This is a genomic window from Candidatus Nitrospira allomarina (assembly GCF_032050975.1).
In the GTDB taxonomy this organism is placed as follows: domain Bacteria; phylum Nitrospirota; class Nitrospiria; order Nitrospirales; family UBA8639; genus Nitrospira_E; species Nitrospira_E allomarina.
This window is the reverse complement of the sequence record NZ_CP116967.1, coordinates 3402185-3632870: the sequence shown is the minus strand read 5'-3', so window position 1 is coordinate 3632870 and position 230686 is coordinate 3402185. Positions and strand designations below refer to the sequence as shown.

Here is a 230686-nt window from a genome sequence, read left to right as displayed (position 1 = left end):
CTAAACGGATGTGTTACCGAGCATCATGATTTGGGGATCGTTCGCCGTCGCGGAGGCAACCGTAGTTGCTTTTCTGATCCCCCAAGTTGAGCCAGGCGTCGTGCAGCTTCTTTGGAAATGAGAGCCTCAAGCCCGAGCCGGACTAAGGAGGTTTTTTCTTCCACACCGGTCAATTTTGCGGCTTGTTCCAGAAGGGCATCATCAATATTTAGCGTCGTTCGCATAGGTATGAATATGCTCTATTTATGCATATAGGTCAACAGCATTTTGGTTGGTAAGGAGCCGGCAATTGGTGGTTGCTGAACAATGTCGAAGGTGTGCGAGAAGTTGAGGGTTTAAATAATGCCGGGGTTTCGCCCCCGGACGACGAGCCACTTTTGTTTCGGCAAAAGTGGCCAAAACCATTGACGCCCCGTCTGGCCTCATTGAAGAGGAGGGCCGCTAACTTTTTGAAGAGCGGACCAACTCGCAGGGCTCACACAAGGTCCGCAAAATGCGAAGAGCGTCCCTCCCGGGGGCCAGCCGGCAGGCGTCGGGACTACGGGCCGTCTGGTAATTTTGGCGTCAGCCTGGTTGGCCGACCTGCAGGTGGTGGGGAGGAGGTGAGTATAGATGGATGTCGTATGATCAATGACGGAGGTGCTTTGTGTGGGTTCGATTGATACCGGGTTTCGGCCCGGCAGCCGAGGTCAAGGTATTCGGGGTTTCGCCCCCGTACGACGAGCCACTTTTGTTTCGGCAAAAGTGGCCAAAACCATGTTGACCGTGGCATGGCCCTTCGGGTGCCCTGCGCGTTTCACCGACACCGGCGGCGGGCAAACTCGCTGCGCTCAGACACTGCCCGCCTTTCTCCCGGTGCCGGTTGCACTGCTCGGCCATGCCACCAGGCCAGGGGAGCTTCATGAGGGGAAGATAGATCCACGATAACAACTGTCGGGGGTGACGGAGGAGGAGGACAGTAAAAATCGAAGGGCTCAAACACGGTCCGCTACATGCGAAGAGCGTCCCTCCCTGGGGCCAGCCGGCAGGCGTCGATTGACCTGAAGGTGATGAGTCCGTGGACCTTGGCATATGTTCTATCGGTCACTGCTGTCGGTTGATAAGGAAAGCTGGTGCAAGGGCGAAAGGTCGGTGCTTATGTTGTCGCGGCCGCTGCTTTGCTAGATCCTTCGGTTCCCTCAGGATGACAAAAAGGTGGAGGAGGACAGAGTGGCGCAGGATGACTGCTACTGCTGCTTGGGAATGAGATAGATGTCGAAGCGGTGTTTTTTTGTTTTGATTGAGGCCTGGGGTTTGATGCCGGCGAGATGATCGGCATAGGCGGGGCGCTTGACGACGACCCGGTTGGTGGCAATCGTGAGAGCTACCTTGAGTAATTCATCGGCATCGGTATCCTGGCCGACGATATCCTGGACTATTCGCATGGCTTTTTTGACTAAGGCTGTTTTGTCTTTTATGGGAAACATGGGATCGACATAGATGACTTCGGGTGCAAACGGGACCTGGAGTAGCGCCTGACGGCTATCGCCGCAGGTGAGCGTCAGCTTGTCTTGGATGAGCGCGCCAATTTTCTCATCTGCTGCGGCGCGACGTAAGCCGTCTTCCAGGAGTGCGGCGATCATTTCCGATCGCTCGATCATATGCACGCGGCAGCCCATGGTGGCCAGGACAAAGGCATCACGGCCCAACCCGGCGGTGGCATCCACAATTGTCGGGCGTTTGCCTTTTTTGATGCCGACGGCTTTGCTGATAGCCTCCCCACCGGCGTGGCCATATTTTCTCCGGTACGCGGTTCTGCCGGACACAAAGTCAATGACCACCGGCGTCAGGTCCGGCGCATCCTGGTCGATCAATTGCCATTGGTGATCGTGTAATTGCAGGCAATACTTCATGTGTTTATCGAAGGATGTCTTTGGACATGATCTCGGTAGGAAGGATGGGAGGAGAGGAGTTTCCTGGGAGAGTGGCGGAGCGATCCACCCCGGTTACATGTGGATGTCCGGATTCATACTTTGGTGGATGACTCTGGCGATCACAATCCGTTTCTTTCCCATTTTGTAAAAAATTGAGTGGGGGCCACATTCGAAGCGAAAATACTCGGGCAGGATTTCACTGCAATCTCTTCCCAATGTTGGACTGTCGGCCAACTGCAGCAGGCAATCCCTGAAGGAGAGGAAATATTCATCCGCCATGTTTTGTCCGAATTGCTGGATGGAAAATTCATAGGTTCGCTGGAGATCCTGGTCTGCCTTTTTAGAGAGTTGATACTCACTCATGGTCTGCACATCGTTTTTTCACATCGTTCATAATATCCTCAACTTTCCGGCGGCTCACACCGCTGCGGTCTCCTTCAAGAAGTGTCCGTCGTAACACTTCGACCTTTTCCTGATCCCGCCGGATTAGATGACGAACATAATCGCTGGCGTTCGCGTATTTTCCCGTTGCAATTTGACCCTGCACCCAGTCCTTCATGGGATCGGGAACCGACACATTCATCGTTGCCATAGACTCGCCTCCATTTTTCATTTTGGCATAGATGGGCAATACGTTCCAACCAGACGTTTTGTGCGACTATCGTTCGGGTCGTCTCGAGGGGCGATTCTTTATATTGATTCGCTCACCTTCATCGTTGGGAACGGCCTTCTCCAGCCGATGGATATGATGTTCAGCGTGGTGGAATTTCAATGATCTCCTCGGTGCCGATAAAAAAAATTCGGTCGCCGGGAATGCGTGAGATATTGTATCCCCCGGTAAACGTCCCGAAGGCAGGGAGGACCGCAGAGTCGGGCCGAAACCAGAAGACCGGGCTCCGGAGACGGTCTCCACGGCTGGCAAGTAAATAGGTGGGATGAAGATGCCCGGCGAGTGTAAACAGTCCCTGACAAGACATGGGTTGATGGGCATAGGCAAAGGGCGCCGAGACATGGGGTTCATGGAGCCACCTGACCTGCGACCCGAACATCTCCCGGCCCTTTACCCGATCATGATTGCCGGCCACCACGGCGATGTCCAAGGACGAATGAGATTTCAGCCACTGTAAGAATTCATCCGGCCACGTTTCGTCCTGCCCAGGGGCGGTGTGCATTAAATCGCCGAGCACGATCAGCTGATCCGGGCGACACCAGGCAATGAGTTGTGAAAGACGCAGAAGATTCGAGGGATGAATCCCATACGGCATGGCCAGGCCGGCCCGTCCGAAGGCCGCTTCTTTCCCCAGATGGATATCAGCCACCAGCAATGTCCTGGTGAAGGGACGATAGATGGCTCGTTTACTATGGAGAATGAGGGTTTCTCCCGCGCAGTCAATGACCATTTCTTGATGATGACCGGCTTGCCTGGCATTCATCTGCGATGACCGGTCAGCACGCGTGCCATTTTGACATTCCGACGCTCGGGGGATTCCTTCTCCAGCGAGGCAATCATGTTCAGCACGCGTTCCCGCCAGGTTTCGCTGGAAATCGTTTGACTTTGTATTCGCTCGGCCCAGAGCGGAAAGGCCAGGGGCGTCAGGCGTTTGGGATGGGTCAGAACGAGGGTTTGAGTGACGATGCGCTCGAGGATCCCGGCCAGTCGGGTCGATTGAAGTTGGTTCTCCAAGACCTCGCGCCACGCTTGATCGAGAAGAAGGTTGTGGGGATCATAAGCGGTGAACACATCGTAAATGAGACTACTGGAGGCCTGAATCTGTTTGGTGGTTTTATTCTTTCCCGGATATCCCTGAAAAACGAGTCCGGCGATGCGCGCGATATCCCGAAACTGCCGCCGGGCGAGTTCTGTGGTGTTCATACACCCGTGAAGATCCTCCAACAAATTCTGGGTCGTCAACATCTTTGCAAGAAGTGTTTCGTCCAGGTCGGGGTTTTCTTTCGATAATAATTCGAACCCGTAGTCGTTAGCGGAAAGTTTGAAGGTCATTGGACGGAGGCGGGTCAACCTGTAGGCCAGGAGGGTCGCCAGGCCTTCATGCACCAGGCGCCCGCCGAAGGGGTAACAAAACAGGCTGACCCCTTCCCGTCCCCTCACCATCTCGCACAACAGGATGGAGGGATCGGGGATGCGAGACCAGCGGCTTTGGATTGTCAGGAGATCCCGGATGGCCCGCATTTCGGGGTCGGGGACGTCCTCCGTTCGCGATCGTCCGAGCAGCGCCAAGACGCTGTCGGCCAACTCACTACTGAGCGGCATGCGCCCGCCCTGCCATCGAGGGACCGTTCGCGCGCCGTTCGTCGCATGCTGCACGTAGGCGGTCATGTCCTGGACCATCATCAATTTGACCAGTCGGCCGGCAAAGAGGAAGCGATCGTTTTTTCTGAGCTTGGCGATAAAATCCTCTTCAATATGACCGAGGAGCCCACCGCGTAGCCACCGGACCTGCATGGCCGTGTTGCTGGTGATCGTCCCGATACTCATCCGGTGATGGGCGGCAAGACGTCGATCCTCCACCCGATAGACCCCCTGACTCTCGTTGACTTTATGGAACTGCGGATAGCCCTGCAGCGTTTGGCCTCCCCGGGTGATAAAGTCCAACACCCATTGCCATTGCGCGTCCTGAAGGCCGACGAACGCCATTGTGGATTCAATTTCTTCGCGCATCGCTTCAGGTTCAAATCCGCTGCCCAGGGCGATCGTAATGAGATGCTGCGCGAGCACATCCAGACACGACCGGAGAGGGGGTCGGGATTCCAAAAACCCGGCTTCCGCCGCATGCCGGGCCGCGGCGATTTCGACGAGTTCAAATGCATGCGTGGGGACGCACACCACCCGGGATTCGGCGCCCGGTTGATGGCCGCTGCGGCCGGCCCGTTGCAACAGGCGGGCAATGCCCTTTGGACTTCCCACCTGAATCACCTGGTCCACCGTGCTGAAATCCACCCCAAGGTCCAGAGATGAGGTGCACACCACGCAGCGCACGGCCCCGGCCCGCAATTTTTCCTCGATACGATGACGCAACGACTGATCGATCGATCCATGGTGGAGATCGATTTCCGGCGTCCAGTCGGGCCGGGCTTTACCAAGGGCTTCCGCCCACTGTTCGGCCTGCGCCCTCGTATTGGTAAACAGCAGGGTGGTGTTGCTGTTTTCCAAAAGTTCGATGACCTGAGGAAGAAGCTGAAGACCCAGGTGGCCGCTCCAGGGAAACTTTCCGGCTGAGACCGGGAGAACCGCCTCGATGTGAGTGGTTTTGGGCTGCGAATCCTGAATCATGATTCCTTTCCCATGCGGACCCAGCAAGGCCTCCATCGCCTCATCGACATTCCCCAATGTGGCCGAGAGACCCCAGGTCTGCAGGTCCGGCCGCCAGCGTCGAAGTCGGGCCAGACACAATTCAAGCTGAACCCCGCGTTTGGTTCCGATGAGTTCATGCCATTCGTCGACGATCACGGTATGCAGTCGGGAAAACCATTGCTCTCCTTCAGGGTAGCTCAACAGCAATGACAAACTTTCGGGGGTGGTGATGAGAGCCTCCGGAGGCTTTTGGCGTTGTCGGGAACGGACGGATGAGCCTGTATCGCCCGTCCGGATCTCCACTCGCCAGGGCAGATCCAGAGCTTCGACCGAATCCCGTAGATTCGCGGCCAGGTCGTTGGCCAACGCGCGCAGCGGAGTAATCCACAACACCTGCAACCCTTTGTTGACGGCGGGGGTCTCGAGCGCGCGACGAACCGGCCCGAGCCAGGCGGCCAACGTTTTTCCGCTACCGGTCGGGGAATAGATCAACCCCGAGTGCCCTTGTCGATAAGCCCGCCAGGCTTCCCGTTGAAAGCGGAATCGGGTCCACCCTTTTGCCGTGAAATACGCGTCGATTCGTGTGCCTGTGCTCATGCGGTTCCCGTCCCGGGCAGGGAATGAACATCGGCAAGCGAGTCGGCATCTTTGGGATGAAGGTCCCGTCGCCATCGGGCAATGCGGGGAAACCGCACGGCCACGCCCGATTTGTGGCGGGATGACCGGTTGATCGCCTCGAAGGCCAATTCAAAAACTTGTTCGGGTTTCACGGAGCGCACGGGCCCGAATCGTTTGAGGGTATGTTGCCGTATCCATTTATCCAGTTCATAAATTTCCTCATTGGTCAGTCCGGAATAGGCTTTGGCAATCGGAACCAATTCCTGATCCTGCCACACGCCGAACGTATAGTCGGTGTATAAATTCGCGCGGCGCCCGTGGCCGGGTTGGGCATACATCATGACCGTATCGAGGGTGTGAGGGGTGATTTTCCATTTCCACCAATGCCCGCGACGGCGCCCGACTTCGTACAGGGCGTCCCGGTGTTTCAACATCAACCCTTCCACGAGTCGCCCCCGCGATTCCGCCTGCCACTGTGCGGCCTCCTTCCAACTGGTGACGGACAGCAGCGGTGAAATTTTCAAAACCGGTCCGGCTTGTTTGAGGAGCGTATCCAGCAGGGCACGCCGTTCCGTCGTTGTATGCTGACGCATGTCCTGGCCTTCATGCTCGATGAGATCATAGGCCATGAAACAAATGGGAATGTCTTGCAGAAGTTTTTTGCCGACGGTCTTGCGGCCGAGCCGGCGTTGCAGGATCGTAAAGGGCATCACGCCTGTCTCCTCCGACCAGGCCAGGATTTCTCCGTCGAGCACGGTGCCTTCAGGTAACCCATACGCGGCGTCCCGCACTTCAGGATAGCGATCGGTGACCAGTTCTTCCCCGCGGGTCCAGATGTAACAGGCCCCGGGCCGTCGCAAGAGTTGAGCCCGGATGCCATCCCACTTCCATTCCACCAACCACTCGCGCGCGTCTCCCAATTGCGTCTTCAACTCCTGAAGAGTTTTCTGTTGCTCCAAGGGGCTGGCCAGACAAAAAGGATACGGGCGGGAATGATCGGTGGAGCCGTCATCCGGAGCGGTCAATTGGTCATAAAATTGTGGGGTTGGTTCCCAATGGCCCATCAGCCGGTGCAGAATGACCGGCCGAGGTAAATTGGCGCTGTCGGCTAATGCGCGGGCGACGAGAAGATGGGAGACACCCACCCGGAGCGAGCCGGTCAGGAGTTTATTCACCAAATAGCACGTATCGTAATCCAGATGTTGCCACCAACTTTGGATCCGCAGGCGCTGTTGGTCCGGAGGTTCCGTGCCTAATACCAGCATTTCTTTCTCCATCCATTCCGATAGGGAATGGTTGATTGAAGTTGGCGCTTGGGTATCGGTCAACAGCGCCGCAGTTTCAGCCAGGTCTCCGACACTGGCGTACGTTTCCTCCACCAGCCAGGCCGGAAGATTCGACGCTTCGATCATCCACTGCCGCAAATTGGCCGGTCCCACCATGCGCTTGAACCGGCGGCCGGACAGAAAATACACCGCCCAGGCCGCATCGGCCGGTGGGACCGACTCGAAATACCGCCGCAGGGCGGCGAGCTTGATGTTCGTCGAGGTGGTCTGATCCAGAGCCCGGTAAAGAGTGGCAAACCGTTTCATACCGACTCCGGATCCGCAAAAGGTGATCCCAGGCTGATCGCATCCACACCCTGCTCGCCAAGGTACCGCACCAGGATGTCGGAAAATCCGTGATGCAGTTGGATACGACTCGCCCGGCTGTCGTCAAACGTTTGCAGCAGCGATGGCCAGTCTGCGTGATCGGACAGGACAAAGCCCCGATCATATCCACCGCGACGGCGATTGCCGCGCACCCGCATCCAGCCTGAACAAAACCCGGTCTGAGCGCCTTTAAACCGTCGCATCCAGGGCGATCCCAGCGCGCCGGGAGGGGCTAGGATCAGTTCACCGGCATAGTCCCGTTTATTCTGGAGGTCGATTTTCTCCGTCGGCAACATGGCAATGCCCGCTTCTCGATAGATATCCACGATGGGTAGGATGGCACCATGCAGAAAGACTTTGCGGTCGGTGAGTTTATTGAGCTCAGCCAGTACGCGCTGTGCCTTCCCCAATGCGTAGCAAAACAAAACCGAGACCTGGTGGAGTTCGATGTTTTCGTCCCACCACGCCAGGATATCCCGGGCCACCTGCCCGGCAGGAGGCCAACGATAAATCGGAAGGGCAAACGTGGCTTCGCTGATCAACGTATCGCAGGGAACAACCTCAAACGGCTGACAGGTCGGATCGTGGTCCCGTTTGAAATCCCCGGTCACCACCCAGACCTCTCCTTGATGCTCCACGCGGACCTGAGCCGAACCTAAAATATGGCCGGCCGGGTGCAAACTGACTGTGGTATCCCCAAGAGTAAACGGGTCACCATAGGAAACCGTGCGCAAAGAAATGTCGTTGGATAAACGTTTCTGCAAAATCGGTGAGGATCCAAAGGTGCTGAAATAGGTCTCCGCCACATTTCTGGCATGATCGGCATGTCCGTGGGTGATGACCGCCCGCTCGACCGGTCCCCGGACCGGATCGATGTAAAACCTCCCCTGAGGACAGTACAGGCCGTAGGGTGTCATTTGGATCAATGCGGTTTCAGGTGCAAAAGAAGTCATAGTGTCTCTGTCCAGGGGTAACCCATAATTGTATCAAATGGGCGTTCCTTCCAAGGTTGGCAAAGTTCTTCCACTTCCGTCAGAAGGCGAAATATAAGGATTGGGAAGGAGAAAAAAACGAAAAGGTTAGACACGCGACATATGGCTGGCCTCTGACGAGGGCAAATCCGTGAGCCCTTTGTGTGGCATGGCGTGCCGACAGCGTTGAAAAGGATTCGAGATATGTTGAGACAACAGATCAGCCGGAACGCTGTTGTGAGAGCTAATAAAAAACGTTGGCTCCAATTCCTGAAGCCAGATACCGGAACGATGAGAAGCCGGGAGGAAATGGATTCGTTTCTTCCCGGCTGCCTGGGCCCATCAAGTTGGCTGACGATCCTCAGTTCTCCGGCGACCACATGCGGAGGCGGAGGCTGTTGGTGACGACACTGACGGAGCTGAAGGCCATGGCGGCACTGGCCAGGATGGGGCTGAGCATGATGCCCCAGATGGGGTAGAGGATACCGGCCGCAACCGGGATGCCCACGACATTATAAATGAAGGCCCAGAACAAATTTTGCTTCATGGTCTTCATCGTCTGCCGGGCCAACTCGATGGCGGACCCGACCGCTCGCAGATCGTTGCGCATGAGGGTGACATCGCCGGCTTCGATGGCAATATCGGACCCTGCTCCCATGGCAATGCCGATATCCGCCTGGGCGAGGGCGGGTGCGTCGTTCATGCCGTCACCGACCATGGCGACGACTTCTCCTTTTGCCTGGAGCCGCGTGATTTCCGCCACCTTTCCTTCGGGTAAGACGCCCGCCACGACCCGTGTGATCCCGGCCATTTGTGCCACGGCTTCTGCGGTGCGTTGATGGTCGCCCGTGAGCATCATCACCTGATACCCCAGCCGGTGCAAGCGGTCGACAACCTCACGAGACGAGGCTTTCAGCGGGTCGGCAATGGCCACTAAAGCGGCCACGGTTCCGTCGATGCCCACATACACGGGGGTTTTCCCTTCTCTGGCGAACCGCTCGACATCCTGTTGAATTGCGCCGGTCTGGATTCCCAACTCAGACATCAGGGCCTGGTTTCCCACGGCGACTTTGTAGTCTTCGACCACTCCCACGGCACCCCGTCCCGTCATCGCTTGAAACGCGTGCACCGGAGACAAGGGGTATTTCTGGGTTGTGGCATGCCGCACGATGGCTTGGCCGAGCGGATGTTCCGATGAACGTTCCACCGAGGCGACGAGACGAAGGATTTCTTGTGCGGTGTGTGTGGTACCGGGGGCCGACAGAATTTCGGTGACGGCCGGTTGTCCTTCGGTGAGCGTCCCGGTTTTGTCCATGACGATGGTCGTGACCTGGCTTGCCCGTTGGAGCGCTTCTCCACCTTTGATGAGTATGCCCAGGTCGGCTCCTTTTCCGGTAGCCACCATGACGGCTGTGGGCACGGCCAATCCCATCGCACAGGGGCAGGCGATGATCAGTACCGACACGGCGGCAACCAGGGCGCGAATGGCAGGGGCGGTATCCGCCACCACAAACCACACCATAAATGTCGCAATCGCCAATGAGAGAACCACGGGAACAAAAATCCCGCTGACACGGTCGGCCAGTTTTTGAATGGGCGCACGTGACCCCTGGGCCTCGCGCATGAGTTGCACTATGCGAGAGAGCACACTGTCTGAGCCCAAGGTCGTGGCGTGGTACTGAAACGCGCCGGTGGTATTCATGGTGCCTCCGATCAGGCGATCGCCGGGCTGTTTGTCGACGGGCATGGATTCTCCCGTCAGCATCGATTCGTCGACCGAGCAGGTTCCGGCGAGAAAGGTGCCATCCACGGGGATGCGATCTCCGGGACGGACCAGCACGGTGTCCCCGGTGCGCATGTCTTCCACCGGGATCTCCTGTTCCCGGCCATCCCGGATGATCCGGGCGGTTCGGGGTTGAAGCGTCATGAGTTTTCGCAAGGCCGCCGATGTTTGGCGTTTGGCTCTTGATTCAAGTGCATTACCCGTCAAAATCAACGCAATGATCATGATGACGGCTTCATAATAGAGTTCCGGCGCCATGCCTCGCCTCAAAAAGATCTCGGGCGCGAGGGTGGCGAGGAGGGAGAAGAGGAAGGCCGCGCCGGTGCCAACCGCCACCAGGGTATTCATGTCGGCGGAATGATGGCGGAAGGCGGCCCAGGCCCGCGTATAAAAATGTCTGCCTGCCCAGGTCATGACGAAGACGGTCATGGCGAGCAGGGTGAATGCCAGGATGTTTGGATGTATCGCATAGAGATCGGGAGCGAATGATGTCAGAACGGGTGTCATCCATCCCATGATCCAGTGCATGAACGGATCGGTCACCCCACCGTGCGGGTGTGTGGGTGCGGCACTCATGAGCGGCATGGAGAGCACCATGGCAACCACCCCGAGGATTCCGCTGACCACCGCCTTGTTGCGAAATGATCGAAATTCCTCCGCCTGCTTTTGTTCCTGTTGTGCCTGCTCATCCTGGTCCGTGTGATCCGACGAATGGATCTCCGCTTCATATCCGGTCTGTGTAATGGCCCGTCTGACCGCATCCGGTGTCGTGGTGACCGGATCGTAGGTCACCTCCGCCGATTTCAACATCAAATTGACTGAGGCCTGAATGACGCCGGGTTCTTTGTCCAGCGCACGTTGCACGCGGATTTGGCAGGCGGCGCAGGTCATGCCGCCGACCGAAAGACTGACCCGTCGGGGAGGGCTCATGTCGGCGGATTCGTCCCGTTTCCTCACGGGAGGATGTGATCGTCTGCTCTCTGGTTTGGCGATGACGGTATTCATGTCCGATTTCCTATTCTGTCGGCTCGATGCTGATGGATAAGATTGTTGATTTCAATTTTCAGGCATGTAAAAAGTCTGCACGTTCTTGCTTGGCCTCCCACCCCGTTGTCATCCTGAGCCGTTCGGCGAAGGATCTGTGCCCAGGTGCAGACTTCCACGCTGAACGAGATTCTTCGTTGCACTCAGGATGACAAGGAAGCTAGGGCGTTACGGTTTCATTGATCGTTCATCGTGGGGCTGATGTCCTGAGTTCCGTCTTCCTCTGCACCCGCTTGGCTGCAACAGCTTGAGCCATGAAGAAGTACCAATTGACCCAGGCAATAGCCGATAGCCCACCGATGATGACGATCCATTCGATGGTGTTCATACGGCCTCCATGCTGAGCCGGGCTTTGTAGCCTTCCTCCTCGATCGCGTGAATAATTTGGTCGGGTGTGATGGTCTGCGGATAAAAGCCAAGGGTGGCCTCCCCAATTTTCACCTGATCCACCTTCACGCCCTTCAACTTGGAAAGGATGTTGGTGATACCTTGCACACAATGCCCGCAGCTCATGCCTTCAATTGTGAGTGTGAGATCTTCCATGGGAACCTCCGTCTGTTGAAATTGGTTTGTGTGTGGTGCATGTCCTGTTCGGTGTCCGACATGCCCGTCTGCTTATATAGACGGAACTCTTTCCTGATTCTTACAGCGAGGGATTATTTAAAACTGGAACGGGAAGAAAATTGAGCAAAAAGGAGGAAGAAGATGTGGGAGATGTAGGGAGAAGGGGAGTTGGGGCTTATTCGCAGGTGCAATTCAAGCACCCATGCTTGCTGCAAATCCCGCAGGAATCTTCCAGGGACTTGCGCAAGGCCTGGCGCGCTCGGTGTAACCGGACCGTGAGGTTATTGGTGGTGATGTGTAACTCCCTGGCGACGGATTGCAACGATTCTCCGGACAAATCGATCCGGCGAATGATGTCGGCATATTCAGGTTTGAGGGTCAACACGAGACGATCCAGACAGGCACAAATCGTCGGTTGCAGTTCATCCAGCGAAGGGACCTGATGGGTGCCCAGTGTCTCGGTCTCAACCAGAAAGGCTTGAAACCGCTTGGTGTCCGTTTCTTTGCTTCGATAATAATCAATCAACGCATGGCGAAGGATTTGATAGAACCAGGGGACGATCCGGTCCATCTTTTTGATGGAATGGAAATGGGCCATGGCTTTCATGAAGCATTGTTGCAGGAGGTCTTCGGCAAAGGCCGGATTACCCAGACGGCGGGTCAGAAAGGCGTGAAAGGCCTGGCGATGATCCGTTAACTGCTTCATCACCTCATCCAAGAGGGGGGGATGTTGGGCCTCTTTCCCCATTTCAGATGTGGCTTCGGTTTTCATGGGCGACTCAAGATTGTTGTCAACACATTCAGGAGGGCGAGACGATAGCACGCCTGGCCGGCAGTCGGAAAGCTCGGGTACGTGAAACGAAAGAGACGGCCTGGAACCATAACTTCCCGCTTACGACTGGCGGAATTGATGAATGGAAAAGGCAAGGAAGGAATCCCCCCTATTTTATGGTCATTTCAAATAAATTCCGAAATTTGGCTGGTTGGGTGAAGCACCATCGTTCGTTGCCGGCCAACCGGGCTGACGCCCAAATCACCAGGCGAACCGTTAATCCGACGCCTGCCGGCTGGCCCTAGGGAGGGACGCTCTTCGCATTTAGCGGACCTTGTTTGAGCAGAGCGAGTTGGTCCGCTCTTCTAAAGGTTGGCGTCCCTCCTCTTCAATGAGGCCAGGCGGGGCGTCAATGGTTTTGGGTCCTTTTGCCGAAACAAAAGGACTTCGGCTGCCGGGCCGAAACCCGGCATTCTATCCAACGATTCACATCATTTTCAGTAAGTAAGATGTGGGTGGAAGCAGGCATGACTTTGCTCCGAACACAGCGGAAGTTTATTGGAATGACTATCTATAATAATGTCGAGGAGAGGGAGAGAAAATTTTTAAGGAAGGTAAAATTTATCCCGGCCACATGTGCATGATGGACACGGATGAGGAACTCCCCAGGCGGGACGCTCCGGCATTGACCAACGCCACCGCAGTGATCAGGTCGCGGATGCCTCCGGCCGCCTTGACGCCCACCCGTGTTCCGACAATACTCCGCAAAAACCCCACCTCTTCAATAGTGACGTGGCGACCGGTAAATCCGGTCGACGTTTTCACATAATCCGCTCCGGCCTTCTCCACGAGTTGGCAACCTGTTTGTTGTTCTTCCTTATTTAAGAGCGATGTTTCCAGAATGACCTTGACCAGGATTTTTGATCGGGAGACACGACGCGCGACGTTCATGACGCCCTGAATATCGTCCAGGACGGCTCCATGATTGCCCGCTCGAAGCAAGCCAATCTGGATCACCATATCTACTTCATGCGCTCCGGCTTCAATGGCCAGTTTGGCCTCGTAGGCTTTCACATCCGGAAGCGTGTTGCCGTGAGGAAAGCCAATAACCGTGGCAATCCGGACGGGAGATCCCGTCAGGCAACGCGTGGCAAACGGAACCCAGAGCGGGGCGACGCAGACCGCCCCAAAGCCGAACGTCATGGCTTCTTCGCAGAGCTGTCGTATCTGATCTTTTGTGGTGTCGGGTTTTAACGCGGTATGGTCAATAATTTTAGTGAATTCGTCGCGGGTCATCCTGCAGGCTCCGATGAGTGGTTCGAGAGGTTGCGATATTCCCTTCGAAAATTCCTATGACCTGACCGTGTCGTATTGGTACCCGGATCAGACATCAAAGATGCGCTGATAGGGCACGGATTACAATGTCTTGCGAATGTTGTCGTAGCCTTTTTTTAGTTCATCCAGCACCAGTCCCAGCCCGGAGGACACGGATTCGGTGGTGTGACTCGCTTCTTTTTTAACCGCTTCCATCTTGGTCTTGACGTCTTCCCACCGTGTTTCAAGTTTCGCCCATTCATCACGCGCATCCGCTTTGGCCAGGTGTAATTTTACCTGAAGCTCGTCACGTTGGCGTTTTAGATCATCGGCAATCTTTTGCAGCTGTTCTAATGAATGCCCCATGAATGTCTCCTTTCCTTGAAACCCTACAGAACTAGTCGATGGATCTTTTATTAGATTAGCAAGAAACCGGACCAAGAGTGTACTTCGCCACGATGGCGAATTCATTCACCGGTCAACCGGCGATTCGTTTGCTGTGCAGGGAAGCAGGAAGCATGTCGATTTTCAGGAGAAGGGGAGGGAGCGTGGCACCTGGTCCTGTGGAGCACCGGGTTGTGTTGGGTCGAGTCGCGCAAGTGTCTAACAGGCTGTTGAACCTCAAAGTTCTTCTGAGAGCTTATGGGGATTCAGAATTTTACGATCTTCTTTGAGCGAAGCAGGATGTTCAAAAAGGCCCGTCTAGCCCTGTCCTGAGGCTCCTCAAAGGAAAGGCCGCCGCCGCTTGGACGGGCGGAGCGTACAGAGAGGTATGTGAATACGGCCAAGGCGCTTATTTAAAACTTTCCTAGTTAAAAAGGATCTTTTTGTGCCATCGCGTCCTCCGTCTTCACTTCATAGGGGACGATATCGCAGGTGCAGCCTTTGACCTTTCGGTCGACATACATGGTCCAATGTCCGTCCCGGTTCACATCATGCCAGTAGAATAACGGCCATTCTTTGGTTTCGACAACCGAATTCCAATGTTCATTATATTCCGAGATGAGAATTTGGCGGGCGGTTTTGTAATCCACGATGCCGTCTTTGCGGAGGGAATATTCTCGAATGTAGAGGCCGGTGACAATATTGATATCTTCGTCGACCAGATAGGCCTCATCCGGTTCAGGTGGCGGCATTTCCGCTGTGGCGATTTCTCCTCCAAAGAGAATAAGGGCTAAAACGATAGTGAATGCGTGAATGGGGATGGTCGTTCGCATGACATCCTCCTTGGCTTGAGGCCCTGAGCCCGACTCCACCTGGTTGTGAGTGGACTTCCTCTTTGTTCTTTAGAGCAACTGGTATGCCAAAGATGACGTGAACGGTTGGTTGTGATTCAGGGGAGGTCAACCTGTTGAGTTGTAAGCAATTCGAATGGTGGTGAGGCCGGCGTGGGGTCAACGCACCCGTCAATATTTTGTCGATGCTTTATCCCTTTGTACACAAGTTGCAAATATTTGACACCCGGCGAGGGGTCTCACCAGGCGTAAGCTTCGGGTGCGGGGCCTCCTGGTCCGGGGAAAATGGTATCCAATTTTTTCAACACCTCTTTGGAAAGTGTGATGTCGAAGGTGCGCATGGCGCCCTGTAACTGATCCAGAGTTCGGGGCCCGATGATGGGTGCCGTGACGGCTGGTTGATGAAGCAGCCATGCCATGGCGATATGGGCAGGCGTTTCGCCTACTTCCCGGCACAGCGCTTCGTAGGCTTCCAACCGTGGCCGGAATTTTTCCACGTTCTTTCGCAGATCCTCATCGGCCCGCCGTCCGCTGGTCGCGGGTTCAAGCGCCCCGGCCAGGAGGCCGCGGGCGACCGGACTCCAGGGAATTAAGCCAATGCCGTACGCTTCACAGGCCGGAATGACCTCCAGCTCAATCATGCGGTCATTTAAGTTGTACAAACTTTGCTTCGCCACCAGTCCCAGGAAATTCCGGTGCCTGGCCATTTCCTGTGCTTGCGCCAGATGCCACCCCGCAAAGTTACTACTCCCCACGTATAAGATTTTCCCCTCGCGCATGAGTTGTTCCATGGCCTGCCAGATTTCCTCCCATGGCGAATGCCGGTCAATATGGTGCATCTGATACAGGTCGATATAATCGGTTTGGAGCCGGCGCAAACTGGCTTCACAGGCGCGCTTGATATGGAGTGCGGACAAACGGGATTGGTTGGGCCAGTCTCCCATTCGCCCGAACACTTTGGTGGCCAGGACGACTCTTTCCCGGCGTTGGCCTCCTTGCGCAAACCAACGACCGATGATCTGTTCGGTAATGCCTTCCCCCACTTCCCAGCCATACACGTTTGCGGTATCGAAAAAATTAATGCCGAGTTCCAGTGCGGTATCCATGATGGTTCCGCTGTCGGCTTCTGTGGTTTCCGGTCCGAAATTCATCGTGCCCAGACACAACCGGCTGACTTTCAACCCGGATCGACCAAGATGGACATATTTCATTCAGCCCCTCCTCATAATAGATGACGCACACAGCGGAGCCCTGACGCACTCTAGCAAGAATGAATAAATCTCTTCCAGAAGAAGGGAACACGAACGGCGGAATGGGTCTGGTGTTGAGTGTCCTGAAACCCCTGGGCCTGGGCTTTTAGAACGATTTTGAACTGCTTTCCCATTTGGCGTATGATGACCCCTCCTTCACGATTGTAGTGGGAGGCCCTCTCCCACCCGGAGGTCCACCATGCACACGTCGATTCAATATAGCATCGATAAAGCCGATTGCATTCGGTTTATCAATGAGGGTTGGTTACAGTTTGCCTGCCAAAATGCCGGAGGGCATCTGAATCGCGCGTATGTCATTGGAAAGTCTCTCTGGGATTTCATTGAAGGAGAAGAACTCCGTCAGATATACCGCCACATTTTTAAAGTCGTGAGAAAGAAGCAGCAAGCCGCGGTTTTCAAGTTTCGCTGCGATTCCCCGGTATGTCGCCGGTATTTTCAACTCATGGTGTCTCCTCTTCAGGAGGACGAACTGATGTTCTCGACTCACCCCATCCGTGTGGTTCCACGAGACCCTGTATTGTTCCTCGATCCCGATGTACAGAGAGGAGAGCCCTTTCTGACGATCTGTAGTTGGTGTATGAAAGTCCGTCTCCCGAACCAGGGATGGGTCGAGTTGGAGGAGGTGGTGAATTATCTTGATCTTCTTGGCAGCAAGGTTGTGCCTTCCCTGACGCATGGGATTTGCACGAAATGTCAGGGCAACATCGAGAAAGAGTTGAAAATCCTGAAGTGACCAGGTAGAACAGGCCATGGCCCTGTTCATGTCAATGGAAGCCTAGGAGGCTGTCGGACTGAGGATGAATCGGCTCCAAAAGCGTTTAAGCGGTCCATATTTCACCGCTTTCTTGGACCATAGTCTTACTATGGGCCGGCGAAATCGTCAATATCTGGCCTCGCTCAGCCGCTTTTTCGCTCTCGATCCCCCAAGTCCGACTGGCTCCTAGTGTGCTCGAAAAAATCTGACATGGTGGTGTATAGTCGTTCAGCGTATTCGTGGACAAAAGGACGCAAATCTCTGTGACCGGTTGTTCGTTGGGAGATTTATTATTGGTCAATTGGAGGGTAGTATGGCCGTAACAAAGAAGTCGATCCGTCAAGCACCTCAGAAACGCACTCCTACCTCGAAGAAAAAGCAGACGCCTTCTCGTAAAAAAGGACCAGCCTCCTCCAAGAAAGGACCGGTCTCCTCCAAGAAAGGGACCGCCTCTCGAAAAAAGGGGATCGCCTCCAGGAAATCAACGCGGCCTCAACGTGTGGGGGGGGCTCGTGCACCGGGAGGCATGGCCAAAACGATTGAGTCTCTCACTGAACGCCTCGATATCATGCTCCCTGAAGTTATGTTCCGGATTGCCGCAATTGAGCATCTCCTGGTGAAAAATCAACTGTGCCTGTATGAGGAACTCACCAACGCTCGACAATTTATTCAGGAACAGGAACGTACGTGATCGGAATGCCCGGGCCAGGGATCAGGATCGAATGGGAAAGAGTGGCATGGGGGATTTTCACCCCTTGAGGAAGAAGGGAAGGTTATGAGCGTCGATTTTAAGGAAACCATTGGGCATTATATGCAGCGCGCCCTTCAAGGGGTGAGCGAAGACACCTCTGTGCTGAATGCGGTAAGTCTCATGGCGGCACGACGGATTGGGAGTCTCGTTGTCCATCCGGCAGGGCAGGAATCTCAGAGAACAAAAATTATCGGGCTCATTTCAGAGACCGATCTTATCCGCCTGGTCATCGCCAAAGATCTGAATGCGGCCGGAACGAATGTGGGGCAGATTATGGCAAGCCCGTTACTCTCCATTCCCTCTGATCGAACGATGCTGGATGCCAGCCATTTCATGGAGAAGCATGGCATTCGGCATCTTTGTGTGACAGAAGGGGAAGCCGTTGTCGGGCTGATATCCGTTCGCGACCTGGTGAAACATTTTGTGTATGCTGAGAAGGGGCCGATCCGGGATCTTGATGATGTGTACCGGCCGCTCAGTGTGCTGATGCGGCGTGACATTGAAACGATCGATCGGGAAGCGACACTCATCACCGTCGCCCAGCGTATGACCGACAAGCGGATCGGGGCCCTCATGGTGACGCAGGCTGGAGAGATGGTGGGGATTGTCACGGAGCGAGATCTGATCTACAAAGGCATGGCTCAGAACCGGGATCTGACTCAGGCCAGGGCGGGCTCCGTGATGACGCAAGCGCTGATCGATATTGATATCAACCGCACCGTGCATGATGCCAGCGATCTTATGGCCGAAAAAAATATTCGGCATTTGCCCATTACGGAAAACCATGCGATCGTGGGAATTTTGTCTGTCAGGGATCTGATGCGCATGATTTCCGTCAGGGATCGCCCCAGATTTCTCAATCAGCAATCATAGGGCTCTTCACCCATGGCCGGATTGAATTGTTTAATTTAAGGAGCGCATCGATGGGCGCAACCAAAGCCTATGCCGCGTTGCAAGCCGGGGCCTTGCTCGAACCGTTCAGCTTTGACCGGCGACCGGTCGGGTCGAATGACGTTCTGATCAAAATCGTGTATTGCGGAGTCTGCCACTCCGACATTCATCAGGCGCGAGACGAATGGGGTGGGTCCATCTTTCCTCTGGTCCCCGGGCATGAGATAGTTGGTACGGTGACCAGGGTGGGGGCAGGTGTTCAGAAGGTGAGTGAAGGAGAGACGGTCGGAGTCGGATGTTTTGTCGATTCATGTCGCACCTGTTCATCATGTACCCGTGGCTTAGAGCAATATTGTGAAGCGGGTATGATCCTGACCTACAACGGTCTCGACAAAGATGGCCGGCCGACTTATGGCGGGTACTCCAGCGAAATCGTGGTGCATGAATCCTATGTGCTCAAGATTCCTCACTCTCTTCCGCCGGCAGGAGTCGCCCCCCTGTTGTGTGCCGGAATTACCACGTACTCTCCTTTGCGACAGTGGGGCATAGGGAAAGGCCATATGCTTGCTGTGGTGGGGCTCGGGGGGCTCGGTCACATGGCCGTTAAATTTGGTAGGGCCTTTGGGGCGGAGGTCACCGTCTTGAGCCGCACGGACCTGAAGCGGGGGGAAGCTGAGCGTCTTGGGGCGGCAGGGTTTGCGGCGACTTCGCAGGAAGGGACCTTGACGCGTTTGGCCCGTCAGTTTGATTTTGTGATTGATACGGTCTCTGGGACCCATGATTTCAATGCCTATCTGGGGCTGCTTAAAACTGATGGAACGTACATTATGGTCGGTGCGCCGAGCGAACCCCTCTCCGTTGAGGCCTTTGCGCTTATTATGCGGCGACGGCGTCTGGTGGGTTCCCTGATTGGCGGGATTCGTGAGACACAGGAAATGCTGAATTTTTGCGGGGAGCATGGGATCACTTCCGATGTGGAGGTCATTCCCATCAATCAAATAAATGAAGCCTATGAACGCGTCCTTCGGGGGGACGTCCGTTTTCGTTTTGTCATCGATATGGCATCGATAACAGACACCCCCTCATAACGAGAGCTTCGCCAGTGGTCCTGATGTGTGTATGACCGGAAACTTCGCGAAGGAAGTCTTTTGGCTTGCCAGCCCGGTTGCAATAAGAGGAGGAGATGCCAGTTCCCATTCCCCTTGTGAACAACTAATCTTTTTTCATAAAATTCCTCTTTCTCCAGAAAAGAGGGTTGCGGTTCCATTAATCTCTGGTACTCTTGCTCAAAAGGGAGATTGCCATGATGGGAATAGTGGTGCATCTCGTTATCCTTCTGGCGCTTATTTTTCCGACGGACAGTGTGGCCCGCCGCGCCTCTTTCACACCTGAACAAAAAGCTCAGCTCTCCCGCATTCAAACCATCCGGGTTTCCGCCCTGGCACTGACCGAAAAGGGTTTTATCTCGCCCGAGCTTATCCTCCAGGTGGTTCAGCGGCGATTCGAGGAGCTGGGATTTCAGGTGGTCACGGATGCCACTCAACCCCATGATGTGGAATTCCACATCATCTGCGAAGAGCGTAAACACCAACAAAGCGTCGCTCGCTTTGGCGGAGATAATGAGTTGACCCATACCCCCGATCGACTCTGGCATGGCCCGGCCTGCCAATTATCGTATCTCCTTGAGGGGAGGGACCTGAGTTGGCACAAAGAAGTACACCCCTCGATGGAGCAGGATTCTCGTATTCTGCGCGAGGCGCAGGACGTAGACTCCGGAGTTGCTGTTTTTGAGCAACTCACCCGGGAACTTGAACGGTTTGATTTTCCGGTTATGCTCCTCAGTGAATGGGGGCAAACCCATCGACTGGTGTCCGTGCTGACCAATCCCGAGACGTCCCAAACCCGTCAATTGATTATTCTTGATTTGCTCCGTCAGTTCCCGGATCCCGAAGCCCTTCCGTATCTCCTGAAAGAAGTTGAACAGGGGCAGGCTCCGGAACAAGCCATTGCTGCCATTTCCGGTCTTGGACTCGACGTCGTCCCGCACCTGCAAGGGTTGTTCGAAAGCCAGGACAGACCGGTCTCGATTCGAGCGGCGGCAGCCAAGGGATTGGGACGGATTTTGCGATCCGAAGGGGATCTGGAGGTGATGACGATTCTGCTGACGTATCTGTCCAACGCCACGTCGAAAATTCGGTCTTCTTCTGATATTGAATTTCCGGTGCTCACTGAGGTTGTGTGGGGAGTTGGGTCCATTCACCATAGACCAACGGTCGCACTCATTGGCAATCTCCAAGACCGACTGTGGTTGATTTACGATAACTCCCCGGAGATGAAGAAACTACGGGATGTGGTAAGCGTCGTCCACAAATATCAGGATTTCAATCAGCTTTGAACAGTCGATGTGAGTGGAAGAACGTGACAGTTGGGATTGGCTGAAGAAAGAAGACACGCCGAGAGACTGTTGCATGCCATCAATTTTCATCTCTCACCATTTCATGGCAGAGCAATCTGGAGCACAGCGGATCCGTTCAAAAGTCCCTACTCCCGCTTAGGTTGGGGGAAGAAGGGGCCCCGCCCATTGCCCTTTGATGCGCTGAACATCCACCAGATTATTCGGCGGACCCAGATCGGCCATGAGTTTGGTATCAATCCGGCCATGAGTCACGTGCAATAGTTGTGGTTCACTGACGCCCTGCGCCTTAAACCAATACCATCCGGGACAGGCAGGTGTGGTATGGTTCCAGGTTGGAACCACATGGCGCAGGTCATGTTCCAGTTTCGCTTGAACCTGTTTTGCGTCATGCTGTCCCAATAGTGATCGAATGCCTGAATACAATGCTTCCGCATGAGCTTGCAAGGTCATTGGATTAAGAATCCTTTCGTTTGAAAATTGTGCAAGATCGGCACACACCATACGTCATTTTCTTCCGGCGATTCAACGTCCCCCCATTCCAACGCGGCGGTATATGGCACGTCTGGAAATTTGACCAGAGTGGTCCACTGAAAAACCCGCATCGGTTAATGGGACATCTCACAGAGGAGGCAACATGGATTGGGTGACGATTATGGGATATGTCGCGGGGGCCTGCACAACCTCGTCGTTTCTTCCCCAGGCGATTCAAATTGTGAAAACGAAACATACCAAAGATCTTTCCCTGAGCATGTATTCAATCTTAACTTCGGGCTTGATGCTCTGGAGCGTATATGGCTTGATCAATCATGATTGGCCGTTAGTCATCGCCAATATGGTGACCCTGTTTCTGGCTGGTTGGATTTTTATCCTCAAGCTCCGGTACGGGTAGAGTGCCTATGGGGAAATCTCGCCTTGTTTCAGAGGGTCGATTTTTAAAAATGATATGGAAAAATGAGGGGCATGAGAGCGGGTGGTGAGGAAGTGGGCAGGAAACATTGCATTAGTCTTCATTGGATGTGGAATGGCCTTTGTCCTCGTTGAAATCGGTCTTTACTTTTTCGGAATTTCCTACCCCTCTTTCTTTATTGCTGACAATCTGACCGGCTATGCTCATAAACCGGGGGCGGAAGGTCTGTATTCCAATGAAGGTGAAGCCTACATTCGAATCAATAGTTTTGGGCTGCGCGACCGTGAGCACACTCTGGAAAAGCCTGTTGGGACCTTCCGGATTGCGCTTCTGGGCGATTCCTACACGGAAGCGATGCAGGTCCCGACAGAACACATCTATGGGGTCAGGCTTGCACACGAGTTGTCAGATTGTCCCTCCCTCGCCGGGCGTCAGGTAGAAGTCATGAATTTCGGTGTGTCCGGCTTCAGTACAGCCCAGGAATTACTGGTGCTGCGTCATAGGGCTTCTGCCTATGATCCGGATCTCGTCCTGCTGGCATTTTATACAGAGAACGATATACGTGGGAACCTGAGAGAACTAAACGGGAAAACCAATATCCCCTATTTCATCCTGAACGACGGACGTCTCGTCCTTGACAATTCCTTCCATCACACGACGGAGTTTTGGCTTCAACAATTTCCGCTGAGTGCCGAAGCTTTTGAAGTCTCCCGCGTGCTACAGGTGTTTCGCCACGCCAAATACAAATTAAAATCCTTTCTGGAAGGAAGGGCTCAGCAACAGCAGATGAAGGACTGGGAAGATCCCGCTCTTCGTCTCGATCTACTGGTCTATCTCGACCAGCCGGACCCATCCTGGGAAAATGCCTGGAAGGTTACCGAACAATTGATCGTGCAGATGAAAAGAGAGGTAGATGAGGAGGGACGCCGATTTCTTCTTTTCAGCCTTTCGAATCCCGACCAGGTTCATCCCGACGTGCAACATCGACAGGCATTGGCCCGTCAATTTGGCGTGCCGGATCTTTTGTATCCTGATCGGCGCATCCAGGCTTTGGCGAAACGGGAAGGCATCGAGTTACTGAGCCTGGCCGAACCTCTTGCCACCTATGCTGAACAGCATGGTGTGTTCCTGCATGGATTTCAGAACCGTGAATTAGGGAAGGGCCATTGGAACGCTGCCGGTCACCGGCTTGCGGGGAAGCTGATGTCTGAGAGGATCTGCCTGATGGTGGAATCGATCGGGCGAAAGACATAAGGGCGGAATGACACTTATTATTTCCACCCTCGGCGGGTCTGATATGACGCACATTTTTGTGCATGATCCGGTTGCACTCGCAAAGAATCTTCCCTTGGAGATGCGTACTCCCAATTTCCGTGCCTACGATCAACGGGCGCTCGTCATGGCCAGGCGGCACGATGTGGTCTGTATGACAAGAAGTAAGATTGACCCATCCTATATGGGATTTCTGTACGAGTTGGGTGTCGGGCCGGAACTGGGAAATATTATTGAAATTGAGCCCGGCCCCGTATCTGGCGAATGCCTGGAAAATGATCTCTTCTGCCCCTCTGTCGACTCCTTGCACAGAATCTGTGAGCGGATCTCACCCAAAAACCATGTTGTTCTGAATCCGGATGGAGTGTCGCAGAAGGGGTATGTGATGGCCCAAGCGTTGGAGAACATCCTTGGCAAGACCGTGAAGTTCATGGGCGGCAATCCTGAAGTGACCTTTGCGGCGAATCTCAAACACGTGGGGTATCAAAAGGCTCAGGAACTTGGTATTCCGGTTGCCCGGGGCGAAATTGTTGAGTGGTCTGATGGCCAAGCCAAGAATGTGGCTATGCTTCGATCGGCAATTCGTCGTTACGTTACTGAGACGGGCCGGGTGATTATTCGATCCGCCGAAGGAAGGGGCGGGTCCGGGATCTTCCTTGTCGAGGATAATGCCGAAAGCGAGCGACAGGCATTGGAGCTCATCTCTCGAAGGCCCTTATCACCGGTCTATCTCGTGCAGGTATTGTATGAGGTCGCCTTCTCCCCCAATATTCTTGTCGATGTCCAGCCTGATGGGGGGGCGGTGAACGTGGTCGGGATATCCGATCAGCGCTTGAATCTTCATCTGGGGCATATTGGAAATGTCTTTCCCTCCGGAGCACACATGCTGAATGACATGAGTCGAGCTGCTGAAGTATTGGGACGATGGCTGCAGGAAGATGGCTTCACAGGATTGGTCGGTTTTGATTTTGTGGAACATGCGGATCTCCGTACCGGAAGAAAAAGGTGGTTTCTTGCAGAAATTAACGCCAGGTGGAATGCATCCGTCTATCCAACTTTTTTGATGGCGCATCTCAATGTGCGTCAAATTGACCGCGGTTTCCCGGTGATTGGGGCTTTCTTTTCGATGCTTGCCAGAATTCAGACCGTGTCTTTTCCAGAGTTTCGCCATGCGTTTGACGCAAGGCTGTTCAATCCTCGCACTGGCCGGGGGATGATTCCCTATGGTTTCTGCCAACAGCAGATGTGCTGTAACATGGTATTCTTGGGACCCTCAAGACTTGACGTGGAAGCCATGCATGAGGAGTGTGTTGCGCAATTATCATAGCGGGGACCTCAGGTGTCCCCTGCCTGATGATCCATTAAGGCCTTCCCTTCGGGCAATAGAACACTCCAAGCCCTGCTATGGTTGATCCTGTAACTTCTCTCAAATCTTCTCATTCCGATCGACCACGAATCCCGACAAGTATTTGGGCGCTGGGCCTGGTGAGTTTGTGTATGGATATGTCGTCCGAGCTGATTCACAGCTTGCTCCCGGTCTATATGGTGACGGTGCTTGGAGCCAGTCTGTTGTCGGTTGGCATCATTGAGGGATTTGCTGAAGCCACGGCCTTACTGACCAAAATGTTCTCCGGCGTGCTAAGTGATTATTGGGGCAAACGCAAGCGGCTGACAGTGATTGGCTATGGCCTGGCAGCGGTCACGAAGCCGTTATTTCCGCTAGCTCCCAGTCTGACTACCGTGTTTCTCGCGCGGTTTCTGGATCGCGTAGGGAAGGGCATCCGTGGGGCCCCGCGTGATGCGCTGATTGGAGAGTTGGCGCCGCCGAATTTGCGCGGGACCTGTTACGGGCTTCGCCAATCGCTCGATACCGTCGGCGCATCCCTTGGGCCGTTGATGGCCATGGGGTTGATGGTTCTGCTCGCGAATGATATCCGAGCCGTATTGTGGGTTGCCGTGATCCCGGCGGTATTGGCCGTGGTCCTTCTTATTGTCGGTGTCCAGGAGTCCCCATCCACTCAGCCTGAGGGAATGCCTCGAACGATTATTCGGTTGGGTAATCTGCGGAGGATTGGTCCGGCCTACTGGTGGATTGTTGTGTGTGGAGCACTGTTAACCCTGGCGAGGTTTAGCGAAGCGTTCCTTGTTTTACGGGCAGAACATCTCGGGTTATCGTTGACATTTATTCCTCTGGTAATGGTCGTGATGAGCGTGACCTATGCCGCGTCGGCTTATCCGGCTGGCAGGATGGCGGATAAGATGAGTCGCCGCCCGTTGTTAATCGCAGGATGCCTGTTCTTAATGGTGGCTGATGTGATTCTTGCCCTTGCCGGCGATGTGGTCGTGGTGATGATTGGTGTCGCGTTCTGGGGCATTCATATGGGCCTCACGCAAGGCCTCCTGGCTACCCTCATTGCGGAGGCTTCACAGCCTGAACTTCGCGGAAGCGCCTTCGGATTTTTCAGTTTCGTGTGCGGCGGGGCACTCCTCTGTGCGAGTGTGCTGGCTGGATTTCTCTGGGACCAGTTCGGTTCTTCCGCCACTTTTCTGTGTGGAGCGGTGTTGACGGCTGTCGCAATGCTCGGGTTTGTTCTCCATAACCCGGATACCCTTCATTCGAAGGGAGGGTAATGGTGCCTTGTGGTTTCAGGGAATAAGGAGAAGATATGAATACCATGTATTGGTATGCCGGCGCCGCGCTGGCGGAAATCAGCGGGTGTTTTGCTTTTTGGGCCTGGTTACGACTGGGGCGATCGGGGTGGTGGACGGTGCCCGGCATGGTGAGTCTGATTGTGTTCGCCCTGTTGCTAGCCCGAACGGAAGCTGCATTTGCGGGTCGAGCCTATGCCGCATACGGCGGAGTATATATCGCGGCCTCTCTCTTATGGCTCTGGGGTGTTGAACAGATCCAACCGGATCGTTGGGATTGGCTCGGGGCCGGGCTGTGTCTTGCCGGAGCGGCAGTGATTCTTTGGGGCCCTCGTCCCGCTTAATATATTGGAGAGCAACGGATTTCGCGGGAGGTGGTACCAGTCAGGTTGGCGGATGCTGAGGGGAATCTTCTGAGCGTTGACGAGGGGGCGTTTCCTTCCGCCTCGTCAACTCGGGTATTCACTGATTGGGCATGAATGCCCTCAGCTATTTTTTGCCTTTTTTCTCGGCCCGCTTTTCTTTCATGGTTTTCGCTGGCTTTTTTTTGGTTTCTTTGCGTGCATCCTGGCTCTTGCCCATGGTGTGCTCCTTGTGTTGTTAATGGTGCGGCTTTTCTATGGTGCCGTTGGGAGGCGAATGGTAGCGAACCTGTGGGAAAAAGTATAGATGGTGTAATGGGAAAAGTCGGAATGTGTAGATGACCGAATGCGGTGTGAGAGGTCCTTGACATAGACCTCTGCAGGAATACTTCGCATGCTTGAAGCGGAGGTAGCACCGAAAGCTCGTGGCATGGTAAAAAAAGTGAAAATGCAGAAGGGATGTCCGATCCGGATTTAGAAAGGAGCGCACAATGGCTGATCAATGGATGCTTCGTGGTGTCGAGTTTGCCAATTGCAACTGCACCTATGGGTGTGGGTGCCAGTTTAATGCCCCCTCGACCAACGGATTTTGCGAGGCCATGGGCTCGGGGCATATTGAAGAGGGGTATTTCAATGACACGCGTTTGGATGGATTGAACTATGTCATGCTTTTGCATTGGCCGGGGGAAATTGCACAAGGAAATGGAACACAGCAGATTTTAATCGATGCGCGGGCAGATGCCTTGCAACGTGAAGCCCTCCGGAAAATACTACATGGCGAGGCCACAGCCCCGGGAGCTACCCACTTTTTTGTGTTCAATAGTACGATGTCCAACGTGTTGGAACCCCAGTTTGTTCCGATTGATCTTTCCATCGATGTGGAGGCAAGACAGGCCACGGTCAATGTGCCGGGCTTGGTGGAATCGAAGGGTACACCCATCTCCAATCCTCATACCGGAAGAGATCATCGCGCCAGAATTCAATTGCCAGAAGGATTTGAATATACCGTGGCCGAAGTGGGCAACGGGTCGACCAAGGCTCAAGCCGGAATTACGTTAAACCTGTCTAATAGCTATGGGCAATTTAATATTCTTCACATGAATCAGGATGGAGTGATCAGAAACTGATTGTTGAGGGAGGCGTCTTGTCTTGTGAACGACTTCCTCGTCGCCCATCATCATCTTCTGCCATGTTGCATGTGCAGAGTGTTGACAACGTTGTTGTGAGTCTCGTGGTTTGGCCCAGGACAGCCTCCTTGCTGTAATCTTTACCGTAGCCTCCCGCGGACTTCGCACTTGTGGTGAGGCAGGGAACGTTCTATCAGGCCAAAGTGTCCGCTTCCCCGTTATTCAACCAACCTGTCAGTTGCTGATTGTTCCGGGGGTTCTTAAAGTCCATTTCCATGAGCCCCTCTTCTCCTCCTCCATTTCCTATGTTACCCAAGCGTGATCGGATCACGATCCTCTCAGCTCTGATTGGGATGATTATTTTGGCCTGGGTGTATGTTCTGTATCTCTGGGCGAAGATGCCCATGATGAATTCCGATGGGCCCGGGGCGATCATGCAGTTTCATCCATGGACCCCGGTGGACTTTGTGTTTGTGTTTCTGATGTGGGCTGTCATGATGGTCGGGATGATGCTGCCGGGTGCCGTCCCGATGACGTTGTTGTATGCAGGCATGGTTCGCAAGGCCGAACGGCAGGGTTCACTCATGGCTCCGACGGGGGCATTTGTGGCCGGGTATTTGGCTCTATGGAGTGTTTTTAGTGTAGGCGCGACTGTCGTGCAGTGGGGATTGCATGCAGCGGCCATGCTCTCGCCCATGATGGTGGCCCAAAGTCATGTTGTCGGTGCAGGGCTTTTAATTGTCGCTGGTCTGTATCAACTTACCCCGTGGAAGACTGCGTGCTTAAATCATTGTCGGGCACCTGCTCATTTTATTGCCGAGCATTGGCGCCCGGGCACTTCCGGCGCGTTTCGATTAGGACTTCATCATGGTGCATTTTGTCTTGGCTGCTGCTGGGCCTTGATGGGGTTGTTGTTTGTGGGTGGAGTGATGAATGTGCTCTGGATCGCGGCGATTTCGGTCTTTGTGTTTTTAGAAAAAGTGTTGCCGGTCGGCCCCTGGAGCGGAGGATTGGGATGGGTGGCCGGGATCGGCCTGATTGTGAGTGGGGTAGGCGTTTTGTTTCTGGCGTAATGGGGTGGCCGTTTTGGGATGTGCCCGTTTCACGACTGCTTCATGACTTTGTGGGTGAATCGGGTGTAACAACGACCACGCCGTCTTCGGTGACGGGAAAGCGTTGGCGATCGTGCTGGAGATCGTGGCCGATGACCGTATCGGGGGGAAGGACGACGCCCTTATCGATGATGGCCCGGCGGATACGGGACCGGTCGCCGATTTTGACATTTTCCATGATGACGGAATCGTGGACTTCGGCATGATGCTCGATGTGGACGTTTGGTGAGAGCACACAATTTTGCACCAGGCTCCCGGAGATAATGCAGCCTCCTGAGACGATGGAATCCAGTGCCATGCCTCGGCGCCCTCCCTTGAACTCATCGGCAAAGACAAATTTGGCGGGCGGGTATTGGCCTTGGTAGGTGCGGATAGGCCAGGCCTCATCATAGAGGTTGAGGTGGGGATCAACCCCGACGAGATCCATGTTGGCTTCGTAATAGGCATCCAGGGTCCCGATGTCCCTCCAGTACTTAACCTCTTTTTTGTTTTCATCTTCAAAATTATAGGCAAAAACTTTTTTGTTGTTCTGAATCATGTTGGGAATGATATTTTTCCCGAAGTCATGGGCCGTGGGCATTTCGGAATCTTTTCGCAGTTCTTCATAGAGGTGTTCTGTGCGAAAAAGATAGATGCCCATGGAAACAAACGCATGCGTGGGATCATCAGGTAAGGGAAACGGGTTGGCCGGCTTTTCTTCAAACCGGGTGACACGGTTTGAGGGATCTACCCCAAGGACCCCGAACTGTCGAGCTTTTTCGACCGGCCACTCAAGGGCACCCACAACGGCATCCGCCTCCGTTTCTTGCATGAACCTGAACATGTCGGCATAGTTCATTTTGTAAAGGTGATCTCCCGCCAGCACTAATAAAAACTTCGGGCGTTCTTGTTCCAGCAGAAAGAGGTTTTGATGGACTGCGTCCGCTGTGCCCCGGTACCACTCGGCGTTGATACGTTGTTGCGGTGGGATGGAAAAGACGAATTCGCCCAGTTCCGGGTTGAAAATCGACCAACCTCTTCGGATGTGGCGGTCCAACGAGTGGGATTTATATTGGATCAGCACGGCAATTTTGCGAATCCCCGAATTGAGGCAATTGCTCAAGGTCACGTCGATGATGCGGTATTTGCCTCCAAAGGGCACCGCAGGTTTGGCGCGATGTTGGGTGAGCGGGAGGAGCCGTTCGCCACGGCCACCGGCAAGGATCATGGTATAAACATCAATCATGGGGGAGATTATGATATCAAATGGCCGGAATGGAAGGAATGGGTTGGGGACGGTACGGGCTGATGTTTGGCGCGCAATTCCCGGGGTGTCAATAAATCTTGGTACTTGGAAAGGCCTTGTCTGATTTATGCCTGCTTCGCCTTGGCGTTGAGGAGTGCTGCGATGTCTGACTCAAGGTCTGAGGGTTTGGTTGCGGGGGCATAGCGTTCCTTGACCGCACCGGCTTGGTCTACCAGAAATTTTGTGAAGTTCCACTTGATAGCCTCTGATCCGAGCACTCCCGGTGCCTCGGCTTTGAGGTGTTTGAAGAGAGGATGAGCATCGGGCCCATTCACGTCCACCTTGGCAAACATCGGAAAAGTCACTCCATAATTGGTTTGGCAGAACGCGAGGATTTCCTCGTTCTCCCCTGGATCCTGGGTTCCAAACTGATTGCAGGGAAATCCGAGAATCTCCAGTCCTTGTGAATGATATTTTTTATAGAGATCTTCCAGCCCCTGAAACTGGGGGGTGAATCCGCATTTGGAAGCCGTATTGACGATAAGTAAGACCTGACCCTTTTTGCTGGCGAGGGTTTCATCCTTTCCCTGGATGTTCCGGCAGGTGATGTCGAAAATGGTACTCATGGGATTTATGCCTTTACAGTGCTTGAGTGGATGAATGGATGTGGTGTGACATGTGACTAAAGTCACCTTCCAATTGTACCATTCGAATACCAGCTTGGGCACGCGAGAGAAGAAGGAAAATTTGACAGGATATGGATTGTCCTGTAACCTAACCTCTGTTCATGTCGATTCGGTCCGACGACGGGAACATTCAATTAATCTTCGGGCCCCGCGATCGTATCGCGACCAGATCCTGCTCGGAGCGGACTTCCCACCTGATTCTGCTTCACTCGGTTTTCTGAATCCGCTTACATACGATCCTTGTAACAAAAGGAATAGTTTTATGTCTTCAACTGCGTTGTCACAGTTTGGTGCGCTTGGTGTGTCTGCTACATTGGTTGGGGTTTTGAACAAACTCGGTATAACTGAACCGACTCCGATTCAAATCCAAGCCATTCCTCCGGCCTTGGAAGGTCGGGATGTGCTGGGTTGTGCCCAGACCGGCACCGGAAAGACTGCCGCCTTTGCCATTCCCATCATTGAACGATTGGCAGGTGGTCCGAAGGGCCACCCACGTGCGATGATTTTAGCGCCAACCAGGGAATTGGCTTTTCAAATTCAAGAAACCGTTGATAAGTATGGGCGCGTGCGCGGGATTTTTGCGACTACTCTGGTGGGTGGTGCGGATATGAACGCGCAAGTTCGCGGATTACGGCAGCGTCCCGATATCATCGTCGCGACGCCGGGACGCCTCCTCGACCATATGTGGCAGGGGACGGTTTCGTTTGCCAAGCTTCAGATGGTTGTTCTGGACGAAGCCGATCGGATGCTTGATATGGGGTTTGCCCCTCAGCTTAATCAAATCATTGAGGCGTTACCGGAAACCCGGCAAACCTTACTCTTCTCGGCTACGATGCCAAATAACTTGGCGGATTTGGCGCGGATGTCTCTCAACGATCCGTTTAAAGCCCTGGTGGCGAAATCGGCCACACCGGCTGAAGGGGTGACTCATACCGTGCATCACACGGCCAATTCCGACAAAACATCCCTCCTGCTTTCTATTTTAAAGGAGACAGAGGGATCGGTCCTTGTCTTTACCCGGACCAAACATCGCGCTGATCGGATCGGGGAAACCCTGGAAAAGGTCGGTTGTCGTGTTGCAGTGTTGCATGCCGGCCGACGGCTTCCTCAACGTCGAGCGGCGCTAGAAGGGTTTCGTCGTGGACGTTTTGAAATATTAGTCGCGACTGATATTGCGGCCCGAGGATTGGACGTGGACGATATTCAACATGTGATCAACTATGATTTACCCCATGTGCCTGAGGATTATATTCATCGTATTGGTCGGACGGCGCGTAAGAATACCAAAGGTTGGGCCACGAGTTTTGTGACCGGTGAAGACAATCGTTCATTACGAATGATTGAAAAATTGCTGGGTAAGGCGGTTCCCTGCGCTCCCGGAAGCCGTCCGCCAATGCCGGCCATTGCACCGGAGAGACGTGGGCCTCGGCCTAATTCCGCGGGTAGAGGATTTGGTGCTCCTCGTTCGGGGAGCCCTGGCAGGCATGATCGACCGGCCGTTCGTCGACCGCGTCCGTCAACCTTAGCTTCCTAACCCTCACATGCATGTTCTTTGTTGATTTGTAAAAGAGTCCTTGCGAGTTTTCCTGATGCCCGGATCATTCTGGTCCGGGCTTCATTTTTTTAAGGGTCTTCTTCTCTCTACTTCCCCTGCCTACTCATTTTCTTCCCAGTCGTGACTCCACATCGTTCGTGGTCATTTGACTGAGCTGTAATAAGCCCGGGTTACAGGTTTCTCGTATGAAAAAGTACAGCGCTTGTGCCCCGTCCTGTGCCTGTGGTGGTGTCTTAATGCAGGTGCTGGAAAGACTGGAAGATTTTATTATGAGTTTTGCACTAGAATTCGATGATGGAGACGTCTTTTTTTTACTTTTTCAAGGAGGTGTTGATGATGCGTGTCCTACCTAGGATCACTCGACTGAGTGTCGGTCTGTTGTGCCTCGGACTCGTTGCGGCTTGCGCTCATTCAACCGGACATACCAATCCACATGTGGCGGAAGCCGTCACGCATGCACAGGAAGCCGTCGATCATGGCGGTATGGGGCATGCCGATGCGGTCGTGACCCATGCGGAAGCTTCCCTTCAACATGCGCAGGCTGCGAAAAAGGACATGACGAATCCTCACCTTGATGCGGCCATTGCCGAATTAGGGGAGGCTATTACACATGGCCAAGCCGGGCATGCTGATGTGGCAACCGGTCATGCCAAGTCTGCGGTGACGCATTTAAAGGAAATTAATGAAATGACACCCGCCAAAGGAGGGTATTATTGAAGGGACTCTCTGTTTCATTTTTCTGCAAGAAGTGAAGTGATGATAGACCGGGGATCCAAGAACCCCGCCAATTCCGGCGGGGTTCTTGGATGCGATATTCGCCCAACGTTAGGGAGCAGTGGCAGCTTTGACGTCCAAAATTTTCACGTCAAAGTAGAGCGTTTTCCCTGCTAAGGGGTGGTTGAAGTCTAAAACGACCACCTGATCTTTTACTTCCGTTACTGTCGGGTGTACGACACGGCCCTGTCCGTCCTTCCCTTGTAATTGCACCCCGACCTTTCGTGCATCAGGTGGAATTTGGTCAATGGGAACTTCCTGAATAGCCTGAGGGTCGACCTTGCCATACCCCTCTTCGGGTGCGACGGTGACTTGTTTGCGTTCTCCCGCCTTCATTCCATCCAGGGCCGTTTCCAGGCCAGGAATAATTTGGTGAGATCCCTGAGTAAATGTCAGAGGTTCTCCTCCTACGTTGGAGTCGAGTACTTCTTTGTTTTCCAGGGTCAATGTGTACTCCATTGAGATGGACTTTCCTTCAGAAACGGTCATGGGTGAGCCTCCCTCTTGAGAATCTGCCTGCGCAGACGTGGTCATCGCTGAGGCCACCAGCAAGGAGCAACATACAACCCGGGCTAATACATGCAGTGCCATGAGACTGATCCTCCGCAAAAATTATGGCTGATATAACAGTTGGCTGGAAAAGAGGGCGGTTGAAAATGAGGGGGTAAATAACCGGACGCTTCCAGGCTGTTGTGAACGAATAGTGTAATTTATCAGAAAAATAAATAGCTTGGCTATGAGATCAGGAAATATCCTGTGGCTCTCTACCGCATGACCGGCGGGACCTGTCCTCAAAAAGCATTGAGGGAAGGAAATCATGACGATAAGAGAGCAGGAGGGTGTAGGGGAGTGTGGTTTGGGTTCTTTGACTATTGCTGAGCCGACAACCCCGATATAATGCGTCGATTGGCGTTTAGCTCTAAGGTTATGAACATGAGAAGTCTAGTTAGTGGTCCTAAGACATCTCTCCTTGAGTGGAGGAGGAAAGGCTTGCAATGGAACCCAACGAACGGATGGTGAAAGCGAAGCAACAGGTAGCTCAACATCGGCGAGAATTCTCCTGTCGAGAGGTGGATGAACCTCAGGACGAACGGGTTCCGCCCGGCCAACATGTGGTGAATAATTTTCCGGTTCTGGATTTGGGCTGTAAGCCGGAGATCGTGCTGGCTGAATGGGCCTTAAGTATTGATGGGTGCGTGGCCAATCCACTGACCTGGGATTGGGAAGCCTTTGAACGGCAGCCTCAGGTGCAGATCACTGCTGACTTTCACTGTGTCACGTCCTGGACCATGTTGGATAATGAATGGAGAGGTGTGAGATTTCAGCATCTCTTGGAATTGGTTCGTCCCTTGCCCGAGGCAAAGTTTGTGTTATTTGAAGCGTTTGATGAGTACACGACCAATGTTACTCTAAAGGTTTGCGACGATGAGGATGTACTTCTGGCCACTCATTGGAATGGAAGGCCATTGACCAGAGATCACGGTGGACCCGTACGCATAATTATTCCCAAACGCTACGGTTGGAAAGGGGCAAAATGGGTCAAAAAAATTACATTTTCCGATCGCGATCAAAAGGGATTTTGGGAAGTGCGCGGATATTCCAATACCGCGCTTCCATGGGACAATGACCGGTATGGGTGATCGAGGTAGGAACCCCCTCCATTTTAACGAACAGAAATGAGAGGTCAACGGTACGCGGCCGCTCACGGGGTTCATTCGTAAAAATAGGCTTTTGAGGGGTTCAATACGTCCTATGGATGTGGCATAATCCCGCTCGTTTCCTCAAGAAATCCTATAAGTTACAAAGGAGAAACTCATGATGGGACGGGTCCCTGGCATTCAAAAGATTGTGCTCATGGCCGCTGGATGTGTGATGCTCGTAGGATTAGGCTGTTCGGCAACTCAGGTTGCTCTGGAGAAAAAAGATTTAAAGGTCCAGACCAAGATGTCGCAATCTATTTTTTTGGATTTGGATAACCAAATAGAAAAAAGTGCATTTTTGGAAATCAAAAACACCTCAGACAAAGAAATTGATTTTGATACCCCGGTGCGAAAGGCCATTGAAAACAGGGGATACAAAATCGTGGATAATGCCAAGGAGGCTGCCTATATTTATCAGGTGAATGTCTTGTATGTGGGCGAAGCCGATCCTGCTGCCTTGAGGACAGCCGTCCATGCTGGCTATGGTTCCGCCTGGGGCGGAGGAGCCGTCGGAGGGGCTGTAGGCTATGGGTTGGGGGGAACGGGCCGGTCCGCGGCTCTTGGTGCAGGCATTGGCGGTTTTTTGGTGGGGGCGACGGAATTGGTCACGGGCTCATTAACTAAAGATGTGACATTTGCCGTAATGACCGATTTGCAATTAACTGAGAAAACTAGCAAGGGGAAAAAGATTCATCAAGCCCGTGTGGCCTCGACTGCCGAACAGGTTAATTTAGAATGGGAAGAAACCAAGGATCCCCTGGTGCAAGGGTTGGCTAAATCGTTGGGTGGCCTCCTGTAGTCCAAAGGTCGAGTGCCGGTAGTGTGATCATCCAGGGGGGAGGGTGGAGTTTCTGCCTTCCCCAATTTTTTTTTAAGATCCCTCGTCAGATGTGAGAACAGCGGAATAGGAGTTTTGGCAATCTCAACCCACGAAGTTGGCAAGCAATCGGTTGATCGAAAAGATTTTTTTCCTTTCATTCAGAAAATAGGCCTTGTCCTCTGTGTAATTCCGGATGCTCCAAAAGGAAATACCAACAATGAAACTCACCATTTTCTTCTGTTTGCTGGCTGGGCTTTTTCCCTCTATGGTGTGGGCTGAAGAATCGACGACCTCCCACGTCCACCGTTTTCAAACCACATATCCCGATGGTTCCTCGGAAGAAGGATCTGTCAATGTTGCCATACCGAAAGATTGGATGCGCCTTAATGTTGCTCCGGACAAGTTAGAGGACAAACGGACGTCTTCCACACCGATAGACAGCCAAAATGATATGCAGATATTTCTGGATCGCCAGGAGATGATGTACGTCAGGCATCAGGCCAAGACCTATACGATCATCACTAAGCAACAGATGGAGGCTCTGAAACAATCCAGCCAAAATATGATGCAGAAATTGGGAGTTAAGCCGGGTTCCACCCAAGATCAGGGAATGAACAATGTCTTGGGGGATGTCATGAATTCCATCCGGGATCAACAACGCATGAGTCTAGAAAAGGCAGTGGAAAATAAAGAGCTTTCTCCTGAAGAACGAACTCGCTTGGAACAAGCATTGACAACGCAATCTTCCGGGAGTTCTCCCGGGATCTCCCTGAAAGTCACGAAAACGGGGGAAACTGGTCGACAAGGGGGCATCCCTTGTGAATGGTATACGTTAGAGGTTTTTGATGTTCGGCACATTTGCGCCGCGGCATGGGACGACATTCCAGGCGGCGAGCGGAGCAAGGAGCTCTATCATGCCTGGATGGATTACATGGAGGAATGGGCGAAGGGACTCCCATTTGGGAATGGGTTGCATGAACAACACAAAAAAATTGAAGGATTCCCCATCATTACCATTACGAAGAGCCAGGATGGAAGCACGCTCTTCAGTGAACAGCGATATCTGGGAACAAAAAAAATGACGGTGGCTTATGGCCCGCCGGACGGTTATGTTCTTGAGTCCGGCCTGTCCGGGGCATCATTTAGTGATTCTCCTGAGCGAATTCAACAATCTTCTGAAAAAGCCGATAATGTCTGCCAAAAAATAAATGGAGAAATTGTCTGTTCCGGCAATGCCGATCCGGTAAATTCAAGCGGCGTTTCTTCTCTGCCAGGGCAGAATTTGGAAAATCTTCCACCAGAAACGCAAAAAGCCCTGGAGATGTTGAAGGGATTGTTTGGTAATCAGTAACCAATCAACATTATCATTCGCCATATTGGCCAATTTTATTGCCCACCACGACGGAGATTCTCGGCATTGTGTTGTCAGAGTGGTTGTTCTGTTCCATGACGGGAATTATGTGTTTGGTTTCTGACCTCCGAGGTTGCAGAATCTCCTCATCCCCATTGTTATTCACACATGTGATTGGGAGTCTATTCTTTCACCCATGATGCAATCGGAAGCACTCGGTATTGCGGCCATTGAAGCCTGGCCGGTTCAATTGCCTCTCAATGCTCCTTTCGTGGTGGCTTCAGGTTCCATGTCGGTCGCCCACAATATTTTCATCAGATTGACCCTCAAGAGCGGGACGTGCGGGTATGGGGAGATGGCGCCGTTTCCGGACATATCTGGCGAAGACCAGGCTGCCTGCCTGGCCGCATTTCCTGCCGCCGCCCAGTGTATCCTTGGGCAATCGGTTTGGAATTGGCGGAAGCTGGCACATCAATTGGCGGAGGTGGCCCGAGAGATGCCTTCGGTCCGATGCGGCCTTGAAACGGCTTTTCTTGATGCCCTGTGTCGCGAGATGGCCGTTCCAATGTGGGCCCTCTGGGGTGGAGCGGATGTTCGGGTTCGCGAAACGGATATTACTTTGCCGATTGGAGAAACCGAACAAGTTGTGTGCAATGCCAAAGAGTGGTTTAGTCAAGGATTCAGAGTATTTAAAGTAAAGGTGGGTCAGGATGTTGATGCCGACATTCGAAGGATTGAGGCCGTATTTTCAGCTTTCCCTGAAGCCTCATTTGTGGTTGATGCCAATCAGGGGTTTACCGTCTCCGAGGCTCTCCAGTTCATCGAGTCGATGAGTCGAATGTCCATTCCTGTATTGTTGCTAGAGCAGCCCGTACACCGAAATAACCGGGAAGGTCTGGCTTCTGTTCGCCGGGACAGTCCTTTCCCCATTGCGGCGGATGAATCGGTTCGATCGCTTCATGATGCGGAATTGTTGATTCGTGAACAGGCTGCGGATGTGATCAATATCAAGATCACTAAATGCGGGGTGGTGGAATCAGGGGAGATTGCCCGTTTGGCCAAATCGTGCGGGCTCCAATTGATGATTGGCGGTATGGTCGAAAGTCGGGTGGCCATGGGGTGTTCTTTCAGTTTGGCCTTGGGGCTGGGAGGGTTTGAATTTTTGGATCTTGATATGCCGCTTCTCCTGTCAATAGATCCAGTACAGGGCGGGTATACCTATGAGGGACCGGTCTTACAGCCATGGGAGGAATCCGGGCTTGGAATGAAAATGAGCCCAGAACCCTCAGCGGTGATCGTCGTAGAATAGGGAACGTTGCGTGACGTTCGCGGCATTTTCACCTTTCGGTTGTGCACAGACATCTCTATCGCACAGGCGGCCGCCCGATGGGCAACAGCTTTTCTTGTAAGTTGCTTAGGAAACGTTTTCCTAAGGTCATGTCTCAGGATAAGGTTGGCATCCCCCAATAACATGGACAAGGCTAGAATGAATGCGGTTTCGCATTCAAATATGTCTTGCTTGCCAGAATTCTCATTTACTGGGTAGGATCATTTAGTGGTCGGATTGAAGATGTTGGCTTAACCAGGATGGTGATGAATGGGAACGGGTAATCGATTGATGCGATGGAGTAAGAGGCTCGGACTTCTGGGTCTGGTGTGGTGCGTCTGCGCGGGGACGGTGTTTGGTCAGGATCTAGCCTCCTTTGAGCAACGTGTGACCCGGCATACGTTAAAGAACGGGTGGACCTTTATTATTGTGGAACGTCCAGTGGCGCCTGTCTTTGCCTTTATGACGCGAGTCAATGTGGGTTCGGCTCAGGAAATCATGGGGCAAACGGGACTGGCTCATATGTTTGAACATATGGCCTTTAAAGGTACTCCCCACATCGGGACGACTGATTATGATGCAGAGAAGGTTGCGTTAGAGGCATTGGAAGAGGCTTACCAGGCTTATCAAACGGAGAAGTTTGCTTCCGATCCTGACCCGGAGAAGGTGGAGCGCCTCTATGCGGTTTTTAAGGAGCGACAACAACAGGCTTCCTCGTATGTGGTGAAAAATGAGTTCGGCGATATCATTGAACGGGAGGGTGGGGTTGCGTTAAATGCATTTACCGGTGCTGATGTCACTGGATATTTTTATGCTCTTCCGGCCAATAAAGTCGAACTGTTTGCATATTTGGAGTCGGAGCGGTTTTTGCATCCGGTTTTTCGGGAGTTTTACGAAGAACGGGACGTCGTCATGGAAGAGCGTCGCATGCGCACGGAAAGCCAACCTTTCGGCCGGTTGCTCGAACAGTTTGTTGCGACGGCTTATATGGCTCATCCGTATCATCATCCGGTGATTGGTTTTGCCAGTGATATTCAATCCTACACAATGACCGACGCAAAAAAGTTTTATGAGGAGCAGTACGTGCCGACGAATTTGGTGACAGCGATCGTCGGAGATGTGAAAGCGGAGGCGGTCATCCCGATTCTTGAAAAATATTTCAATCGCATCCCCTCGGCTCCCGTGCCTCCTCCGCTTCGAATCGTGGAGCCTCCTTCCATCGCAGAAAAAATTGTGAAGCTGCAGGATCCTTCCCAACCCTTATATGTGGAGGGTTATCATAAGCCACCCGTGACCCATGCTGATCAACCGGTATACGATGCGATCGACGATATATTGACGAATGGGCGGACCTCTCGATTATATCGATCGATGATTCGGGACAAACGCATCGCAGTGTCGGTGGGAGCTTACGGGGAATATCCGGGGGACAAGTATCCGCACGTGTGGATGGCCTATGCTGTTCCCGGCCGTGGTGTGACGAATGATACGGTCCAGCAGGCGTTACGGGAAGAATTTGACCGGCTGAAAACGCAGGATGTCTCTGATGAGGAACTGGCACGATTTCGCACCCGTGCCAAAGCGGGGTTGGTTCGGGCGTTGAATAATAACCTTGGTCTGGCTATGCATCTGACTGATTACCAGATGTTGTTTGGAGATTGGCGCGAGTTATTCCGGTCCATTGATCGATTGGATCAGGTGACCAAGGCCGATATTCGTCGGGTCGCTAACACGATGTTTCAATCAACCAACCGGATCGTAGGCATGATTGAGACGGTTTCTCCTGCCGGTGGTCCTCAACCAGTTACTTCCGGGGAGGGTCAATCATGAATCACTGTAAAGCTCATCAGCATTCGTGGGGTGGTGTCGGTCGATGGTCAAGTCTGAGCGCGGGATTGGGCGTCCTCCTCATGTTCTGTGTTCCCGTTTGGGTGCAAGCGCAAGTGACAAAAGTCGAGGAGTTGCAGTTCCCGCCATTGCCGGAACTGGTTATTCCTGAACCTGAACGCGTGGTTCTGGATAATGGACTGGTGGTGTTGCTGATGGAAGACCATGAATTACCGCTTGTTGGTGTGTCGGCCATGATCAAGACGGGTTCCCGATTGGACGCTCAGGACACCATTGGGTTGGCTTCCTTAACGGGAACCGTGCTTCGCACGGGAGGGACGAAAAGTCTGAGCGGCGATGCCCTGGATGAGTTTTTAGAAGGGAAGGCCGCCGCCATTGAAACGCACATTGGGGACTCGTCCGGCACTGCGTCGATGGGTTCTCTTACCGAAGATTTTCCTGAGGTGTTGAAGGTATTTGGAGACGTGTTGCGGTTTCCGGTGTTTGATCCTGAGAAGTTAAAGATTGCCAAAAATCAGATGATGGCCGGGATTTCCCGTCAGAATGATGATCCGGATGAGATTACCTCACGAGAATATAAGAAGTTAATTTATGGGAAGGATTCTCCCTATACCTGGGAACCGACATACGCCACCGTGGGGTCTATCACCCGGGAGGATGTGATCCGGTGCCATGCGACGTACTTTCATCCTAATCGGATTATTTTAGGAGTGAGTGGCGATTTTGAACGTGAAAAAACACTCGCGCTCATTCAATCCATTTTTGGGGACTGGCCCAAGGGTCCGGAGGTAGAGGATGCTCCCGTCTTCATTCAGTCAACGGTCCCGGCCGGGGTGTTTTATATTGAAAAAAACGATATGACGCAAGCAAAAATTGCCATGGGGCACTTGGGAATCCGTCGGGACGATCCTGATTATTATCCCTTGGTGATCGTCAATCAGATTCTTTCGGGGTCATTTGGCGCGAGATTATTTTATAACATCCGCTCCAAGCAAGGGCTGGCTTATGATGTGCACGGTGGGGTTGGATTGCAATGGGACTATCCAGGCATGGCCATCCTCTCGATGTCGACCAAAACGGAAACGACGGGAAAGGGGATTGATGCCTTAATCGCAGAAGCTCGGAATATGGTCGCTCAGCCTCCTACGGATGAAGAAGTGGCGAGCGCAAAAGCCAGTATTTTAAATTCCTTTGTTTTTTCTGTGGATTCTCCCACGAAAGTGCTTGGTAAATACCTGACATATGAATATTATGGGTATCCTTCGACCTGGCTAAGAGAGTTTCGCCAGGGTATTGAAAAAGTCACCACGGCTGAAGTCCGAAGGGCTGCACACAAACATTTGCGTCCGGAGGAGTTTGCGATTCTTGTGGTGGGACCTCGTGCAGGCACCAAACCAGCATTGGCTCGCTACGAACAAATCCAGGAATTGGACATTCGTATTCCAGAACCCACTGCCGGAATGTAATGGTCGTCCGAATGACGGTAGGATGGTAATGGCGTCCTTTTGCTGTGCGACACTGAATTCTTGAGAATTTGAGATGTCAATACCCCGGTGGGTCACCACAGATGGTCGGATCTTTTTCTGTGTCCTGTTCCTGAACATCCTGATCGCGGGATGCCAAACCAATCCCTATACGCAACGTTCCCAGCTGTTATTGATGCCGTCCGGGCAAATGAACCAGATGGGGGCTGCCCAGTATAGTGAAGTTTTGCAGGATCCCAAGGTTGTGATTTCCAAAGATCCTAAAGAGATTGAGCCGGTTACCCGTGTCGCGGCTCGTATTATTGAGGCGGCCAAGCGTTCAAAATATGGGGACGTGGCGAAAGCGTTTGATTGGGAAGTCACGGTCATAAAGGACGACAATACTAAGAATGCATGGGCTTTGCCGGGTGGGAAAATTGCGGTCTATACCGGGATTTTCCCGATGGCGAAAAATGAGGCCGGATTGGCGGCTATTATGGGACATGAAGTTGTTCATGCGCTGGCGGAACATGGAGGAGAGCGGATGAGCCAGGGCCTGGTGGCTCAATTTGGCATGACTGCCGCAGCGATCGTGCTTTCGACCCAAGGCCAAAATCCGGCATTAAACGCGCTAGCCATGCAGGCGATGGGGCTTGGTGTGCAGACGGGAGTTCTGTTACCGTTTAGCCGAAAACACGAATCGGAAGCTGACTATATCGGCATATTGCTTGCGGGTGATGCGGGATACGATCCTCGAGAAGCGATTCATATTTGGGAACGGATGGCCGCGGCTTCTGATGGCGCTCCTCCGGAATTTTTATCTACCCACCCAGCGCATGAAACCCGGATTGCCGATCTCACGAAATGGATGCCTGAAGCCATGGAGCTCTATAGAAAGGCTCCAAAGGCCCCTGTGGCCAATTTGCCCCTCATTACACCATCTCCCCTTCCACGCCCGCCACAACAACCAAACGCGGCTCGTCTCCTTCACTAGCCATGGTGAAAGGAGCTCGCATGGTGTTTCAAACGTTCTGTCGCTTTCAGGGAACGGATTTGATCGTCATTCAAGGCAGGCTATGATCGTCAGTCTCCGTCTTTTTTGGCTGACAGTACTTGCCTGCATGTTGTTAGCCGGCTGTGGGAAAAGTGAGGCGGTGGTGGAAATTGTCCTTCATCCCACAAACCCCAAAATTCTTTATCTCGCCACCAACGATTATATTTATAAATCCAGGGACGGGGGCATGACCTGGCAGAACATGTCTGCGGGTATGACCCATTCTCGGGTCATTGCTCTGGCCATTGATCCCCTGTTTCCGGCCAATATTATCGCCGGAACAAAGGGGGATGCGGTATATAAAAGTTACGATGGTGGGCAACGATGGGTGTCACGACGGACGGGATTGGATGATGTGACGATTTCCTCGGTGGTCCATCAATTGGTGTTTGCTCCGGGATCCAGTGCCCATATTTTTGCCGCCACCTCCTTGGGGGTGTTTGAATCAGACGATGGGGGAGAAACCTGGAGTAAGCGGATGGAGGGCATGAAAGAAGTGCTCATGGTGGTGACGCTTGACTGCGATCCCCGTCAGCCTCAAACCCTCTATGCCGGAACAAGCGGGGGAGTCTATAAATCTATTGACGGGGCTCGCACTTGGAAAATGGTCAATAATGGGTTGGTGGCCTCGGATGTGCTGAAATCCTCCAGGGCATTGGGCGTGACTCGCATAAAGGTTGACCCTCATGAATCCGATACGGTCTATACTGCGACTCTGAGTGGACTGTACGTCACCAAGGATGGAGGCCAAGTCTGGACTCGCATTGGGGAGACACTCTCCGATCAGATGTTGAGTGACCTCATTCTCGATCACACCCACCCACATGTCGTGTATGTGACCAATCGTGACGGTGTTTTTAGAAGTGAAGATGGAGGAATAACTTGGGAAGCTCGAAGTGCGGGCTTGACGAATGTTAATATTCGGGCTCTAGCCATGAGCGCGGTTGATTCTGATGTGCTTTATGTGGGGACCAACGGAAAAGGACTGTTTCGGACGGGTGACCGGGGAATGTCCTGGGAAGCTGTGCCCCTGGTTGTGGCCGAATCCCTTTGAGGTTTATCCTGAATGGGAGATGATTTGATATCCTTCCTCTTGAAGATTAAGATCTCCTTTCATGGGGAAGTGATAGAGTCTTTTAGACTGATTTCTGGTGACGAGTAAGAAAGGTAACTGCCGTGGCTTTTTGGGATTCGAAGCAAGGACGAAATCGTGCGGATGCGGTCTGCTCCTTCTGTGGTCGGGCAAAACCTGGAGCAACCAATTTGATCCAGGCCCCGACGAAACAGGCCTGCACGCAATGTCAGGCACCGGGGTCGGTCTTGATTTGTGCGGATTGCATTCAACAATGTTCAAAATTTTTATCAGGCCATACGGAAGGCCAGTCCCCGATGGAGCCGCCAGCGGGTCCCTTGCCGACCCCTCCTGAAATTAAAGAGGTGCTTGACCAGTATGTGATAGGGCAAGACCGTGCCAAAAAAGTTCTGTCGGTGGCCGTCCATAACCATTATAAACGTGTATTTAGCGGTAAAGATCTGCCTGATGTGGAATTAGAAAAAGGGAATGTGATGCTGATCGGGCCGACGGGAACCGGCAAGACCTTACTCGCCAGAACCTTAGCGAAAATTTTGCATGTTCCCTTTGCCATTGCAGATGCCACCACGGTGACGGAAGCGGGTTATGTGGGCGAGGATGTGGAAAATGTGGTCTTGAAGTTATTGCAGTCGTGTGATTTTAATATGGCCAGAGCGCAAGTGGGCATCATTTATATTGATGAAATTGACAAGATTAGCCGTAAATCTGAAAGCGCCTCTATCACGCGGGATGTGTCCGGGGAAGGTGTCCAACAGGCATTGTTGAAATTGGTGGAAGGGACGTTATGCAATGTGCCTCCCAAGGGGGGAAGAAAGCATCCTGAGCAGGAATTTCTCAGGGTGGATACGACGAATATCCTCTTTATTTGTGGCGGTGCCTTTGTAGGGGTGGAGGATATTATTTCTCAGCGGACCAATCAGAAACGAATGGGTTTTGGCGCGGCTTCCTCCAATGGTGAGGCGTTGAGCTCTAATCAATTGATGGAAAAACTCAAGCCGGAGGATCTTCTAAAGTATGGACTCATCCCTGAATTTGTCGGCCGGTTTCCCATTCTTGCCTCTCTGAATGACTTACGCGTGGAGGATATGGTGCGGGTTCTACAGGAACCGAAAAATGCTCTCCTGAAACAATACCAAGCCTTATTTCAATTAGATGGTGTGCAGTTGGACTTCACTCCGGAGGCGGTTCAAGCCATTGCCACCAGGGCTTCGTCTATGAAAACCGGAGCCAGGGGATTGCGTTCTATTCTGGAGGAAGTCATGCTGGATTTGATGTATGATGTGCCAGCCTTGAAAAACATTAAACGAGTGATTATCTCCGAGGAAGCGATTGACGGCAGGGGGACCCCCCAATTAATTTCCTGAAAATAATGCGTGGGATGAGTAGTTTCCTTGCCGGGGATTGTTGCATTCTTTTCCATTCTGACTTATGCTATTCAAAAGAAATTCATCACGACATTCGGGCCACGTGATGAATGTTTGAGTGACGGGCCCATCACTGATGTTGTTTTGCCAAGGAATCCGCAAGGAGTCTGATTGGAAGTTAGTCCTAAGTCGCCACCTGGTTTGCGTTCTCGGGCCGTTCCTTCCCTTCTCTTCTCTTCGAACCATGCAAAACAATATCGCATTTAGAAGGAGGGACCCCGATGGGTTCAAAGATCTATGTGGGTGGCCTGCCGTATTCCACGGCAGAGCAAGAATTGGCTGACCTTTTTGGCCAGCACGGCGCCGTGACGTCGGCTAAAATTATTACGGACAAGTATACGGGGCAATCTCGAGGATTTGGTTTTGTGGAAATGGCCTCGGATGCTGAAGCTAAGGCGGCGATTGAGGCGCTAAATGGAACCGAAATGGGAGGGCGTACCCTGACGGTCAATGAAGCGAAGCCCCAAGCACCGCGAACCGGATTTGGTGGCGGTGGTGGCGGAAACCGTGGTGGTGGCGGAAACCGTGGCGGCGGTGGTGGAGACCGTTGGTAAGTCGCTAAGTCACTAACAGGCTACTCTTCAATAGAAGCAGGGGACCCTAACGGATCCCCTGCTTTTTTTATATCTTGGGTAATGGTCCGGAAACATAGTAGAATGAGAAATTGATCGTCGGCCAAGATGCGTTGTCGGAGTGTTGATGGGGCGTCGAGGCTTTCATGTCTCAATTGAAATAGAATGGAATACAATACACCATGAGTGATTCTACAGAATTTTCTTCCTCCAAGGATTCCTCTCGGTCTGGTGGACCTTCATTCCCGAAATTCTCCAGGAAATCTGAGAATTCCCCGTTGGCGATTATTGACCAATGTTTGGCATCTTTGCCTGAAGGGGATCACCGGATTCCTCTTCTCTATCAACTTCGACACGGGCTTGTTGAGCAAACGACGGCTTCTCAACAACAGGAAGCCGATATGAAGAAACTTCAAGGAGTGCTTGAAAAACTGACGGCCCCGGCAAATCGAATCGGGACTCTGCTTGATCAGCCTGAAAAGGGTGTGGCGAGAATCATGGTTGGCGGGGCAGAATATTATGCCAGTGTCGATCCCAGGCTTGAGGAAGAAGGTTTAAAGGTTGGGCATCAGATTTTAGTAAATGAGGCGTATGTGGTCATCCGGTCTCTCGGGTATGATCGGAATGGCCCGATTGTGAAAGTTCGAGAGATATTAGGTGATGGGCGTCTTCGTATTGATCAAGAGGCGGGCAGGCAAGGCATTCTTATACAACGGGCAGATGATCTCGCCGGTACGGAATTGAAGGTCGGCGATGAGGTTCGACTGGACCCATCTCACAGGATTGCCATTGAACGATTAGAAAACCCCCAAGGGCAATCGCATCTTTTAGCGGAATTGCCAACTGTCCGTTGGGAGCATATCGGTGGACAGCAGGAAGCTATTCAAGCCATCCGCCGATCAATAGAATATCCCCTCCTGCATGGAGAATTGTTCTCACGGTATCAATTTCAGCAACCCAAGGGCTTTCTCCTGTATGGGCCTCCGGGGTGCGGAAAGACTCTGATCGGCCAAGCCACGGCGGCAAGTCTTGGGCAACTCTTCGCCAAAGAACGAGAAACGCTTACGCCCCATGCTGGAATGCAAGGGCCAGGCTCTGCCTCTCAACTTCCGCCGATTGAGGGTGGCGTGTTTCTGCATGTCAAAGGTCCGGAAGTTCTGAATATGTGGGTCGGGGAATCGGAGCGAATCATCCGCGATTTATTTCTTCAAGCCCGGCAACAAAGGCAAGCCGGGAAGTTGCCATTTATCTTTATCGATGAAGCCGAATCCATTTTAGGGACGAGACGGGCGGTGCGATCCTACAATGTCTCCAACACCCTGGTTCCGATGTTTTGTGCCGAACTCGACGGGATTGAAAGCCTTTCCCAAGTGGTGGTTATTCTGGCTTCAAATCGTCCGGATATGATTGATCCGGCCGTGCTGCGACCTGGAAGAATTGATCGAAAAATAAAGGTGGGCCGACCTGGGCGAAACGATGTAGCGGAAATATTGCTTGTCTATTTGACGGCTGATCTGCCTTACGACACGAAAAAGGCTGCCGGCAGTGGACAGGAGGATGAGGCTCCGGCGTCGCAGATCATCGACGGACTGTTAGAGAATCTCTTTCAGCGAAGCCTGGAGAATCGAGTGTTGGCCATTCGGTTGCGTAACGGACGGCGTGAAATTCTCTACCGCCGGGATTTATTGAGTGGAGCGGTGTTGGCGGGAATCGTCCGGCGTGCAAAAGAACGGGCTATTGAGCGGGCAATTCAAGCGGGCAATCAGGAGGCCTCGGGTCTGAGCCTCGATGATTTACTCGTTGCCAGCAATGAGGAGTTCAAGGAGAGTGAAATTTTCCCGCCGGATGATTCAGCTGAGGAATGGTTGAAACTCCTGGATTATCATCCCGACCAGGTTGTCGGAGTATCCTCCCTGCAGCCTGGAAAAGCTGGAGAAGAGCATCGGACATCTCAGATTGTGTAAATCTCCCTTTCCAGCACGTTGTGCCACATGCGACCTTCTCAGCTGAAAGATTGGAACAAATGAATCCTCTTCGCCTCTTTGGTATTGAGACTGAATATGGGATTGCGCGGGAAGATATCGAGACCGCCGATCCTGTCGTGGAATCCATGGAATTGGTGCGGGCCTATCTTGACGGACATTTTACCCGCCGCTGGGATTATCGGGGCGAGCATCCCCATGAAGATCAACGGGGTTTTCGGGTGACTGAGTTAGCTCAGGATAAAGAAGAGGACCTGTTCGCGGAACAGGATGCCCATCGACCTTTTTCCTTCCATGAAATGAAAAGTGACCTTGTCCTTCCTAATGGGGCGCGATTTTATAATGATCATACGCATCCTGAGTATTCCACGCCGGAATGCCGTTCTCTCAAGGATATGGTCGCGCATGACCGGGCCGGCGAGCGAATCCTTTGGATGGCGGCACAACGCCGAAATCAGGCCCTTGGCGGCCCAATGGTTCAGTTGTATAAAAACAACACGGATTTTCACGGGCATAGTTATGGCTGCCATGATAATTATCTGGTCTCGCGCGAGCTCGATTTTGAGAATTTGGCTCGTGGACTCATGCCTTTTCTGGTCAGCAGACAATTGATCGCCGGGGCAGGCAAGGTCGGTCGGGAAGCGCAAGAACGCGGGTTTGAGCCTGGCGGGTTTCAATTGTCTCAACGCGCAGATTTTATGGAAGCCGAGTTGGGCGTGGATACCATGCACAACCGACCGATCCTCAATACGCGAGACGAACCGCATGCGAATCGTGAACGCTATCGGCGACTCCATCTTATCGTGGGTGATGCCAACATGTGTGAATATGCCACGGCCTTGAAGATCGGCACGACGCGGGTGGTGTTGGATATGATTGCCGGAGGGATCTTGCCCCCCTGTGAGCTTGACTCCCCGGTGCAAGCCATTCAGACGCTCTCTCGTGACCCTGATTTGAGCACTCTTGTGACACGACAGTCGGGAGGCCTGATTTCCGGGGTGGATATTCAACGGGAGTACCTGAATTTGGCCAGGAAATTTTTTGTCGAAATGGATGAAGAGACGGCCTGGATTCTTCGCGAATGGGAACAGGTATTAGATCTTCTCGAACGGGATCGATGGCAGCTTGTGGGAAAAATTGATTGGGTGACTAAATGGTGGTTGCTCGAAACATTTAGGCAGGCCGAGCGAATCGGCTGGGATGATCCTTGGCTTGCCAGCCTGGATCTGGAATATCATAATCTGGATCCTGATCGTGGCCTGTTTTTCGGGTTGGAAGCCGAGGGGCGAACCACCAGGATATCCCAGGAACACGAGATTCAAGAAGCGATGAAGCATGGGCCGCGGGATACCCGTGGAGGTCTCAGGGGTTTGTGTGTACAACGATTTGGTCAAGACATTACGTCGATACAATGGGAAGGAGTACATTTTCAGGGCCAAAATGGGGGACTGCATCTTGACCTGCTGAATCACCTTGAGCCGGTGGCGGTCGCTCAATGCCGGTCTGTGATTGAGCACGCCGAGACCCCATTTGATATGATTGAATGCATGGTATTAAAAAAATAGTTCATGTGGAGGATGAGATTTATGATAAACGAATATGAATATGCCCAAGCCGGTGGGGGTCTTGAACGAAAAGAACGGCCAATCGATCCACTTTCTAAACCAATGGGACCCGGCGATCAGGAATCAGGTCCTAAACGCCCGGAAACGGATTCACCATCCCGTGATAATCTCATGAAGCGCATGCGCAAGGTTGATCCCAAGCAGGCAGAAAAATATCGCCAACGGACCGGGGAATAAAGATGATGGGACAACAGGGGGACTTCCTTCAGGTTCTGCGAGAGCGTGGCTATGCAGTCGAGGACTTTCGGCAGCCGGTCAATGGCGGTACGCCATCGGGCCATACTGAAATCACAGCCGGGACGACGGTCTTTGCTATCAAGTATGCTGACGGGGTCCTCGTGGCTGGTGACCGGCGGGCAACGGCCGGAAATGTCGTGATGTATGATCGCACCGATAAGGTCTTGGAATTGGATCGGTTTTCTGTCTTAGCCATCGCAGGTGTTCCTGCCACCGCATTTGAGATGGCCAGAATATTAGAGCATTCCTTTAAGTATTACCGGAGAAGTCAATTGCAGGATTTGAGTTTTGAGGGAAAGTTGCGAGCCTTATCAACGTTGTTGAAAAATAATGCTCCTGCGGCGTTGGCAGGAACCGGAACTGTGGCCCCAATTTTTGCGGGGTATGACCAACTTGAAGGGTGCGGAAAAATCTTTTTCTATGACATCTTAGGAGCTGAATTCGAAGCGGTGGAATATGCTGTCTCTGGATCCGGGTCTTCCACGATTCGGGGGATTTTGTTTTACATGAATCGGTGGGGGAATGGTCCCGTGGCCGGAATGAATGAAGAGGAAGCCTTGACGTTCGTGCTTCGCCTGATGACCAGTGCGGCAGAGTTTGATTCCGCCACAGGTGGAGTGGATGCGCAGGCCCAACTCTATCCCATCGTGAAACGCATTTCTGCGGAAGGGGTGAGAGCCATTCCCGCGGAACGGTTGAAATCACTGTTTTCTGAAAAGGTGCTGAATCATGTATGAAGAACCCTATCGATGGATTGAAGCCGTCGCCAATCGGCGGGAATATTTGGACGATCAATTCACGCAAGGCAATCCGTTAGTTGCCGTCTCCTTTACACAGGGGATATTGTTGCTGACCTTTAATCGGGGGACAGACAAAATCTATGAAATTTACGATCGCATTGCGCTCGGAGGCATGGGCCATCCTGCAGATCTGGAGAAACTACGGTATACCCTATTGGATATGGCCCACGTTGAAGGATTCCAGCGGTCCCCGGCGGATGTGACCGCTTCCCGACTGATGAAAAATGGTCTGGCCCCTGTCATCAAACAAGCGTTTGAAGAAATTTTCAAGGCACCGTACATCGCCAAAATTCTACTGGCAGAAGTCGGGACTTCTCATGAACGGGATCGCCTGTTCAGCATCAATTATGATGGCATGTTTGAGGAACAACGCGAATTCGGTTTGCTGGCAGCCTCCGCCTCCATCCGTGGTCTGCTCACTCAGGAATGGAAAAGCCAGAGTCTTTTGTCTTCTCTGCAGTCGGCTGTGGAGCGGAGTCTCCGTTTGTGGGGGATCGCAAGTCTTCTCCAATCTGTACATCCCTCTTCGGATACAGAAGAGGAAGGAACCACCTCTTCCGCAGCCAGTTCCATCTCCACCATTCCAGAAGATGAGGCAATTGCTTTCCGAATTCGTGAAACGCTGTCCAAAGAGACGCTGGAATGCGTCTTTCTGGATCGGGAGAGCGGGAAGATGGAAACCTATCGTGCTCTGAGTCAATCGGAACTACAGTCCTTCATTCCTACCGTGTTCCAACCTGCCATCTAAACCCTGGCAGAGCGAGGTCCCTATGCATAATCGAATCTTCGGTATTGAAACCGAATACGGTCTGCTTATCAAGGCCGATCAACCGGACGTGTCTTCTGCTTGGATTGCCCACCGGATCATTGAACATTTGTTTGGCCGGAAAAAACACGGCGTCATTGACTGGCATTATCGTGGGCATGATGAACCGCCAGGCAATGGGGGCTTTCTGCTGAATGCAGGCCGGATGTATGTCGATATGGGGCATCTGGAATATGCCTCACCGGAATGTCATTCGCTGTGGGATTTAGTGGCTGTAGATCGTGCCGGAGATTGGCTGTTGCAGGACTGTCTGGAAGAGCTTGGGCTTTCCGAACTGGTGTCGATCATTAAAAACAATATTGATCATGAGACAGACGCGACATTTGGTTGCCATGAAAACTATCTGGTCACGCGGGACTTTCCGTTTACCTATCAAGGGTTGGGGATGCTCATGCCGTTTCTGGTAACACGCCAGGTCTTTACGGGCGCCGGCCGAATCGGAAAGGCGCGTTCCGTGGACGGCTGGATTGGCTTGGACGATATCGAGGGACGTGGAGGGCCCCGGTCACGGAAATCAACCGAAGAGGGGGTGATTTATCAAATTTCCCAGCGTCCGGATTATATCGTCAACGACTTTTTTGAATGGGTTCAGCATAACCGGGCTATTGTGAATACCCGGGATGAACCCCTGGCCGATCCAGAACGATTCCGGCGGTTGCACTTGCTCATGGGCGATTCGAATATGGCAGAAGAAGCGACTCTTTTAAAAATGGGGACGACCGGCTTGGTTCTGCAATTAATCGAAGAAGGGCATGCCCCGCAAGGATTGGATTTCGATGATCCTGTCCAGACTCTGCGAGCCATCTCCCGTGACCCTCAGCAAAAATGGATGGTCACTCTCTCAACCGGCCGGCACCTTTCAGCCTTGGATATTCAAGAGCAGTTTTGGGAAGCCGCCGCCAAACAGTATGCCGGGCAGGATGAGGAAACCGACTGGGTCCTGGACCATTGGGAATCGGTCGTGAGGGATTTACGAGAGGGCTATCAAGCCGTGGTCGGCCGGGTTGATTGGGCCTCCAAGCTCTGGTTGTTGGAGAACTTTCGGAAGGCGGAGAAGTTGGAATGGGACGATCCCTGGTTGAAAAGTCTGGATTTGGAATATCACAATGTTGATCCGCAGGCAGGTCTTTATCATGGCATGACAGAAGAAGGCGATGCGCCGCGCTTCACGACGAATGATTTGGTCGCATTGGCGAAAGGGCAACCGCCACGAAACACTCGTGCGTTTGGGAGAGCAGAAATCATTCGCCATGTCGTCAAGGAAGGTTGGGCGGAATTTCTAGAGAAGGCGACAGGCCATCACGATCCGCGTCGTCCTCCCTATGTCATCAATTGGTCGGTTTTGCAACTTCAGGGGAGTCCGGCTTTTGTCATGGCCGACCCCTTTCGCAGCTATGTGCAGGAAAGTCGGGAATATTGCGCAGAATGGTCTTCTCGTCTTTCCCTTGAATCCCTCTCGAATAAAGAAAATGCCTAAGAAAAGTCGAAGGAAAATCCCCAGACACTGAGCCGTTTTAGTCTTTTTGCTCCTTTATCCCATTTTTTTTTGAGTGGTAATTTAATCTTTGATAGGGGGAAGAGGCCAGACTGGTGATTGTCCGGAGCGTTATTACCCGTTTTCAAGCAACCTCAGCTCTCGACTTATTGAACTTTCCGGGTGGGAATTGCACGTGAAAAACGACATGCCTGGAGTCTCAGGATTTCGTGGTTTCGTGGTGGTTGGCTGTGTTTAATCGTGGGGCTCCGTCGCATTGGGATTTTTTTTCAAATCGAACCCCAGGATTATGGGCCTTTTATTAGATGTTTTTAACTAGTCCAGCCAATGAGGGATTTGGCTCATCCCTTGCTCTTTATTAGAATATATGGATAGGTGAGTTTTTCATTAACAATGCGCTCAAAATTTTGCATGATGTCAGAGTCAATGGAACCATAAGGCTAAGCAAATCTTGCATAAAGGATGAATCAATACAGTGCCAATTAATCAGGTGCGTTTTTTTAAGTAATCGAGAGTGAAACAAATATAGCCTAGGATTTTTTACCTATTTCTGAAAAATTCACGTTGTTCTGTCGATAAGAAAAGGTGGGTGGACCTTTCGGAATATAAGTAGCAATTGGGCTGGATGAAACCTTTAACCGCCACGTTTTGACAATAATCTTGTTATCAAGAAAAAATTCCGAGATAACCTGTTGTCTGTCATGACAGAAACTTTTTGAATCAACATTCAGTAAAGCTAGTCTCGGTGCGGAAAAATCCCAACGTTCACCTTTTGGCCCTTGGGGGAACTCCTTGGTAGGAGTGGATGTCCTTCTCTGCACTCAAATCGGTATTGTCTGGATTTGAGAAAACTCATTGGTGTCTTACTGGGCTTTCCGTATCAGGCAGTGTACCTAAAACAAATAACGCGTGAGTTCCTTACGTAATGGGATAACCCCTCCCTTCCCCTCATTTCACCTACCCCTGGGTGGGAATCGGCTTTTCTTTCTGATAGGTGAATGGTTTGGAGTAGGTTAAAAGATTTTAACACTCAAGGCTGTATGTGATTGAGAAATCGCCATCCGTATTTGTGAAGCATGGGAACGAAATTCGTTCCATTGTTCAAAATTTCACTTCGAATAAAGCATTCAACATGAAAATTAATGTGGTCCTATGTTTTGCAGTCTGCTTACTCACGGTATCCTGCACCTATAAAAAAGAGGCAGAAAGCGTTGATACCCATAAGGTGATTTACCCCATCTTGGAGGACGTCACCTATAGCAATAAATATGTCGCCCAAATTCAGTCGGTTAATTATGTAGAGATACGAAGTAAAATTAGAGGGTATATTGGAAAAATTTATGTGGATGAGGGGCAACCGGTCAAGAAAGGGCAGTTATTGTTTGCCCTGACCCATAATGTATTTGAAAAAGAATTACAAAAAGCAAACGCGGCATTCCGAAGTGCCGTGGCAGATCTAAAGGTAGCGGAAGTTGAATTAGCAAACGTGAGAGTGCTGGTAGAAAAAAACATTGTGTCTAAATCGGAACTGTATGTTATTCAAGCCAAGGTAGACGCGTTGAAAGCGGACGTGGAAGAAGCTTTGGCAAACAAAGAACAGCAAGCGTTAAATCTTTCGTTCGCTAGAATAAGAGCTCCCTTTGACGGATTTATTAACCGTATTCCAAACAAGGTGGGAAGTTTGATAGCTGAAGGAGACATATTGACCTCACTGTCTGATAATCATGAGGTATTCGCCTATTTCAACCTTTCTGAAGTGGATTATCTTAACTACATTGCTTCTGGAGAACGAGGGGCCAAAGTTGTGAGCTTTGAACTCGCCAATCAAGTCCTTTATGAGTATGAAGGGACCATAGAAATGATTGAAAGTGAATTCGATAGCTCAACAGGGAATATTGCGTTACGAGCAAGGTTTCCTAATCCTGACGGACTGTTAAAACAAGGGGCAAATGGTAAGGTCATTGTCAATGAAACCCTTAAAGATGCGTTGGTGATTCCACAAAAATCAACCTTTGAAATTCAGGACAAATTGTATGTGTACGTTGTGAATAAGGATAATGTCCTGGAACAAAGGAATATTGTTTCAAAAATGCGGTTGCCAAAATTTTATGTTGTGGAGTCCGGTTTGTCCAAAGACGAACAGATTCTCTTCGAGGGTGTGGAGAATGTTATGAATGGAGACCAAGTGCATCCTGTTCACATTGAAATTGCCAAGGCGATGATGTGAATCCCTCACGACTGGAAAAGAATTAGATAAAAATGACAGCTACATTTATTCATCGTCCGGTCCTTTCTATTGTTATTTCCCTGTTCATTACCTTACTGGGCTTATTGTCCTTTACCCAGCTCCCTGTCACTCAGTTTCCAGAGATTACGCCTCCCGAGGTCAATGTGACGTCAAAATTTATCGGGGCAAATGCCGAGGCTGTGGTCAAGGCGGTTGTGACCCCGCTTGAACGAGCCATTAATGGTGTTGCCGGAATGGCCTACATGTCGTCCGTTTCCGGAAATGATGGCACGAGCATTATCCAGATTATTTTTAACGCCGGGACCGACCCGGAAATTGCCGCTGTGAATGTTCAGAACCGAGTGGCTTCCGCCTTGGATGAGTTGCCCCCAGAGGCTATAAAATCCGGGGTCATCGTCGAAAAGGTACAAAACAGTATGTTGTTGTATATCAACATTCACAGCCTGGATCCTACCATAGACGAAAAATTTCTTTACAATTTTACTGATATTAATATTCTGAAGGAGCTGAAAAGGATAGATGGTGTAGGGTTTGCTGAGATTATGGGTTCAAGGGAATATGCCATGCGTGTGTGGTTAAGGCCCAATAAACTTGTCATGTACAACATTTCAGCTCTCGAGGTTATCGAAAAATTACAAGCCCAGAATGTAGAAGCCGCACCGGGTAAAATTGGCGAGAGCTCAGGGAAGGATAGGAACGTCCAGGCCCTTCAGTACGTATTAAAATATACCGGGAAGCACAATACAAGAGAAGCCTATGAAGACATTGTGTTGAGCAGTACGGATGAAGGGGAAATTTTGCGGCTAAAAGATGTCGCAGACGTCGAATTCGATTCACAAGATTATGATGTTCTTTCCAAAGAAAACGGACAAGCCTCTGCCGCTATTCTGTTAAAACAGCGCCCTGGTAGCAATGCCAAGGAAGTGATTAAATCGATTAAAGAAAAAATGCAGGAAATTAAATCAACGGCATTTCCCCCAGGAATGGATTACAGTCTCAGTTATGATGTGTCCGAGTTTTTGGATGCCTCCATTAATCAAGTTCTGACAACGTTAATTGAAGCATTTCTTTTGGTATCCTTGGTGGTATTTGTCTTTTTGCAGAATGTTCGACTCACCATCATTCCTGTTTTGGCCGTACCGGTATCCCTGGTCGGCACATTTTTCTTTATGCACATAATGGGTTTTTCCCTGAATCTCATCACCCTATTTGCGCTGGTTCTTGCCATAGGTATTGTTGTCGATAATGCGATCGTGGTGATTGAAGCCGTTCATGCCAAAATGGAGAATTCAGGAATTGGAGCCCAGCAGGCTACGGAACAAGCCATGCATGAAATTAGCGGGGCCATTATGGCCATTACCCTCGTCATGTCGGCTGTGTTTTTACCCGTCGCGTTTATGGATGGCCCGACAGGAATTTTTTATAGACAGTTTTCCTTGACTATGGCCTGTTCTATTATTCTTTCAGGGGTCACTGCCCTCACACTGACCCCCGCCCTTTGTACCGTTTTTCTTAAAAATACCCACAATAGTCAACAGCCTCAAGATGGGCGGCTGCAAAAATTATTTCATGGATTTAATCATTGGTATGACAATCTGTCTGATAATTATAAAAAACTTATCAGCGCGATAGCGAACAGAAGAGTTGTGACTTTTGGGATCCTGCTTGGTTTTTCCTTAAGCACCGGTTTGGTTGGAGCCTTTGTTCCCTCGGGCTTTATTCCTAATGAAGATCAGGGGACAATCTATGCCAATGTTACTGCTCCAACAGGCGCAACTCTTGAACGAACGGAAAAAGTTGTGGATGAAGTGCAACAGATTGCATCCGGGTTAGAGGATGTGACATCCGTCTCAAGCCTTGCGGGATTCAGCATACTGTCTGAAGGTACGGGTTCCGTCTATGGGATGAATCTCATCAGCTTGAAAAATTGGAATGAACGAACGGCCTCTGATAGGGAAATTATTGGCGTTCTTGAAAAAAAAACCAAACATATTAAAGATGCCAATATTGAATTTTTTACCCCTCCCCCCGTACCGGGTTATGGGAATTCCAGCGGTTTTGAAATGCGATTGTTAGACAAAACCGGTTCGGATTCCCTTGCAGAATTGCAAAAAACGGCCGATGATTTTGTCGATGACCTCAACCAACGGCCGGAAATCGCGAATGCCTTTACCACCTTCAATGCCCGTTTTCCACAATTTCTGTTACATATTGATGGCGAGAAGGCGGCTCAAAAGGGTGTCACGGCCGAGAACGCAATGAATACCCTTCAAGCACTGATTGGCAGTGTATATGCGACCAACTTTATCCGTTTCGGTCAGATGTATAAAGTCATGGTACAGGCGCTACCCGAATTTCGTGCAGAACCTGAAGACCTGATGAAGTTATATATTAAAAATGACGCGGGTGAAATGGTCCACTTTTCTTCTTTTCTTCGCGTTGAAAAAATTTATGGTCCTGAACAGGTGACCCGTTACAATATGTACCCATCAGCCATGATTAATGGGCAGCCTGCAACAGGTTATAGCAGCGGTCAGGCTATTATGGCCATTAAAGAGGTGGCTGCCAGTAAATTACCGAAAGGGTTTGGGTACGATTGGGCAGGGTCTTCGCGAGATGAAGCCCAGATGGGCAATCAGGCCATTTACATTTTTTTAATTTGTTTAATATTCGTGTATCTCCTCCTCGCCGCACAATATGAGAGTTTTCTACTGCCCATGCCGGTGATCCTCTCGCTACCCATTGGGGTGTTTGGTGCCTTATTTTTCCTCTTGCTGATGGGCTTGGAAAATAATATCTACGCTCAAATCGCGATGATCATGTTAATCGGTATCCTCGGTAAAAATGCCATTCTGATAATTGAATTTGCCATTTTACAACAAAAGCGAGGAAAAACTGCGCTTGAAGCTGCGATTGAAGGGGCGGCCATTCGTTTGCGCCCTATTTTGATGACCTCATTTGCATTTATTGCCGGGCTTCTTCCTTTAATGTTTGCTTCGGGTGCAGGGGAGATTGGGAACAATACCATTGGCTCGGCGGCGGCTGGAGGTATGCTTTTCGGGACCATTTTCGGCGTGATTCTTATCCCGGGTTTATTTGTGGTATTTGCAACGATGGGAACGACACAAAATCTTGATGAAAAATCAAAGGCAGAGAAGGCTCCGCGATTCAGTTTCAAGTCTCGGTTAAAATTTGCCCGCAGGTTGGCAAAACTTAAATAGTTCCTGATTCCCCAGAGAGTTCCGTCGAATTTTAACGAATATTAGAATCTTCGCTCATACTCATTGAAACGTTATATGTATTCCAGCCTTATCATTTTGTCCATGATTCTATTGTTAAATGGTTGCACAGGACTTAAAACCGACTTGGCTATTCCGGAAAACGAAATGCCAACAAGTTTTAAGGATAAAACAGATACCACCAATATAGCTGACATCCAGTGGAAAGATTACTTTGTCGATCCGCTCCTCCATAAATTAATAGATACCGCCATCAAGAATAACATTGATTTGCAAATGGCATTGCAGCGAATTGAAATTGCGCGTTCAAGTGTCAGAGCAGCATCCGGAGCACTGATGCCGACAATGGATTTGGGCGTCGGAACCGCTATTCGCCGATTCGGACGGTACACCATGGACGGGGCCGGGAACTCAACGACCGACATCACTCCCGGTCAAACCGTTCCCACCAATTTGCCTGATCTCTTTGTGGGCCTACAGTCATCGTGGGAGGTCGATATTTGGGGCAAGCTGCAAAATCAGCGCAGTTCCGCCATGGCGAAATTTTTGGGAAGTATCGAAGGGACAAGCTTTGTCGTGTCTAACCTGGTAGCCGATGTTGCAATTTATTATAACGAATTACGGGCATTGGATAATGAATTGGACATCATCAGGCAAACCCTCCACACACAGTACGAATCGTTGGAGGTAATTGAATTGCAGAAGGAAACCGGGAGGGCAACCGAATTAGCCGTGGAATTATTTAAGGCTCAAGTGCTCAATACCAGTATTTTGGAAAAAGAAGTTCTGCAACAAATTACGATCACCGAAAATCACATAAACTTCTTGTTGGGGCGCTTTCCACAACCCATTGAACGGACCAAAGGCGAATATTTCACAGATATTCCACATGAGATTTCGTCGGGTGTTCCTTCCCAATTGCTGGCAAACCGACCGGATGTTCGTGAAGCCGAATTCCAGATCAAGGCCAGTAAGTTCGATTTGAAAGTGGCTAAAGCTGCTTTTTTCCCAACCTTTAATATTACCGCAAGTTTTGGGTTCCAAGCCTTCAATCCCGATTTTTTATTTGTGGCGCCCGCCTCAATCGCGTATACCACGGTAGGCACATTGGTCGCCCCACTTATTAATAGAAATGCCTTACGAGCACAGTTCCACCTTGCTGAAGCTAATCAGCTGACTGCTATGTATCATTATCAGAAGACCATTTTGAACGCCTATGTTGAAGTGGCCAATGAACTCTCTAATATTCATAACTTGCGAAAAATCAATGCTTTGAAAAAGCAACAAAACAAAGTATTGCGACAATCTGTCGAAACGTCACACGTACTCTATAGATATGGCAGGGCAAGCTACCTGGAGGTCCTCATTGCACAACGGAATGCTTTGCAATCCAACCTCGAATTAATCAATTTTGCCAAGCAATTACGCATAGCGGTCGTAAAAATATACAAGGCATTAGGAGGAGGATGGAAATAAGAATTGTAACTATCGGAATTACAATTGGATTGTGGAGCAGTGACCAAGAGGCTGGGATTGTGAATGATTGGGCATGATTCCTCGTAGATTGGAGGTAATCGTTTATTAAGAACGGTGAGTATGATCTGCCTGTGGCAGTTAAGCTTCAATAGCTCCAATTATAGAGTATGATTGAAGACTTCAACCGATATGATGATGATTCTAATACGTTTTACTGTCCCTTGAAGTCGCTGTAAAATTGGATTCAATGTACTTTGGGTTTCTCCTGTATTATGACTCTCGTGCTCCGGTTAATATTGAAAATTAAATTATGGGACCGCTAGTACTTGATAGCCTTCAACTCGGAAAATAAAGAATGAGAGTGCAAGCGGGCATATTGGGATTTTTGTATGGGGTTGTGGTCATCACGGGATCGGCCTCGGGCAATCTTTTCGAGGGTAAGGAATCCGTGGAAGAGGCCATTTGCAAAAAAATGGCCATGGATTATGCGAACGATCCCAATTCCCTGACCGTACAAGCCATCGCACAATTACAAATCTGTCTTGCTCAAACATTGAAAAAGACTGACTCGCCCGTCATATCAAAAAAATTCGAAAGAGAATCTCCTTCCCCATCGAGAGGTATTGTAGATAGCACACTCCCGACACCCCCAACCCCTCCAACACCACCCAAGTCCCTGAAAATTCGGTGAAAATGGGTTTCTTGCCTTTTTTCTAACCATCCTCTGATAACAAGTTACATAGAGAAGGCAAATGGAAGATAGGGGACGTTTTGCTCATTTTGCTGTGGGTAGAGGTGCATTGGTTCAGTCCATACTTCGGAATTGGTCCTCAACCGGATGGGGGAATGACAGACGAATTGGAACGAGGCTCCGGCCGAACCCCTGAATATTTCGTAGATCTCTTTACCGGTTTTTGGCTCTGTTTAAAGTTGTTTTTTGAATGATTATCTTTGTCGCAGTACCTTTGGCAAATTTTTCGAACTTGCTCAGGTACCGGTTGCGGCTTTTTCTCCTTGACTTTCATATCCGATCAACAGTGATTTGACCATTTCATAAAAGCCACTTACCGCAATCAGGATTGTCTCATCGCAGAACTCATAATCCGGCTGATGGAGGCCTGGTGCATGCTCCCCAATACCAAGTCCAAAATGGAGGATGGGACAAATATCGCCAAAATGTCCAAAGTCCTCCGACCAGCGGAACGGTTTGGGAATTTCCATGGCCTCAATTCCCGTATCCCGGCACACGCGTTCGAGGGTATCAACCAAGGCATCATCGTTGATTGTCGCCGGAAAATCCTGCACCCACTCGACTTCTGCAAAAAGCCGTTCCGCCTCCGCACAAAGGCGAACGCACTGTTCCGCTTCGCGACGTAAATTTTGAAGGCCCGCGGCGGAAGCGGCTCGAAGCGTAGCACACACGGTTGCTTCTCCCGGTGTGAGCCCAAATGACATGAGTCCCAGCTGCGCATGAGTCAGCGTGAGCATACAGTAGGGATTGTCCGTGACCCTGCTCAGTTGGGGCAGTTCAGCCAGAAGCCTTCCAACTGCATTCGCAGGAGAACGAGCCTGTTCCGGCTCGGCCGCGTGGGACGCTTGGCCAAGTAGACGAACTCTCATTCCGACAGAGGCACTGGCAAATGTCCCCCGTCGATACACGATATGCCCCTTGGGAAATCCTGGTAGATTATGCAGGGTGATAGCGCAGTCTGGACGGAACTTCTCAAAATTCGGGTCATCGATAATTGCCCGTGCGCCTGCCCCCGTTTCCTCTGAGGGCTGAAATAAGAGCACCACTCGTCCACAGGTTGGTGGTGTGCGATGAAGTAAGGGAGCCAGGCCCGCCACGATGGCCATATGTCCGTCATGTCCGCAGCGGTGGGCAATGTTCGCTCCTGGCACGAGCCATTGGGTTTTGTCTGCTTCTTCCACAGGCAGTCCATCCAGTTCACAGCGTATCATCACCGTTGGCCCGGGACGTTGGCCGTCATAGACCGCTGCGATTCCATAACCACCGAGATGGGTCAACAGTTTGTCCGGTGGATAGGAATGTAAAAAATTTGTGATGAGTGTTGACGTCATGACCTCTGACCCGGCCACTTCCGGGCAAGCCGCAAGGGAGCCACGAAGGGTGACTAAAATGCCTTCAAGTATGTGGTCCTGCCGAATGTTCTGCATGTTTTTATTTTATGGGGGTAAGGTGTCTCTGTCCACTCGCGCGGATTAATTGCGTTCGGAGCTTCGGCTAAACGCGGAATTGTCGAGCCAATGGTGTTGTATCCGACTACGATCAGGACAGGGTATGTCATGGGTCACAGATTGCACGGAATTAATGAACCTCATAATCCGTATTTTACTTTGCAAGGGCCAAATGAGAACGGAAATAGTCGATGGCTTTTTCAAGGCCTTGTTCCAAAGTAATCCGGGGTTCCCACTTGAGCAGAGTGGTCGCCTTTTCGATATTGGGTCGGCGTACTTTAGGGTCATCGATTGGAAGGGGGTGTTGGGTTATCGTGCTTGATGAGTTGGTGAGTTTGATCACCGTTTTGGCAATGTCCATGACGGTGAGTTCTTGTGGATTGCCGATGTTAACAGGGTCATGTATGGAGCCGAGGTTGGCCTGAGTCTTTCCGAAGCGAACCGAATCTTGAACATCTTGACTTTTTCGAAATTCGTCTGGCGGGGCTTGCAGAAGCGATAGGATTCCCGCGACCAGATCATCGACGTAACAAAAGCTGCGGGTCTGTGACCCATCGCCATATACTGTTAACGGATGCCCTTGTAAGGCTTGCACAATAAAATTGGACACCACCCGTCCATCTTTTGGGCGCATGCGTGGGCCATAGGTATTGAAGATTCTGACGATTCTTGTGTCGAGGCCATGAAAGCGATGGTAGGCGGTGGTTAAGGCTTCGGCAAATCGTTTGGCTTCGTCGTAGACACCTCTGGGGCTAATGGGATTGACGTTGCCCCAATAGGATTCCGGCTGTGGGTTGACCAGTGGATCTCCGTAGACTTCGGATGTGCTGGCAAGGAGAAATCGCGCCTGTTTCGCCTTGGCTAGGCCCAGCGCTTTGTGTGTGCCTAACGCGCCGACTTTCATCGTGGCAATGGGAAATTCCAGATAGTCTTGCGGGCTCGCCGGTGATGCAAAATGCATGACGGCATCGACTGGTCCGTCGACATGAAGATAATCGCAGACATTGTAGTGAATAAACGAGAACTTCGGGTGCCCCATGAGTGCACCGATATTCTCTGTACGTCCGGTAAGGAGATTGTCCAGGCATATGACGGTATGTCCTTGATGGATAAGCGTTTCACATAAATGACTTCCTAAAAAACCGGCTCCTCCCGTCAAGAATATCCGCATGCCGTTTCTCCTTCTCTTCGCATAAATTCCGTGGTAATTTCAAATGTTGCGTGGATCTTGTCCAAAGTCGTTAAGGTATTAGATAATAGAGAGGATGTCTATGTCATCTTTAAATAATTCTCCTTTTTCTTTTCCACTGAGCCGTCGGGCCCTTTTCAAACTTGGCGGATTGGCTACCATCGGCGTGGGTTTTCCTGGGTGCGATTTGGGGTCGATGTTTGCGGTTCCTCCCCGGGAGACCACTTATTTTACGTCAAACGAAAAATTTTACACCGTAAATTTCATGGATGCTTCTTATAATTTTACCCGTGACTTGGATGTGGAGCAATGGAAAATGGTGGTCAAAGGCGCGGTGGAACGCCCTCTGGTGATGAAATGGCGTGATCTGCTCAATCAGGAATCCTTTGATCAGGCTGTGACCCTGATGTGTATTGATACCCTTCCAGGCGGGAGCAGTTTGGGGACCGCTATGTGGAGAGGGATTTCCCTTAAAAAACTTTTGCAAGACATCGGAGCCGATGAAGACACCGCCCGTGATGTGATTTTTCGAGCATCTGACGGGTATTCCGATAGTATTCCATTTGCCAGAGCCATGGAAGATGATGTCATGTTGGCCTATTTGATGAATGGGGAAAAGCTTCCTAAGGATCATGGCTTTCCGGTTCGCCTGATTGTTCCAGGTCTCTACGGGATTAAAAATGTGAAATGGATTACGGAAATCGAAGTCTATAACGGCGACTACCTTGGCTACTGGCAACAAAAAGGTTGGACGGATGATGGGACCATTCATATTTTTTCCCGCATCGATAGCCCGGGTCATTACCAGTCTTTACAAGGATCTCAACAGCGATTACGCGGGATTGCCTATGGGGGACCGGAGAGCATCAGTGAGGTTCAACTGAGTTTTGATCAGGAGAAAACCTGGGTGTCCGCCGAAATCGAACCACCGTTGTCTCCTTTAACCTGGGTGATTTGGAATTATGATTGGAGTCCGCCAAAACCCGGCAAGCACATGGTGTCTGTCAGGGCTATAGATACGAAGGGAAAGATCCAAACCTCGGAAATCACGAGACCACAACCGGCTGGGGCGACGGGATTGCATTCCATTGTTCTGGATGTGCTGAACGCTTAACCCGGGTTGTCAGGCTTTTTAGCCGTCGTGCGAATAGAGAGCTCCTGTAATTGCTCTGGTGTGACGGGGGAGGGGGCTTCGGTCATCAGGCATTGAGCCTTCTGTGTTTTTGGAAACGGGATCACTTCTCGAATCGATTCCGTCTTGCCGAGTAACATTACCAATCGATCAAGTCCCAGCGCGATGCCTCCATGGGGCGGTGCCCCTGATTCCAGGGCATCTAAAAGAAATCCAAATTTTTCACGAGCCTCCGTTTTTGAGATGTTGAGCAAGTCAAAAACTTTTGACTGAACTTGTGGCGCATGAATTCGAATACTTCCTCCACCTAACTCAAAGCCATTCAAAACCAGGTCATAGGCTTGTGTTCGAATCTGGAGGGGATCGGCTTCCAGAAGCGGCATATCTACTGAGTGAGGGGCCGTAAAGGGATGGTGCAGAGCGATATATCGTTTGGCGGTATCGTCAAATTCAAACATGGGAAAATCTATAACCCATAGCGGTTCCCACCGGTTTCGATCAATTAATCCTAGCTCTTCCCCTAGCAGGAGGCGAAGGCGTCCTAAGACTTGGTGGACGACAGGCGCTTGATCTGCGACAAAGATGAGCAGGTCCCCGGTTTTGGCCGAGGGGAGGGCGTCACGTAGGGTTTGGGGATTAAAGAATTTGGCGATAGAGGAATCCAGATTCCCCTCTCCGTTAATTTTGACCCAGGCGAGCCCCTTGGCACCAAATTCTTTTGCGGTATCAATTAGATTGTCAATCCGGTTGCCGGGTAAAGGCGTTGCCACCGTGAATGACAAGGGCTTTCACAATCCCGCCGTTTTCCACTGCGCTCTTAAAAACTTTGAAGTCACAGGTTGCGGCGAATTGACTCAGGTCCTGCAATTGCAGATCAAAGCGGAGATCCGGTTTGTCCGTCCCATAACGTCCCATGGCATCCGCAAAGGATAGCCGGGGTAATGGGGAGGGGAGGTCAATATTCTTCGTCTCTTTAAAGACCAGTCTGACCATTTGTTCGATCAACTGCATGATATCTTCCTGATCGACGAAAGACATTTCCAGATCTATTTGCGTGAATTCTGGCTGACGGTCCAACCGGAGGTCTTCATCACGAAAGCATCGGGCAATTTGATAATAACGATCAGTTCCCCCGATCATAAGAATCTGTTTGAAGAGTTGCGGCGATTGGGGAAGAGCAAAAAATTCCCCCGGGTTGACTCGACTCGGGACGAGATAATCTCGTGCGCCCTCCGGAGTACTTTTTGTTAAAATCGGTGTTTCCACCTCTATGAACTGATTGTTATGAAGATATTGCCGTACGAGATGGGACACATGACTGCGGAGTTGAAGAAGTTCTTGCATCTTTGGCCGGCGAAGGTCCAGGTACCGGTGTTTTAGCCGAAGTGCCTCAGTGGTGGTGATGGTATCGTCGAGGGCAAAGGGGAGGGGTTTGGCTTCATTGAGAATCACGAGGGATGTACTTCGAATTTCTATGGCACCAGTCGGAATATGAGGGTTTGCTGAGCCCTCGGGACGCAATGTCACCTCGCCGGTGATGGCCACGACGTATTCATTGCGGAGACGATCGGCTAGTTGATGCACATTGGGCTGCTTTTCTGAATCAAACACGATTTGTGTGAGGCCGTAGCGATCACGAAGATCAATGAACCTCACTCCGCCATGGTCGCGGCGACTAGCAACCCAGCCGGCTAAGGTCACGGTTTGGCCTACATTATCTAAGGAGAGTTCACCGCAATGATGTGATCGTTTCAACGAAAAAATCCTTTCCAACGCCTAAAAGCTTTTGATGGCAGAACATAAAAACGAGAATTCGAAATGCTTAAGATTTAAACTTGAACCGGCTTTTTGATGTGACGCCGGGTCGGCGGGGCCGTGCATTGCCGTTTGTGCCAGGGGTTGAGATCGTCTTCTTACTCCTGATGGGTTTCGGGTTTCCCTGGCGTGGCCAAAACTGACCAGCGGGTCCCGATTTAGGAAAATTTTCCATTCTTTTGATCTGTTGATCTTTGGATCGGTGGGCCCCTGCTTGGCCAATCGTTTCCGCAGACGTCGAAGTGCTCCTTCTTTTGATAGAATTCGGGTTTGGTGAGCGTGGTCGCGAAGGAGCCGCAGGTCTGGATGGAGGGAATTTTTCCGTTTTCTTAATCGGCGGATGAGTTGGTGTCCATGGTTGTGGTTGGCCAGCCCTTTGGGCAGGTGACGCGATGTTCTTGCTTCTGTTGGAATTGGGGGTTGAGGGGCGTGGTCGTAATTGAGCTGCAGGTCTCGATAGGCGCATCAATGCAGCTTTCGGCTGGCGGACAGTCGGACCTGGCGATTCAGGTGCGATGAGTAAATGGCGTAAGTCGTTTGCTTCCTTATCTGTTAAATATCGCGTCTGGCCTGGGGGAAGGGTTCCAAGGTTCAGAGGTCCAAACTGAACGCGTTTTAACCGGATCACGGGATGGCCGATTTGCTCAAACATTCGTTTGATCTGGTGTTTACGTCCTTCATGGACGGTGATTTCCACCCAGGAATTAGCCGCCGCTTTTCCGGCCTTTTTGACTTTGGCGGGAGCTGTGAGTCCATCTTCCAACATCAGCCCATGGCGGAGTTTTTGGATTTCAGGTTCCTCTAAAATACCTTTAATTTTCACCAGGTATGTTTTATGGACATGGTGTGCGGGGTGAAGGCAGGCTTGTGCAATATCACCGTTATTGGTGAGCAGAAGTAAGCCTTCACTATCATAATCTAAGCGTCCGACAGGGAATAGCCGTATGGAAGGTTTCGGAACCAAGGCTTTAATCGTGGGGCGCCCCGCAGGATCATGCAAGGTGGAGATGTATCCCACTGGCTTATTAAGCATGAGAAACATGTCAGGAGGTCGGGACTTCAGATGGCGCCCTTCGACCTTGATGTGGTCGACCGCAGGATCAACTTTGGTCCCTAGCGTCATGACGGTTTCTCCGTTAACGGTGACCATCCCATGTTGGATCAGTTCCTCAGCCTTGCGTCTGGAAGCGACTCCGGAACGGGCGATGATTTTTTGTAAACGGACTGTTTTCTCTGCCTGAATCATATCTATTCCCATTCGATCGTTGCTGGCGGTTTTGAGCTAATGTCATACACCACACGGTTGATCCCTTGAACTTCATTGATAATCCGATTGGACATTTTGCCCAATACCTCTGCTGGAATCACGCCCCAATCCGCAGTCATGCCGTCGGTACTGGTGACGGCACGAATGGCGATCACTGATTCGTAGGTCCGTTGGTCGCCCATGACTCCCACGGTTTGGATTGGCAGCAAGACCGCAAACGATTGCCAGATGATTCTTGACAGTCCGGCTCGTTCAATTTCCTCACGAACAATAGCATCCGCCTCACGAAGAATGGCTAGGCGCTGGGTGGTCACGGAACCAATGATGCGAATCGCTAAGCCTGGACCGGGAAAGGGTTGTCTCCAGACAATATCTTCCGGCAGACCTAATTCCAATCCCAATTGACGAACTTCATCTTTAAACAACTCTCGAAAAGGTTCAATCAGTTTGAATTTCATGCGCTTCGGCAAGCCACCGACATTATGATGTGTTTTAATCGTTGCCGATGGTCCTTTGACGCTCAGACTTTCGATCACATCCGGATACAGTGTTCCCTGAACCAGAAACCCGACCTTACCTAAAGAGACCGCTTCCTGTTCAAAAACCTTAATGAATTGACGACCAATGATTTTTCGTTTGCGTTCCGGGTCTGTTGTGCGCCCCAGTGCTGCCAGAAATGTTTCTGCGTGGTCGGCAATGCGAACCTTCAGATGATAGGCGGAATCAAAGGTTGTTTGTAATTGTGCCACTTCATTCTTTCGCATGAGGCCATTGTCGATGAAGAGACAGGTCAATTGGTCGCCGATTGCCCGGTGGGCCAGAACAGCGGCCACAGTGGAATCCACTCCTCCGCTGAGTGCGCAAATGACCTTGCCGTTTCCAACAGTTTGCCGGATTTCTGTTACCGCCTTTTCAATGAATGATCCCATTGTCCAGGTTGGCTCGCAGTGGCAGATATGACGTGCAAAGTTTTGAAGAATCGTTGACCCATGAAGGGTGTGGATGACTTCAGGGTGAAACTGGATACCAAAGAGCTGTTGGGTGTCATTGGAGGATTTCATCGCGGCGATCGGAGCATGGGCCGTATGGGCGATCACATGAAATCCAGGTGGAAGTTGTTGTACCGAATCCCCATGGGACATCCAGACAGGAAAAGCAACCGTGGGATCGAGACCTAGAAATAAATTCGTGTTGTCGTCAATGGCTAAATCGGCTCGACCGAATTCACGATGAGGTGTGGGGTTGACGGTTCCGCCACATTGATGAGCGAGCAATTGCATACCATAGCAGATCCCGAGAATGGGTATGGCAAGATCAAAGATTTGGCTGTCAATTTTCGGAGAATGGGCCTGAGTGACGCTGGCGGGCCCTCCAGAGAAAATAATCCCTTTGGGATGATAGTTAAGGATATCCTGAACCGTGGCCTGCGAGGGGAGAATTACGGAAAAAATGTGGAATTCGCGTATCCGCCGTGCAATGAGTTGCGTATACTGCGATCCAAAATCCAGAATGACAATGGTATCGTGGTGCGAGTGCATGGCGTGCCGGAATTCGTCAACGGGGGACCTGACTGACTTGGGAACGGAATCAGATCTTAGTCAGCCCTATAATTGGGGGCCTCCTTAGTAATTACCACATCATGAACGTGGGCTTCTCGCAGCCCTGCAGAGGTCAGTTGAATGAATTGAGCATTCTGTTGAAGTTCTTCGATTGTTCGACATCCGCAGTACCCCATTCCTGCCTTCAGCCCTCCGACTAATTGATAGACCATGACCGCAAGGTTTCCCTTGTAGGGAACGCGGGCTTCAATGCCTTCAGGGACTAATTTTGAAGATTCGCGCCCCTCTTGAAAGTAACGATCCTTTCCTCCGCGTTCCATGGCCCCCAGTGATCCCATTCCACGATATTCTTTGTAAGTTCGGCCTTGATACAATACCGTTTCCCCTGGAGATTCTTCGGTTCCTGCAAAAAGTGATCCGATCATCACGCAGGAGGCGCCGGCCGCGAGGGCTTTGGTGAGATCTCCCGAATATTTAATGCCTCCATCAGCAATCAAGGGTATTTGGTGTTCTTTGGCGATGGTGGCGCAATCCGCAACTGCGGTCAATTGTGGAACTCCGGCTCCTGATACGATTCTGGTGGTGCAGATTGAGCCTGGCCCGACTCCAACTTTAATAGCATCTGCTCCGGCTTTAATGAGATCCAGTGTGGCGGCAGAAGTTGCAACATTTCCTGCCATTAATTCCAAGTCTGGATACCGAGATTTAATATCTTTGACTTTTTCCAGGACGCTTTGGGAGTGCCCATGGGCGGTATCGACAACGATTAGATCAATTCCAGCTTTTGTGAGCCGCTCCAGGCGTTCTTCTACGTCCGGTCCGACTCCGACCGCCGCCCCAACGCGCAACCGTCCGTGCGCATCTTTGCAAGCATAGGGATATTTGATTTTTTTCTGAATGTCTTTGATGGTAATCAGCCCTTTTAACTCAAATTGATCATTTACAACAGGAAGTTTTTCAATGCGATGCTCATGAAGAATTGCCTGGGCCTGGTCTAATCCCGTGCCTTCAGGGGCAGTCACAAGGTTGTTTTTAGTCATAACCTGAGAAACTTTTAGATCCAGACGGTTTTCAAAACGAAGATCTCGGTTCGTTAAGATTCCGACCAATTTCCCATCTTTGGTTACAGGGATTCCCGATATGCGATAGGTCGCCATAAGATGGTGTGCATCGCGAATGGTATGATCTGGGGAGATGGTGATTGGAGAGAGGATCATACCGCTTTCTGATTTTTTGACCTTATCGACTTCTGAGGCTTGCATGTCAGGGGAGAGGGCGCGGTGAATTATTCCAATCCCCCCTTCGCGTGCTATCGCAATGGCCAATCGCCCTTCGGTTACGGTATCCATGGCCGCGCTCAGAATTGGGATATTAATTCGAATATTTCGAGTGAGTTGGGTAGAGGGATCCACCTCAGAGGGGATGATATTTGAATGGCGCGGCACCAGGACCACGTCATCAAAGGTGAGTCCCATTCGTAATTGTTTTTCCAACATGCGTTAAGCCTTGTATTTCGTCCCCTGCCAAATGGTGGATGCGAAAATGCCTTTCATCTTAATTTTCTTTTGAAAGGCAGTCAATGTGCCTTATTTTATACTTGATGGGTTTAGCGAGAAACACACAAGACTGCTCAGGACCAGCAGCTCAATGTATTCCCATACCGGGAATCCGGTTCGGCACTATGAAAAATGCCAAAGGGTAATCCCTGCACCCTCTGGCATTTGCTGTTAATGTGTGTGGTTGTTTCCTGGTTTCTGCCAGAGCGATGTGGCTATTCTGCTGCCTCAGGAATAAAGGCCATCGTTTCCTCTTCCTGAAAATGATCTTCGGCTTCCTCTGCCGGAATGAATTCTTGAACTCGCATATTTCCGCTATCAACCGAATAGACGTGTCCTCTGGAGTCAGCTCCAATTCCATAGGGAAAGTTGAATTGGCCATCCTGAGAGCCAAAGCCTCCCCATTGGGTGATAAAGTTACCGTCTCGATCAAACTTTTGGATGCGTTGGTTGCCGGTATCACTGACAAATACATCTCCTGATTCATCTACTGCCACACCCCAGGGTGATCGAAATTGTCCCGGTTCTTGCGCCTGAGCGCTGCTGGCATGGCCGGGCCCAATGCCTCCGCCCCACTTGGTAAGTAATTGGGGGAGGACGTTTGAGCTGGTATCAAACTTTTGTATCCGATGATTACCCATATCGACCACATAGACGGTTCCATCTGTTTGATCTACAGCAATGCCACGCGCAAAATAAAACTGCCCGTCCCCATTCCCAAAGCTTCCCCACTGCATAATGAATTCTCCGGTTTCATCAAATTTTTGAACCCGGAAGTTGGCACTATCTACGACGTACAAGTACCCGCGTACCCGGTCGACCGCCACTCCCCATGGAGCATTAAACTGTCCTTCGCCATTCCCGCGGGATCCCAGTTTCATCATATAATGGCCTAATTTCCCATCAAACTTTTGAATCCGATGGTTATTGGTGTCAGCCACATACACATTCCCATTCCCATCGCATGCGATGCCTGTGGGATTATTGAACCCTCCATTAGCGGATCCGAAATTTCCCCATAACAGGATGAAATTACCATTTCTGTCGAATTTCTGGATGCGATTATTACCGTTATCAACCACAAACAATGACCCTTGGCGATCAATCGTTAGGCCGTATAGGGGGCTAATAAATTCTCCGCCATGGAGAAGTGAAGCTCCACGGCCTGGTTTTCCCCACTTGGCGGCACAAATATACCCAGACGTGTTGAGAAGGATGTTGGTGCTGGCGGGAACAGAAACGTTGTTATTGGCATCTTTAAACCAAACGTAGACGGTTTTTGTGCCATCGGTTGGCGAGGTGGTAAAAGGAATAGTGGCTCCAAATTTTTGTTCCGGTTCCACTTCCACCCACCCAGGCATGGTCCCGCTCGGAGTCATGGGGTTTTCAGAGATGAAATAGGCAGCCACTCCGCTATCCACGTCTTTAGCTGAGATGGTGGCGACCATATCTGGACTATTGGTCATGTAAGCCCCATGATTAATAACGATGTCAGGATTTTGAGGTGCCGAAATGTCGATCAAAACCGGAATAGCGGTCTGCTCTTCAGATAGCCGGCTTTCAGCTCCATCTTCGGTCACCGACGTCATGGCATAAAAATATGCCGTGTTATTTGTGAGGCCACTATGAATATATGGGGTGGTCACACCTTCAATCTTTGTGGAGGTATCTGTTGTGAGGTTTGGTTCAGTACTAAAATAGAGGTTGTAACTGACAGCATTGGGAACTTCGAGCCAACTTAGGATGTTTTCTGTATCTCCGGGTTTGACGGCAAGATTGATGGGGGCGGTCAGATCGCTGGCAACCCGTTTTTCTTGTTTGCCTCGATTGAGTTCATCCTCAGTTGGGGCAAACTTGGTTAAACGGTGGTTGCCACTGTCTATGACGTACACAAATCCCTCTTTGTCCACCGCAATCCCTGACGGGAAATTCAGTTGTCCCTCAGTTAATCCCCGATTTCCCCATGAAGTGAGATAGGTCCCGCTAGAATCAAATTTTTGGACACGGTGATTTCCGCTGTCGACGACATACACATATCCTAAAGGGTCGCAGGCGACCCCCCATGGCGCTTTAAATTGGCCAGGGGCATTTCCTTCCTTTCCCCACTTCAGGAGAAAGTTACCACGTGCATCAAATTTTTGAATGCGATGGTTCCCTTCATCGGCAATATAAATATTCCCGACAAAGTCAACCGCGAGGCCGCGGGGATAAAAGAAGGCGCCGTCATATCCCCCGTCACGCCCCCACTTAAGCACAGGGGAGCCGTCGGAAAGGAATTTTTGAATTCTGGCATTGCTGGTATCCGAGACAAACAGATTACCTTGGGAATCGGTGGTAACACCCCAGGGGACATCAAATTTCCCCGCTTCGGCCCCTCTCCAGGCAAAACCGAATTTTCCCCATGCATTAATAATATTTCCTTCAGAATCAAACTTTTGGATGCGATTGTTCCCACTGTCCGCCACATACACATCTCCTTCGGGGGATGTGGCAATGCCCCGTGGATAGTAAAATTTTCCTTCGGTTGAATCAGGTTCGTCACCCCAACGGGCAAGAAATTTTCCCGTTCGGTCAAACTTCTGAATCGAATGATTGTCTGTATCGCCGACATAGATATTTCCGTCTTTATCTATAGCAATGCCGGTTGGTGATTTGAATTCTCCATCGTCGACGCCTTCACACCCGATTTGCATTACGGGGAGGTAGGGCGAAGGAATGGACATTACCTCTTCGGATAATAGACTTTCACCCTCTTCGGTGACCACAGAAATGGCATAGTGATAACAAAAGTTATTGGCTAGGTCGTTATGTTCGTAAGGAGAGATCGCTCCTTCAATGCAATTGGCTTTTTCTTTGGTTATCCCAACTTTTGGGATGAAATCCTCTTGTCCTGCGACTGGCCTGGTTAGTTCGTTGGGCTTAATTTGAACGCCCTTGGTGGTCATGAAGTAAACGTTGTAATACAGGGCTTCCGGGACAGGATCCCAGGTCAGGGTAATTTGCGTGTGGTCAGGGATAGCGCGTAGGTTTGCCGGTGCCTGTGGAATATTGGCATCCTCGGTTTGTCCTGCTCCCCAGTCCTCCGCTCCACTTTCTACGGTCAACATCTTTCGATAGAGCGGATTTCCATAAAATAAAACATCGAAAATTTTTGTCATGCTGTTCCCCTGATACTGATGAGGCAGTTGTGTGGAATTTGTAATTTATGCAATAAATACAATGACTTGCGACGAAGTCTACCAGGAGAAAAAGAAGGAAGTCAAGGAAAGTCCTAGCAGACTATTTACCTCTTAGCCTTCTTTGACAACAAGTCAAAGACCAGGAATTCCAGATTATTCCATTGCAGTAAAGTTGAGACCTAATATCCCCAAAAAATCACCCTTCGTCATCAGCAAATAATAGGCGAGAATGCAATAGAGATTTACCAATAATTAAGATGGTTGGCCAATTCCTGATTTTGTAACGTTGGCAGCCTGTGGACCCTTGGCCCCCTCTACTAGGTCAAATTCTACCGATTCCCCCTCTTTTAGAGATTTAAATCCGTCTTCCTGAAGTGCGGAATAATGGACAAACACATCCTGTCCACCTTCAACTTGAATGAAGCCAAAACCTTTCCGATCATTAAACCATTTTACCGTTCCCTTACTTCTCATGATGGCCCTCCCCATTAGAGTACTTGTGGATATATATTTCAAAAAAGTTGTGCGTGTTTAAAAAGAAAAGCCGAAAAAGGAGTCCATTCCTCTCTCGGCTTCACGGCGTAATATTCTTCTCACTTCTTTACCCATTACAAAAACGAAGAGGATGTAGCACAGTTTGCAGAATCTGTCAATAAATGACACGGAGAAATTCATTCCCTACTATTCGCCTGTAAGCTAATTATTCCGGATATTTGATTGAAAATGAGCATAGGGGCCATGCTACTTAGCCGACATATATCATCACTTTCTATTTATTTGAATTGTCCAAGACCTTGATCAGACTTCTCGATCGGTACATTTTTTTTGAGTTGCTTCGCCCATTTTTGACCAGTCTGACCGGATTGTGTTTCATCATTTTTACCAAGGAAATGCTACGGCTGGTGGATTTAGTGGTATCTCGAGGAATTAGCTTGGCGGCTTTGGGGTCTATTGTATTGCATTTGCTTCCTTCCTTTTTAGTTCTAACCCTACCGATTGCCTGCTTGATTGCCTCAATTTCGGCATTTAATCGCCTATCGTTTGACAATGAGGTCATTGCCATACGAGCTGCCGGGGTCAGTTTCTGGCGAATCAACCTTCCTGTAGTGGTCTTTTCCGGCATCGTATTCCTCTTAACGGTATATCTTTCCCAATGGGGCCAGCCGTGGGCCAATGTGTCATTGAAGACTTTGGCTCTGAGCGTCATTGAAGATGAGTTGACTCTTGCGGTTGATTCGGGGGTGTTTAATGAGCCGATCCCCGGACTCATGGTGTATGTGCCACACTCGGAGAATGCTTCTGGGGGTAAGGGAATCTTTATTTCGGACCAACGCAATCCGGAACAACCCTTGATAATTGTGGCGGAGAATTTTCACATGTTGAAACAGAGCGAACGTCAGCAGTTTGGCATTCGATTGTTTAAGGGAGCAATTCATCAAATCCCCAACGATGCCAATAGTTTTCATCGGGTCACCTTTGATACCTATGATTTTTGGCTATCTTCGCCTTTTACCTCGGTGAAAGATAAGACAAAACGGAAAACCTACCAAAATCTCACTCAGCAATTGGAGGAATCAGGTGGAACGGACGCTGGAGCCCTTCGTCGATTAGTAGAGTTTCATAAAGACACCGCCTTTCCCGTTGCCACCTTTGTGCTGGGGTTATTGGGCGTCCCGGTGGGGATTGTGTCGAAGCGGTCCGGGAAAGCCGGAGGGTTTGCGATTGGGGTTGGCGTGGTTATCGGATTTTATTTATTAAATGTGTTGGGAGAGTTTCTCGTGACGACTTTGGTGATCTCTCCGTTTTTTGGTGCGTGGATGCCTAACATTATCCTAGCCTGCTTCACAGGATTCCTGCTATTTCAAGCTGGAAAACAATGATCCAGAATCCTTTCAAGCAAGTTAGATCATGAAAAAAATTTCTTGGTATGTGTTTGGGAAGTTCAGCCGCGTCTTCCTAATGTGTCTTGTGACCGTGCTGACGATTTATCTGGTTGTGGATTTTTTTGAAAAATTGAGAAAGTTTTTGAAATATGATGCAGACCTAACCGTTATTTTCAGCTTTTTTGTCTATCGAATTCCCGAAATTGCTTTTCTCTTAGCCCCGCTGGCGGCTCTAATGGCGTCAATTTTGACGGTTTGTGGGCTTAATCGGACTCGTGAAATCACGGCGATGCGCAGTTGTGGGTTAAGTTTTTATCAAATTGCCATTCCCTTTTTTATCTTTGGCGGGCTTGTGAGTGTCGTGGGTCTGAGTTTAACGGCCGTGTTGATTCCTCTGGCCAATATTAAAGCTGAATTTGTTCAATCGGTCTTAATCCAAAATAAACCAGAACCCCTTTTACTTACTCCAGAACGTCTGTGGCTTCGGGTGGGACGCAATCACCTTATGCGGATTGATTCAGTGACAGAAGATGGGTTTCGGTTGAATGGTATTCACCAGTACACGCTTGACGATCGCTTCAGTCTCAAAGGCATTCTTGAAGGGAAATGGGCAACATTTGTTGGTGAGGAATGGATAATGGAGCATGCAATTGAGCGAACATTTCAGGATGAAGAACGTATGCAAGTGAATAGTCTGCCACGGCAGTCGTTGCCTCTCTCTCTCACGGCTGATGATTTTCAGAATTGGCTAGCTCAGTCTCCAGAGCATATGTCCTTGTATCAATTGCATGACTATATTCAAAGGTTGATAGAAGATGGTCATAGTCCTCATCGTTTTTTAACTGATTATTGGTCTCGAATTGCATACTCTCTCGTTCCTCTGGTGATGATACTGTTAGGGATCTCGGTGAGTCTCCGCGGAAGTGGTGTGCGTGAGGTTGGAATAGCAAAAGGGCTTGGGCAAACTCTGGCAATTGGGTTTTTTTTCTGGGCTGCACATTCGGTCGGCATTGTCTTAGGACGAAATGGAGCGGTATTACCGATCATTGGCAGTTGGATTGCCACAGCCATGTTTTTGATCATCGGGATTAATCTTTTTTTAAGGCTAAAATGAGGGTTCCACGATTGTCATGAAGAGCATTGGAAAGAATGTGTGATTGGGCTTTTGATCATCCGTTCCTATTCACCATTCGTGTTGGTCTTTGATGCTGTGCGATGTATGAACTTGTCAAGTTTTCTCATAAACACGCAAGGGATTTTCTTAATTCCCCCTGACTCGGATCCGATAACATTTCCATAGAGATAGAGGTCGATGAATAGGAGAGAAACCGGGGATCCAAGGCAGACCGCTAATCGGGGAACCTCAAAAACCCATCACTTATATGAGGTTGTAATTATCGAATAACGAATTCAACAGGTGACAAGGGCAAACTATCCGTGAGGGTAGGGCGCAAAGCCAAGAAACCCTGAGAACGTTGGTGTTTCAGGGTTCGTCTGGTTACCGAACTGTGTTGGTGGATCCATGCGTTCGTTCATGCGCCCATTCCCTGGAATTGGGCGCTTTTTTTGGTCACCCTGGAAAGGCCAAAACATGAACGAAGACGCACAATCTTTCACAAAGACAGCAGTTGGTATTAAAGAACTCGGCTCGTCTCACCTCGGTTCGGTTAGTCCGAAAAATGCAGAACATACGGAAGCACAGGTCCAGCTCGATCAGGAACATGTTACCCGGATTTTATTAGAGTTTCTCCCGACGATTCGTCGGATGGCTGGAATTATGGCATTCAGGAATCCCTTTTCCCTGGATGTCGAGGATTTGACCAGCGCAGGGGCTATGGGGCTGTTGTCGGCGTTGAAGCGCTATGATCCAACACGCGATATTAAATTTCGCACATTTGCCGAATATCGCATTCGTGGGATGATGTTAGATGAAATTCGGTCGATGGATTGGGTTCCTCGGTCTGTGCGATCTCGCCGAGATCAAGTGCGACAAAAAGTTGAAGAGCATCTTCAGAAAAATGGGATGCCACCGACCACACAGGAATTGGCCACCCTGTTGGGCGTACCCATTGAAGAAGTAGAAGGAGTGGGCGGGTGTGATCCTCGTTTAATTAGTCTGGATGAGCCGGTTGGGCAGGGAGAAGATGAATGTACCCTCCGTGATGTTTTGCCGGATGTTAACCATCTGGACCCTTTTGTGGCTTGTGCGGATGCAGAAATGAAAGCGGCATTGTCAGCGGCCCTACAGACATTATCGGCCCGCCAGCAAGAGGTGCTTCAATCGTATTATCATGCCGGATTGACGATGAAAGAAATTGGGCGGCAAATGGGTCTGACCGAGTCTGGGGTCTGTCGGGTGCATTCCGGTGCCATTCGACACCTCCGCATAGAGTTGAAACGTATTGAGGATGGGGAATCCCGGGCGCCTCGACCCAGGAATTTGCGAAAAACGCCTGTTGTTCGCGACTAATTAAATGGTGTGCTTATTAAAGAATTCGTGTCCGCCAATTTTTGCCACTTTACGGTTGACCTGAGCCCACCGGGGAGTCTGGACCAGTTGGGGATTATAAAACAGTACAGCCCCATCCACCACCTTTCGCCCGTCTTGTACAAGCATCCAGGCTAATAAACTATCTTGCATGATTCGATTGGTTTGATCGAATTGCACTTCCTCTGGATTTCGTCCCATCCATGGTTCAAACTGTTTGGCCCGAAGAACCGTGCCCTTGACCGTGCCATCGCTGTGGTATTTGAGAGCCATTCGGTTCCGAATCACGGCCGCGACAGCTAACTTTCCAGCAAAACTTTCACCACCGGCTTCCAGATAGATGGTTAGGGCGGCTAATGTATCGTCGCTGTGGCGAGATTCCTGCGAAGGGATTATTTCCAGAGGCAATGGCGATACAGGCGAAGAAGACGAAAGAACTAATGCGATATCGGCAGAATTTACAGGAGTTGGCGAGACGGGGAGTAAGCATATGGAGAAGGTCTGTATACCGATGATAATGATACAAGACAATAGTGTTTGGTTTCGTTTCATTTTATCCTTATCCCTTTAAGTCTTGATGGGTTTAGAGTTTTCTCTCGTTGTTTTTGTTTAGATATTGAGAAGTCAGGTTTAAAAAAATGCTTCTTGGACACGGCCTTTCGCAAAGGACATGCCATTGACGTTTTAAATTGTTCAATGGAATGTGTTTATGGGAGTCTTGCGTTGTAGGAAGGAGTCTGGTGTTAGAGGTTTTGTGTTTTCATAAATGACAAGTGGCCTTAATCCAGCCTTGTGTCGTGTTTTCGGGACATCAAAGAATAGGCCAGCCGTATTATTATGCAATAGTGATTGGAAACAGGGCGATTTTAAGATTCACGTACTGATCAAAAACCTGACAATCTTAGAAATGGGTTGGTGGATCATCGAAAAATATGCAGAGCGAACAGGGAATTTATTGAGAATGATGTTTGTTGCGCGACTTTAGTGATGGAGGAGAACATGAGCATTTCGTCGGTGAGCGAAAGAGTAAGGGAAATGATGATGTGTCTCGGAGTGGGAGTGATTCTTCTTGGTACGTTACCGCTTTCCAATGGTTGGGCTCAGTCAGATCAGACACCTGTCTTGCCTATTCAATCTCTCGCGCACGCTAAAGTGTATTTGATGGCCGGAGATTACCGTCGAGCAGTAGAGGCTTGCCAAGAAAATATTGACCGCAACCCCTCGGTTGAAGCATACGTGTATTTGGCCTATGTCTATGAGGCAATTGATGGCTATTTAGGATCATTGGCAAAGCAGGAGGATTATGTGAAAGTGGAGCAATTGGCGCTGAATTTGACCGCACGGGATATTCTCGATCTCATTGATCCGCCAAATATTATGCCTCGTATGGCGCAAGAACTCATTCATGAAGGCATTCGGCAGCAATTTGATGTGACAGCAGCAATGGCCAATCGGTTGAGTCGGACACGGACGGATGAACTGTGGGCACAACAAACCCGTTGGCGTGAATTGAAGCCAGATTCATGGTGGACTGGAACCCCGGATGAATGGGAATGGTGAATCTTTCCCTGCCTTGCCTGTGAGTGAAGAGGCCAAACAGAACACACAGGGTGCCATTCCCTGAAGATACCTTAATCGTATTTGAGTGAGTTGACAGTACGATAAGAGCGGTTTTAGGATGCCAAGACAATCTGGACATTTTGTCGTATTTATCCAAGGAGGCAGTCAGTGTCTGATTTAGTGGCCAAAGCCGATGCAGCGAATTGGGACGGGGAAGTACTGAAATCTTCAGAGGTGGTGATGGTAGATTTCTGGGCAGTTTGGTGTGGACCCTGTCAAATGGTGGCCCCAATTGTCGATGAGCTTGCCCAGGAATATCAGGGAAAACTTAAAGTCATGAAGCTCAACACCGATGATGCTCCCGAAGTTGCGGGTAAATATCAAATCATGAGTATCCCAAGTATTCTTTTCTTCAAGGGTGGCCAAGTTGTCGAAAAAATTGTTGGTGCAAGACCGAAGCAACAATTCAAACAAGTTATTGACTCGCTCCTGGCTCAATCCACGTCTCCTGCCTGATCAGCGAGACCGATGACTCGGTGTTATGCTGACCGAGCTGCGTATCTCCAACTTTGCCCTCATCGATCAACTCCATTTGGAATTTCCCCCTGGCTTTCTCGTCTTGACGGGGGAGACAGGGGCTGGAAAATCTCTTCTCATTGATGCTCTGGTGTTAATCACCGGGGGACGAGCCTCCGCCGAGCATATTCGGTTTGGTGCCGAGGAAGCTTTGCTGGAAGCCTGTTTCGTCATCCCCCCAACTCATCCTCTTTCGAGCAGATTGCAAGGGGAGGGATACCTCCTACCCGATCAACAAGACTTTATCGTTCGTCGGATGTTATCGCGGTCGGGAAGGAATCGCAATTTCCTCAATGGGCAACTTGCCCCTCTTCAAACGATTCAAGACATCGGCTCTCAGTTGGTAGATATCCATGGCCAACATGATCAGCAATCATTGCTCTCCTCTAAGACTCAGCTCAAATTGCTGGATGCCTTTGGGAAGCTTGAGGATGTTGTCGGATCTTATCAGGTGATGCACCAAGAATGGGTCCAGAAAAAGGCGGCTTTGGATGAATATGTGATCCGGTTACGGGATCAAACCAATAGGCAAGATATTCTTCAATATCAATATGACGAGCTCGTCAAGATGCAGTTGCAGTCCGGAGAAGAAGAGTCTCTCAGTCAGGAATATCATCGGTTGAAACATAGGGGTCGATTAGGAGAATTATCGAATCAAGCCTTTACGGCATTACATGAAGGCGAACGATCGGTTCTAGATCATCTGGGTGAGGTGACTGAGTGGGTACAAGAGCTTGCAAAAATTGATGCGTACGGTGAGTCTTGGGTTCCATTGTTGGAAGCAGCGAACATGTCGTTGCGGGAGGTGACCGATAACCTTCGGGATTACCGGACTCGGATCGAGTATGATCCTGAGAGAATGGATCTGATTGATAGTCGGTTGGCTGGTCTTCAGCGGCTGAAAAAGAAATATAGAAAGCCTGTCGAAGAATTAGTGGAACTTACCAAAACTCTCGAACAAGATTTAGCGCAGATCCAAAATGGAGAAGAGCAGGTGCGGTATCTGCAAGCAGAAGTGACCAGTCGATATGAATCGATGAAGGCCTTGGCGGAAGACTTGTCGGCCAGGAGGAAAACAGTTGCGAAGCATTTGGTCAAAGAGATCAAGCAGGAATTAGCGTCTCTTAAAATGTCGACAATGGAGGTACACGTTAATATTGAAATGGCCAACGGAGACAATCGATTTGGGCCGACAGGAATGGATCGTGTTGAGATGCTACTGGCTCCCAATCCGGGAGAACCGCTGATGCCATTGGGCCGGATTGCATCGGGTGGAGAATTGTCCCGAATTATGTTGGCCTTGAAAACCGTGTTTGCGGAAAATGATCAGACGCCTGTCGTTATTTTCGATGAAATTGACAGTGGAATTGGTGGGGAAGCCGGCATAATCATGGGAAGTCGATTGCGTCAATTGGCTCAATTTCATCAAGTGTGTTGTATTACCCATCTTCCGCAGATTGCCTCTCAGGCTCATGCACAGTTTGTGGTTGAGAAAACAACGCTAGAAGACCGAACCCTAACGAAGGTCCACGAAGTCATAGGAGTTCATCGGGAAACTGAAATCGCCCGCATGTTGGGAGGAGGCACGCTAACTCCAACTATCAGAAAAACCGCCGGTGAAATGCTGGATCGGGGAAACAGTCCTCACATAGCCTCCACTCACAAAAAGCCAAAAAAGAAACCTACCAAAACCTAATTTAGATTCGAATGAGCTTGTTATATTCAGGATAGCCATTCATAAACGAGTGGATAATTTTTTCCTGTGTTCGAGAATTGTCAAGATCAGGTTTTCCAAAAAAACACCACAGCCATTCGTTTTGAAGCTAACGCATGGTCCCAGCCAAAATACCCTGTTGCAGAATGGATGAGATCCGATTTATAGGCTACTAGGCGGTTAAAGACATACGGGACCTCTAGGATTTCTTTGAACATGGTAGGATCCATTTCCTGTGATAACCCAGGCACTTCGCTAAGACTTTCATAATCTTTTGGGCAATAGTTGCCGTCTGCTGGTTCTCCGGGGAGATGCAACCGGTAAAAGGATGTGCCGCAATGTGATGTGGGTGGGCTTGGATGGAGGTAGAGGACGGCGGCGTAATCACAAATTCTGGCAGAATCGACATGTGGGCGAGCGACCCCCTCAGCTCCTCCGCATATCTGAATGTGATTGTGTCCGGAAAGTCCTGTCGCGTTATGCGATTGGGGAGTGAGGGTGGGAATACCTAAATGTGCGGTCACGTAGCTTTCCACGGTGCGCAGTTCATCGGGAGTCAGAGCTCCAGGAGCTCGCATGCCGGGCCAGGGTTCCGGGCGCCAGGGGGATCCCAAGGTCCAGGTTGGAATGGCCATACATCGTTGGGCAATCTCTAATGCGTTGGGAAGGGCCTGATCCTGAATCCAATAATCCTGGCCATGAATTAAATCGCGATAGGGGAGTCGGTTCTTCATGGATAGAGGCCAGACAGAGTGTTTGATCAGAGGAGAAAGTTGTGAGACGACTTGGAAATTCGTGGATGAAAATGGGCACCATAAAACGTCAGTCAGGGTGAGGTCAAGCGGATGTATTGTTTGATAGCCTGGTGAGAATGTGAAGGTTGTCATGATAAGCTATGATTAATGACGACATTGAAAAAAGGATAGACGGAAAGTTTGGCGTCCGAAGGGATGAAGGAGAGTGACTAATGCTCAATCCAGCGGTGTCCGAAATTGATCAATTGTTGAATGAGACACTTCAGGTCATCAAGGTTGAGGAGGCCACGCGTCACTATTGGGAGCAGGGTGAGTTCTTGGCTTTAGAGCATTTGTTCCCTACTCAGGTTGTTCAGGAATTTATGCGGGAAGTAGAGCGCGTGCGGCCCCAAATCAATCGAAACTTTATACCAGGGCATAAAAAGGGGGGAAGTGTCAGTTTTTATCTTCTGCAGCAGTCGGCTCCCGCCATTCTTGCGTTCTATCACCACCAGGGATGGATCGACTTCTTGAGCCGAATTGCCGGGGTTCCGTTAATGCTGTGCCCCGAAGAGGATCCCCATTCCTGTGCACTGTATTTTTACACCGAGGCTGGAGATCATATCGGGTATCATTATGATACCTCGTATTATAAGGGCGATCGGTTTACGGTTTTATTAGGATTGCAGGATCAATCAAGCAGTCGATTGGTCTGTCGTTTACATACTAAAGAACAGGGTCGAGAGGTTAAAGAATTATCCCTCCTGACTGACCCAGGCACATTTATTTTTTTTAACGGCGATAAATTGCATCATGCCGTTACGCCGCTGGGGGCTGGAGAAGAGCGGATTGTGCTCACACTTCAATACGTCACCAACCCGTCAATGGGTCTGGCCCAACGTTGGTTTTCGAATATGAAAGATGCAGTGGGATATTTTGGATGGTCGGCCATGTTTCGAAAACCCCACCGTTAAAAACATTCTCCACGTCCCTCCTCAGTGCAAACCAATTAACAGGACCGTTGTATTGTCTTCTCCACCTAATCGGTTGGCTGTATCCACAAGTGTTCGGCATATTGCTTCGGCCTGTGGGGCTTTCTGGCCGATAATAGTTTGAATCTCCTCATCAGTCAGCATTTTTGTGAGTCCGTCTGAACACATCAGAATGAGATCTAACGGCTCAAGCGGGTAGGTCCGAATGGTAGGTCGTAACTCAGGATCAATTCCAAGGGCTTTGGTCAACACATGCCGAAGGGGGTGAGTGCGAACCTGTTTGGCTGTAATGAGGTTCAGGGCCAACCGTTCCTCCATAAGGGTGTGATCTTTTGTCCAGAGCGAAAGTGTGCCCTGCCTAAAGAGATAGGCGCGGCTGTCGCCGGCATGTGCCACGCTTGCCTGGTATCCTGTAGGAGAATGCGTGATGGCGACCACGATAGTGGTTGTTCCCATTCCTTTCAGGGATTCGTCCTCTGCTGCTGCCTGTCGAATACGTTGATTGGCGGATTCAAGAGCTTGATCCAGCAGCGATTCTAACTTGTCAGGTTGAACGTAGAGAGAGGTTTCAGTCGAGAGTTGGGTTCGAACAACTTCGGGAATGGCTTTGACCGCAATCTGGCTGGCGACCTCACCCCCGGCATGTCCGCCCATCCCATCTGCCAACACCCACAATTGTAGGGAATTTTCGAGTGAAAAGGCATCCTGGTTCAGTTTTCTAACCAGACCAAGGTCTGTCAGTCCGACGCCGGTCCATTTGTCAGAGCGTTGCGCGGATGTCATAGGGAAGCAATTTTTTCAGGGAGTCCATGACGTTGGACCAGACGGCTGTAAATAAGGTCGGCCAAAGGCTTCAGGTTTTTGCAATCTGCCTCATTGTATTGGATGAGTACATCTCTAGAGTACGATTGTCCGAGTTGCCACTCTCCCCACAGACGAACCGCATCCCACCCCGTCAATCCTTCCAGCAAAGTCGGGCGATAACAGCCTATTTCGGTCTCAATTGCCTTCAGCCCACCTTTTAATCCGAGACGTCTGGCCGCAAAACACAAGTCAATATGGGGATGATCCAGTCTCAAGTCTGGATATTTGGCCTTCAGAAAGGGCAAGTCGAAGCCTGAGCCGAAGAAGGTCACGAGAAGATCGTACGAGGCAAATTCCGCCTGCAAGCGTTCACCGGTTAAGTTTTCTCCCTGAATCAACGTGGTCATGCGACCTTTTCCGAAAATACCCACCACCGTAATCTCGCCATCGGGTAATGGGATTCCGTTTGTCTCTATATCCAGAAACGCTGCCTGAGATCGAAAATTAGGATAAAGACGCCAGTGGTCGCGTGCTTTCAGGATGCGGGTAAAAAAACGGGAATTCTGTGCCTTCCACTGTTTTTGTGCTTCCAGAATGTCTTCATCGTATTGGGCTTTTCGAAACGGGGAAATGCGGGGAGCGATGGGTTTCTCGAGGAAAGTGTCCCATGTGCCAATGCCATCTTCCCACCAGAGGCGTTCAGTGGATTCTCCAATGCCGGGTAAAAAAAGAAATGTGGATTGTAACATGAGTCTTAACGCGAAGAGAGCTTAATTCTAACCTTGATTTCACCAAGAGGACAAGCTACATTCGAAGCAATCTTGAGATCTTCTTCCATTCGTAGCATAAGCGAGTATATATGGAATTCCGTCCACAGAAAATTAAAATGACCATCGGTGGGATCCAGGTCATTGCACAACTTAAACCGAATCGAACCGCACAGGCTGTGGTCGATGCTCTTCCTATTGAGGTCCCCGTGAACCAGTGGGGAGAAGAGTTTTATTGCAACATGCCGGGGGTCAAAGACTATCGAGAAGTTGCCACCACTCAGGTAAAAGTTGGCGATGTGGCTTTTTGGGGCATGGGGGGGATGTTGGCGGTCTTTTTTGGACGCACTCCCATGAGCCTCGGAGATGATCCGGTTCCTGCTGATCGGGTGAACGTCATTGGAAAAGTGATAGGTGATCCGAAAGTGTTGAGGGAGGCCACAGGGGCGTCCCTTATGAGAGTGGAACAGCTTCCTGAAGGAATCTGATGCGACTCAATAAAGTTCGCGTACATCATATGGCCGTCTCAGTCATTGAACGATTACAGTCGAGTGGATTATTACAAATTCAAGGAAAACCGGATGTGGTGATTCAGAAATTGGAAGCAGCCATTCTATCCGAGTTGCAGGTGGAAGATCGTTTGAATGCGGATGTCCGGGAGATGTTGAAACAGTTTGAACGAGAGTTTGCAGAAGGTCGAGCGGATTATCAGAAAATGTTTACGATGGTGAAACAAAAGCTCATCAAAGAACGCGGGGTCATTTTATAGGGTATATGGCAGAATAGACTTTGAATGCCGTAGGACTGAATTGCAAATGAATACCCCCATTCTCAGCGACGAAAAGCAAACGCATCTTGCGCATGTCATTCTGACTAGTGTCACCGACATGCCCGAGGCCAAGATGATTGGCGATTCCGCTCATGCTCTTCGTGAAGTGAAGCGCGTGCTGGCCGAGCACATGAAAGCAGAGGAGGAGCTGGTTCAAAAAGTGCGGAGTCGATTACAATCATATGCACGGCCGATTCCAGAAGGTTCCCAAGAGTGGGATGTCCTTTATCAAAAAACCTACCAGGAAGAATTACGTAAGCGGAACTTAACCTGAAGAACTCCTCTTTGCACCCATCCAGATTTCTTGCTTTTCTGCGAGTGTGCCGTCAACCATTTTATCGTGCAGATACTAATCCCTGGAACTCTCTTGAGGGCCAATGGTATGGTTTGTGAAGGGTACTCTCGTGAATGATCGTGAAAAGACCATGCATGCTCTTGGAGCCGCCACCCTCTCCATTTTACCGGGCATCGGTCATCTGTACTTAGGTGTCAAACGCGGGAATATTTTCCTGGTCTGTGGGATTCTTTTATTGATTATCTCCAAATTTTTCTGGCCGACAGGTTGGCTAATTTATATGCAATTTGCCATTCTGGCGGGCTTCGATGCGTTTGCATTTGGTAAGCGCGGAAGAGGATTATTTTAACCATCTGCCAGCCACATGGAGACCGTAGAATGAAGCAAGGCGATCGTCCTCTGACGAGGTTAGTGAGGTTGGTGATGCTGGATTGGGGGTTGAGAATATTGGTGACCGTGATTGGGCTAAATGCTTCACTGGCTCAGGCGGCAAATTTGTCGGTGACTGATTTGCTAACATCTCCCGGGAAGCCTATTCAATTACAGGCACGTTTAACCAATCCCGAGGCAGAAGGGGAGATTGGTTTGCCGGACCAGCCCTTGGAATTTATTGTGCATGGCCGGACGGTTGGTCAGGCGAATACCGACGCGCACGGGTGGGCTCGGGTCGACTTTACTCCTAGTATGCGGGGGAATTTGTCAATCATTGTGAAGGTGGTGACACCCTCCAAAACCGAAGCCATCCAAGGGAAAGGGGTCCTCCTATCCTGGGAACGTCGTCGTCCAATATTGCTAATTGATTTGGCGGTGTTAGTGGAAGGAGAGCTGGTCATGGATCCGCCTCCGGCTGAACTTTATGAGGATCCGGGCCTCATATTAGGAGATGCCCATCCGGCAGCAGCGGCAGAATTGGGCAAGCTCGCGCAATTTTATTACAACCTTGTGTATCTGGACTTGACCGGGCGAGGGCATCTTGAACATATTCAGGATTGGTTGCGCGAGCACCAGTTCCCTCCAGGAATGATTAGAATCCTTCCGAAGACGCCAACGGCATTGACCGAAGTCATACACGATCTGAAAACAGAGGGTTGGGAAAAAGTGAGTGGTGGTATCGGGCGCACGGCAGATTTTGCGGAAGTACTCGTTCAAAATCGCTTGCAAACTGTGATTTTACCGCTACCACAGACCAATGGTCGGTTTCCACGCCGGGCCATTATCCTCAATGATTGGTCTCGTATCCGACGGCATCTTTGATGGAGACAGTTAGCAAAAAGCCGGTCGACGTACGGTCCAACGATCGGATGTGGAATTTGGGAATGCTATATGATTTTTTAATAATCAAACCGATCGTGGGGAAGACGTCTTAGTGAAGGCAGCACGACCCAAAACCCGTTTTGTGTGTCAGGAATGTGGATATCAAGGTGTCCGTTGGAGCGGCCGGTGTCCGGAGTGTGCGCAATGGAATTCCTTACGGGAGGAGGTTGATCGAGACCTTTCAACCCTTCAACAGCGAAGTGTCGCCGAGGGAACACCAGAGGCTGTCCCAATCAGCTCTATTGTGCAGACTCAGGAGTTTCGTCTTCAGGCTGGTATTGCAGAATTGAATCGAGTGCTTGGTGGGGGAGTGGTTCCGGGATCGGTTATCTTGATTGGAGGCGATCCGGGAATTGGTAAAACGACTCTCTTGCTCCAAACCCTGGCCTCCCTCGGAACGGCCAAACAGGTCGGGTTGTATGTATCGGGAGAAGAATCACCTCAGCAAATTAAGATGCGGGCGGATCGTATAGGCATTCAATCCCCTAATCTGTATGTGGCTGCTGCCACCTCCCTGGAAGAAATTTTTAAAGTGGCTGAGCAGATGAATCCCGGTGTCATTGTTGTGGATTCCATTCAAACGGTTTTTACCCAGGAACTCACATCCGCGCCAGGTAGTGTCAGCCAGGTTCAGGAGGTTGGCTGCCGCCTGATGTGGTATGCCAAGCGGACGCATATCCCCATCTTTATTATAGGGCATGTGACGAAGGAAGGCGTGATTGCCGGGCCAAGGCTTCTGGAACATATTGTCGATACGGTGTTGTATTTTGAAGGAGACAAAGGCCAGAGCTATCGAATTCTTCGAGCCGTGAAAAACCGCTTCGGGCCGACCAATGAAATCGGGGTTTTTGAAATGAAGGATGAGGGGCTGACCGAAGTTGGGAATCCCTCCGAACTGTTTTTAACGGGACGAATTGGACATGGTGCCGGAACTATTGTGGTGTCGAGCGTAGAAGGGTCTCGGCCCTTATTGGTTGAGTTGCAGGCTCTGGTCGCGGAGACCACCTATCCTATGCCGAAACGTATGGCCAAGGGAGTGGAAGTGAATCGGGTGTCCTTGCTGTTGGCGGTTCTAGAAAAACGATTGGGGTTGCACTTTACCGGGTACGATGTGTACGTGAACGTGGTAGGTGGCCTTCGGATTGATGAGCCGACAGTTGACGTGGGCATTGTATGTGCGGTGCTTTCCAGCTTTCGGGAGTTAGCGTTGGACCCCAGATTGGTCGTGATGGGCGAGGTCGGGTTGGGCGGAGAGGTCCGGCCGGTGCAACATGCGGACTTACGTATTCGTGAGGCAATGAAATTAGGGTTTCAACGCTGCGTGGTTCCTGAGCCGAATCTTCACCAATGGAAACCTGTGGCTGGCATGGAAGTCGTTGGGATTCGTGACATTGGGGATATTTGGGAAACGGTTGTGAGTCCTGCCTCATAAACGGCGTGATCAATCGGATTTTTTATAATGAATGCTGTCAGTCGCTGGTTCTTGTTGCCCCTGATGTTCCTTGTCGGATGCGGCGGAATGTTTCAAGGATCATTACAACTGCTTGAGGACGAGGCGGACCGACAGGAGGTATTCCAAGCCTTACGTCAAAAAGAATTGACGATTCGCACCCTTCGAGGTCTATTCCAGGCGTCCATCTCTGGTTCTGGAGTGCCGCTTTCCCAAAACGTTCTTGGCACAGTTTCGTATGCGCATCCCGATATCTTGGATCTGAAAACCTTTATCCGTATGGGTGTTCCCGTGATGAATTTTCATCGCAGGGGCAACGAATATGAACTGTATTTATCCGGTGAAGACAAGGTGGTCACCGGAAGAGTAGATGAACCGCAGGAGCGTTCACCCTGGGATCAGACTGTGATGCTGAGCCTTCGTGCTTTGGATGCCATGTTGGGTAAAGTCTCGGGGGTAGTCGGTGAGGAGGCTCGCGTATGGAAAAATAACGAACACTATCGCATTGATCTGGCTGCCAACTCATCCTCATCTACCTCATCTCAGGATGATTTCACCGTACGGACCTGGGTGGATGCCCAGACCTTGGATCTGACGTCGATTGAATACCGACGCTCGTTCGATGACATTGTGGTGTTTGTAGAATGTGAAGATTATCGAGAGGTGAAAGTCACCACGGGCGAAGTAAGCGCTCCGGTTCGATTGCCGTTTCTGGTTCGGGCGACAGACTATCGACCCAGCGGAGGATCCATTACCCTGCACTTCCAGGAGTTTATCGTCAATGCGGCCTCGTAGTTATCCTTTTGTGTCAAGCGACCACTAATTGGTAAGTCAGGATCCATCACTATGTTGTTTTTAGCTCTAGAATCTGCCACCTCCCATCAAAGTGTGGCCGTATTTCGGGACCAACAGCTGTTGGCCAGTCTGGCCTGTGAGTCGGGGCAGCCTTTGACCCCGCAACTCATCCCAATCATCGATCAACTGTTATCCTCGGTCTCTTTGCAGTTATCAAATCTTGAAGGCTTGGTAGTGTCCATAGGACCGGGGACCTTCACCGGATTACGGGTGGGATTGGCGACGATGACGGCCTTCCGGCTGGCTTTACAGATTCCTTTGGTTGGGGTTTCCACACTCGAAGGGCTTGCCTGGAATCATCCTGTTACCGAGCTCCCTCTGCTCAGCACTATTGGTATTCGGCAGGGGATTGTGTATTGGGCACTATTCCGATGGGAGAATCACCAGATGGTGTGCGTGAAAGAGGCACAAATTGGGGACATCATTGAGGTCTGTAGCGGTCTGACCGAGCCGACCGTTGTGCTCGGAGATGGGTGGATGCAGAACCGGACGACTCTCCTGTCAAAAGAATTCTCTCTTGTCGAAGCTTCTCCTGATGAGCAATGGCCATCAGCCAAAGGAATTGGCATGGCAGGACGGGTCCTGCTGGCACGAGGGGCTCTCCTTCCTTTAGGCTGCACCCCACATTATATTCAGCCATCGTATGCAGAAATATCGAAAACGAAAAGCTTGGATCCCATCGGGTGAGAGTTGTTGGGTACCTGTTTCTGTAAGATCAGAGGAGTAGAAGCATGGACACAAATGACCCCGTCGTGGAAAGTGAACTATCACTCAATGAGGGTATTCGATTGGCCACATTGGCTGATTTGGACGCATTGGTGAGTCTGGAAGAGTCCTGCTTTTCTGTCCCCTGGTCGAAAAAAAGTTTTGAAGCCGAATTGCAAGGGAATGCCTTTAGCCGCATTCTTGTCATTCCAGGTCCAAAGGAACATCAGGAAATTCCCTTTTTGGCCTATTGCTGCGTGTGGGTGATTTTTGAAGAAACCCGCTTTTTAAATCTGGCGGTTCACCCTCTTTTCCGTGGACAGGGATTGGCTAAGCAGTTAATTTTACAAGCTTTATGCATCGGGAGTGCTCAGGGATGTTGTCGGGGGATGTTAGAGGTTCGGAACTCCAATCAGGTGGCGAAACGTCTCTATGAGAGCTTTGGATTTAAGGAATATGGCAGAAGAAGTTCCTACTATACGAATCCAAATGAGGATGCTATCCTTATGATTCTGGAGCCTCTGTTCAAGCCCAAATCTGATAAAAATGATCTCCTGGGAATCCCGGCCGAATGTAAATAAGTACGGTCACCAGTTCAACATTCACTACTAACACAGGAGGGCACCGATGGTGACGGACGAACAAATCGCCGAAAATTTGCGGGCATCCAATGTGGAATATCAGGAGTTGGAGGAATCCCATCACCGGTTGGATCTGGAGCTTCAGCAGTTATTGAAACACCATGTGTTGACTCCTCAGGAAGAGATTCTTAAAAAACATTTACAGAAGGAAAAGCTTGGCAAAAAAGATCGAATGGCCGCTCTGATTCGTGAACATCGTGCCTCATGTGATAATGCCAAAACACCTGGATAATCCGAACGGCTGCTTCGCACTTTAAGTCCCACTTTCTAATGGCTGCTTTTTCCCCTACCATGGCCATGAATGCGGTGGTGCATCCCCTTCAGCGCCACATTCGTGATATAAAACGCCGGTTACTGATCGTGGGAGCCACGATCATGGTGTTTTTTGTTATAGCATTTTCCTACTCCTCTATTCTCATCGATTGGTTCAAACGGCCCTTTGAAGATGATCTGATTTTTTACGCTCCGGCAGAGGCATTATTTGCCTCCATAAAAATTTCTTTTATGGCGGCGGTGATTGCCAGTGTCCCTATCATTCTGTACCAATTTTGGAAATTTATTGAGCCGGCGTTGCTTCAGAAAGAGCAACGATGGGCCGTGCCGCTTTTCTTCCTCGGGTTGGGGTTTTTCCTTCTGGGGTTGGGCTTTTGCAATATGGTAATCCTACCGTTGGTCATCAATTTTTTTGTCACGTTTGGCATGGATCGAGCCATTACTCCAGAATTAGCTGTCGGCACCTATGTCGATTTTAACGTCAAATTTCTTCTGGCGTTCGGCTTTGCGTTTGAAATTCCACTGGTGCTTTCTCTTTTGGCCCGCGTGGGTGTCATTCAATCATCTGTCCTCATTAGGTTCCGAAAGCATGCGGCTCTGGTGGCGTTGATTCTTTCTGCGGTGATCACCCCTGATGCGACAATGTTCACCATGCTATTAATGGCTGTCCCGTTGATCATTTTATATGAAATCGGCATTTGGGGGGCAAAGGTCTTTGGGCGTGCTCCTCTGCCGGCGGGGGAGAAGTGTGAAGCGACTGAGGAGGGAGAGGCACCCGACCATGCAGCAAAAGGTTAAACGGATTAGCCCCGTTCACCAATCGACCCGAATGCCAAGACCTTTATGGAACTGTCTTGTGGGCACAGTGGCTTCGTTCTGGCTTATGGGGTTTTCTGGAATTGGAGAAAGTCATTCTCTAACATCTCCGCTGTTTTCCGTCTCGAATATTCCGTCTCTTCATCCGGATGATTCCCAAAACACCCAAAAAGGATTTTCCCCCAGTATTCAAACCCTCGTGGTGACCCCGGACGGAGTCGTCTATGCAGGATCATTTGGAATGGGGCTATTTCGGAGCCAGGATAAGGGGAAATCCTGGGAACCGTTGAATCGAGGCTTGACTGATCCTTTCTTGTTGTGTTTGGCCGTGATTCCTGGGAAGCATATCTATGCCGGGACAATGCGTGGTGGAATATATCGGCTTGAACTCAAGGGGACGACGTGGGAGTCTATTGGAACCGGATTACATGAGTCGGAAGTCAAATCATTTTTGGTTCACCAGGATGTCGTGTATGCGGGAACAGGAACCGGGGTGTATCGGTGGGTTGAAGCCGAGAAACAGTGGGTTACAGTCGGAGCCGGACTGGATCGGATTCTGGTTCCGGGCCTTGCCATCATGGATGATGGCAAGCTGTTAGCGGCGACTTCAGGTAAAGGCCTCTTTCATCTGGAGACTCAACAATCTTCTCCTTCTACATGGGTGGACTCCCAGTCCATATTTGTCGATCCACGGGAGCGTTTGCCGCATCGCTATCTTCGGGTCATTGCCGTCAATGAGGCGCAACACATTTTTTTAGGGACACAGGATGGGGGGATTTTCACGAGTACGGATCGCGGCCATTCCTGGTCCTCCCTCAGTCGGAATCTTCCCAACGATTCAATCAGAAGTATTGTCCCTGATCAGAAAGATGTCATTGTGGCAACCGGAAATGGAATTTTTCGTTGGAAAAATGATCAGCAAAAATGGATGGACATGAATACCGGGTTGACCAATCTGGCTATTCAAAGTCTCACGATATCGAATGCCGGGGAGTTATATGCCGGAACCAGTAGCGGAGCATTTCGGAGTCAAGACGGGGGTGCGCATTGGACGAATATTAGCCAGGGATTGGGTATCCAGTTGGTTCCCAAAGGCCCTTATGAATAAATCGGTGCAACGGAAAGGACGGGATGATGAGCGACGCAACTCATGAAGGTCAGACAATCACTATTCACACCCAGGTGAACGGCGAGCCCTGGGGGGATATCCACTTAAAGCTTTTTCCGGATGTCGCGCCTAACCATGTACAGAATATGTTGAAATTAGCCAAGGAGAAGTTTTATGACGGCACGACATTTCATCGGGTGATTCCCAACTTTATGATTCAGGGAGGAGATCCCAATAGTAAGGATCACGATCGGTCACGCCATGGAATGGGTGGTCCAGGCCATCGCGTCAATGCGGAATTTAGCTCAAAGCCTCATAAACGCGGAACGCTATCGATGGCGAGATCACAAGATCCCAATAGCGCGGGCTCCCAGTTTTTTATTTGTGTGGCGGATTCCAGTTTTTTGGATGGTCAATATACGGTGTTTGGTGAGGTGGTGAGTGGTATGGAGACAGTCGATCGAATCGTCAGTGCCAAGCGGGATGCTAACGATAATCCTCTTGAACGAATTGAAATGACCATGAGTGTCTCTGAAGCGAATGCCTAAGACGTGGCGCGGCGTCTGGTTTTGTTGCCTGCTTATTGGATGGCTATTCGCGGGATGTGTTGCTCCCCCATTTTATTCCTACCTGGTCTATGAAAATCCCACATCTTTTGTTCGGCTTGAGGTCTCCCCATGGGTGGATCCTGATGTTCCTCAGACTTTGAACGAGCATCCCGCTACCATGTCTCGCCGCCAGATGATCGAGGCCCTGAGCGGATTACGGGTGCGCGAGTATCGTTCCGGCCCCATTCGCTGGATTCGTGGCCTCGCGGATCCTGAGCCGGCTTTCAATAAAGAAGAAATTGATTTATTGGTGCCACGATTGCTGGAGGGTTTAGGATTAGCTGTTCCCCAGGAACTGGTCACGTTTTACATCAGTCATCCGGTGAACGCTACGAAACGGGAGGTGACCTCCGGAGGGATGTATGTCAGAGATGGGCATCTCCACGTCATCATCAGTAATCACCGTACTAATTATGAAATTCCCCCTGCAGGGCTGATCTATGATCGGCGGTATCCACTGTTTTCTCTTGCTCCACTTGACGTGGATTTACTTTATGAGACAGAAGAGGCGGTTCTGCCGAAAAAGAAAAACTTTTGGGACGCTATTTTTGGAGACGAACATAGCGGCGAAATTGTTCTCAATCTTTCCCGATTGTCGATGATGAAAATGTAAGGATGAGTTCCTAAGGTGACCGGTATGGGATGAAAGGGGCGGGACTGTCAATTACGAGTCCTTTAGCAATGGGGTTGGGATTAGGGAGGAGCAAGAATGCTTAAGGTGTTTTGAGCAGGTCATAATGACCAGCGGGTATCCTCCTTGATATTCCCTTAAAACAGTACGATCATGAAAAAAATGGGTATTAAAAGTTCACAAAACTCACGCCAGGCAAAGGTCTCGCCTCGCGAATCCGTGTGTAACCGCTTACGGGATAGAAGAAAAAAACAGGGAATCTCCCAGGCAGAATTAGCGGTCCTTGTTGGCCTGACGCGACAAGCAGTCTACGCCATAGAAGCCAATCAATATTTGCCAAGCACACACATTGCCCTACGGTTCGCACGTGCGTTGAAGTGCCGGGTTGAGGATCTTTTTATCCTTGCAGATCAGGACGAAATTGTTGAAGCTGAGTTCATTGGTGGGACAACGCCATTGGGTCAGCCGACACGGGTGAAGCTGTCATACGTTGGAGCGCGGATATTGGCCAGACCGATGGCCGAACTGGGCGATGTGTTGAATTTTGTGATGCCGGCTGATGGAGTCATTCAGGAACAGGGAAAGAAATCTTCCAGCGGAAAAAGACCCTCTGTGCGGGTTCAATTACTGAATTCCTTGGACGTGATCAAAAAAGGAATTCTTATTGCCGGGTGTGACCCGGCGTTATTTCTCGCCGGCGAGCATGTCCGCAAGATTAATAATCTGGCAGGAATTACGAATTGGACCATGGGTAGCGCGAATGCGCTCCGTGCTCTTCAACGGGATGAAGTGCACATGGCGGGGTTGCATCTTGTGGATGTGAAATCCGGGCAAAGTAACGTTCCTTATCTAAAACGCCATATTCCTGGCCATGATTTTGTCGGTGTGCGCTTTGCTTCTTGGGTACAAGGGGTGTTGATATACCCGGGAAATCCCAAACACATTGGTGGTGTAGATGACTTTGGCCAGTCGGGACTGCGTCTCGTCAATCGGGAATTGGGAGCCGGAGCGAGGTTTCTTTTGGATGCTCTGCTTCAGAAATCAGGATTAACTGGAGACCAGTTACTAGGGTATGAGCACGAAGTGCCGTCTCATCTCGAGGTCGCTCGCCTGATTCGAGATGGTATGGCGGACGTGGGCATCGGAGTGGAAGCCGCAGCTCGTCATTATGGTCTTGGCTTCATTCCGCTTCGCGAAGAACAGTATGACTTAATTATGCGCAGAGAATTTCTTAAATCCCACCCTGTCATGTCTCAATTTCTTGATGCAATGGTCAGTCAACCATTCAGGCGGGAAATCGAATCGCTGGGGGGATACACGGTGACGGAAATCGGAAAAATTCTTCATTGGTAAATCTGGGTCTCTCCCGATATCCCTGGTATGTCGGGAGTCACGGCCAATGGCGATACGTTCTACTGGCGGAACGCTGTCAAGAACAATTCAGCTGCGTTTTGGCGCATAGAAACAATAAAGATCAGCTGAGGTCGGTGGAAGTAGGGGGGAGAATTGTGCCGTTAAGAAAGTCTTAAGGACTGCAGGTTTTGCCATTGAATACTTTACAGGATGAACCACTTCTGGCTAATTTCCAGGATTTAACCAATGGCGGGGCGTTATCTGATCGCATTTCGACGATTACGTCGATGATATCTCCTACATCCAATGTCTTCAGTTGAATCTTTGCCGCTTCATCAACTTGAACCCATTGAATGCCGGAATCGGTCGTAATTAAAAATACCCCTTTGTCCGATTCAATTTTCATAATAGGGCTGTTGAACTTCTGGAGTGAGGTCGAAGCTTCGGCAAACACCTGTGATCCAGGTTGAAAAAATACAATCAACCCTAGCAGAAAACCTAACAGGTGATGGGGGATTGGCATAATTTTCTCCTCTTGTTGCTTTGAGAAGCCTTTATCATTATCTCAATATTCTTGGTTGGAAGTCTATGGCCTTTCCAATAAAAATTGCTGGCATGATTGGTCGGACTTAGGGCAAGGTGTTGATGGGAATTTCGGTGGCTTTGGACTCCTGGATTTTATAGGCTCGGACTACGGGCTGATCCGTATGCTCTAAGGAAATAATCAAGTGAAACGGTTCCGGGAGGTGGAGTTTGGTCCGGTAGCTTTCAAATTCCATGGCAATGGTGATATCCGTTTGAGAGGGTCTAGCCGGACTAAAGGTGTGGGAATGGTAAAAACCTAACAGATCAAGGTTTTTTGAACGAATGTCCCGCTGAGCCATGGCCATTTCTCTGGCATCCATTTGAAAGGCAATATCCGCTCGCTCCTCCGGTGATAAGCGTTGCAGGTCGGTTAATTTGGCTGGGTCAAAACGTGTAAGATCCTGTTCTGATAACGCAGCCAGAATATTGGTAATGCGATAGTCCTCGGCGATGGTATTTTCGGTTCCTGAGAGAATGCCGCAACATTCATGAGGAGCTAACTCCCGGGCATGAACAATCATATTGTTGATGATGCTGGACGGAATGGCAAGCATGGACCTAGATACTACAGGAGACTTCCTGTTCAACAAGTTTGGTGATAGTGGGATGTGGTCCACAAAGAGGACAGTCTGGAGATTTTGGGCGACCAACCTTTCTGAATGTCATATCCAGGGCATCGTAGAGAAGAAGATGTTTGGCCAAACTTTCTCCGAGACCAAGGACTTCTTTAATGGCTTCATTGGCTTGCAAAACACCAATGGTCCCGGCTAACACGCCTAACACCCCGGCTTCTTGACAATTTGGCACAAGGCCGGGGGGTGGAGGCTCTGGATATAAACAGCGATAACAGGGAAATCCTTCATGGGGCTTAATGGTGGCTAATTGCCCTTCAAATCGAAAAATGCTACCTGAAATCAGTGTCCTTTTTGCAAAGAAACAGGCATCATTAACGAGAAACCGTGTGGAAAAATTGTCTGATCCGTCCAATATGATGTCATAGGCTTCAATTAAGGACAGGATATTGGTGGCGCTTACATGTTCGGGATACAGCTTGAGTGTGGTTTCAGGATTGAGGGCTGACAATAATGTTCCGCCGGATTCAACCTTTGAAACACCTATCCGGTCGGTTGTATGCAAAATTTGCCGTTGAAGATTGGATAAGTCCACGACATCGCCGTCAGTCAGACCTAAGGTTCCTATTCCGGCCGCAGCCAGATACAGAGCTGCGGGAGAACCAAGTCCTCCTGCTCCAATCACCAGGATTTTGGCATCCTGTAACTTTTTCTGTCCTTTGCCGCCCACTTCCGACAGAATGATCTGACGGCTGTAACGCTGGATTTGAGATTCAGTAAATTCCATAAGAAGCGAAATCCTTATTCAACGACGTTCAGTTCAATCGGATCAACCATACAGCCTTTTTGACGAAGACCCTGAATAGCCCGGTCAATTTCATCAGTTTCTCCAGAAAATTCCACATCCATCCATCCGGTCGTCTCACGGACATCGGCCCGTCGAATGCTGGGTACGACCTGGTATTCCTGTCCGATTTCATACAGGATGGGAGAAGGAATTTTATCTTCGGGATACCGAATGTGAAAGCGTAGTTTGGCCATCATGAACCTCCTGCGATTGCGGGGATGATGGAGACTTCATCTCCGTCCTTCAGTGGGGTATCCTTGCCGGTCAAAAATCGAATATCTTCTTCGTTGACATAGATATTGATGAACCGCCGTACCTCTCCCTGTTCATCATAAACTCGTTCCTTAATGCCGGGATGGGCAGACCCCAAATTGTCAATAATTTCAGACACCGTGTTCCCTGCTATTTCCACCTCACTTTTTCCTCCGGTCATGGGGCGCAAGGGAGTGGGAATTCTGACCTTAATCATGCTGACTCCTCTATGGCAAAAGTCTTAATAAAGTGACTGAGACTGGGTGGGATGCGAAATGGGCGTCCAACGGAATCGACAACCGCTTCCTGAGTTTTCAGTCCGTTACCGGTAATGTAGGCCACAGTCACATCATTTTTTTGAATGCGCCCTTGTTTTACCAATTTGCGAAGGACGCCGATAGTGACTCCTCCGGCGGTTTCAGCAAAAATTCCTTCCGTTTGAGCCAGAAGTTTAATGCTCTCTACTATTTCATCATCGGTGACGGCCTCCATGGCCCCCTGGCTTTCCGCGGCGGTTTTTAATGCATAGTATCCATCCGCCGGATTGCCGATGGCCAGTGATTTGGCGATGGTGTGTGGCTTCACCGGTTTAAAAAAATCCCGATTCTCACGAAATGCCGTGGCAATGGGGGAGCAGCCCTCTGCTTGCGCCCCGTTTACCTTGGTCTTCACCGAATCCACCAGGCCCAACTTCTCAAATTCTTTGAGGCCTTTCCAAATTTTCGTGAGCAAGGATCCCGAAGCCATGGGCACTACGACCTGATCCGGAGCCCGCCACCCTAATTGCTCGACCGTTTCAAAGGCCAAGGTTTTCGAGCCTTCAGCATAATAGGGGCGGATATTGATATTGACGAATGCCCAGTGGCGTTCTCCCGCGATTTCGCTGCAGAGTCGATTGACATCATCATAGTTTCCTTCAATTTCCACGACATTGGGACGATAAATCAAATTCCCCAGCACCTTCGCAGCTTCCAGGTCGCCGGGAATGAACACATAGCATTTCATCCCTGCGGAGGCTGCATGAGCCGACACTGAATTTGCCAGATTGCCGGTTGAAGCGCAGGCGACTGTTTCAAATCCCAGTTCTCTGGCTCGAGTTAAGGCGATGGCTACCACGCGATCTTTAAACGACAGCGTCGGATGATTGACGCAATCATTTTTTATGTACAGGTTGTCCAGGCCGAGAAAGGCCCCAAGGTTTTTGGCATGAACCAGCGGGGTAAATCCGGCATGAAGACCGATGAAATTCGTGCCTTCCACGGGGAGGAGGTCCACATATCGCCAAAGGCTGTGAGGGCCGGATGCAATCTTTTCACGCGACATGACCTGTTTGATGGCGGCATAATCGTATTTGACTTCCAGTGGCCCAAAGCATAATTCGCATACATGAATATCCTGGGTAGGATATTCTTTTCCGCACTCCCGACACACCAGAGCTTGCATTTTTTTCATAGCATCATCCTCCCCTCTTAACCGGTGGGGTTTATCCGTTGGTTAGCGTTGTAGCCGATGGTTGAAGTTGGCACGCCTCTTGTTCATAGTCGATGAGTTCCGTCAACGAAGGATTTGGGCCGCAAAGTGCACAGGAAGGATTCCGTTTGACGCGAATTTCCCGAAACGCGGTGGTGCGTGCGTCAAAATCCAGGATGCGGTTCGTCAATGGCGTTCCAATGTTGAGGATGAGTTTCATGGCCTCTGTGGCCTGAATGGTTCCAATTATTCCCGCAACGACTCCGATGATTCCGGCCTCCTGGCAAGTAGGAACCACGCCGGCGGGCGGCGGATTTTTGAAAATACAACGATAGCAGGCGGATTGATTGGGAATAATCGTGAAGACCCGTCCTTCGAACCGGAGGATTCCGCCATGGACGAGGGGCTTATTCTCCATATAACAGGCGTCATTGATCAAAAATTTGGCCGGGAAGTTGTCGACGCCATCGATAACGATATCGTATTGGCTGATCAGGTCTCGAGCATTGCGAGACGTCAATCGCTCTTCATGCATGTTGACCTGAACATCAGGGTTTAACGCCAGAATTTTTTCCTTGGCCGAAAGTACCTTGGACCGTCCTACATCCGGAGTATGGTGAAGGATTTGTCGTTGGAGGTTGGAAAGATCCACCACATCGCTATCAATCAATCCAATGGTACCAATGCCGGCTGCGGCAAGGTAATAGGCGACAGGGCATCCCAGACCTCCAGCTCCAACAATAAAGACTTTGGCTTGTGATAATTTTTTTTGTCCCTTGCCGCCCATTTCGGGTAATAAAATGTGTCGGCTATAACGGGTAATCTGATCTTCTGTGAAACTCATATGATCTCTGACCTTTTACGGTGTATGGGGTCTTCCCCATATTAGAGGAGAATGAGGCGTGTTGATATTCAAAAATAATTCTTGGCCATGAGAATTTTTCTCAGAAAGCCGATATGCTCTGGCATAACTTAAATTTTCTTATCTTGCTTGAGAGAGGGATGTTGTGTGCTCCTCTCATCTCGGCTCTTCCTTCATGGAAAGGGTTCAGTGAAAATCCGCTAAATATTGAAATATTTCTCAATGCTCAGATATCGTTCACCTGTATCGCAAAGAATCGTCACCACATTCTTATGCGGCCCTAAGGATTCTGCGACCTTTTGAGCGGCAAACACATTGGCCCCAGCAGATATTCCCACCAGGAGCCCTTCCTTTCTGGCGAGTTGCTTCGTGGTTTGGTAAGCCTCTTCATCAGTCACAGTCATAATTTCATCAATGAGTGAGCGATTCAGCACCTTGGGAACGAAGCCTGCGCCGATCCCTTGGATTCTGTGTGGTCCGGGTTCTCCTCCGGATAAAACGGGAGAGCCGGCTGGCTCTAGCGCAATCACCTTGACCGAGGGATTTTTTTCTTTAAACAATTCTCCGCAGCCGGTAATTGTTCCGCCGGTGCCCACTGCAGCCACAAATGCATCCACCTTGCCATCCAATGCCTCCCAGATTTCCAACGCCGTGGTCTTACGATGCATGGCTGGATTGGCCGGATTAGAAAACTGGTTGGGCATGAAGTATTCGGGATTTTGGTCCAAAATACTCTCTGCTTCTTTAATTGATCCACGCATCCCTTCCCGAGCAGGAGTCAATACCAATTGCGCGCCATACGAGGAGAGCAGGCTGGCCCGTTCCAGGCTCATCCCTTCCGGCATGACAAGGATCAGTTTGTAACCCCGAACGGCAGACACCAAGGCTAATCCAATGCCGGTATTGCCGCTGGTCGGTTCCACTATGGTGCCGCCCGGCTTGAGCAGTCCCTTTTGCTCTGCCTCATCAATCATATTGAGGCAGATGCGGTCTTTCACGCTGCCGCCGGGATTGTAAAATTCCGCCTTCCCATAAATTGTGGCTCCGCCTGGAGGGGAAAGCCGGTTTAATCGTACTAACGGAGTATGCCCAATGCCATCCGTAATATTCCGAAGAAATCCGGCACTCACGCGCCACCGCCCATGAAAAACAAAAACTCTAGTTTATCGCCATCTTTAATGGAGGTGGTTCCTAGTTGCTCCTGATCAACCATCTGCGTATTCAGTTCTACCGCGACGAGTTGCGGGTCAATGTCTTTGGTTTTCAAGACGTCTAGCACCGTCGAAACCTCCAGGGTTTCAGGTTTACCATTGATCGTCAATTGCATACCGTGCTCCAAACGTAAGTACTGGGAATCCCTAAACAAAAAAACGTAACAAACCCCCACGAAGGGAGTCAAGAAATGGCGCGATTAGGTGACTTCGCACAACAGCGGCACCAGGTCTTTGGCACGGCCTTGAAAGGCTACGTCCACAACAGAGGAGTTTGGCGTCGGGTCCAAATTCAGCTCGACCACTAATGCGCCACCGTCTTTGGCAATGGAAGCAAAGGATGCAGCCGGATAGACCACGCCTGACGTGCCAATAATCAGAAGGATATCACAAGTTCGCAATGCCTGATAACTGCGGTTCATATCTTCCTGATCCAATGATTCTCCAAACCACACAATATGAGGACGTAATAACCCCGAACAGTCCGTGCAGAGGGGTGGATAGACCAAAGGCAGGTCGCGGTTCGGCGAAATCCGGTTGCATTGCGTACAACGCACTTTCCAGATGTTGCCATGGATTTCGGAAAGACGTTGCGAGCCGGCCAGGGCATGAAGTCCATCGACGTTCTGCGTGATGAGCCAAAAGTGTTCATTCCGTCGTTCCAATTCAACGAGGGTTTTGTGTGCCGCATTCGGGTGTTTGGTTGCGACCAATTCACGCCGCCAGTTATACCACTCCCAAACAAGTTTCGGGTCCCGGGCAAAGGCCTCGGGTGATGCCAGTTCTTCCGGCCGGTAATTTTTCCACAAGCCTTCGGGTCCGCGAAAAGTCGGCACGCCGCTATCCGCGGAAATTCCCGCACCGGTAAGGACCGTGACCGACCGGGCTTTGGTAAGACGGTCACGCACATCAAGAATCGTCAGAGCACTAGGCATAACCTAAATCCAATTTCAGAGTGAGAGAGACAGACGCCATGTCAGGTTCTCATGGCTATTTTTAATCCTCGTTATGATGTACGGCCCAACAAGCACAGTATTGAGAACATTGCATCACTGCCGGTGTCAGGAATTCCCTTATTCCTTATAGAGGCGGATGGTGACTTTTTGCCCTTTAATTCGTGTCCGCCCTAGAGCCTTGATAATGCCATGGACATGCTCTTCCGGTACTTTGACCAGAGAGAATTGATCGGAAACTTTAATTGGGCCAATCACATTCGAATGAATTCCGGCCTCATTGGCGATGGCACCGACCAGATCCCCTGTGCGGACCCCGGCCATTCGACCGGCGTTCACATGCAAGGTCGCCATGCTTGTAGATTGACTGTGCCGTTCCCGCCTGACGGAGGGCCTACCACCGCCTCCTCCTCCCCTGAAAGCCCTTCCGGAATCGGGGAAATCCGATGACCCTCGCCTTGGCCGTCTGGCCGTCTGGGATGTGTCAGGTGTCCGGTCCCGTATTGCAGGAATATCCTCTTCAACCCGATTACCTGTCTTTGACCCATAGGCCAATTGAAGGGCGGCTGCGGCGACATCCGCGGGGTCATATTTTTCGGTGAGGGTGTTGACCACGGCTCGGAATTGCTCAAAGTCGTTGGTCTTGAGAATCTCTTGAATGGAAACGCCAATCTGTTCAAGGCGCTTAGCTTGAAGGTCGGCCCCCGTCGGGAGGGTGCCCATCTCGACTTTGGATTTGGTCAAGCGTTCTATATTTTGCAGCAGCCAGCGTTCCCGGGATTCCACAAGGGTAATAGCTTCACCGGCGCGTCCTGCGCGTCCGGTTCGTCCGATACGATGGACGTAGGCTTCGGGAGAGGACGGGACATCGTAATTCACTACGTGTGATACGTGAGGAATATCCAGACCCCGGGCCGCCACGTCGGTTGCAACAAGCAGCTCGGTTTTCCCGGCACGGAACGATTGCATCACCCGATCCCGTTGAGCCTGGTTCATCCCGCCATGCAGGCCTTCTCCCCGGTATCCGCGGCCGTTGAGCATGGAGGTCAGCTCATCGACTTCCAATCGTGTTCGGCAAAACACCAAGGCGGACTTTGGACTGGACATATCCAGGATTCTGGCCAGGGCCGCCACTTTATGTGGCCTGGCCACAAGGTAGGCCGTCTGGTGCACCCGAGGGGCCACACCGGCCTTTACCGGTTCCTTGATGATCTGAATCTCGATGGGGTTGCGCAGATGATGTCGGGCGATTGATGCGATGCGTGGAGGCATGGTTGCTGAAAACAGTGCGGTCTGCCTGGTCGTCGGGGTTTGTTTCAGAATGGCATCCAGATCTTCCGCGAACCCCATATTCAGCATCTCATCAGCTTCATCCAGCACCACAATCTGCAGGTCCTTGAGATGAAGGGTTTTACGCCGTATATGGTCCAGTGCCCGTCCTGGCGTCGCCACGACGATATCCACTCCGCGTTTCAACGCGATGAGCTGGGGTCGGATGGCTTGACCTCCATAAACCGCGAGGATGGCGATGGCCTGCTGCTTCCCATAACGCTGCACAGCCTCGCAAACTTGTATGGCCAATTCGCGGGTGGGCACGAGAATAAGGGCTGAAGGATGTGGCTGCTTGGGCGAATGGGCAAGACGCTGGAGCAGGGGAAGCGTGAATGCAGCAGTTTTTCCAGTTCCGGTTGCGGCCCGCCCCAGAAGGTCGTTTCCCGCCAATAGCGGAGGAATGGCTTCGCGTTGAATGGGGGTGGGCTCTTCATATCCTAATGCTTCAAGCGTGGTCAGCAGCGCCGCCTCAAGGCCGAGAGCGGCAAAGCCGGGTGAAAAGCCCTTCATCGTTGGAGCCGTGGGTGAGTTGGAGGCATCGTGTTTCATGACGGTTTTGCAACCTTTCTGGATGAGGTCCTGATATTGTGTGCCAGCCGACGTTGAGCCGGTCTGTCGATATGTGATGTTCGTTAAAGACGAAAAGAAGGGACGGTTTAAACCGTCTTCCTTGGGCTGGTTGGCCTCACCTTTTAGAGCCTGGGCCTTCTTACCGTTGTCCTACCCCGCGACCCGATGGTCGTGTCGCGCCGGGCAGCGTATGGTCCCTGACCATGATGACGAAACCGTGAAAGGTCACAACAACTCGTGACCTCTTTTAAGGGATGTCTGCCTGTCGGTTATGTGGGGTGGTCGTCTAACGAGCCTTACCTGTCTAAACTCCTTTTACCAGGAAGGGGAAACCAATTCCTAGCTCTCTGCATGAAAAATGGTTCTTGGTGGGATCAAAATGGCAGGTGGGAGAAGAGTTCATTATGGCTTTTCCGCATGAAATGACTTGTGAATCGGGTTGAATTTTGAGAAATTGACGGGTCTCGGTGTTTACCATATGTCAAGCAGCAGGCAGTGTCATCTATTACGCGTCAGGAGGTTGATATGGTGAAGGTTCTGGGCCTTGTGGGCGGGTTGGTGCTGGGCATTCAGACGACGGTCTGTGCAGGCGTGGTTTTTCATGTCGAGACCATTTTTCCCAATCGGACAGCGGTGCCTTCCAGAACCGACGCGATGACGGTTGACGGGAAGAATTTGAAAATGACGTTGAATGACGCCGGGACCAGTCAATCCACGGTTATTTATCGAGGCGATCGGGAGGAAATTCTGCTGATCAATCATGGAGATCACACCTGGCGTGCTATGGACAAGGCCACGATGGTCAGTCTTGGCCAACAGATCAATCCGGCCTTGGAAAAGATGCAGGAAATGTTAAAGAATATGCCCCCGGAACGACGGGCCATGATGGAAAAGATGTTTGCCGGGCAGGGGATCAATCCCGCCATGTTGGGCGGGAAGGTCGAGATGCAGGTCAAAAAAACCGGCGAAAGGCAGACCATCAATGGCTATCCCTGTGTGAAATATGAAACCTGGCGGGAAAACGAAAAAGTTGCAGAACATTGCGTGAGTGATTGGAAGCAGGTTCCCGGCAGCCAGGAAGCCCGAGGCGTGTTTCAAGATATGGCAGCCTTTTCTCAAGAGGTATGGCAAGGGGCATTTAAAGGTGGTGGAGGTCCAGCGTCGTTTTTTGAATCCCTAGGAAAGATTGAAGGCTACCCGGTCTTCACGAGAATTTTCTCCAATGGAACCATAGTCACAGAAAGCCGGTTGACCGGGGTGGAGGAGAAGTCGGTCGAAGCGAAGGAATTTGACCCTCCCAACGATTATGTCAAAAAAGAATTCTTGCCGAAAAATCTTTCCTCTCCCATGGGGCAATAGGAAAGAAGAACGTGGACGTTAATAGAGACAACCTGAGAGAAACAATGAGTCTTGTGGAGTCTCAGGTTTTTCGACCTGGAATCTGATCCTTCGCATCCGGCTCAGAATGCCGGGTGGATACAGGTGGATGAGGGCAACAAGAAGCTTACGGTCTTCGTTCACGGTCTGCGTGGTCTGATCGAATTTTCTATTACAGAGAATTTCATTATCTCCCTCGTTAATCCTTCATGAGCCTCACCTTGATTTGAATGCCCCCCGTGCGGTGGTACGTGTGGTGGCTCCTGTCCCAATGCGAAAGATAGGGGAGGTGATGGCATTGCCCCCAGATGATATTGGGCATTCCGCTCAAGGGAATCAGGAAGTTGCGGGACGCGGGTTCCGTGCCATAAGAAATCGATCTGGCATTCGGTTTCGCAATCCCCCTCTTCATGGTAGTTTCGAAGCATGAAGAAAACCCCAGTCGATATTTGGCTGACCGATCCCCTTAACAGCTTTCTTGCCAGGCAGACCACCAGTGGCATTGTGCTGTTCGTTGCCGCCCTGGTGGCTTTGGTTCTGGCCAATTCTCCCTTTGCGGATGCCTACCACCATCTTTGGGATAATGAAATATCGGTCGGTTTCAATGATTTTCTTGTCAGCAAGACCCTGCATCATTGGATCAATGATGGGCTGATGGCCGTCTTCTTCTTCGTGATCGGGTTGGAGCTGAAGCGTGAGATCATGGCGGGTGAACTAAGCAATCCCCGTGATGCGCTGCTCCCTATCGCTGCGGGGGTAGGCGGCATGGTTGTGCCGGCGTTGATCTACCTCGCGTTCAATTCGTCGGGCGACGCCAGTGCCGGATGGGGCATACCCATGGCGACCGATATCGCCTTCGCGCTCGGCATTATCTCCCTATTGGGCAACAGGGTCCCATTATCGCTTAAAGTATTTCTTACCGCTCTGGCCATCGCGGATGACCTTGGCGCGGTGCTGGTCATTGCGGTTTTTTATACATCACACATTGACCTCATCAATCTGGCAGCCGGTGCAGGATTCATGATCCTGCTGGTGACGTCCAATCTCCTGGGTGTACGCAACATTCTGTGGTATGGACTGCTGGGAATCGGCGGCCTGTGGCTGGCGTTCCTCTTATCAGGAGTGCATGCCACCATTGCCGCGGTGCTGGCCGCGTTCACGATTCCTGCCAACGTGAAGATCTCAGACAAGGGATTCGTTTCACGCATTAAGGCCTTGGGGGACCGGTTTGAGATGGCCAAAAGCAATGACCTGACCCTGGTGACGGATGAGCAGCTCCATGTGCTTGAAGACATCCGCGCGGTGGCCAGGGAGGCCTTGACTCCGCTCCAACGGTTGGAACATGGCATGCACCCCTTCGTGGCGTTTGTGGTGATGCCGGTCTTTGCGTTGGCGAATGCCGGAATCAGCTTTCCGGCTGACTTCCTGAATCAGTTGGCGAGTCCGGTCACCTTAGGAGTGGGAGCGGGGCTGCTGGGGGGTAAGGTGTTGGGCATCATGGCCATGTGCTATATCCTGATCCATTTTCGGTGGGCCTCCTTTCCGGAACAGACAGGCTGGCGGCACCTCTTTGGTGCTGCGATGCTTGCCTCGGTGGGTTTCACGATGTCGTTGTTTATCACCGGACTGGCTTTCAACGATGACGTATTGATCCTCCAAGCCAAGTTGGGCATCCTGCTGGCCTCGTTGATAGGTGGAATTTCGGGATACTATCTGCTGCGGCGGGCAGGATGATTTCCTCAATAGAAGGCTGTGGAATGCGTAGTGCGGAAAGTTACAAACAGGATACAACCAGAGACTGGAATGCTTTAGTAAGATTTTTTGCGAGGGCTATAGGACCGGTAAGTACATTCGATATTTTCTCTAGCCTGCGTTACCGGGATTCAATGAGTTGGATCGCATGCTCCGCGGCAGACCGGACTTCCGGATCGGTTTCTTTTTCCAATAATGTTGTGAGTGGAGAGAGAAACGTGGTGTCCCCAATCTCGCCAAGTTGGGTCATGGCCGCCCCTCGTTCAGTGGGCTGCGCTTTTTTGGCAACCGTCCATAAGACTGCCTGAGCTTCAGGAGTTTGAAACGCCCCCTGTCCTAGTTCCTGAATGATATTCAACCTGGCGCGTTGTTGTACAATGGCCTGAGTCGCTCCACGGGCTCCGGCCGCATTGACCAACTCTTGTTGGGTAAAGGGCCTTACCAACACCTCCATTAACATCTCCTGTTCATTCTGGTCCCGATCAATATGTCCCCGAATGAGATCTCCAACAAAACAGTAATAAGGATCCTCCTCTAGATTACCAATCGCGTCCCAATACAGACTTCCGAGGGGAATCGCATTGGGTTCTGCTTCAAAGTGATGTGAAAAGATTTTGCCTAAACGGTCATGCACCAGCTTCATGTCGTAGCGGATAGCTGTCGCTTGTTCCAACACCTGAAACTGTCCACTGGGTATTTCCTCATATTGAATGTATAGCATCGCATCATGTGGTTGCTTGGGATCAAAGACCACTTGAAACCCGGCATCTTCCAGTTTGAGTTTCAGGGTCACCCCCACATTGTAAGGTGGACTCGGCACATTCAGCCAGGTTTGGACGGTGCCGGCGACGAGGATGGTGTGAATGTTTTGTAGGATCTTTTGATCCTCCTGAGACCATGAGGGTTTGGTCAGTGACTCCTCATTTGCCCACAGTCTATCCGTGAGAGAAATCGTCAGGGCCAGAGTGATTAAAAGGAATGAAGCCCTCCACGCGGGCCTTAGATATCCGATCGCTAATCGCTGCCGTGGCTGCTCGGCATTTCGTGTATGTTTGTTTCGTGGAGAGAATAAGGAAAGAAGTTTGATCAAATTCCATCGGCTGAGACGGTGAAGCATAGAACGCTCCGTTAGGTTGGACAAATCTGGTCTCTCCGGCCACCAATGAGGTATTGAGTATACCCTATCAAGAGTTGATGCGGAATTCAAAATCTTTCTGATTCTGATGTTCCGGTTTTTCCACTTCCATAAGGCAATCTCATGCAATCAATCGAAAACAGAGCCTCTCTTGCAGGCTATTGTGGGAACATTTTGAAAGACTGAGAAAAAGGGACGGCTATGATTTCGTACATATAGACTCTATATGATCGCGTGAATGAGCTTTTTTTTTGAACTCCGCCCATGAATATGACTGGGGCTATGGACGGGATACATTCATATTATAGAATCGGAAGAAAATGCCAAAATTTGCTTTTGTAGTTTTGGAATATAGTGCTGTTAAAAAAATTATTCTCATTGCCAATACAGACCCAAGAAAAGATAGCAGTCTCATTTTAGCGGGCAACGTTCAACAAAAGTCCGTACAATAAAACTGTAGCCATAATAACGCGCAGGGCGTATATTAAGTCCGTGAGCACCGCAAATTGGCAAAAATTCCGCTGGAGGCCATTTTCAACATTCCCACTGAATTGCCTCAAAACAATTGCTCGCCTCTCTCCCTCGCAAGTTTTTCATAAGAGTCTCCATATTGACCAAAGCATAAAGCCGTTCCTGGCCAATGCTGGTATCTCTCAATTTCAAGGTTTTGTCGAGTACTCTGCTGGAACGCTCGTGTCCCGCCCTGCCAAACGACATGTCCGCAAACTTTCTCTTGAGGTCGCAGGACAGAAAAAGAAGTTCTTTCTCAAGCAAAGCGGTTTTCTATCATTTCATCTGTTTTTGAAATCATGGTGCCGGCTCCAGGTGCCTCTTTCGGGCACGGCCCGAGAGCTTTTGCTTCTTGAGTTATTTCGAGACCAGGGCATTCCGGTGATGAATGCCGTCGCCTGGGGAGAACATACGGTTCTGGGCTGGCCTGTGAGGGGTTTTATTTTAGTTGAAGAGGTGGTGGGTAGGGAGTTTGTGGACGTCTACCGAGGAGCATCTCTGCGAGTTCGTCGGCGCCTGTTTCGCCTGTACGGTGAATTGATGGGGACGCTCCATCGAATAGGAATTGATTCCAAGGTTCGACCCGAAGATCTCATTTGTGTTTCCGATAACTATAAAGATTTTCGAAATTGTTTTGTGGTGATTGACCGCGAACATGGGCGACCGTATTTGATGGGACTCTCAATAGAGCAATGCGGAATTCGTTTGGGGGATATCTGGGCCAAGGGAATGTATCGAATTGGACTGGGTGAACGTAGCGAATTGCTGGCCTTTCTCTCCGGCTATCTCACAGCTGCCGGGCAACGAAGTGTCTCTGAGGGGCGTGACGCGATCTCTGCGAATCTGGTAAAACGGGCGTCTCGTCGAGCGGCTAAAGTTTTGTATCATGACAATCGTTTTGAGATGCTGCGAACTGGATTTCAGGTCCAATATGGTATTGGCCTCGATAGATTCATACCTTGACTAATTTCCTGAATTGACCAAAAATTTTTTCTCACCCGGTCCCAGCATCTGCACTAGGAAATAAATTTGAATAAGAAGAAGGCTTGCTCACACTGACATTCGTGCAATCGTAATTCGGAGGTACCTTCATGACGACATCCGCGCAGCATCCCTACCACCCGATTATCTATGTCCGGGGCTTCGCAGCGACACAGAGCGAGATTGAGGAAACGGTGTCCGACCCCTACATGGGGTTTAATATCGGATCGACCAAATCGCGCACGGCCTGGACCGGCGACGTGAAGCGTTTTTATTTTGAGTCGCCGCTCGTGCGGTTAATGAGCGATCATGAATATGAGGATGTCTTCGTGGATGGAGACGATCTCGTGTTAGCCGAGCGTACCGACTATCCCGTCCCATACCGCTCGATTATCATCTACCGATATTACGATGAAGCCTCGAAGGACTTTGGGGACGGCAAGACGCCGCCTATTGAGCATTTCGCCAAAGGCCTGGGCACTCTCATTCTGCGCCTGCGCGAAAAGGTCTGCGCGAATAAGGCCAACAAGGTCATGTTCAAAGACTTTCGCGTGTATCTCGTGGCTCACTCTATGGGAGGTCTGATCTGCCGGGCCTTTCTACAGAATACGAAACTCGGCTCAGCGGAGGCGCGAGGTGCGGTGGACAAAGTCTTTACCTATGCCACGCCGCATAATGGCATTGATATGCGGATCGTGCGTAATGTGCCGGGCTGGCTCTCGTTCGGCGATATCAATAACTTCAATCGAGAGAAGATGGCCTCATACCTGGCGGTGCCCAAGGGTGATGACGTCTCGGTCGTGAAAAACTTTCCGCCCGAGCGCATCTTCAACCTGGTCGGCACCGATGCACGCGATTACACCGTGGCCGGCGGCATTTCGTCGTGGGCGGCGGGCGATGCCAGCGACGGGCTGGTGCGCATCGAGAATGCCACCACGCATGGCGCCGGTCCCGACGGCAAAGATGTGAGTTCCCCTCGCGCTTTTGTGCACAGGAGCCATTCGGGCCATTACGGTATTGTGAACTCCGAAGAAGGCTACCAGAACCTCACGCGGTTCCTGTTCGGTAAATTGCGCGTGGATGGCATTCTGGACATCGACGACATCACTTTGCCGGTGGAGGTTCAAAGGGCACTTGACGACGGAAAGATGGTGCGGGCGTCGTATCAGTTTGAAATTGCCGCCAGTGTGCGCGGCTGTCAGTGGCAGATGACGCGGCGCGAGGTGCGCGAGAATTCCGCCATCTTCCGCAGCTATGATGACCTGTTCCCGGGGAAGGATCGCAGCAAGCGCAAACCCGACCGCACGAAGAGTCCACACCTCTTCTCCATTTTTCTGGATCCAAGTAAGAGCGTCAAAGCATCCAAATCGGTCAGCTTTGCTTTCGACATCAAGGTCCTGGTACCCGATTACGTCGTGGATGGCTTGCTGTTCATGAAACGCCACTATGAGGGTGGGTTCATCTATCGTGAGTTGATTCTGGTCGAGGCCTTTCCTGATGAGGCGGCCCTGGCTGGCTGGCGCATCAAGTATGGCTATCAGGACATCAATCCCGGCAAACCCGGCAAAGATGTGGACACCCGTCCCCTTATCAAGGGGAAACCGAATGCCGGCATTGCGTTCGATATCCCCATCGAGCAGAACGTTCGGCCTGGCCTGGTTGGAACTTTACGCATTGAAGCCCGGCCATGGAAATGAGTGGCTGAGAAACCAAATAGGCTACACTCTGCAGAATGGAAACCATTGTTCATACTGATTGTCGGGATGTTTTTAGGACTATCGATGGAGTTTTTTACGGATTGGAAATTGAATATCCCTAGCTTAAGTGGTCTTCCTAATCTTTGTTAGGCCCGCGATCAGCATGCAACAGCTAAGTGTCACTCAACTGTTACCGAGAGCGAACTCGAGAAAATTCTCGAACCGTGGCGTGTCGGGAAAATTTAAAGGCTTCTGCGAGATATTGCCCTCTGTTGTTCAGCCATATTGAAATTGGTTTAGAGTGACAATTGGATGAAATAATTTAGATCTTTCCTTATTGCTTTTTCCCGGCATAGATTGAAGGTGCCATGAAGCGTGTGATGAACATTATCCTGTGTGTGTTGTTAGGGATTTTTTTTATTGCGGCAGGGGGAGCCAAGCTCATGGGCAGTGAGTCCCAGGTTGAACATTTTGCGCAATGGGGGTATCCGATTTGGTTTTTGTATTTGACCGGAATGATTGAAGTCGGAGGCGGGATCTGTTTATTTATACCGAAGACGCAGTGGTATGGCATTGTGGTCTTGAGCATCACCATGGTGGGTGCCGCGCTGACACACCTGATGGCTGGAGAAATGGGTGCTGTGCCGGTTCCACTTGTGCTTCTTGGTCTTTTGTTTCTATTGGCTTGGATGATCCGGGAACCTCCCAGAAAGAATGGAGCCAATCACTGGTCTTCCTAACAATAAATTGCCTGAAGCTTCATACCTGTCATTAGCCACTCAAATTTCTCAATAAAATCTGTAGCTAATATTTACATTTTTTTGAGAACTCCTTTGTAGGACCTCTTCTGTGTTGCTGTGCCAGCACGAATGTGGGACCAGCCGGACTTAATGAGCTGGAACAGCAGGCCCGTGACCCCTCACCAAAGAGTCTTTTTGTTAATGACTATTTTCAGGGTGAGTTTTCTATAATCGGACCTTTTTTCTTTCAAAAATCTTGACCTTCAAGCGGTCATTTCCTACCCTCGGTAACGAGCATCATTTACTGATTATTCCGGATTTGCAGAAAAGAAAATAGGGAGGTGCAACCATGACCACCATCTTTGGACGTGCGCGATCGGTCTATGTACAGAACATTCAATTGGCCATCACTGCAATGATCATGGTGGTACTGGTCTGCACTGTAGGAGTGCCATCTGCCAATGCCCACAAGAATCCGCATTTCCAGACGCTGAGGGGCATCGTGGAAGGAAATGGGCACGCGCAGCAGGGATATGCGGTGTCGCTCTATGCCAGCGAATTGGGCAGCCATTCAAAGGGTCACGTGCTTGGAAGGGCAAAGACCGATCGCGACGGGAAGTTCAACGTTCACTATCGGACGCCCCATGGTCAGCAATTCGTCCTCTTCGTCATCGCCGAATACGGCCCGGTTATGCTGGCCGGTGTCGTGGGCTCGGCCCACCATGTTTACGACGCCGTGGTGGTCAACGAACGCACGACGGTTGCCACGGGAACCGCTTTCGCTCAGTTCGTCGACGGCTGGAAAATTCACGGTAATACCTACGGCATGATTAACGCGGTGAAGATGGCGGAGAACATGGCCAATCCGGAAAACGGAGACATTGGTGAAGTGCTCTTCAATACACCAAACGGGACCGAGACATCGACATACCCGACCTTCAATTCCCTCACCAACGTAATTGCGAGTTGCGTCGCGGATGACACCAACTGTTACTCCCTGTTCATGGCGACGACAACGAAGGGAGGACCCGCGCCGACCACGGTGTTGCAAGCCGTCGCCAACATCGCGAAATATCCGTCGTATCCAGGGTATCCGACAGATACGGACGATCCGCTCTATCAGCTGTCGCTAATAGACCCGGTCAATCAGCCGGCCCTGACATCACGTCCGACCAGCTGGTTGTTGTTCATCAAATTCAACGGTGGGCAGCACAACATCTATGATCCATTCAACCTCATGAGCGGCCCCGGGCAAATCGCCTTTGACGAAGGCGGATTCGCCTGGATCAACAACAACTATCGTCCCACATTCCCAGATGAAATTGCCTGCGCCGGGCAGCGCCTGATTAAAACGTATCCCTGGGGTGAGACCTTCCCCGGATCGCCGTACTTCGGCGGCGGCCTTAGCGGGGCGGGGTTTGGAATCGGGCTGGATCCGCACGGCAAGGTCTGGGTTGGCAATTTCGGATTTGAGGCGCCGGCCTGTGCGGATACCACAGTCGACCCCATGCCCGATCCAGCATTAAAAATACCGGCCGCGCATGACAGTGTTTCCGTGTTTCGTCCCGATGGCAGCCCGACCTCCGGCTTCGATGGCTTCACTGAAGGCCATATCTGGTGGCCCCAGGCCACCGTCTCAGACAAAAAGGGGAACATCTGGATTGCCAACTGCGGAAACGACACGGTCACATTCATTCCAAAAGGTAAACCTGGCCATGCGAGGAACATCGCGTTCCCGGGTGGACGAGGAGCAGAAGGCATCTACGCCCCCACTATCCCGGATACCGAGCCGGATTCGGACGCGCCACTTCTCAAACCGTTTGCCATCGCGATCGATCCGAAGGGCCGCGCGTGGGTAACCGCCAACCAGGTAGAATATGTCCATCCAGGTACGGATGATCCAAGCGAGGCGATTGGCGGGGTGTACCGTGTTTCTTCCGATGGCACCGTGGAAACCTTATCGAACCTTGACGCAAACAACGTCCCGGTGTTGTCCTGGCCGATGGGCATTTCCGGCGATAGCCAGGGAAACATGTGGGTCTCGAACTCGAATTCGGTGAAAGTGCCCTGTGTCGACCCACTCGATCCTCAAGACGGAGAGCAGGGTCCCTCCATCACACTGTATCCCGCCGATGACAGTCCTCCATCTGTGTATACCGGCGGCGGTCTTACGATTCCCTGGGGCAACGCGGTCGACGGGAACGACACGCTGTGGGTATTCAATTTTGGTCAGAAACCTACCCGCAATGTCGACGAGAATACGGTGTGGCCCGATACACCGCTCTCGCATTTTTGCGGTGCGGATCCAGGCAAATGCCCTTCGGGTAAAGGCATGGGTGATCCCATCTCGCCACCCACCGGGTATGTGAGTGATGCGTTGGACCGGGTCACGGGCGGCGGTATCGATCCGTCGGGCAATGTCTGGCTCTTGAACAACTGGAAAAAGACCGGCCCCTATGGGCCGGTCTATAACACCAATCCGGGTGGCAACTCGTTCGTGATCGTTCCCGGCGCGGCTGGACCCGTCAAGACACCATTGATCGGACCACCGCAATCATTTGACCAGCGAGGCCACAGGAGAGATCACCGAAAAGGTCACCGTAGCCACTTACCTCACCAGGCATATGATCGGGATTGATCACCTCGATGCGCGAAAGCGCCATGAGAATGAAGGGCACCCAGTATCGGTTTTCATGGTGGATTGGTATTCTGCTCCACTGCAAGATGGGGTCGTGTTGTCGGCTACAATAATCTCGTTGAAGTCTTTGTTGGTGAGGATTCTCTTTAAACCGAAGCCACACATCTTTACCTCCCCCAACACCCGGAGCCTGCGAGAAGTCCACGTCGAACAATATCGATGGATGTTTTAATCTTGGCCAAATAACACTGCCTTTTCAAGGAAGCCCTGACACGAACCTCTTAAGCGATACCATGTTGGATGTTGTCCTCTACGAACCGGAAATTCCGCCGAACACCGGGAATATTATTCGTCTGTGTGCCAATACCGGGTTCGGTTTGCATCTGATTCATCCGTTGGGATTTGAATTGGATGACAAGCGGGCCCGTCGGGCCGGATTGGATTATCATGAATTGGCCCGGATGAAGGATTATCCCACCCTCCAAGACTATCTGAATGCTCAAAAGCCCTCACGTATTTTTGCGATCACCACAAAAGGGAAGCGGCCCTATCACGACGTGGCTTTTCAGCTTGGCGATGCCTTGTACTTTGGTCCCGAGACGAGAGGCTTACCTGCCCATATTTTAGAAGCGCTTCCTCCAGACCACCGGTTACGCATTCCGATGCGGCCTGATTCTCGTAGTTTAAACTTGAGCAATGCGGTTGCTGTGGTGGTCTATGAGGCATGGCGGCAGCTGCAGTTTCATGGTGCCAAATAAGGCAACGATCCGTAGGCGAGCGGTGGTAATTCTGGTAGAGTGAGGGATTCTGTTTTGGCGTGAATGCATTGAATCCGGTGCCTGTTGCTTGGGGCGCAGATCCTTCGCAAAAGCTCAGGATGACAGCAATGTTCAAGTTTCATCATGATTTGGCTTGCTGATATTTAAACCATTACGCGAAATTTTAGTAGATAAAAAAGGAAAGGTAACCAAAGGTCATCGGATGAAGGAGATTTTATTTGTGGGGGCGGGGTCCGTTGGGGGATATTTTGGGGCTCACCTGGCTCGCCACAATCCGAATGTGTCGTTCCTCCTGCGACCGCGTACCAGGGAGGCCGTGGCTAAAAACGGGCTGACCATCCGGAGCGCAATTGGTGAGAGCTTTACCGTGCATCCCCCCGTCGCTTCCGATCCCGAGGAACTGCCCCGCCCGGATTTAATCGTGCTCGGGATCAAAGCTTATGACCTGGATGAGGTTATGAACCAGATTGAACCGGTACTGAAACCGGATACCATTATTCTGACCTTGCAAAATGGGGTGACGATTGAGGATACCCTGATGGTCCGCTTTGGCCGGGAGCGGATTGTGGGCGGGGTGGCATTTATCTATTCGAAGATCGCCGAGCCGGGGGTGATCAACCATTATAAGAAAGGCATGGTGACTATTGGGGAACCGTTGGGGATGGAAACTCCCAGACTCCAAGCCATCCTGGCGTTATTGAAAAGGGGAGGGATTCCCTGTTTCATTAATCCTGATATCCGGCGGGCCAAGTGGGAGAAAATGTGTTGGAATTGTGTGTTTAATCCGTTGACGGTGTTGCTGAACGATCGGGTAGCAAAAGCCTTGGATCATCCGGAGTTTCAACCGGTCATCGCAACCGTCGTGCGGGAAGTTTCGGCCGTGGCCATGGCGGTGCACCGTGTACCGCTGGATGAGGATATGCCGGAGAAGGTCGTCAAATGGGCTCAAGAACTTCGAGATATCCATACGTCGATGTATGATGATTGGTTGGCCGGACGGCCTACCGAGATTGATGAACTGAATGGTTTTATCACCGAACAAGGCAAGGCGTTTGGAGTGCCCACTCCCATGAATGATATGTTGACGGCGTTCATAAAGGCCATGACCGTATCCAGGCCTTCCACTGAGGCCATGATACAGGTGGACGGAGCCATTTTGCAGACTCTCGACTTCACGCGAACGACGCTGGCACAACTTCCTGCCACGCATCAGGTGTCTGAACTGCCCACGTTGATGCCGGGAATGAATGTGCGTGGCGTCAAACTTCAAGCAATACTTGATGTTGTAACGCTTAATGTGGGAACCGATCATGTGACCTTCGAATCGCAGGACGGAAAATTCTCAGCCAGTCTGACCATCAAGCAAGCTGCAGAATTCGGCATTCTGGTGTATGAACAGAATGGCGCGCCGTTTCCTTCCGAACGAGGCGGGCCGTTTCGCCTGGTCACTCCGGGATTGGGTGATATGTGCGCCAATGTGAAACAGGTTGGCAAAATCATCTTTTCCAAGGGTCTGATTTCGGATAGCCGTCCACCTCAAGTCTGTCCAGAGAAAGAATAAATGTAATGCAGACTTCGCACCAGGTTCCTCTCATCTACAATTTGTTCCCTCGCCTGGCCGGTCCTTGTGATCGCTGGATCTCGCACGCGGAACGGGCCGCAGGCATGGGGTTTAATTGGCTCTTTGTAAATCCCATTCATCTCCCGGGATTCTCGGGAAGTTTATACGCGATCAAAGAATATGATCTCCTGAATCCGGCATTTCTACCGGAAGGGACTCAGGACCAGCGACTTGATGTGTTACGTCCCACGCTTCAACGTATTGCCCAATGTGGCCTGGCGCCAATGGTGGATCTCGTATTAAACCACACGGCCATCGATTCCTCCTTAGTGTCCCGGCATCCCGACTGGTACATGCGGGATGGTGAGGGAAAAGTTGAACATCCGTATGCGGTTGATCCGGATGACCCCGGCAAGAGAACGGTGTGGGGCGATTTAGCCGAAATTGATAATCGGCATTCTCCGGACCGGGAGCATCTTTGGGAGTATTGGGGGCAATTGGTTGACCGGTATCTTGAATTGGGGTTTCAGGGATTCCGGTGTGACGCGGCCTATAAAGTTCCCAGTGAGTTGTGGCGCTTTCTTATTCACCGGGCGCAACGCCTGAATCCGCAGGCCGTCTTTTGGGCGGAGAATCTTGGTTGTACCTTGGAGCAGACGCGCGCGCTGGGAGAAGCGGGATTTCACCTTTTTTGTAACAGCTCCAAATGGTGGAATTTCAAGGATGCCTGGTGTTTGAACCAGCATCGGGAATTTCAGGCTATGCCGTCTATAGGGTTTCCTGAATCGCATGATACCCCGCGTCTGGCTGCTGAGTCGGGAGGGAATGAGGCGGTTCAACGCCAACGCTATGCCTTTGCCGCGCTGTTCTCCACCGGCCTCATGATCCCGATGGGGTATGAATTTGGATTTCAGCGGTCGCTGCATGTGGTGGAGACCACTCCTGATGATTGGGAATCCCCTCGATGGGATTTGCAGAGTTTTATCCGTGCGGTGAATCACTGGAAATTGGAGGTGCCGCTCTGGCAAGGGGAGGGGGATCTGCTTCAACGGTCGATGACCAACCCCAACCTGTGCGTTTTGGAGCGGCGGTCGTTGGAAAACCCACACAGTTGGGCACTTCTCTGCCTCAATAGCAATGCTCATGAGACGGTTGAGGTGGCAATCGGCGAATTGGGCCCTCTACCGTCTTCTCCCGGAATGTGGCGTGTCAGCTCGCTGGATCAGCACCCTGGTTCCCATTCCATCCCTGAGCGGGTCCTGTTTCAGCCTGCCGAAGTCATTGTGATTACAGCCTTTTAAGTGTGGCCTTGAGATTGCAACTGAATAGAAGGGGCCGTAAAATGCTCCTTCTTGTTCACAGGGTTTTATTATGGGATTTTTTGGAAAGGACGAGAAGTATGTCAGAGCGGACGTTAGCGATTATTAAGCCTGATGCGGTGGCCAAACATGCGATTGGTGATATTATCCGCCGCTATGAAGAAGCCGGGTTGTTTCCGGTTGCTATGAAAATGATGCGGTTATCCAAAGGGGTGGCGGAAGGGTTTTATGCTGTGCATCGAGAACGCCCCTTCTTTAATGACTTGACGACCTATATGAGTTCGGGGCCGGTGGTGGTTATGGTGTTGGAAGGGAAGGACGCGGTCAAAACACACCGTGACCTGATGGGCGCGACCGATCCCAAGAAAGCCGCTCCGGGTACCATTCGGGCTGCGCATGGGGCTTCTATTGAGGCCAATGCGGTGCATGGGTCCGATTCCACGGAGAATGCGCAAATTGAGATTCGCTACTTTTTCGCAGAATCCAATCTGGGCTAGTGGAAGACCCTACTGAGCCTGTATTTTAAAACCCACTGACTTCGGCATGTTGCCCGCCAAAAATGGCGGGCATGTTTTCTCCTCATAAATCTAGTGTATGGGTTTAAGTTCATTTACCTCTACGCACGTATTGCCGTATGACAACATGGTTGAAAATATGTAGTTTGCTGGTGTGTCTGGGGATCTTAGCCGGATGCGGGCGTACACGGCCTCCCCATGGACCACCGGTGAGTGATGCCATTCCTCCCCCTACCGTGGAATCCGTTCCGGATGATCCCAATAAAGGAATCGTGTCGTCCCCATCTGAAGTTCCTCCTGAAATTCAACAGGTTCACGTGCAACTCTTTCAACGGTCCAAGGAACAATTTGAGGAAAAAGACTATCCGCAGGCCATCAGGGGACTGACGCGCTTGCTGGCGCTTCTTCCTGGGGAGCCCCTTGAAGTCCAAAGCCGATGGTTGTTGGCTCAGGCCTATCGTCAGGTTGGGGAATGGGAAGCCGCCAGGGATCAGTACCGCATACTCACCGTTGCGGGGAACGCCAATCCTTATCAGGACGGTGCTCAATTGCAGTTCAATGAACTTCAACGGTTACTTGAACAATTTACGATGCCTCCTCTCGATACTCAGGCCATCCGGTTAACTCTTGAACAATTGCCGGCCAGTGGAGGGTTTGACCAGGGAATTAAAAAGATGAAGGCTGATGGAATCACCACCCTGTTGATTGATTTGGGTTGTGAGGGAGCCGGATTCCACACCGATCTACAGCAGACGTCGCGGGCGCCTCGCCATCTGCTTGATCTCCAGACGCTCCTGCGTTCCTATGTGGAACGCAGTCATCAGTTGCATCTGTTGGTGTATGTGGGAGTGAATCTCCGTTGTATTGGCAATTGGCATGATTCCCCTCTGCCTGAATGGCGTGACGGCAGGTATAATACGACCACCCGCCAGGTTCAGGACTCCAGGTTTTTTGATATTTTTCATCCGGAGTATCAACGATTTCTCGATCAATTTCTCACGCATCTTTCCGAGGAAGGCGTGGACGGTCTTGTGTTTCTCGACGATTATCCTATGGGGAGGTATGACGGGCTGTCACGGTCGGGATTGACCCGTTTTCAAACCGCCTTCGGAGTGAGTTTTGATCCTGCACGGACCTTCCACCCTGGGTTTGATCCCCTCAGGGCCTCGAAAGGGGCGAGTCGATCAACCCAGCCTTCAGGCGTTCCTAATGAAGATTCCGTGTTTTGGCGCTGGGCGGGGTGGAAGGCTCGTGAGCGATTGACTGTTGTTGAGCAGTTGATGGGCCAGCTTCGCAAACGCCACTTGACGGTTCAATGCGGTCTGGAGCTCCACCCCCATGGATTGACCGATCCGGTTCGGGCTCTGGTGGACTATGCTCAGGACGCAATGGAAGCCATCCGGCGACCGTTTTCCTTTTTCTTTGTGCGGCCGGAAATTGACCGTCACTCCTCGTCCGACCAAGTGTCGGCGATTGAGAAGCTCAGGCGCATTTCGACGAAGGCGGTATTAACCCGCTTGCTTCCCGTCCTTGACGATCCGCGACGGGTTTGGGTGAGTATGCCGGCGGAGAGAGGAAAGCGCATTGTGCCGGGAACAGCCGGGAGCAGTCCCTCACTGCTCGGTGAGTTTCCTTCGGGAATTGGTGTCGTGCACGATCTTCGCGCATTTTCTTGATTGGTCCGGTACTGTCCCCCTCACATTGAGCTGGGGTCGCTCGTTTCATGAGGTGCATGGGAGACATCATACAACTATGAATGCCATCATTGTTTTGAACAAAAGGGGGTAGGAATGGAGCCACAGGATTTACGATTTCACAAGGAACACGAATGGATTCGCGTTGAAGGGAAAAAGGCGACCTTAGGTATTAGCAATTTTGCTCAGGATGCCCTGGGCGATGTGGTCTTTGTGGACGTTCCTAAAGTCGGAACCTCGCTGCAAGCTGAAGATCAATTGGGAGAAGTGGAGTCGACCAAAGCCACTTCGACGATTTACACGCCGGTTACCGGAAAAATACTTCAAGTGAATACAGAACTTGAGGACCATCCCGAATTGCTCAATCAGGATCCCTATGGCAAGGGGTGGATCGCGGTGCTGGAATTAGCCGATCCTGGTGAGGTGGATGGGTTGATGACGCCGGAGCAATACACGGCATTTTTAGCCTCACAGGAATCATGACCACCTCGCCCCACATTGTCATTATTGGATCAGGTCCTGGTGGGTATGTGGCGGCTATTCGCGCCGCCCAATTAGGGGCCAGGGTGACGATCCTTGAGGAACAGGTGCTTGGAGGGGTGTGCCTGAATTGGGGCTGTATTCCCAGTAAAACCCTGTTGGGCTTTATTGATCTTGGCGAACGTGTTCGGCATGCCCAGCCGTTTGGCCTCAACATTGAGGGGCCTGTGAGCTATGACCTTGCCCGGATGGTTGCACGTAAGGAGGAGGTGGTTCGTGGGCTTGTAAAGGGGATCGGCACCTTGTTGAAGCAGTGGAAAATTACCCACGTGCCGGGACGAGGAGAATTGGTGAATGACCGGCAGGTGCGGGTTACCCATCTTGATGGGTCTTCATCCACCATTGATGCCGATGCCATTATTCTTGCCACAGGTTCTTCCTGGCCTCAACTGCCTCAGTTTCCCATTGATGGCCAACGCGTGTTGACTAGTAAGGAGGCTCTGGATCTGACGGTGATTCCCCGGAGCATGGTGATTGTCGGTGGTGGGGTGGAAGGATGTGAGTTTGCCTGCTTGTTGAGCGGGCTGGGATCGGAAGTGAGTCTTGTCGAAATGATGCCGTCCGTGCTGCCACTTGAGGATGAAGATACGATTTCCACCATGACGCGTGAGTTGAAAAAACGCAAGATTCACCTCTATCTCAATACGCAGATTACGGATTGGGTGGCTCTTGATGAGGGAGTGCAAGCAACGCTGGCGTCGGGGGAAGAACTGGTTACAGACCACCTGCTAGTTTCGGTCGGGCGTCGTCTGAACTCCGGCCGGTTAGGGCTGGATCAGGTTGGCGTGCAGGTGGGAACCAGGGGTGAGATTCTGATCAATGAAAAAATGGAAACCTCCGTCCCCGGTGTTTATGCGATCGGAGATGTGACGGGAAAATACATGTTGGCGCATGTCGCCTCGGCTCAAGGAAAAGTGGCAGTTTCAAACGCGATGGGCCGGCCGCAGGCCATTAACTATGATGTCATTCCTGCAGGGATTTTTACCTTACCGGAAATCGGGCGTGTCGGACTGACTGAGGCCCAGGCCCGGGAACGTGGGTTGGCGGTCGCGGTCGGGCGATTTAAATATGCCGGTCTCGGAAAAGCACAGGCCGTTGGGGAGCCGTTTGGACATTTCAAAGTAATTTCGGATGAACAGACCAAGAAAATTCTTGGCGTCCATATTATCGGTGCTCATGCGGCGGACCTTATTCATGAAGCCGCCATGGCCATGCAGGGTGGGTTGACTGTTGAAGATCTCGCCAACATGATCCATGCGCATCCGACTTTTTCGGAAGGGTTGATGGAGGCAGCCGAGGATGTGGAGGGCATGGCCATTCACCAGGCGCGAAAGCGCTGATAATCCTATGACGGAAATTCATTGATTCAACATGAAAGACATCGAACCGCAGAGGTCGCTTGCCAGCCCGCTGCAAGTATCTGATAGGCATGCAGGCCAAATTTCCTGGGCAAGTTCGCTCCTCTTGAAATTGGTCTTGTTGGGAATGGGGGTCTTGTTTGTCTATTGGGTCGGTTGGCCGCAACCGTCTCTTTCTCCAGTTGTTTCGATCGAACATTCAGGTGTTCAGCCATCACACACCCTTGCTTCCGGTTCAGCAGGTGATCCTGACGAGGTTGTGAGCGTGGTACCGTTTGCGGGGAGAAATGTGGTTCAGCCTCTTCAGGATGGGGTGGAGGGAGAAGGCGGGCAATCCAGGGAAGTCGCGGCGTTTCCCGTTGACTTGAATGACGGCACATTAGCTGAATTAGAGCATCTTCCTGGTATTGGACCAATCCTGGCAGGACGAATCGTGGCCCATCGAACGTCTCATGGAGCATTTAGACGCATTGACGATTTGGCTCTGGTGCCGGGTATTGGAAAAAAACGGTTGGAGCAACTGCGCCCCCTTGTTGGTGTTCGCGCCTCAACCATAGCGATAGGGATCGGGAGTTAATTTTTCACTTTCACACAGCGTGGCTTACAAGATGACACCTTCAGAAATCAACCGGCAGCTGGACCTTATTCTTCGGGGAACCGTGGAAGTCATTCAACTCGACGAATTAAAAAGCAAATTAGCGGAGTCTTTGAAAGAACAGCGTCCTCTCAAAATTAAAGCCGGGTTTGATCCTACGGCGCCGGACCTGCATCTGGGCCATACCGTGTTAATCCAAAAACTTAAGCACTTTCAGGAGTTGGGCCATCAAGTCATTTTTCTTATCGGGGATTTTACTGGCATGATCGGCGATCCGACCGGGGTGTCGGAAACCCGGGTGGCGCTGACGAAAGAGCAAGTGCTGGCCAATGCGAAAACCTATGAACAACAGATTTTCAAAACTCTGGACCCACAGAAAACCCGTATTGAATTCAATAGTCATTGGATGAGTGGCATGCGGGTGGAAAAGATGGTGGAGTTGTGTTCACATTATAGCGTGGCACGCATGTTGGAGCGGGACGATTTCTCAAAACGATACCGGGAGCAAAAGCATATTAGTGTGCATGAATTTCTTTATCCTTTGGTGCAGGGGTACGACTCGGTCGTGTTGGAAGCCGATGTGGAGTTGGGTGGAACCGATCAAAAATTTAACCTCCTCGTCGGGCGTGACTTGCAGCGGGATTACGGCCAAAAACCGCAGGTGGTGCTCACCATGCCGTTGTTAGAAGGCACGGATGGGGTCCGAAAAATGAGTAAAAGCTTTGGAAATTATATCGCCTTGGAAGATCGTCCGGCAGACATGTTCGGGAAGCTGATGTCTATTAGCGATGTCCTGATGCTGCGCTATTACGAACTGTTGACGGTCCGCAATTTAGATGAGGTCAAGCATCAACATCCGATGGAGGCCAAAATGGCCCTGGCCGAACAGATTGTTCGTCAATATCATGGAAGCGATGCAGTGGAAGAGGCCAAGGCCGATTTTCAGCAGCGTTTTCAAAAGCGGGATTTTCCCGATGAGCCGGATGCCCGTGTGAAACTGACTCTCACGGATTTTAACAACCCCCAAGATTATTCCATGCCTGTGGTTGACCTCCTGATGCGGACGGGCTTAGTGCCCAGTAAATCTGAAGCCAGACGACTCGTTTCCCAGGGTGGGGTCCAGGTGGACGGAGAAAAGCTTGCGGACCCAAACGGGATGATGACCTTCGAGCCTGGCCGATCCTATCCGATGAAAATCGGCAAGCGAAAATTTGCGATCATTGAATTCAGGGAATAGATTGATCCAGATAAATTCGGGAGTGACTGACTTCAACGGCAGAGCCCATCAGCCACTCTCAAATTTTTTGTACCTTGACTACGACTCAGCTCACACCTAGAATGCGAATCCTGATCTCGTGAGCGGGCGTAGCTCAGTGGTAGAGTCCTTGCTTCCCAAGCAAGTTGTCGGGGGTTCAAATCCCCTCGCCCGCTCCAATTTATTCCACCACTTCTTTCATCTTCTTCGGGCTCAGAGTTCGAACATTTCCGGTTTTGGTCACGGTAGGAAATTCAGGTAAGTCTTGGACGGGGACTTGGTCCAGGATCAACCCAGGCTGTCATGGGAAATAATCCTCTGTGCTCGAAATAGCCCAACCAGCCTTCCCCTCTCATTGTGATATCTAATGGTTCCAAGGCGATCTGTCTCGGCTTTTTGTCAGTCACTCAAAGTTTTGTTATTCATGACGCCGACCATTGCTGCACGCCCAACCACTCTTTTCCCTCACAGTTGAACTTCCTGATCAGGGCAATACTGGCGGTCATCGTAGGTGGGCTTGGCGAGGGACAGGGTCCAAAAAGGCGATGCTAGTTCAAATAGGGAATTGTAGGGGTATGGCTCAAGGGGTTCACTCAATCCTGTATGAATAGGTGGCGCAACGAGCGTGGGTGCGTCAACAACGATTATTCAGGCTTGGGAGGATTTCCTTATGCAATGTGGAATTCAGATTTTACCGGATGCCGTTGTTATTCGCATATTGGGTTTGCCGGATCATTCTCTCGGGGAGATGTTTGAAAAGGCTGCAGCGCGAGCGATAAGTCTGGACTATCGAAAAGTCCTCGTTGATTTTTCCGATGTGGAATCCATGGGCCCGATGGGCCTGACTTTTTGTGGGTATGGACTCTATCACCTTCAGCAATTACATATTCCTGTCGCACTGATTCAACCTCCGGCCTCGCTCCTTCCTGTTCTTTGCCGGCATGGGATAAAAGAGTTTCCATCAGTCCTTTCCCATGAATATGATGTCAGAACGCTGAATTAATTCGCATTCTCTCCTGCCATGGGAAGCAATCGCTCATTGCAGCCCCAAAAGTTCTGAAACAATCCGGATTGACAGAAAGACGATAAAAAAAGGGACTTGGCATGACCAAGTCCCTTTTTCGAATTACGCCAATTTTTCGAGTTAGAGTTGCCGTAATGCATTCACTCTCGCTTCAATCGGCGGGTGAGTCGCAAATATCTGCATGAAGCTGTGCGATTTCCCGGATATTTTCATCGTCGCCAGCGCGTCTTGGGAGCTATATTCAAATTGGGTGCGTTGCACCCAACGATCAATCCCCTCCAGAGCCGAGATCATGTGTTCTTTGCCTACGGTGTTGGCTGCGAACCGGTCGGCTGCAAATTCCCGTCGGCGGGACCACCAGCTAATGGGAATCATCGCTAGTACGGAGAGAACGATTTGCAGAACGATATATACTCCGAATCCTAATGCCTCATTGCGTTCGGCTACCTGCCGGTAGATAAACCGGCTAATAAAGTAGACAAATGTATTCATCAGCCCTGCCAACACGGTTGTGGTAAACATATCGCCGTTGTAGACATGGCCCATTTCATGAGCCAGGACGGCTCGCACTTCACCTTCATTCAGGTTGTTGAGCAGGCCGGTTGAGACGGCCACCATCGAGTTATTTTTTGTGGGCCCGGTGGCAAACGCGTTAGGGTCCGGGGATTCATATATCCATACTTCCGGCATGGAAATGCCTAACTTTTCAGATATTTTTTGGACGGTGTCAAATACGATTCTTTCCGCCTGGTTTCGCGGTTCTGTGATTTGCGTGCAGTCTATAAAGGCCCTGGCCATTTGTTTGGAAAAGGCCAAACTGATAAATGCGCCACCAAACCCAATGACAAATGCCCATAACAGATCCATTTGAGCGATTGATCCACGGAGATCGATTCCGAAGGCCGGGAGAATCATCTCAGACAACACGGTGAACGAGATTGAGAGGGTGATAAAGATGAGGATATTGGCAATCAGTAATAGACCAATTCCTTTAAGTTTTTTCATAGACAATCTCCCTTAATTGTTCCACATCTGCTTGTGGAAACACGCTAATTTGTTCGACTTCATAAATGATCCCTTTACCAGTATCTTAAAAAGCGGCTTAAGGTTTCAACTTGTTGGAAGATAACACCTTTTTCTTGAGAGTCAAGAGAGGGAAAGGCGTGACCCTTGTCTGGAAAACGGTTATGATATCGTGACTGATGAGGAAATCATTTATTCTAGACATTTTTTCTGTAAAACATTATACACGATTGATATTGAGTCTTGTCGTGGTGACGGGCTATTGGAGTTTTTCCGACCGTCCATACGCCCAATCGGCGGAGTCCTCCTTGCCTCCAATAGTAGAGGAACCTTTCGGACAACAGGTAATGATCAGTATGGAAAGTTATGCCTTTACGCCATCGGAAGTGGTGGTGAAAGCGGGTAAACCGCTGACCCTGACTCTGAGTAATCAGTCTTTTCTGGTTCCTCACAATTTTTTGCTGGATGACTCCAGCGGCACTCGTCTGGTGGATGTGGATATTTCCAGCGGCGATACGAAAGCTGTCACCCTCACGTTGACCGAGCCCGGCATCTATACTTTTTATTGCGATAAACAGCTTCTGTTCTTTCCCACGCATCGTGAGCAAGGGATGGAAGGCCGTCTCATCGTTCACTAGATTATGCGCCTTTCTCCACCGGATCAACACCTTCTCGGTAAGGTCCTCAAGCGGGTTTCCCGCTCCTTTTATTTAACTCTGGCTATCCTGCCTCGCGCGGTTCGTGCGCAAATTGGTTTGGCCTATTTGTTGGCCAGAGCTGCGGATACCATCGCCGATACGGGAGAAATAGAGGATGGGGTCCGCCTGGAATGTTTACGTTTGTTAAAAGGGCAGGTATGGGGAAGTACCACCGATTTGGCACAAATAAAAAAAATCCAGACGCAGGTTCTCACGAAACAAAGTAATCCTGATGAGCGTCGCTTGTTGGAAGAATTAGAGGGGTGTTTCCGAATTTACGAAAAATTTAGTCCAACCGACCGGTCTCAGATTGCGCAGGTTCTGTCGGTGCTGATTGGAGGAATGGAATTTGACCTCCATCAGTTTCCCCAAAAAACGGAAAGGCAGGCGGTTCGCGCCTTACAGGCGATTTATGATTTTGAATATTACACCTATGCGGTTGCAGGATGTGTGGGAGAGTTTTGGACGAAGATGGTATGCAGCCACCTTCCGGGATTTCGAGGGTGGGATCAGGCCTGTATGATTCCTCTTGCCATTCGCTATGGGAAGGGGTTGCAAATGGTCAATATTCTGCGGGATTTGCCACTGGATTTGAGGAATGGGCGGTGTTATATCCCGACAATGTTGCTGGATCAGGTATCTCTGACTCCCCAGCAACTGCTCGATGAAACCTCTGCACCCGCATTTCGCCCGCTCTTCAGAAAATTGATACAGGAGGCGCGAGATCATTTAGATCAGGGATGGCGCTATACCATGGCCATACCCCGCCTGGAGATTCGCCTGCGGCTGGCCTGCATGTGGCCGATTTTGATCGGGATTCGTACATTGCAACAGTTGTCGGTGTCACCGCTTGTGCTGAGTCCGCATTCACCCGTCAAAATTGCACGGAGCGATGTCTATCAAATCGTGGCGTCAACCGGACTCACCGGTGGCTGTGGTACTGTGGGCACGGCCTATTGGGGATATTGGAGGAAGCGGATTATTTAATTTACTCTTGCTTCGGTACGAGAAGTTTTTCGCCTTTGCGGAAGACTCCGTAAATGGCCTGAGACGGGCAGGCATCCAGACAGAGACGGCACGATTCCATGCACCGTGACGAATCGAATTTGTAGGGAGGAGTCGAAAGCCAGGCTCCTGTCGGACAAACTGGAATGCAGATCGCATTATGGGTGCAACGGTCCGGATGTCGAACCAAGTGGTCTCTTCTCACCATCATAGGGCTTACTCCTTCAAAAAGGGCTCCGGAAAACATTTCAAGCATATTCATTGTGAATGATGATTCTCCCTTTCCCATTGTTTGACTAAATCCTGAATGCGCGATTTGAGTTCAGGAATACGATCAAGGTTGTTATCAATGGCATTCAGAATATTTTCCAACCTGGCCATGCGTCCCAATTCCTGATCCAGGCGTGTCAGATGATCGTATTCCGTAAATGCACCGGCATGAATGGATTCAAGATGTGGACGAGCGGCCAGGAGTCCCGCTGTCACCATTTGCGGTTCGTCATGAACGGGCGGGGTGACAACAAAGCGGCCCTCAGATAGAAGCAGGACGGTATGAGGAGCATGTCCGGGGATAGGGAGGACTTGTTCAAGGGAGGCTCCTATCCCCTGTTCCCAGGAGGAGAGCCAACCGGGAAAGGACTTCAAAAAGGCCACTTTTCGTAAGTTGGCTTTCCATTTGTCTTCATTGCCCATAAGATGAAGGCCATGCGCCAGATTGTGGCGACAGGTTTAGGGGACCAGTGGTCCGTGTGTGAAGGGACAAGGCATTAGGAGTTGACTGTGGGTAAGGAACCATTTTTCCCTGGCATCAGGAGCCGTTCCACAATTTCCCCTTTACCGATATGTCGCTCCATGATTTCGGTGACATCAGCTTCCTGGCCAACCCAATACCAAACGCCTTCGGGATAAATGACGACGCTTGGTCCGTACTCACATTGGTCCAGACATCCGGCTTTGTTTGCGCGGACAATTCCTTTTAACCCTAACCGCTCGACTTCTTTTTTAAAAAACGCATGTAATCCGACAGATCCTAAGGCTGAGCAACATCCTCGTGGATCTCCCTTGGGCCGTTCATTGATGCACACAAAAATATGATGGGTGAATTTACTCATACTTGTTAAAGTCTCATGAAAATAGCCGAAAAAGCAAAGGGAAAATAAAGAGCCGATCTTACCTGAGGATTCAGGAACCTGTCCAGGTCACGGGAACAGGTCGGCTGGAAAGTCCTCGTATTTATTGGATAAATGGTAGATGGTTGGTGAATAGGATGTGGGCCGGCATCAGAGCCACAAAGAGGTGAAAGGGGTTAAGAATATGGTGATTGGGGTCCCAAAAGAAATTAAGGATCATGAATTTCGTGTGGCACTGACTCCTCATGGGGTGAAGGAATTGTGTGGTCGCGGGCATCGGGTCGTCATTCAACAGGGAGCCGGAGAGGGGAGTGGGTTCAGTGATGACCTCTATCGGCAAGCAGGTGCCGTTCTGGCCCAAACCATGAAAGCGACGTATGGAGAGGCTCAACTCATTGTGAAGGTCAAGGAGCCGCAATCTGAAGAGTGGATGTTGCTGAGGAAAGATCATGTGGTCTTTACTTACCTGCACCTGGCGGCCTCTAAAGCCTTGACAGAGGCTTTGCTCAGGATCGGGTGCGCAGCCATCGCCTACGAAACGACTGAGGATGCAAAGGGACAATTTCCTCTTTTGCGTCCCATGAGTGAAATTGCCGGACGAATGTCGGTACAAATTGGGGCACATTATTTGGAAAAGCAACGTGGAGGTTCCGGGGTCTTGTTAGGTGGGGTGCCCGGAGTTCCGCCAGGGGAGGTCGTGGTATTGGGCTCGGGGGTCGTGGGTACCTCTGCCGTCAAAATTGCGGTGGGGATGGGAGCCAACGTTACGGTGTTAAGTCTGGATCTATGGCAGTTACGCACTTTGGAGGATCACTATCCCGGACGCCTCGTCACAGTGGCTTCCACCCAGTCCATGATTCACCACTTTCTCTCTCGTGCCGATCTTGTGATTGGAGCCGTGTATCTTCCTGCGGCACGAACGCCTCGGGTGATCACAAGACCCATGATTGCTGACATGAAACCGGGATCAGTGGTGGTCGATGTTTCGGTTGATCAGGGTGGGTGTGCGGAGACGACCCGTCCGACCACGCATAGCGATCCGGTCTATGTTGTCGATGGAGTCCTGCATTATGCCGTCGCAAATATTCCTGGAATTGTGCCGTATACATCGACTTTAGCCTTGACCAACGCCACTTTACCTTTTATAGTCCAGCTGGTCGAAGAAGGGTTGGAAGGTTCCCTGCGCAACCATCCTGGCTTACGAAATGGATTGAACGTGTTCAGTAGTCGTGTAACATGTCAAGCCGTTGCCGATGCTCATGGATTTCCGTATGAGCCTTTTCCTTCTTGATCGGTAGACTCGTAATGATCGGGGCGTAGCGCAGACCGGTAGCGCACCGCGTTCGGGACGCGGGGGTCGGAGGTTCAAATCCTCTCGCCCCGACCAGTTATCAATATTCCACTGAATGTTTTTCTCCTACAGTGGTTTTCTGTTTTTTACATATTCTATCAACAGCGAGAGTGTCTCACGCCAAACATATTTGGGAGACATTCGTCCTGTAAAGCACAAATTCCTTTAGGGCGGTAAAACCGCAACATGACCGATGGGTGAATCGTGAATGGAGAAGGGCTGTCTCTGAGGAAAAGAGACGAATTGGTCAGATGGATAGCCTAGGAATAATTTTCGGCGGTCTCGGTTTGTGTCTCGCGAGTGTGGCGCTCTGGTCTGTTAGGCGACTCCATCAGGATCTTATACGCCTCAAACGTGAGCAATATAACCTTGAGCAAAAGGTGGGCGCACTTTCTGGAAAAATTGAATCAGCCGTAGAGCCTTTACGCATCCAGACGGCACTTTTAGCTCGAGGACAGCGCGTCTCCGATACGTTGATTAGAAATGGCCTGCTGTATCATGAGGTTTCCGGCGTGGATGCAGCCCAATGGCTGGCGCCATCTTCCTCTTCATCGAATGTTTTCGTGTTGGATGTCCGCACCAAAGCCGAATATGCCAAACAGCGGATTCCTGGTGCTAGATTGATTCCTGTTGAGGATTTAGAAATACGCTACCAGGCGGAACTTCCGATTGAATCTGAAAAAATCCTGGTGTATTGCGCGGGTGGTGACCGGAGTCGTCTTGCCTGCGATTTTCTGAGTCGACATAGTTATCCCAATATTTATCTTCTGAAAAATGGATTACAAGGGTGGACGGGCCCCCTCGAAGGGAATTCGAGCGGTGCTCTCATTCAAATATCGTCAAAGTCACGGGTTTCTTCACCTTCTGTAGAATAGATCCACGTTTTCATCGTTTAAGGGATGGAATTATGCAGTCAGATTTAATTGTCTTGAATGTGATGGGTCCATATCGGGAACCACGCGAGCCGGCCTTTTCCTATGATTATTCCGTTCAGCGACCTGATTGGGCAACCGCACAGGGAGTCAGAGTGAAGGTCTCGATTGAACTGGAGCTGGACTATTTGAAAAACTCGATTCTGGGAATCGTGGGCGGATCAGTTGGGCAACAGCTTCGGATTAATCAAATCCTTTCGCGGGCCATTGCAGATAAAAAACTTGAGATTGCCGACGCGGATGGATTGCTGGCTGATCGTCTGGATGTGATGATCGGACCTTTCACAGGCGATTCCATTTCTCTGTTTGCTGAACTGGATCAGTGGATGAAGGCTGAACAGGCTGTACTGCGGAAATCTATCCACGATCAGACGGGACTCTGAGGGCCACAGAAACTTTGCGGAGGGAATCTCAGCAGGAGGCCTGAGGCTCTTCTCCGCTTTGCACATCTCGAATGTATTAGAAGACGCGTTGATAACGTTTTGAATACACCCCTGTCTCATCCTCACCAAATCCCAGGGACGCATGTTCCGGCGAGTTTTTATTATACAGGTCAATAGCATAGTGGCCGCGGACGTTTTCCATAGCCACTTCGTATGGAATGGAGCTGGGATAAAATTCCCCAGGGGCATGAGCCCCCCGGCCCAAGGCCTTGGCTGATTCGGTCACGCCGTACTGGGCTTCTGAAAAAATATAGATATCGGCAATGGCGAATTCTCCGAGTTTGTCTCCCGGTGTGGTGGGTGGCAAAAGGGTGTCCAGCGTATTATCCAGACGGGCTTTTTGGAAATATTGCAACAGCGCGACCACCTGACTATCTGTGGTGGCCGGAGGAACCAGAATAGTGATGGCTTTCATATCCGCGACGGTTCCGGTCGCCTCATATGTCGGAATGAGGTCAGTCGATACGATGTTGTGGAGACCCACGGGGGTCTTGGGGGTGGTTCCCGGTCCTTGATTAGGTAAATTTTTGGATTTAGGAATGATGAGCGTGATGAACAGCCATAATCCAAAAATGACGCCAAACACTACGATAAGTGGGTGGATGCCTACCCGTCGACCCTCTGTTGGTTCTTCTTCCTGGCTCACGTTGTGGCTCCTTTGATGCTTTCGGAAGTCTGAGGTGCTTGCCGCTCCAGATGTTTGGCTGCATCCCACCATTTGTCGAGTTGCGGAAGCGTATAGTCGCGAAGATCCTTCCCTTCCAACGCAGCTTGTGATTCAACGAAATGAAACCTGGAGATAAATTTGTTGGTGGCACGGCGTAACGCCTCTTCAGGATTGACTCGAAGGAACCGGGAGACATTGACTAACGCAAAGAATACATCCCCCAATTCTTCTTCAATGGTGTTTTGAACCGTCGGGTTTTCCGGTCGAAGAGTCCCTTCCGAAGACGACGGAATACTTTCCGCAGCGGCAGCATATAATTCATTCAATTCTTCTTTAAATTTTTCCAATGCAGGCTCAATGGTCTCCCAATCAAATCCTGCACGCGAGGCGCGTTTTTGGACTTGAAAGGCACGCTGAAGAGCTGGAGCAATTTTGGGAATCCCTTGTAAAAGTGACTGGGGTCCCGGTTGAGTGGCTTGTTCTTGTTGTTTGAGTCGATCCCATTGCCGGCTCACATCTTGGGCTGTTGGGACAGGTGAAGCATCGGTGGTTTGTTGAAAAACATGGGGGTGCCGTCGAATCAGTTTTTCGGCTAACCCCCTAGCCACGTCATTGAATGAAAATTGATTGTGTTCTGAGGCAATTTGTGTGTGAAACATAATCTGAAGCAGGAGATCCCCCAATTCTTCCTTGAGGGCGGAAGGCTTTCCGGCATCTATGGCTTCCAGCACCTCATACGTTTCCTCAAGAAGATGGGGTTTGAGGGACTGGCTCGTTTGTTCACGATCCCAAGGGCAACCGTCGGGTCCACGCAATCTGGACATGATCGCCAGTAAATCCGACAAACATGTGGTCGGAGAAGCGGAGGAGGAATTTTCCGGAGATGGTTGTGTCATGAATCTGCCAACAATTTTGAGTTAAGTGCGAGGGCATTATACCCGTTTTCTCCCTCAGTGTAAGTCCTGGATTCTTGATAGAGACCATCGGTTAGTGCTAGTGTTTTCCCACTACAGGAGGTGTCCGATGAGCGACGAAGAACCAGGGTTTGTGATTCGGGATAAACGAGGGCGTTCGGAGCCAGAAGCCTTTACTCCACCACCGCCAGAGTCCTCTATGGCGCAACCCCATTCATCGGCAGAATCATCTCATGCGCCTCATCCTCCCTTGTCATTTTCATCGTTTGTTTTTTCCCTTGGAACCTCATCTCTCATGCTGATGGGAGAATCTTTGGATCCTCAACAGCCCGCACCGCCCATGAATCTTCCCCAGGCCAAGGAAATTGTGGATATCTTATCTTTGCTGGAAGAGAAGACCAAAGGGAATCTTACGTCTGAAGAAGCGTCCGTCTTAGGAGACATGCTCTATACCCTGCGGATGAAATATGTCAGCGTCACGTCAGGGAAGGGCAGTACGGTTTCTCCCTGATTTCTGGCGAACCCTCTTCCTTCCCGCAAGCGTCCAGGCGAGTGCTTCTCATTTCGCCCCTAGGCAGACAGACGAATCGATAGTGGGGATATGGTCGCGCCTTGCGCTGTTCCTGTTCTTGATCAATAATGATCATAGTTGACTGGCCCTTAGGATGATTTTCTCCCACTGACATGCCGTGAACCTTCTCTCAGAACCGCTCACTGAATCCCGGAAATTTCCTCGAACGGGGTTGCCGTCCACGTCGAGCGAGCCGGGTGTTCCCTCCCACAGTTCCGTCTCGAAGCAGAAACGGCATCATTATCGGCCCGTCTGGATTGTATTGGTTTTGTTGTTGCCCTGCCTGGCCCTTACCCTCTATTACGCCCGGTATGGCTTATCAGGACCCCTTCAACCGGATTCGATACTTCCAAGTCCCAGCTATGCCCTGGTGCTTTTTCTGGTGTACCTGGATAGCGTTGGATTGGTGGCGCTCACCCTTCTGTTGTCTCGAAATTTAATTCGGGCCTTTTTCGAAAAGCGGCATAAGCTGTTGGGGAAGGGGTTCCGGTCAAAGTTGGTCGCGGCCTTTATCGGCTTTGCCCTGATTCCCACTGTGCTGCTGGCCTTGGTGGCCAGCGGGGTCATCAGTGAAGTCATCGACGTGTGGTTTAATGATCAGATTATGCAAGTCTTACGGGACTCGGAAGAAGTCGCCCATCTCTATCAAGAGGAACGCGAATCATTAACAGCGGATACGGCGCGCGCCATTAGCAAGGAAATTTTTCGAGAAGATATATTAAAGCCGGAGCATCGGGAATTATTGAAAGCCATTATGGCCCGCATGCAACAGGAATATCATTTAGCGGGCGTAGAGGTCTTTTCCCCAAAAATGGAAACCCTGGCCCGCATGATGGATCCCAGGCTGTCTGATGCGGTATTGAGCCTTCCTGTGGGTCAATTGGTGCTCCATGTCTTGGATACGGGTCAGCCCATGTCCTCGGCCCAGGAGGCTCCGGTGGGGAAACTTATTCGGGCAGCGGCGCCGATCCGGGGAAATGGTCAAACTGACCGAGTGTTTGGCGTGGTGGTGGTGTCGTCCTACGTGCCGGAAGTCTTGGTCATGAAAATGGATGGGATTGCCAAACAATTTGAGGAATACCGGCAGATCATCTCCATGAAAAACCCGATCAAGGGTGGAGCCTATTTGTTTGTGGCCGTGGTAACGGTGCTGATTTTATTCGGCGCCACCTGGTTCGGATTTTATGTGGCCCGAGGGATTACGGTCCCCATTCAACGACTGGCTGAAGGAACCGAAGCGGTAGCCAAAGGTAATTTAGATGTGAATATCGACGTCAAGGCCACGGATGAAATCGGAACCCTGGTTCAGTCTTTCAATCGCATGACCGCCGATCTGCGCACCAGTAAATCCAGTTTGGAAGAAGTGAATATGTCGCTCGTACGATCCAATGTGGAAATCGATCAACGTCGGGCCTACACCGAAGCGGTGGTGGAAACCATTGCCGCCGGAGTGTTATCGATCGATATGGCCGGTCTGATTTCCACCTTCAATCCATCCGCTGAACGGATTATCGGAGTGAAGGGTGACGACTTGCGTGGACGACCGGTCCACGACGCGTTCAAGTCCTTCAACCTGCAATTATTTCAGAAAGCCTATGACCAGATGCTCCAGGAGCAAACGGAGAGCGTGTCCATGGATGGCCAGATGGAAACACCCAATGGGCGGCTCTTGACCGTAGGCCTGAATATTTCCAGAATGCAGAACGATGCCGGTTTGGACCTGGGTTTTGTATTTGTGTTTGAAGATCGGACGGAATTCATTAAGGCGCAAAAAACGGCGGCCTGGCAGGAAGTGGCGCAACGCATTGCTCATGAAATTAAGAATCCCCTAACCCCGATTCAATTGTCGGCCCAACGGTTGCGAAAAAAATTCGCAGAAAAATCTACAGGATTTGATGAAATATTCGATCAGGCTACCAGCGTCATTATTAGCGAAGTCACCCGCTTAAAAGGGATGGTCGATGAGTTTTCCAAATATGCCAGAATGCCGCTCCCCCAGATGCGGAAAGCATCCCTGCATGACATTATCGAGAAAGTAATCTCACTCTATACAGGGGCTCATCGTGACATTGAATTTCTTGTCAAATTTGATGAAGACCTTCCCTCATTAAATTGTGATCCGGAGCAGATGCACCGGGTGTTGGTCAATTTGTTTGATAACGCGATCCAGGCCATGAACGATCACGGGCGTCTCTGGGTGACGACGGAGTGCGATTGGCGGCGGCATCGGGCCGTGGTCAGGGTGGCGGATGAAGGGATGGGGATTCAGCCGGATGATCACAAAATGTTGTTCGTGCCGTATTTTTCAAAAAAGCGAACGGGAACAGGGTTGGGATTAGCCATTGTGCATCGTATAATCTCCGATCACAATGGGACCATTCATGCGGAAAATCATCATCCAAAAGGTGCGTTATTTACATTCGAATTGCCGTTGTAGGGGAGGGGAGCGTCAGTGGCTGGACGGTTCTTTTCTCCGGAGGAGTTGTCTCGTATGACACACGTGAGGGACCATTCATTCCATACCTGATGGAGGGAGTATTGTGGCCGAGACCATTTGCCTGATTGATGACGAACCAGCCATCCTTAATACCTTAAGTAGCATTCTTGAGGATGAAGGCTATCAAGTGTTGGTAGCCAAGAGCGGACTTGAGGCGCTCAAGCTTGTCCGGAGTGAGGTGCCGGATTTAGTCATTTTGGATATCTGGATGCCGGAAATGGACGGGCTGGAAACATTGAAACGATTGCGCACCCAATTTCCCAATATCCTGGTCGTGATGATGTCGGGTCACGGATCCATTGAAACCGCCGTCAAATCTACAAAATTGGGCGCCTATGATTATTTGGAAAAGCCCTTAGACCTGGAAAAAGTCACCATATTAGTGCGCAATGCGTTGCACCAACGCAAGCTGGAAGAGGAAAACCTGAATCTCCGAATTCAGGTGGAACGACGATTTGAACTGGTGGGCTCATCTCCTCCTATGGAGCGGCTTCGCGAACTGATCGCGATGGCGGCTCCAGCCAATAGTCGTGTGCTGATTGCCGGGGCAAATGGGACAGGGAAAGAACTGGTCGCCCGCGCGATACATTTGCAGAGTCCCCGGCATAATCGTTCCTTTGTGGAAATTAATTGTGCGGCGATTCCGGAAACATTAATCGAGAGTGAGTTATTTGGGCATGAAAAAGGGGCCTTCAGTGGGGCCAGCTCCATGAAACGTGGCAAGTTCGAGCTGGCGGACGGAGGAACCCTGTTTTTGGATGAAATCGGGGACATGAGTCTGGCCACGCAAGCCAAAGTGTTGCGTGCCCTGCAAGAGCAACAATTTACGCGGGTTGGGGGAACAAAACTCATCAATGTCCAGGTCCGGGTCATTGCCGCATCCAATAAAGATTTGGCGGAAGAGATTGGGAAAGGGACGTTCCGTGAAGATCTGTATTACCGGCTAAATGTGTTGCCGATTGTGGTTCCGACACTCAAGGAGCGTCGAGACGATATCCCTGAACTCGCGCAGCATTTTTTGCGACTGCATTCTGAAGAACAGGGCATGAAACCTAAAGAGTTTAGTCCGCAAGGCATGGAGGCGTTGCAGCGGCATGATTGGCCGGGCAATATTCGTGAACTGCGGAATTTGATTGAACGCTTATTAATCATGGTGCCGAAGACCATCATTGATGCGGCCGATGTTGAGATGTTTCTTCAGGGTCGGGCCCCAAGCGGGGTGCCTTCCCTCGCCGTGGGCACCAACTATGATTCGCTCCGGGAAGCCCGGAATGCATTTGAGCGGGAAGTCATATCTCTCAAACTCCGGGAAAATAATTGGAATGTTTCCAAAACCGCTGATGAACTGAAAATCGAGCGTAGTCATTTACACAGAAAGATTAAGTTACTTCATGTTGAACTCCGGCCCGAACATTAAGTCTCGCAGGACTCCTTCTCCCTCTTCTACTGAAACCTTATCTCCCGGATCTTCCCATCCCCTCCACATTGAAAAATTGGTGGCCGGCGGATTCAGTCTCGGACGAGTGGATGGTCAGGTGGTGTTGTGTGGCGGCGGCATTCCCGGGGAAGCTCTTCAGGTGGAGATTCTCAGTCGGCGCAAAGGCGTGAGCCAAGGGAAAATCCTCCAGGTCCACGATCCGGGTGACAGCCGGGTTGTTCCTCTCTGCCCGGTCGTCGGGCGATGTGGAGGATGCCAGCTTCAGCATATCCAATACGAAGCCCAACTGTCTCAAAAACGATTGATTCTGGAGGATACCCTCCGTCGGATTGGAAAAATTTCCAATGTGCTGATTTCTCCGGTGATCCCGTCTCCAAGGCCCTATGGCTATCGGCAAGTCCTTCGAATGGGAATCGGGGAAGGGCCCGACGGATTCTTTCTGGGTTTTTTCGAATCAGGAACGCAACAACTGCTGCCGGTTGACACGTGTTTTCTGGTGGACGACAGATTGCGGTCGGTGATTGACGCTGTCCGTTCCAGCCTTCGCTCCTTGGTCATGGAGGGGATGAATCTGGAGAGTGTGGAAATCCGATGGTCCCAACTGGAGGAAGGCGGCCTGTTGGTATTCCGTGGCCGGGCCGTAACCAAAGAACACGTCGAACGTCTGATGCATGCCTGTTCTAAGATCGCCAACATCAAAGGGTTGATTTATGAGCGCGCGGATGCACCGGAACATGATTCGCGACGTCGCGTGCGGCATGAGCCGATTGTGCGAGGAGCGGATCATGTATGGGAAGCCTTTGGAGGGTTGCGCTTGAAAATGGGGTTTCGATCATTCATGCAGGCCAACTGGGACGTTTTTCAATTGTTGGGAAAGAGGGTTGAGGAATGGCTGGGAAATTTGAAAGGGCAACGGATTTTGGAATTGTATGCCGGAACCGGCCCTCTGGGTCTCAGTCTCGCGAGTCAGGGTGCCCAGGTAACCTGTGTGGAGGGGAATCCGTTTGCCATCCACGATGCCCGCGAGTCGTTACGCATGAATGCAATTACAGGGTGCCGTGTGCGGATCAGTTCAGTCGAATCCTATCTCATGACTGTCAAATCCGGCGCCTACGATGTTATCCTTCTGGATCCTCCACGTGCGGGGCTCAATCCAAAAATCATAGACCGCTTGGGAATCTTGCAAGTCCCGAAACTGTTCTATCTTTCTTGCGACGCTCCGTCATTGGCCCGGGATATGAAGTCGTTATGTGAAAAGGGCTATACCGTTCAGCGCATGCAACCATTTGATATGTTTCCCCAGACGGCACATCTTGAAACATTAGTCGAGTTGACGTTTTCAGCAATTGAACCGAACGACGGAGATTAAGGATACGCCATGGCCACCTATCGGGAAGCGGGAGTTGATATTCAGCGAGGCGATGAGTTTGTCAAACGAATCGGTCCCATGGTTCGGTCCACCTTCCGTCCTGAAGTCTTGGGAGACATCGGAGGGTTCGGCGGGCTCTTTCGATTTCCTTCCGACCGCTATCGTGAGCCGGTTCTGGTGTCCGGGACGGATGGCGTCGGGACCAAGGTCAAGATGGCCACCTTGATGAATCGACATGATTCGATCGGAATTGATTTGGTCGCGATGTGCGTCAACGACATCATTGTGAGCGGAGCGGAGCCGCTCTTTTTCCTGGATTATCTCGCGACGGGTCATCTGGAAGTGGAAGTCGGAGAAGCGATTATTCAGGGAATTGCCGAGGGATGCCGGCAAGCCGGGTGTGCCTTGATCGGTGGAGAAACCGCAGAAATGCCGTCCTGTTACCCGCAGGGTGAATACGATCTGGCGGGTTTTGCGGTAGGGGTGGTGGAACGGTCCGAGATGTTGGGCCCGGAAAAAATTACACACGGGGATGTGTTGATTGGAGTCGGATCGAGTGGGCTTCATAGTAATGGCTACTCCCTGGCGCGGAAAGTCGCGCTTGAGCTGAAGGAGTGGTCTCCTGAAACCCGGGTACCCGGGTTGCCGGGCACAGTCGGGGAGGCGTTACTGAAACCGACGCTTATTTATGTGAAACTGGTCAAAGCTTTGCTGTCCAAGAGCCGAGTACACGGCCTGGCGCATATCACTGGTGGTGGAATTACCGGGAATGTGCCGCGAGTCATTCCGGAGTCCTGCCAAGCGGTCATCGATCGAAGGTCATGGGCGCCACTCTTGTTGTTCACCGTTCTTCAAGAAGCAGGTGGCATTGATCAAGACGAAATGTTTCGCGTGTTTAATATGGGAATTGGTCTGGTCGTGGTGGCCCCCTCTGAAGAAACCAGCCGGATATTGGACATTATTCAGGAACAAGGGATGACGGGCTGTGTCATTGGAGAAGTTCGAAATCGTCCGTCTTCCGAACCAAAGCTTTGTTATTCCCATTAGAAGGTTCAAACTGTGTCGCTTGCCCTTGGGGTCTTAATTTCAGGCCGCGGATCAAATCTGGTGGCCATTCTGGATGCCATTGATTGTGGCTTGTTGGATGCGACTCTTAAGGTCGTAGCCAGTAACAAGCCCAATGCCGCGGGCTTAGAGCGTGCAAAGGAACGAGGGCTTCCCACGATCTATCTGGATCCAAAGCCTTTTGCCCAGGACGCCAAACCACGTGAAGCCTATGATCTGGCAATGGGTGCCCTTCTTCAGCAACATGGAGTGGTAATATGTGGCCTTGGCGGGATATATGCGGATTGTGACCCCCGCCTTAATTCAAATGTACCCATCAAAGATCTTTAATATCCATCCCTCGCTTCTACCGGCGTTTCCAGGACTCGATGCCCAACGTCAAGCTTTGGAGTGGGGCGCAAAAGTCAGCGGTTGCACGGTGCATCTGGTGACGGAAGGGGTCGATGAAGGACCGATAATTGTGCAGGCGGCTGTGCCCATCCTTGAGGGGGATACGGTTGAATCCCTGTCCGCTCGCATTTTGGAAAAAGAGCACGAATGCTATCCGCAGGCTCTTCAATTAATGGCACAAAAACGGGTACATCTGGAAGGGCGCAAGGTTCACATTCTTTCATAGAACGAATTATCAGACTTGAACGATTGCTGGGCGCGGGAGGGGACTGCGGGCAGGCAAAAAAATGTTTCAGCGATGGCAACTCGACTAACAGTCAGTTATAATCCTGTGAGATTTTTCAATTCATAAGGTCTTCTTTTTTCCAACGCATTACATCGCACGAATCTCAAGTGTGGGGGGCTAGCTCAGTTGGGAGAGCACTACGTTCGCAACGTAGGGGTCGCGGGTTCAACTCCCGTGCCCTCCACCAGTTTTTTCTTTTTCCTGCCTATTCAAATCCTCAGAGCCATCTAGAAACACCGATACCGGACCGTCCGAGTTCGCCCAAAATGAGAAAAAGCCAATTGAACTTTTTGGCTATAGCGCAAGATTTGGAATACACCGCAGGAAATCAGGTATTTCTGCCGTTGTGTGAATAGAGCTGATCGCTTTGGCGGCTGTTTCGTAGTCTACGCCCTGTTCCATCAGCTGCGCCGCTAAAAGACCTCGCTGTATATCATCTAATGGGAGATTGCCCTCAGGGCAACTACCAGGGTTTTTTGGTGGTGCCACTTGTGGCTTATCGGTTCGTGGTGATGACCTTGTTAGGACAGGGTCTAGCCTCGGAGCCTGTTGTACACGTTTTGAGTTCATCCAGTCCTTTTTGGTTACTCCTTTTTTGTCGACCCAATGTAACAGTGTCGTAAGTATGGAGGTGTGATCATATTCTGCCCCCCTGGCCGGAGCTCTAAAGACTGTTCCAGGTTCAATAAAGGGTGAGACTAAAATGGTTGGTACTCGGACCCCATAGCGGTTAAAGGTAAAAGGATACTTTTCTTTTTGAGCGGGGCTCGCATCGGGTCGAATAGCTCCCCATGGTGGTGGCTCATGGTCATAACAGCCTCCGTGCTCGTCAAAGGTGATTATGAATAGCGTATTTTTCCACGTGTCTTCATTCTTTTGGAGAGCCTTATAAATACGTTCGACAAAGGCCTCGCCATGAGCGACATTATAGGGGGGATGATACGAATTTACTTTTTTAGATTTCTGGTCTCCAACCTCCATAAATTTCGGTTCAACAAAAGAATACAGCGGTAGAGTTCCCTTATGCGCATCATTTTCAAAATCTTCAATATGACGGAAGTTGGGCTGGAGGGCAGGATTCAGCAATTGCACGGCAAACTGATAACGGGTTAAAGAGGGAAGTAATGTATCAGTATAAATCTTCCATGAAACGCCAATGTGTTGAAATACCTCGAAGATCGGTTTCGCATTTTTATAATACATCGGGTTCGGAGGTGTATTGTCGTCTTGGCTTTTATCCAGGTTATTAATTCGGCCACATGAAGTGCCGGCATGGACAAATGATCTATTTGGCCAGGTCTGACATGGCGCCGACGCGAACCATCGGTCACACACGGCAAAGTTTCGCGCGAGTCCGCTCAATACGGGCGTTTGAGCCGGAGAATAACAGGACATAATATCCTCAGGCTTGTTCGATTTGTTTTTGTAATCCTGTACAAATCCAATCATCGTTGCCGGTTCGTTTTCCTTCGGCATATCTTTGGACCCGAAAATCTGTTCATTCATGAAACGAAATTGCTCTTCGGGATCGGGATTGGGGGTGCAAAAACTCTTTGTTTGCGGTGTAACATAATGTTTTTTCGTACCGTCCTTGTTGTAGTATGTATTGGCTACTAAACCGGCAAAGGTAGGAGGAGTGGATTCAGGAATATTTCGTGATGGTTGGTTGTGCTCTTTCTCGTAGAGCCAGCCCAACAAATTATCAAACGACCGATTTTCCAGCATTAAAACCACGACATGCTTAACATCCGCTGAACCGATTTTCCCCGGCTTCACCCCCTGAGTGATCGTCAGGTCACTGAACACGTTAATGGTCTTTATTTTGGAGATTTTCCCATTATTAAATTTTAATTTTGTTGGTTGAACAACAACATTGACCAGGTCATTGAAATTAATGGCTTGCTCAGGGATATTCGCAATTGGAATTGGAGGTAGAAGTTTTAGGAAGATGTGTTTTATCGCATTTATGATAGGTTTGGATATTAGGGGCAACCAATCAGTAGGTAAACCGTTTATGGTTATATTTCTAACATCTACCACCTTATACAACACTTGTTTGTTCTTTCCAACGACAGATCCCACAACTCTACACGATACATTTAATCTTATATTGTGCAAAAGCGGTATTGTCGTCTTCATTGCGAGTTTCAAGTTCGTAGCAGCTTGTACCCCTTTGGTTGGTATACTTATCCGGGCGCTTTCTACGGCAAGGGCGATGCTTTTTAATTTCCCTGATTTAGGCCGAAATGTAATATGAAACTTTTTGATACCTGCCCCGATGACGGAATTGAGAATTGGTGCACCGATATAGGCGAATTGCCTGCCCGGTTGAAGGTTCCGGAAAGAAGCCGGGAACGTCGCCACACCTTTCATGGCAGCTGCTACAAGGAGACAGTTCCCGACCACCGCATATTTCTGGTCGGCAAATTTAATTCCGGGGATTGTGATGGGCGGTACCTTAAAACCAATTAAAAATTTATTTATACCGTTTGTCAAAAGCGTCTTAGCTGAAGCAGGAATGGTGGCGTTGGGTGTCAATTTTATCATTTTGATGGTAGTCTTGGTGCCGATGCTACGTAGTCCAATGTCCACTACACACGTGCACTCAAAGTCGTCGTGGTGAAGTTTTTGGTCACGATTCGCTCCCGCTTGAACAAAATACCCTCTTATTTTTATAGATGAAAAATTCAATGCGAATTCAGCTTGCCAGGGTTGGGTTGCCTTTGATTGCAATGAAAAGGTTGGTGGTTTGTCGATATAATATTCGACGCGAACATATTTCGTGTTTTTAGGCTTTTCCGATCCTGTAAAGTATTTTGGATAGAATGCCTTGAAGGCTTGTTTGGAAATAGTATTCAATCCGTCAACGTCAGCGCCGACTACAAGGTCGAAATTTGCCATACATGTCTCCTTAGAATAATTATTTTATTCCGGATTCAATGACTTTCACATCGACGAAAAATTGACAAGTCATACTACAATGATGTGTATGTACTTCCCAATCAGAATATATCTTGCTTTTTTTGCATTCGAAGCGGTTACTCCAAAGGGTCCTTTCAGTAGGCGGGACTTCATCACGGAAGATGACACGTCAAGCAATATGAGTCAAGCATCATGATTGAAGATCTTTGGTATAAAAATAATGTGATCTATAGTCTCGACCTCGAAACGTTTATGGATTCTGACGGGGATGGGGTGGGAGATTTCGAAGGCCTGACGCGGCGATTGGACTATTTGCATGCCTTGGGAATCGGGACGATTTGGCTTTCCCCGTTTCAGCCTTCACCAAATCGGGACAACGGGTATGACATCTCGGATTATTATGGTGTGGATCCCCGACATGGGTCGAGCGGCGACTTTGTGGAGTTTATGCACCAGGCGCAAAAACGGGGAATCAAGGTCATCATGGACCTTGTGGTGAATCACACATCGAAACAACATCGGTGGTTTCAGCATGCGTGTAAAAATACGAACTCCTCTTATTTTGACTGGTATGTATGGTCCAAAAAGCGTCCGTCGGACTGGAATCAAGGCATGGTTTTCCCCGGAGTCCAAAAAGGAACCTGGACCTATGAGAAGAAGGTCCATGAATACTACTTTCATCGTTTTTATGATTTTCAACCTGATTTGAATATGGGAAATCCAGAAGTCCGTACGGAGATCAGGCGGATTATGGGTTATTGGTTGGAATTAGGCGTGGCGGGATTCCGTGTCGATGCGGTGCCGTTCATCATTGAAACACCGGCACCCGGAAAAAAGAAACCGGTGATGCGGTACGAATTCCTCAGTGAGATGCGGAATTTTCTACAGTGGCGCTGTGGTGACGCCATCCTCTTGGGTGAGGCCAATGTCCTGCCCAAGCAGAATCGGAAATATTTCGGGGAGAATGCTGAGGGCATCCATATGATGTTCAATTTCTTCGTAAACCAACACCTGTTTTATGCGTTGGCGACATCGGATATTGCCCCTCTTGTTCACGCGCTGAAAGCCACACAAGATCTTCCGCCCACCGCACAATGGGGACAGTTTCTCCGCAATCATGACGAACTTGATTTAGGCCGGCTGACTTCTGAGCAGAGAGCGAAGGTGTATGCGAGGTTCGGACCTGAAAAACGTATGCAACTGTACGATCGTGGTATCCGGCGACGTTTAGCGCCCATGCTGGGGGACCGACGGCATATCGAATTGGCCAATAGCTTGCTTTTTTCTCTACCTGGCACGCCCGTGATTCGATACGGGGATGAGATTGGTATGGGCGATGATTTGACCTTAAAAGAACGTGCGGCTGTGCGCACGCCAATGCAATGGTCGGATGAGGCCCAGGCTGGGTTTTCCACAGCTGAACGCACAATTCTTCCTGTCATTGAATCCGGTATTTATAGTTACAAACAGATTAATGTTGAAGCGCAACGACGGGATCCCGGTTCCTTACTGAATTGGACAGCACGGATGATCCGTGTCCGCAAGGAATGTCCGGAAATCGGCTGGGGCTCGTGGAAAATCCTTCATACAGGTTCTTCGAAAGTGCTGGGCATGCGATATGATTGGCGGGGCAATTCCCTGGTGGTCCTGCATAATTTTGATGAAAAACCGCAAGAAGTGCGAATTCGTCCCGGCGTGGAGGGTGGAGATCGGTTAGTCAATCTTCTGGCAGAGGAAGAAAGTCACAGTCCTTCTTCCGGCATCCATAAAATGGCACTTGAATCGTACGGATACCGTTGGTTCAGAGTAGGAGATCTGAATTATGTGATCCACCGGAAGCGGGCCTGACCTCCATACCTCGCGGAGTGTGATTTAAAGATAGAAAACCTTTACTAGCGATGGCCTTGGGTCGATGCCAGTGAGGCCATCGAAAATTCTCCCCCCGCTTTCCCATATCCCTCGTAAAATCCCGGAGTGTTGTCTAGCAACCTAACCCAATATATGTTAATTGTGCATAATATTAGTTAACTTTATGTAGTATTATGCGATTTTCTAAAAAAAGCGAATACGCCTTGCGGGCCATGATGGAGCTGACTCAGGAGTTCGGGAAGGGACTCGTGCAACGGAAATCCCTGGCGGCGCGGCAGAATATTCCATTGGGCTTTCTGGAAATGATTTTGTTGTCCTTAAAAAATGCAGGACTGATTGGGAGTCGTCGGGGCACCCATGGCGGGGTGTATTTAATTAAGTCGCCCCGTGAAGTCACCTTGGGGCAGATTATTCGCCTTCTGGATGGCCCTCTCGCCCCGATTGCCTGTGTGAGTCAGACGGCGTATCAAAAATGCCAGGATTGTCCTCATGCGGCAACGACGACATGTCCCATTCAGCGCATCATGCTGGATGTGCGGAACGCCATTGCATCGGTCCTTGATCATTACACTCTTGAAGATTTTGTATTCCCCCAACCGGGAGGGGGAGTCCCCAATATGAAAACACAACCGGTACCAGGTGGAAGGCAGAAGAAAAAAAAGTCGTCGGAACATTCATCGTAGTCAATCTTTTTGCTGTTCTCATGCGGCAAGGTCAACGATAAGAGGAACCTATGGAAACTCATTGGCGTAGTGTAGTGAAGGGTGTGAGTTGGCGGGCGGTTGGGACGTTGGATACCACCCTTTTGGTGTTCATTTTTTCTGGAGAACTCCTTCTTGCCGCTTCGGTGGGATTAACGGAATTGGTCACGAAAATTTTTTTATATTGGCTTCATGAGCGAGTCTGGCAAAAAATTCAATGGGGACGGATCTATCCCACAACCAGTTCACCATAAATGACGCCCCCTTCACCAAAAGGATTACAATTATGGCACGGCAAATTTTGACGAGTGGGGCGCTGATGGCTTTCCTTGGCGTGGCGATTGGCGCCTTTGGGGCACATGGACTCAAGCCATTTCTTTCTGAACAGATGTTGGGGGTCTTTGAAACCGGTGTGCGGTATCATCTGATCCATGCCCTGGGGATGCTCATTGCCGGATTGAGTCTGGTTTATGCTCCCCTTCGTCAGTTCAGGTTGGCCGGTTGGGCTTTTTTCCTGGGCATCGTGTTGTTTGCAGGAAGCCTGTATGTCCTGTCCCTATCAGGTACACGGGGGTTGGGGATGATCACTCCTTTTGGAGGGCTGTGCTTTCTTGTGGGATGGGGCCTGTTGGCGAGAGGTTATTGGAAAGCCTTTCCCCACCAGAAGGCTCCATTCTCTCCACCAGAGAGTAAGGAGCCGAGTCCTTAATGTCACATGATTAAGACGTTGACCTTTCCGCCTCAGGCAACATGTTTTTGACGACGAATGGGGGGCTGGCTTCTCCCATATAGAGCGTGCGATGCGGAAAGGGAATTTCAATTCCATTTTGATCAAAGGCTTTTTTCAGGCGCCGCCGGTACTCCCGCCCGACTCCCCATTGCTCGATGGGAAGTGTTTTGATCCGGGCTTTAATCACGACTTCTGATTCTCCAAAGGCATCGACACCCATAATTTCAATGGGCTCCAGGATTTTTCTGCCCAATTGCTCATCTTGCTGTAAGTCCTTTCCGACCTCTCGCATGATGGCCGTCACGCGGTCAGTGTCCTCTTTGTAGGCTACGCCGATATTCATGACATAGGCAGACCAATCTTTGGTCATGTTGGCAAGAGTCGTGACGGTGCCATTCGGAAAAATGTGGACGGTTCCTGCCTGGTCGCGAAGGGTAATGGTTCTAAAACTGATGCCTTCGACCAAGCCCCCGGTTCCATTGACCACAGCCACATCTCCAACCCGTACCTGGTTTTCTAAAATCATAAAAAATCCGTTAATGACATCCCGGACCAGATTTTGTGCGCCAAAGCCGACGGCCAGACCCACGATGCCGGCACTGGCGATAATGGGTGTGATGTCCAACCCGATTTGATCCAACCCCATCACGACGGCAATGACCCAGACCAAGGTAAGGCAGATTGTCAGAAGCAAGCCGATGAGAGTTTTAACCCGCTTTTCAGCGGCCACCCGGTTCTTATCATCGTTTTCCCTTATTCTAAGTAAAAAGATCTCGAGTTTGTGCAGCCCGAACCGAACGGCACGTATCCCGACATAGGTAACCACCAGGATAAGGAGAAGCCGCAAGCCGGCTTCCATCATCACCACCGACTTGGCTGCAAGAAAGGGAGTAAGCTTTTCAAAACCAAAAGATTCCATCTATGACCTCCTTCAAGAGAAAAAGAAGAGTCAGCTCCTTGAAAGCCCGTCTTCACCCCAGGGGAATTAAGGAGCTGAGCCAGAGTAGAATGCCTATTCTTTCAAGGGATTGGAGTATTGGCAAGCAGGGAAGGGAGAGAGTTGGCATGTTTCTCATATCCCGGCTGAGGTATGTGAGAAAGAAATCAGCTAAATGAATTTTGCGAGGTGCCGTTTTTTCATCAACCGAGGGCCTATTTTGATGTCTCTCCCTTGACACATGGTATCTCGGGTGGTAAAAAATCCAAAATAGGTCGCCGAAGACAACGAAGTCTATGGTCGACCTCCCATACAATAGAACGCGGACAATGAAGTCCTCAGCCAAGGAAATTGGTTGGGGATTTTTTTTTGCCTTTTGACCCTTTTGCCCGTTTGTTGTCCTTGGGAAACCCATAGAGTCTCGTCAATGAAGCGTGGCTGATCATTATCGGGGGAAGGTGGCGTCGGAAAATCCTGGTCGTGGTATGGCGAGTGCGACCTCAAAAACACGGAGGGCTACATGATTGGAGACCTAATACCTGAAATCACCTTTCACTCACAGAAGGCTTGTCGGCGTAGCGGGCTATTGGGCCTTAGTCTTGTGTTGCTTGTAGTGGTTGGCGGAACGAGCGTGAGTGAGGCGGCGGTGTTAACCAAGGAGGATTTCAAACTCTATGGGTATGTGGAGGCCTCCTATACGCAAAATTTCAACTTCCCTAAAAATTCCGGGGCCAATGCTAATGATTTACGGATTTTTGACGGGGATGCCAATTCATTCAGACCCAATATGGCTCAATTGGTCTTTGAAAAGGAAGCGACCAACGGCAGCAATGCCGTCGAGCGTGCGGGCTTTCGACTGAAATTAGATGTTGGTGAGGATGCGCAATTTACGGGTGGGCGAACCGGGGATGATATAGATTTTCAGGAAATGTATGTTCAGTATGTCGCCCCGCTCGGCAATGGATTGGATATTCGGATTGGACGAATGAATTCCTTGGTGGGCTATGAAGTCATTGAGAGTCCCTACAACAACAATTTTTCCCGATCCTGGTTGTTTGGTTTGGGTCAGCCCTTTACGATCACCGGCCTTCGTCTGGCCTATGCCGTCAACGAACAGCTTTCAGTGTTAATGAGTGTTCTCAATTCTTATACGGGTTTGACGGAGGATAATAATACGCCGAAATCTGTGGAAGGCTTAGTGTCGTATCGCCCTACTGAAGCGCTTGGATTGAATGTGTATGGCATTGTTGGAAAAGAGAGTTCGAATACGAGATCGGGGTCAGGCACACGGGTTCTGATCGGCGGGTATGCGACCTACCAGGCCACGGATCAATTGGGTTTTGTGGTGGAAGGGTATTATGCCAATCAAGAAAATGGAAGTGCCATCAGCTCGGGACGCAATGCCCGTTGGGATGGTGTCGCGGGGTATGCCATTTATGATTTCAATGAACAATGGGGTCTTCGGTTTCGTGGAGAAATTTGGGAGGACGCCGGAGGCGATCAGAGTTGTTTGGGAACGGCCGGATCCGGTGGAAATGCGAATGTCTGTGCCGTGTCAGCTCCGATCGCACAAACCCTTTGGGAGAACACGGTGACTCTTCAATATAAGCCGACCCCGTCGCTGATCACCCGATTGGAATTTCGATATGACAAATCAAATCAAAATGTTTTTCTAGATGGAAAAAATACGTTGACTAATAACCAACAGACACTGGCGGTTGAAGCCATTTTCCTCTTTTAAGAAGAGGTCCAAGGAGCAAAAGACGATGAAGGTCTATATTCACAAAGCCAGTAGAGCGATATTGTCGGCAGTCATGTCTGTTTTGGTCTTGAACGGGTTGGGCTCATTCGTGTGGGCTCAGGATGGAGGAGCCTCGGAACTCAATGCCGGCGACACGGCTTGGGTGTTGATGTCCTCAGCCTTGGTGTTGGCCATGATCATACCGGGATTGGCGCTGTTTTATGGGGGGATGGTCAGAAGTAAAAATGTGTTAAGCACCATGATGCATAGTTTTATTGCCGTCTGTCTCGTCAGTGTGGTGTGGGTGTTTTGGGGTTATAGTTTTGCGTTTGCGCCGGATGTGGGAGGCGTCATTGGCGGACTCGACTGGTTGGGATTGGTAGGGGTGGGACCCGAACCGCTTCAAGGTTCCACGATTCCCCATTTGGCCTTCATGGTCTTTCAACTCATGTTTGCGGCCATTACCGTGGCGCTCATTAGTGGAGCCATTGCCGAGCGAATGAAATTTAGTGCCTTTGCCTTGTTTGCCGTGTTGTGGGTCACGTTCATTTATGCGCCTCTGGCTCATTGGGTGTGGGGAGGTGGCTGGCTCGCAGAATTGGGTGACTTGGATTTTGCCGGTGGGACGGTGGTCCACATCAGTTCGGGGGTGGCTGCGTTAGCCTGCGCGCTTGTCTTAGGAAAACGCCACGGATATGGTACCGACAATATGAGCCCCCATAACCTGCCCTTTACGGTCATCGGGGCCAGTTTGTTGTGGGTCGGATGGTTTGGATTTAACGCAGGAAGTGCGTTGGCAGCCAATGGGATTGCGGCGAGTGCCTTTGTGGCGACTCACGTGGCGACGGCCGCCGGAGCGCTGGCCTGGGTCGGGGTGGAGGGACTCTATCGAGGAAGAGCGACCGTGTTGGGCGCGGCCAGCGGTGCCGTCGCGGGTCTGGTGTCCATTACACCAGCTGCCGGGTATGTGGGGCCCATCGGGGCGCTTGTGATTGGTTTTGGAGGAGGCGTGGTGTGTTATCTCGGTGTATTTTTAAAGAATAAACTGGGCTATGATGATGCCTTGGATGTGCTTGGGATCCATGGAATCGGAGGAACCTGGGGGGCCGTGGCCACCGGATTATTTGCGAGCATGGGTGGAGGCACCGGGCTCTTTTTCGGAAACCCCTCGCAGGTTGTCATCCAAGTGATTGGAGTGGGTGCAACATGGGCGTTCTCCTTTGTCGGCACCTATCTCATCCTCAAACTTGTTGACGGCACGATCGGATTACGTGTCACTCGAGAAGAGGAGGTGCTTGGATGTGATCTGACCCAACACCGGGAACGGGCCTATGGGTAATTCAGACAAATGAAATGTCATGGTTTCAAGAGCAAGGGCGGTCGGGTAGAGTCCGTTGCCTGCGACGGCGGAAGGCGATATTCAGGTGTCTTAATCCAATGGAAGGATGGTTCTTATGAAGCTGATTCAAGCCATTATTAAACCCTTTAAGTTAGATGAAGTGAAAGATGCTTTGATCGAGTTGGGTATTCAGGGCATGACTGTCACCGAGGTGAAGGGATTTGGACGTCAAAAAGGTCATAAAGAGACTTATCGTGGCACTGAATATCAGATTGAATTCGTTCCCAAAATCAAACTGGAAATCGCCTTGGCCGATGAACGAGTCGGAGAGGCTCTGGAAGCCATTATGCGTGCAGCCAAAACCGGCAGTATTGGGGATGGAAAAATTTTCGTCTCCGAGTTACATAGCGTTATCCGTATTCGGACTGGGGAATCGGGCGAAGGAGCGGTCTGACCATTGGCACCCGACCACATCACGTGTTGACTCGAGGAGGGGAAATGAATCTGATGATTCTACGCTCAACGATGGGGAAATTGACCGGACTGGTGCTCGGCCTGAGTTTGACTCAACCCGTTGCCGTTTGGGCAGGTGAAGAAGGGTTGCCGAAAATTGATACGGGCGATACGGCCTGGCTCTTAATGTCTTCGGCGCTGGTGTTGTGTATGACGCTTCCCGGTCTGGCCTTATTCTACGGCGGGCTGGTTCGCAAAAAAAATGTGCTCGGAACTATCATGCATACGATGGTGATTCTGTGTGTCATTAGCCTGGTCTGGGTGCTAGGCGGATACAGTTTAGCCTTCGGTCCTGATGTTGGAGGAATTATTGGCAGCCTGGCATGGGTGGGTCTGAATGGTGTGGGATTGGATCCGAGTCCGCTGTATGCGTCGACAGTGCCCCATCAAGTCTTTATGTTCTTCCAGCTCATGTTTGCCGCCATCACCGTCGCCCTGATTACCGGCAGTGTGGCCGAGCGGATGAAATTTAAAGCCTTACTCTTATTTGCCGTCTTATGGTCCCTTCTGATCTATACCCCGTTGGCCCATTGGGTATGGGGTGGGGGGTGGTTGGCCAAGCTTGGCGCGTTGGATTTTGCCGGAGGTGCGGTCGTCCATATCTCTTCCGGGTTCGGAGCCCTGGTCTGTGCCGTGATGCTTGGGAAGCGCAAGGGATTTGGTGCAGAGCCGATGCCTCCACATGATTTGCCAATGACCGTCCTGGGTGCGGGCCTCCTCTGGTTCGGGTGGTTCGGCTTTAACGCGGGGAGTGCGCTAGGAGCCAATGGGGTGGCCGCGGCGGCGTTTCTGGCCACTCATACGGCCGCCTCGGCCGGGGGGCTCAGTTGGATGGTGGCCGAATGGGTTCATAGGGGAAAACCCACCGTGTTAGGGGTCGCCAGTGGAGTGGTCGCGGGGTTGGCCACGGTGACGCCGGCCGCAGGATTTATCGGGCCGATGGCAGCACTTCTGATTGGTCTGGTTGCCGGCACCGTGTGTTATATCGCGGTCGTGTGGAAAATGCGGTTCGGTTATGATGATTCGCTGGATGTCGTGGGCATTCATGGCGTGGGCGGGTTTATGGGCATATTAGCGACAGGGTTGTTTGCCTCCATCGGGGCCCAGGGTTTCTTTTTTGGAAACCCCGGACAGTTTGGTATACAAGTCGTATTGGCTTTGGTAACCTTGGCGTTTTCTGTCATCGGGACCTATCTCATTCTTAAAATCGTGGATGTGACCGTGGGGCTGAGAGTCACCGCCCAGGACGAGGAAATGGGGTTGGATCTTAGTCAACACAACGAACGGGCCTATTCCTAACATGGAGGTGTGGGATGGGGCATGATGCATGCGTGCGAACAGGTGAGGAGATGAGGGGGTTGTTACTTTTATAAACAGCTGTGCCGGCGAAGGAGGTATTGAATGACCGCGAAAGAAGTGTTGGATTTTGCGAAAAAGAACAAGGTGGAAATGGTCGACGTGAAGTTTGTCGATCTCATGGGGACCTGGCAGCATTTTTCGATTCCGACCTCAGAGTTAACGTTGGATCTCTTTAAAGAAGGCTCTGGTTTTGATGGATCGTCTATTCGTGGCTGGCGCATGATCCAAAATAGCGACATGTTGATCGTGCCTGATCCGAATACCGCCTGCCTGGATCCATTCATGGAAATTCCCACGTTAAGCCTGATTGGAGACGTGCAAGATCCGATTACCCGGACCATCTATGAGCGGGATCCCCGTGGAGTGGCGCTTCGCGCGGAACAATATCTCAAGAGCACGAAAATCGGAGACATCTCCTACTGGGGCCCGGAAGCCGAATTTTTTATTTTTGACCATGTGTCGTTTGATCAAAACAGCCACTCCGGTTACTACTTTGTTGATTCAGAAGAAGGCATCTGGAATTCCGGAAAAGACGGAGTCAACCTCGGATCACGCCCGCGCCACAAGGAGGGCTATTTCCCCGTGTCCCCCGTCGACTCGCAACAGGATATCCGGTCGGAAATGTGCCGGGAAATGGAAAAAGTCGGAATCAAGGTGGAGAAGCATCATCATGAAGTGGCCACAGCGGGCCAAGCCGAAATCGATCTTCGATTCGATACTCTGGTCAAGATGGCCGATCAGATGATGATGTACAAATATATTGTGCGCAATGTCGCGCGGCGACATAACAAAACCGTGACCTTTATGCCCAAGCCGCTCTATGGGGATAACGGCACCGGCATGCATACGCATCAGAGCATTTGGAAGGACGGGAAGCCTCTGTTTGCCGGAAAGGAATACGCGGGTGTCTCACAGATGTGCTTATATTATATCGGCGGGATACTCAAGCATGGTCCGGCCCTGGCCGCGCTCACCAATCCGATTACGAATTCGTACAAACGCTTGACCCCGGGCTTTGAAGCACCCGTGCTGCTGGCCTATTCCAGCCGGAACCGATCGGCGGGCATCCGGATTCCCATGTATTCGCCGAGTCCCAAGGCCAAGCGCATTGAGGTTCGATTCCCTGATCCTTCCTGCAACATGTATTTGGCCTTCAGTGCCATGCTGATGGCCGGATTGGACGGGATTCAAAATAAAATCCATCCAGGGGAAGCCATGGATAAAAATCTTTATGATTTAGAACCTGAGGAATTAGGGAATATTCCCTCATTGCCTTCGAGTCTGGAACAGGCCTTAAAGGCGCTTGAGGATGACCATGAATTTCTCTTGAAAGGCGGAGTGTTTTCCGAAGACCTGCTTGAAGCCTGGATTGCCTATAAACGGTCCAATGAAATCGATGCCATTCGAGTCAGGCCACACCCGTATGAATACTTTATGTACTATGATGTGTAAACAACGTTAAGCGTCAACCTTTCCGCCTGTCTGCGGGAAAGGTCGGTGGGTTTTCTAACGCCCGGGTATTCCATGAAGGCGACGTCATGCCTTCTGATGCCCGGGCGTTAGCGTTTGGGAAACCGTCGAAGAAATTGTTCGTGAATCTTTCTCATCCTGGAGTGGATCGCATGCTCCAGATCGTCGGCCCCCTGAAGCCAGTTTGTGGTGAGCATTCCGAGCCGGCGGGCGAGAAAAACCATTTCATCAGAACCGGATGGGGGCAGGACAAGGTCCTGGGCATGGCCACGGACAATTCTCAGTCCATCAATGAGTTGTCGGAAATACACATAGTGGTCTTTGAGTTGGGCCCCCTCCTCTAGACTGAACAGGCCTTCCCCGCTTAGATGATCGATGGCTTCGAGCGTATTGGGAGTACGAATGGAAGGAAGGTCGTGTCCGTGCATGAGTTGAAGGTATTGCACCGTATACTCCACATCAAGGAGGCCTCCCGCTCCGTATTTTACATGTGTGGTTCCCGGCCGGACCAATTCCTTGATCTGCCGTTCACGAAGGTGGAGGGCGGTCTGCAGGTCCCATGGGTCGGGGGCATAGACAAATAGGTCACGATGTTGTTCAACGGCTTTTCCGACGGCACGATTGCCGGCAAGAAATCGAAGCTTGATAAGGGCTTGTCGTTCAAATGGAGCGGCTCCGCCCTCTGACGTATAATAGTGCTGAATCTCTTCCAGGGAATTGGCGAGGAGCCCTTTCTCTCCATGCGGCCGAAGGCGGGTATCCAGGTGAAAAATGCCTTCCTGTTTGGCTTCAATCCATTGGAGAAATTCCTGGGCCCAGCGTTCAAAATAATCCGAGGATACCCGCGCGGTCTGACCGCGCGGTGGTGTGCCCGGCATGTGATAGACGAACAGAATCTCGATATCGGAGGCATACCCTAATTCGCCTCCCCCGAGTTTCCCTAATCCAAAGATGGCCATCGACGGCGGAGCGGTGAGGGAGGCTTTTGGATTGATCGCCTGTTGAGAATGCAACAGGGCCTGATTGAGAATGACGTCAGCGAGATTGGTCAGGGCCTGAGAAAACTGCGGGAGCGGACTATTCTCCAGGAGATGACGCATATCGATTCGAAACAGTTCTTCATCTTTCCATTGATTCAAGCGCTGTTTTTTGTCGGCGGGAGTTTTGGCTTTGAGCAATAACGGCTCGATGGCTTTGCTGAGGATGGCTTTTGACCGGATCAGGGGACCCTTTTGGTACTGATTCATCATCGGCAATAAATTGTTATGCTGCCGGCGAAGTAAGTCCTCCCACAGGTAATCACTGCTGCCGAAGAGTTGCGCCAGTCGTTCCAAAGTGGAAGCCTGGCTCAGCTTGGTGAGATGCGATGAGGTATTCGCCTGCTCTAACCATTGATCCAGGAATTGATCAAAATGGTCGAGCGCTTTCCCGGGGTCCGGTGCCCACCTCAGGTAATGGGTGAATTCTTTCAGTAAGGTGGCCGCCGTTCGCAGTTCCTGTTGTTCGGCTTTCCCCTGAATTTTTTCGCCTTGCCGCCCGCGAACGTAGAGACGGTTGCGGACGCGATGCTTGGCGACTTCAATCTTGGCTTTCACAATATAGATGCCGCGCATGGCCAGGGCATTGGCAAAGGTGTAGAGAAACGCCGGCGTATCGGTTGAGCTAATATCCAGGATGGTTTCATGACTGCCACGCGGGTTGGAAAAGCTGATGTGTACCGGATGGACCATCTCCGTTGGTTTTTGCCGCATGTTCTCTAGATTTTCAATCAGTCGTCGATTGACCTGGCGACGAGCTTGCCGGATTTGATTCTTTTGAAGAAGGATGAGGAGGGCCGTCACCATTTCTTGAAGCTCACGTTGTTCAGGTTCCTCAAATTTCACGTCTTCAAGAGCCTGCACGTGAAAGACATCCACCACAATTTTTCGGGTCAACCCTCGAGTCCCTTGTGAAGATCCACCCATGGGCGCGTGTCCCGGAATGGATTTCCTGGAAAGGGAAGTGGGGGATGTGGTCTCCAGCGAGGTGAAAATCGTGGCCTCGCGAATGTCCAACCCAAAGGACGATAAGACGCCACAGAACATGGCAAATTCTGAAAAATAGTCATACCCCACGAGAGTCAGTTGGTATTGCCGGGCGGGGAGAGTCTTGATCGAGATCGCACAGGGTCGTTCAAACGTGAGCTGGTTTGCCAGAGCTAAATGTTCCAGGATCGCGGCGGGAGGAAAGCTGTCAAAATAATCCGGGTCCATCTGCCGGACAAAATCTCTGATCAAGGCCGGACGAAGATCAGGACATTGGGTTTGATACGACTGGATCCGCTCGGCTTCGTTCATGGTGTCCGAGTATACTGAAAAATTGTTGCATTGTAAGGTCTGCCGCGCTTCCGTATAATTTTCCCTTTGACGATGAGCGCTTTTACACCACACACAGCTTCCGAGGGTGATCCTTCCGCTGCTTCCCTTCCCGATCCGACGCCCTTACTTCTGGCTTCAGGACTTCCCTCCCGGGACGTGGCCCACATTCTTGAGGCCTATAGCCTGCAGGATTGGAAACGGGCCGACCAGAATCTGCAGGCCATGGCCGGGGAACCGGTCACACGGAAAGCCCTGGCAACCATTCTGCCTGCGGTCTTAAGTAGCGTGGGGCGAACGGCCGACCCGGATCAGGCCATCAATGAATGGGAACGGTATGTCGATTCCGGGATCCAGCGGCTCCAACTGTTTCAATATTTAGCGATGGTTCCGCATGTGGTTGAAGTGTTGGGCGCGGCGTTCGGGAATAGTCCCGCCATGGCGCAAACCTTTATCCGTGATCCGTTACTCGTGTATTGGATTGAAGATGATGGGGTTCTGCGACGGCGGATGACGCGGGTAGCTCTGGAGGCCCACGTGCAGGCTGCGCTCAGTACGGTGACGAGTTTTGAGGCAAAATGTGAAGCATTACGACGGCTGAAACGGCGCGAAATGCTCCGGATCGGGATTCGCGATCTCTTGGGCATTGCGACGCCGGTCGAAACCTATACGGTGTTATCGGATCTGGCCTCGGCTGTGATTCAAGCGGTCTATGAACTGGTGAACCGGGAGTTAACGCTGCGGTTTGGCGATTTTGGAGAGGGGACATCGACCGGGAAAATGGGAGACGGTTTCTCCGTGCTGGCGATGGGGAAACTCGGGGGATGGGAGCTGAATTATAGCTCGGATGTCGATCTGATTTATGTGTACCATGCCCCCGAAGGAATGACCAGAGCGGGGAGGGGACAAACCAGTATTTCGCGAGCCCTGTATTGTGAAACGCTGGCCAGGGAACTCACGGCGGTCTTAACGGCGCCCACAGCGGAAGGAGCTTTGTTTCGAGTCGATCTCCGTCTCCGTCCGGAAGGAATGGTCGGACCCTTGGCTTCGTCCCTTGAAGACGCGCTTCATTATTATGCGGGCCGGGGACGTACCTGGGAACGTCTGGCCTTTCTCAAAGCCAAGCCTATTGCCGGGAATCTCCGTGTGGGGGAGGCTTTAATCAAGGGGCTGACAAACTTTGTGTATGGGCATGAAGAAGACGAAGGGCAGGTCTTTCAGGCTATACATTCCCTCCGGTCACAAATTCTGGCCAAGATGATTCGACGAGGGGAAGTCGACCGGCATGTCAAACTGGGCATCGGAGGGATTCGGGAAATCGAATTTATTGTTCAAGCTCTTCAACTGCGTTGGGGACAGGCGTATCCTAAAATCCGTGACCGGCAAACACTCAAAGCGTTGGTGAAGTTGAGGCACATTGAAAAACTCACGGCTCAGGAGGCGCGCCTCCTAAAAAAGTCGTATGTGTTTTTGAGAAATCTTGAGCACAAACTTCAAATGGTCCATGAATTTCAAACGCATCTGCTCCCGAGTAAGACGGACGAAATTGCCAAATGTGCTGTTAGAATGGGTTACCTCAAACGGGGAACCGTGGGGCAGGCCACGGAAAAATTCCTGAACGACTATCGCCGGCATACCACCACTGTACATCAGTTATACGAACGCATCATGTGTTCGTCATCGTCCTAGCTGCTCCACGCTTTACTTTTCAAGATATCCATTTTTTCGCCATCCGTTAAACCGTCGTGTTACAGAGAAAAGGACGAATGTCGAGTGCGAATCGTGCGAAGGGGTTGAATTCCCGCCGGGGATTATTATCTTTATAGTGCGAGACAAATTCCGGACGAATACATTTTTGATTAAGGGGGAAGCCAATGGACCTTAACCGAATGACGATCAAATTACAGGAAGCCTTGCAGGCTGCCTCGGGGATCGCGATGCGACGTAGCCATCAAGGGATTGATGTGGAACATCTCCTGCTGGCGTTACTGGAGCAATCCGGTGGATTGGCTCACCCGATTTTAGAGCATACGGGAGTCTCTCCGACCGCCGTCAAAAATGCCGCAGAACAAGCCCTGCAGAAGGTGCCTCAGGTTCAGGGGAGTGGGGCGCCTCCGGGTCAGGTGCATCTCTCTCCGCGTCTGGCCAAAGTGCTCAATCAGGCGGAAGCGGAAATGAAGGAGCTTCGGGATGAATACTTGAGTGTCGAGCATGTCATCCTGGCCATGGTGGCCGAAGGCGGCGTGTTTACCTCCATGGGACTCAAGCGGGATAAAGTCCTCTCCGGCCTTCAGGAAGTGCGGGGCAATCAACGCGTGACCAGCCAGGATCCCGAGGGCACATATCAGGCATTAGAAAAATATGGTCGGGATCTGACCCGGTTGGCCAGCCAGGGAAAATTGGATCCGGTGATCGGCCGTGACGAAGAAATTCGTCGTGTGGTGCAGATCCTGTCCCGCCGCACCAAGAATAATCCGGTCCTGATCGGAGAACCGGGTGTGGGGAAAACGGCCATTGTCGAAGGTCTGGCACAACGAATCATTAAAGGGGATGTGCCGGATGGACTTAAAAATAAACGCTTGATCGTGCTTGATATGGGTGCCCTGGTGGCGGGTGCCAAATTTCGCGGGGAATTTGAAGAGCGGTTAAAAGCCGTCTTAAAAGAAATTCAATCCTCCCAGGGACAGATCCTTCTGTTTATCGATGAATTGCACACGGTCGTGGGGGCGGGAGCGGCGGAGGGGTCGATGGATGCCGCCAACTTGCTGAAGCCGATGTTGGCCAGAGGGGAACTTCATTTGATCGGTGCCACCACGCTGGATGAATACCGGAAACATATTGAAAAAGATGCGGCCTTGGAGCGGCGGTTCCAACCGGTGGTAGTTGATCAGCCGTCGGTGGAAGATACCATTTCCATTCTGCGCGGATTAAAAGAACGGTATGAAGTCCATCATGGTGTGCGCATCAAAGACTCGGCATTAGTGGCAGCCTCACGCCTGTCCAATCGCTACATCGGGGACCGGTTTCTGCCTGATAAAGCGATTGACCTCATCGACGAAGCCAGCGCGCGATTGCGTACCGAAATCGACAGCATGCCCGCTGAAATGGATGAGATTTCCCGAAAAGTCCTGCAGTTGGAAATTGAACGGGAAGCCTTGAAGAAAGAAACCGATGCGGCCAGCCGCACCCGGTTAACCCATATTGAGGAAGAATTGAAAGCCAAGCAGGCCGCGCTGAATGATTTAAAAACCCAATGGGATGCGGAGAAATCGTCTGTCGGGAAATTACAAACAATCCGGCAGGAGATCGAAGGCGTCAAACAGCAAATCGAACAGGCCGAGCGGCAGTATGACCTGAATCGCGTGGCGGAGTTGCGCTATGGCACCTTGCCCAAACTGGAAAAATCCATGAAGGATGAGGAAGAGCGACTGGCCAATCAACAAGGCACCAGCCGTCTGCTCAAAGAAGAGGTCGATGAAGATGACATTGCCGAGGTCGTCAGCCGGTGGACAGGCATTCCCGTGAGCCGGTTACTCCAAGGCGAAGTGGAAAAACTTCTGCACCTCGATGAATGGTTACACAAACGTGTGATCGGTCAGGATGAAGCGGTCAAAGCGGTGGCCGAAGCCGTATTGCGTGCCCGGTCCGGCATCAAAGATCCCAATCGCCCCATCGGGTCGTTCCTCTTTCTGGGACCGACCGGCGTGGGCAAAACCGAATTGGCGCGGGCGCTGGCACATACCCTTTTCGATAACGAAGCCAACATGGTGCGTATCGATATGTCGGAATATATGGAAAAACATACCGTGGCTCGATTGATCGGCGCCCCGCCAGGGTATGTGGGCTATGAAGAAGGCGGGCAGTTAACCGAAGCGGTGAGACGCAGACCCTTCTCGGTCATCCTCTTCGATGAAATCGAAAAGGCGCATCATGATGTCTTTAATGTCCTCCTCCAAGTCCTGGATGACGGGCGATTGACCGATTCACAAGGCCGAACCGTGGACTTCAAAAACACCGTGCTTATCATGACCTCGAATCTGGGCAGTCAGGATATTTTGGAAGCCCAGCAACGGAATATGGACTATGAAGCCATTCGGGCCTTAGTGCTTAAAGAAATTCAACAGCATTTCCGTCCGGAATTTTTAAACCGGGTGGATGAAATTGTGGTCTTCCATCCCTTAAAACGGGAGGAACTGGCGCAAATCGTCGAAATTCAATTGGAACGGCTCAGGGTCAGATTAGCGGACCGGCGGATGTCCCTGGAACTCTCGCCGGCGGCCGTGGCCGATCTGGCGGCGCGTGGCTATGACCAGGTCTATGGAGCACGTCCTTTGAAACGCCTGCTTCAACAGGAAATTGAAACGCCGCTCTCCCGGTTGATCATTCAGGGCAAAGCGGTGGATGGCCAACGCATTGTGGGCGATCTGGTCGACAGCAAATTCGTCCTCACCGCCCAGGATAATGTAGAGGCCTAATGTCACTCCACCAATTCCACGGGGAGTATGATCGTGGTGCTCCCCGTGAAATTGTTTTCCCCAACGGTTTCCCGTCCAATCACCTGCCAAGATATTCAATGAACAGCATGAGGAAATAGCCACCGGACGGAATGGCAAAGGCCTTCAGAATGGGTTGTTCGGCAAACGGGCAAAACGCCCCTTTCCTAAAGTTCTGCACCTCGCTGATGACCTTCTGTATTTGAGTTTTTCGTGTAGAGCCTGAACTCGTGCTCAACATGGACGTCAGCTCATTGAGAACGCGTCCCCGGGCGTTTTCAGCCGTTTGCCGGAAATGGAAGGCTGAAAACACGGCCAGCCCGATGTTGCTCCCTATCACGATAAGAAGACTGATCGGAAGATCCCAGTCATCAAAAAATGAGGAACGTGACACAATCATGACCAATACAATGATAAAGGGATAATAGATCAGGGTCCCGACCACTTCGGTGAGCTGACCACAAAACCACAGACCATGTTGAATGTTGTCCAGAGCATCCTTCGTAGAACTATGGAACCAAGGTTCGCGCGGCCTACTCCGAGGGGGCCATTCAACCCCTGGTTGTAACACCCACTTCACCATCCTGGCACAAAGCCGTGTGACATACACCACAAAAAACACCAGGAGCCACATGGTGACCACACTCAGAATAAGAATCGCCTTATCCAAAATGAAGCACGTCCCACCCCGGCAGGGGGTGGTGGGAAATCCGATGAGGATGAAGATAGGGAAGGCAAACAGAATCAGGTAGACAGCCGTCTGGACGACAACACGGGATCCTGCGCACCGTAAGCCCATTAATGATGTATAGATGCGCCATGTTTCACGCATCGTATGTTTGGGGGGCGCGCCGCCACTTGAAAAGTCAGGACCGAATTCCATCCACTTTTTCCATTCGAAGCATCCGGAACATTCTCCTGGAGAAAGATCGAAATCTGCCTCGAGTTGACGAAATTTGGCCTGAAGGGTTCTGTATCCCCGGCAAAGAAAGCAAAGACTCAAAAAGAATGCCGCCAATCTGAGAATTTCAGTTGGCCAGACACTGATACCTTCCAGCCAGACAAAGGGTTCTCCATCCTCGAGCTGGTTGGTGATGGACACAAACAGCCAGGAATAGCTACCGACGACGGCTAACAAGAAGGCCCAGAACATGGGAGATTTGGCCGCCGCTCCGGCAAGAAACACCGCTTTCCGGCTCATGGCCGCATAAATCAGCCAACTACCCAACAGAATACATCCCAGCAGGATCAATGTTCGTAAACCTATGGGAGGCGCGGGCTCCCCATGTTCAAAGTCCGGCCGTGAGACATGGATAGAGCGGGTGCCGTCACTCAGGTCGTACGCGCCCGTGAGTCCGACCTCAAAGACTCTTGGCGCTCGATAAAGGGAGGGTTGGTCTGGTGAGTTGTCGCATATCCCATGAGCAAACAATCCTGAGGCCGTGTGACACACGGCGTCGGGGTCAATGGCCAGCAACGTGGACAGGAACAATGAGGTTTGATAGGCATCACGAAACGGGGGAATCGACCCTTGCACCTTGTCATCAAGACGAAGGCCGAAATGGGAGGCAATGAGCAGATTTCGAGTCCATTGGTATTGGCCCGGATGTAAGAGTCGGGCATCAAGATCGGTGGTAAAGAAAAGGACCCCGGGAAATTCCTTTCGCAAGGCTTGGAGGAGGAGCAGTTTATCGTAGACATCTCCCGCCAAAATGCCTATGGCCTTAAAGCCGGGACAGGTTGGCCATGATCCTTCTCCCACACGGTCCAGGCACTTTTCCCGAATCCTCCGATCCTCAGCTTGTATTTGCAGAGCCACCCGTCTCAAATAATCGAATTGGGCCGGGCCTTCCGGTCGTTCAAGACCCTTATTAATTTTTAAAAGGTTCTGGGAAAGGGTTCCGTCACTCTCGGATTTTCCGCCAGAGGCATTCATACTCTGTGGCAACTCACCGTCAATCCCACGAAGGTAGCTAAAGCGATGGGCCCAATCAGGCCAGTCCACGTCTCCCAGATTCCTGATCTTGGTGATAAGATCAAGATTCCGATTACGATGAGTCACTTCAAGAAAGGTCAGTGGCAGTTTCCGCCCGTAGAGCGTATCCCATTCCCCGATCAGGGCAATGTGATCCGGTTCGTCGGTAAAATCCACGTTGCGTTTGTGTAATTCCTCTGCCAGTTCCCTGGCCAGTTCTTCGTCCGTCCCTATAACGCGATGCACATCAAAACCCAAGGACTTCATGTATTTCCAGCACTCCGCTTCGCTGGAACACTGTTCTTCATCAATGTTAAGGCCTTCAAACAGAACTGCTTCAGAGGCGGTGGCCGAATAGGAAAGGTACTGAATTGCCGTTGGATCCTCGGTGGGTGTCTTTGAGGAAGACGCCTTCCGATGTCTTCCCAGAACTTCACTGATCATGGCGCGTAAGGTTCCGGAATGAAACGGGCCTAACACCGTAAACGACATCGCGGCATCAATGGAATCGTGACGGCTTCGCTCCTGTGGAGAGTCGGGTGCCGAATCGTTCACAAAGGCCACGAGGTCTTCCAGGGACGCTAATGGATTTTTCTCAAGGTCCTGATCCTTGACCCAGAAGACCAGCACGTGGTCTTTATCGGTGTTGTCCGGTTTAAACCATTCGAGAGGCACATCCATGCCGGGACAACTTTCATCCCAGCAGGTGTCCTTACCTTGAAGCTTTGTGCGGTTCCACGAAAAATATCTGAAAAATTCCCCTTCCTCGGGGATATACCCCGCCTCTCCAAGAGCGGACACCACCGCATAGCGATGCCGTAACCGGTATTCGGTTCCGGAAGCAAAGGGAGTGCCTTCTGTTACGACAATCAGGGCTTTGAATGGGGGTGCGTATTCTCCTATAGCCCTCGTGATCTCACGTAACTGCATGCGTAAATTATGGTGGTCTTTGGTCTCTGAACTAATGAGAGAACTCTGGGATGATTGAGCCCCGGTCTGAGACTGATTGGCTTTGGGTTCGGCCTGTTTATGAGCCTTTACCGATGCGAAAGGGTCCTGCCACAGACGGCTTTGCACTCGCTTATCGCCTACGATCACGGTCTGGTTTTGTTGTTCATGAACTGGCCGATCACTTTTAAAGGGTTGTTGGTAAAACAAAATTCCACCCAGCACGGTGAGCAAAATTAATAAGCCCGTCACAGGAATTTTAAAATCGTCGCTTTTTTCAGAGGCCATGCGTTACTCGCAAATATTCCCTGGAACCAGATGACTCCCGAATATAGGTTTTCAGCTTCATTTCATTGCTGATGGGAAAGGCACTATATGTGGTTAAACAATTCAAGAAGGACAATGATCCAACTGCCGGACACGGTGCGGTTCATCACCTACCAGAAACTCAAGAATCATGCGAGCGCAGCGAATGACTCTCTCGCCACTGAGAAAACGATTGATAAACCCCCGGAATGAAAGAAAAAGAATGAAACAAAAGGAACGCCGATGGAAAACGGTCCAGGTGTTGAGTGGTCGATTGCGTATCCAATCAGATACGACCCTGTATCCAATCAGACACGTCATCCTGTCATTCGTTGAAGGAACGGACTCTCGTCATTTTCATAGGAAGAACGTTGGTGATCATTCCACCATTTGCCGGGAAAACCTATCCCGTCTGTACATTCAAAGAAGCATGTGTTGGGGATGTCATCGTCGACCGGATCCGTAGACATGTTAATCCCCCATCGACCACGGCAAGGCGCAGGCTTAATCGACGCATTCCCGCTGGTCATTCCATCGGCGCGACGGCTTTACAACGAAGCCGCAAGCCGGCAAAACCCCCATCGCCCCATGTGGCTTCGACGCCAATGGCAATTTGGTCGCTCGGGCAGGAAACCTTCTCGCGCCAGCGTTTACAGTTCGGGCGCCTGAATTTGTCACTCAGGCTGGCGTCGAAGAGGGTTCCATCCTGGCCCACACGCACGGCCCAGATCTCTGCCCCTTTTATCTTGTCGTCTTGCTTTTTCTTATCCGTGGTGCAGACCTGGATGGCCTGAACAACATGGTCGGCCTTGTCGAATTTAATCGTCTGCTTGTCGTGAACATTTTTACCCGTGCACGGCGGCCTGGTGGCTTTATTCGACGTGCTTTCTGCGGTATGGCGACCATTTAAACTCGTGCGTAGTGTGCCGATATAGCACGCTTCGTCGCTCCGCTCATAAAAGACGAGGCCGCCGAGCGCCCACTGATTTGCGGACGTCGTCGCAAAAGCATCGGGTGCGAGAGTTTTGACATCGAGTGTGCTTGTTCCGCCGGGAGCCGAGCCGGACAACGGACTTTTACTGACCGTCCCGATGACGATGGCCTCGGCCCGGGCGTGGATCGGTGCCAGGCCGAAAATGAGAATCGCCATGATTACTTGCGCACAATGTCTCTGTTTCATCTCACCTCCTTGCTGATGATGATCCTCGAAAATGGGATCATACAACATAGCGGGTTCTACACCTCACACCGGTCATCATTCTGAATAGATGAATTCTGATGGGGTCCATAAACGTTTGAGGATGACAAGAAAACCAGAAGGAAAACACCCTCAACAGAATTGTCATGCTGAGCGGCGCGAAGCATCTCGCTGAGCCATGGCCTGGTTGGGCTGGGCTCAGATCCTTCGTTTCTCTCAGGATGACAAAAACAGTCACGGAGCCTTCTAAATCCCGTCTTGAGAGTAACGTCGAAGGGCCCGAGCCTTCGTTTCCGTATGATCCTCGAAATTGTAGGGCAGAAATAATTCAGGTTCATCTGTTCGAAATGATCTGTATGAATCGCGGAAGAGGTCTCAGTCAGAAAGGTTATTCCTTCTGACCCGTTTTTTTAATGATGTGATATCCGAATTGGGTTTTGACAACCGGACTCAGACTGCCATGTCCCAGGCGTTTGACCGCATCTTCAAAGGCCTTCACCATTTTGCCGGGACCAAACCATCCCAGATCACCACTTTTGGACCCGCTGGGGCAGGTCGAAAACTCCTTCGCCAGGTCGGCAAATTTGGCCCCAGTTTTCAGGCGTTTTCTCAGGTCCTCGGCCAACCCTTTTTCCTTTACGAGAATATGACTCGCTCTCCACTCCATACGTTCTCCTTTCAAACCCTTCATCACCATCCGTTAAACAGAGGCACATCCTTTTTTATGAGCAAATTATATGACGCTGTGCGAAAAATTTCATCTCGAATTTCATGACGGCCAGCCCCCGGCAGCGTGAGACGCCCCTCATGGTTTGGGGAGTGTGAAGGGGACGGATGCCGGCGGAGTAAACACTTCGTTTACATCACTAAACGAGCCTCCCGGAGTCGGCCCGCCACTGATGACGTAAATGCGGTCATTCACTACCGCGGACCCGAGGCCGTGGCGTCCTGTCGGCATGGGTGCCATGGTCTGCCAGGCATCACGGGTCGGATTATACGCCTCGTTTTCCCGAAATGTTCCTTCTTCCTGTTCGCCGCCGAACACATATATCCGATTACCCACACTGGACGCGGTGATACCACTACGGGCAGTCGGAAGATCTGCAACACGCGACCAGCGGTCGGTGACAGGATCGTAGGCTTCCGTAACAGCGAGATTCTGTCGATAGTCGCCGTTCAGGCGTCCGCCGATGGCGTAAATGTTCCCCGACACGGTGGCGGCCGCAAGGTGATCGCGAGGGGTCGGCAGCGGCGCGCGCATCGTCCAGGCATTGCGCTCCGGATCGAAAACCTCCACTGCCGCGCTATTGGCCGTCCGATCGTAGCCGCCAATGGCATAGAGCTTTCCGTCGTGCTGTGCCACCGACAAGGCTCCGCGAGGGGTCGGCATCGGTGCGCGCTCGGCCCAGATGTCCGTGGCTGGATTGTAGACATACACGGTGGCAACGGGATGCCAGACGCTGAGTCCCGATTGCCTGTATCCACCAATAACAAACAGTTTGTCGTCTGCCACTCCGAGACCCACATGGTGCAGGCCCACCGGCATTGGCGCTCGGGATGTCCATTGGTCGGTGGTGGGATCATATTCCTGGAGAGATGGCGTGATCCCGAGATTAATGATATTGCCGAAGGCGGGTTGCTCAAACCCGCCCACGACGTAAATTTTGCCGTTCAAGGTTGCGGTGGCCACCTCAGTCCGCATCGTTGGTGCAGGCTTGACCGTCTGCCATACCCCCTGATCCGCCTCTTTCTGCATTGATTGTGCAGATACCGGGGGCACGATGAGGTAGAGCGAACTGAGGAATGCCAGAAGGACGAGGATAGGGCTTACCAAAGGAACATGGCGTAGGATTGCAGGAATGACCTGGGGTCGCATGGCTGGGAGTATAACAATCGAGGAATGGAAAATCTTCACTGTGCGTGATGACCACAGTGGGCCGACCAAGAGAAGCCGGACTCATCTCCCCACACGGATGTGGCGATGCTCCGCGAACCGGGACGGAAAGCCATCCCCGCTCCACACGTCAATGATATTGTTGAGAGAGTCCATCGAACGATTGTCAGAGGGGCCCGGTGGACGAAAATTTCGCGAAACTTCCCCATCTGAAAGAACATTCATTGTCGGGGTTTCCGTCCCACAGGGATCACCTTGCGTGCTTCTACGACCGGGTATTTTCCGGCCGCCAACATGGTGACATTTCGGAAAAGGTCGGGTAATCTAGGCCCACTGTGGTAGGAGAAATGGGGAATATGTCCATCACCGGCATTGGACCCGGACCAACCTTTGATGTTCACTCTTTTCACCTCATGACGGAATGATTATGAAGCACGTGACAGGTTGTCTAATTGTGCTGGGCTGTCTGGCGTTGGCAGGGTTTTGGGAGATCCCCTCCGTTTCCGGTCAAACACTCCCGGCCGCGTTCGAAGTCGCGTCCGCCGAAGTTGAAAATTCCCAACAAAACATTCGGGACAGTGAGGGCACCACGCTGACTCCCTTCGACCAGTCCAAAGGGAGCGAGGAGGATGTGGAACTGACCCGGCGTATTCGGCAGTCACTTATGGCCGATAAGACCTTGTCCATGAACGCCCACAATATTAAGATCGTGACCCTGAATGGAAAAGCCACGTTACGGGGACCGGTGGAGACGCATGATGAGCGAAGGCGGATTTTGAACATGGCCACGTTAGTTGTCGGCCTGAACAATGTCATCAACCTGCTAGAAGTTGTGAACGAATAAATACCCTCGTTATCCCCCGGAAAAGGAGCATCAGATGGCGAAAGCAGTTTTTTGTATTGCGACAACTTTTCTGCAAGCCGAGCAAATCGTCGACAATCTCAAGATTGCGGGTTTCTCAAGTAACGATATCTCTGTGCTCTTTCCGGACACCCATGGGGCCAAAGATTTAGCGCATGAAAAACACTCGAAGGCTCCGGAGGGAGCGGTCACCGGAGCCGGAGCGGGCGGGGTGTTGGGTGGAGCCCTGGGCTGGCTGGTGGGCATCGGGGCATTGGCGCTCCCCGGCATTGGTCCGTTTGTGGCTGCCGGCCCGATTATGGCCGCGCTCAGCGGTGTGGCACTCGGCGCTACAGTCGGAGGATTGACCGGCGGGCTGGTCGGCATGGGCATCCCGGAATATGAAGCCAAGCTCTATGAAGGAAAGATCAAAGAAGGCAAAATCCTGATCTCGGTGCATTCAGAAAATCCGGATACAACGGATCGTGCCCGAACCATCTTCAAAAATGAGGGGGCCGAGGATATTGCCACCTCGGATGAGGCCTCGGTCAAATCCTAAAAAAGGTGAAGAACGAAAACGGGCCAATCCCAAACGCCATAGTCGATCGAATTTTCTGATCTGACGAAACACATGTCCCGGTTGCCGTCATCGACGTTAACAATTTGCAACCGGAACGGCTTGAGTGCGTTAGGACGCTACCCTTGCCCTGAGCCCTGCGAGTTTGCCCGCCGCCGGGCCGAAAGCCTTGACATATCTTCACATTACTATTCTTCATTTATTCCTTTTCTACTTTGTCCGATGCCTTCCGGGCAGCCCCAGAGGCGAACATCCGCACAAAATGGCGGGCCCTGTTTGAGCAGCGCGAGTTGGCCCGCCTTCCCACCGTCGGTGTTCGCCTCCCGTAATATGGCTGAACGGGGCGTCAATGGTTTTGGGTCCTTTTGCCGAAACAAAAGGACCTCGTCGTCCGGGGCCGAAACCCCGGCATCTCAAAACTTTCCTATCTTTCCGAAACTATTATTTAGACTTCCAACGCATCAGCTGCCAGTTAGCCACCCGGGCCGCCGCACCATTTAGCATGTGGACTGTTGATCCGACGCCTGCCGGCTGGCCCCAGGAGGGACGCTCTGCGCATTAAGCGGCCCGTGTCTGAGCCCGGCGAGTTGGGCCGCTCTTCAAAGCGTTAGCGGCCCTCCTCTTCAAATGTGGCCAGACGGGGCGTCAATGGTTTTGGGTCCTTTTGCCGAAACAAAAGGACCTCGTCGTCCGGGGCCGAAACCCCGGAAGCCCTCAAAAAGAAAAAGACGCCACACGCAAGCGCTCCGCTCAGGAGCTGTTAACCCCAGCTTCTTTCTTCCCCCCATTATCCGTCCTGCGCTTCTCCCACTTCGCACGCCACATTTCAGTGATACCGTCATTGCGTGCCGGTTGTACCAGATAGCATTCGTATACCTCCTCCAGTATATTAAAGAAGGCAATCTGGCGTTCTCGTTTGCTATCAGTGGGATGCATGGGGAGGGTTGCCGGTGTCACGGAATTCAGGGAGGTACGGAATGTCTGCTCGACGAGCAATCATTGCGGGTGTAGGGGGTGGGGCGATGCTGACGATGTGTCTGGCGCTATCAGGGGTGATCTGGGCCAAACATGCACCACCAGAGAACAGCACCCAACAACCGTTCACTGACATGCATGCGCACAACGATATGGTGAACGACCCCATGTCTACCACCTCCGACACCGGCGCGATCGGTCCGTGCGGTATCTCAAAGATGGGGGGACAGACATTCTCCGGTGCAGACCGGTTTGTCCCTGTCCTGTATGGCGTTGCCTACTGTGACCGGGAAACGGGCGTCGTGTGGGAAACCTCCCCGGCGGTGACCTTCTTTAACTGGGCCGGGGCCATCAGCCATTGCACCACCCGCGAGGTGGGGGGACGGAAAGGCTGGGCACTGCCGATGCGTGAACAACTATCGAGTCTCATGGATATCAATTCGATCCTTTGCTTAGGCGGGGGACTCTGTTTGCCGGATGGGCATCCGTTTCAAAACGTGCAGTCGGCCAACTATTGGTCGGCGTCGACAACCGGGGGGACTCCCACGTTCGCCTGGCTCGTGAATTATTTCCTGGGCGGTGTGTTCGTCATCAAGTTGGAGGGTAAAGGGCTCGCCTGGTGCGTGCGCGATGGCCAGAGCACCGACGGACTAGGGTTGGCCGCCTTTGTGGAGCCTCACCAAGACCATGAAGTGCTTGAGGCCACGTGGTGATGAGGCTTAAGAATAATAGGGGATGGAGCCCCCCTTCCTCTCATCTCAAAATCTTTCTCATTTTCAGTCAGGTCTGCACTTCTTCCTCTTTCATAGTCATCAATAAAAAATTCCTCTCCGAATTTCTCCGACGCCTTCCGGCTGGCCCCAGGAGGGATGCTCTTTGCATCTGGCGGACCTTGTCTGAGTCCCGCGAGTTGGTCCGCTCTTCAAAAAGTTAGCGGCCCTCCGCTTCAATGAGGCCAGACGGGGCGTCAATGGTTTTGGGTCCTTTTGCCGAAACAAAAGGACCTCGTCGCCCGGGGACGAAACCCCGGAGGACAGCATTCCTTTTCTGCATTCAGTCCCTGTCATTCCTCTTCTCTAAACCTCTCTCCCAACTCCAATTCTCCTCACATCATTCAGCTTCATCCCCCCTTTACCGATAAAGATAATAAACACCACATTCCAATTTCTATGCTCACTTTAAAGGCCAACACGTATGGATCACGCCACCAGAACACGCCTTGAACGCAATATCTTTCCCCACGCGCATCAAGCCTGTGAGCCATGGGACACCTTTCCGTGGCACACAGGCCGGGGAGGAGCCATCGATACGCATGTCACGCATTCATCCCAAGCACTCGCGATTGATGTCTTCGGCACCATCAAAACCTCCCCCGATTGCGAGGCGATTCTCGATGCCCTGGCAACCAACCTGGGGGTGCTGGCCGGTGGCCCATGGGAAATCACCTTGGAATGGCGCGCGCGCCCATCATTGCTCAATGAACCTCGTCCGACCCAAGTGGATGTCTATGCGGAAAATCCCCATTCCGTGATCATGTTTGAATGTAAATTTACGGAGCAGGATGGAGGGGCGTGCTCGCAAACGGTGCGGCGCAAAGGCTCCGTCCCGTGCAACGGAAACTATGCCCAGCAAGCCAAGCGAGTCATCGACATGACCAGTCGGTGCGCCTTAAGCGAAAAAGACATTCAATATTGGGACATCATTCCGAAAGTCTTTCACCTCGATGCCCAAACAGATTACAACCCCTGTCCATTCGCGGGACCGGCCTACCAATGGATGCGCACTCTCGTCGTGGCCTATAAGCTGGCGCGGCAGAAAAATAAGCAACCGGCGGTCGTCATCGTCTATGTAGACAGCGCCGACCTGCCCATGGCCCAAAAGGTCAAAGCCCCTGAATGGAGCGACTTCACCCGGACCGTCAGGCAGGATCAGGTCCAGTTCCACGTGCGGTCATATCAGGAAATTCTGACATGTGCGCAAGAGGCAACCAGAGAGAACAGCGGGGCGGATACCGTATGGATAGCGTTACACGAATGGGTCAACAAAAAAATTTCACGTAGGCATAAACAACGGAAGAAACCACAGGGAAGATCCCGCACCACCCGACAGATGGTCTCACAAAATAGAAGATAATCGCCCCACTCCGCTTGATTTGCAATCTGAAAGCATCATTTCTACTAGGTGTAATCGAGCCTCTCTCTTCTCCCGCTCCGATATCCTTGCAGATTGTTAGCAACCCGTTCTCTCTGCGTTGTCATCCTGAGCGAACGCGAAGGATCTGTGCCCTAACCACTTCACGCCCGTTTCACACCACACGTTCTCCTCCCACACATGACTTTTTTTCGACGCCTGCCGGCTGGCCCAAGGAGGGACGCTCTTCGCATCTGGCGGCCCTTGTGTGAGCCCGGCGAGTTGGGCCGCTCTTCAAAAAGTTCGCGTCCCTTCTCTGCAATAAGGCCAGACGGGGCGTCAATGGTTTTGGGTCCTTTTGCTGAAACAAAAGGACCTCGCCGTCCGGGGGCAAAACCCCGGCATTTATCTTCCCTTTACTATCATTCTTGCCATTCTCCCACTTTTCCTAGAAACCCATAAAGGTTCCTCTCCTACTTTGTCCGACGCCTGCCGGCTGGCTCAAGGAGGGACGCTCTTCGCATTTAGCGGCCCGTGTCTGAGCCCGGCGAGTTGGGCCGCTCTTCAAAAAGTTCGCGTCCCTCCTCTGCAATAAGGCCAGACGGGGCGTCAATGGTTTTGGCCACTTTTGCCTCCACAACAAATGTCGCGCTCTTCGAGACGCACCAGGCGAAACCTCGCCGTCCGGGGGCGAAACCCCGGAAGCTCAAAAAGGAAAAGACGCCCCACGCAAGCGCTCCGCTCAGGAGCTGAACCGCAGCTTCTTTATCCTTTCTATCCTTCCTGCGATTCTCCCACTTTCTAATGAATCCCATAAAGGTTCCTCTCCTACTTTGTCCGACGCCTGCCGGCTGGCTCAAGGAGGGACGCTCTTCGCATTTAGCGGCCCGTGTCTGAGCCCGGCGAGTTGGGCCGCTCTTCAAAAGGTTCGCGTCCCTCCTCTGCAATAAGGCCAGACGGGGCGTCAATGGTTTTGGGTCCTTTTGCCTCCACAACAAATGTCGCGCTCTTCGAGACGCACCAGGCGAAACCTCGCCGTCCGGGGGCGAAACCCCGGAATGCACCGAAAAAAAAACGAGTCGCGCCAAGTGCTAATGTCACCATTCAGAATAGGATTTTCCCCCTATGACCCCCTGTCAAAGGATTCCCCTCCTTTTCCTTTGTCCGACACGGGAAGGTGAGCTAGTGTGTTAAGGCAAATCTAAAGTCTCCCCATGAACACTGACCTCATCATTCGCATCAGCGCATTTATCGGCATCCTCGCCATCATGGCCATATGGGAACGCATGGCTCCCCGACGTCCATGGTCTGCCGACCGGTCCACACGCTGGATCATCAATCTCGCCATGGGGGGCGTCAGCACCCTCTTCATCCGGGTGCTTCTGGCATCAGGGGCGGTGGGTGCGGCGGTCCTGGCAGGGCAAGCGCAAGTGGGGATCTTTCATCAACTGGATTGGCCCTGGTGGGTGGAACTCAGCCTCGCCGTCATCCTGTTGGATCTGGTGGTGTATTTTCAGCATGTGTTGATGCATGCGGTCCCCATCCTCTGGCGCTTGCACATGGTGCACCATACCGATGTGGATTTTGATGTCACCACCGGCGTGCGGTTTCATCCGCTCGAAATTCTTCTGTCCATGGTCATCAAGATTGCCGCGGTGCTCTTAATCGGCGCCTCACCCGGCGCGGTGGTGGCCTTCGAAGTCCTGCTCAATGCCACGTCCATGTTCAATCATAGCAATGTGCGCATTCCCTGGACGGTGGATCGTCTGCTCAGATGGTTCCTGGTCACGCCGGACATGCACCGAATCCATCATTCGGTGATTCCCCGGGAGACCAACCGGAACTTCGGATTTAATCTGCCCTGGTGGGATCGGGTGCTGGGCACCTATCTGCCTGATCCCAGCCGTGGACAGACAGGGATGACGATCGGGCTGGAAGCATACCGGGACCCGGGCAAACTCACCTGGTTGATGTTGATGGCCTTACCCTTTCTGGGAAAACCGGGACAATATCCCACCTGGATGGCAGACGAGACAGAGGTCACCCAACGCCAGGAATAACGGCGAGAGTCACGGCCATCCCGCCCGTCCGCCGACGAACCGGTCTTGAGCCTGCCCACGAGCCCATCCCTTACAGTCCTGTTTATTACTTGTCGAAGGAAAATAAATTTTCTCTTTTTCCCGCCTTGTAAATGTGAAGGCGCCCCTTGCGATAGAAACGGTGGATCTGCCCTAATGTTTGTATAAGGTTGATCCATCGCATGCGCGACGGTCCGGTCTGAGCGTCACGCCTCCCTATGATCGTTGCCTCTGCAGATCTCGAGTCCCGGGAAAAAGATCAGAGTGACAACATAATCCCAGCCAACACCAAACCGAGCCAACACCAAAATCTCACCACCGACCGATACGCCGTGTAAAAATAATTCGATCAAACCAACAAACTCACATAATTCACCAGGAGAAATCACATGTCTCATATTGAAACCGAAAAGAGGTGGCCCGTCAGAAACGGAGGTGCGCCACGACACACGAAGCGACGATTCAATCAAAAACATTCAGTCTGGCTTGTGGCCCTGACCCTCGGCTGTCTCATGGGGACCACCGGCGGGATGACGCCGGCTCACGCTGCCGACTCACAAACGCAAGAGGCCGAATCCTACGGAGAAAAAATGGAGTCGGACAAAGGCTCAGGCGCAACCCTTCGGCCCACCTCGGCCGGGGCCTGGACGAATGAGGACTGGTGGCCGAACCGGTTGAACCTGGACATCCTCCATCAGAATCCGCCCATGAGCAATCCACTGGGTGAGAATTTCAATTACGCCGAGGAGTTCAACAAACTGGATCTGGCTGCCGTGAAGAAGGACCTCGAAACGTTAATGACGACGTCACAGGACTGGTGGCCGGCCGACTACGGCCATTATGGGGGACTCTTCATCCGCATGGCCTGGCACAGTGCCGGGTCGTATCGCATTGCCGACGGTCGCGGGGGCGCCTCCACCGGGGCACAGCGCTTTGCACCCCTCAACAGTTGGCCCGACAATGCCAACCTGGACAAGGCCCGCCGGCTGCTCTGGCCCATCAAACAGAAGTACGGCAATAAAATTTCCTGGGCCGACCTGATGATCCTGGCCGGGAACACCGCCCTGGAGTCGATGGGGTTTAAGACGATGGGCTTTGCCGGAGGGCGCGAGGACGTCTGGGAGCCGCAAGCGGATATTTACTGGGGACCTGAACGCGAGTGGCTGGCCGACAAGCGGTACACCGGCGATCGCAACCTCCAAAATCCGCTCGCCGCCGTGCAGATGGGCTTGATCTACGTCAATCCGGAAGGGCCCAACGGCAAGCCGGATCCGCTCGCCGCCGCCAAAGACATCCGGGAAACCTTCGGCCGCATGGCCATGAACGATGAAGAAACCGTGGCGCTCATCGCGGGCGGCCATACCCTTGGCAAATCCCACGGCGCCGCCGACCCGGGCAAGTATGTGGGGGCGGAACCGGAAGCGGCCGGACTCGAAGAGCAAGGCCTCGGCTGGAACAATTCCTATCAAACAGGCAAGGGCGGCGACACGATCACCAGCGGCCTGGAAGGGGCCTGGACGTTCACTCCGGTGCAATGGTCCAACGGCTACTTCACCAACCTCTACGGCTACGACTGGGAACTGGTGAAGGGTCCTGGCGGTGCGTGGCAGTGGACGCCCAAAAATAAAGCCGGGGAGGGATCGGTGCCGGATGCGCACGATCCGTCCAAAAAGCACGCCCCGATGATGTTCACCACGGACCTGGCACTCAAGATGGACCCCATCTATGGGCCCATATCCAAACGTTTTCATGACCACCCGGCAGAGTTAGATCAAGCCTTTGCCAAGGCGTGGTACAAACTGATTCATCGCGACATGGGGCCCGTCTCGCGGTTACTAGGCCCGTGGGTCGCTGAGCCGCAGTTGTGGCAGGACCCGGTTCCCGTGGTGGATCATCCCTTAATCGGGGAGCAGGACATCGCGCATCTCAAGAGCACGATTCTCGCATCAGGTCTCACCATACCGGAATTGGTCTCGACCGCCTGGGCGTCGGCGGCCACGTACCGGAATTCGGACAAACGGGGAGGCGCCAACGGAGCCCGCATTCGCCTCGCCCCGCAGAAGGAGTGGGAAGCCAATCAACCGGCCCAACTCGCGAAGGTCTTGCAGACACTTGAGAAGATGCAACAAGGCTTCAATCAGTCGCAAACCGGCGGGAAAAAGGTCTCGCTGGCTGATATGATTGTGCTGGGCGGGTCTGCCGCCGTTGAGGAAGCGGCGAAAAAGGCCGGGCATAACATTCAGGTGCCCTTCTCACCCGGGCGCACCGACGCATCGCAGGAGATGACCGATATAAAGGCCTTTGCCCCGCTGGAACCGACCGCCGACGGATTCCGCAATTACTACGGACATGGACAGGATCGCCGGCCGGAGGAGCTGTTGGTGGATCGTGCGCACCTCTTAACGCTCACCGCTCCCGAGATGACGGTGCTCGTCGGCGGCATGCGGGCTTTGAATGCCAACGTCGACCATTCCCGCCATGGGATCTTCACGAAACAGCCTGAAACCTTGACCAATGACTTCTTCGTGAACCTGCTGGACATGAACACGATCTGGCAAAAGTCTTCCGAAGGAGAGCACGTGTATGAAGGCCGGGACCGCAAGACGAGTGAGGTCAAATGGACGGCCACGGCCGTCGATCTCGTGATCGGTTCGAATGCGCAACTGCGGGCCATCGCGGAAGTGTATGCCAGTGCCGACTCGAAGCAGAAGTTTATCCATGACTTCGTGGCGGCCTGGACCAAGGTCATGAATCTCGATCGATTCGACCTCCCTCCGGCCCAGCGAACCGGAACAAAAACGATGACATCCCGCTAACGCGAATCATCCGGCTAGGCGATTACCGGCCGCTTCGACTCCCCAAGTCGTAACGTGACGCGGTAGACAGTGGTAAGTAAATTGGCATTTTTTTGTCATCCTGAGCCTTAGGCGAAGGATCTGGCTAGGCCATGGCACGGTAAGGCTGGCATTCCCCTCGCTTTGTCATCCCAATCACCTTCAGGTCGGCCAACCGGGTCGGCGTTCAAACTCAGCAAGCTGCCCATTGAGTCGACGCCTGCCGGCTGGCCCCAGGGAGGGACGCTCTTCGCACCTGGCGGACCTTGTCTGAGCCTTGCGAGTTGGTCCGCTCTTCAAAAAGTTAGCGTCCCTCCGTTCTAATGAACCAGACGGGGCGTCAATGGTTTTGGGTCCTTTTGCCGAAACAAAAGGACCTCGCCGTCCGGGGGCGAAACCCCGGCATCACCATCGAAAAATCTACTCCTTCAACCCATCGCGCTGTGCCGCCTCAAACAACGCATTACACTCCTGCTCCAAAATCCCCCCAATCACTCTCGTATTCCGAAAAGGAGTCCTCCGTGCCACCTCCTCGGCCCGAATATCAATTTGCCTCCACCCGTGTTGTTGGAGAAACGGAATCGACGTGCCAAAGTACACCGTGGCTATGCCTGCCCACTCGATCGCACTCTGACACATGGGACAGGGTTCAGCGGTCGTATACAAATCGAGGGTGATCCAATCCAGCGGTGCATGCTTGGCCGCACAACGATTGATCACATCGATTTCGCCGTGGAGGGTAGGGTTGCGGGAAGAACGGTTGTACCCCTTCGCGAGAATCTCTCCAGTTGTCCGGCGAACGATGACGGCTCCGAAGGGATACCGGGGGATCTTCTGCGCCATGACAATCGCCAGGCGCATATAGTCCTCGGGACTTATGTGCTGTTGAGGTTTCTGCATGCTTTTAGGAAAGACAACAATATACTTTTTTATTTTCTGAAAGGCATCTTTCTCTTTTTCCACTAGTTGGTATTTTTTTTATTATTCAAATAAAAGGTTGATCCCTTTCCCTCCACTATGGTTATTCTCGCAGGTTGATGGCGGGAATTCATCCTACCCCGTCTGGGCCGACATCTTTCAACGGAAAACTATTTTTTTATCTCCATCAATCCATACATCTTCATAATCCCAACCAATTAAGCCCGGAGGAAACGAAAAGAAAAAGTCCTTCCCACTTCAACACGATGGGCCAATGGAAATGGGGGCGTAGGGGAAAGTTGCAGGACTTCGCAGGCAAGGCAGGAGATTGGCGGGATTGCAAGACTTGTCTCCGAACCCCTTAGGGTCGCTAACAGACATGTCTGCCTTCGGCCATAAGCGGACATTTAAGCGTTCATAATCGTATCCCGCAACTGCTTTAGGTCTTTATTCTGACTCGGACCCAACCAAGTCCTCTATATATTGAGAGGCACCATCAAAGTGAAATTTGACATTTCTATCACCAAAAAAGTTACCCCAGTGATTTTTGAGGCTCTCTTTCTTTTCAGTATCATCGGATTTACAATAATCAACGACTTCGATATTTGTATTCTTTCGCATCATCCGAGAAAGTAGCTGACGCATTTCAAAATCGGCACTAGGTAGAGAATAACCGATGAAAACAATTCGTGTGGCTTCTGATATTTCGATCCCGGCATTCTGCCATATAATCTTATATTGCGGATTTGAAAGGTCCTTGATAAAGGTAGGCATTATTAAATTTGAGACGAGTAAATGATTTCCTTGTTCTTCTGGGAAATTAGTATCACAATGCCTGCATGGCATAGGATTTATAAAGTTGTACATGGCTTCTTTTCCAGAAAATCTGGCATATAATCTCATGCATCGAGGGCATTGGAGCCAATTCAATGAACCATGAAGCTTCAATAACTTTACATTAAAACCTCCTTGGCCAAGCTTCTCCAATCCCGGCTTTATTGACTCATCGGACTTGTCTAGAGAACTTATGTAACAACAGTAGTCAACAACTCCATCATGGCTATCATCACGAATGCTCCGATATATTGAGGTATCCAAAAGAATATCCCAATTTGTGCTGATTACACTTACAGGATCCGCCCTTTTGTATTTATAGCCTGACCTTACCGATGACTCTTTCGTTAAATAATCTGCAAACAAATCTATATAATTCTTTGACTTGCCAGTACGTTCTAAGATCAAGTGAATGGTTTGACCTACAACGTAAAAAACAGACTCTCGTACTTTCATGATTTGGCCCAGACCAATACCGCGAAATTGAGAATTTTCACTCAAGCAACGATCAAGTGGTGTAAATATGTCTTCTAGGGCAACTTTTGAGAGATTACCTTCTGAAACATTGAGCTGGTTGAGTAGAAACTTCTTAAAGTCCTCAAATCGTTCAGGGTCAAAAAGACTTCGGTCTTCCCTATATAGACGAAAAGCCTCGGCCATCAAGCTGGCTTGAGTGGGTGCGCCGGCGTCGAGCGAAAATCCTGCTCCTAGAATAAATACTGTTTTCATTATTTTTGTTTTTGATACCGTAAATAAAGGCCCTCAAGATCAAATAAAATCAAAGGTCTAGACTCCGCCAATGAGAGGGGTATTTGACAAGCACATTCCGATTAGAAGCAATCTCCTTCCCAGACTCTAGAGGCCAATCCAACCTTGCGGCTATCGGGCCATGCGTGCAGAACAAATTCAAGGTCCTTTCACGAGTGGCTGTAAGCGGCCAAAAGCGGACGCTCACTGTTTAACAACGAGCGTATTTATAATGCTACTTTTTACATCCCCCTTGTCTCTTTTATAATTTCTCTTAACCAAATCGAAGGTCTATCATTACCACTTTTTAGATACACGCTTTCCGCCTCTTTAGCTTTACGCACCCCTTCAGCACCTGTGTTTAGTAAATTAGTAAATATCTTTCTAACCGCTTGTTCTGGATAATCTGGTGTAGAGCCTTCTAACATCTTCATCCAAATTTCATGGGCTTCGAAAGGTTGTGTTTTACTGATTTCGGAAATACTTTCTAATAGCGCATCTGAATTATGCGATTCATCAGAAAAAGGTGCTATTGCTAGAAGTAGTTGTCGTCTTTCTTCGTCGATCTGCTCTATAAATACGGCCCAGAAGCATAGCTGGGAGGCCATCCTTCTTCCTTCTTTTGTCGTTAAATCGATATTTTCTTGAATTTTTTGCCACAATTCATAGATTTTCTTTTTTAATTTGTCATCGCCTTTCTTTTTCAAAGTCCAGAGAAACCATATTAAATGGCTTATTTCTTTTTGGTCATTCCTAGTTATTAGTATATTTATGAGACTATTATCTTCTTCAAAAGATTCAAAGTCATTTATAAAGGCGATAGCAATATTCTGAATTGCCCTCTCCTCTACTCTGTCTTTGATATTCTCATCATCGAGGACTTTTAATAAGTCACCATGCTCTTTTAAATAATTATAAATTTCCTGAGATATTGTTCCTACATAGGCATAGCCCTGCATGGCACACAGCCATTTTAAATAATGATCTTGATCAAATATCCTGCTGAGGTTTTCAAGAATCCATCCTTTTGACATATATAGGAAATTAGGCAAATAATTAGTCACCAGCGTAGCAAATTCATACTCAGGAATTTTTGAATCCGCACGATCCAGCTCCGAATCATAGTAATGCTGAAAGTGTGCCCAGATCTCCGAATGATCTTTATTGTTATTTTTGTCTGCAATTCGGCACGAGCGTAAGGTTAAATTGATTAGAGCTTCTAGGCAATGCCCACGGGGACTATTAATTGATATAAATACAGCATCACTATCTTCTTTATATTCGTTCCCTTCCTCTAGATTTAAGAGGTATGCGATTAATTTTTCTGCACCAGCTAAATATCTCTCATTAAATGCATGATCATCTGATGTTGCACCTGCCTTGATTAATTGTCCGATACTACTCACAATCCAATATCGGTTCGCAACAAATTTTCCTCTCTGCTTTGCATTCTCAGGGTCCCAAAATCGTTCCTGTGTAATAATGTCAGAACAAAAATCTAATAATTTTTTCCATATTTCATCCCAGGGTAATTTGGCTTTCTCTGCCCATAAGTCTCTATATGCCTCGATAATCTCGTAAATATACGCCAAATCGAGATTAATGAATTTGTTCAAATTCAGATAAAAATTGAGCGGCTCTGTCTTTACTAACTGTTTAAAGACCTTTACCAACCCCTCCAGACCTGGCTCATCAAACCCGACTGGATCTTTGTAATTCTCTAATTCCTGAATCAGCTCATCAATCGATAGCGCTTGCAATTCTTCTTGAGTTCTAGGTGACTTTCGACCTCCCCATCGTACCGACATGTAGCTCGAAAAATTGGGATGATCTGGTTCAGTTCTGGCAATATCTGTGTTTTCTGCGTAGAGCTGCGCTTCCCTATCCCCATGAGCCTTTATAGCTGAAAGCCAAATGGCTTTATTGTAGGCGGTTGCACCCGCATGATATTCGCCATTATCATCTTGCCTAGTTATGCTGGCTATTAATTCAAGTACTTTCTCTTTTTGCGTGACTGAAAAATGTGGATAGCTTTTGTTTATAAAATTCCACATCTCATGCCGATAATTACTATCCAAATATTTCTCAGCCAGCAGGCTATCAATTCCAATTGTAAATAGATGATAATTTATAGTAATTACGTATATCGCTATCCTTTGAATAGTCTGATATTCAGACTCAAGCATGCTTTTAACATATTTTGACGCTTCCTCTGGGTTGGTACGAATGTAACCAACAATCGAATCACGATACGCCTGGATCAATACATTTCCCGCATCCTCTCGGCGCTTATTTTGCTCGTGGTCTTCGATCGCAGGTCGCCAAATTGAGGACCATAAATCGTTCTCGTGTTGTTCTAGAGTATTTCTTAAAAGTGCATCGAATATTCGAATAGCTTCTAAACCGAGTTTTTCACCGGCTAACCTAGCTATCATTTCAGTAATTTTTTGAGCGTGATAGGCCTTAAATCTCAGAGAGGATTCCTGCTTACCCTTCTCACCGTACTTACGCTCGACAAATATTACTTTATAGAGGAGTTCGATAATTCTCTTGGCTAATTGCAAGGCATGGTCATCACTTAATTGCAACAGCCTTGGTAACCATTTCTTACCTATCTTCTGTGCAACTAGACCTTGCTCATATTTGTCGTCTAGCCAGTAGTCGACAATATCTATGGTGTTAAGAGGGATTGAATTATGTGGTATTTGCGTGAGTATTTCGGCAAATTGCGACCAAGTACGGTAATTGCTAATCCCATTATTTTTGGCGTAAGTAGTAACATCCACAAGAACTTGAAGAAATTTTTCTGCATATTCTTGGTTTTTTTTATCAGCGAATTCTGGAGCCGTTTTAACGAGATAATCAACAACGGGCCAAAATGGTATATTTACGTATCCCTCCTCTTTAGCAGGCACAGGCTTCGGGTTTGCGTCAGGGCTAAAATAGCCCCGTTCCGTGAGAGGGTCGAACCATTTTAGGCCCTTAACTTTACGGAAAAATAGCGGTCGTAACTCTTCCTTCTCATCAATACGTTGCAATAGATCCAGCTCTCTAGCTGATAACCTAGTCACCATCGAGAACCTCATCCATAAAGTCATTATCAGCAGCTAATGGTGGCTTTCTTACCTCAATTTCATTTGCCCAGGATTTTATAATCGTCTCTAGACATTTGTAATTCTCGTGATCGCGGACAAAGCCTAATAGATGTACTCCAAATGATTTCTCGTAATATGTATGAAGTTTTTCATAAAGTGGTTTTTGACTTACGAAAAATCCCTGTAACGCAAAACGTCTTCTATCACTGGTTGGGTTTGCTGACCCCCTTCTTAATATATGTTCTAATATTTCCGCTTCTTCCAGACCGTAACCAAGAAATAAAATGGTCTTCTTTTCAAATAATTCATCCAGAAATTCTTGGACATTTTCATGGTCGTAGTGCTCAAGATAATCCTTAGTTGTCACGATCATTGTTTCTGGTTTACTAATAGCACCATGTAGATGAACTACTGTTCCTGGCTCATTAAGCAATTTTGCGAAAAACTTTTCTCTCTCATATACTCGATTTATTGATGCAGCCGTTGTAGATCCATCTTTCGTATCTACGAAACGTGGGGCCAATAGTTCGTCATAGTTTGTTGTTACACAAGAACAGCCTATGTCATTAACAGCTTTATAGAAACTATTGGCTTCACTTTTACCAGTGAGGTGCTTAGTAAGGTCTAATTTATATTTGTTATCTTCAGCAATCGAGTATGCAATTGACAATTGCTTCTTGGGATCTAGGTCATTTAGCTGTTCAATTTCTGAATAGTTCAAATAGCCCTTCTGTCGTAAATCATCGAGAGTTCGTGTAGCCAGTCCAGACCATGACGGCAGGCCAAGTAGCACGGATGCCCCAGCTCCTACAAAAAAGACCAGATCCCCATTCAAGCCAGCCTGAATGATTTCATCAGGTGGATTGAAATTTTCTCGTAAGTCGGGTGCTTTTCCCATATATTGGTACTAATTATTTTCGTCCAACCTGTAAATCAAGCTTGAATGTCCGCTTTGGGTCGTAAGCGGACGGTTGCTCGAAAGCTCTGCGTTGACGCCTAACGATTGCATCACTGCGCCGCCTCCAAGTGGCTGCTAATTCTCCAATCCCATCTTAAACAACGCCATGTATCCGAATTCCGTATTCGGCTACGGGTCAAGCCTGTTGTTGACTCATAACTCATCCCCGCCAATTGGCAGACAAAAAAATGTTGGGGCAGTAATCATTCAATTTGTAGGAATTTCCGACTTACTTTTTACCCTGTCCCATTCCCTAGGGCGGCCCTGCCATGCGAAGAACATTCTCCCGGTGATAGTCCAGGAAGCGACGCTGTCCTTCGCTAAAGGCACCAACGTTCAAATCGTGGTCAACATCGATACTCATTTTAATCAGCGATGGCCGATGCGCCACCGGCGAGATTATGAGCCTGCCGTTACCTTCAAATGAGATGAAGCCCTTATCGAAAAGGTGGTCGATGGTTGGCGTCAGTAGCAGCCCGTTTTCGCCGTCCAGGCGCTCGTCATTGGTGGAGTCGCGCCAGGGCTTGCAGTGACTGGCAATCAGATGTTCCTGCCGATTGACCCTGGTAATCCGACATTGCCTCTCAATCCGCTGAACGTTGGCCCGGAACATGCCCTGCCCACGTCGAGCCTGTATGAGCGATTCCTTTTCCGTCTCCTGTAGTGTCGGGGTGTTATGAATCATCCGCTCAACCCTCTGTTCCCACTCCTCCAGGGTTGCTTCGGGTTGCAGTACAACAGGCCTCAGCTCGGCGATAGCATTTGCTGTATCCTGCACAGCAGTTGCCTCAGGACCAATCTACCCAAATAACGATGCAGCAAGCGCAGGGCTGACTTTGGCCAAATAGAGGTTCTGTAATCCATTACCATCCTTCTGAAGTGGCGAATATTTCTCTGGCAAAAAGGGCCGCAGTTTCTGAATATGTTCCTTGGGCCGGATTCGATTGGACAGCTCTTGAAAGCGAACATCTACTTTCCAACCGATCGCGCTCCAGTTTAGGCCGGTGGTGCCAAACTCATCCGGTTTTGGCCACTCATAGCAGTACGACTGGGCAATGCCAAGAGCGGTGATGCGTGTGTCGCAAAAGGAAAGAAGAACGTCTCCTGGAGACACTTCACGCATAAATTCATAGAACGGATTTCGCCGGCCACCCACTGATCGCTTCGGAGACCAAAGATATTCTCCGTTAATCTCCTGGCGGTAAATTTGATTTTGATTTACCCACCAATATCGCATAGGTCAAAATCCCGTGAAGTACATTTTCATTTGAGAAGCCTCTGCTTGTTCCACTGGAGCAGTCGCTTAGGTGTCCACCGAATCCAAATTGATAGTTCCCCTGTAAAGGGCAACTATCCTAAATTCGTCGGCCCGCTCTTCTGGAATTTCAATTTCTTGATAATTCTTGTTTGCTGGCTTAAGGACGATTCTTCGATGCGTCCAACTATCTTCTAGGACTTGTTTTTCAGAGAAGTAGTATTTGATCGAATAGCTGGAATTAGTGTCTATTTCATGAAAGCCCTTGTGTTCGGCTAGCACAATCTGCCCATTCCTTGTGCCTTCCGGGCCATATTCGAAAAGGCAATAAGTCCCATCCAAAATCTTGGGAGCCATGGAATCCCCCACAACTTTTGCCACAAACATTCGAACATTTAACTTTCTGCCCGATACTTTTACCCAACCAACAGGGCTCGTATCACTTTCTTTCCCAAAGTATCCTGCTGCAGCTTCAAGCGCCAAAAGAGGAAGATATTCTCTATAGGCCTTTTCCCCAGGCTGTTCGATAATTGTTGGCATCCAGTCATCTGTAGTAACAGCTTTTTCAAGTGTGGACTGTAAGTCCATTCGACTTTTAAAAAAACGTTCAGTTTCCTTATCCATGAAGTGGACGTAACAGCCCTTTATTCCCCGGCTGAGTAAAACTCGATAAGTATTCTTGACGAGATCAACAAAGCTTTCCTTGGAGCGCTTCACCACAGAATCTGCAGACTCTTTCCTGTCCCCTTTCCAACCACCATCATCAAATCTGTAAACTAAATCTCGCCCAAAAATGACCCCGACATAATCAAACTCGAAACCTTGTGCAGTGTATACGCAGCCAACCTGATCAAGCCCCCCGGGATCATATGCCCATAGCTCGGCTGGGGGGATTCCCTTGGCGAGTTTCTTGGCTCCAGGTTTGGCATCCCAAGGGCGTTTGAAGTCCCCAATGACAACATCCTCTTCAAGGGTTCCATCTTTTCGTGCAGGGGACCATTTCCAACAGAAACCAGCCACTACCCTGGCAGAATTTCCCTTGGATGCCTTCTCCCGAATCGCGTCTTCTAAGGCTTTTGGACTGTCGAAGATTTTAAACTGAAAGCCTTCCGCTCCCTCCCAGATGATATTCGCCGTTCGCCGAATCTCTAAGGTGTTGTCAACCCAATTTAGAAATCCGTCAGAACCACCGCAACGGAATTGGGCCTCAAGCTGGTATTCCTCGTATGGTATACCCTGGGCTTCGGATGCACGCTTTATGTGATCTACTGAGCCAATTTCGTTGGGCCGAACTATCTGTGCGTCGTCTATAAAAAACACACATAATCGGGAAACGCTTAAGAGTTCATCTATCTGGGAAGTGTTTGAACGTTTCCCCTTTGGAGTAAAGCGACTATTACTTGTCGTCCTAATTCTATGGGACTCGTCCGCAATCATAATGTCGATTAGTTCTTCCTCTTCTCCCATATAACTATTGAAATATTTAAACTGGGTTGATCCTCGGCGCCCTATAACTTTTCGTAGTGTTTCCGTAAAAGCTCTAGAGCCTGTTGTGTAATGGACGTTTCGGCTCTCGCGCAGGAGCCTTGCCATTAGGTTGATCGCAATGACTGATTTTCCTGTCCCAGGACCACCCTTAATGATAAGAACACCTTTGCCCTGTTCTTCCATTCGCCTTGAGCGTGCCAATACTCTTTCAAACACTATTAATTGCTCATCTAGTAACACATACGAAGGTTCCCCTTCGATTACACCAGCAACATGTTCCATCAGCTTTTTGCTGGGCTTGTAGTTTCCCGATTCTATTTTTTTTAGTATCGTGTCGCCTTTTCCTTTTCCTGTGTGGGCGTAAAGGTATTCGCATAACCTATCAGTCTTACTCATGGTAAATACTGGGTATTGATCTAACCACGTATCAAAGGAAGAGTTGAACAAGGGATCTTCTTCAATTTCCTGATAGTTGTGTAGATAGGAGCAGGCACTGAGGTGGACAGGGTTAGCTTCTTGATGAAATGCGGTATGGGTATCGCCCAGATACATTTTATAATGTCCTACCTGAACGGATGGATGAAGGACAGGCCGCTCACCTCCACCTATAAACGTCAAAAGTGTCTCGCCTGCATTATGCTTGGTCTTTTCCCATTGTTTTAGTTCAACAATAGCCGCGTTTTCGCGGCCTGTTTGATCTTGCCCGGTAATAATAAAATCAAGCCTTTTAGAGGTCAGAGGCAACTGGTATTCGATCATGATGCCGTTGTCTTTAAGTCCTGCTGTAGTCACAACCCCGGACATGGCACGCAATGAATTTTTCCAGGATCGTACTTCATTTTCAGAAGGATTATATCTGTAGGATTCAAAAAACGACCGTCGAAGTTTTTCTGCGATCTGATTACGATTCGCATCACTTACAAAGTCAACTGAGGTAGAAGAATAGAGTCGCATTTACCCTCAGCTTTCGTTATATTTTCGGTTAGATCCCTTAGCTTTTTTCACTGGGTACTTACTTCGGTTCTTTCTGATTTTTTTTCGTAAGGCATCGCCTAAGTTGATGCCGGTTATTTCACTTAATCGAAGTAGAAAGAACTGAACATCAGCCATTTCATCCGCAATCATTTCCCGTGTCCGTTTGTGGGAAAGTAGAGCTTCAACTTCCAGTTCACTTTTAAACCTGAACAAGTCGAGAAGTTCTGCGCCTTCCGTGACAACCCCAATAGCTAAGTCTTTCGGCTTATGAAACTGCCGCCAGTTTCGTTGCTCGCAAAAGCTGCGAACGAGTTCGTTTGCATCAACAAATGTAAGCTCGTTGCTTTTTGGGTTTGCATGGCCAATAGTACTTTCTAATTTCATAAATGCCCTTTTCGGTTGCATGCTTGGTACTTGAGTTAATTCGAGATGTGCCAGTTTTGTTCAAACAGTTTTGAAGGATGAAGACCTCTTTCCCCTGAGAAAGATTCTCACCCTGGAATAGAGCATCGGCTATGGATTTGTGAGGGTGGGGATGAGGCGTTGGCATAAACCTGTTGGGGGTAGTTCAGGTAATATCCAAATGGTTTGGCGTGCTGGATCAAGGTTGATTTCTGGAAATGTACCTCAGACATCCATTTAAGTACAGAAAAAATTTTTGGATTGAAGGCATTCGATCTGTTTGACAAAAATGAGGGAGATCTTTTTTGGATTAAATTTAGTGGAAATTTTTCTCAGAAGATTCTTCGGAGAATCGCGGATGAGATGTAAAAAAATTTGGGGCGCGAAGCTTCAGGACTTCTGCCGCGAAATTTCGAGGGTGAATATTCGACGTTCTGATAACTAAAATTGGGGAAAATTCTCAGCTAAATATGTGTTTTTAGGATTGGTCCGGATTGGGGTCGCGAAGGGGGCATTGAGATTTCAAGAGCGGGGAGGCGGGGTTTCGTCCCCGTACGACGAGGTCCTTTTGTTTTGGCAAAAGGACCCAAAACCATTGACGCCCCGTTCAGCCATATTACAAGAGGCAAACACCGGGTGTAGGAAGGCGGGCCAACTCGCGATGCTCAAACAAGGCCCGCCCATTTGTGCGGATGTTTGCCTCTAAGGCTGCCCGGAAGGCGTCGGAAGGTAAAGTACGAAAACTTCAGGGGTATTGGGGACGGGGTTACGGACTCGAACGACGCCCCCGTCTGGCCTTATTGGAGGGGAGGGACGCCAAAGATACAAAGAGCGGCCCAACTCGCTCCGCTCAAACAAGGGCCGCTAGCTGCGAAGAGCGTCCCTCCCTGGGGCCAGCCGGCAGGCGTCGGGGCATAGGGGAAGAATTTGTTAGGGAATCCTAAGGGAGAGTGGAGGAAGGACGGAGGAAAATGGTTTACTCTTGTGTGGGTTGCTTATGAATTGGGTCCGGTCGGCTTTTCTGGATGGCCGAGAATCTGATTTGTTTTGCGCTCAAGTTGGGGTAGTTCGCTGGCCACGACATCCCAGACAAGATTGAGGTCGACGCCAAAATAATCGTGAATGAGTCTGTCTCGCATGCCGGCTATTTGTTTCCAAGCGATGGTGTTGTGTGTGGCTTTCAGTGACGCGGACATATGCTTGACCGCTTCGCCGATGATTTCTAAATTGCGTATGACTGCGTCCTGAGTTTTCCGGTCGTTAAAGAACGCCTCACGCCCGGGTGTCGTATACTCTCGAATATTGCCAAGAGCATCCCGGATGTGGAGGAGATACATACGATCATCTTTCATAGGGGAGCGGCTTCGGCAGTAATGCGTTCCTTGAGGTATGGACTGATCCCGCGGTCGGTTACCACATCGACCTTGCAATGAAGGAGTTCTTCCAGATCTTGTGACAGCCCTATCAAATCTAACAGGGTGCGTCCCTCATCCATCTGTACGAGAAAATCGACGTCGCTTCGGCCAGTGGCTTCGCCTCTGAGGACGGAGCCGAATAGACGAATGTTGTGAGCTCCATGCGAGGCCGCTAGAGCAAGAATGTTGTCGCGCTTCGCTTCGATTTGTTCGCGTATGGTTTGCATGATAGGTTGCCCGGTCATGTGAGGGACCTCCTGACACGATACCGTTTCCCCCTTCTTCGATCAAGACCAGTCAAGCGAAAACGGGCTGGCGTTGGGTCGGCTCGAAGTCGAGGGTAAGGAATTCGGGGTTTCGCCCCCGGACGACGAGCCACTTTGGTTTGGGTCAAAGTGGCCAAACCCATTGACGCCCCGTTCAGCCATATTACAAGAGGCAAACACCGAGTGTAGGAAGGCGGGCCAACTCGCGATGCTCAAACAAGGCCCGCCCATTTGTGCGGATGTTTGCCTCTGAGGCTGCCCGGAAGGCGTCGGACAAAGTAGGAGAGAAATCTTTGTGGGATTCCCATGAGGGTGGGAGTCAAACTCGCGGAGTTTATCCTGAGCCAACGCCGAAGGGCTCAAACACGGTCCACCTAACAAATAAGCGGCAGCCCTGGTGGTCGACCTGCAGGTGGTGATTTGGGAAGAAACAAGGTGAAAGCCCGAGGTCAGGAGGAATTCACCGGGTCAAGTTTAAGAAAATGGGTGCCCCCACTTTATTGAACAGTCACCCGGTGTGCACTCATGTGGTATTGGGAGAGTTTTTCCCTGTAAGTGCCAGACTGAATATGGTACGCTTTAAGGACCGAGGAGGCCTTGTATGAAAATTACGTCAGACATCAAACCGATTACTTATCTCAAAGCGAATGCGGCCGCGTTATTAGATCAAGTAAACCATACCCATCGCCCCGTCGTGATTACACAAAATGGTGAACCCAAGGCCGTCCTACAGGATCCCCAAAGCTATGAGGATATGAGAAATGCCCTTGGCCTGTTAAAGCTGATTTCACAAGGAGAAGAAGATATTAAACGGGGCAAGACTCGAACACAAGCTGAGGTATTCAAGAAATTAGCGTCTCGATTGCAGGGACGATGAAACAGGTTTATGAGGTCATTTGGGCGGAAATTGCGGAAAATGACTTGCAGGCGATTGTTTCTTACCTCGCAGAAGACAGCGTTCCCCGGGCCTTGCAGATTCTCCGAAAACTTACCAAATCTGCTTCAAGACTCTATCAGGCGCCAATGCGAGGCCGAATTATCCCAGAACTCCATGCCCAAGGGGTGTTGCAATATCGTGAACTGATCGTGTCTCCATGGAGAATCATCTATCGAATTTCAGGGCACAAGGTTTTTGTTCTTTCTGTCCTTGACTCACGCCAGAATATCGAAGACATCCTGCTCAAGCGGCTCCTTTCTATATGATGGCGCCAGTTCAGGCCATTTGCCCATTATTGGGCTCTTTCCCCATTCTTAAGACCAGTTCCCAAAAATAGCAAAGCTCAACTGAGGGATAAGTTGGGGATGGTTGCCGGCTCAAGGTGGAGATGGGAAAGTTTTCTAGATGCCGGGGTTTCGTCCCCGTACGACGAGGTCTCCTTCGACCGGGCTCAGGACAGGCTTTTTGTTTCGGCAAAAGGACCCAAAACCATCTTGACCGTGGCATGGCCCTTCGGGTGTCCTCCGCGGTTCACCGGCTCCGGCGGCGGGCAAACTCGCGGAGTTTATCCTGAGCCAACGCCGAAGGGCTCAAACACTGCCCGCCTTTTTCCCGGGACCGGTTGCACGGCTCGGCCATGCCACTAGGTCAGGGAGGATCAGAAAAAAAAGGAAGATGGATTTCCGATCGAATGTCAAGGATGACGAAGGGGAGGGCGGACCAACTCGCTGCGCTCAAACACGGTCCGCTAACTGAGAAGAGCGTCCCTCCTTTGCGGCAAACGGCAGGCGTCGGGGCATGGGAGACGAACTATTCATAAATTTGCAACAAAGTGAGAGGACGGAAGGAAGTGCGGAGATGAGAAAAGGCGGATACTGGTGGTGCGAGAGCTGTGGACTATTTCACCGAGCCTCGCGTTTGCCAGTAACCAGGCTGTCGGTGTAAATGCATGACCGCTATGATTTCGACGTGCTCAGATCGTACACGAAAAATAACGCCATAGGCGAAACGCGGTAGCCTTTATCGTCGAATGCCTTGTTCGATCGCTTGATACATGTGGGGACGTCGTTCTATTCGCCGAAGGGCATCTTCTTAAACAGCTAGAAATCGCTGTTCAAGTCCCGGTTGTTTCTCTTGATAAAAAGCCGCAATAGCACCTACTTCTTCTACTGTATCTGGCTGCCAGCGAATTGTCATGAAGGGTATTTTTTACGGAGTTGAGAAAGCACCTTCTTTCCCTCGATTAAGGCTGCTTGCCCACTATCTATCTCTTCGCATCGTCTTCGGATTTCGTGCTTCCATTCCTCAGATAATGAAAAGTCTTCCTCAAAATCCAAACTTTGTAAGAGAGATTCGGCAACAAAGGCCCGACTCTCGGGTTCTAATTGCATGGCGTCTTCAATGATTTTCTGTGGACTGGGTTCCATACGTCACTCCTTTGTTTTTATGACCCCTTTTAACAGATTGAGGGCAATGTGGCATTTGGGTTTCAACAAGATTCATTCAATTTTTGGGAACCTTCACAAGGCAAGTTGGCTCAAGATGCTGATTGCCCCCAATCTTTTTAGGTGTCATGTCCATATTGTACTTGAAGGTTTCCTAATGTTCTATGAGCATTAACCTGGAAATCTGAGTAGAGACCCTGCGACATACTATTAAAGGGGAAGATAGGGAATTCGGATATTTTCCACGCTGGTAATGGTCGCAGGTATGTGTGGTCCCGGCTCTCCCTTTTTCAGGCCAATCCGGGGTTTCGCCCCCGGTTGACGAGGTCCTTTTGTTTCGGCAAAAGGACCCAAAACCATTGACGCCCCGTCTGGCATGATTAGAAAGGAGGGACGCCAATCCTGAAAAGAGCGGCCCAACTCGCCAGGCTCAAACAAGGGCCGCTAGATGCGAAGAGCGTCCCTCCCTGGGGCCAGCCGGCAGGCGTCGGAACACTAGGAGACGAACCTTTCGGGGACTTCCATGAAAAGGGGATGACCGGAGGAATGACGGAGTTGAAAAGATGGATGGCGCAGATGATAGGGCTGCGCGGTAAGGTGAGAGGGTAAATGGAGGTTTCCGGAAAACCCTTTTAACTATGAGCAGGCGGCATGGCGTATTAATGTCCTATGCTCCCGGTTGTTTAAGGGCCGGTCTGAACTACAGTTTCAACGGCAAGTCTTTTTTGTGAGTTTGAAGGTGTGTAATGAAGCTTTTCAAACCCGATCACATGACCGGCTTTATCCTTTATGAGAATGACTTCTTCATTCGTTTCTTCGCAGACATGCTCTAGGGCAGGATCATCTAACCATACTGTTAAGGTATGGCCCACTGTGTCATGAATTACTTTGATTTTGTCCATATTGGTTCTCCTGTCTTTATTATGTCGGTTGGATAGGCTGTAATCAAGAATCCTGTCCCGTTTTCCTTTCTGACAACCGCGCAAAGCCATCGCGCCTGAGACACACCATAGAATAATATGACGTTTGGGTCTTTTTTACTTCGACGAATTTCAGTGGGTTCCTTGAGTATTTGCTGAATTTCATTTTCCCTTCCACGTAAAACAGGGTGCTTCTCTGAAACGATAAATGTCCAGTAGTCTTGTGTACACCGGATCGTGAAACCCAGCGGAGATTCCACCTGGAAAAGCCAGTCCTTCATTTCATTCCCTGAAAGACTTTTCTACGCATCGCCACGGAATGATCAGGGATTTTTCTGGGCCTTTTATTTGCCTGTTTATTGCCCATTCTTTCCTTCTTCCGAGGTTGTGCTGTGTAGCGAGGGTGGGGGGGTGGGTGACTCAATGTGAAGATCACTCCGGCCAGTCAAGCCTTCTTCGGGAATGGTATCGGTATCATGTCCCAGTTTCTCCAGAGCACGAGCAAGCCGAACTGGAAGGTTTTCATCGAGTTTGATCTTTACGAAATACTCGGTACGCTGGGTAACAGGAGGTCCTCTTCTGCTGATGTGGCCGCAAAGGCGATGACAGCACGCACAGCGGGTTCTGTCACCGTCGGAAAGTCCTTGAGGATTTCGTCGATGGTGGCGCCTTCGGCCAAACTTACGAGAATGGTGCGCACGGTCACTCGTGTGCCTTTGATCACTAATTCTCCCCCACAGATTTGGGGATCACGAATCAGGTGCTGGTGGTAGTTCATCACGTGTTCCTCCAGTTGTTTTGCCGTTGAGAGGGATGGGTCCTTTCTTTTGCGCCACAAAGAGTTCGTTGTATGAGGAATGTACCCAACCGTTTGCATAAAGTACAGAATTTGATAGGGACGGGGGGCGTCCCGGTGGCGGGGCGCTTGCATGGTGCGTCTCTCAGAGTTTTCGGGGTTTCGTCCCCGGACGGCGAGGTCCTTTTGTTTCGGCAAAAGGACCCAAAACCATTGACGCCCCGTCTGGCCTTATTGGAGGGGAGGGACGCTAACCTGAGAGGAGCGGCCCAACTCGCTCCGCTCAAACACGGTCCGCTAAATTCTAAGAGCGTCCCTCCCTGGGGCCAGCCGGCAGGCGTCGGATCATTCAGGAGATCCAGCATTCAGAAGTTTTCAAGAAAGAGAGAGAACTAGAGTAATGATGGGGGAGCGAATGTTGGGACCGGGTGCACGGCTCGGTCATGCTACCTGGTCAGGGGATTAGTTTGGGGAAGGGCAAGGGTTCTTGCTAGTAGTGGGAGGTTGGCTTGTCCAGTAGGGTTGGTTTGAGGGATCGCGGTTCCCCTTGTTAGGTTCGGACACACCGCTTCCAAACTTTATCGCCCATTCTATTGCACCAGTAGTCATTGTTTTCTTCACGATACGGCTTACGATTGGAATATGGAAGGCGTGCCCTTCGCCCTGCTAGGCGTTATCGGCTGCCTGGAGAATCGCTTGTGAAGGCTTTACGGTAGTAGCGGCAGGCGTAATCTTTATCCTCAACGAACGTTTTTTTATGATAAAGAAATCATTTCTTATGGTTGCGTTGGGCTTTCTCATCTGTGGGCCACCCGCCTATGGAGATACACCAGGCTCCCAACATCCTGTGGAACCGGCGGCGGGGTCACCCTTGGCACCGAACAGGTCTGCTACGGGTTTGGAAGTCCATAACATGATGGGCCATATTAATATTGCGTTTTTAGCCCTGGATATCGATCTGCCGGACGACGCCCTCCACCATATCGAACAGGCCGAAGCGCTGGTTGTTCAGCTCACACGTGACCTGCCTTCGATGAAGGTCGACTCCACACTCAAGTATGGAAAGGTGACCTTTACTTCACGAAAAGGGAACAAAAACTATTACGTGCCCGTGTTGGATGATCTCTTTCTTCTCAGCGAGTATGACACCGTGTACCGCCACCTGCAGTCATTTGACATTAAACAGACCTATGCCGGCATCGTGAAACTTGATTTTTCCGTTGACCTCCGAAAGCTGGCGGCGGCCCTCAAGACCGCGAAACAGGAACTTACCAATCAAAACTATGAGAAGACTCAACACGCCTTAGGAGAAATCTTTCGAGGGGCCATTGTGGACGAAAGCGTTAACACTGACCCGCGCCTGATTATCTATGACAACCTAGCCTTGGCCAAAAATTTTATTCAAAACGGACTGTATTCCAGCGCCCGTCTGACTGTCGGCAATATCAAACATGGACTAGCCCAGTGGGAAAAAGATCCGCGGGCCGCACCTCACGCTCAAGGGGTACACACACTCCAACGAGAAATGATCCGCCTGGATACGGCGCTGGAAAACAAGGACACCACATTGATGCAGGGAGTGGGTCGGCAATTTCTGGCCTGGAGGAAAATCGTGGAGTCGTGGTTTGAATTCTGACGCCGTTGTCTGCTGTTTTTACAGTGGAAGAAGGCACGAGTTCATAGGGTAACGATCCTGCCTTTTTTTATTGTCCACCTGAATAGGCGATTCCATACGGTCGGTTTCCCTGGATCACATGTGCTTATCCGGATTGATCCGTTGATCTCACGCTCTGATGATACACAGACCTTTTGTTTAGGGGGTTAGTCCGGGAACGGAGTGCTTGCTTGGGATGGCTTTTACTTTTTGAGGTCCTCCGGGGTTTCGTCCCCGGACGACGAGGTCCTTTTCTTTCGGGAAAAGTGACCAAACAAGGGTCGCGCTCTTCGAGACGCACTATGCAAAACGACGCCCCGTTCAGCCATATTACAAGAGGCCAACACCGAGTGTAAGAAGGCGGGCCAACTCGCGAGGCTCACACAAGGCCCGCCAATTTGTGCGGATGTTTGCCTCTGAGGCTGCCCGGAAGACGTCGAAACATAGGAGGAGAATTTTTCAGAGATGCACATGAAAGAAGGGGGGAGCGCTATGATAGAAATATGGCTTGAAGGGAGAAGTACGGGAAAGTAGATTCCTGCCAGATTTGAGGAAGCCCAACGGGCTGTTATTCGGCTATGGAATGCACGGAAGCTGGCAGTTTGTTTAAGGTTAATTCCTTGAGATGTACCTTGGAACTCGCATTATCAATATCAATGCCTACCAGATTGCCTGCAGCGTCATAATCCAGGACAATTCCCTCCGATACTTCCCGGCTTTCTACGCTGGGGTGTTCGGTCAGATCGATGTAGAGTGAATCTGTGTCTGGGTAATAGTTCAATTTCATGGTCTGAATCCTCGATCATGAAAGGCATTGTGAATTGTCTTTTTATCGGCAAGTGTGATGACACGTAACATCCGGCCATTAAGTTCAGCTATTGGTCCCCAAAATCGAAAACGATCTCCTTCTTGAGGTTCGCTCTTAGATGGATTTTCTACCACTTGAATGCACCAGTCTTTTTTGAGATATGGACGTTTACGTAATACTTCTTTTTCAAAATATTCAGTGAATGTGTAACTCTCCACGATGCTAACATACTTGGTTTTCTCATGAATGGCTAGTCTTCAGGTGTCCCATTAAAGGAAAAGGTTTTGAAGGTGGATTTTGGCTGATGAGGCGTGAAAAACGTGACTCCGGAGATCCCTATTATTTATGAGAAAGTGGAGGAGAGTGTCATGGGGGCGAAACGTCCGATACTCTGGAATGTACCCAACCTTTCGCATAAAGTACAGAAATTGGTAGGGCCGGAGGTCGACCCGAGAGCGGAGGCTTTGGTTGGTGTGTCTTTTCATTTTGAGGTCCTCCGGGGTTTCGCCCCCGGACGACGAGGTCCTTTTCTTTCGGGAAAAGGACCCAAAACCATTGACGCTCCGTTCAGCCATATTACATGAGGCGAACACCGACCGTGAGAAGGCGGGCCAACTCGCGCTGCTCAAACAAGGCCCGCCAATTTGTGCGGATGTTTGCCTCTGAGGCTGCCCGGAAGGCGTCGGAAGTAAAACACGAAAGCTTCAGGGGCATTGGGGACGGGGTTTCGTCCCCGGACGACGAGCCACTTTTGTTTCCGCAAAAGTGGCCAAAACCATTGACGCCCCGGCTGGCCGCATTGGAGGGGAGAGACGCTAAATTTTGGAAGAGCGGCCCAACTCGCTCCGCTCAGACAAGGGCCGCTAAATGCTAGGAGCGTCCCTCTCTGGGGCCAGCCGGCAGGCGTCAGACAAAGTAGAAAGGGAATAAATGAAGAATAGTGATGGGTGGATAGGTCAAGGGGTTTCGGCTTGGGGGCGGGCAAACTCGCGGAGTTTATCCTGACCAACGCCGAAGGGCTCAAACACTGCCCGCCTTTTTCCCCGGACCTGTTGGACTGCTCGGCCATGCCACCAGGTCAGGGAGGATTAGATGGGAAAAGTGAAGCGGGGCTCAGGCAAGGCCCGCTAAATGCGAAGAGCGACCCTCCTATGAGTCAGCCGACAGGCGTCGGATCAAAATAAAGCCTACCGAGGCAAATTCACGGATGGTGGACCAACTTGCAGCTGGGGCGTTGGAAGTCTGATTAATAATGTCGGAAAGAATTGGAATGTTTTTAGATGCCGGGGTTTCGTCCCCGGACGACAAGGTCCTTTTGTTTCGGCAAAAGGACCCAAAACCATTGACGCCCCGTCTGGCCGCATTGGAGGGGAGGGCCACAAACTTTTTGAAGAGCGGACCAACTCGCCGGGCTCAGACAAGGTCCGCAACGGATAAGAGCGTCCCTCCTGGGGCCAGCCGGCAGGCGTCGAATTAACGAGCCCCCTTGTTTATTAGCGCGTCGGCCCGATTGGCTGACTGGCAGGTGGTGGGAATGTGGGACCTTTTTAGCCCTTGCGTTTCGATGGGCGAGGTGACAGTGCGGGCTTGGTCGGTCACCTTTGAGCTCTGTCTGTTCTCAACACGGCTTTTATGTTTGTGACGGCGTTGGTGTGTGCGCATCCCCTTTTCCAGCTCTGAGCCGGCTATAGGTTTCCTTCCCCAAATACCGCTCCAGCTTTTCACTGAGATCGGTTGACAGACTTTCCATGGATGCTATGCGACGAAGTTGTGCTTCCATGTGGGTTTGTAGATCCTTTCGGTGCTGCCTGAATTTTTCGAATGCCCCGATCATTCGTGAGGCCACTTGGGGGTTTTTGGCATCCAGTCCCATGAGAAAGTCCGCGACGAAGGCATACCCTGATCCGTCTTTTGCATGAAAGCCTTTGGGGTTGGCCTGTGAGAAGGTTCCATATAACGCTCGCATTCGGTTCGGGGTGGGATGTGTGAAGGCTTGATGTTGTGTGAGGGATTTCACGATTTGTAACACATCATCCGCCTGGGATCTTGCGAAGGCTCCGACCCATTTATCCACGACTAACGCATCATGTTCGAATTGATAGTAGAAATGTTGGGCCACGCCATCCCGATAGGGTTGCGCCTCGTCCATATTGATGATGATATTCAGCGCGGCATAGCGGTCCGTCATATTGTTGGCCTGGCTATATTGCCTGACGGCCAGCTTGGCCACTTCCGCATCTCCTGAATGCGATAAATACCCGAGCGCGATATTTTGTAGACTGCGGCGACCGGCATCTGCACGATCGTACGGCTTGCCGGGATGATACGTGGTGTTGTACATCTCGAGAAATTCATCGTGCAGTTCACGGCCGAGCGTTTCTAAGAAGGTCTTCCGAACGGCGATGATGGCATGCGGATCAATGACCTCTCGTTGCGGCGCGATTTCCTGGTAGACGGGCAGACTTAAGGCCAGGCTCTTGAGTTCCTGGTCCATGTCCGCGCGTTGCAGAATCCGACGAAACGAATCCAGGACATCGTCGCCCACGATGATGTCCTGTCCATGTTCATAGCGATCCACCTGTGCCATGAGATTCGTGGTCAGGAACCGGTTTCCTGCCTCCCACTGATTAAATCCGTCCCGGTCATGGACCATCAAATGTCGCAATTGGTCGTCGGTATACGGAGCCTCCAGATTGACCGGGGCCGAAAAATGCCGGAACAGCGAAGGGACCGTATGGGGTGGGACCTTCTCAAAGGTAAAGGTATGCGTCGCTTGAGTGAGCTCAAGGACACCCTGAGCCACATCCTGCCCATCAGGACCCACCAACCCGAATTTCACCGGAATGTGTCTGGGTTGCCCGTTGGACTGATGGGTGATGGTGGGGACCTGCTGCTCGAGCGTGAGTGTGAAATTGTTTGTCGCCTGATCATGGGACCAATGCGCTGTGATCTTTGGCGTCCCCGCTTGCGTATACCACAGCATGAACTGGGTGAGGTCCCGACCGGACGCCTCCTCCATGCAGCGCACCCAGTCCTCCACGGTGACGGCTTGCCCGTCGAACCGTTCGAAATATGTATCCGACGCTTTGCGGAAATCTTCTTTTCCCAATAAGGCATGCAACATCCTATTGAGCTCAGCCCCCTTACTGTAGACGGTGGCGGTGTAAAAGTTATTGATTGTGACAAACTGATTCGGTCTCGGTGGGTGCGCCATTGGCCCGGCATCTTCGGGGAATTGACTCATGCGCAAAGTTCTGACGTTGGCGATGCGATTGACCGCTTGTGACCCCATGTCCCCGGAAAATTCCTGATCTCTAAAAACGGTCAACCCTTCTTTCAAACACAACTGAAACCAGTCCCGGCAGGTTACCCGGTTGCCGGTCCAGTTGTGAAAGTATTCATGCGCCACCACCCCTTCCACGCCTTCATAGTCCGCATCGGTGGCCGTATCGGGATGCGCCAACACATACTTTGTGTTGAAGATATTCAGCGATTTGTTTTCCATAGCCCCCATATTGAAATCGTCCACGGCGACAATATTGAACAAGTCGAGATCATATTCACGACCATACACGTCTTCGTCCCATTTCATGGCTTTTTTCAGCGAGGCCATGGCGTGCCCGAGTTTATCGAGGTCTTTGGGGGCCGCATAAATACACAACATGACCTGACGACCGCTTGCGGTCACGTAGGTATCATCCAGGCAGGCTAAATCCCCGGCGACCAGGGCAAACAAATAACTGGGCTTGGGGAAGGGATCTTCCCACACCGTATAATGACGACCATTTTCAAGTTGCCCCTGATCGATGAGGTTGCCGTTAGAAAGCAGGACCGGGGCGGCGATTTGATCCGCAATTATCCTGGTGCTGTAGGTCGCCATATTATCGGGGCGGTCAGGGAAAAAGGTGATCCGCCGAAACCCTTCCGCTTCGCATTGCGTACACCAGTTGCCTCCTGATTTATACAGGCCTTCCAGTGCCGTGTTCTGTTCAGGATGAATTCTGACCAGCGTGTTTACCGTAAAGGCATCCTGCGTGGGCTGGAGCGAGAGGGATGTTCGATTCATCACGTAGCCGTCTGCCCGATTGGCTCCCTTCGCGACAGGCAGATTGTTCTGCTTGACCTCCAGCAATTCGAGTTCTTCGCCATCGAGAACCAACGGGTTGGCATGATTCCCGTTTTTTTTCACCTGTAGGACGGCGCGGACCAACGTCTCTCCCTCGCGTAAATCCACAGTCAGGTCCACATGGGTCACCCAGTAATCCGGTTGCTGATAATCTTTTAGGTATGTCACGGAATTTATTTCAGACACGGCATCATCTCCATTAGGTTTTGAACAAAAAATTTAAGATAGCTTTCCGCTACTAATCGTCGGGAATGCTTGAGGGGAAGCAAGAAGAACCCTCATTGATTATTCACGCCTTTTCCCGGCCTCTTTTAGATTATACCTCCAAGGGTCTCCATCTCGCGCGGACCGGCTGAGGCATCACCGCATCCGGAAGTTTTGAGGCCATGGAAGCGTGTTGAGGGAATCGGTTTGCATAATGAAGTCGTATCGCTCGTCTCGAAGAGGATAAACTCTAGTCTGAAATACTGGGCGGCCGGTGCAACGCCAACGCGCGTATTGTTCAAACAATAGGCAGGTTACGCGGTAATTTCATGCCACGATGACTTCTTCTCGCACGTGGTGTAGGGCGAATGATTTTTGGGGCTTTATCTTCGTCAAAGTGGCATTTGACCGCATCCCGAACCTTCGTATGTAGTTCGGCCATATAGTCCGCTTCGGTGAAAATTGATTCTCCCAAGGCCCGTGCTGTGACTCCTCCTTCGGGTGCATCTTCTACCAAAAATATGATTTCCGACACAGGAACTCCTTTGGAGTTGAGGTGTAGAATTTTGTGATGTGTTTTTATGCTACCCAACCTTGTAGGGAAAGTACAGGTGGAATAAGGAGATTCCTGTTAGAACCTCGTAGGAATGATAAGGCGGAGAGATTGTTGCTCGATTACGAATGTCGTGCATGCATACATACATACATACATAGATGGATGCCAGGGGGTCGGCCTGGGAGCGGAGCGCTGGCTTGGTGCGTCTCTTTTCAGAGCTTCCGGGGTTTCGCCCCCGGACGACGAGCCACTTTGGTTTCGGTCAAAGTGGCCAAACCCATTGACGCCTCGTTCAGCCATATTACAAGAGGCAAACACCGAGTGTAGGAGGGCGGGCCAACTCGCGCTGCTCAAACAGGGCCCGCCATTTTGTGCGGATGTTCGCCTCTGGGGCTGCCCGGAAGGCGTCGGGAAAAGTAGGAAAGGAATAAATAAAGAATATTTCTGGGAAGATCGGTCAAGTGCTTTCGGCTTGGGGGCGGACCAACTCGCTCCGCTCAGACAAGGTCCGCTAAATGCGAAGAGCGTCCCTCCCTGGGGCCAGCCGGCAGGCGTCCTATCAACTGCCCTCCTGTTGAGTTGTGCGTCGGTCCGGGTGGCTGATCTGAAGGTGATAGGAATGATGCGAAGATGGATGCTTGATGAGCACCTGCGCGGTTGACGTAGGTTGACCTGGATCGATGGCTTATTGGACGGCTTGGAGTGTGAGGGAGAGGGTTTGTTCTTTGCCGCTGCGGCGAATGCCGAGTTTGATGCGATCTCCGACATTATGCCGGTCCAATAGTCGGGCGAGGTCGTCATAGGTGCGTATCGCTTCTCCATTAATATTCGTAATGACATCACCCAAGCGAATCCGGCCGGTTTTGGTTTCTTCCAAGCCTTGCAGGCCTGCTTTGTCGGCCATACTTCCCGGCAGGACTTTGGCGATTACCAGGCCTTTGATCCCCCAGCGGGCGGCGATGGAATCCGGGATGAGGGAGATGCCCAGACCGGGGCGAATGACTTTTCCATATTGAATGAGTTGGGGGACGACACGTTTGACAATGTCGACCGGCACCGCAAAGCCGATGCCCGCGTAGGCTCCACTGGGACTGACTATCTGGGTGTTGACGCCAATGAGTTCTCCTGCGCTGTTGAGGAGCGGTCCACCGGAATTTCCGGGGTTGATGGCCGCATCGGTTTGGATGGCGTTCTCAATTGTGCGGTCGTTCACCGATTTGATTGAACGACCCAGCGCACTGACGACACCGGTGGTGAGGGTGTGATCCAGCCCGAAGGGATTGCCGATGGCCAACACGCGCTGACCGACGCGAAGGTCCTGGGAGGTGCCGATCTCCAAGGGCATAAGTGACTCGGCCTTGCCGGTGATCTGGAGCACGGCAAGATCATGATCAGGGTCCACGCCAACGATGCGCGCGTCAGTTGTGGATTGATCGTCCAACACCACTTGTATGGAATCCGCGCCATAGATGACGTGGTAATTGGTGACGATATGCCCTTGGCGGTTCCAGATGAATCCGGATCCCGACCCTTGCGGCACTTCGAAGGTATTAAGCGACCAGATATCCCGACGCACCGCCGTGTTGGTGATGTAGACCACTGACTGCGCGGCTTTTTCAAAGACGGCGATGGTATTGAGCTCTTCCGCACCAAGAGGTTTCTGGGCGACGAGGTGCAGATACGAGGGTGAGGTGGAAATCGATCGCGCCTGTTTGGGGACGAATGGCTCTCCTATGGCGATATTCGGCAGAAATCCCGTGACGAACGCGACGAGAAGAAAAGGCTTCTGCCATTTTCCAAACCGTCGGTGTGGTCGAACGCGGACTTTGGCCCGGTCTGAAGGGAAAGTCTGTGGTGTATGGTGCAACAGCATACGAAATTTTTTCCTGGGCCTATTCTCCCAGGAGCTGGACAACCAGGTTTCGGGTTCGTGGTCTGGTATCAAAATCGATGAGGACGAGTTGTTGCCAGGTGCCAAGGGTTAAGGAGCCATTGACGAACGGAATTGTGAGTGAAGGTCCCTGTAACTGACCGCGAAGATGGGAGTGGCCGTTATCTTCGCCGGCGTTCCGCGTATTATGTTCTAACAGTGGATCGGCAGGTATCGTGCGGTCCCAAAAGGTTTTGGTATCGGCACGAATTCCCGGCTCATCTTCGATGATCATGACCGAGGCCGTCGTATGTTGCACAAAGAGCGTCAGCATTCCACTCTGTAGGCCCGATTCGGCGAGCAGGTCGTGAATCGGCTTTGTGAGGTTTTCGATGGTCGAATGGCCGGTCATGGAAATGTTGAGGTAGTGGGTGATGACGGCCATGGGTCTCCTCAGCACGAGACGGTTTGTAAAAATTGTTGATCGGCGGCTGATAGAATGCCCCCTCGGGCCTGCCGTAAAATTGTGGTAAAACGGCCTTCCCTGGTGAGGCGGCAGATGACATCCATAACCTGGTGACTGACGATTCGCTGAGCGGTGAGTTGACGGAGATAGGCGAAGGCGGCGGAAAAGCTTTCTTCTGCCCGCGCGTAATAATCTTTGCCTCGCCGGTGATTGCTATAGGCTTCCAGTTGCTCGCAGGCGACGAGGATTTCCGCGAGTTGGTGCGTCCAGGCGGCCGCGCGGTCGAGTTTTTCCGGATAGTAATAGTACAACATGATGCGTTCCATCCAGGGCGACCAGGGGATGTCTATGGTAACGATTGCGGTTTTTACGGGACGGAGGTAGGTGTGGAGGCGCCGGGCAAAGCCTAATCGCATATCGATGTGATCCTTGACCGTAGGGGTCAGTGGCAGGCCACGAGCTTGTAAGGCGGCTCCATATTGTGCGATGAAGGCGTGAGATTCACGGCCATAGGGGGTTTGGGGATAGCGGGCCCGCCATTCCCGTGGCCTGGTCGGGATTTTGTGTTCCTTCGCCCACGACCAGATCCGGCCGAACAAGACGGGATCAAGTCCGGCCCGACCCATATCATGCAGCAAACAGGCGGCTTCAAATTGACGAAGGCGGGAGAGTGGATGGCCCAGAGCTGCGGCAACGGCCACACAGAGGCGTGCCGTGCGCAACGCATGGGCCTTGTCATATCCGGGAATCGTGCGATTGGGCCTGTCGGGATGCGGCTGGTCGTACCATTTCAGCAGTGAGGCCACTTGCGTACGGGTAAGAACGGTGTAGGTGGACTTCAATGGGGGCCGGGACACGACGGCTAGAATGGTACAATCCTCATAAACGAAAAGCGTAAGGATTATGGAGTGTTGAACAGTGGGGCAGGATATCCCAGGCCTGGGGAGGTGTCAAGAAATCGATGGCGTTCTCCACATGGGACGTGTGACCAATGACGGACCGCCCCGCAAGGGGCTCTGTCCCCGGCGCATCGGCATCATTCTTACATTTCCCACGGATTTCGGTATGATGCAGGACAGGTTTTCATGGTTCCTATCCCTGACATCATCCACACAACGGTTTAGGTTTCTGGTGATCCGAAGAGGGTAATCGAGTGCGATGGTCCGGCAAACAGATGTTCTGGTGGGGTGCACTCGGTGCGCTGGTTCTGACCATTGCCCTGATTGTGCTTCCCTTGTTTTTGAATCCGGATTATCTGAAGACTTTGGCGCTGCAACAGATTCAACGGACATTTGGTTCGCACGTGACCGTGGGACATACGTCCTTTGCCTTATTTCCCTCTCCGCATTTTTTGGTATTGGACATTGTGGTTCAGGAACAGCCTGAGTCGCATGCGGTGTTTCGTGCGAAATCCATGAGTTTGGACCTGGGAATCGGGCAGTTGCTTATGAAAAAAATTGTGGTGCGCGAATTCCTGGTAGAGTCTCCCGAGATAGAATTGCGACGTGAAGCCGACGGGGAATGGCGCTTTTTGAGCTATGCCAGCAACGACTCTCCCATCGTGTCGGCGACGAAATTTCTGGTGCTGGGAAAGGTTGTGGTGACGGACGGTAAAATTATCGTCATTGATGAGTCACCTCGTGAAGCCGTTCGGGGATTTGTCATTGAAGATGTGGCCTTCGTCTCCGACACCACTCATGACGGGCCTTCTATGGCGTCATCTTTCGAATTGTCTGGAAAAATCCGGCAGACGCAGGAGCTGGCGCCGTTTCGCATCAAGGGAGAACTCGAAGCCCGTTGGGCGTCGCCGGTGCTTTCCATTGCCAGCGAGCCGGTTGGTTTCGAGCAGATCAAATTTTCCGGCAAGGTAAAGGCCGATCATCTGGAGATCAATCAACTGGGAGAATATCTGCCCAATGGCCAATCGCTTATGGCAGTGCCCGGCACGCTGTCGGTCAAATCGCAGGTGACCTGGGTTCAGAATGCGAAAACTTCCCGACTCTCTCTCTCGCATATCAACGTATCCAGTTCTTTTATTGATCTGGATGGTTCGGCCAATACGGAAATGTTGGAAGACGGACATCAAATGATGGGGTTTTCCATGCGTTCCTCGAATGTTGACCTCGCCATGATTCGACAACATCTGCCCAAGACGTGGATTCCGGATGACCTCCTCCCGGTGTGGGAGAAAGGCGAATGGGGAGGGGGGTTGAACATTGCCGAGGCTCGTGTGACCGGGTCCACGCGTGAGGATGTGCAGACCTCGGTCACCGGCACGTTTCATTTAGCCGACGGGTACGTTCGTATTCCCGAATGGCCCACCACCGATCATATCCAGGGGACCGTGGTGGTGGAACCGGATCGCATGCAATTGTCCGGGGTGCAGGGCATCTATGATGGTATTCCCGTTGAGGTGACGGAGGGCGTCTTCCTGTTAAAAGAGTCAGGCCCGTGGGGGGATGTGGGCCTGCAAGGTCCTGTGCCCGCGGAGAAGGTTCTCCGGGTGGTGACGCAGTTGGGAGCGCCATCCGACTTTGGGCTGTTGAATGCCTGGAAGGTCTCGGATGGCAGTGGGCTGCTGCGTCTCCGGTTTGCAGGGAATCTGTTGGAATCGTCTGGGTTGAAATTTCAGTATGGCGAGTTTAAACCTGAAGGATTGGTGATACAGATTCCCGGGCTGCCTCAGCCTTTTACGCAAGGCCACGGTACCATTACCTTTTCCCGCGAGAGTACGGTGTTAGAAGGTCTACAAGGAAACGTGGGCGCCTATCCGCTGGCGTTGAATGGGACCATCACCTACAAAGGGGCTTCTCGCTTTGAGCCGCTCACCATTCAGGGCGGGTTTGCCGGCGAGGACCTCTTCCCCGTTTCCGGGAAACGGGCGGTATCACCAGGGATGCAGATCACCGGTCCGCTTCATGCCTCGGTCACTCTCACGGGGCCGACCCGTCATCCCAAACTAAAAGGATGGATTGATGGGCGAGGGGCCTTCATGGATGTGCCCTCTCTTTTACAGAAGCAGGCCGGTCAGGATGGACGCCTTGAGTTTGATGGACAGTTTCATCCCGGAAACCGTGTTCATTTTGAACGCGTGGAACTGGTTATGCTCCCGCTTCGTCTTCGCGGACAGGGGACCATCCGGTATCGCTCGGAGGTTACATGGGAGGCGCGGGTGGATTCCGGTCCGGTGTATTTAGGCGTGCTGCCGGAGGGTATTCGTGTCTTGGGAGATCTCGTCCAGTCGGGCATTCTCGAAGTGCAATTGAAAGGCAGCGGACGCGGCACCGATTGGACCCGGTGGAATACCAAAGGTTGGGTGGCGTTGACCGAAGGCGTGGTGGCGCTTCGCGGGGTTAGCGATCCCATTTCGAATCTCTTTATTCGATTGAAAGTGGATGAGGATCAGCTTGATTTGAAACGCATGGAGTTTCGCCTGAAGAATAGTGAAGCCGTCATCACCGGTTTTATGAAAAACTGGAAGACCACACCGGTTGCCAGTGTCATGTTTGACTCGCCGCAATTCGATATTGATTTGCTGATTCCTAAAGAGGGACGTTCGGCTATCCGGGATGGAATCGAGTGGTTAGCGGCGCATGGATCACTGGAGGGTTCGGTACATATCGAACGTCCGAGCTATAAGACGCTTTCCGGAAAAAAATTATCGGCCGTGTTAAAGATTCATGACAAACTTGTCTCGGTGGATAAAGTTCAATCGATGGTGGCGGAACACGGCACTGTCGGGGGACGGTTTTTTGTCCATCTCCCGGAAGGGCGGCCGGCTGCCATGCGTGCGTCGTTTCAGGCAAAGGACTTGCCTTTCGAGCATGTCTTGAGTCTGTTTGGCGAGGAGCGCCGGTTGATTACCGGCAGCATGTCGGTACGGGGCATGCTCCAGGGCCATGGCCGGGATGACCGGGGAATCATTCCCACTCTCAACGGGAGTGTCAAAATTTCGCTCGGCGAGGGCTATATCCGCAAAGGGACGATCTTTCCGCGCATACTCGCGCTCTTGAATTTACCCCAGGTCCTTCGGGGAAAAGTTGATCTTGAAGAGACCGGCTTTCCGTTTACGACCGTGAGCAGCAAGCTCACCGTGGAAGACGGGGTATTTTCCTCGAAAGATTTGTTGATCCAAAGTCCCATCATGAAAGTCTCTGCCGCAGGCATGTATGACTGGAAACGGGACCGGCTTGAAGTGATTTCCGCCGTTAGTCCTTTTGGGTCCTATTCCGATATTTTGAAAGATATCCCTCTCTTTGGACGAATTTTTTCCGGAGATCGGAAAGGCCTCGCCACGGCGTTGTTTTCGATTAACGGACCATTGGGTGATCCGGAGGTCAAGTATCTGCCCATGGAGTCCGTGAAAACCGGGCTGACCGGTTTAGCACAATTGGCGTTTGATATCTTAAAAAATACGTTGACCCTGCCGTATGATTTATTAAATGGCACTCAGGAGGATCCGGGTTCCGCTCCACCGGATGCTGGACGATCCGGCCTACCCGGTCCCTTATAATTCTCTCATCTTTGCCCAAGGATGTGGCGGGATGATCATTCAGAGTAGGCGGTGAAGGGCCGTGGAACAATTGAGTCGGTTTTAACATCTCGTGTGAAAGGAAATCAGGATGATCCCCACAGTTGAATGGAAAAATAATCATGTCGTGATTCTGGATCAACGTGCGCTCCCGGGAGACGTGCGGTTTCTTGATTGTGCGGGATTTGAGGAGGTGGCCGAAGCCATTCGGAATTTAAGCGTTCGCGGCGCGCCGGCCATCGGGGTGACGGCGGCTTTGGGCATTGCCCTGGGGGCCACGCAATATGCGGATACTCACTCTGAGGGATTTTCCGCCCATATGGAGAACGTGTGCCGCACCCTGGCCGCGACGCGTCCGACCGCCGTGAACTTATTCTGGGCCGTTGACCGGATGACACGCGTGTTGACGGCTATCTCCACGTCGACAATTCAGGATATCCAGAAACGATTACAGGAAGAAGCCCTGGCGATTTTGGAGGAGGATCTTCGGGTCAATCGGGCGATTGGCAGGTTTGGCGCCGCGATCATTCGTGATGGAGACCATATACTTACGCATTGTAATGCCGGAGCCTTGGCGACGGCAGGATATGGGACGGCATTAGGCGTGGTCCGGGCGGCCTGGGAGCAGGGCAAACAGATTCGGGTCTTTGCCGATGAGACGCGTCCGGTCCTTCAGGGTGCACGTCTGACGGCCTGGGAGCTTCAGCAGGATGGTATTCCTGTGACGGTGATTACGGATAATGCGGCCGGGGCTCTGATGCGCCAGGGCCGAATCCACTGTTGCGTCGTCGGGGCTGACCGGATTGCCGCCAATGGCGATGTGGCCAATAAGATCGGCACGTATTCTGTGGCGGTCTTAGCGCATGCCCATGGCATCCCGTTTTATGTGGCCGCGCCTTCATCGACGATTGATATGGAGACGGCGGATGGGAACGGCATTCCCATCGAAGAGCGGAGCCCGTCAGAGGTGACCTGCCTGCATAGTGGCCGGATGATTGCCCCTCACGGTGTGGAAGTCTGGAATCCGGCATTTGACGTGACCCCGGCCGACCTGATTGCGGGGATTATTACCGAACGGGGCATTATCCCCCCGCAAGCCTTAGCTCAACATTTTTCATTGCCATCTTCCTGATGGAATGATTTGTCAAATGATCTGAGTTAAAACTTTAGAAAGATCGAGGAGATTATACGGCTTGGCAATAAAGCCTGAGAATCCGAATTGGCTGGCATGGGCCATGACCGGGTCGTTGGAGTACCCGCTGGAGACGATGACCTTCGCGTCCGGATCATGGTCTTTGATGAGGCGCAACGTCTCCTTGCCTCCCATTCCTCCGGGTATCGTGAGATCAAGGATGGTGGCCAGATACGGGTGGCCGTCCTGACTGGCTTGGGTGTAGAGCGACACGGCTTTTAGTCCGTCGGCAGCAAAGTCCACCTCGAATCCGAGATGCTCGAGCATTTTTCCTAAGACATCCTGGATGTCTTCTTCATCATCCATGACTAAAATTTTTCCCGCGCCTTGCACGAGACTTTCCGGTGTTTCATCCTTATTGGCGGACAGGGAGGTTGAGGCGGGGAGATAGAGGGTGAAGCATGTGCCGTTGCCGAGTGAAGAGGTGACGGCCACGTGCCCTCCATGGCGTTTCATGATGGAATAGGTCGTGGCCAGGCCCAGTCCGCTCCCTTTTTGTTTGGTTGTAAAGTAGGGATCGAAGATCTTTTGAAGATGATCGTCAGGGATGCCGATGCCCTGGTCCGCGACGGACACACACACATACTTGCCGGGTTTCAGGGGAAGCACGGTCTGAGGGGTGACCAGACAATTTTTTGCGACGACGCTGATGGTGCCTCCATCCGGCATGGCCTGGTCGCTATTAATCACGAGATTCTGTATCACCTGACTGATTTGGCCTTCATCGACTTCGATCGCCCAGAGGTCATCGGGGAGATGCGTGGTGCACCGGACTGCGGAACCTCGTAGGGCGAATTGCACCGTGTCGGTAATAATAGAGGCCACAGAAGTCGTGCTTTTGACCGGGGCGCCGCCTTTCGCAAAGGTGAGCAGTTGCTTGGTGAGATCCCGCGCTCGCAAACAGGCTTTTTCCGCAGCCTCGAGTCGTTCAATGACTTTTTCTCCCTGAGGCGGCGATTGTTTTGCGGTCACCATTTTGGCCAGTCCGATATTGGCAAACACCGACGTGAGAATATTATTGAAATCATGCGCAATGCCGCCGGCCAATAAGCCAACCGACTCAAGTTTGGTGGCCCGTAGTCGTTCGTCTTCCAGGCGTTTCCATTCCGTGATGTCTCGTGTCACGATCACCCCCACGACCGTCCCGATGCTGGTTCGGAAGGGGTGAATGTGACTTTCAAACCATCGCCATTCCGATTGTTTCGTTTGCAGGCGACATACCATATCAATTTCCTGAAGTGTTTTGAGATGAGAATGAAACGACTCCGATAACGGCCCCCGTTCTTCGGGATGGATAAAGTCAAAGAAATTTTTCCCCAGGATGTCGGCTGCCTCATAGCCTAAGACTTTTTGACAATTCGGGGTGACGTACTGACATTCACCCGTCGCGGTGGTTTCGATGATTAAATCATAGGCATGTTCGACGATAGCCCGGTAACGCTGCTCACTATCCCGCAACGCATCTTCGGCTTTTTTACGTTGAAGTTCACCGGCCGCCCTGGCAGCAAACAGTTGAATGATGGATTGGGCCACATGGATTTTGCGAATGGCCATTGGGCTAAAGACCAGCAGGATCCCGATAATTTGTCCTGTCTGGCCACGGAGGGCCGTTCCCAAATAACTGATGATCGACCATGAGCCGAGCGGAGAGTCTGGAGGAAAGAGCGAGGTTTCCAAATTGTCTCCATGGCATCCTTTGACTTTCAGAAGTTGCTCAAAAATCGCCGGAGGAGGGGTCCACGGCATATTTTCCCCGAAAGTCCCATTGGACCAAATGGCGACCGTGTGGGTCCGCGGCCGGGCCGGGGATTCCATTTCCGCTAATATGGCATAGGGCACATTCAGGGCCTGACAGAGGTCTCTTACCAAAAACCGCAGAAACGCCATGCTGCCGGGAGCCGGATCGCTTTGGGCAATTTTCCGCAAGGCTTCATCAATCCGTTTGCGTTCGGTAATATCTTTGACCACCGAAATGGCACCCCACTGGATACCCTGCGAGTCAAAGAGGGGATAGCAGGAGACGAGAAAATCCCCAGGCATGGTAGGGAACTGTGTTTCCACCACCGCAGACAATGCCCCTGCTAACACCGTTTCCCACGGCGGAGGATTTTTGGGAATGGTCGTTCCATAGTAGGGGGTACGGTAATGATGTCCGACTAATGGCCCGATGTGCGGTTGGACCTGGTCGCGAATGGCTCGATTGGTCCAGACAATCGTCCCTGAGCTGTCAAGGATCATGACATGATCCGTCAGGGCATCAAACGCCTGTTCCCATTTCTCGACGGACTGTACCGGGCTGATTTTTTTTGAAGTCTTTTGACGGTTCTTAGTCATGGTGTCTCAATGGTGCCGTCTCATATCGGCGCGTGTGTCTCCAGTCTGTGATATCGCTACCAGACAACTTTCGCAAACAAATCAGCCAGATTCGGATCGACGCTTTTTCCCGCTTCCTGACGAATTTTTTCCCGGGCTTCCGGTACGGGCATCGCCGTTCGGGGCCCATAGCCGGTCACAAAATGATCGAAAATATTAGCCAGGCCGACAATGCGTGCCGATAAGGGAATGTGTTCGCCGATCAATCCATCCGGATAGCCGGACCCATCATATTTTTCATGGTGATGGCGGATGATCTGTTCGACGCAGGGGTGAAATGGGAGACCCTTCACCATTTTCCCTCCGATCGTGGGATGGCATTTGAGCAGTTCCTGGTCTTGTTCCGTCGGGGAATGCATCCCGGCAATGAGGTGATCATGAAGACCGATTTTGCCGATGTCATGGAGATAGGCCCCGAGTTGTATGGCCGTCTGCTCCTCCGGGGTTAACTGGAGATGTTCAATGAGCAGAGCCGCATAAAAATTTACCCGGCTGCCATGTTGAACCAGCTCGGGATGCTTGGCGGCCAGGAGGGTTTTAATATTGGCCAGGGCGGATTCGACATCGATCCCTGATGCCCAAAGGTTTCCAAATGCCTGAAGCGCTGCTTGCAGAGAGGAATATCGGCGGCGGCGCTCGAGCGTTTTATTGATGGTGTCGAGCAACTCAGCCACATTGAACGGTTTGAGGATATAGGCGGCCACCCCGTGTCGGATGGCTTCGATGGCAGATTGGAGTGTGCCATATCCGGTGATGATGATGACATCGACATCCTTCCCGTCTTTTCGAATCTGGGAAAGGAGGTCGTTTCCCGACAGGTCAGGGAGTTTTAAATCGAGGGTGACGAGATCAATAGGGTGGGTTTTAAGAATTTGATGCGCGATTTCGGCCCGATCAACCGTAAAGAGATTGAAATAGGGAGAAAGAATGACCTTTAACGCCTCGCGCGGGCCTTCCTCGTCCTCCACAATCAAAATATTCGCTTGAGGGACAGAGGGTTCGGTACCAGTAGTTTCCATCAACGACTCCTTTTCCAAGTGAAGCGACCCATGAAGACAGTAAAAAAAATAAATAGTCCATGAGACCTTTGAACGTTCGCTTCTGAGGATGAAGTCGGAGACCGTTCCTTCTCCGTCGAGGCTTGCATGATGTTTAGTAGAGGTTCACCTCCTGAGGACAATGATGGTTCGGTCTCCACCCCATGTGGAGAGGACACAACGGGAGATAGGGCAAAAGAGCTGTCATCTTATAATAATCTATCTGATTTTAATTGAAACGCCCGATCTTTGACTGTCAGATCCAGAAATAATTGGTTGAACAAGTCTTTGGCGACATGATTAGTGAGCTCCTCCACATCCTTGGGATTGAATGTGACGACGCTGTCGGTTCCATTCGCACCGAGCACCATCCGGACGGTGCTGCCATCCACCGCATTTTTCGCTTCAAAGGCCACACGTATTTTAACCTCAATATCCGTAAAGCCGAAGCCGGTTTTTGCATTCGCCTCCATGACCAAGATATCGCCTGTCAGGGTGACATCGGCCGGAGCACTTCCTGCGGGAGTTTCAGACGTTGTCGTCCGCGAGGCCTGCCATCCCTCCTGTTGGAGGTATTCCAGGGCAAGATCCGCCATGCCTTCACCGAGGTTTCCATTCCAGACATTAAAATGCGTCGCACCTCCCCAAAAATGTGTGCGGGAACCCAGACGAGTTTTCTGCGCTCGTTTATCCTGAAACGGTTCAACTACAATGGTCAGATCTTCGTGAGGGTTGGTCGTGGCCTTCATCGTGGACGGGAAGGCATGGGGGTTAAAATTCACCGTCTGCCCCGACCCCTGACATCCGACGACTCCCAGGCTGACAATGCACACCATGATAAACCAGTTGGGTTGTGTCTTCACTCGTGGAACCTCCATGTATAGAAAGTGGATATCAGATGATCGTCTGTGCTGTGACGGGAGAGGGATGTTCCTGCCGGTACCCTACTGTATCGAGGCCACACATCCATCCTAATTTTAGACAGCGTAAGAATAATAAAACCGCAGGATTTAATCTAGTCTTGTAGTGATTTTCCGTGAGGAGCCTGCATGAATGATTCCGGTACACAGCCATCTGATGATGATGGCATGATCTATCTTGACATTGTCGTAAACCGCTTGACACTATCATACCTGGTTTGATTGTTAATCCAAAGGAAATTCTTCATGTGGAAGCATAATTTTTTGTTTCGCGCTGAAGGGGCGGTGCCCCTGGAGCAGACCGAAAACGAGTTGTTTCATGACACGGACCCGGCCCTGGATAGTTCGGGTTTACAGATGGATAAATATATTTCCGTCTGGCTCCAAGGGGATGGCGATGAGACCAAGCCACTTGTCTATACGACGGTGTATGTTCGAACGGCCACGTTAGATCCCGAGAAAAGGGTTGGATTTCTTCAGCCCCTTCAAGGACGGACCCACCAAATCAAAAGCATGTTGTCCTCAGAGCAAAAATTGTATCTTCGGCAATGGTTGTCCAGTACCTATCCGCCAGCCTGGGAAGAGTCTGACGATCACTTTCAGTCCATTTTCTCGGAAACCTGATCTTTCCATTCCCGCCGGAGGATGGTCGGTTTCTAAAATCGGAGTTTGTGAATTGCAGCTTCTCGCCCGCCCGGGTGTCCCGGTCGGTAGCGAATGTGTATTCGTAGGGTGTTAGCTATGGATCTACAGACACAGGTTCTGATCATAGGCGCCGGTGGCGGGGGAGCGGTCCTGGGGCTTCTGTTAGCCCGAAAAGGGATTGCCAATATCGTTCTGGAACAGGCTGCTGGGCCCCCACAGGGCTTGCGGGGAGAAATACTTCAACCCAATGGACAGGAAATCCTTCAGCGGCTTGGTTTATTAGAACAGTTGCCGGTTCATGCCTATAAACCGGTCAGGTTCTTTCATTTTCGTCGAAGTGGGGGAACGCGACTCTGTACCATTGACTATGCGATGTTGCCCCCGCCATTCAATCGGGCTTTAGTGATGTGGCCTCATGTCGTACATCACACCATTCTGGACGCACTGAAGCGGGAGAATCCGGAGGGACTTCGGTATGGGGCATGCTTTCGTTCTCTGCTGCGGAATGGCAAAGGTATTACAGGCGTCAAGGCGGACATTGGAGGCAGCCAGGTGACGATTGGGGCTCAGGTGGTGGTTGGCGCAGACGGACCGTTTTCGGAGGTTCGGGGAGCCCTTGGCATTCCCACCGCGCTTCATCGGTATCTCGACAGTTATCTTGTGGCCATGCTGGAATCACCAACATCCCTAGAGGAATCGCAGTATTATGTGGGGAAAAAATCAATTTTGGGAATTTTCCCCGCTGCCGGTCAAAAAGTCTATGCCTTTTATATGGTTTCGTCGGATTCCCTGAGTCAGGTCAAGGCCGATGGGGTACCAGCTCTTCGGGAAAAATGGAAAACGATCGCGCCGGAACTTGCCCCGGTCTTTGACTCCTTACAGGATTGGAACCAGACAGCCTATATGGGAACCGGAAGAGTCCGGGCGAAAACCTGGGTTCAGGATGGGGCGGTGGTCATGGGTGATGCCGCCCATGGGATGAATCCGCATGCCTCCCAGGGACGGATGCAAGCGATGGTGGACGCGGTTACCCTCGCGGAGGTTCTTGAACATTGCCATCGAACGGGAAACTGGTCGGCATCGAATCTTAAGGCATTTGAAACGCAACGGCGTCCCCAGGTCACCATGCTGCAACGTCTGGCTGATGAAGAGGTCTTTTTCTGGAATACCGGAAATCCTCTTCTGGGAATGTTGCGAGACCGCGTCTTCTCAACGATGGATAAAAATCCGCGTTTGCAATATCAAGTGTTGACCGCAACAGCCGGGCTTCGAACCACCTCACCCTTTGGTTGGATGGATCGGTTTCAAGCTGCGGGCTTGTTACCGGATCCCCGGGCCCATCAGATTCCCGATCATGCACGGTCTGCGTAATTAACGTTGGAGTCCATCTTCGTCACTCATCCTTTTTCCAATATTTGGCTCGTATCCTATGTCGTTATCAATGTTCCCGTCACTCGAACTTCCCGAAGACCTGCGGGAAACCCTCGAACAATTTTTAACACAGCTTCAGAAGGATTGGGGTGCTGATTTAGAAGGGCTTCTTCTCTATGGCAGCGCGGCCCGGGGAGATTTTATTGCCGGCCGATCCAATTTCAATTTTTTGGTGCTGGTCAGGGCGCTATCGGTAAGCGGGCTCCAGCGTGCAGGACAATTACATCGCAAATGGGGCAAGCACCAAATCGTCGCCCCGCTGTTGATGACTCAGGAGGACTTGTCTCAATCACGTGATCTGTTCCCGTTGGACTATTTTCAAATGCAAGAGCATCATGTGCGCTTGGCAGGCAAAGATCCGTTCGGCGCCGGGCACATTGATCGTCAGCAGTTGGGATGGCAATGTGAGCATGAACTCCTGGCGAATGTGTTTCGGATGCGGCAACGGTTTGTCGAAGGAGAAGGACGAGCCGAGGCGATCCGGGCTTTGCTGATGCTTTCTATTACCTCCGTTCTTTCTTGTGTGCGAGGTATGCTGTGGATCATAGGCCAACCCTCAAAGGGAAAAGACGTCCAGATTCTTGAATGCCTTCCCCGTGCCTTGCAGTTTGAACCAACGGTTCTTCTCGAAATACTGCAGATGAAGCGGGGCATGAATAGTCCGGGTTCACTTGAATGGACCAAGGTGTATGAGCGGTATCTTCAGACTGTGGAGGGTTTGTGTAAACGGGTTCAGGCCGTTCGTCAGGAAAGCCGCGTATGACTAAGTCTAACAGAGGGTTTGTCGGTCCGTTCATTCTGATGTTTGTGCTGGCTTTCTCTGCACTCTCCATGGGGATGACTCCAAAGGAACAAAATCTCCCAACCCCGCTGGGGTATGTGAGTGATTATGCCCACTTGCTCGACGAGGAATGGCACAAACAAATTCGATCAGTGTGCAAAGATCTTGAATCCTCTTCCGGTGTTGAAATGCTGGTGGTGACCCTTCCGAGTATCAGTCCTCTTTCCCATGCCCAGGAGTATGCCTCCCGCCTCTATGAAGCCTGGCGGATCGGGACGGCGCAACAGGAGCGTGGCATCCTGTTACTGGTGGCGGTCAAAGAACGCCAAGCGGTGGTGGTCGTCGGGAAGAACCTTTTGTCGGTCGTGACTCCTCAACAGTTGGATGAAATTTCCCTCAAGCATTTGCGTCCGATGTTTCGGTCCGGAGAGTATGGGATCAATATCTACCGGTCAGCCGTATCACTTTCCACACTGGCTGCGCGGGCTACTCTTGAAAAGGAGAAACCAAAGCCTCAGCGATCGGCCGCTTTTTGGATGAATATCGCGGTGGTGGTGCTGATGTTTTACGCGCTATGGCGGTTCACCCGTCCAGAACGGCGTCATCCGTTTCCACGCTGGAAAAATGGAGAATATTGGGGAACGGGACAGGGGGGATTTGGCGGTAACTTTGGGGGATTTGGCGGAGGAACGGGGGGCCAGGGCTTACGTTGAAGGAGCCGGATGGAATCTCGCGATCTCTGCGGAATTTTTACACGTTCTTTAGAAATTTTTTCTCTCTGAAAAGTAGGGGCTGGGAAGATTCATCGTCAAAACCAAAAGGGCCCCACCAACCCCAGGCCAACATTATGTTGGACTGGGGTTGTGCGTTATGCCAGCATTTTGTGATTTTCGAACGTGAGGGATCGCACGACGATTTCCCCGTTTTCATAAGAAATAATCCTTCGGGTCGCCGGGAGGTCTGAGTTGCCTATCCTGATATGTGTATCCGAAAAACTGTCGACATTTTTCAGTGACCGGTCTTTTGGAGAAAAATAATAGACCGTATATCGGGTGGTGAGATAATGTTGATCTTGGGTGACTGCACTATCTTCCACGTTGATGGTAAAAGCCGCCTGTGGCATGTTTCGATTGATTTGGGTAATGCGGTTGTCTTTCACCCTATACCAGGAACCCATGCCATCTCCATGAATGGTGATCCGCTGACCTAAAGGGTGCTGTTCTTCTCCCCCTAACGTCAGGGTATGTTTCCCGTCTGATTCCTCGAACGTTCTGGGCCCCCGATGCACGGCAATCATTCCAATCTGGTTTTGGGCCCACGTTTGTAATTCCGTATCATCGATGACCACCGTCACATCCCGCGGCCCTTTGACGGTTACGCTCCCTTTGGTTTCTTTTCCATTCACATTAATGCGCAGGTCGGCCTGAAAGCCTTTGAAGTCTGGTTGCCACCGTGCGGTTTTGGCAAAGGCGGCTTGCAGCAACTCGCGGGCTTTTGGATCGTCCTGGACCTCGGTGGTTGGTTTTTCTACTGTATTCTTTTCCATGTCGAAAACTCCTTTTCTTGTGATGTCGTGTTTGTGATCAGGCTAATTGAGCGAACACTGATCATCATTATAAGGATCTCAGGAGAGGTCGACAACCGTTCAGAGGGAGCGAGGTACAAAGGACTCTTGCAATCTTCAGTCTCCTTGGTCGTATCGAAAATTTGGCCGGGGCAACCAATAATTTTTTCAAAACCCCTCTGCCAGATTCATCCTAGCTATAGGGTTAGCCCTTTCCCCAGATGCATATAAAAGCACCAAAAGGGGGAGATAAAGGTACATTGAAAAGAGGGGGGTGTTCGGCTAGGCTGCGTCCATAATTTTTTACCTGATGGGAAATTCCGGGCATAGGTGTCCGTGTTTTTCATCCCATTTACAAAGATGTTTCGCTTGCTTCCACCCCCAAGAGGCATTGCGCATGAACGCCGCAGACCAACAGCTTAATGATGTCCGGAAACTCAAACGAAGTGAATGCCATGGTTGGCTGATACATCTTTTTCAGGTCATGGTTGTGGTGGGTATGTTGGTCCCCACCTTCGCCTTGCCGACAGTATGGGCTGAAGATGTCCCCGATGTGGTTGGATTGAGTCAGGGGGCGGCGGAGTCGGCCATTACGGGAGCGGGCCTGACCGTGGGGTCCATCACGTTTGCCAACCATGCCTCGGTGCCTTCGGGAAGTGTCATCAGTCAAACGCCGGGAGGCGGGGCGAGTGTAGCGGCGGGCAGCGCGGTGAACCTGGTGGTGTCGACGGGCCCGGCGCCGATGACCGTCCCGAATGTGGTGGGAAACACGCAGGCGGCGGCGGAGTCGGCTATTGTGGGGGCGGGCTTGGTCGTGGGGTCCATCACGTCTGCCAACCATGCCTCGGTGCCTTCGGGAAGTGTCATCAGTCAAACGCCGGGAGGCGGGGCGAATGTAGCGGCGGGCAGCGCGGTGAACCTGGTGGTGTCGACGGGCCCGGCGCCGGTGACCGTCCCGAATGTGGTGGGAAACACGCAGGCGGCGGCGGAGTCGGCTATTGTGGGGGCGGGCTTGGTCGTGGGGTCCATCACGTCTGCCAACCATGCCTCGGTGCCTTCGGGAAGTGTCATCAGTCAAACGCCGGGAGGCGGGGCGAGTGTAGCGGCGGGCAGCGCGGTGAACCTGGTGGTGTCGACGGGTCCGGCGCCGGTCACCGTCCCGAATGTGGTGGGGAGCACGCAGGCGGCGGCGGAGTCGGCTATTGTGGGGGCGGGCTTGGTCGTGGGGTCCATCACGTCTGCCAACCATGCCTCGGTGCCTTCGGGAAGTGTCATCAGTCAAACGCCGGGAGGCGGGGCGAGTGTAGCGGCGGGCAGCGCGGTAAACCTGGTGGTGTCGACGGGCCCGGCGCCGGTGACCGTCCCGAATGTGGTGGGAAACACGCAGGCGGCGGCGGAGTCGGCTATTGTGGGGGCGGGCTTGGTCGTGGGGTCCATCACGTCTGCCAACCATGCCTCGGTGCCTTCGGGAAGTGTCATCAGTCAAACGCCGGGAGGCGGGGCGAGTGTAGCGGCGGGCAGCGCGGTGAACCTGGTGGTGTCGACGGGCCCGGCACCGGTGACCGTCCCGAATGTGGTGGGAAGCACGCAGGCCGCGGCGGAGGCTGCGGTCACCAAGGCGGGCCTGAAGGTCGGGACCATCACGAACAGCAGTCATGCGTCGGTGGCCGCGGGGCGGGTCATCAGTCAAACGCCGGGAGGCGGGGCGAGTGTAGCGGCGGGCAGCGCGGTGAACCTGGTGGTGTCGACGGGCCCGGCGCCGGTCACCGTCCCGAATGTGGTGGGAAGCACGCAGGCCGCGGCGGAGGCTGCGGTCACCAAGGCGGGCCTGAAGGTCGGGACCATCACGAACAGCAGTCATGCCTCGGTGGCTGCGGGGCGGGTCATCAGTCAAACGCCGGGAGGCGGGGCGAGTGTAGCGGCGGGCAGCGCGGTGAACCTGGTGGTGTCGACGGGCCCGGCGCCGGTCACCGTCCCGAATGTGGTGGGAAGCACGCAGGCCGCGGCAGAGGCTGCGGTCACCAAGGCGGGCCTGAAGGTCGGGACCGTTACGAACAGCAGTCATGCCTCGGTGGCTGCGGGGCGGGTCATCAGTCAAACGCCGGGGGCCGGGGCGAGTGTAGCGGCGGGCAGCGCGGTGAACCTGGTGGTGTCGACGGGCCCGGCGCCGGTGACCGTCCCGAATGTGGTGGGAAGCACGCAGGCCGCGGCGGAGGCTGCGGTCACCAAGGCGGGCCTGAAGGTCGGGACCGTTACGAACAGCAGTCATGCCTCGGTGGCTGCGGGGCGGGTCATCAGTCAAACGCCGGGGGCCGGGGCGAGTGTAGCGGCGGGCAGCGCGGTGAACCTGGTGGTGTCGACGGGCCCGGCGCCGGTGACCGTCCCGAATGTGGTGGGAAGCACGCAGGCCGCGGCGGAGGCTGCGGTCACCAAGGCGGGCCTGAAGGTCGGGACCATCACGAACAGCAGTCATGCGTCGGTGGCCGCGGGGCGGGTCATCAGTCAAACGCCGGGAGGCGGGGCGAGTGTAGCGGCGGGCAGCGCGGTGAACCTGGTAGTGTCGACGGGCCCGGCGCCGGTGACCGTCCCGAATGTGGTGGGAAGCACGCAGGCCGCGGCGGAGGCTGCGGTCACCAAGGCGGGCCTGAAGGTCGGGACCATCACGAACAGCAGTCATGCCTCGGTGGCTGCGGGGCGGGTCATCAGTCAAACGCCGGGGGCCGGGGCGAGTGTAGCGGCGGGCAGCGCGGTGAACCTGGTGGTGTCGACGGGCCCGGCGCCGGTCACCGTCCCGAATGTGGTGGGGAGCACGCAGGCCGCGGCGGAGGCTGCGGTCACCAAGGCGGGCCTGAAGGTCGGGACCATCACGAACAGCAGTCATGCCTCGGTGGCTGCGGGGCGGGTCATCAGTCAAACGCCGGGGGCCGGGCGAGTGTAGCGGCGGGCAGCGCGGTGAACCTGGTGGTGTCGACGGGCCCGGCGCCGGTGACCGTCCCGAATGTGGTGGGGAGCACGCAGGCCGCGGCGGAGGCTGCGGTCACCAAGCCGGGCCTGAAGGTCGGGACCATCACGAACAGCAGTCATGCCTCGGTGGCTGCGGGGCGGGTCATCAGTCAAACGCCGGGGGCCGGGGCGAGTGTAGCGGCGGGCAGCGCGGTGAACCTGGTGGTGTCGACGGGCCCGGCGCCGGTGACCGTCCCGAATGTGGTGGGGAGCACGCAGGCCGCGGCGGAGGCTGCGGTCACCAAGGCGGGCCTGAAGGTCGGGACCGTTACGAACAGCAGTCATGCCTCGGTGGCTGCGGGGCGGGTCATCAGTCAAACGCCGGGGGCCGGGGCGAGTGTGGCGGCGGGCAGCGCGGTGAACCTGGTGGTGTCGACGGGCCCGGCGGTGCCGAATGTCGTAGGCCTAACCCAGGCCGCGGCGCAAACTGCAATTACCAGAGCAGGATTGAGGTTGGGCACAGTGACCTCAACCAACAGTCAGACAGTCTCCAGTGGCAGAGTTATTAGTCAAACTCCCCAGCCAGGAAGCAAGGTGGCGGCCGGCAGTGCGGTGAACCTGGTCGTATCCCTTGGAGCCGCAGTGCCGAATGTGGAGGGCTTGACGCAGGCCGCGGCGCAAACCGCCATTACCAGTGCGGGTTTGAAGGTGGGGACCGTAACGACAGTGAATAGTGCGATCGTGGACATTGGTGCGGTCATCAGTCAAACCCCGTCAGCCGGGGACAATGTGGCTCCGGGCAGTGCAGTGGACCTGATCGTATCTCTTGGAGCCGCAGTGCCGAATGTCGTGGGCTTGTCGCAGAACAATGCTCAAAAGACCTTGGCCGCGGCCGGTCTGACAGTGGGGATAGTGACGACAACCATTAGTGCCACGGTGCCAATTGGCGACGTTATTGGTCAAAAACCGGGCGCAGGGACCAATGTGGCTCCGGGCAGTTCAGTGGCCTTGGTTATTTCGTCAGGACCACCCGTTTTTCTGATGGGGGTACAAAATGATCCCAGGACCGGGCCTCTGGTGAATAGCCTCTACCGCCTTCGCACCGATGGGGTCGTAACTAAAATTGGAGATCTGACGCATCGCACACATGGCTTAGCCTTTGTCGGGACCACGTTGTATTCCGTCGAGGAACTTTCTCTTTCTCCGCAATCTGGAGCCCCGCCGAGTTTGTATCGGCTGAATCCGGAAAGCGGGGCCTCACTGGGCAGGATCCCCTTGTCGTTATCCACGGGAGAATTGTTAGAAGGCGGGCGAGGGTTGGCCACGGAACCCGGGACAAATTTGCTCTGGGGGTTGCTTGTGGTGACGTCCGAAGTCAACAGTGCCCGGCGGTTAGTCACGATTAATCCGACGACAGGAGTGGCTACTCAAAAGGCCAAACTGTTTGGAAACTTTATGGACCTGGCCTTTGATGCATCCGGGACGCTTTATGCGATCACGGACAACCGAACGGTGCCTGGGGGGGCGACGGTATTTCCGGCCAGGATTTATACGGTGAATAAGTCGACAGGAGCCACGACGGAATTTCTGGATGTCTCGGCTGGTGCCGTGGCGGGACAACCGAATTTTCGAGAAAGTGAAACGATTGGGATGGGGTCTTCTTCCGACCTATTGTATCATCTCTCCGGTCAGCATAAGGTAACCCCAGGATTTACCAAGAACATCCTGTTTGAAACGATTCATCGGACCACAAAAGCCAGAAGGGCGATGGCCCTCACAGGCCCCGATTTTTTTGTAACCACGGCCTTGACCATGGTGCCACCTAAGAGTCCTCCGGCATTGGGAGATCTGGATGCGTCGGGCACGACTGATCTCATCTGGCGCAACCAGAGTGATGGTAGTACCGCGATTTGGTTGATGAATGGAACGACAATCGCCGCCTCCGGCTTCCCGGGCGGGGTGCCGAGGATTTGGCAGATTGCGGGCGTAGGCGATGTGAATGGCGATGGCAAGGCGGATGTCATCTGGCGCAATACCAGCGGCACGGTGGCCGTGTGGCTGATGAACGGGGTGGCGGTCACGGCCGTGGGCTTTCCTGGAAGCACGTCGACGGCGTTTGAGATTGCCGGGGTGGGCGATGTGAACGGCGATGGTAATGCCGACCTGGTCTGGCGTAACATCACTGATGGCAGCACCGCAATTTGGTTGATGAACGGGACCACCATTGCCGCCTCCGGTTTTCCGGGCGGAGTGCCCCTTGCCTGGAAAATCGAGGGTGTGGGCGATGTCAATGGGGATGGTAGAGCAGATGTCATTTGGCGCAATGGCACTACTGGAGGAGTGGCTATGTGGCTGATGAACGGGTTGTCGGTGACCGACGTAGGTTTTGTCGGAGTTGCCCCAACCACTTTTGAGATTGCCGGGGTGGGCGATGTGAACGGCGATGGAAAGACGGACTTAATCTGGCGCAATCAGAGTAATGGCAGTACCGCGATTTGGTTAATGAATGGAACCACCATTACGACGGCCGGCTTTCCGGGGGGCGTGCCCGTCGCGTGGCAAATTTCTCAAGTCGGCGACGTGAACGGAGATGGTAATGCCGATGTCATCTGGCGCAATGATAAAAGTGCCATAGTGGCGATCTGGTTGATGAATGGATTATCAATCTCGACCGTCGGTTTCCCGGGTTCCGCCCCCTCCGATTGGGAAATTCAGTAGCAGGGATTCGAGCTGATTGGCTTATAGGCATAGTTTCTCATACTTTGACATTTTAGCTTACATTTCATTTCTCTTATGCTCATAATCAGATATCTTTCGGCCACGTAGTGTATTCCACGACCGAGTCCTCCGGGGATGTGATGAAGGTTCAGCACCTGAACGGGTTGAATCTAACCCACCAGAAGTTGCCAAGAGGTCACAGGTTGATCTATCTGTGGCTGCTGGTTCTCGTAAGCCTCGTTTTCCTCAACTTTATCTTTCCAGCAACAGCAAGAGCCATAGAAGTTCCAAATGTTATCGGGAACCCCCAGGCTACAGCAGAATCAGAAATTGTAAACGTCGGTCTTACTGTGGGAGTTGTGACGGCGGTCATTGATGGTGGTGTGCCTCTTGGCCACGTCGTCAACCAAGATCCGGCAGGTGGGATCAATGTGGTACCGGGCACTCCGGTGGACCTCGTGATTTCTGGTGTGGCGGTGCCGAATGTGGTGGGATTGGCACAGGCGGCGGCCCAAACCACCATTACCAATGCGGATCTCACGGTGGGGACCGTAACGTCCGCGAATAGTGCGACCGTGCCTATTGGAAACGTCATCAGTCAGAATCCGGCGGCGGGGACCAATGTTTTTCAGGGTAATGCGGTGGCCTTCGTGGTCTCTCTGGGTATCGCGGTGCCAAATGTCGTGGGGTTGCCCCAAGGCACGGCGCAATCGGCGATTACCAGTGCCAACCTTGCGGTAGGGACGGTGACGTCCGCGAATAGTGCGACCGTGCCTATTGGAAACGTCATCAGTCAGAATCCGGCGGCGGGGACAAATGTAGGGGCGGGCAGTACCGTAGCCTTATTGGTGTCTCTGGGCGCGTCGGTGCCGGATGTCGTGGGGTTCACGCAGGGCAATGCCCAAACCGCCATTACCAATGCGGGTCTCACGGTGGGGACCGTAACGTCCGCAAATAGTGCGACCGTGCCTATTGGGCTCGTCATCAGTCAGAACCCCGTGGCAGGGGGCAATGTGGAGCCGGGGAGTGCCGTGGCTTTCGTGGTGTCCCTGGGAACCGCGGTGCCGAATGTGGTGGGCTTGACCCAGTCGGCTGCCCAAACGGCGATTACCAATGCCGGTTTGACGGTAGGGGCCATCACGACAGCCAGTCATCCATCGGTACCGACTGGGAATGTCATCAGTCAGAATCCAGGGGCCGGGAGCAATGTCGCGCCAGGCAGTGCGGTGAACCTGGTGGTGTCGACGGGGCCGGCAGTGCCCAATGTGGTGGGCTTGACACAGTCGGCTGCGCAAACGGCGATTTCCAATGCCGGCCTGACAGTGGGCACGGTGACCTCGGCAAATAGCCAGTCGGTGCCCATCGGGAGGGTCATTAGTCAAACTCCCGCACCAGGCACGAGTATTACAGCGGGCAGTGCGGTGAACATTGTCGTTTCCCTGGGTACTGCGGTGCCGAATGTCGTGGGCTTGGCGCAAGCTGCCGCCCAGACGGCAATTACGAATGTCGGATTAACAGTGGGGGCGGTGACGACTGCCGCCAGTGCGACAGTCTCCGCAGGAAATGTCATCAGTCAGAATCCAGGGGCCGGGAGCAATGTGGCACCAGGTAGTGCCGTGGCGTTGGTGGTGTCGCTGGGGCCGGTGGTGCCGAATGTGGTCGGTTTAACTCAGGCGGCGGCGCAATCGGCGATTACTACGGCTGGTTTGACAGTGGGCACGGTAACCTCGGCAAATAGTAAGTCGGTGCCCATTGGGAGAGTGATCAGCCAAACTCCTGCGTCAGGCACGAGCGTAACGGCGGACAGTGCAGTGAATATTGTCGTCTCCCTGGGCGCCGCAGTGCCGAATGTGGTCGGTTTAACTCAGGCGGCGGCGCAATCCGCGATTACCACGGCGGGTTTGACGGTGGGGACAGTGACGACTGCCACGAGTCCAACCGTGGCGATTGGCGCGGTCATCAGTCAAAATCCGACAGCAGGAAATAATGTGGCGCCTGGGAGTGCGGTGGCCCTGGTGTTATCGCTAGGGGCTCAGGTACCCGATGTCGTGGGCTTGACGCAGAGTGTTGCTCAAACGGCTTTGATCACGGCGGGCCTTACCGTAGGGACGGTGACGGCGGTTTTTAGCGACACCGTTCCTCTCGGAACCGTGATTAGTCAAAATCCCACGGCGGGGACGAAGGTGGATCCGGGCAGTGGGGTGGCTCTGGAGATTTCCTCCGGACCGCCGGCTTTTCTCATGGGGGTGCAAAATGATCCCAAGACCGGGCCGCTGGTGAATAGCCTCTACCGGCTTCGCACCGATGGTGTGGTGACCAAAATTGGAGATCTCACGCATCGCACCCATGGCTTGGCCTTTGTCGGGTCCAATCTGTATTCCGTGGAAGAGCTGACGCTTGCGCAACAGGCTGGGACCCCCCCGAAGATGTATCGGCTCAATCCGGATACCGGGGCCACGCTGGAAACAATCTCCCTATCATTATCCACGAGTGAATCCTTAGAGGGCGGACGAGGGTTGGCTATGGAGCCTGGGACCAATCAGTTGTGGGGGTTGCTCGTGGTAACGTCCGAAGTGAACAATGCCCGCCGGTTAGTGACCATTAATCCGACAACGGGCCTGGCCACCCAAAAAGCCAAATTGTTTGGAAACTTTATGGATCTGGCCTTTGATGCCGCCGGGACGCTTTACGCGATCACGGATAACCGACCGGTTTCCGGCGGAGGGGTGGCTCCGGCCCGAATTTATACGGTGAATAAGACGACGGGGGCCACGACGGAATTTCTGAATGTCTCGGCCGGGGCCGTAGCGGGACAACCGAACTTTCGAGAAAGTGAAACGATTGGGGTGGGGACTTCATCTAATCTGCTGTATCATCTTTCCGGGCAGCATAAGGTGACGTCAGGATTTACTAAAAATATTCTGTTTGAAACGATCAATCTGAACAATAAAGCCAGAACGCCAATTTCGATCACGGGCCCGGACTTTTTTGTGACGACAGCCTTGACGTTGGTGCCACCCATGAGTCCAAAGCTTCCGGCCTTGGCGGATCTGGATGCGTCCGGTACAACCGACCTGGTTTGGCGGAATACGACTGATGGCAGCACTGCGATCTGGTTGATGAACGGATCGAGAATCGCGGCCTCCGGTTTTCCAGGCGGGGTGCCGCTGTCTTGGCAGATCGCGGGTGTAGGCGATCTGAACGGCGATGGCAAAGCGGATGTCATTTGGCGGAAGGCTACCGGCACGTTGGCCGTGTGGTTAATGAACGGGGTTTCAGTGACATCCGTGGGCTTTCCCGGAAGTACATCAACGGCGTTTGAGATTGCCGGCGTGGGCGATGTGAATGGGGATGGCAAAGCCGACCTGGTTTGGCGCAACCAGACCGATGGTAGCACCGCGATCTGGCTGATGAATGGGACCACCATTGCTTCTTCCGGGTTTCCTGGCGGATTGTCTTTGGCCTGGCAAATTGCGGGGGTGGGCGATGTGAATGGGGATGGCAAAGCCGATATCATCTGGCGCAATACCACCGGGACCGTAGCCGTCTGGCTGATGAACGGGTTAACTATCACGGGGGTCGGCTTTCCCGGTAGTGCATCGACGGCATTTGAGATTGCGGGCGTGGGCGATGTGAATGGGGATGGCAAAGCCGATCTGGTCTGGCGCAATCAGAGCGATGGCAGCACGGCCATCTGGTTAATGAATGGGACCACGATTGCTTCCCCCGGTTTTCCTGGGGGGGTACCCTTAGCGTGGAAAATTTCTCAAGTCGGTGATGTGAATGGGGATGGCAAGGCGGATGTCATTTGGCGCAATGACCCGAGTGGAACAGTGGCCGTCTGGCTGATGAACGGATTGTCAATTTCGGCCGTGGGATTCCCCGGTTCGGCTTCCTCAGTCTGGGAGATTCAGTAGATAAAAATTCCGGTCGGATGGGGATTCAGCAGGCCAACCTGCCAAGGATGGAACGCGTCAACCCTCCCATGTTATAGTGGGTTTTATTTTTTCCGTGTTCCTGATCAGAAAGCTTTCACCCATCTGATATTCAACACGACCAACCCTCCCCCATTGCAGAGACAACGAAGCCCTTTTCTTTCATTTCACCGAAAAAAGCAACGGCAATTCATGGGTCAGGCGTGCAGGTAGCGGGTGTAACCAGGGCGAGCCTGGGGCGCTGTGGACTGGGCAGCTGATTCTTGCTGAATGGAGTCAACGATATGAACCTTATGAAAGTTCTGCATCAGAACGAAACGATGTTGAATTTTACCTGTCAGAAATTGCAAAAAGATCATGCCTCGATTCTTTTACCGTTCGGCTTTCTTGTGTGCCTGCTATTTCTCATCTGTGGTTTACCGGGAACGGCAGGTGCCGTAGAGGTCCCCAATGTGGTCGGAAGCCCACAAGCAACAGCAGAGGCCGCTATTATTAGCTCGGAATTGTCTGTGGGGGTTGTGACACCCGTCAATAGTGCCACGGTGCCCATCGGCGAAGTGATTAGTCAGAATCCGGCAGCCGGAATCAATGTGGTACCGGGCAGTCGAGTGGATCTCGTGATATCTGGAGTGACGGTGCCAAATGTCGTGGGGTCGGCGCAGGCGGCGGCGGAAACCGCCATTACAGCAGCAAATCTCACGGTGGGGACAGGGACGACAGCCAATAGTGCCACGGTGCCCATCGGCAATGTTATCAGTCAAACCCCCGCTGCGGGTACCAATGTGTTACCGGGTAATCCCGTAACACTAGTGATTTCCCTGGGTACCGCGGTGCCGGACCTGGTGGGGTTGACCAAAGCCGCAGCGGAAACCGCCATTACTGCAGCTGGTCTCACGGTGGGAACAGGGACGACAACCAATAGTGCCACGGTGCCGGCGGGAAGGGTCATCAGTCAAACGCCGGTAGCGGGGAGTAATGTGCCTCCTGGCAGTGCGGTGGCCCTTGTCGTGTCCCTGGGAGCGAAGGTGCCCAATGTGGTCGGATTGACCCAGTCCGCGGCGGAATCAGCTATTTCCAGTTCGGGTTTGACCGTGGGGACGGTGACCACGGCGAACAGTACGACCGTGCCGGCCGGCACGGTCATCAGTCAATCGCCGGAGGCCGGGACCAATGTAGCTCCAGGTAGTGCTGTGACGTTGGTGGTGTCCTCGGGGGTGGTGGTGCCGAATGTGGTGGGCCTGACGCAAACGGCGGCGCAAACGGAGATTACCTCAGCCAGTCTGACTGTGGGAAGGGTGACCAAGGCCAATAGTTCCAGTGTGGCCGTGGGCAAGGTTATAAGTCAGAATCCGGCTGCAGGGGCAAAAGTGGAGGCAGGCAGTGCGGTGGCCCTGGTTGTGTCCCTTGGGGCAAAGGTGCCCGATGTCGTCGGGAGTTCAAAAAGTAGCGCTCAAACAGCTCTGAGCACGGCAGGGCTGAAAGTTGGGACGGTGACATCGGCCAACAGTCAGACGGTGGCCATCGGAAACGTCATCAGTCAAAATCCCACAGCGGGATCTAATGTAGCCCCAGGCAGTGCGGTCGCTCTAGTAGTATCGGTGGGAACGGCCGTGCCCAATGTGGTCAATAAATCGCAAGCTGCGGCACAAGCTGCCATTGCGGGTGTAGGCTTGACGGTCGGTAACGTGACGTCAGTCTTTAGCGACACGGTGCCTTCGGGTAATGTGATCAGTCAAAACCCTACTGCGGGGACGAATGTTTCACCAGGTAGTGGCGTCGGTTTGGTCATCTCCTCCGGTCCACCGGTTCTGCTCATGGGGGTGCAAAATGACCCCAAGACCGGGCCGTTGGTGAATAGCCTTTATCGCCTTCGTACCGATGGGGTGGTGTCTAAAATTGGAGATCTCACGCACCGTACTCATGGCTTGGCTTATGTCGGGTCCAACTTGTATTCCGTAGAAGAGCTGACGCTTGCCAAACAAGCGGGGACTCCACCGAATTTGTATCGGCTCAATCCCACCACCGGGGCCACGCTGGCCACGATCAGCCTGTCCTTATCGACAGGGGAATCCTTAGAAGGAGGACGGGGTCTGGCCACGGAGCCCGGAACCAACCAGCTGTGGGGGTTACTCGTGGTGACCTCCGAGGTGAATACTTTCCGCCGGTTAGTCACGATCAATCCGACGACCGGCGTCGCCACGCAAAAGGCCAAACTGTTTGGAAACTTCATGGATCTGGCGTTTGATACGGCCGGGACGCTTTATGCCATCACGGATAACCGACCATCCGGTGGGGCTGTAGCTCCGGCACGAATTTATACGGTGAATAAAACGACGGGGGCCACGACGGAATTTCTGGATGTCTCGGCCGGTGCCGTAGCGGGGCAACCCAATTTCCGGGAGAGTGAAACCATAGGGGTAGGGTCGTCGCCTGACCTCCTGTATCATCTCTCCGGTCAACATAAGGTGACCTCTGGATTTACCAAGAATATTTTGTTTGAGCAGATTCATCGTACCACGAAGGCCAGAAAAGCCATTGCGCTCTCGGGCCCGGACTTTTTTGTCACGACGGCCTTGACGTTGGTGCCACCC

197 protein-coding genes, 3 tRNA genes, 2 pseudogenes and 1 riboswitch (1 of these 203 only partly in view) are annotated in these 230686 nt (G+C 51.5%); of the genes and pseudogenes, 121 read left to right on the top strand and 81 right to left on the bottom strand.

The genetic code is table 11. The features are described 5' to 3' along the window. Positions 1–23: 23 nt before the first annotated feature. On the bottom strand, positions 24–224 hold the full coding sequence (locus PP769_RS16125) for a type II toxin-antitoxin system VapB family antitoxin (protein ID WP_312642007.1): 201 nt from the start codon (positions 222–224) through the stop codon (positions 24–26). 424 nt (positions 225–648) lie between these two features. Here PP769_RS16125 and PP769_RS16120 point away from each other — a divergent pair, with 424 nt between their 5' ends. Next, positions 649–927 carry a hypothetical protein gene (locus PP769_RS16120; RefSeq protein ID WP_312642005.1) on the top strand — a complete coding sequence of 93 codons (279 nt, stop codon included), beginning with the start codon at positions 649–651 and terminating at the stop codon, positions 925–927. A gap of 299 nt (positions 928–1226) precedes the next feature. Here the strand turns inward: PP769_RS16120 and PP769_RS16115 are convergent, their stop codons facing one another. The 15 genes from PP769_RS16115 to PP769_RS16045 form a co-directional block, all read right to left on the bottom strand. After that, positions 1227–1892: a class I SAM-dependent methyltransferase gene (locus PP769_RS16115; RefSeq protein ID WP_312642003.1), complete on the bottom strand. Its 666-nt coding sequence runs from the start codon at positions 1890–1892 to the stop codon at positions 1227–1229. Positions 1893–1985: 93 nt separating this feature from the next. Then, positions 1986–2276: a type II toxin-antitoxin system RelE/ParE family toxin gene (locus tag PP769_RS16110; RefSeq protein WP_312642001.1), complete on the bottom strand. Its 291-nt coding sequence runs from the start codon at positions 2274–2276 to the stop codon at positions 1986–1988. After that, positions 2269–2505, bottom strand: a complete 237-nt coding sequence (locus PP769_RS16105) for a type II toxin-antitoxin system ParD family antitoxin (protein WP_312641999.1) — start codon at positions 2503–2505, stop codon at positions 2269–2271. Before PP769_RS16105 ends, PP769_RS16110 begins: the two co-directional genes overlap by 8 nt. A 160-nt stretch (positions 2506–2665) precedes the next feature. Next, the gene (gene pdeM / locus PP769_RS16100; RefSeq protein ID WP_312641997.1) at positions 2666–3346 is read right to left on the bottom strand and encodes a ligase-associated DNA damage response endonuclease PdeM; all 681 of its coding nucleotides are present in this window, start codon (positions 3344–3346) and stop codon (positions 2666–2668) included. Then, positions 3343–5823: a ligase-associated DNA damage response DEXH box helicase gene (locus PP769_RS16095; protein ID WP_312641995.1), complete on the bottom strand. Its 2481-nt coding sequence runs from the start codon at positions 5821–5823 to the stop codon at positions 3343–3345. Before PP769_RS16095 ends, pdeM begins: the two co-directional genes overlap by 4 nt. Next, the gene (locus PP769_RS16090) at positions 5820–7436 is read right to left on the bottom strand and encodes an ATP-dependent DNA ligase (protein ID WP_312641993.1); all 1617 of its coding nucleotides are present in this window, start codon (positions 7434–7436) and stop codon (positions 5820–5822) included. Before PP769_RS16090 ends, PP769_RS16095 begins: the two co-directional genes overlap by 4 nt. Next, positions 7433–8449 carry a ligase-associated DNA damage response exonuclease gene (locus PP769_RS16085; RefSeq protein WP_312641991.1) on the bottom strand — a complete coding sequence of 339 codons (1017 nt, stop codon included), beginning with the start codon at positions 8447–8449 and terminating at the stop codon, positions 7433–7435. Before PP769_RS16085 ends, PP769_RS16090 begins: the two co-directional genes overlap by 4 nt. A 379-nt stretch (positions 8450–8828) precedes the next feature. Further along, positions 8829–11255 (bottom strand): heavy metal translocating P-type ATPase, encoded by a 2427-nt coding sequence (locus tag PP769_RS16080; protein WP_312641989.1) that lies wholly within the window; start codon positions 11253–11255, stop codon positions 8829–8831. A 226-nt stretch (positions 11256–11481) separates the two neighbouring features. Beyond that, positions 11482–11622 (bottom strand): hypothetical protein, encoded by a 141-nt coding sequence (locus tag PP769_RS16075; RefSeq protein WP_312641987.1) that lies wholly within the window; start codon positions 11620–11622, stop codon positions 11482–11484. Then, the gene (locus PP769_RS16070) at positions 11619–11837 is read right to left on the bottom strand and encodes a heavy-metal-associated domain-containing protein (RefSeq protein WP_312641985.1); all 219 of its coding nucleotides are present in this window, start codon (positions 11835–11837) and stop codon (positions 11619–11621) included. Before PP769_RS16070 ends, PP769_RS16075 begins: the two co-directional genes overlap by 4 nt. Positions 11838–12033: 196 nt before the next feature. After that, positions 12034–12630 (bottom strand): RNA polymerase sigma factor, encoded by a 597-nt coding sequence (locus tag PP769_RS16065; RefSeq protein ID WP_312641983.1) that lies wholly within the window; start codon positions 12628–12630, stop codon positions 12034–12036. Between the two features lie 621 nt (positions 12631–13251). Continuing rightward, positions 13252–13926: a deoxyribose-phosphate aldolase gene (gene deoC, locus PP769_RS16060; protein WP_312641981.1), complete on the bottom strand. Its 675-nt coding sequence runs from the start codon at positions 13924–13926 to the stop codon at positions 13252–13254. A gap of 120 nt (positions 13927–14046) precedes the next feature. Then, positions 14047–14310 (bottom strand): hypothetical protein, encoded by a 264-nt coding sequence (locus tag PP769_RS16055; protein WP_312641979.1) that lies wholly within the window; start codon positions 14308–14310, stop codon positions 14047–14049. A 446-nt stretch (positions 14311–14756) separates the two neighbouring features. Then, entirely contained in the window at positions 14757–15161 is a 405-nt protein-coding gene (locus tag PP769_RS16050; RefSeq protein ID WP_312641977.1) for a hypothetical protein, read from the bottom strand. A gap of 257 nt (positions 15162–15418) precedes the next feature. After that, entirely contained in the window at positions 15419–16390 is a 972-nt protein-coding gene (locus PP769_RS16045) for an aldo/keto reductase (protein WP_312641975.1), read from the bottom strand. A gap of 238 nt (positions 16391–16628) precedes the next feature. Here PP769_RS16045 and PP769_RS16040 point away from each other — a divergent pair, with 238 nt between their 5' ends. The 5 genes from PP769_RS16040 to PP769_RS16020 all read left to right on the top strand — a co-directional run bounded on the left by PP769_RS16040 (position 16629) and on the right by PP769_RS16020 (position 21241). Beyond that, on the top strand, positions 16629–17183 hold the full coding sequence (locus PP769_RS16040) for a hypothetical protein (protein ID WP_312641973.1): 555 nt from the start codon (positions 16629–16631) through the stop codon (positions 17181–17183). Between the two features lie 334 nt (positions 17184–17517). Continuing rightward, the gene (locus tag PP769_RS16035; protein WP_312641971.1) at positions 17518–17895 is read left to right on the top strand and encodes a hypothetical protein; all 378 of its coding nucleotides are present in this window, start codon (positions 17518–17520) and stop codon (positions 17893–17895) included. Positions 17896–17979: 84 nt separating this feature from the next. After that, entirely contained in the window at positions 17980–18828 is an 849-nt protein-coding gene (locus PP769_RS16030) for a CBS domain-containing protein (RefSeq protein ID WP_312641969.1), read from the top strand. 50 nt (positions 18829–18878) lie between these two features. Then, positions 18879–19934, top strand: coding sequence for an NAD(P)-dependent alcohol dehydrogenase (locus tag PP769_RS16025; protein WP_312641967.1), 1056 nt, complete (start codon positions 18879–18881; stop codon positions 19932–19934). A gap of 215 nt (positions 19935–20149) precedes the next feature. Then, on the top strand, positions 20150–21241 hold the full coding sequence (locus tag PP769_RS16020; RefSeq protein ID WP_312641965.1) for a HEAT repeat domain-containing protein: 1092 nt from the start codon (positions 20150–20152) through the stop codon (positions 21239–21241). Between the two features lie 156 nt (positions 21242–21397). Here PP769_RS16020 and PP769_RS16015 read toward each other — a convergent pair whose 3' ends face one another. Then, positions 21398–21712 (bottom strand): hypothetical protein, encoded by a 315-nt coding sequence (locus PP769_RS16015; RefSeq protein WP_312641963.1) that lies wholly within the window; start codon positions 21710–21712, stop codon positions 21398–21400. A 184-nt stretch (positions 21713–21896) separates the two neighbouring features. Here PP769_RS16015 and PP769_RS16010 point away from each other — a divergent pair, with 184 nt between their 5' ends. From PP769_RS16010 to PP769_RS15980, 7 genes are all read left to right on the top strand, one after another. Continuing rightward, positions 21897–22151: a SemiSWEET transporter gene (locus PP769_RS16010; RefSeq protein ID WP_312641960.1), complete on the top strand. Its 255-nt coding sequence runs from the start codon at positions 21897–21899 to the stop codon at positions 22149–22151. Positions 22152–22235: 84 nt separating this feature from the next. Next, positions 22236–23423 (top strand): SGNH/GDSL hydrolase family protein, encoded by a 1188-nt coding sequence (locus tag PP769_RS16005; protein WP_312641959.1) that lies wholly within the window; start codon positions 22236–22238, stop codon positions 23421–23423. Positions 23424–23430: 7 nt separating this feature from the next. Continuing rightward, positions 23431–24768: an ATP-grasp domain-containing protein gene (locus tag PP769_RS16000; protein WP_312641957.1), complete on the top strand. Its 1338-nt coding sequence runs from the start codon at positions 23431–23433 to the stop codon at positions 24766–24768. A 77-nt stretch (positions 24769–24845) separates the two neighbouring features. Beyond that, positions 24846–26072 carry an MFS transporter gene (locus tag PP769_RS15995; RefSeq protein ID WP_312641955.1) on the top strand — a complete coding sequence of 409 codons (1227 nt, stop codon included), beginning with the start codon at positions 24846–24848 and terminating at the stop codon, positions 26070–26072. Between the two features lie 35 nt (positions 26073–26107). Next, positions 26108–26434 carry a YnfA family protein gene (locus tag PP769_RS15990; RefSeq protein WP_312641953.1) on the top strand — a complete coding sequence of 109 codons (327 nt, stop codon included), beginning with the start codon at positions 26108–26110 and terminating at the stop codon, positions 26432–26434. 509 nt (positions 26435–26943) lie between these two features. After that, positions 26944–27579 (top strand): DUF1326 domain-containing protein, encoded by a 636-nt coding sequence (locus tag PP769_RS15985; RefSeq protein ID WP_312641952.1) that lies wholly within the window; start codon positions 26944–26946, stop codon positions 27577–27579. 275 nt (positions 27580–27854) lie between these two features. Continuing rightward, on the top strand, positions 27855–28652 hold the full coding sequence (locus PP769_RS15980; protein WP_312641951.1) for a DUF2182 domain-containing protein: 798 nt from the start codon (positions 27855–27857) through the stop codon (positions 28650–28652). A 40-nt stretch (positions 28653–28692) separates the two neighbouring features. Here the strand turns inward: PP769_RS15980 and glgC are convergent, their stop codons facing one another. Beyond that, positions 28693–29916 (bottom strand): glucose-1-phosphate adenylyltransferase, encoded by a 1224-nt coding sequence (glgC, locus tag PP769_RS15975; protein ID WP_312641950.1) that lies wholly within the window; start codon positions 29914–29916, stop codon positions 28693–28695. A gap of 125 nt (positions 29917–30041) precedes the next feature. Beyond that, positions 30042–30542 carry a glutathione peroxidase gene (locus PP769_RS15970; RefSeq protein WP_312641949.1) on the bottom strand — a complete coding sequence of 167 codons (501 nt, stop codon included), beginning with the start codon at positions 30540–30542 and terminating at the stop codon, positions 30042–30044. A gap of 322 nt (positions 30543–30864) precedes the next feature. On the opposite strand from PP769_RS15970, the gene PP769_RS15965 reads away from it, so the two are divergent. Both PP769_RS15965 and smbP read left to right on the top strand, forming a co-directional pair. Next, positions 30865–32136 carry a DEAD/DEAH box helicase gene (locus PP769_RS15965; RefSeq protein ID WP_312641947.1) on the top strand — a complete coding sequence of 424 codons (1272 nt, stop codon included), beginning with the start codon at positions 30865–30867 and terminating at the stop codon, positions 32134–32136. A 354-nt stretch (positions 32137–32490) separates the two neighbouring features. Then, the gene (gene smbP, locus PP769_RS15960) at positions 32491–32874 is read left to right on the top strand and encodes a small metal-binding protein SmbP (RefSeq protein WP_312641945.1); all 384 of its coding nucleotides are present in this window, start codon (positions 32491–32493) and stop codon (positions 32872–32874) included. A gap of 108 nt (positions 32875–32982) precedes the next feature. Here smbP and PP769_RS15955 read toward each other — a convergent pair whose 3' ends face one another. Continuing rightward, positions 32983–33522, bottom strand: coding sequence for an FKBP-type peptidyl-prolyl cis-trans isomerase (locus PP769_RS15955; RefSeq protein WP_312641943.1), 540 nt, complete (start codon positions 33520–33522; stop codon positions 32983–32985). Between the two features lie 404 nt (positions 33523–33926). Here PP769_RS15955 and PP769_RS15950 point away from each other — a divergent pair, with 404 nt between their 5' ends. The 20 genes from PP769_RS15950 to PP769_RS15855 all read left to right on the top strand — a co-directional run bounded on the left by PP769_RS15950 (position 33927) and on the right by PP769_RS15855 (position 60202). Continuing rightward, a complete protein-coding gene (locus tag PP769_RS15950) occupies positions 33927–34571 on the top strand; it encodes a sulfite oxidase-like oxidoreductase (protein WP_312641941.1) in 645 nt (214 codons plus the stop codon). 175 nt (positions 34572–34746) lie between these two features. Further along, entirely contained in the window at positions 34747–35430 is a 684-nt protein-coding gene (traT, locus tag PP769_RS15945; RefSeq protein ID WP_312641939.1) for a complement resistance protein TraT, read from the top strand. 238 nt (positions 35431–35668) lie between these two features. After that, entirely contained in the window at positions 35669–36802 is a 1134-nt protein-coding gene (locus PP769_RS15940; protein WP_312641937.1) for a hypothetical protein, read from the top strand. Between the two features lie 196 nt (positions 36803–36998). Beyond that, complete coding sequence (locus PP769_RS15935; RefSeq protein ID WP_312641935.1) at positions 36999–38111, top strand: dipeptide epimerase; 1113 nt, start codon at positions 36999–37001, stop codon at positions 38109–38111. A gap of 288 nt (positions 38112–38399) precedes the next feature. Then, complete coding sequence (locus tag PP769_RS15930; RefSeq protein ID WP_312641933.1) at positions 38400–39959, top strand: M16 family metallopeptidase; 1560 nt, start codon at positions 38400–38402, stop codon at positions 39957–39959. Next, entirely contained in the window at positions 39956–41443 is a 1488-nt protein-coding gene (locus PP769_RS15925) for a M16 family metallopeptidase (RefSeq protein WP_312641931.1), read from the top strand. Before PP769_RS15930 ends, PP769_RS15925 begins: the two co-directional genes overlap by 4 nt. 73 nt (positions 41444–41516) lie before the next feature. After that, on the top strand, positions 41517–42434 hold the full coding sequence (locus tag PP769_RS15920; RefSeq protein ID WP_312641929.1) for a M48 family metallopeptidase: 918 nt from the start codon (positions 41517–41519) through the stop codon (positions 42432–42434). 82 nt (positions 42435–42516) lie between these two features. After that, positions 42517–43548 (top strand): WD40/YVTN/BNR-like repeat-containing protein, encoded by a 1032-nt coding sequence (locus tag PP769_RS15915; RefSeq protein WP_312641927.1) that lies wholly within the window; start codon positions 42517–42519, stop codon positions 43546–43548. Between the two features lie 122 nt (positions 43549–43670). Next, positions 43671–44951: an ATP-dependent Clp protease ATP-binding subunit ClpX gene (gene clpX / locus PP769_RS15910; RefSeq protein ID WP_312641925.1), complete on the top strand. Its 1281-nt coding sequence runs from the start codon at positions 43671–43673 to the stop codon at positions 44949–44951. Between the two features lie 281 nt (positions 44952–45232). Next, positions 45233–45565, top strand: coding sequence for an RNA-binding regulator (gene rbp, locus PP769_RS15905; protein WP_312641923.1), 333 nt, complete (start codon positions 45233–45235; stop codon positions 45563–45565). A gap of 200 nt (positions 45566–45765) precedes the next feature. Then, entirely contained in the window at positions 45766–47547 is a 1782-nt protein-coding gene (locus PP769_RS15900; protein ID WP_312641921.1) for an AAA family ATPase, read from the top strand. 59 nt (positions 47548–47606) lie between these two features. Next, positions 47607–49130 carry a proteasome accessory factor PafA2 family protein gene (locus PP769_RS15895; RefSeq protein ID WP_312641919.1) on the top strand — a complete coding sequence of 508 codons (1524 nt, stop codon included), beginning with the start codon at positions 47607–47609 and terminating at the stop codon, positions 49128–49130. Between the two features lie 21 nt (positions 49131–49151). Next, positions 49152–49367 carry a ubiquitin-like protein UBact gene (locus PP769_RS15890; protein ID WP_312641917.1) on the top strand — a complete coding sequence of 72 codons (216 nt, stop codon included), beginning with the start codon at positions 49152–49154 and terminating at the stop codon, positions 49365–49367. 2 nt (positions 49368–49369) lie between these two features. Continuing rightward, positions 49370–50164, top strand: a complete 795-nt coding sequence (locus PP769_RS15885) for a proteasome subunit alpha (RefSeq protein ID WP_312641915.1) — start codon at positions 49370–49372, stop codon at positions 50162–50164. Beyond that, positions 50157–50975: a hypothetical protein gene (locus PP769_RS15880; RefSeq protein ID WP_312641913.1), complete on the top strand. Its 819-nt coding sequence runs from the start codon at positions 50157–50159 to the stop codon at positions 50973–50975. Before PP769_RS15885 ends, PP769_RS15880 begins: the two co-directional genes overlap by 8 nt. A gap of 22 nt (positions 50976–50997) precedes the next feature. Beyond that, positions 50998–52530 (top strand): proteasome accessory factor PafA2 family protein, encoded by a 1533-nt coding sequence (locus tag PP769_RS15875; RefSeq protein ID WP_312641911.1) that lies wholly within the window; start codon positions 50998–51000, stop codon positions 52528–52530. A 1150-nt stretch (positions 52531–53680) separates the two neighbouring features. Next, the gene (locus PP769_RS15870) at positions 53681–54775 is read left to right on the top strand and encodes an efflux RND transporter periplasmic adaptor subunit (RefSeq protein WP_312641909.1); all 1095 of its coding nucleotides are present in this window, start codon (positions 53681–53683) and stop codon (positions 54773–54775) included. 32 nt (positions 54776–54807) lie between these two features. After that, the gene (locus tag PP769_RS15865; protein ID WP_312641907.1) at positions 54808–58017 is read left to right on the top strand and encodes an efflux RND transporter permease subunit; all 3210 of its coding nucleotides are present in this window, start codon (positions 54808–54810) and stop codon (positions 58015–58017) included. A gap of 75 nt (positions 58018–58092) precedes the next feature. Then, positions 58093–59511, top strand: coding sequence for a TolC family protein (locus PP769_RS15860; RefSeq protein WP_312641905.1), 1419 nt, complete (start codon positions 58093–58095; stop codon positions 59509–59511). A 355-nt stretch (positions 59512–59866) separates the two neighbouring features. After that, a complete protein-coding gene (locus PP769_RS15855; RefSeq protein WP_312641903.1) occupies positions 59867–60202 on the top strand; it encodes a hypothetical protein in 336 nt (111 codons plus the stop codon). Positions 60203–60498: 296 nt separating this feature from the next. Here PP769_RS15855 and PP769_RS15850 read toward each other — a convergent pair whose 3' ends face one another. Next, complete coding sequence (locus PP769_RS15850) at positions 60499–61689, bottom strand: amidohydrolase (protein WP_312641901.1); 1191 nt, start codon at positions 61687–61689, stop codon at positions 60499–60501. Between the two features lie 175 nt (positions 61690–61864). Then, positions 61865–62881 (bottom strand): UDP-glucuronic acid decarboxylase family protein, encoded by a 1017-nt coding sequence (locus tag PP769_RS15845; RefSeq protein WP_312641898.1) that lies wholly within the window; start codon positions 62879–62881, stop codon positions 61865–61867. A 100-nt stretch (positions 62882–62981) separates the two neighbouring features. Between PP769_RS15845 and PP769_RS15840 the strand changes: the two genes are divergently transcribed. Then, the gene (locus tag PP769_RS15840; RefSeq protein WP_312641896.1) at positions 62982–64013 is read left to right on the top strand and encodes a molybdopterin-dependent oxidoreductase; all 1032 of its coding nucleotides are present in this window, start codon (positions 62982–62984) and stop codon (positions 64011–64013) included. On the opposite strand, the pseudogene aspS reads toward PP769_RS15840, so the two are convergent. The 6 genes and pseudogenes from aspS to PP769_RS15805 form a co-directional block, all read right to left on the bottom strand. Continuing rightward, positions 64010–65804, bottom strand: a pseudogene (gene aspS / locus PP769_RS19815) (aspartate--tRNA ligase). The gene PP769_RS15840 and the pseudogene aspS sit on opposite strands and share 4 nt — an antisense overlap. Before the next feature lie 49 nt (positions 65805–65853). Beyond that, positions 65854–67092: a pseudouridine synthase gene (locus tag PP769_RS15825; RefSeq protein ID WP_312641889.1), complete on the bottom strand. Its 1239-nt coding sequence runs from the start codon at positions 67090–67092 to the stop codon at positions 65854–65856. Positions 67093–67094: 2 nt separating this feature from the next. Further along, positions 67095–68651: a glutamine-hydrolyzing GMP synthase gene (gene guaA, locus PP769_RS15820; RefSeq protein ID WP_312641887.1), complete on the bottom strand. Its 1557-nt coding sequence runs from the start codon at positions 68649–68651 to the stop codon at positions 67095–67097. 56 nt (positions 68652–68707) lie between these two features. Further along, positions 68708–70168, bottom strand: a complete 1461-nt coding sequence (gene guaB, locus PP769_RS15815) for an IMP dehydrogenase (protein ID WP_312641885.1) — start codon at positions 70166–70168, stop codon at positions 68708–68710. Between the two features lie 275 nt (positions 70169–70443). Beyond that, the gene (locus PP769_RS15810) at positions 70444–73386 is read right to left on the bottom strand and encodes a 6-bladed beta-propeller (protein ID WP_312641883.1); all 2943 of its coding nucleotides are present in this window, start codon (positions 73384–73386) and stop codon (positions 70444–70446) included. Positions 73387–73659: 273 nt separating this feature from the next. After that, positions 73660–73881, bottom strand: coding sequence for a cold shock domain-containing protein (locus tag PP769_RS15805; RefSeq protein WP_312641881.1), 222 nt, complete (start codon positions 73879–73881; stop codon positions 73660–73662). Between the two features lie 320 nt (positions 73882–74201). On the opposite strand from PP769_RS15805, the gene PP769_RS15800 reads away from it, so the two are divergent. From PP769_RS15800 to PP769_RS15790, 3 genes are all read left to right on the top strand, one after another. Next, positions 74202–75287 (top strand): LptF/LptG family permease, encoded by a 1086-nt coding sequence (locus PP769_RS15800; protein WP_312641877.1) that lies wholly within the window; start codon positions 74202–74204, stop codon positions 75285–75287. Positions 75288–75315: 28 nt separating this feature from the next. After that, positions 75316–76404 (top strand): LPS export ABC transporter permease LptG, encoded by a 1089-nt coding sequence (gene lptG / locus PP769_RS15795; RefSeq protein WP_312641875.1) that lies wholly within the window; start codon positions 75316–75318, stop codon positions 76402–76404. 301 nt (positions 76405–76705) lie between these two features. Continuing rightward, a riboswitch (cyclic di-GMP riboswitch) is annotated at positions 76706–76796 on the top strand. A gap of 85 nt (positions 76797–76881) precedes the next feature. After that, positions 76882–77760, top strand: coding sequence for a sigma-70 family RNA polymerase sigma factor (locus PP769_RS15790; protein WP_312641873.1), 879 nt, complete (start codon positions 76882–76884; stop codon positions 77758–77760). Here the strand turns inward: PP769_RS15790 and PP769_RS15785 are convergent, their stop codons facing one another. Further along, positions 77761–78330: a cell wall hydrolase gene (locus PP769_RS15785; protein ID WP_312641871.1), complete on the bottom strand. Its 570-nt coding sequence runs from the start codon at positions 78328–78330 to the stop codon at positions 77761–77763. Between the two features lie 447 nt (positions 78331–78777). Here PP769_RS15785 and PP769_RS15780 point away from each other — a divergent pair, with 447 nt between their 5' ends. The 3 genes from PP769_RS15780 to recN all read left to right on the top strand — a co-directional run bounded on the left by PP769_RS15780 (position 78778) and on the right by recN (position 81610). Further along, entirely contained in the window at positions 78778–79338 is a 561-nt protein-coding gene (locus PP769_RS15780) for a tetratricopeptide repeat protein (protein ID WP_312641868.1), read from the top strand. Between the two features lie 168 nt (positions 79339–79506). Then, positions 79507–79854 (top strand): thioredoxin, encoded by a 348-nt coding sequence (gene trxA, locus PP769_RS15775; protein WP_312641866.1) that lies wholly within the window; start codon positions 79507–79509, stop codon positions 79852–79854. A 25-nt stretch (positions 79855–79879) separates the two neighbouring features. Then, entirely contained in the window at positions 79880–81610 is a 1731-nt protein-coding gene (recN, locus tag PP769_RS15770) for a DNA repair protein RecN (protein ID WP_312641864.1), read from the top strand. 86 nt (positions 81611–81696) lie between these two features. On the opposite strand, the gene PP769_RS15765 is transcribed toward recN, so the two are convergent. Continuing rightward, the gene (locus PP769_RS15765; protein ID WP_312641862.1) at positions 81697–82362 is read right to left on the bottom strand and encodes a DUF6445 family protein; all 666 of its coding nucleotides are present in this window, start codon (positions 82360–82362) and stop codon (positions 81697–81699) included. A 233-nt stretch (positions 82363–82595) separates the two neighbouring features. On the opposite strand from PP769_RS15765, the gene PP769_RS15760 reads away from it, so the two are divergent. Next, positions 82596–83336, top strand: a complete 741-nt coding sequence (locus tag PP769_RS15760) for a HalD/BesD family halogenase (protein WP_312641860.1) — start codon at positions 82596–82598, stop codon at positions 83334–83336. Positions 83337–83357: 21 nt separating this feature from the next. Here PP769_RS15760 and PP769_RS15755 read toward each other — a convergent pair whose 3' ends face one another. Beyond that, positions 83358–84137, bottom strand: coding sequence for a Stp1/IreP family PP2C-type Ser/Thr phosphatase (locus PP769_RS15755; RefSeq protein ID WP_312641858.1), 780 nt, complete (start codon positions 84135–84137; stop codon positions 83358–83360). Next, positions 84134–84907: a ribonuclease H-like domain-containing protein gene (locus PP769_RS15750; RefSeq protein WP_312641856.1), complete on the bottom strand. Its 774-nt coding sequence runs from the start codon at positions 84905–84907 to the stop codon at positions 84134–84136. Before PP769_RS15750 ends, PP769_RS15755 begins: the two co-directional genes overlap by 4 nt. A 137-nt stretch (positions 84908–85044) precedes the next feature. Here PP769_RS15750 and PP769_RS15745 point away from each other — a divergent pair, with 137 nt between their 5' ends. The 15 genes from PP769_RS15745 (at position 85045) to PP769_RS15675 (ending at position 95803) form a co-directional block, all read left to right on the top strand. Further along, the gene (locus PP769_RS15745) at positions 85045–85413 is read left to right on the top strand and encodes a cyclophilin-like fold protein (RefSeq protein WP_312641854.1); all 369 of its coding nucleotides are present in this window, start codon (positions 85045–85047) and stop codon (positions 85411–85413) included. Next, positions 85413–85694 carry a DUF507 family protein gene (locus PP769_RS15740; RefSeq protein WP_312641852.1) on the top strand — a complete coding sequence of 94 codons (282 nt, stop codon included), beginning with the start codon at positions 85413–85415 and terminating at the stop codon, positions 85692–85694. Before PP769_RS15745 ends, PP769_RS15740 begins: the two co-directional genes overlap by 1 nt. A 46-nt stretch (positions 85695–85740) precedes the next feature. Then, positions 85741–86028, top strand: coding sequence for a DUF507 family protein (locus tag PP769_RS15735; RefSeq protein WP_312641850.1), 288 nt, complete (start codon positions 85741–85743; stop codon positions 86026–86028). Between the two features lie 103 nt (positions 86029–86131). After that, positions 86132–86398, top strand: coding sequence for a hypothetical protein (locus tag PP769_RS15730; protein ID WP_312641848.1), 267 nt, complete (start codon positions 86132–86134; stop codon positions 86396–86398). A gap of 29 nt (positions 86399–86427) precedes the next feature. After that, positions 86428–87303: a hypothetical protein gene (locus PP769_RS15725; RefSeq protein WP_312641846.1), complete on the top strand. Its 876-nt coding sequence runs from the start codon at positions 86428–86430 to the stop codon at positions 87301–87303. Positions 87304–87415: 112 nt separating this feature from the next. Beyond that, complete coding sequence (radA, locus tag PP769_RS15720) at positions 87416–88795, top strand: DNA repair protein RadA (RefSeq protein ID WP_312641843.1); 1380 nt, start codon at positions 87416–87418, stop codon at positions 88793–88795. Between the two features lie 27 nt (positions 88796–88822). After that, positions 88823–89608 (top strand): hypothetical protein, encoded by a 786-nt coding sequence (locus tag PP769_RS15715; protein WP_312641841.1) that lies wholly within the window; start codon positions 88823–88825, stop codon positions 89606–89608. 51 nt (positions 89609–89659) lie between these two features. Then, positions 89660–90355 (top strand): tRNA (adenosine(37)-N6)-threonylcarbamoyltransferase complex dimerization subunit type 1 TsaB, encoded by a 696-nt coding sequence (tsaB, locus tag PP769_RS15710; RefSeq protein WP_312641839.1) that lies wholly within the window; start codon positions 89660–89662, stop codon positions 90353–90355. A gap of 44 nt (positions 90356–90399) precedes the next feature. Further along, the gene (gene rimI / locus PP769_RS15705) at positions 90400–90954 is read left to right on the top strand and encodes a ribosomal protein S18-alanine N-acetyltransferase (protein ID WP_312641837.1); all 555 of its coding nucleotides are present in this window, start codon (positions 90400–90402) and stop codon (positions 90952–90954) included. Positions 90955–91000: 46 nt separating this feature from the next. After that, positions 91001–91246 carry a DUF465 domain-containing protein gene (locus tag PP769_RS15700; protein WP_312641835.1) on the top strand — a complete coding sequence of 82 codons (246 nt, stop codon included), beginning with the start codon at positions 91001–91003 and terminating at the stop codon, positions 91244–91246. 38 nt (positions 91247–91284) lie between these two features. Next, a complete protein-coding gene (gene tatC / locus PP769_RS15695) occupies positions 91285–92085 on the top strand; it encodes a twin-arginine translocase subunit TatC (protein ID WP_312641833.1) in 801 nt (266 codons plus the stop codon). Further along, on the top strand, positions 92069–93211 hold the full coding sequence (locus PP769_RS15690) for a ligand-binding sensor domain-containing protein (RefSeq protein WP_312641831.1): 1143 nt from the start codon (positions 92069–92071) through the stop codon (positions 93209–93211). Before tatC ends, PP769_RS15690 begins: the two co-directional genes overlap by 17 nt. Before the next feature lie 23 nt (positions 93212–93234). Further along, on the top strand, positions 93235–93759 hold the full coding sequence (locus PP769_RS15685; protein WP_312641829.1) for a peptidylprolyl isomerase: 525 nt from the start codon (positions 93235–93237) through the stop codon (positions 93757–93759). Continuing rightward, positions 93752–94432 carry a hypothetical protein gene (locus PP769_RS15680; protein WP_312641827.1) on the top strand — a complete coding sequence of 227 codons (681 nt, stop codon included), beginning with the start codon at positions 93752–93754 and terminating at the stop codon, positions 94430–94432. Before PP769_RS15685 ends, PP769_RS15680 begins: the two co-directional genes overlap by 8 nt. 171 nt (positions 94433–94603) lie before the next feature. Next, complete coding sequence (locus PP769_RS15675) at positions 94604–95803, top strand: XRE family transcriptional regulator (protein ID WP_312641825.1); 1200 nt, start codon at positions 94604–94606, stop codon at positions 95801–95803. A 172-nt stretch (positions 95804–95975) separates the two neighbouring features. Here the strand turns inward: PP769_RS15675 and PP769_RS15670 are convergent, their stop codons facing one another. From PP769_RS15670 to PP769_RS15620, 11 genes are all read right to left on the bottom strand, one after another. Next, on the bottom strand, positions 95976–96326 hold the full coding sequence (locus tag PP769_RS15670; protein WP_312641823.1) for a hypothetical protein: 351 nt from the start codon (positions 96324–96326) through the stop codon (positions 95976–95978). A gap of 106 nt (positions 96327–96432) precedes the next feature. Further along, positions 96433–96942, bottom strand: coding sequence for a M67 family metallopeptidase (locus PP769_RS15665; RefSeq protein ID WP_312641820.1), 510 nt, complete (start codon positions 96940–96942; stop codon positions 96433–96435). A 4-nt stretch (positions 96943–96946) separates the two neighbouring features. Next, complete coding sequence (moeB, locus tag PP769_RS15660) at positions 96947–97747, bottom strand: molybdopterin-synthase adenylyltransferase MoeB (protein ID WP_312641819.1); 801 nt, start codon at positions 97745–97747, stop codon at positions 96947–96949. Between the two features lie 14 nt (positions 97748–97761). Next, a complete protein-coding gene (locus PP769_RS15655) occupies positions 97762–98004 on the bottom strand; it encodes an NIL domain-containing protein (protein ID WP_312641817.1) in 243 nt (80 codons plus the stop codon). Further along, entirely contained in the window at positions 98001–98276 is a 276-nt protein-coding gene (locus PP769_RS15650; RefSeq protein ID WP_312641811.1) for a ubiquitin-like small modifier protein 1, read from the bottom strand. The genes PP769_RS15655 and PP769_RS15650 overlap by 4 nt, the downstream gene beginning before the upstream one ends. Next, positions 98273–99511 carry a threonine synthase gene (gene thrC, locus PP769_RS15645; RefSeq protein WP_312641809.1) on the bottom strand — a complete coding sequence of 413 codons (1239 nt, stop codon included), beginning with the start codon at positions 99509–99511 and terminating at the stop codon, positions 98273–98275. The genes PP769_RS15650 and thrC overlap by 4 nt, the downstream gene beginning before the upstream one ends. Positions 99512–99542: 31 nt before the next feature. Continuing rightward, the gene (locus PP769_RS15640; RefSeq protein WP_312641808.1) at positions 99543–100373 is read right to left on the bottom strand and encodes a HesA/MoeB/ThiF family protein; all 831 of its coding nucleotides are present in this window, start codon (positions 100371–100373) and stop codon (positions 99543–99545) included. Positions 100374–100591: 218 nt separating this feature from the next. Next, the gene (gene cysK, locus PP769_RS15635; protein WP_312641805.1) at positions 100592–101521 is read right to left on the bottom strand and encodes a cysteine synthase A; all 930 of its coding nucleotides are present in this window, start codon (positions 101519–101521) and stop codon (positions 100592–100594) included. Further along, a complete protein-coding gene (gene thiS / locus PP769_RS15630) occupies positions 101518–101718 on the bottom strand; it encodes a sulfur carrier protein ThiS (RefSeq protein WP_312641803.1) in 201 nt (66 codons plus the stop codon). Before thiS ends, cysK begins: the two co-directional genes overlap by 4 nt. Before the next feature lie 84 nt (positions 101719–101802). After that, entirely contained in the window at positions 101803–102537 is a 735-nt protein-coding gene (locus PP769_RS15625) for an SIR2 family NAD-dependent protein deacylase (protein ID WP_312641800.1), read from the bottom strand. Positions 102538–102675: 138 nt separating this feature from the next. Further along, positions 102676–104436: a DEAD/DEAH box helicase gene (locus PP769_RS15620; protein WP_312641798.1), complete on the bottom strand. Its 1761-nt coding sequence runs from the start codon at positions 104434–104436 to the stop codon at positions 102676–102678. A gap of 40 nt (positions 104437–104476) precedes the next feature. Here PP769_RS15620 and PP769_RS15615 point away from each other — a divergent pair, with 40 nt between their 5' ends. The 3 genes from PP769_RS15615 to nhaA all read left to right on the top strand — a co-directional run bounded on the left by PP769_RS15615 (position 104477) and on the right by nhaA (position 107568). Next, complete coding sequence (locus tag PP769_RS15615) at positions 104477–104698, top strand: hypothetical protein (RefSeq protein WP_312641796.1); 222 nt, start codon at positions 104477–104479, stop codon at positions 104696–104698. A gap of 284 nt (positions 104699–104982) precedes the next feature. Then, positions 104983–105816 carry a DUF4412 domain-containing protein gene (locus PP769_RS15610; protein ID WP_312641794.1) on the top strand — a complete coding sequence of 278 codons (834 nt, stop codon included), beginning with the start codon at positions 104983–104985 and terminating at the stop codon, positions 105814–105816. A 444-nt stretch (positions 105817–106260) separates the two neighbouring features. Next, positions 106261–107568 (top strand): Na+/H+ antiporter NhaA, encoded by a 1308-nt coding sequence (gene nhaA / locus PP769_RS15605; protein ID WP_312641792.1) that lies wholly within the window; start codon positions 106261–106263, stop codon positions 107566–107568. Positions 107569–107707: 139 nt separating this feature from the next. On the opposite strand, the gene PP769_RS15600 is transcribed toward nhaA, so the two are convergent. Next, the gene (locus PP769_RS15600; RefSeq protein ID WP_312641790.1) at positions 107708–108703 is read right to left on the bottom strand and encodes a HEAT repeat domain-containing protein; all 996 of its coding nucleotides are present in this window, start codon (positions 108701–108703) and stop codon (positions 107708–107710) included. Between the two features lie 711 nt (positions 108704–109414). Between PP769_RS15600 and PP769_RS15595 the strand changes: the two genes are divergently transcribed. From PP769_RS15595 to PP769_RS15525, 15 genes are all read left to right on the top strand, one after another. Continuing rightward, complete coding sequence (locus PP769_RS15595) at positions 109415–110194, top strand: lipopolysaccharide kinase InaA family protein (RefSeq protein WP_312641788.1); 780 nt, start codon at positions 109415–109417, stop codon at positions 110192–110194. Positions 110195–110322: 128 nt separating this feature from the next. Beyond that, positions 110323–111909, top strand: coding sequence for a hypothetical protein (locus tag PP769_RS15590; RefSeq protein ID WP_312641787.1), 1587 nt, complete (start codon positions 110323–110325; stop codon positions 111907–111909). A gap of 368 nt (positions 111910–112277) precedes the next feature. Next, the gene (locus tag PP769_RS15585; RefSeq protein WP_312641785.1) at positions 112278–112649 is read left to right on the top strand and encodes a DoxX family protein; all 372 of its coding nucleotides are present in this window, start codon (positions 112278–112280) and stop codon (positions 112647–112649) included. Positions 112650–112998: 349 nt separating this feature from the next. After that, entirely contained in the window at positions 112999–115287 is a 2289-nt protein-coding gene (locus tag PP769_RS15580; protein ID WP_312641784.1) for an NHL repeat-containing protein, read from the top strand. Between the two features lie 293 nt (positions 115288–115580). Further along, positions 115581–116045, top strand: a complete 465-nt coding sequence (gene trmL / locus PP769_RS15575; protein WP_312641782.1) for a tRNA (uridine(34)/cytosine(34)/5-carboxymethylaminomethyluridine(34)-2'-O)-methyltransferase TrmL — start codon at positions 115581–115583, stop codon at positions 116043–116045. 223 nt (positions 116046–116268) lie between these two features. Continuing rightward, complete coding sequence (locus PP769_RS15570) at positions 116269–117627, top strand: 2-dehydropantoate 2-reductase (RefSeq protein ID WP_312641780.1); 1359 nt, start codon at positions 116269–116271, stop codon at positions 117625–117627. 5 nt (positions 117628–117632) lie between these two features. Then, the gene (locus tag PP769_RS15565; protein ID WP_312641778.1) at positions 117633–118928 is read left to right on the top strand and encodes an alpha-amylase family protein; all 1296 of its coding nucleotides are present in this window, start codon (positions 117633–117635) and stop codon (positions 118926–118928) included. Positions 118929–119026: 98 nt separating this feature from the next. Continuing rightward, on the top strand, positions 119027–119443 hold the full coding sequence (gene ndk, locus PP769_RS15560) for a nucleoside-diphosphate kinase (protein ID WP_312641776.1): 417 nt from the start codon (positions 119027–119029) through the stop codon (positions 119441–119443). Positions 119444–119580: 137 nt separating this feature from the next. After that, positions 119581–121137 (top strand): outer membrane protein assembly factor BamD, encoded by a 1557-nt coding sequence (locus tag PP769_RS15555; protein ID WP_312641774.1) that lies wholly within the window; start codon positions 119581–119583, stop codon positions 121135–121137. Positions 121138–121251: 114 nt separating this feature from the next. Then, positions 121252–121638 (top strand): glycine cleavage system protein GcvH, encoded by a 387-nt coding sequence (gcvH, locus tag PP769_RS15550; protein ID WP_312641771.1) that lies wholly within the window; start codon positions 121252–121254, stop codon positions 121636–121638. Continuing rightward, positions 121635–123035, top strand: a complete 1401-nt coding sequence (gene lpdA, locus PP769_RS15545) for a dihydrolipoyl dehydrogenase (protein ID WP_312641768.1) — start codon at positions 121635–121637, stop codon at positions 123033–123035. Before gcvH ends, lpdA begins: the two co-directional genes overlap by 4 nt. A gap of 31 nt (positions 123036–123066) precedes the next feature. Continuing rightward, the gene (locus tag PP769_RS15540) at positions 123067–123630 is read left to right on the top strand and encodes a ComEA family DNA-binding protein (RefSeq protein WP_312641766.1); all 564 of its coding nucleotides are present in this window, start codon (positions 123067–123069) and stop codon (positions 123628–123630) included. Positions 123631–123661: 31 nt separating this feature from the next. Beyond that, on the top strand, positions 123662–124885 hold the full coding sequence (tyrS, locus tag PP769_RS15535) for a tyrosine--tRNA ligase (protein ID WP_312641764.1): 1224 nt from the start codon (positions 123662–123664) through the stop codon (positions 124883–124885). Between the two features lie 122 nt (positions 124886–125007). Then, a tRNA-Gly gene (locus tag PP769_RS15530) sits at positions 125008–125082 on the top strand. Between the two features lie 491 nt (positions 125083–125573). Then, complete coding sequence (locus PP769_RS15525) at positions 125574–125906, top strand: STAS domain-containing protein (protein WP_312641762.1); 333 nt, start codon at positions 125574–125576, stop codon at positions 125904–125906. A 141-nt stretch (positions 125907–126047) separates the two neighbouring features. Here the strand turns inward: PP769_RS15525 and htpX are convergent, their stop codons facing one another. Further along, entirely contained in the window at positions 126048–126932 is an 885-nt protein-coding gene (gene htpX / locus PP769_RS15520; protein ID WP_312641760.1) for a protease HtpX, read from the bottom strand. A gap of 197 nt (positions 126933–127129) precedes the next feature. Here htpX and PP769_RS15515 point away from each other — a divergent pair, with 197 nt between their 5' ends. Further along, a complete protein-coding gene (locus PP769_RS15515; RefSeq protein WP_312641758.1) occupies positions 127130–127588 on the top strand; it encodes a cupredoxin domain-containing protein in 459 nt (152 codons plus the stop codon). A gap of 3 nt (positions 127589–127591) precedes the next feature. Continuing rightward, on the top strand, positions 127592–128635 hold the full coding sequence (locus tag PP769_RS15510) for a phytoene/squalene synthase family protein (protein ID WP_312641756.1): 1044 nt from the start codon (positions 127592–127594) through the stop codon (positions 128633–128635). A 276-nt stretch (positions 128636–128911) separates the two neighbouring features. On the opposite strand, the gene PP769_RS15505 is transcribed toward PP769_RS15510, so the two are convergent. Together PP769_RS15505 and PP769_RS15500 are read right to left on the bottom strand one after the other, a co-directional pair. Next, positions 128912–129346 carry a hypothetical protein gene (locus PP769_RS15505; protein WP_312641754.1) on the bottom strand — a complete coding sequence of 145 codons (435 nt, stop codon included), beginning with the start codon at positions 129344–129346 and terminating at the stop codon, positions 128912–128914. 74 nt (positions 129347–129420) lie between these two features. Beyond that, a complete protein-coding gene (locus tag PP769_RS15500; protein ID WP_312641752.1) occupies positions 129421–129765 on the bottom strand; it encodes a (2Fe-2S) ferredoxin domain-containing protein in 345 nt (114 codons plus the stop codon). A 202-nt stretch (positions 129766–129967) separates the two neighbouring features. Here PP769_RS15500 and ald point away from each other — a divergent pair, with 202 nt between their 5' ends. The 4 genes from ald to PP769_RS15480 all read left to right on the top strand — a co-directional run bounded on the left by ald (position 129968) and on the right by PP769_RS15480 (position 132449). Further along, the gene (ald, locus tag PP769_RS15495) at positions 129968–131074 is read left to right on the top strand and encodes an alanine dehydrogenase (protein WP_312641750.1); all 1107 of its coding nucleotides are present in this window, start codon (positions 129968–129970) and stop codon (positions 131072–131074) included. 19 nt (positions 131075–131093) lie between these two features. Further along, a tRNA-Pro gene (locus PP769_RS15490) sits at positions 131094–131170 on the top strand. Positions 131171–131385: 215 nt separating this feature from the next. Further along, entirely contained in the window at positions 131386–132009 is a 624-nt protein-coding gene (locus tag PP769_RS15485; protein WP_312641748.1) for a rhodanese-like domain-containing protein, read from the top strand. Positions 132010–132041: 32 nt separating this feature from the next. Then, positions 132042–132449: a hypothetical protein gene (locus PP769_RS15480; RefSeq protein ID WP_312641746.1), complete on the top strand. Its 408-nt coding sequence runs from the start codon at positions 132042–132044 to the stop codon at positions 132447–132449. A 76-nt stretch (positions 132450–132525) separates the two neighbouring features. On the opposite strand, the gene PP769_RS15475 is transcribed toward PP769_RS15480, so the two are convergent. Together PP769_RS15475 and mazG are read right to left on the bottom strand one after the other, a co-directional pair. Then, positions 132526–133155 carry a hypothetical protein gene (locus PP769_RS15475; protein ID WP_312641744.1) on the bottom strand — a complete coding sequence of 210 codons (630 nt, stop codon included), beginning with the start codon at positions 133153–133155 and terminating at the stop codon, positions 132526–132528. After that, on the bottom strand, positions 133152–134072 hold the full coding sequence (gene mazG, locus PP769_RS15470) for a nucleoside triphosphate pyrophosphohydrolase (RefSeq protein ID WP_312641743.1): 921 nt from the start codon (positions 134070–134072) through the stop codon (positions 133152–133154). Before mazG ends, PP769_RS15475 begins: the two co-directional genes overlap by 4 nt. A gap of 127 nt (positions 134073–134199) precedes the next feature. Here mazG and PP769_RS15465 point away from each other — a divergent pair, with 127 nt between their 5' ends. The 8 genes from PP769_RS15465 (at position 134200) to PP769_RS15430 (ending at position 141893) form a co-directional block, all read left to right on the top strand. Further along, a complete protein-coding gene (locus tag PP769_RS15465; RefSeq protein ID WP_312641741.1) occupies positions 134200–134601 on the top strand; it encodes a DUF1844 domain-containing protein in 402 nt (133 codons plus the stop codon). Positions 134602–134779: 178 nt separating this feature from the next. Beyond that, on the top strand, positions 134780–137098 hold the full coding sequence (locus PP769_RS15460; RefSeq protein ID WP_312641739.1) for a sensor histidine kinase: 2319 nt from the start codon (positions 134780–134782) through the stop codon (positions 137096–137098). Between the two features lie 103 nt (positions 137099–137201). Beyond that, positions 137202–138575, top strand: coding sequence for a sigma-54-dependent transcriptional regulator (locus tag PP769_RS15455; RefSeq protein ID WP_312641737.1), 1374 nt, complete (start codon positions 137202–137204; stop codon positions 138573–138575). Further along, the gene (gene rlmD, locus PP769_RS15450; RefSeq protein ID WP_312641735.1) at positions 138550–139965 is read left to right on the top strand and encodes a 23S rRNA (uracil(1939)-C(5))-methyltransferase RlmD; all 1416 of its coding nucleotides are present in this window, start codon (positions 138550–138552) and stop codon (positions 139963–139965) included. Before PP769_RS15455 ends, rlmD begins: the two co-directional genes overlap by 26 nt. Before the next feature lie 9 nt (positions 139966–139974). Beyond that, entirely contained in the window at positions 139975–141012 is a 1038-nt protein-coding gene (gene purM / locus PP769_RS15445; protein WP_312641733.1) for a phosphoribosylformylglycinamidine cyclo-ligase, read from the top strand. Positions 141013–141024: 12 nt separating this feature from the next. After that, the gene (gene purN / locus PP769_RS15440) at positions 141025–141360 is read left to right on the top strand and encodes a phosphoribosylglycinamide formyltransferase (protein WP_312641732.1); all 336 of its coding nucleotides are present in this window, start codon (positions 141025–141027) and stop codon (positions 141358–141360) included. After that, positions 141308–141646, top strand: a complete 339-nt coding sequence (gene purN, locus PP769_RS15435; RefSeq protein ID WP_312641730.1) for a phosphoribosylglycinamide formyltransferase — start codon at positions 141308–141310, stop codon at positions 141644–141646. Before purN (PP769_RS15440) ends, purN (PP769_RS15435) begins: the two co-directional genes overlap by 53 nt. Before the next feature lie 171 nt (positions 141647–141817). After that, positions 141818–141893: transfer RNA gene (locus PP769_RS15430), tRNA-Ala, on the top strand. Between the two features lie 107 nt (positions 141894–142000). Here the strand turns inward: PP769_RS15430 and PP769_RS15425 are convergent. Continuing rightward, entirely contained in the window at positions 142001–144607 is a 2607-nt protein-coding gene (locus PP769_RS15425; protein ID WP_312641728.1) for an alkaline phosphatase family protein, read from the bottom strand. Between the two features lie 213 nt (positions 144608–144820). On the opposite strand from PP769_RS15425, the gene PP769_RS15420 reads away from it, so the two are divergent. The 4 genes from PP769_RS15420 (at position 144821) to PP769_RS15405 (ending at position 147907) form a co-directional block, all read left to right on the top strand. Further along, on the top strand, positions 144821–146476 hold the full coding sequence (locus PP769_RS15420; RefSeq protein WP_312641726.1) for an alpha-amylase family protein: 1656 nt from the start codon (positions 144821–144823) through the stop codon (positions 146474–146476). 194 nt (positions 146477–146670) lie between these two features. Continuing rightward, complete coding sequence (locus PP769_RS15415) at positions 146671–147180, top strand: RrF2 family transcriptional regulator (protein WP_312641724.1); 510 nt, start codon at positions 146671–146673, stop codon at positions 147178–147180. 50 nt (positions 147181–147230) lie between these two features. Continuing rightward, positions 147231–147452, top strand: coding sequence for a DUF2061 domain-containing protein (locus PP769_RS15410; protein ID WP_312641722.1), 222 nt, complete (start codon positions 147231–147233; stop codon positions 147450–147452). Positions 147453–147484: 32 nt separating this feature from the next. Next, a complete protein-coding gene (locus tag PP769_RS15405; RefSeq protein WP_312641720.1) occupies positions 147485–147907 on the top strand; it encodes a DUF423 domain-containing protein in 423 nt (140 codons plus the stop codon). A gap of 10 nt (positions 147908–147917) precedes the next feature. Here the strand turns inward: PP769_RS15405 and PP769_RS15400 are convergent, their stop codons facing one another. Next, entirely contained in the window at positions 147918–148847 is a 930-nt protein-coding gene (locus PP769_RS15400; protein ID WP_312641718.1) for a mechanosensitive ion channel family protein, read from the bottom strand. A gap of 538 nt (positions 148848–149385) precedes the next feature. Here PP769_RS15400 and PP769_RS15395 point away from each other — a divergent pair. The 5 genes from PP769_RS15395 (at position 149386) to glnA (ending at position 155269) form a co-directional block, all read left to right on the top strand. Then, positions 149386–150606, top strand: coding sequence for an outer membrane beta-barrel protein (locus tag PP769_RS15395; RefSeq protein WP_312641716.1), 1221 nt, complete (start codon positions 149386–149388; stop codon positions 150604–150606). Positions 150607–150631: 25 nt separating this feature from the next. Beyond that, positions 150632–151945, top strand: a complete 1314-nt coding sequence (locus PP769_RS15390; protein ID WP_312641714.1) for an ammonium transporter — start codon at positions 150632–150634, stop codon at positions 151943–151945. 115 nt (positions 151946–152060) lie between these two features. Next, positions 152061–152399, top strand: coding sequence for a P-II family nitrogen regulator (locus tag PP769_RS15385; protein WP_312641712.1), 339 nt, complete (start codon positions 152061–152063; stop codon positions 152397–152399). 53 nt (positions 152400–152452) lie between these two features. Next, entirely contained in the window at positions 152453–153757 is a 1305-nt protein-coding gene (locus tag PP769_RS15380; RefSeq protein ID WP_376753454.1) for an ammonium transporter, read from the top strand. A gap of 102 nt (positions 153758–153859) precedes the next feature. Next, positions 153860–155269 (top strand): type I glutamate--ammonia ligase, encoded by a 1410-nt coding sequence (glnA, locus tag PP769_RS15375; protein ID WP_312641708.1) that lies wholly within the window; start codon positions 153860–153862, stop codon positions 155267–155269. A gap of 107 nt (positions 155270–155376) precedes the next feature. On the opposite strand, the gene PP769_RS15370 is transcribed toward glnA, so the two are convergent. Next, a complete protein-coding gene (locus PP769_RS15370; protein WP_312641706.1) occupies positions 155377–157623 on the bottom strand; it encodes a [protein-PII] uridylyltransferase family protein in 2247 nt (748 codons plus the stop codon). Positions 157624–157695: 72 nt separating this feature from the next. Between PP769_RS15370 and PP769_RS15365 the strand changes: the two genes are divergently transcribed. Beyond that, positions 157696–159330 carry a [protein-PII] uridylyltransferase family protein gene (locus tag PP769_RS15365; RefSeq protein ID WP_312641704.1) on the top strand — a complete coding sequence of 545 codons (1635 nt, stop codon included), beginning with the start codon at positions 157696–157698 and terminating at the stop codon, positions 159328–159330. Positions 159331–159515: 185 nt separating this feature from the next. After that, the gene (gene clpB / locus PP769_RS15360) at positions 159516–162116 is read left to right on the top strand and encodes an ATP-dependent chaperone ClpB (protein ID WP_312641702.1); all 2601 of its coding nucleotides are present in this window, start codon (positions 159516–159518) and stop codon (positions 162114–162116) included. A gap of 79 nt (positions 162117–162195) precedes the next feature. On the opposite strand, the gene PP769_RS15355 is transcribed toward clpB, so the two are convergent. From PP769_RS15355 to PP769_RS15340, 4 genes are all read right to left on the bottom strand, one after another. Continuing rightward, on the bottom strand, positions 162196–165345 hold the full coding sequence (locus tag PP769_RS15355; protein ID WP_312641700.1) for a hypothetical protein: 3150 nt from the start codon (positions 165343–165345) through the stop codon (positions 162196–162198). A gap of 544 nt (positions 165346–165889) precedes the next feature. Then, positions 165890–166543, bottom strand: coding sequence for a hypothetical protein (locus tag PP769_RS15350; protein ID WP_312641698.1), 654 nt, complete (start codon positions 166541–166543; stop codon positions 165890–165892). Positions 166544–166949: 406 nt separating this feature from the next. After that, complete coding sequence (locus tag PP769_RS15345) at positions 166950–167228, bottom strand: peptidylprolyl isomerase (RefSeq protein WP_312641696.1); 279 nt, start codon at positions 167226–167228, stop codon at positions 166950–166952. 138 nt (positions 167229–167366) lie between these two features. Beyond that, a complete protein-coding gene (locus PP769_RS15340; protein ID WP_312641692.1) occupies positions 167367–168437 on the bottom strand; it encodes a Kelch repeat-containing protein in 1071 nt (356 codons plus the stop codon). Positions 168438–168882: 445 nt separating this feature from the next. On the opposite strand from PP769_RS15340, the gene PP769_RS15335 reads away from it, so the two are divergent. From PP769_RS15335 to PP769_RS15320, 4 genes are all read left to right on the top strand, one after another. Further along, positions 168883–169299, top strand: a complete 417-nt coding sequence (locus tag PP769_RS15335) for a BON domain-containing protein (protein WP_312641690.1) — start codon at positions 168883–168885, stop codon at positions 169297–169299. 34 nt (positions 169300–169333) lie between these two features. Next, positions 169334–169855 (top strand): hypothetical protein, encoded by a 522-nt coding sequence (locus PP769_RS15330; RefSeq protein ID WP_312641687.1) that lies wholly within the window; start codon positions 169334–169336, stop codon positions 169853–169855. A 995-nt stretch (positions 169856–170850) separates the two neighbouring features. Next, positions 170851–171561, top strand: coding sequence for an Lcl C-terminal domain-containing protein (locus PP769_RS15325; protein ID WP_312641685.1), 711 nt, complete (start codon positions 170851–170853; stop codon positions 171559–171561). 481 nt (positions 171562–172042) lie between these two features. Then, complete coding sequence (locus PP769_RS15320) at positions 172043–172981, top strand: PGN_0703 family putative restriction endonuclease (protein ID WP_312641683.1); 939 nt, start codon at positions 172043–172045, stop codon at positions 172979–172981. A gap of 521 nt (positions 172982–173502) precedes the next feature. Here PP769_RS15320 and PP769_RS15315 read toward each other — a convergent pair. Further along, positions 173503–173793 carry a hypothetical protein gene (locus PP769_RS15315; protein ID WP_312641681.1) on the bottom strand — a complete coding sequence of 97 codons (291 nt, stop codon included), beginning with the start codon at positions 173791–173793 and terminating at the stop codon, positions 173503–173505. A gap of 399 nt (positions 173794–174192) precedes the next feature. Here PP769_RS15315 and PP769_RS15310 point away from each other — a divergent pair, with 399 nt between their 5' ends. Continuing rightward, entirely contained in the window at positions 174193–175038 is an 846-nt protein-coding gene (locus PP769_RS15310; protein WP_312641679.1) for a sterol desaturase family protein, read from the top strand. A gap of 608 nt (positions 175039–175646) precedes the next feature. Continuing rightward, positions 175647–177872 carry a catalase/peroxidase HPI gene (gene katG / locus PP769_RS15305; RefSeq protein ID WP_376753453.1) on the top strand — a complete coding sequence of 742 codons (2226 nt, stop codon included), beginning with the start codon at positions 175647–175649 and terminating at the stop codon, positions 177870–177872. Positions 177873–178310: 438 nt separating this feature from the next. Here the strand turns inward: katG and PP769_RS15300 are convergent, their stop codons facing one another. The 10 genes from PP769_RS15300 to PP769_RS15255 all read right to left on the bottom strand — a co-directional run bounded on the left by PP769_RS15300 (position 178311) and on the right by PP769_RS15255 (position 190222). After that, positions 178311–178751: a nucleoside deaminase gene (locus tag PP769_RS15300; RefSeq protein WP_312641675.1), complete on the bottom strand. Its 441-nt coding sequence runs from the start codon at positions 178749–178751 to the stop codon at positions 178311–178313. 504 nt (positions 178752–179255) lie between these two features. After that, positions 179256–180371, bottom strand: a complete 1116-nt coding sequence (locus PP769_RS15295; protein ID WP_312641673.1) for a hypothetical protein — start codon at positions 180369–180371, stop codon at positions 179256–179258. Positions 180372–180631: 260 nt separating this feature from the next. After that, positions 180632–183463 (bottom strand): hypothetical protein, encoded by a 2832-nt coding sequence (locus PP769_RS15290; protein WP_312641671.1) that lies wholly within the window; start codon positions 183461–183463, stop codon positions 180632–180634. Continuing rightward, positions 183453–184382 (bottom strand): SIR2 family protein, encoded by a 930-nt coding sequence (locus PP769_RS15285; protein WP_312641669.1) that lies wholly within the window; start codon positions 184380–184382, stop codon positions 183453–183455. The genes PP769_RS15290 and PP769_RS15285 overlap by 11 nt, the downstream gene beginning before the upstream one ends. A 313-nt stretch (positions 184383–184695) precedes the next feature. Continuing rightward, positions 184696–185220 carry an HNH endonuclease gene (locus PP769_RS15280; RefSeq protein WP_312641667.1) on the bottom strand — a complete coding sequence of 175 codons (525 nt, stop codon included), beginning with the start codon at positions 185218–185220 and terminating at the stop codon, positions 184696–184698. Positions 185221–185241: 21 nt separating this feature from the next. After that, the gene (locus PP769_RS15275) at positions 185242–185679 is read right to left on the bottom strand and encodes a hypothetical protein (RefSeq protein ID WP_312641666.1); all 438 of its coding nucleotides are present in this window, start codon (positions 185677–185679) and stop codon (positions 185242–185244) included. Between the two features lie 66 nt (positions 185680–185745). Further along, positions 185746–188139: a DNA/RNA helicase domain-containing protein gene (locus PP769_RS15270; RefSeq protein ID WP_312641664.1), complete on the bottom strand. Its 2394-nt coding sequence runs from the start codon at positions 188137–188139 to the stop codon at positions 185746–185748. Positions 188140–188145: 6 nt separating this feature from the next. Beyond that, complete coding sequence (locus PP769_RS15265; protein ID WP_312641663.1) at positions 188146–188544, bottom strand: nucleotide pyrophosphohydrolase; 399 nt, start codon at positions 188542–188544, stop codon at positions 188146–188148. Between the two features lie 1013 nt (positions 188545–189557). Then, positions 189558–189914, bottom strand: a complete 357-nt coding sequence (locus tag PP769_RS15260; RefSeq protein ID WP_312641662.1) for a HepT-like ribonuclease domain-containing protein — start codon at positions 189912–189914, stop codon at positions 189558–189560. Then, on the bottom strand, positions 189911–190222 hold the full coding sequence (locus PP769_RS15255; RefSeq protein WP_312641661.1) for a nucleotidyltransferase family protein: 312 nt from the start codon (positions 190220–190222) through the stop codon (positions 189911–189913). Before PP769_RS15255 ends, PP769_RS15260 begins: the two co-directional genes overlap by 4 nt. A gap of 622 nt (positions 190223–190844) precedes the next feature. Here PP769_RS15255 and PP769_RS15250 point away from each other — a divergent pair. Together PP769_RS15250 and PP769_RS15245 are read left to right on the top strand one after the other, a co-directional pair. Next, positions 190845–191120 carry a type II toxin-antitoxin system Phd/YefM family antitoxin gene (locus PP769_RS15250; RefSeq protein WP_312641660.1) on the top strand — a complete coding sequence of 92 codons (276 nt, stop codon included), beginning with the start codon at positions 190845–190847 and terminating at the stop codon, positions 191118–191120. Beyond that, positions 191117–191446 (top strand): type II toxin-antitoxin system RelE/ParE family toxin, encoded by a 330-nt coding sequence (locus PP769_RS15245; protein ID WP_312641658.1) that lies wholly within the window; start codon positions 191117–191119, stop codon positions 191444–191446. The genes PP769_RS15250 and PP769_RS15245 overlap by 4 nt, the downstream gene beginning before the upstream one ends. Before the next feature lie 927 nt (positions 191447–192373). Here the strand turns inward: PP769_RS15245 and PP769_RS15240 are convergent. The 4 genes from PP769_RS15240 to PP769_RS15230 all read right to left on the bottom strand — a co-directional run bounded on the left by PP769_RS15240 (position 192374) and on the right by PP769_RS15230 (position 194323). Beyond that, positions 192374–192607, bottom strand: a complete 234-nt coding sequence (locus tag PP769_RS15240; RefSeq protein ID WP_312641656.1) for an addiction module protein — start codon at positions 192605–192607, stop codon at positions 192374–192376. A gap of 701 nt (positions 192608–193308) precedes the next feature. Further along, positions 193309–193527: a DUF2283 domain-containing protein gene (locus PP769_RS15235; RefSeq protein ID WP_312641654.1), complete on the bottom strand. Its 219-nt coding sequence runs from the start codon at positions 193525–193527 to the stop codon at positions 193309–193311. A 374-nt stretch (positions 193528–193901) separates the two neighbouring features. Beyond that, positions 193902–194081, bottom strand: a complete 180-nt coding sequence (locus PP769_RS19810; RefSeq protein ID WP_376753452.1) for a DUF5615 family PIN-like protein — start codon at positions 194079–194081, stop codon at positions 193902–193904. 2 nt (positions 194082–194083) lie between these two features. Further along, positions 194084–194323 (bottom strand): DUF433 domain-containing protein, encoded by a 240-nt coding sequence (locus PP769_RS15230; RefSeq protein ID WP_312641652.1) that lies wholly within the window; start codon positions 194321–194323, stop codon positions 194084–194086. Between the two features lie 775 nt (positions 194324–195098). Here PP769_RS15230 and PP769_RS15225 point away from each other — a divergent pair. Then, positions 195099–195977, top strand: coding sequence for a YfdX family protein (locus PP769_RS15225; protein WP_312641650.1), 879 nt, complete (start codon positions 195099–195101; stop codon positions 195975–195977). A 586-nt stretch (positions 195978–196563) separates the two neighbouring features. Here PP769_RS15225 and PP769_RS15220 read toward each other — a convergent pair. Further along, positions 196564–196782 carry a DUF2283 domain-containing protein gene (locus PP769_RS15220; protein ID WP_312641648.1) on the bottom strand — a complete coding sequence of 73 codons (219 nt, stop codon included), beginning with the start codon at positions 196780–196782 and terminating at the stop codon, positions 196564–196566. Positions 196783–197750: 968 nt separating this feature from the next. Here PP769_RS15220 and PP769_RS15215 point away from each other — a divergent pair. Continuing rightward, positions 197751–197987: a hypothetical protein gene (locus PP769_RS15215; RefSeq protein ID WP_312641646.1), complete on the top strand. Its 237-nt coding sequence runs from the start codon at positions 197751–197753 to the stop codon at positions 197985–197987. 446 nt (positions 197988–198433) lie between these two features. Here the strand turns inward: PP769_RS15215 and pepN are convergent, their stop codons facing one another. The 5 genes and pseudogenes from pepN to PP769_RS15190 all read right to left on the bottom strand — a co-directional run bounded on the left by pepN (position 198434) and on the right by PP769_RS15190 (position 204882). Continuing rightward, entirely contained in the window at positions 198434–201115 is a 2682-nt protein-coding gene (gene pepN / locus PP769_RS15210; protein WP_312641644.1) for an aminopeptidase N, read from the bottom strand. A 345-nt stretch (positions 201116–201460) separates the two neighbouring features. Next, positions 201461–201668 (bottom strand): annotated as a pseudogene (locus tag PP769_RS15205) (2-oxoisovalerate dehydrogenase). A gap of 706 nt (positions 201669–202374) precedes the next feature. Then, positions 202375–203562, bottom strand: coding sequence for a S1C family serine protease (locus PP769_RS15200; protein WP_312641640.1), 1188 nt, complete (start codon positions 203560–203562; stop codon positions 202375–202377). A gap of 19 nt (positions 203563–203581) precedes the next feature. Continuing rightward, complete coding sequence (locus tag PP769_RS15195) at positions 203582–204004, bottom strand: secondary thiamine-phosphate synthase enzyme YjbQ (RefSeq protein ID WP_312641638.1); 423 nt, start codon at positions 204002–204004, stop codon at positions 203582–203584. An 8-nt stretch (positions 204005–204012) separates the two neighbouring features. Continuing rightward, positions 204013–204882 (bottom strand): HD domain-containing protein, encoded by an 870-nt coding sequence (locus PP769_RS15190; protein WP_312641636.1) that lies wholly within the window; start codon positions 204880–204882, stop codon positions 204013–204015. Positions 204883–205178: 296 nt separating this feature from the next. Here PP769_RS15190 and PP769_RS15185 point away from each other — a divergent pair, with 296 nt between their 5' ends. Together PP769_RS15185 and mtnA are read left to right on the top strand one after the other, a co-directional pair. Continuing rightward, positions 205179–208538, top strand: coding sequence for a YhdP family protein (locus tag PP769_RS15185; RefSeq protein WP_312641634.1), 3360 nt, complete (start codon positions 205179–205181; stop codon positions 208536–208538). Between the two features lie 109 nt (positions 208539–208647). Next, a complete protein-coding gene (gene mtnA, locus PP769_RS15180; RefSeq protein WP_312641632.1) occupies positions 208648–209688 on the top strand; it encodes an S-methyl-5-thioribose-1-phosphate isomerase in 1041 nt (346 codons plus the stop codon). 12 nt (positions 209689–209700) lie between these two features. Here the strand turns inward: mtnA and PP769_RS15175 are convergent, their stop codons facing one another. The 3 genes from PP769_RS15175 to PP769_RS15165 form a co-directional block, all read right to left on the bottom strand. Then, positions 209701–212082: a hybrid sensor histidine kinase/response regulator gene (locus tag PP769_RS15175; RefSeq protein ID WP_312641630.1), complete on the bottom strand. Its 2382-nt coding sequence runs from the start codon at positions 212080–212082 to the stop codon at positions 209701–209703. A gap of 56 nt (positions 212083–212138) precedes the next feature. After that, positions 212139–213140 (bottom strand): HD domain-containing phosphohydrolase, encoded by a 1002-nt coding sequence (locus tag PP769_RS15170; protein WP_312641628.1) that lies wholly within the window; start codon positions 213138–213140, stop codon positions 212139–212141. 227 nt (positions 213141–213367) lie between these two features. After that, on the bottom strand, positions 213368–214021 hold the full coding sequence (locus PP769_RS15165; RefSeq protein WP_312641626.1) for a YajG family lipoprotein: 654 nt from the start codon (positions 214019–214021) through the stop codon (positions 213368–213370). A gap of 303 nt (positions 214022–214324) precedes the next feature. Here PP769_RS15165 and PP769_RS15160 point away from each other — a divergent pair, with 303 nt between their 5' ends. The 4 genes from PP769_RS15160 (at position 214325) to PP769_RS15145 (ending at position 217648) form a co-directional block, all read left to right on the top strand. Continuing rightward, positions 214325–214702, top strand: a complete 378-nt coding sequence (locus PP769_RS15160; RefSeq protein WP_312641623.1) for a hypothetical protein — start codon at positions 214325–214327, stop codon at positions 214700–214702. Positions 214703–214819: 117 nt separating this feature from the next. Beyond that, the gene (locus PP769_RS15155; RefSeq protein ID WP_312641621.1) at positions 214820–216094 is read left to right on the top strand and encodes an FAD-dependent oxidoreductase; all 1275 of its coding nucleotides are present in this window, start codon (positions 214820–214822) and stop codon (positions 216092–216094) included. 58 nt (positions 216095–216152) lie between these two features. Beyond that, the gene (locus PP769_RS15150; protein WP_312641619.1) at positions 216153–216917 is read left to right on the top strand and encodes a hypothetical protein; all 765 of its coding nucleotides are present in this window, start codon (positions 216153–216155) and stop codon (positions 216915–216917) included. After that, positions 216914–217648, top strand: coding sequence for a TPM domain-containing protein (locus PP769_RS15145; protein WP_312641618.1), 735 nt, complete (start codon positions 216914–216916; stop codon positions 217646–217648). The genes PP769_RS15150 and PP769_RS15145 overlap by 4 nt, the downstream gene beginning before the upstream one ends. A 155-nt stretch (positions 217649–217803) precedes the next feature. Here the strand turns inward: PP769_RS15145 and PP769_RS15140 are convergent, their stop codons facing one another. Beyond that, complete coding sequence (locus PP769_RS15140) at positions 217804–218481, bottom strand: DUF3386 family protein (RefSeq protein ID WP_312641616.1); 678 nt, start codon at positions 218479–218481, stop codon at positions 217804–217806. 415 nt (positions 218482–218896) lie between these two features. On the opposite strand from PP769_RS15140, the gene PP769_RS15135 reads away from it, so the two are divergent. The 4 genes from PP769_RS15135 to PP769_RS15120 form a co-directional block, all read left to right on the top strand. Beyond that, a complete protein-coding gene (locus PP769_RS15135) occupies positions 218897–221437 on the top strand; it encodes a PASTA domain-containing protein (RefSeq protein ID WP_312641614.1) in 2541 nt (846 codons plus the stop codon). A gap of 14 nt (positions 221438–221451) precedes the next feature. Continuing rightward, the gene (locus tag PP769_RS15130) at positions 221452–224160 is read left to right on the top strand and encodes a PASTA domain-containing protein (RefSeq protein ID WP_312641612.1); all 2709 of its coding nucleotides are present in this window, start codon (positions 221452–221454) and stop codon (positions 224158–224160) included. Positions 224161–224363: 203 nt separating this feature from the next. Then, the gene (locus PP769_RS15125; protein ID WP_312641610.1) at positions 224364–228077 is read left to right on the top strand and encodes a PASTA domain-containing protein; all 3714 of its coding nucleotides are present in this window, start codon (positions 224364–224366) and stop codon (positions 228075–228077) included. 302 nt (positions 228078–228379) lie between these two features. Then, on the top strand, positions 228380–230686 hold the 5' portion of the coding sequence (locus PP769_RS15120; RefSeq protein ID WP_312641608.1) for a PASTA domain-containing protein. The gene runs 915 nt beyond the window's last position; only the first 2307 of its 3222 coding nucleotides appear in the window; it begins with the start codon at positions 228380–228382; the stop codon falls past the right edge of the window.

What these genes read in the sequence shown, in the direction of transcription:
- PP769_RS15200 (WP_312641640.1), bottom strand. Translation starts at nt 203,562, where the DNA reads ATGCTGTTGCACCATACACCACAGACTTTCCCTTCAGACCGGGCCAAA.
- PP769_RS15415 (WP_312641724.1), top strand. Translation starts at nt 146,671, where the DNA reads ATGCGATTTTCTAAAAAAAGCGAATACGCCTTGCGGGCCATGATGGAG.
- PP769_RS15320 (WP_312641683.1), top strand. Translation starts at nt 172,043, where the DNA reads ATGGATCACGCCACCAGAACACGCCTTGAACGCAATATCTTTCCCCAC.
- PP769_RS15755 (WP_312641858.1), bottom strand. Translation starts at nt 84,137, where the DNA reads ATGACATCCGCGCAACGCTCTGACAAATGGACCGGCGTCGGACTGACA.
- purN (WP_312641730.1), top strand. Translation starts at nt 141,308, where the DNA reads ATGCGGATTGTGACCCCCGCCTTAATTCAAATGTACCCATCAAAGATC.
- PP769_RS15225 (WP_312641650.1), top strand. Translation starts at nt 195,099, where the DNA reads ATGATAAAGAAATCATTTCTTATGGTTGCGTTGGGCTTTCTCATCTGT.
- PP769_RS16045 (WP_312641975.1), bottom strand. Translation starts at nt 16,390, where the DNA reads ATGAAATATGTCCATCTTGGTCGATCCGGGTTGAAAGTCAGCCGGTTG.
- PP769_RS16085 (WP_312641991.1), bottom strand. Translation starts at nt 8,449, where the DNA reads ATGACTTCTTTTGCACCTGAAACCGCATTGATCCAAATGACACCCTAC.
- glnA (WP_312641708.1), top strand. Translation starts at nt 153,860, where the DNA reads ATGACCGCGAAAGAAGTGTTGGATTTTGCGAAAAAGAACAAGGTGGAA.
- PP769_RS15925 (WP_312641931.1), top strand. Translation starts at nt 39,956, where the DNA reads ATGAATCACTGTAAAGCTCATCAGCATTCGTGGGGTGGTGTCGGTCGA.
- PP769_RS15315 (WP_312641681.1), bottom strand. Translation starts at nt 173,793, where the DNA reads ATGGGATTCATTAGAAAGTGGGAGAATCGCAGGAAGGATAGAAAGGAT.
- PP769_RS15670 (WP_312641823.1), bottom strand. Translation starts at nt 96,326, where the DNA reads ATGCCAATCCCCCATCACCTGTTAGGTTTTCTGCTAGGGTTGATTGTA.
- PP769_RS15300 (WP_312641675.1), bottom strand. Translation starts at nt 178,751, where the DNA reads ATGCGCCTGGCGATTGTCATGGCGCAGAAGATCCCCCGGTATCCCTTC.
- PP769_RS16125 (WP_312642007.1), bottom strand. Translation starts at nt 224, where the DNA reads ATGCGAACGACGCTAAATATTGATGATGCCCTTCTGGAACAAGCCGCA.
- PP769_RS15900 (WP_312641921.1), top strand. Translation starts at nt 45,766, where the DNA reads ATGAGTGATTCTACAGAATTTTCTTCCTCCAAGGATTCCTCTCGGTCT.
- PP769_RS15275 (WP_312641666.1), bottom strand. Translation starts at nt 185,679, where the DNA reads ATGCGATATTGGTGGGTAAATCAAAATCAAATTTACCGCCAGGAGATT.
- PP769_RS15790 (WP_312641873.1), top strand. Translation starts at nt 76,882, where the DNA reads ATGAACGAAGACGCACAATCTTTCACAAAGACAGCAGTTGGTATTAAA.
- PP769_RS15585 (WP_312641785.1), top strand. Translation starts at nt 112,278, where the DNA reads ATGAAGCGTGTGATGAACATTATCCTGTGTGTGTTGTTAGGGATTTTT.
- PP769_RS15680 (WP_312641827.1), top strand. Translation starts at nt 93,752, where the DNA reads ATGCCTAAGACGTGGCGCGGCGTCTGGTTTTGTTGCCTGCTTATTGGA.
- PP769_RS15970 (WP_312641949.1), bottom strand. Translation starts at nt 30,542, where the DNA reads ATGAGTACCATTTTCGACATCACCTGCCGGAACATCCAGGGAAAGGAT.
- PP769_RS15525 (WP_312641762.1), top strand. Translation starts at nt 125,574, where the DNA reads ATGCAATGTGGAATTCAGATTTTACCGGATGCCGTTGTTATTCGCATA.
- PP769_RS15665 (WP_312641820.1), bottom strand. Translation starts at nt 96,942, where the DNA reads ATGCTTGCCATTCCGTCCAGCATCATCAACAATATGATTGTTCATGCC.
- PP769_RS16110 (WP_312642001.1), bottom strand. Translation starts at nt 2,276, where the DNA reads ATGAGTGAGTATCAACTCTCTAAAAAGGCAGACCAGGATCTCCAGCGA.
- nhaA (WP_312641792.1), top strand. Translation starts at nt 106,261, where the DNA reads ATGAAGAAAACCCCAGTCGATATTTGGCTGACCGATCCCCTTAACAGC.
- PP769_RS15175 (WP_312641630.1), bottom strand. Translation starts at nt 212,082, where the DNA reads ATGACTAAGAACCGTCAAAAGACTTCAAAAAAAATCAGCCCGGTACAG.
- PP769_RS15690 (WP_312641831.1), top strand. Translation starts at nt 92,069, where the DNA reads ATGCAGCAAAAGGTTAAACGGATTAGCCCCGTTCACCAATCGACCCGA.
- PP769_RS15990 (WP_312641953.1), top strand. Translation starts at nt 26,108, where the DNA reads ATGAATACCATGTATTGGTATGCCGGCGCCGCGCTGGCGGAAATCAGC.
- PP769_RS15255 (WP_312641661.1), bottom strand. Translation starts at nt 190,222, where the DNA reads ATGACCGGGCAACCTATCATGCAAACCATACGCGAACAAATCGAAGCG.
- PP769_RS16040 (WP_312641973.1), top strand. Translation starts at nt 16,629, where the DNA reads ATGCACACGTCGATTCAATATAGCATCGATAAAGCCGATTGCATTCGG.
- PP769_RS16015 (WP_312641963.1), bottom strand. Translation starts at nt 21,712, where the DNA reads ATGACCTTGCAAGCTCATGCGGAAGCATTGTATTCAGGCATTCGATCA.
- PP769_RS15655 (WP_312641817.1), bottom strand. Translation starts at nt 98,004, where the DNA reads ATGATGGCCAAACTACGCTTTCACATTCGGTATCCCGAAGATAAAATT.
- thrC (WP_312641809.1), bottom strand. Translation starts at nt 99,511, where the DNA reads ATGAAAAAAATGCAAGCTCTGGTGTGTCGGGAGTGCGGAAAAGAATAT.
- PP769_RS16080 (WP_312641989.1), bottom strand. Translation starts at nt 11,255, where the DNA reads ATGAATACCGTCATCGCCAAACCAGAGAGCAGACGATCACATCCTCCC.
- deoC (WP_312641981.1), bottom strand. Translation starts at nt 13,926, where the DNA reads ATGACCCGCGACGAATTCACTAAAATTATTGACCATACCGCGTTAAAA.
- PP769_RS15600 (WP_312641790.1), bottom strand. Translation starts at nt 108,703, where the DNA reads ATGCTTCACCGTCTCAGCCGATGGAATTTGATCAAACTTCTTTCCTTA.
- guaA (WP_312641887.1), bottom strand. Translation starts at nt 68,651, where the DNA reads ATGCACTCGCACCACGATACCATTGTCATTCTGGATTTTGGATCGCAG.
- PP769_RS15235 (WP_312641654.1), bottom strand. Translation starts at nt 193,527, where the DNA reads ATGGACAAAATCAAAGTAATTCATGACACAGTGGGCCATACCTTAACA.
- PP769_RS16000 (WP_312641957.1), top strand. Translation starts at nt 23,431, where the DNA reads ATGACACTTATTATTTCCACCCTCGGCGGGTCTGATATGACGCACATT.
- PP769_RS15350 (WP_312641698.1), bottom strand. Translation starts at nt 166,543, where the DNA reads ATGAAACAGAGACATTGTGCGCAAGTAATCATGGCGATTCTCATTTTC.
- PP769_RS16070 (WP_312641985.1), bottom strand. Translation starts at nt 11,837, where the DNA reads ATGGAAGATCTCACACTCACAATTGAAGGCATGAGCTGCGGGCATTGT.
- purM (WP_312641733.1), top strand. Translation starts at nt 139,975, where the DNA reads ATGGCCACCTATCGGGAAGCGGGAGTTGATATTCAGCGAGGCGATGAG.
- PP769_RS15155 (WP_312641621.1), top strand. Translation starts at nt 214,820, where the DNA reads ATGGATCTACAGACACAGGTTCTGATCATAGGCGCCGGTGGCGGGGGA.
- PP769_RS15390 (WP_312641714.1), top strand. Translation starts at nt 150,632, where the DNA reads ATGAAGGTCTATATTCACAAAGCCAGTAGAGCGATATTGTCGGCAGTC.
- PP769_RS15980 (WP_312641951.1), top strand. Translation starts at nt 27,855, where the DNA reads ATGAGCCCCTCTTCTCCTCCTCCATTTCCTATGTTACCCAAGCGTGAT.
- PP769_RS16020 (WP_312641965.1), top strand. Translation starts at nt 20,150, where the DNA reads ATGATGGGAATAGTGGTGCATCTCGTTATCCTTCTGGCGCTTATTTTT.
- tatC (WP_312641833.1), top strand. Translation starts at nt 91,285, where the DNA reads ATGGCTGCTTTTTCCCCTACCATGGCCATGAATGCGGTGGTGCATCCC.
- PP769_RS15290 (WP_312641671.1), bottom strand. Translation starts at nt 183,463, where the DNA reads ATGGTGACTAGGTTATCAGCTAGAGAGCTGGATCTATTGCAACGTATT.
- lpdA (WP_312641768.1), top strand. Translation starts at nt 121,635, where the DNA reads ATGACCACCTCGCCCCACATTGTCATTATTGGATCAGGTCCTGGTGGG.
- PP769_RS15840 (WP_312641896.1), top strand. Translation starts at nt 62,982, where the DNA reads ATGTCATCTTTAAATAATTCTCCTTTTTCTTTTCCACTGAGCCGTCGG.
- PP769_RS15765 (WP_312641862.1), bottom strand. Translation starts at nt 82,362, where the DNA reads ATGAAGAACCGACTCCCCTATCGCGATTTAATTCATGGCCAGGATTAT.
- PP769_RS15395 (WP_312641716.1), top strand. Translation starts at nt 149,386, where the DNA reads ATGATTGGAGACCTAATACCTGAAATCACCTTTCACTCACAGAAGGCT.
- traT (WP_312641939.1), top strand. Translation starts at nt 34,747, where the DNA reads ATGATGGGACGGGTCCCTGGCATTCAAAAGATTGTGCTCATGGCCGCT.
- PP769_RS15325 (WP_312641685.1), top strand. Translation starts at nt 170,851, where the DNA reads ATGTCTGCTCGACGAGCAATCATTGCGGGTGTAGGGGGTGGGGCGATG.
- PP769_RS15335 (WP_312641690.1), top strand. Translation starts at nt 168,883, where the DNA reads ATGAAGCACGTGACAGGTTGTCTAATTGTGCTGGGCTGTCTGGCGTTG.
- PP769_RS15995 (WP_312641955.1), top strand. Translation starts at nt 24,846, where the DNA reads ATGGTTGATCCTGTAACTTCTCTCAAATCTTCTCATTCCGATCGACCA.
- PP769_RS15915 (WP_312641927.1), top strand. Translation starts at nt 42,517, where the DNA reads ATGATCGTCAGTCTCCGTCTTTTTTGGCTGACAGTACTTGCCTGCATG.
- mtnA (WP_312641632.1), top strand. Translation starts at nt 208,648, where the DNA reads ATGATCCCCACAGTTGAATGGAAAAATAATCATGTCGTGATTCTGGAT.
- PP769_RS15955 (WP_312641943.1), bottom strand. Translation starts at nt 33,522, where the DNA reads ATGGCACTGCATGTATTAGCCCGGGTTGTATGTTGCTCCTTGCTGGTG.
- PP769_RS15930 (WP_312641933.1), top strand. Translation starts at nt 38,400, where the DNA reads ATGGGAACGGGTAATCGATTGATGCGATGGAGTAAGAGGCTCGGACTT.
- PP769_RS15540 (WP_312641766.1), top strand. Translation starts at nt 123,067, where the DNA reads ATGAAAGACATCGAACCGCAGAGGTCGCTTGCCAGCCCGCTGCAAGTA.
- PP769_RS15150 (WP_312641619.1), top strand. Translation starts at nt 216,153, where the DNA reads ATGTCGTTATCAATGTTCCCGTCACTCGAACTTCCCGAAGACCTGCGG.
- thiS (WP_312641803.1), bottom strand. Translation starts at nt 101,718, where the DNA reads ATGCAATTGACGATCAATGGTAAACCTGAAACCCTGGAGGTTTCGACG.
- PP769_RS15565 (WP_312641778.1), top strand. Translation starts at nt 117,633, where the DNA reads ATGCAGACTTCGCACCAGGTTCCTCTCATCTACAATTTGTTCCCTCGC.
- PP769_RS15935 (WP_312641935.1), top strand. Translation starts at nt 36,999, where the DNA reads ATGATGCAATCGGAAGCACTCGGTATTGCGGCCATTGAAGCCTGGCCG.
- PP769_RS15135 (WP_312641614.1), top strand. Translation starts at nt 218,897, where the DNA reads ATGAACGCCGCAGACCAACAGCTTAATGATGTCCGGAAACTCAAACGA.
- PP769_RS16090 (WP_312641993.1), bottom strand. Translation starts at nt 7,436, where the DNA reads ATGAAACGGTTTGCCACTCTTTACCGGGCTCTGGATCAGACCACCTCG.
- PP769_RS15810 (WP_312641883.1), bottom strand. Translation starts at nt 73,386, where the DNA reads ATGACAAAAATTTTCGATGTTTTATTTTATGGAAATCCGCTCTATCGA.
- PP769_RS15170 (WP_312641628.1), bottom strand. Translation starts at nt 213,140, where the DNA reads ATGGAAACTACTGGTACCGAACCCTCTGTCCCTCAAGCGAATATTTTG.
- PP769_RS15250 (WP_312641660.1), top strand. Translation starts at nt 190,845, where the DNA reads ATGAAAATTACGTCAGACATCAAACCGATTACTTATCTCAAAGCGAAT.
- PP769_RS15870 (WP_312641909.1), top strand. Translation starts at nt 53,681, where the DNA reads ATGAAAATTAATGTGGTCCTATGTTTTGCAGTCTGCTTACTCACGGTA.
- PP769_RS15725 (WP_312641846.1), top strand. Translation starts at nt 86,428, where the DNA reads ATGAAGCAAGGCGATCGTCCTCTGACGAGGTTAGTGAGGTTGGTGATG.
- PP769_RS15685 (WP_312641829.1), top strand. Translation starts at nt 93,235, where the DNA reads ATGATGAGCGACGCAACTCATGAAGGTCAGACAATCACTATTCACACC.
- tsaB (WP_312641839.1), top strand. Translation starts at nt 89,660, where the DNA reads ATGTTGTTTTTAGCTCTAGAATCTGCCACCTCCCATCAAAGTGTGGCC.
- PP769_RS15825 (WP_312641889.1), bottom strand. Translation starts at nt 67,092, where the DNA reads ATGATTCAGGCAGAGAAAACAGTCCGTTTACAAAAAATCATCGCCCGT.
- PP769_RS15675 (WP_312641825.1), top strand. Translation starts at nt 94,604, where the DNA reads ATGAAAAAAATGGGTATTAAAAGTTCACAAAACTCACGCCAGGCAAAG.
- PP769_RS16030 (WP_312641969.1), top strand. Translation starts at nt 17,980, where the DNA reads ATGAGCGTCGATTTTAAGGAAACCATTGGGCATTATATGCAGCGCGCC.
- PP769_RS15985 (WP_312641952.1), top strand. Translation starts at nt 26,944, where the DNA reads ATGGCTGATCAATGGATGCTTCGTGGTGTCGAGTTTGCCAATTGCAAC.
- PP769_RS16010 (WP_312641960.1), top strand. Translation starts at nt 21,897, where the DNA reads ATGGATTGGGTGACGATTATGGGATATGTCGCGGGGGCCTGCACAACC.
- PP769_RS15700 (WP_312641835.1), top strand. Translation starts at nt 91,001, where the DNA reads ATGGTGACGGACGAACAAATCGCCGAAAATTTGCGGGCATCCAATGTG.
- PP769_RS15425 (WP_312641728.1), bottom strand. Translation starts at nt 144,607, where the DNA reads ATGGCAAATTTCGACCTTGTAGTCGGCGCTGACGTTGACGGATTGAAT.
- PP769_RS15340 (WP_312641692.1), bottom strand. Translation starts at nt 168,437, where the DNA reads ATGCGACCCCAGGTCATTCCTGCAATCCTACGCCATGTTCCTTTGGTA.
- PP769_RS15570 (WP_312641780.1), top strand. Translation starts at nt 116,269, where the DNA reads ATGAAGGAGATTTTATTTGTGGGGGCGGGGTCCGTTGGGGGATATTTT.
- PP769_RS15920 (WP_312641929.1), top strand. Translation starts at nt 41,517, where the DNA reads ATGTCAATACCCCGGTGGGTCACCACAGATGGTCGGATCTTTTTCTGT.
- PP769_RS15355 (WP_312641700.1), bottom strand. Translation starts at nt 165,345, where the DNA reads ATGGCCTCTGAAAAAAGCGACGATTTTAAAATTCCTGTGACGGGCTTA.
- PP769_RS15345 (WP_312641696.1), bottom strand. Translation starts at nt 167,228, where the DNA reads ATGGAGTGGAGAGCGAGTCATATTCTCGTAAAGGAAAAAGGGTTGGCC.
- PP769_RS15650 (WP_312641811.1), bottom strand. Translation starts at nt 98,276, where the DNA reads ATGATTAAGGTCAGAATTCCCACTCCCTTGCGCCCCATGACCGGAGGA.
- PP769_RS15785 (WP_312641871.1), bottom strand. Translation starts at nt 78,330, where the DNA reads ATGAAACGAAACCAAACACTATTGTCTTGTATCATTATCATCGGTATA.
- PP769_RS15610 (WP_312641794.1), top strand. Translation starts at nt 104,983, where the DNA reads ATGGTGAAGGTTCTGGGCCTTGTGGGCGGGTTGGTGCTGGGCATTCAG.
- PP769_RS15385 (WP_312641712.1), top strand. Translation starts at nt 152,061, where the DNA reads ATGAAGCTGATTCAAGCCATTATTAAACCCTTTAAGTTAGATGAAGTG.
- PP769_RS16075 (WP_312641987.1), bottom strand. Translation starts at nt 11,622, where the DNA reads ATGAACACCATCGAATGGATCGTCATCATCGGTGGGCTATCGGCTATT.
- PP769_RS15230 (WP_312641652.1), bottom strand. Translation starts at nt 194,323, where the DNA reads ATGAACTACCACCAGCACCTGATTCGTGATCCCCAAATCTGTGGGGGA.
- PP769_RS15745 (WP_312641854.1), top strand. Translation starts at nt 85,045, where the DNA reads ATGACCATCGGTGGGATCCAGGTCATTGCACAACTTAAACCGAATCGA.
- PP769_RS15145 (WP_312641618.1), top strand. Translation starts at nt 216,914, where the DNA reads ATGACTAAGTCTAACAGAGGGTTTGTCGGTCCGTTCATTCTGATGTTT.
- PP769_RS15965 (WP_312641947.1), top strand. Translation starts at nt 30,865, where the DNA reads ATGTCTTCAACTGCGTTGTCACAGTTTGGTGCGCTTGGTGTGTCTGCT.
- PP769_RS15805 (WP_312641881.1), bottom strand. Translation starts at nt 73,881, where the DNA reads ATGAGAAGTAAGGGAACGGTAAAATGGTTTAATGATCGGAAAGGTTTT.
- katG (WP_376753453.1), top strand. Translation starts at nt 175,647, where the DNA reads ATGGAGTCGGACAAAGGCTCAGGCGCAACCCTTCGGCCCACCTCGGCC.
- rbp (WP_312641923.1), top strand. Translation starts at nt 45,233, where the DNA reads ATGGGTTCAAAGATCTATGTGGGTGGCCTGCCGTATTCCACGGCAGAG.
- gcvH (WP_312641771.1), top strand. Translation starts at nt 121,252, where the DNA reads ATGGAGCCACAGGATTTACGATTTCACAAGGAACACGAATGGATTCGC.
- PP769_RS15420 (WP_312641726.1), top strand. Translation starts at nt 144,821, where the DNA reads ATGATTGAAGATCTTTGGTATAAAAATAATGTGATCTATAGTCTCGAC.
- PP769_RS15330 (WP_312641687.1), top strand. Translation starts at nt 169,334, where the DNA reads ATGGCGAAAGCAGTTTTTTGTATTGCGACAACTTTTCTGCAAGCCGAG.
- PP769_RS15875 (WP_312641911.1), top strand. Translation starts at nt 50,998, where the DNA reads ATGCATAATCGAATCTTCGGTATTGAAACCGAATACGGTCTGCTTATC.
- ndk (WP_312641776.1), top strand. Translation starts at nt 119,027, where the DNA reads ATGTCAGAGCGGACGTTAGCGATTATTAAGCCTGATGCGGTGGCCAAA.
- PP769_RS16105 (WP_312641999.1), bottom strand. Translation starts at nt 2,505, where the DNA reads ATGGCAACGATGAATGTGTCGGTTCCCGATCCCATGAAGGACTGGGTG.
- PP769_RS15370 (WP_312641706.1), bottom strand. Translation starts at nt 157,623, where the DNA reads ATGAACGAAGCCGAGCGGATCCAGTCGTATCAAACCCAATGTCCTGAT.
- glgC (WP_312641950.1), bottom strand. Translation starts at nt 29,916, where the DNA reads ATGATTGATGTTTATACCATGATCCTTGCCGGTGGCCGTGGCGAACGG.
- PP769_RS15865 (WP_312641907.1), top strand. Translation starts at nt 54,808, where the DNA reads ATGACAGCTACATTTATTCATCGTCCGGTCCTTTCTATTGTTATTTCC.
- PP769_RS15285 (WP_312641669.1), bottom strand. Translation starts at nt 184,382, where the DNA reads ATGGGAAAAGCACCCGACTTACGAGAAAATTTCAATCCACCTGATGAA.
- PP769_RS15640 (WP_312641808.1), bottom strand. Translation starts at nt 100,373, where the DNA reads ATGAGTTTCACAGAAGATCAGATTACCCGTTATAGCCGACACATTTTA.
- tyrS (WP_312641764.1), top strand. Translation starts at nt 123,662, where the DNA reads ATGACACCTTCAGAAATCAACCGGCAGCTGGACCTTATTCTTCGGGGA.
- PP769_RS16050 (WP_312641977.1), bottom strand. Translation starts at nt 15,161, where the DNA reads ATGCGAACGACCATCCCCATTCACGCATTCACTATCGTTTTAGCCCTT.
- PP769_RS15895 (WP_312641919.1), top strand. Translation starts at nt 47,607, where the DNA reads ATGAATCCTCTTCGCCTCTTTGGTATTGAGACTGAATATGGGATTGCG.
- PP769_RS15760 (WP_312641860.1), top strand. Translation starts at nt 82,596, where the DNA reads ATGCTCAATCCAGCGGTGTCCGAAATTGATCAATTGTTGAATGAGACA.
- PP769_RS15740 (WP_312641852.1), top strand. Translation starts at nt 85,413, where the DNA reads ATGCGACTCAATAAAGTTCGCGTACATCATATGGCCGTCTCAGTCATT.
- PP769_RS16095 (WP_312641995.1), bottom strand. Translation starts at nt 5,823, where the DNA reads ATGAGCACAGGCACACGAATCGACGCGTATTTCACGGCAAAAGGGTGG.
- PP769_RS15245 (WP_312641658.1), top strand. Translation starts at nt 191,117, where the DNA reads ATGAAACAGGTTTATGAGGTCATTTGGGCGGAAATTGCGGAAAATGAC.
- PP769_RS15160 (WP_312641623.1), top strand. Translation starts at nt 214,325, where the DNA reads ATGTGGAAGCATAATTTTTTGTTTCGCGCTGAAGGGGCGGTGCCCCTG.
- PP769_RS15485 (WP_312641748.1), top strand. Translation starts at nt 131,386, where the DNA reads ATGGATAGCCTAGGAATAATTTTCGGCGGTCTCGGTTTGTGTCTCGCG.
- PP769_RS15310 (WP_312641679.1), top strand. Translation starts at nt 174,193, where the DNA reads ATGAACACTGACCTCATCATTCGCATCAGCGCATTTATCGGCATCCTC.
- ald (WP_312641750.1), top strand. Translation starts at nt 129,968, where the DNA reads ATGGTGATTGGGGTCCCAAAAGAAATTAAGGATCATGAATTTCGTGTG.
- clpB (WP_312641702.1), top strand. Translation starts at nt 159,516, where the DNA reads ATGGACCTTAACCGAATGACGATCAAATTACAGGAAGCCTTGCAGGCT.
- PP769_RS15750 (WP_312641856.1), bottom strand. Translation starts at nt 84,907, where the DNA reads ATGTTACAATCCACATTTCTTTTTTTACCCGGCATTGGAGAATCCACT.
- PP769_RS15880 (WP_312641913.1), top strand. Translation starts at nt 50,157, where the DNA reads ATGTATGAAGAACCCTATCGATGGATTGAAGCCGTCGCCAATCGGCGG.
- PP769_RS16065 (WP_312641983.1), bottom strand. Translation starts at nt 12,630, where the DNA reads ATGAAAACCGAAGCCACATCTGAAATGGGGAAAGAGGCCCAACATCCC.
- pdeM (WP_312641997.1), bottom strand. Translation starts at nt 3,346, where the DNA reads ATGAATGCCAGGCAAGCCGGTCATCATCAAGAAATGGTCATTGACTGC.
- PP769_RS15465 (WP_312641741.1), top strand. Translation starts at nt 134,200, where the DNA reads ATGAGCGACGAAGAACCAGGGTTTGTGATTCGGGATAAACGAGGGCGT.
- PP769_RS16025 (WP_312641967.1), top strand. Translation starts at nt 18,879, where the DNA reads ATGGGCGCAACCAAAGCCTATGCCGCGTTGCAAGCCGGGGCCTTGCTC.
- PP769_RS15480 (WP_312641746.1), top strand. Translation starts at nt 132,042, where the DNA reads ATGCAGTCAGATTTAATTGTCTTGAATGTGATGGGTCCATATCGGGAA.
- PP769_RS15265 (WP_312641663.1), bottom strand. Translation starts at nt 188,544, where the DNA reads ATGAAATTAGAAAGTACTATTGGCCATGCAAACCCAAAAAGCAACGAG.
- PP769_RS15950 (WP_312641941.1), top strand. Translation starts at nt 33,927, where the DNA reads ATGGAACCCAACGAACGGATGGTGAAAGCGAAGCAACAGGTAGCTCAA.
- PP769_RS15890 (WP_312641917.1), top strand. Translation starts at nt 49,152, where the DNA reads ATGATAAACGAATATGAATATGCCCAAGCCGGTGGGGGTCTTGAACGA.
- PP769_RS15220 (WP_312641648.1), bottom strand. Translation starts at nt 196,782, where the DNA reads ATGAAATTGAACTATTACCCAGACACAGATTCACTCTACATCGATCTG.
- PP769_RS15855 (WP_312641903.1), top strand. Translation starts at nt 59,867, where the DNA reads ATGAGAGTGCAAGCGGGCATATTGGGATTTTTGTATGGGGTTGTGGTC.
- PP769_RS15295 (WP_312641673.1), bottom strand. Translation starts at nt 180,371, where the DNA reads ATGAAAACAGTATTTATTCTAGGAGCAGGATTTTCGCTCGACGCCGGC.
- recN (WP_312641864.1), top strand. Translation starts at nt 79,880, where the DNA reads ATGCTGACCGAGCTGCGTATCTCCAACTTTGCCCTCATCGATCAACTC.
- PP769_RS15580 (WP_312641784.1), top strand. Translation starts at nt 112,999, where the DNA reads ATGACCACCATCTTTGGACGTGCGCGATCGGTCTATGTACAGAACATT.
- mazG (WP_312641743.1), bottom strand. Translation starts at nt 134,072, where the DNA reads ATGACACAACCATCTCCGGAAAATTCCTCCTCCGCTTCTCCGACCACA.
- PP769_RS15885 (WP_312641915.1), top strand. Translation starts at nt 49,370, where the DNA reads ATGATGGGACAACAGGGGGACTTCCTTCAGGTTCTGCGAGAGCGTGGC.
- PP769_RS15405 (WP_312641720.1), top strand. Translation starts at nt 147,485, where the DNA reads ATGGCACGGCAAATTTTGACGAGTGGGGCGCTGATGGCTTTCCTTGGC.
- PP769_RS15500 (WP_312641752.1), bottom strand. Translation starts at nt 129,765, where the DNA reads ATGAGTAAATTCACCCATCATATTTTTGTGTGCATCAATGAACGGCCC.
- PP769_RS15860 (WP_312641905.1), top strand. Translation starts at nt 58,093, where the DNA reads ATGTATTCCAGCCTTATCATTTTGTCCATGATTCTATTGTTAAATGGT.
- PP769_RS15410 (WP_312641722.1), top strand. Translation starts at nt 147,231, where the DNA reads ATGGAAACTCATTGGCGTAGTGTAGTGAAGGGTGTGAGTTGGCGGGCG.
- PP769_RS15240 (WP_312641656.1), bottom strand. Translation starts at nt 192,607, where the DNA reads ATGGAACCCAGTCCACAGAAAATCATTGAAGACGCCATGCAATTAGAA.
- PP769_RS15510 (WP_312641756.1), top strand. Translation starts at nt 127,592, where the DNA reads ATGCGCCTTTCTCCACCGGATCAACACCTTCTCGGTAAGGTCCTCAAG.
- PP769_RS15590 (WP_312641787.1), top strand. Translation starts at nt 110,323, where the DNA reads ATGACGACATCCGCGCAGCATCCCTACCACCCGATTATCTATGTCCGG.
- PP769_RS15730 (WP_312641848.1), top strand. Translation starts at nt 86,132, where the DNA reads ATGGTATGGTTTGTGAAGGGTACTCTCGTGAATGATCGTGAAAAGACC.
- PP769_RS15140 (WP_312641616.1), bottom strand. Translation starts at nt 218,481, where the DNA reads ATGGAAAAGAATACAGTAGAAAAACCAACCACCGAGGTCCAGGACGAT.
- PP769_RS15555 (WP_312641774.1), top strand. Translation starts at nt 119,581, where the DNA reads ATGACAACATGGTTGAAAATATGTAGTTTGCTGGTGTGTCTGGGGATC.
- rimI (WP_312641837.1), top strand. Translation starts at nt 90,400, where the DNA reads ATGGACACAAATGACCCCGTCGTGGAAAGTGAACTATCACTCAATGAG.
- PP769_RS16115 (WP_312642003.1), bottom strand. Translation starts at nt 1,892, where the DNA reads ATGAAGTATTGCCTGCAATTACACGATCACCAATGGCAATTGATCGAC.
- moeB (WP_312641819.1), bottom strand. Translation starts at nt 97,747, where the DNA reads ATGGAATTTACTGAATCTCAAATCCAGCGTTACAGCCGTCAGATCATT.
- PP769_RS15620 (WP_312641798.1), bottom strand. Translation starts at nt 104,436, where the DNA reads ATGAAACACGATGCCTCCAACTCACCCACGGCTCCAACGATGAAGGGC.
- PP769_RS15195 (WP_312641638.1), bottom strand. Translation starts at nt 204,004, where the DNA reads ATGGCCGTCATCACCCACTACCTCAACATTTCCATGACCGGCCATTCG.
- PP769_RS15715 (WP_312641841.1), top strand. Translation starts at nt 88,823, where the DNA reads ATGAATGCTGTCAGTCGCTGGTTCTTGTTGCCCCTGATGTTCCTTGTC.
- trmL (WP_312641782.1), top strand. Translation starts at nt 115,581, where the DNA reads ATGTTGGATGTTGTCCTCTACGAACCGGAAATTCCGCCGAACACCGGG.
- htpX (WP_312641760.1), bottom strand. Translation starts at nt 126,932, where the DNA reads ATGAAAAAACTTAAAGGAATTGGTCTATTACTGATTGCCAATATCCTC.
- PP769_RS16035 (WP_312641971.1), top strand. Translation starts at nt 17,518, where the DNA reads ATGGCCGTAACAAAGAAGTCGATCCGTCAAGCACCTCAGAAACGCACT.
- PP769_RS16055 (WP_312641979.1), bottom strand. Translation starts at nt 14,310, where the DNA reads ATGGGGCATTCATTAGAACAGCTGCAAAAGATTGCCGATGATCTAAAA.
- PP769_RS15780 (WP_312641868.1), top strand. Translation starts at nt 78,778, where the DNA reads ATGAGCATTTCGTCGGTGAGCGAAAGAGTAAGGGAAATGATGATGTGT.
- PP769_RS15260 (WP_312641662.1), bottom strand. Translation starts at nt 189,914, where the DNA reads ATGAAAGATGATCGTATGTATCTCCTCCACATCCGGGATGCTCTTGGC.
- PP769_RS15850 (WP_312641901.1), bottom strand. Translation starts at nt 61,689, where the DNA reads ATGCAGAACATTCGGCAGGACCACATACTTGAAGGCATTTTAGTCACC.
- PP769_RS15735 (WP_312641850.1), top strand. Translation starts at nt 85,741, where the DNA reads ATGAATACCCCCATTCTCAGCGACGAAAAGCAAACGCATCTTGCGCAT.
- rlmD (WP_312641735.1), top strand. Translation starts at nt 138,550, where the DNA reads ATGTTGAACTCCGGCCCGAACATTAAGTCTCGCAGGACTCCTTCTCCC.
- PP769_RS15515 (WP_312641758.1), top strand. Translation starts at nt 127,130, where the DNA reads ATGAGGAAATCATTTATTCTAGACATTTTTTCTGTAAAACATTATACA.
- PP769_RS15380 (WP_376753454.1), top strand. Translation starts at nt 152,453, where the DNA reads ATGATTCTACGCTCAACGATGGGGAAATTGACCGGACTGGTGCTCGGC.
- PP769_RS15505 (WP_312641754.1), bottom strand. Translation starts at nt 129,346, where the DNA reads ATGGGCAATGAAGACAAATGGAAAGCCAACTTACGAAAAGTGGCCTTT.
- PP769_RS15845 (WP_312641898.1), bottom strand. Translation starts at nt 62,881, where the DNA reads ATGCGGATATTCTTGACGGGAGGAGCCGGTTTTTTAGGAAGTCATTTA.
- PP769_RS15940 (WP_312641937.1), top strand. Translation starts at nt 35,669, where the DNA reads ATGAAACTCACCATTTTCTTCTGTTTGCTGGCTGGGCTTTTTCCCTCT.
- lptG (WP_312641875.1), top strand. Translation starts at nt 75,316, where the DNA reads ATGAAAAAAATTTCTTGGTATGTGTTTGGGAAGTTCAGCCGCGTCTTC.
- PP769_RS15270 (WP_312641664.1), bottom strand. Translation starts at nt 188,139, where the DNA reads ATGCGACTCTATTCTTCTACCTCAGTTGACTTTGTAAGTGATGCGAAT.
- smbP (WP_312641945.1), top strand. Translation starts at nt 32,491, where the DNA reads ATGATGCGTGTCCTACCTAGGATCACTCGACTGAGTGTCGGTCTGTTG.
- PP769_RS15365 (WP_312641704.1), top strand. Translation starts at nt 157,696, where the DNA reads ATGAGCGCTTTTACACCACACACAGCTTCCGAGGGTGATCCTTCCGCT.
- PP769_RS15625 (WP_312641800.1), bottom strand. Translation starts at nt 102,537, where the DNA reads ATGCCTAGTGCTCTGACGATTCTTGATGTGCGTGACCGTCTTACCAAA.
- PP769_RS15400 (WP_312641718.1), bottom strand. Translation starts at nt 148,847, where the DNA reads ATGGAATCTTTTGGTTTTGAAAAGCTTACTCCCTTTCTTGCAGCCAAG.
- guaB (WP_312641885.1), bottom strand. Translation starts at nt 70,168, where the DNA reads ATGTTGGAAAAACAATTACGAATGGGACTCACCTTTGATGACGTGGTC.